This is a genomic window from Streptomyces sp. NPDC101166 (assembly GCF_044768125.1).
Taxonomy (GTDB): Bacteria; Actinomycetota; Actinomycetes; order Streptomycetales; family Streptomycetaceae; genus Streptomyces.
Map to the genome: position 1 here is coordinate 453,586 of NZ_JBIWPF010000001.1, position 230,686 is coordinate 684,271.

Annotated in this window: 166 protein-coding genes and 4 pseudogenes (2 of these 170 running past the window's edge); 95 read left to right on the forward strand and 75 right to left on the reverse strand. The window is 72.9% G+C overall.

The genetic code is table 11. The features are described 5' to 3' along the window. On the reverse strand, positions 1-1,940 hold the 5' portion of the coding sequence (locus tag ACIRS4_RS02025) for a beta-galactosidase (protein WP_404189750.1). Its footprint begins 82 nt before the window's first position; 1,940 of the gene's 2,022 nt are visible here — the first part of the coding sequence; the start codon lies at positions 1,938-1,940; its stop codon lies off the left edge, out of view. Positions 1,941-2,160: 220 nt separating this feature from the next. Here ACIRS4_RS02025 and ACIRS4_RS02030 point away from each other — a divergent pair, with 220 nt between their 5' ends. From ACIRS4_RS02030 to ACIRS4_RS02050, 5 genes are all read left to right on the forward strand, one after another. Next, entirely contained in the window at positions 2,161-3,486 is a 1,326-nt protein-coding gene (locus ACIRS4_RS02030) for an extracellular solute-binding protein (protein ID WP_404188573.1), read from the forward strand. After that, on the forward strand, positions 3,483-4,457 hold the full coding sequence (locus ACIRS4_RS02035; protein ID WP_404188576.1) for a carbohydrate ABC transporter permease: 975 nt from the start codon (positions 3,483-3,485) through the stop codon (positions 4,455-4,457). The genes ACIRS4_RS02030 and ACIRS4_RS02035 overlap by 4 nt, the downstream gene beginning before the upstream one ends. Continuing rightward, a complete protein-coding gene (locus ACIRS4_RS02040; RefSeq protein ID WP_404188579.1) occupies positions 4,454-5,359 on the forward strand; it encodes a carbohydrate ABC transporter permease in 906 nt (301 codons plus the stop codon). Before ACIRS4_RS02035 ends, ACIRS4_RS02040 begins: the two co-directional genes overlap by 4 nt. Next, the gene (locus tag ACIRS4_RS02045; protein WP_404188581.1) at positions 5,356-6,390 is read left to right on the forward strand and encodes a LacI family DNA-binding transcriptional regulator; all 1,035 of its coding nucleotides are present in this window, start codon (positions 5,356-5,358) and stop codon (positions 6,388-6,390) included. Before ACIRS4_RS02040 ends, ACIRS4_RS02045 begins: the two co-directional genes overlap by 4 nt. Before the next feature lie 84 nt (positions 6,391-6,474). Continuing rightward, complete coding sequence (locus tag ACIRS4_RS02050; protein ID WP_404188584.1) at positions 6,475-6,864, forward strand: MarR family winged helix-turn-helix transcriptional regulator; 390 nt, start codon at positions 6,475-6,477, stop codon at positions 6,862-6,864. Between the two features lie 73 nt (positions 6,865-6,937). Here ACIRS4_RS02050 and ACIRS4_RS02055 read toward each other — a convergent pair whose 3' ends face one another. After that, positions 6,938-7,336 carry an SseB family protein gene (locus tag ACIRS4_RS02055; RefSeq protein ID WP_404188587.1) on the reverse strand — a complete coding sequence of 133 codons (399 nt, stop codon included), beginning with the start codon at positions 7,334-7,336 and terminating at the stop codon, positions 6,938-6,940. A gap of 126 nt (positions 7,337-7,462) precedes the next feature. Here ACIRS4_RS02055 and ACIRS4_RS02060 point away from each other — a divergent pair, with 126 nt between their 5' ends. Together ACIRS4_RS02060 and ACIRS4_RS02065 are read left to right on the forward strand one after the other, a co-directional pair. Next, on the forward strand, positions 7,463-7,714 hold the full coding sequence (locus tag ACIRS4_RS02060) for a hypothetical protein (protein WP_404188590.1): 252 nt from the start codon (positions 7,463-7,465) through the stop codon (positions 7,712-7,714). An 83-nt stretch (positions 7,715-7,797) separates the two neighbouring features. After that, on the forward strand, positions 7,798-9,252 hold the full coding sequence (locus ACIRS4_RS02065) for a glyceraldehyde-3-phosphate dehydrogenase (RefSeq protein ID WP_404188592.1): 1,455 nt from the start codon (positions 7,798-7,800) through the stop codon (positions 9,250-9,252). 81 nt (positions 9,253-9,333) lie between these two features. Here the strand turns inward: ACIRS4_RS02065 and gndA are convergent, their stop codons facing one another. Further along, positions 9,334-10,776 carry an NADP-dependent phosphogluconate dehydrogenase gene (gndA, locus tag ACIRS4_RS02070; protein WP_404188594.1) on the reverse strand — a complete coding sequence of 481 codons (1,443 nt, stop codon included), beginning with the start codon at positions 10,774-10,776 and terminating at the stop codon, positions 9,334-9,336. 300 nt (positions 10,777-11,076) lie between these two features. Between gndA and ACIRS4_RS02075 the strand changes: the two genes are divergently transcribed. Next, a complete protein-coding gene (locus tag ACIRS4_RS02075) occupies positions 11,077-11,586 on the forward strand; it encodes a hypothetical protein (RefSeq protein ID WP_404188597.1) in 510 nt (169 codons plus the stop codon). A gap of 29 nt (positions 11,587-11,615) precedes the next feature. Here the strand turns inward: ACIRS4_RS02075 and ACIRS4_RS02080 are convergent, their stop codons facing one another. Continuing rightward, positions 11,616-12,899: an MFS transporter gene (locus ACIRS4_RS02080; RefSeq protein WP_404188599.1), complete on the reverse strand. Its 1,284-nt coding sequence runs from the start codon at positions 12,897-12,899 to the stop codon at positions 11,616-11,618. Positions 12,900-13,353: 454 nt separating this feature from the next. After that, positions 13,354-13,917, reverse strand: a complete 564-nt coding sequence (locus ACIRS4_RS02085; protein WP_404188601.1) for a hemerythrin domain-containing protein — start codon at positions 13,915-13,917, stop codon at positions 13,354-13,356. Here ACIRS4_RS02085 and ACIRS4_RS02090 point away from each other — a divergent pair. The 11 genes from ACIRS4_RS02090 to ACIRS4_RS02140 all read left to right on the forward strand — a co-directional run bounded on the left by ACIRS4_RS02090 (position 13,916) and on the right by ACIRS4_RS02140 (position 25,080). Further along, positions 13,916-14,050 carry a hypothetical protein gene (locus ACIRS4_RS02090; RefSeq protein ID WP_404188604.1) on the forward strand — a complete coding sequence of 45 codons (135 nt, stop codon included), beginning with the start codon at positions 13,916-13,918 and terminating at the stop codon, positions 14,048-14,050. The genes ACIRS4_RS02085 and ACIRS4_RS02090 overlap by 2 nt on opposite strands. A gap of 289 nt (positions 14,051-14,339) precedes the next feature. Beyond that, positions 14,340-15,356 (forward strand): NAD-dependent epimerase/dehydratase family protein, encoded by a 1,017-nt coding sequence (locus tag ACIRS4_RS02095; protein WP_404188608.1) that lies wholly within the window; start codon positions 14,340-14,342, stop codon positions 15,354-15,356. 33 nt (positions 15,357-15,389) lie between these two features. Beyond that, positions 15,390-17,024, forward strand: a complete 1,635-nt coding sequence (locus ACIRS4_RS02100; protein ID WP_404188611.1) for a carbamoyltransferase — start codon at positions 15,390-15,392, stop codon at positions 17,022-17,024. Then, on the forward strand, positions 17,021-18,058 hold the full coding sequence (locus ACIRS4_RS02105; protein WP_404188613.1) for a glycosyltransferase family 2 protein: 1,038 nt from the start codon (positions 17,021-17,023) through the stop codon (positions 18,056-18,058). The genes ACIRS4_RS02100 and ACIRS4_RS02105 overlap by 4 nt, the downstream gene beginning before the upstream one ends. Further along, complete coding sequence (locus ACIRS4_RS02110) at positions 18,055-18,636, forward strand: D-glycero-alpha-D-manno-heptose-1,7-bisphosphate 7-phosphatase (protein WP_404188616.1); 582 nt, start codon at positions 18,055-18,057, stop codon at positions 18,634-18,636. The genes ACIRS4_RS02105 and ACIRS4_RS02110 overlap by 4 nt, the downstream gene beginning before the upstream one ends. Next, the gene (locus tag ACIRS4_RS02115) at positions 18,633-19,640 is read left to right on the forward strand and encodes a glycosyltransferase family 9 protein (protein WP_404188619.1); all 1,008 of its coding nucleotides are present in this window, start codon (positions 18,633-18,635) and stop codon (positions 19,638-19,640) included. Before ACIRS4_RS02110 ends, ACIRS4_RS02115 begins: the two co-directional genes overlap by 4 nt. A gap of 2 nt (positions 19,641-19,642) precedes the next feature. Continuing rightward, positions 19,643-20,605 (forward strand): glycosyltransferase, encoded by a 963-nt coding sequence (locus ACIRS4_RS02120; RefSeq protein WP_404189752.1) that lies wholly within the window; start codon positions 19,643-19,645, stop codon positions 20,603-20,605. Continuing rightward, the gene (locus tag ACIRS4_RS02125) at positions 20,602-21,870 is read left to right on the forward strand and encodes a glycosyltransferase (RefSeq protein WP_404188621.1); all 1,269 of its coding nucleotides are present in this window, start codon (positions 20,602-20,604) and stop codon (positions 21,868-21,870) included. The genes ACIRS4_RS02120 and ACIRS4_RS02125 overlap by 4 nt, the downstream gene beginning before the upstream one ends. Further along, a complete protein-coding gene (locus ACIRS4_RS02130; RefSeq protein ID WP_404188624.1) occupies positions 21,867-22,520 on the forward strand; it encodes an SIS domain-containing protein in 654 nt (217 codons plus the stop codon). The genes ACIRS4_RS02125 and ACIRS4_RS02130 overlap by 4 nt, the downstream gene beginning before the upstream one ends. Next, positions 22,517-24,013 carry a D-glycero-beta-D-manno-heptose 1-phosphate adenylyltransferase gene (gene rfaE2 / locus ACIRS4_RS02135; protein WP_404188627.1) on the forward strand — a complete coding sequence of 499 codons (1,497 nt, stop codon included), beginning with the start codon at positions 22,517-22,519 and terminating at the stop codon, positions 24,011-24,013. The genes ACIRS4_RS02130 and rfaE2 overlap by 4 nt, the downstream gene beginning before the upstream one ends. Positions 24,014-24,048: 35 nt before the next feature. Continuing rightward, positions 24,049-25,080, forward strand: coding sequence for a glycosyltransferase family 9 protein (locus ACIRS4_RS02140; protein WP_404189755.1), 1,032 nt, complete (start codon positions 24,049-24,051; stop codon positions 25,078-25,080). Here the strand turns inward: ACIRS4_RS02140 and ACIRS4_RS02145 are convergent. Together ACIRS4_RS02145 and ACIRS4_RS02150 are read right to left on the reverse strand one after the other, a co-directional pair. Beyond that, the gene (locus tag ACIRS4_RS02145; RefSeq protein ID WP_404188629.1) at positions 25,011-25,178 is read right to left on the reverse strand and encodes a hypothetical protein; all 168 of its coding nucleotides are present in this window, start codon (positions 25,176-25,178) and stop codon (positions 25,011-25,013) included. The two genes, ACIRS4_RS02140 and ACIRS4_RS02145, sit on opposite strands and share 70 nt — an antisense overlap. Positions 25,179-25,195: 17 nt before the next feature. Next, entirely contained in the window at positions 25,196-25,717 is a 522-nt protein-coding gene (locus tag ACIRS4_RS02150) for a DUF1360 domain-containing protein (protein ID WP_404188631.1), read from the reverse strand. 412 nt (positions 25,718-26,129) lie between these two features. On the opposite strand from ACIRS4_RS02150, the gene ACIRS4_RS02155 reads away from it, so the two are divergent. From ACIRS4_RS02155 to ACIRS4_RS02180, 6 genes are all read left to right on the forward strand, one after another. Next, on the forward strand, positions 26,130-28,484 hold the full coding sequence (locus ACIRS4_RS02155; protein WP_404188634.1) for a VWA domain-containing protein: 2,355 nt from the start codon (positions 26,130-26,132) through the stop codon (positions 28,482-28,484). An 84-nt stretch (positions 28,485-28,568) separates the two neighbouring features. Continuing rightward, a complete protein-coding gene (locus ACIRS4_RS02160) occupies positions 28,569-31,703 on the forward strand; it encodes a tubulin-like doman-containing protein (protein WP_404188636.1) in 3,135 nt (1,044 codons plus the stop codon). After that, positions 31,700-34,345, forward strand: a complete 2,646-nt coding sequence (locus ACIRS4_RS02165) for a hypothetical protein (protein WP_404188639.1) — start codon at positions 31,700-31,702, stop codon at positions 34,343-34,345. The genes ACIRS4_RS02160 and ACIRS4_RS02165 overlap by 4 nt, the downstream gene beginning before the upstream one ends. A 262-nt stretch (positions 34,346-34,607) precedes the next feature. Beyond that, positions 34,608-35,639 carry a hypothetical protein gene (locus ACIRS4_RS02170; RefSeq protein WP_404188641.1) on the forward strand — a complete coding sequence of 344 codons (1,032 nt, stop codon included), beginning with the start codon at positions 34,608-34,610 and terminating at the stop codon, positions 35,637-35,639. Next, positions 35,639-36,772 (forward strand): hypothetical protein, encoded by a 1,134-nt coding sequence (locus ACIRS4_RS02175; RefSeq protein WP_404188643.1) that lies wholly within the window; start codon positions 35,639-35,641, stop codon positions 36,770-36,772. The genes ACIRS4_RS02170 and ACIRS4_RS02175 overlap by 1 nt, the downstream gene beginning before the upstream one ends. 3 nt (positions 36,773-36,775) lie before the next feature. Further along, the gene (locus ACIRS4_RS02180; protein ID WP_404188646.1) at positions 36,776-39,004 is read left to right on the forward strand and encodes a hypothetical protein; all 2,229 of its coding nucleotides are present in this window, start codon (positions 36,776-36,778) and stop codon (positions 39,002-39,004) included. 15 nt (positions 39,005-39,019) lie between these two features. Here the strand turns inward: ACIRS4_RS02180 and ACIRS4_RS02185 are convergent, their stop codons facing one another. From ACIRS4_RS02185 to ACIRS4_RS02200, 4 genes are all read right to left on the reverse strand, one after another. After that, on the reverse strand, positions 39,020-43,726 hold the full coding sequence (locus ACIRS4_RS02185; RefSeq protein ID WP_404188649.1) for a hypothetical protein: 4,707 nt from the start codon (positions 43,724-43,726) through the stop codon (positions 39,020-39,022). Beyond that, positions 43,723-45,636, reverse strand: a complete 1,914-nt coding sequence (locus tag ACIRS4_RS02190) for a hypothetical protein (protein WP_404188651.1) — start codon at positions 45,634-45,636, stop codon at positions 43,723-43,725. Before ACIRS4_RS02190 ends, ACIRS4_RS02185 begins: the two co-directional genes overlap by 4 nt. Positions 45,637-45,683: 47 nt before the next feature. Next, on the reverse strand, positions 45,684-49,763 hold the full coding sequence (locus ACIRS4_RS02195) for a hypothetical protein (RefSeq protein WP_404188654.1): 4,080 nt from the start codon (positions 49,761-49,763) through the stop codon (positions 45,684-45,686). A gap of 123 nt (positions 49,764-49,886) precedes the next feature. Continuing rightward, the gene (locus ACIRS4_RS02200; protein ID WP_404188657.1) at positions 49,887-51,893 is read right to left on the reverse strand and encodes a CHAT domain-containing protein; all 2,007 of its coding nucleotides are present in this window, start codon (positions 51,891-51,893) and stop codon (positions 49,887-49,889) included. Positions 51,894-51,996: 103 nt separating this feature from the next. Between ACIRS4_RS02200 and ACIRS4_RS02205 the strand changes: the two genes are divergently transcribed. Continuing rightward, on the forward strand, positions 51,997-52,803 hold the full coding sequence (locus ACIRS4_RS02205; RefSeq protein WP_404188660.1) for a hypothetical protein: 807 nt from the start codon (positions 51,997-51,999) through the stop codon (positions 52,801-52,803). A 23-nt stretch (positions 52,804-52,826) separates the two neighbouring features. Here ACIRS4_RS02205 and ACIRS4_RS02210 read toward each other — a convergent pair whose 3' ends face one another. Continuing rightward, on the reverse strand, positions 52,827-54,653 hold the full coding sequence (locus tag ACIRS4_RS02210) for a glycoside hydrolase family 15 protein (RefSeq protein ID WP_404188663.1): 1,827 nt from the start codon (positions 54,651-54,653) through the stop codon (positions 52,827-52,829). A 225-nt stretch (positions 54,654-54,878) separates the two neighbouring features. Here ACIRS4_RS02210 and ACIRS4_RS02215 point away from each other — a divergent pair, with 225 nt between their 5' ends. Continuing rightward, a complete protein-coding gene (locus tag ACIRS4_RS02215; RefSeq protein WP_404188666.1) occupies positions 54,879-56,927 on the forward strand; it encodes an NAD(+) synthase in 2,049 nt (682 codons plus the stop codon). 62 nt (positions 56,928-56,989) lie between these two features. On the opposite strand, the gene ACIRS4_RS02220 is transcribed toward ACIRS4_RS02215, so the two are convergent. Further along, positions 56,990-57,313, reverse strand: coding sequence for a trypco2 family protein (locus ACIRS4_RS02220; protein WP_404188669.1), 324 nt, complete (start codon positions 57,311-57,313; stop codon positions 56,990-56,992). Between the two features lie 109 nt (positions 57,314-57,422). On the opposite strand from ACIRS4_RS02220, the gene ACIRS4_RS02225 reads away from it, so the two are divergent. The 7 genes from ACIRS4_RS02225 to ACIRS4_RS02255 all read left to right on the forward strand — a co-directional run bounded on the left by ACIRS4_RS02225 (position 57,423) and on the right by ACIRS4_RS02255 (position 68,346). After that, on the forward strand, positions 57,423-59,099 hold the full coding sequence (locus ACIRS4_RS02225) for a trypsin-like serine peptidase (protein WP_404188672.1): 1,677 nt from the start codon (positions 57,423-57,425) through the stop codon (positions 59,097-59,099). Continuing rightward, positions 59,096-61,411: a tetratricopeptide repeat protein gene (locus tag ACIRS4_RS02230; RefSeq protein ID WP_404188675.1), complete on the forward strand. Its 2,316-nt coding sequence runs from the start codon at positions 59,096-59,098 to the stop codon at positions 61,409-61,411. Before ACIRS4_RS02225 ends, ACIRS4_RS02230 begins: the two co-directional genes overlap by 4 nt. A 100-nt stretch (positions 61,412-61,511) precedes the next feature. After that, the gene (locus ACIRS4_RS02235) at positions 61,512-63,071 is read left to right on the forward strand and encodes a VWA domain-containing protein (protein WP_404188677.1); all 1,560 of its coding nucleotides are present in this window, start codon (positions 61,512-61,514) and stop codon (positions 63,069-63,071) included. Then, positions 63,068-63,973: a hypothetical protein gene (locus ACIRS4_RS02240; RefSeq protein WP_404188679.1), complete on the forward strand. Its 906-nt coding sequence runs from the start codon at positions 63,068-63,070 to the stop codon at positions 63,971-63,973. The genes ACIRS4_RS02235 and ACIRS4_RS02240 overlap by 4 nt, the downstream gene beginning before the upstream one ends. Next, entirely contained in the window at positions 63,970-65,190 is a 1,221-nt protein-coding gene (locus tag ACIRS4_RS02245) for an extracellular solute-binding protein (RefSeq protein WP_404188681.1), read from the forward strand. The genes ACIRS4_RS02240 and ACIRS4_RS02245 overlap by 4 nt, the downstream gene beginning before the upstream one ends. Positions 65,191-65,520: 330 nt before the next feature. Further along, positions 65,521-67,182: a glycoside hydrolase 43 family protein gene (locus ACIRS4_RS02250; RefSeq protein WP_404188684.1), complete on the forward strand. Its 1,662-nt coding sequence runs from the start codon at positions 65,521-65,523 to the stop codon at positions 67,180-67,182. Positions 67,183-67,251: 69 nt separating this feature from the next. Further along, positions 67,252-68,346, forward strand: a complete 1,095-nt coding sequence (locus ACIRS4_RS02255) for an endo-1,4-beta-xylanase (RefSeq protein ID WP_404188687.1) — start codon at positions 67,252-67,254, stop codon at positions 68,344-68,346. A 64-nt stretch (positions 68,347-68,410) separates the two neighbouring features. Here the strand turns inward: ACIRS4_RS02255 and ACIRS4_RS02260 are convergent, their stop codons facing one another. Beyond that, entirely contained in the window at positions 68,411-68,914 is a 504-nt protein-coding gene (locus tag ACIRS4_RS02260; protein WP_404188689.1) for a MarR family winged helix-turn-helix transcriptional regulator, read from the reverse strand. A 64-nt stretch (positions 68,915-68,978) separates the two neighbouring features. Here ACIRS4_RS02260 and ACIRS4_RS02265 point away from each other — a divergent pair, with 64 nt between their 5' ends. Together ACIRS4_RS02265 and ACIRS4_RS02270 are read left to right on the forward strand one after the other, a co-directional pair. After that, complete coding sequence (locus ACIRS4_RS02265) at positions 68,979-70,286, forward strand: multidrug effflux MFS transporter (protein WP_404188692.1); 1,308 nt, start codon at positions 68,979-68,981, stop codon at positions 70,284-70,286. 183 nt (positions 70,287-70,469) lie between these two features. Beyond that, on the forward strand, positions 70,470-72,935 hold the full coding sequence (locus tag ACIRS4_RS02270) for a SpoIIE family protein phosphatase (RefSeq protein WP_404188695.1): 2,466 nt from the start codon (positions 70,470-70,472) through the stop codon (positions 72,933-72,935). Positions 72,936-73,028: 93 nt separating this feature from the next. Here the strand turns inward: ACIRS4_RS02270 and ACIRS4_RS02275 are convergent, their stop codons facing one another. Beyond that, entirely contained in the window at positions 73,029-74,369 is a 1,341-nt protein-coding gene (locus ACIRS4_RS02275) for an alpha/beta hydrolase (protein ID WP_404188698.1), read from the reverse strand. Between the two features lie 65 nt (positions 74,370-74,434). On the opposite strand from ACIRS4_RS02275, the gene ACIRS4_RS02280 reads away from it, so the two are divergent. From ACIRS4_RS02280 to ACIRS4_RS02290, 3 genes are all read left to right on the forward strand, one after another. Further along, entirely contained in the window at positions 74,435-75,052 is a 618-nt protein-coding gene (locus ACIRS4_RS02280; protein ID WP_404188701.1) for a TetR-like C-terminal domain-containing protein, read from the forward strand. Positions 75,053-75,350: 298 nt separating this feature from the next. Next, positions 75,351-76,829: a glycoside hydrolase family 43 protein gene (locus ACIRS4_RS02285; protein WP_404189757.1), complete on the forward strand. Its 1,479-nt coding sequence runs from the start codon at positions 75,351-75,353 to the stop codon at positions 76,827-76,829. Positions 76,830-76,919: 90 nt separating this feature from the next. Beyond that, entirely contained in the window at positions 76,920-78,677 is a 1,758-nt protein-coding gene (locus ACIRS4_RS02290) for a cellulase family glycosylhydrolase (RefSeq protein WP_404188704.1), read from the forward strand. Positions 78,678-78,725: 48 nt separating this feature from the next. Here the strand turns inward: ACIRS4_RS02290 and ACIRS4_RS02295 are convergent, their stop codons facing one another. The 4 genes from ACIRS4_RS02295 to ACIRS4_RS02310 all read right to left on the reverse strand — a co-directional run bounded on the left by ACIRS4_RS02295 (position 78,726) and on the right by ACIRS4_RS02310 (position 81,435). Then, positions 78,726-79,421: an alpha/beta hydrolase gene (locus ACIRS4_RS02295; protein ID WP_404188707.1), complete on the reverse strand. Its 696-nt coding sequence runs from the start codon at positions 79,419-79,421 to the stop codon at positions 78,726-78,728. Positions 79,422-79,453: 32 nt separating this feature from the next. Beyond that, the gene (locus ACIRS4_RS02300) at positions 79,454-79,876 is read right to left on the reverse strand and encodes a nuclear transport factor 2 family protein (RefSeq protein WP_404188710.1); all 423 of its coding nucleotides are present in this window, start codon (positions 79,874-79,876) and stop codon (positions 79,454-79,456) included. Positions 79,877-79,881: 5 nt separating this feature from the next. Next, positions 79,882-80,688 carry an MBL fold metallo-hydrolase gene (locus ACIRS4_RS02305; protein WP_404188713.1) on the reverse strand — a complete coding sequence of 269 codons (807 nt, stop codon included), beginning with the start codon at positions 80,686-80,688 and terminating at the stop codon, positions 79,882-79,884. 114 nt (positions 80,689-80,802) lie between these two features. Beyond that, on the reverse strand, positions 80,803-81,435 hold the full coding sequence (locus tag ACIRS4_RS02310; protein ID WP_404188716.1) for a DsbA family protein: 633 nt from the start codon (positions 81,433-81,435) through the stop codon (positions 80,803-80,805). A gap of 283 nt (positions 81,436-81,718) precedes the next feature. Between ACIRS4_RS02310 and ACIRS4_RS02315 the strand changes: the two genes are divergently transcribed. Beyond that, on the forward strand, positions 81,719-83,065 hold the full coding sequence (locus tag ACIRS4_RS02315; protein ID WP_404188719.1) for a jacalin-like lectin: 1,347 nt from the start codon (positions 81,719-81,721) through the stop codon (positions 83,063-83,065). 61 nt (positions 83,066-83,126) lie between these two features. Here ACIRS4_RS02315 and ACIRS4_RS02320 read toward each other — a convergent pair whose 3' ends face one another. The 5 genes from ACIRS4_RS02320 to ACIRS4_RS02340 form a co-directional block, all read right to left on the reverse strand. After that, positions 83,127-83,621 (reverse strand): MarR family winged helix-turn-helix transcriptional regulator, encoded by a 495-nt coding sequence (locus ACIRS4_RS02320; protein WP_404188722.1) that lies wholly within the window; start codon positions 83,619-83,621, stop codon positions 83,127-83,129. An 88-nt stretch (positions 83,622-83,709) separates the two neighbouring features. Beyond that, complete coding sequence (locus ACIRS4_RS02325; RefSeq protein WP_404188724.1) at positions 83,710-84,225, reverse strand: winged helix-turn-helix transcriptional regulator; 516 nt, start codon at positions 84,223-84,225, stop codon at positions 83,710-83,712. Next, positions 84,222-85,280 carry an LLM class flavin-dependent oxidoreductase gene (locus ACIRS4_RS02330; RefSeq protein WP_404188727.1) on the reverse strand — a complete coding sequence of 353 codons (1,059 nt, stop codon included), beginning with the start codon at positions 85,278-85,280 and terminating at the stop codon, positions 84,222-84,224. The genes ACIRS4_RS02325 and ACIRS4_RS02330 overlap by 4 nt, the downstream gene beginning before the upstream one ends. Then, positions 85,277-85,786, reverse strand: a complete 510-nt coding sequence (locus tag ACIRS4_RS02335) for an SRPBCC family protein (RefSeq protein ID WP_404189760.1) — start codon at positions 85,784-85,786, stop codon at positions 85,277-85,279. The genes ACIRS4_RS02330 and ACIRS4_RS02335 overlap by 4 nt, the downstream gene beginning before the upstream one ends. A 119-nt stretch (positions 85,787-85,905) precedes the next feature. Then, positions 85,906-86,499 carry a hypothetical protein gene (locus ACIRS4_RS02340; RefSeq protein ID WP_404188729.1) on the reverse strand — a complete coding sequence of 198 codons (594 nt, stop codon included), beginning with the start codon at positions 86,497-86,499 and terminating at the stop codon, positions 85,906-85,908. A 227-nt stretch (positions 86,500-86,726) separates the two neighbouring features. On the opposite strand from ACIRS4_RS02340, the gene ACIRS4_RS02345 reads away from it, so the two are divergent. Then, entirely contained in the window at positions 86,727-87,149 is a 423-nt protein-coding gene (locus ACIRS4_RS02345) for a cytidine deaminase (protein WP_404188732.1), read from the forward strand. 18 nt (positions 87,150-87,167) lie between these two features. Here ACIRS4_RS02345 and ACIRS4_RS02350 read toward each other — a convergent pair whose 3' ends face one another. Further along, positions 87,168-88,070, reverse strand: coding sequence for an amidohydrolase family protein (locus tag ACIRS4_RS02350; RefSeq protein ID WP_404188734.1), 903 nt, complete (start codon positions 88,068-88,070; stop codon positions 87,168-87,170). A gap of 131 nt (positions 88,071-88,201) precedes the next feature. On the opposite strand from ACIRS4_RS02350, the gene ACIRS4_RS02355 reads away from it, so the two are divergent. Beyond that, on the forward strand, positions 88,202-89,914 hold the full coding sequence (locus ACIRS4_RS02355; protein ID WP_404188736.1) for a SulP family inorganic anion transporter: 1,713 nt from the start codon (positions 88,202-88,204) through the stop codon (positions 89,912-89,914). Between the two features lie 134 nt (positions 89,915-90,048). Here the strand turns inward: ACIRS4_RS02355 and ACIRS4_RS02360 are convergent, their stop codons facing one another. Then, a complete protein-coding gene (locus tag ACIRS4_RS02360) occupies positions 90,049-90,939 on the reverse strand; it encodes a helix-turn-helix domain-containing protein (RefSeq protein WP_404188739.1) in 891 nt (296 codons plus the stop codon). A gap of 141 nt (positions 90,940-91,080) precedes the next feature. Between ACIRS4_RS02360 and ACIRS4_RS02365 the strand changes: the two genes are divergently transcribed. Next, positions 91,081-92,334: an MFS transporter gene (locus ACIRS4_RS02365; protein WP_404188741.1), complete on the forward strand. Its 1,254-nt coding sequence runs from the start codon at positions 91,081-91,083 to the stop codon at positions 92,332-92,334. A 103-nt stretch (positions 92,335-92,437) separates the two neighbouring features. Beyond that, positions 92,438-93,460 carry a zinc-dependent alcohol dehydrogenase family protein gene (locus ACIRS4_RS02370; RefSeq protein WP_404188744.1) on the forward strand — a complete coding sequence of 341 codons (1,023 nt, stop codon included), beginning with the start codon at positions 92,438-92,440 and terminating at the stop codon, positions 93,458-93,460. A gap of 130 nt (positions 93,461-93,590) precedes the next feature. Here ACIRS4_RS02370 and ACIRS4_RS02375 read toward each other — a convergent pair whose 3' ends face one another. After that, on the reverse strand, positions 93,591-94,901 hold the full coding sequence (locus tag ACIRS4_RS02375) for a M20 family metallopeptidase (RefSeq protein ID WP_404188746.1): 1,311 nt from the start codon (positions 94,899-94,901) through the stop codon (positions 93,591-93,593). 189 nt (positions 94,902-95,090) lie between these two features. Continuing rightward, positions 95,091-95,453, reverse strand: a complete 363-nt coding sequence (locus ACIRS4_RS02380) for a winged helix-turn-helix transcriptional regulator (RefSeq protein ID WP_404188749.1) — start codon at positions 95,451-95,453, stop codon at positions 95,091-95,093. A 99-nt stretch (positions 95,454-95,552) separates the two neighbouring features. Between ACIRS4_RS02380 and ACIRS4_RS02385 the strand changes: the two genes are divergently transcribed. Beyond that, a complete protein-coding gene (locus ACIRS4_RS02385; protein ID WP_404188752.1) occupies positions 95,553-96,434 on the forward strand; it encodes an NAD(P)-dependent oxidoreductase in 882 nt (293 codons plus the stop codon). 48 nt (positions 96,435-96,482) lie between these two features. Here ACIRS4_RS02385 and ACIRS4_RS02390 read toward each other — a convergent pair whose 3' ends face one another. From ACIRS4_RS02390 to ACIRS4_RS02400, 3 genes are all read right to left on the reverse strand, one after another. Continuing rightward, positions 96,483-97,280: an SDR family oxidoreductase gene (locus ACIRS4_RS02390; protein WP_404188754.1), complete on the reverse strand. Its 798-nt coding sequence runs from the start codon at positions 97,278-97,280 to the stop codon at positions 96,483-96,485. Between the two features lie 64 nt (positions 97,281-97,344). Further along, the gene (locus ACIRS4_RS02395) at positions 97,345-97,887 is read right to left on the reverse strand and encodes a GNAT family N-acetyltransferase (protein WP_404188757.1); all 543 of its coding nucleotides are present in this window, start codon (positions 97,885-97,887) and stop codon (positions 97,345-97,347) included. Positions 97,888-97,970: 83 nt separating this feature from the next. Further along, entirely contained in the window at positions 97,971-98,345 is a 375-nt protein-coding gene (locus ACIRS4_RS02400; RefSeq protein WP_404188760.1) for a VOC family protein, read from the reverse strand. A gap of 977 nt (positions 98,346-99,322) precedes the next feature. On the opposite strand from ACIRS4_RS02400, the gene ACIRS4_RS02405 reads away from it, so the two are divergent. The 21 genes from ACIRS4_RS02405 to ACIRS4_RS02505 all read left to right on the forward strand — a co-directional run bounded on the left by ACIRS4_RS02405 (position 99,323) and on the right by ACIRS4_RS02505 (position 126,912). Then, on the forward strand, positions 99,323-100,801 hold the full coding sequence (locus ACIRS4_RS02405; protein ID WP_404188763.1) for a sugar transferase: 1,479 nt from the start codon (positions 99,323-99,325) through the stop codon (positions 100,799-100,801). Positions 100,802-100,883: 82 nt separating this feature from the next. Beyond that, complete coding sequence (locus tag ACIRS4_RS02410) at positions 100,884-102,209, forward strand: nucleotide sugar dehydrogenase (RefSeq protein WP_404188766.1); 1,326 nt, start codon at positions 100,884-100,886, stop codon at positions 102,207-102,209. Continuing rightward, positions 102,199-103,524, forward strand: a complete 1,326-nt coding sequence (locus tag ACIRS4_RS02415; protein WP_404188768.1) for a glycosyltransferase family 4 protein — start codon at positions 102,199-102,201, stop codon at positions 103,522-103,524. The genes ACIRS4_RS02410 and ACIRS4_RS02415 overlap by 11 nt, the downstream gene beginning before the upstream one ends. Continuing rightward, positions 103,521-104,894, forward strand: coding sequence for a polysaccharide biosynthesis protein (locus ACIRS4_RS02420; protein ID WP_404188770.1), 1,374 nt, complete (start codon positions 103,521-103,523; stop codon positions 104,892-104,894). Before ACIRS4_RS02415 ends, ACIRS4_RS02420 begins: the two co-directional genes overlap by 4 nt. Next, entirely contained in the window at positions 104,891-106,444 is a 1,554-nt protein-coding gene (locus ACIRS4_RS02425) for a Wzz/FepE/Etk N-terminal domain-containing protein (protein ID WP_404188773.1), read from the forward strand. Before ACIRS4_RS02420 ends, ACIRS4_RS02425 begins: the two co-directional genes overlap by 4 nt. A gap of 3 nt (positions 106,445-106,447) precedes the next feature. After that, positions 106,448-108,373 (forward strand): asparagine synthase (glutamine-hydrolyzing), encoded by a 1,926-nt coding sequence (asnB, locus tag ACIRS4_RS02430; RefSeq protein WP_404188776.1) that lies wholly within the window; start codon positions 106,448-106,450, stop codon positions 108,371-108,373. A gap of 26 nt (positions 108,374-108,399) precedes the next feature. After that, positions 108,400-110,577, forward strand: coding sequence for a bi-domain-containing oxidoreductase (locus tag ACIRS4_RS02435; protein ID WP_404188779.1), 2,178 nt, complete (start codon positions 108,400-108,402; stop codon positions 110,575-110,577). After that, a complete protein-coding gene (locus ACIRS4_RS02440) occupies positions 110,574-112,547 on the forward strand; it encodes an alginate lyase family protein (RefSeq protein WP_404188782.1) in 1,974 nt (657 codons plus the stop codon). Before ACIRS4_RS02435 ends, ACIRS4_RS02440 begins: the two co-directional genes overlap by 4 nt. A gap of 11 nt (positions 112,548-112,558) precedes the next feature. Further along, complete coding sequence (locus ACIRS4_RS02445; protein WP_404188785.1) at positions 112,559-114,097, forward strand: right-handed parallel beta-helix repeat-containing protein; 1,539 nt, start codon at positions 112,559-112,561, stop codon at positions 114,095-114,097. Position 114,098: 1 nt separating this feature from the next. Next, on the forward strand, positions 114,099-115,352 hold the full coding sequence (locus tag ACIRS4_RS02450) for an O-antigen ligase domain-containing protein (protein WP_404189762.1): 1,254 nt from the start codon (positions 114,099-114,101) through the stop codon (positions 115,350-115,352). A gap of 11 nt (positions 115,353-115,363) precedes the next feature. Continuing rightward, positions 115,364-116,575, forward strand: a complete 1,212-nt coding sequence (locus ACIRS4_RS02455) for a glycosyltransferase (RefSeq protein ID WP_404189765.1) — start codon at positions 115,364-115,366, stop codon at positions 116,573-116,575. Continuing rightward, positions 116,572-117,807, forward strand: coding sequence for a class I SAM-dependent methyltransferase (locus ACIRS4_RS02460; protein ID WP_404188787.1), 1,236 nt, complete (start codon positions 116,572-116,574; stop codon positions 117,805-117,807). Before ACIRS4_RS02455 ends, ACIRS4_RS02460 begins: the two co-directional genes overlap by 4 nt. Further along, positions 117,804-118,598: a glucose-1-phosphate cytidylyltransferase gene (locus ACIRS4_RS02465; protein WP_404188790.1), complete on the forward strand. Its 795-nt coding sequence runs from the start codon at positions 117,804-117,806 to the stop codon at positions 118,596-118,598. The genes ACIRS4_RS02460 and ACIRS4_RS02465 overlap by 4 nt, the downstream gene beginning before the upstream one ends. Then, on the forward strand, positions 118,595-119,242 hold the full coding sequence (locus tag ACIRS4_RS02470) for a PIG-L deacetylase family protein (protein WP_404188793.1): 648 nt from the start codon (positions 118,595-118,597) through the stop codon (positions 119,240-119,242). The genes ACIRS4_RS02465 and ACIRS4_RS02470 overlap by 4 nt, the downstream gene beginning before the upstream one ends. A gap of 3 nt (positions 119,243-119,245) precedes the next feature. Then, positions 119,246-120,271, forward strand: a complete 1,026-nt coding sequence (locus ACIRS4_RS02475; protein ID WP_404188796.1) for an NAD-dependent epimerase/dehydratase family protein — start codon at positions 119,246-119,248, stop codon at positions 120,269-120,271. Positions 120,272-120,312: 41 nt separating this feature from the next. Next, entirely contained in the window at positions 120,313-121,566 is a 1,254-nt protein-coding gene (locus tag ACIRS4_RS02480) for a DUF4910 domain-containing protein (protein ID WP_404189767.1), read from the forward strand. A 5-nt stretch (positions 121,567-121,571) separates the two neighbouring features. Next, positions 121,572-122,870, forward strand: coding sequence for a hypothetical protein (locus tag ACIRS4_RS02485; RefSeq protein ID WP_404188799.1), 1,299 nt, complete (start codon positions 121,572-121,574; stop codon positions 122,868-122,870). Then, complete coding sequence (locus ACIRS4_RS02490; RefSeq protein WP_404188803.1) at positions 122,867-123,814, forward strand: glycosyltransferase family 2 protein; 948 nt, start codon at positions 122,867-122,869, stop codon at positions 123,812-123,814. The genes ACIRS4_RS02485 and ACIRS4_RS02490 overlap by 4 nt, the downstream gene beginning before the upstream one ends. Then, entirely contained in the window at positions 123,811-125,031 is a 1,221-nt protein-coding gene (locus ACIRS4_RS02495; protein ID WP_404188806.1) for a polysaccharide pyruvyl transferase family protein, read from the forward strand. Before ACIRS4_RS02490 ends, ACIRS4_RS02495 begins: the two co-directional genes overlap by 4 nt. Continuing rightward, complete coding sequence (gene rfbC / locus ACIRS4_RS02500) at positions 125,028-125,579, forward strand: dTDP-4-dehydrorhamnose 3,5-epimerase (RefSeq protein WP_404188808.1); 552 nt, start codon at positions 125,028-125,030, stop codon at positions 125,577-125,579. The genes ACIRS4_RS02495 and rfbC overlap by 4 nt, the downstream gene beginning before the upstream one ends. Before the next feature lie 7 nt (positions 125,580-125,586). Next, positions 125,587-126,912: a glutamate-1-semialdehyde 2,1-aminomutase gene (locus ACIRS4_RS02505; protein WP_404188811.1), complete on the forward strand. Its 1,326-nt coding sequence runs from the start codon at positions 125,587-125,589 to the stop codon at positions 126,910-126,912. Between the two features lie 17 nt (positions 126,913-126,929). Here the strand turns inward: ACIRS4_RS02505 and ACIRS4_RS02510 are convergent, their stop codons facing one another. Then, a complete protein-coding gene (locus tag ACIRS4_RS02510) occupies positions 126,930-127,601 on the reverse strand; it encodes a phosphatase PAP2 family protein (RefSeq protein ID WP_404189768.1) in 672 nt (223 codons plus the stop codon). 145 nt (positions 127,602-127,746) lie between these two features. Further along, positions 127,747-129,171 carry an amino acid permease gene (locus ACIRS4_RS02515; RefSeq protein ID WP_404188813.1) on the reverse strand — a complete coding sequence of 475 codons (1,425 nt, stop codon included), beginning with the start codon at positions 129,169-129,171 and terminating at the stop codon, positions 127,747-127,749. A gap of 241 nt (positions 129,172-129,412) precedes the next feature. On the opposite strand from ACIRS4_RS02515, the gene bla reads away from it, so the two are divergent. Further along, positions 129,413-130,312, forward strand: a complete 900-nt coding sequence (bla, locus tag ACIRS4_RS02520; RefSeq protein WP_404188816.1) for a class A beta-lactamase — start codon at positions 129,413-129,415, stop codon at positions 130,310-130,312. Positions 130,313-130,483: 171 nt separating this feature from the next. Here the strand turns inward: bla and ACIRS4_RS02525 are convergent, their stop codons facing one another. The 11 genes from ACIRS4_RS02525 to ACIRS4_RS02575 all read right to left on the reverse strand — a co-directional run bounded on the left by ACIRS4_RS02525 (position 130,484) and on the right by ACIRS4_RS02575 (position 146,971). Next, a complete protein-coding gene (locus tag ACIRS4_RS02525) occupies positions 130,484-132,391 on the reverse strand; it encodes an ABC transporter ATP-binding protein (RefSeq protein WP_404188818.1) in 1,908 nt (635 codons plus the stop codon). Between the two features lie 185 nt (positions 132,392-132,576). Continuing rightward, positions 132,577-133,302: an L-ribulose-5-phosphate 4-epimerase AraD gene (araD, locus tag ACIRS4_RS02530; protein WP_404188821.1), complete on the reverse strand. Its 726-nt coding sequence runs from the start codon at positions 133,300-133,302 to the stop codon at positions 132,577-132,579. 31 nt (positions 133,303-133,333) lie between these two features. Further along, positions 133,334-134,845 carry an L-arabinose isomerase gene (gene araA, locus ACIRS4_RS02535; protein ID WP_404188823.1) on the reverse strand — a complete coding sequence of 504 codons (1,512 nt, stop codon included), beginning with the start codon at positions 134,843-134,845 and terminating at the stop codon, positions 133,334-133,336. A 15-nt stretch (positions 134,846-134,860) separates the two neighbouring features. Then, the gene (gene araB, locus ACIRS4_RS02540; protein ID WP_404188826.1) at positions 134,861-136,549 is read right to left on the reverse strand and encodes a ribulokinase; all 1,689 of its coding nucleotides are present in this window, start codon (positions 136,547-136,549) and stop codon (positions 134,861-134,863) included. A 150-nt stretch (positions 136,550-136,699) separates the two neighbouring features. After that, positions 136,700-138,505 carry an RICIN domain-containing protein gene (locus ACIRS4_RS02545; RefSeq protein WP_404188829.1) on the reverse strand — a complete coding sequence of 602 codons (1,806 nt, stop codon included), beginning with the start codon at positions 138,503-138,505 and terminating at the stop codon, positions 136,700-136,702. A 103-nt stretch (positions 138,506-138,608) separates the two neighbouring features. After that, on the reverse strand, positions 138,609-140,759 hold the full coding sequence (locus ACIRS4_RS02550; RefSeq protein ID WP_404188832.1) for a beta-galactosidase: 2,151 nt from the start codon (positions 140,757-140,759) through the stop codon (positions 138,609-138,611). A 65-nt stretch (positions 140,760-140,824) separates the two neighbouring features. Continuing rightward, a complete protein-coding gene (locus tag ACIRS4_RS02555) occupies positions 140,825-141,769 on the reverse strand; it encodes a carbohydrate ABC transporter permease (RefSeq protein ID WP_404188834.1) in 945 nt (314 codons plus the stop codon). After that, positions 141,766-142,704 carry a carbohydrate ABC transporter permease gene (locus ACIRS4_RS02560; protein WP_404189771.1) on the reverse strand — a complete coding sequence of 313 codons (939 nt, stop codon included), beginning with the start codon at positions 142,702-142,704 and terminating at the stop codon, positions 141,766-141,768. The genes ACIRS4_RS02555 and ACIRS4_RS02560 overlap by 4 nt, the downstream gene beginning before the upstream one ends. 84 nt (positions 142,705-142,788) lie before the next feature. Then, positions 142,789-144,174, reverse strand: coding sequence for an ABC transporter substrate-binding protein (locus tag ACIRS4_RS02565; protein WP_404188837.1), 1,386 nt, complete (start codon positions 144,172-144,174; stop codon positions 142,789-142,791). Between the two features lie 356 nt (positions 144,175-144,530). Further along, positions 144,531-145,664, reverse strand: a complete 1,134-nt coding sequence (locus ACIRS4_RS02570; protein WP_404188839.1) for a LacI family DNA-binding transcriptional regulator — start codon at positions 145,662-145,664, stop codon at positions 144,531-144,533. A 200-nt stretch (positions 145,665-145,864) separates the two neighbouring features. Further along, on the reverse strand, positions 145,865-146,971 hold the full coding sequence (locus ACIRS4_RS02575; RefSeq protein ID WP_404188841.1) for a HoxN/HupN/NixA family nickel/cobalt transporter: 1,107 nt from the start codon (positions 146,969-146,971) through the stop codon (positions 145,865-145,867). 191 nt (positions 146,972-147,162) lie between these two features. Between ACIRS4_RS02575 and ACIRS4_RS02580 the strand changes: the two genes are divergently transcribed. Both ACIRS4_RS02580 and ACIRS4_RS02585 read left to right on the forward strand, forming a co-directional pair. Beyond that, positions 147,163-147,726, forward strand: a complete 564-nt coding sequence (locus ACIRS4_RS02580; protein ID WP_404188844.1) for a GNAT family N-acetyltransferase — start codon at positions 147,163-147,165, stop codon at positions 147,724-147,726. Positions 147,727-147,875: 149 nt separating this feature from the next. Beyond that, entirely contained in the window at positions 147,876-148,568 is a 693-nt protein-coding gene (locus ACIRS4_RS02585) for an ABC transporter ATP-binding protein (protein WP_404188847.1), read from the forward strand. Between the two features lie 15 nt (positions 148,569-148,583). Here the strand turns inward: ACIRS4_RS02585 and ACIRS4_RS02590 are convergent, their stop codons facing one another. The 4 genes from ACIRS4_RS02590 to ACIRS4_RS02605 form a co-directional block, all read right to left on the reverse strand. Next, positions 148,584-149,552, reverse strand: a complete 969-nt coding sequence (locus ACIRS4_RS02590) for an ATP-binding cassette domain-containing protein (RefSeq protein ID WP_404188850.1) — start codon at positions 149,550-149,552, stop codon at positions 148,584-148,586. 74 nt (positions 149,553-149,626) lie between these two features. Continuing rightward, on the reverse strand, positions 149,627-152,401 hold the full coding sequence (locus tag ACIRS4_RS02595) for an ABC transporter permease (protein ID WP_404188853.1): 2,775 nt from the start codon (positions 152,399-152,401) through the stop codon (positions 149,627-149,629). After that, on the reverse strand, positions 152,398-155,580 hold the full coding sequence (locus ACIRS4_RS02600; protein ID WP_404188857.1) for an FtsX-like permease family protein: 3,183 nt from the start codon (positions 155,578-155,580) through the stop codon (positions 152,398-152,400). The genes ACIRS4_RS02595 and ACIRS4_RS02600 overlap by 4 nt, the downstream gene beginning before the upstream one ends. A 272-nt stretch (positions 155,581-155,852) precedes the next feature. After that, a complete protein-coding gene (locus tag ACIRS4_RS02605; RefSeq protein WP_404188860.1) occupies positions 155,853-156,320 on the reverse strand; it encodes a winged helix-turn-helix transcriptional regulator in 468 nt (155 codons plus the stop codon). A 90-nt stretch (positions 156,321-156,410) separates the two neighbouring features. Between ACIRS4_RS02605 and ACIRS4_RS02610 the strand changes: the two genes are divergently transcribed. Continuing rightward, positions 156,411-156,905 (forward strand): PaaI family thioesterase, encoded by a 495-nt coding sequence (locus tag ACIRS4_RS02610; RefSeq protein ID WP_404188863.1) that lies wholly within the window; start codon positions 156,411-156,413, stop codon positions 156,903-156,905. Between the two features lie 187 nt (positions 156,906-157,092). Here the strand turns inward: ACIRS4_RS02610 and ACIRS4_RS02615 are convergent, their stop codons facing one another. The 3 genes from ACIRS4_RS02615 to ACIRS4_RS02625 form a co-directional block, all read right to left on the reverse strand. Further along, positions 157,093-157,830, reverse strand: a complete 738-nt coding sequence (locus tag ACIRS4_RS02615) for an ATP-grasp domain-containing protein (protein WP_404189773.1) — start codon at positions 157,828-157,830, stop codon at positions 157,093-157,095. Between the two features lie 310 nt (positions 157,831-158,140). Continuing rightward, positions 158,141-158,500, reverse strand: coding sequence for a hypothetical protein (locus tag ACIRS4_RS02620; protein WP_404188866.1), 360 nt, complete (start codon positions 158,498-158,500; stop codon positions 158,141-158,143). 278 nt (positions 158,501-158,778) lie between these two features. Continuing rightward, positions 158,779-159,240: a hypothetical protein gene (locus tag ACIRS4_RS02625; protein ID WP_404188869.1), complete on the reverse strand. Its 462-nt coding sequence runs from the start codon at positions 159,238-159,240 to the stop codon at positions 158,779-158,781. A gap of 29 nt (positions 159,241-159,269) precedes the next feature. Between ACIRS4_RS02625 and ACIRS4_RS02630 the strand changes: the two are divergent. Beyond that, positions 159,270-159,410: pseudogene (locus ACIRS4_RS02630) on the forward strand (IS5/IS1182 family transposase); the annotation flags it as partial. A 76-nt stretch (positions 159,411-159,486) separates the two neighbouring features. Here ACIRS4_RS02630 and ACIRS4_RS02635 read toward each other — a convergent pair. Both ACIRS4_RS02635 and ACIRS4_RS02640 read right to left on the reverse strand, forming a co-directional pair. After that, positions 159,487-159,897: a MerR family transcriptional regulator gene (locus ACIRS4_RS02635; protein ID WP_404188872.1), complete on the reverse strand. Its 411-nt coding sequence runs from the start codon at positions 159,895-159,897 to the stop codon at positions 159,487-159,489. Positions 159,898-159,946: 49 nt separating this feature from the next. Further along, positions 159,947-160,996, reverse strand: a complete 1,050-nt coding sequence (locus ACIRS4_RS02640) for an NADP-dependent oxidoreductase (protein WP_404188874.1) — start codon at positions 160,994-160,996, stop codon at positions 159,947-159,949. Between the two features lie 831 nt (positions 160,997-161,827). On the opposite strand from ACIRS4_RS02640, the gene ACIRS4_RS02645 reads away from it, so the two are divergent. Both ACIRS4_RS02645 and ACIRS4_RS02650 read left to right on the forward strand, forming a co-directional pair. Then, on the forward strand, positions 161,828-162,292 hold the full coding sequence (locus tag ACIRS4_RS02645) for a hypothetical protein (protein WP_404188877.1): 465 nt from the start codon (positions 161,828-161,830) through the stop codon (positions 162,290-162,292). An 8-nt stretch (positions 162,293-162,300) separates the two neighbouring features. After that, positions 162,301-162,681 (forward strand): AQJ64_40280 family protein, encoded by a 381-nt coding sequence (locus ACIRS4_RS02650; protein ID WP_404188879.1) that lies wholly within the window; start codon positions 162,301-162,303, stop codon positions 162,679-162,681. Positions 162,682-162,739: 58 nt separating this feature from the next. On the opposite strand, the pseudogene ACIRS4_RS02655 reads toward ACIRS4_RS02650, so the two are convergent. The 3 genes and pseudogenes from ACIRS4_RS02655 to ACIRS4_RS02665 form a co-directional block, all read right to left on the reverse strand. After that, positions 162,740-163,447, reverse strand: a pseudogene (locus ACIRS4_RS02655) (IS5 family transposase); the annotation flags it as partial. Then, a complete protein-coding gene (locus ACIRS4_RS02660) occupies positions 163,444-163,674 on the reverse strand; it encodes a hypothetical protein (RefSeq protein WP_404188882.1) in 231 nt (76 codons plus the stop codon). The gene ACIRS4_RS02660 and the pseudogene ACIRS4_RS02655, both read right to left, overlap by 4 nt. Before the next feature lie 53 nt (positions 163,675-163,727). Beyond that, positions 163,728-164,816: an alcohol dehydrogenase catalytic domain-containing protein gene (locus ACIRS4_RS02665; protein WP_404188885.1), complete on the reverse strand. Its 1,089-nt coding sequence runs from the start codon at positions 164,814-164,816 to the stop codon at positions 163,728-163,730. A 102-nt stretch (positions 164,817-164,918) separates the two neighbouring features. On the opposite strand from ACIRS4_RS02665, the gene ACIRS4_RS02670 reads away from it, so the two are divergent. Next, a complete protein-coding gene (locus ACIRS4_RS02670) occupies positions 164,919-165,812 on the forward strand; it encodes a LysR family transcriptional regulator (protein ID WP_404188888.1) in 894 nt (297 codons plus the stop codon). 95 nt (positions 165,813-165,907) lie between these two features. On the opposite strand, the gene ACIRS4_RS02675 is transcribed toward ACIRS4_RS02670, so the two are convergent. Further along, positions 165,908-166,945: an amidohydrolase family protein gene (locus ACIRS4_RS02675; RefSeq protein ID WP_404188890.1), complete on the reverse strand. Its 1,038-nt coding sequence runs from the start codon at positions 166,943-166,945 to the stop codon at positions 165,908-165,910. A 121-nt stretch (positions 166,946-167,066) separates the two neighbouring features. Here ACIRS4_RS02675 and ACIRS4_RS02680 point away from each other — a divergent pair, with 121 nt between their 5' ends. From ACIRS4_RS02680 to ACIRS4_RS02705, 6 genes and pseudogenes are all read left to right on the forward strand, one after another. Then, complete coding sequence (locus ACIRS4_RS02680) at positions 167,067-167,825, forward strand: TetR/AcrR family transcriptional regulator (protein ID WP_404188892.1); 759 nt, start codon at positions 167,067-167,069, stop codon at positions 167,823-167,825. 337 nt (positions 167,826-168,162) lie between these two features. Next, complete coding sequence (locus tag ACIRS4_RS02685; protein WP_404188894.1) at positions 168,163-169,170, forward strand: hypothetical protein; 1,008 nt, start codon at positions 168,163-168,165, stop codon at positions 169,168-169,170. After that, entirely contained in the window at positions 169,167-169,832 is a 666-nt protein-coding gene (locus ACIRS4_RS02690) for a hypothetical protein (protein ID WP_404188897.1), read from the forward strand. Before ACIRS4_RS02685 ends, ACIRS4_RS02690 begins: the two co-directional genes overlap by 4 nt. Positions 169,833-170,150: 318 nt before the next feature. Beyond that, positions 170,151-170,792, forward strand: coding sequence for a hypothetical protein (locus ACIRS4_RS02695; RefSeq protein WP_404188899.1), 642 nt, complete (start codon positions 170,151-170,153; stop codon positions 170,790-170,792). Continuing rightward, on the forward strand, positions 170,792-171,118 hold the full coding sequence (locus tag ACIRS4_RS02700; protein WP_404188901.1) for a hypothetical protein: 327 nt from the start codon (positions 170,792-170,794) through the stop codon (positions 171,116-171,118). Before ACIRS4_RS02695 ends, ACIRS4_RS02700 begins: the two co-directional genes overlap by 1 nt. A 346-nt stretch (positions 171,119-171,464) precedes the next feature. Then, positions 171,465-172,134, forward strand: a pseudogene (locus ACIRS4_RS02705) (IS5 family transposase). Here ACIRS4_RS02705 and ACIRS4_RS02710 read toward each other — a convergent pair. After that, a complete protein-coding gene (locus ACIRS4_RS02710; protein WP_404188904.1) occupies positions 172,126-172,500 on the reverse strand; it encodes a winged helix-turn-helix transcriptional regulator in 375 nt (124 codons plus the stop codon). The pseudogene ACIRS4_RS02705 and the gene ACIRS4_RS02710 overlap by 9 nt on opposite strands. A gap of 74 nt (positions 172,501-172,574) precedes the next feature. Between ACIRS4_RS02710 and ACIRS4_RS02715 the strand changes: the two genes are divergently transcribed. Beyond that, positions 172,575-173,258 (forward strand): NADPH-dependent F420 reductase, encoded by a 684-nt coding sequence (locus ACIRS4_RS02715; protein WP_404188907.1) that lies wholly within the window; start codon positions 172,575-172,577, stop codon positions 173,256-173,258. A gap of 48 nt (positions 173,259-173,306) precedes the next feature. Here ACIRS4_RS02715 and ACIRS4_RS02720 read toward each other — a convergent pair. The 5 genes and pseudogenes from ACIRS4_RS02720 to ACIRS4_RS02740 form a co-directional block, all read right to left on the reverse strand. Next, positions 173,307-173,576, reverse strand: a pseudogene (locus ACIRS4_RS02720) (transposase family protein); the annotation flags it as partial. Positions 173,577-173,647: 71 nt separating this feature from the next. After that, positions 173,648-173,791 carry a hypothetical protein gene (locus ACIRS4_RS02725; protein ID WP_404188910.1) on the reverse strand — a complete coding sequence of 48 codons (144 nt, stop codon included), beginning with the start codon at positions 173,789-173,791 and terminating at the stop codon, positions 173,648-173,650. 639 nt (positions 173,792-174,430) lie between these two features. Beyond that, complete coding sequence (locus tag ACIRS4_RS02730; RefSeq protein WP_404188913.1) at positions 174,431-175,102, reverse strand: response regulator; 672 nt, start codon at positions 175,100-175,102, stop codon at positions 174,431-174,433. Beyond that, positions 175,099-176,466 (reverse strand): sensor histidine kinase, encoded by a 1,368-nt coding sequence (locus ACIRS4_RS02735; RefSeq protein WP_404188916.1) that lies wholly within the window; start codon positions 176,464-176,466, stop codon positions 175,099-175,101. The genes ACIRS4_RS02730 and ACIRS4_RS02735 overlap by 4 nt, the downstream gene beginning before the upstream one ends. Positions 176,467-176,594: 128 nt before the next feature. Next, complete coding sequence (locus ACIRS4_RS02740; RefSeq protein WP_404188918.1) at positions 176,595-178,742, reverse strand: MMPL family transporter; 2,148 nt, start codon at positions 178,740-178,742, stop codon at positions 176,595-176,597. A gap of 452 nt (positions 178,743-179,194) precedes the next feature. Between ACIRS4_RS02740 and ACIRS4_RS02745 the strand changes: the two genes are divergently transcribed. Further along, positions 179,195-179,536 (forward strand): sensor histidine kinase, encoded by a 342-nt coding sequence (locus ACIRS4_RS02745; protein ID WP_404188921.1) that lies wholly within the window; start codon positions 179,195-179,197, stop codon positions 179,534-179,536. Between the two features lie 169 nt (positions 179,537-179,705). On the opposite strand, the gene ACIRS4_RS02750 is transcribed toward ACIRS4_RS02745, so the two are convergent. Further along, a complete protein-coding gene (locus tag ACIRS4_RS02750; protein ID WP_404189776.1) occupies positions 179,706-180,917 on the reverse strand; it encodes an MFS transporter in 1,212 nt (403 codons plus the stop codon). A gap of 371 nt (positions 180,918-181,288) precedes the next feature. Between ACIRS4_RS02750 and ACIRS4_RS02755 the strand changes: the two genes are divergently transcribed. The 5 genes from ACIRS4_RS02755 to narI all read left to right on the forward strand — a co-directional run bounded on the left by ACIRS4_RS02755 (position 181,289) and on the right by narI (position 188,831). Then, positions 181,289-181,711 (forward strand): pyridoxamine 5'-phosphate oxidase family protein, encoded by a 423-nt coding sequence (locus ACIRS4_RS02755; protein WP_404188924.1) that lies wholly within the window; start codon positions 181,289-181,291, stop codon positions 181,709-181,711. Between the two features lie 266 nt (positions 181,712-181,977). Continuing rightward, the gene (locus ACIRS4_RS02760) at positions 181,978-185,676 is read left to right on the forward strand and encodes a nitrate reductase subunit alpha (RefSeq protein WP_404188926.1); all 3,699 of its coding nucleotides are present in this window, start codon (positions 181,978-181,980) and stop codon (positions 185,674-185,676) included. 1 nt (position 185,677) lies between these two features. Further along, on the forward strand, positions 185,678-187,228 hold the full coding sequence (gene narH / locus ACIRS4_RS02765; protein WP_404188929.1) for a nitrate reductase subunit beta: 1,551 nt from the start codon (positions 185,678-185,680) through the stop codon (positions 187,226-187,228). Positions 187,229-187,275: 47 nt separating this feature from the next. After that, positions 187,276-188,052, forward strand: a complete 777-nt coding sequence (narJ, locus tag ACIRS4_RS02770; RefSeq protein ID WP_404189779.1) for a nitrate reductase molybdenum cofactor assembly chaperone — start codon at positions 187,276-187,278, stop codon at positions 188,050-188,052. Then, on the forward strand, positions 188,049-188,831 hold the full coding sequence (gene narI / locus ACIRS4_RS02775; protein ID WP_404188932.1) for a respiratory nitrate reductase subunit gamma: 783 nt from the start codon (positions 188,049-188,051) through the stop codon (positions 188,829-188,831). Before narJ ends, narI begins: the two co-directional genes overlap by 4 nt. Positions 188,832-188,852: 21 nt before the next feature. Here the strand turns inward: narI and ACIRS4_RS02780 are convergent, their stop codons facing one another. Continuing rightward, positions 188,853-189,545 carry a response regulator gene (locus ACIRS4_RS02780; RefSeq protein WP_404188935.1) on the reverse strand — a complete coding sequence of 231 codons (693 nt, stop codon included), beginning with the start codon at positions 189,543-189,545 and terminating at the stop codon, positions 188,853-188,855. Between the two features lie 418 nt (positions 189,546-189,963). On the opposite strand from ACIRS4_RS02780, the gene ACIRS4_RS02785 reads away from it, so the two are divergent. The 7 genes from ACIRS4_RS02785 (at position 189,964) to ACIRS4_RS02815 (ending at position 213,675) form a co-directional block, all read left to right on the forward strand. Beyond that, positions 189,964-191,178, forward strand: a complete 1,215-nt coding sequence (locus ACIRS4_RS02785; RefSeq protein WP_404188938.1) for a globin domain-containing protein — start codon at positions 189,964-189,966, stop codon at positions 191,176-191,178. A 167-nt stretch (positions 191,179-191,345) separates the two neighbouring features. Next, positions 191,346-192,602: an MFS transporter gene (locus ACIRS4_RS02790; protein ID WP_404188939.1), complete on the forward strand. Its 1,257-nt coding sequence runs from the start codon at positions 191,346-191,348 to the stop codon at positions 192,600-192,602. 404 nt (positions 192,603-193,006) lie between these two features. Further along, positions 193,007-201,043 (forward strand): amino acid adenylation domain-containing protein, encoded by an 8,037-nt coding sequence (locus tag ACIRS4_RS02795; protein ID WP_404188941.1) that lies wholly within the window; start codon positions 193,007-193,009, stop codon positions 201,041-201,043. After that, positions 201,040-211,656 carry an amino acid adenylation domain-containing protein gene (locus ACIRS4_RS02800; RefSeq protein ID WP_404188944.1) on the forward strand — a complete coding sequence of 3,539 codons (10,617 nt, stop codon included), beginning with the start codon at positions 201,040-201,042 and terminating at the stop codon, positions 211,654-211,656. The genes ACIRS4_RS02795 and ACIRS4_RS02800 overlap by 4 nt, the downstream gene beginning before the upstream one ends. A gap of 55 nt (positions 211,657-211,711) precedes the next feature. Continuing rightward, the gene (locus ACIRS4_RS02805; protein ID WP_404188946.1) at positions 211,712-211,912 is read left to right on the forward strand and encodes an MbtH family protein; all 201 of its coding nucleotides are present in this window, start codon (positions 211,712-211,714) and stop codon (positions 211,910-211,912) included. An 86-nt stretch (positions 211,913-211,998) separates the two neighbouring features. Beyond that, the gene (locus ACIRS4_RS02810; protein WP_404188948.1) at positions 211,999-213,327 is read left to right on the forward strand and encodes an MFS transporter; all 1,329 of its coding nucleotides are present in this window, start codon (positions 211,999-212,001) and stop codon (positions 213,325-213,327) included. A gap of 138 nt (positions 213,328-213,465) precedes the next feature. After that, on the forward strand, positions 213,466-213,675 hold the full coding sequence (locus ACIRS4_RS02815; RefSeq protein ID WP_404188950.1) for a hypothetical protein: 210 nt from the start codon (positions 213,466-213,468) through the stop codon (positions 213,673-213,675). A 156-nt stretch (positions 213,676-213,831) separates the two neighbouring features. On the opposite strand, the gene ACIRS4_RS02820 is transcribed toward ACIRS4_RS02815, so the two are convergent. Next, positions 213,832-214,335, reverse strand: a complete 504-nt coding sequence (locus ACIRS4_RS02820) for a hypothetical protein (protein ID WP_404188952.1) — start codon at positions 214,333-214,335, stop codon at positions 213,832-213,834. 167 nt (positions 214,336-214,502) lie between these two features. Beyond that, positions 214,503-215,519: a LuxR C-terminal-related transcriptional regulator gene (locus ACIRS4_RS02825; protein ID WP_404188955.1), complete on the reverse strand. Its 1,017-nt coding sequence runs from the start codon at positions 215,517-215,519 to the stop codon at positions 214,503-214,505. Positions 215,520-215,791: 272 nt separating this feature from the next. Here ACIRS4_RS02825 and ACIRS4_RS02830 point away from each other — a divergent pair, with 272 nt between their 5' ends. Beyond that, positions 215,792-216,025: a response regulator transcription factor gene (locus ACIRS4_RS02830; RefSeq protein ID WP_404188958.1), complete on the forward strand. Its 234-nt coding sequence runs from the start codon at positions 215,792-215,794 to the stop codon at positions 216,023-216,025. On the opposite strand, the gene ACIRS4_RS02835 is transcribed toward ACIRS4_RS02830, so the two are convergent. From ACIRS4_RS02835 to ACIRS4_RS02870, 8 genes are all read right to left on the reverse strand, one after another. Beyond that, on the reverse strand, positions 216,019-217,326 hold the full coding sequence (locus tag ACIRS4_RS02835) for an MFS transporter (protein WP_404188961.1): 1,308 nt from the start codon (positions 217,324-217,326) through the stop codon (positions 216,019-216,021). The two genes, ACIRS4_RS02830 and ACIRS4_RS02835, sit on opposite strands and share 7 nt — an antisense overlap. 65 nt (positions 217,327-217,391) lie before the next feature. Next, on the reverse strand, positions 217,392-218,990 hold the full coding sequence (locus ACIRS4_RS02840; RefSeq protein WP_404188964.1) for an amino acid adenylation domain-containing protein: 1,599 nt from the start codon (positions 218,988-218,990) through the stop codon (positions 217,392-217,394). Between the two features lie 45 nt (positions 218,991-219,035). Further along, entirely contained in the window at positions 219,036-222,293 is a 3,258-nt protein-coding gene (locus ACIRS4_RS02845) for an amino acid adenylation domain-containing protein (protein WP_404188966.1), read from the reverse strand. A 62-nt stretch (positions 222,294-222,355) separates the two neighbouring features. Beyond that, positions 222,356-225,574: an amino acid adenylation domain-containing protein gene (locus tag ACIRS4_RS02850; RefSeq protein ID WP_404188969.1), complete on the reverse strand. Its 3,219-nt coding sequence runs from the start codon at positions 225,572-225,574 to the stop codon at positions 222,356-222,358. After that, positions 225,571-227,487: a condensation domain-containing protein gene (locus ACIRS4_RS02855; RefSeq protein ID WP_404188972.1), complete on the reverse strand. Its 1,917-nt coding sequence runs from the start codon at positions 227,485-227,487 to the stop codon at positions 225,571-225,573. Before ACIRS4_RS02855 ends, ACIRS4_RS02850 begins: the two co-directional genes overlap by 4 nt. Continuing rightward, a complete protein-coding gene (locus ACIRS4_RS02860) occupies positions 227,480-227,704 on the reverse strand; it encodes an MbtH family protein (RefSeq protein WP_358799631.1) in 225 nt (74 codons plus the stop codon). The genes ACIRS4_RS02855 and ACIRS4_RS02860 overlap by 8 nt, the downstream gene beginning before the upstream one ends. A gap of 82 nt (positions 227,705-227,786) precedes the next feature. Then, positions 227,787-230,060, reverse strand: a complete 2,274-nt coding sequence (locus ACIRS4_RS02865) for a pyridoxal-phosphate dependent enzyme (protein ID WP_404188976.1) — start codon at positions 230,058-230,060, stop codon at positions 227,787-227,789. 2 nt (positions 230,061-230,062) lie between these two features. After that, on the reverse strand, positions 230,063-230,686 hold the 3' portion of the coding sequence (locus ACIRS4_RS02870) for a kinase (RefSeq protein WP_404188979.1). 585 nt of this gene lie beyond the right edge of the window; only the last 624 of its 1,209 coding nucleotides appear in the window; the start codon falls outside the window, past its right edge; its stop codon occupies positions 230,063-230,065.

Genomic DNA, 230,686 nt, shown 5'->3' on the forward strand with positions numbered 1-230,686 from the left:
GCACCGGGGGTGTCCAGCGGCACCTTGGCCTCGGCGCCGGTGTGGTTGATCGCGAACAGATAGGCGCCGCTCTCGCCGGAGCGCCGGACGACCTCCAGATCGCGCGGCAGACCGGTGCGCGGGGCGAGCCGTGCGTCGTCGGCGGCCCGCTCCAGCAGGGCGGTCAGGCCGTCCTGGCCGAGGCGGGTGGAGACGTACCAGGCGGCGCCCTCGCCGAGGCGGTGGCGGGTGACGGCCGGGTGGCCGGCGGTGAGGCCGTCGGCGTACGTCCAGATCGTCTCCGCGCCGCGCGGCACGACGAACTCGCTCCACACATCGCCGCTCAGCTCGACGCCGTCGGGGCCGGTGACCCGGACGCTCTCACCCTGGAGCAGCGGGGAGAACTCCTCGACGGTCAGGCCGAGGACGTCGCGCAGCGCGCCCGGGTGGGGGCCCTCGTGGACGGCGTCGTGTTCGTCGACGATCCCCGAGAAGCAGGAGACGACGAGGGTTCCGCCGTTCTCGACGTAACGCGTGAGGTTGCGGCCGGCCGCCTCGGTCGTCAGGTAGAGGGCGGGCACGACGACGAGGGGGTAGGCGGACAGATCGGCTTCCGGGTGGGCGAAGTCGACGGTGAGGTGGAGGTCGTAGAGGGCCGCGTAGAAGGCGTCGGCGCGTTCGCGGGCGTCGTGGTCCTCGCTGGGGCGCCAGGCGAGATTCTGCGCCCACCAGGACTGCCAGTCCCACAGGACGGCCACGTCGGCCTCGGTGCGGGTGCCGCGGACGGCGCTCAGGGAGTCGAGGGCGGCGCCGAGTTCGACGACCTCGCGCCACACGCGGGTGTCGGTGCCGCCGTGCGGGACCATCGAGGAGTGGAACTTCTCGGCGCCGCGCCGGGACTGCCGCCACTGGAAGAACATGGCGCCGTCGGAGCCGCGGGCGACGTGCCCGAGGGAGTTGCGGGCCATCTGGCCGGGGGCCTTGGCGGGGTTGCGGGGTTGCCAGTTGACGCCCGAGGTGGAGTGCTCCAGGAGTATCCAGGGGGCGCCGCCGGCGACGGAGCGGGTGAGGTCGGCGGCCATGGCGAGGTTGACGTGGGTGCGGCGGCCGTCGGTGATCAGGTAGTGGTCGTTGGTGACGATGTCGACCTCGCGGCCCCAGGCCCAGTAGTCGACGGAGTCGCACTGGCTGAGGGCGGTCATGAAGTTCGTCGTGACCGGGACGCCCGGTGAGAGGCGGTGCAGGATGTCCCGCTCCGCGCGGAAGTTCTCGCGCATGGTGGCGTCGGCGAAGCGCTTGTAGTCGAGGGCCTGGCCGGGGTTGCCGACGGTGGGGGTGGTGCGCGGCGGGTCGATGTCGTCGAAGCTCGTGTAGCGCTGGCCCCAGAAGGCGGTGCCCCAGGCCTCGTTGACGGCGGCGACGGTGCCGTACGTCGCTTGTAGCCAGCGGCGGAAGTGGGCGGCGCAGGAGTCGCAGTAGCAGGCGGAGACGGGGACGCCGTACTCGTTGTGGACGTGCCACATCGCCAGAGCCGGGTGGTTTGCGTAGCGTTCGGCGAGCCGGGTGGTGATGTTCGCGGCGGCCGTGCGGTAGTCGGCGTCGCTGTGGCAGATCGCGCCGCGGGAGCCGAACGCGAGGCGCACGCCGTCCGGGGTGACGGGCAGCGCCTCGGGGTGCGCGCGGTAGAACCAGACGGGCGGGCAGACGGTGGGAGTGCCGAGGTCGACGCGGATGCCGTTGTCGTGGAGCAGGCCGAGGATCCGGTCCAGCCAGCCGAAGTCGTACACCCCCGGCTCCGGCTCCAGCAGGGCCCAGGAGAAGATGCCGACGCTGACCATGGTGACGCCGGCCTCCCGCATCAGCCGGACGTCCTCCTGCCAGACGCTTTCCGGCCACTGCTCGGGGTTGTAGTCCCCGCCGAAGGCGAGCCTGGTGAGGCCCCTGGGGGTGGTCTCCGGCATGGGCTCCGGCATGGGTTCTCTCCCGTTGGGTCGATCTTCTGAAACCGTGCGCACCACGGATCATGGGAACGTGCACACACCAGATCAGCGGTTCGAAGCCAACATAACCGCACAGCAACAACCATTGACAAGTGTCCAGGATGTTTCTCTACTGTGAACGCTCACAGAAGCATGGCAGGTTCTCGCAGCAGGTGAGAGCCCAGGTCAGGGGAGAAGATCCATGCCCAACGCGAAGCGCCGCCGGCTGTTCAGAGTCACGGCCGCCGCCGTCGCCGCCGCTCTCGGCGGCACCGCCCTCGCCGCGTGCGGCTCGTCCGACGAGAGCGACGCACAGTCCGGACCGGTCTCGCTGACGTACTGGAGCTGGACCCCCGGCATGGACAAGGTCGCGGACCTGTGGAACAAGGGGCCCGGCAAGAGCGCGCAGATCACGGTCACGGTGAAGAAGCAGGCGTCCGGCGACGACCTGGTCACCAAGATCCTCACCGCGCACAAGGCCGGCAAGGCGCCCGACCTGGTCCAGGCCGAGTACCAGGCGCTGCCCACGCTGGTCAGCAACGACGCGCTGGCGGACATAGCCGGCGACGTCGGCGACGCCAAGGGCAAGTTCGCCGAGGGTGTCTGGCAGCAGACGACGCTGGGCACGGACGCGCTGTACGCGGTGCCGCAGGACATCGGGCCGATGATGTTCTACTACCGCGAGGACCTGTTCAAGGAGTACGGCCTCACGGTCCCCACCACCTGGGAGCAGTTCGCCGAGACCGCCCGCGCGCTGAAGAAGAAGGCGCCGGACAAGGACCTGACCACGTTCTCCGCCAACGACTCCGGACTGTTCGCGGGCCTCGCGCAGCAGGCCGGCGCCAAGTGGTGGACAACCTCCGGCGACAAGTGGAAGGTCGGCATCCATGACGCGGCCACCAAGAAGGTCGCCGACTTCTGGGGCGGTCTGGTCAAGGAAGGCGCCGTCGACGACCAGCCGATGTACACCCCGGCCTGGAACAAGGCGCTCGACACGGGCAAGCAGATCGCCTGGGTGAGCGCCGTGTGGGCGCCCGGCACCCTGACCACCGCCGCGCCCGACACCAAGGGCAAGTGGGCCATGGCCCCGCTCCCCCAGTGGTCGCAGTCCGAGAACGTCACCGGCAGCTGGGGCGGCTCCTCCACCGCCGTCACCACCGACTCCGAGCACAAGGCGGCAGCGGCGAAGTTCGCCGCCTGGCTGAACACCGACGGCGCGGCGCTCACCGCGCTGGCCAAGGAGGGCGGCATCTACCCGGCCTCCACCTCCGCCCAGCTCAGCGGCGCCTTCACCACGCCGCCGGCCTACTTCTCCAACCAGCCGGACTTCTACACCAAGGCCGCCGCCATCGCGAAGACGACGGCGCCCTCAGCCTGGGGCCCGAACGTGAACGTCGCGTACACCAGCTTCAAGGACGCCTTCGGCGCCGCGGCGAAGAACAAGTCGGACTTCTCCGCCGCCCTGGACACGATGCACGCGGCCACCGTCGCCGACCTCAAGAAGAACGGCTTCGGGGTCTCCGAGTGACCAGCGCACACGGCACGCCGTACGGAGCCGGGAAGGCCCCGTACGTCCTTGCCTCCCGCACCGCGCGCCGCGGACGAGCGCGCAGCGCCCCGTACCTCTTCCTCCTTCCCGCCACGGTGCTCTTCGTGCTGTTCTTCGCGCTGCCCATCGGCTACGCGGTCTGGCTCAGCCTCCGCAAGGTGAAGGTGTCCGGGCTGGGCCTGGGCGCCGGAGCCCGCAGGGAGGTCTGGGCCGGCCTGGAGAACTACACGGCCGCCTTCACCGACGACGAGTTGCTGAACGGCGCGCTGCGCGTGCTGGGTTACGGCTGCATCGTGGTCCCGGTGATGCTGGGCCTGGCGCTGCTGTTCGCGCTGATGCTGGACTCCGAGAAGGTGCGGCTGACCCCGTTCACCCGGCTCGCGATCTTCCTGCCGTACGCCATTCCCGGCGTGGTCGCGGCGCTGCTGTGGGGTTTCCTGTATCTGCCGGACGTCAGCCCGTTCTACTTCGTGCTCGACGCGCTGGGCCTGCCGCAGCCGGACCTGCTGGACGGCGGGCCGTTGTACCTGGCCCTGTCGAACATCGCGGTCTGGGGTGGCACCGGCTTCAACATGATCGTCATCTACACCGCGCTGCGGGCCGTCCCGGGCGAGGTGTACGAGGCGGCGAAGCTGGACGGGGCCACCCCGCTGCAGATCGCCCTGCGGATCAAGATCCCGATGGTGGCGCCCTCCCTGGTGCTGACGTTCTTCTTCTCGATCATCGCGACGCTCCAGGTGTTCAGTGAGCCGACCACGCTGAAGCCGCTCACCAACTCCGTTTCCACGACGTGGAGTCCACTGATGAAGGTGTACCGGGACGCGTTCCGCACGGGCGACGTCCACGGGGCGTCCGCGCAGGCCGTGATCATCGCGCTGGCCACGCTGCTGCTGTCCTTCGGGTTCCTGCGGTTCGCGAACCGCCGTACCGAACGGGAGGCGGCCCGATGAGTTCGCTCGCCGTCCACGAGGCGCCCGCCGCGGCCGGCGCCAGGGGCACGGACCGCAGCCGCCCGCCGCTGCGCGCTCGCGTCGCTCTCGTCCCGACGCTGACGCTGCTGTTCGGTGCGGTGTACTGCCTGCTGCCGGTGGCGTGGGTGGTGATCGCCTCCACCAAGTCGGGGCGCGAGCTGTTCTCCACGTTCACGTTCTGGCCGGGGACCGGCTTCGCCGACAACATCGCCGACCTCAACTCCTACCGTGACGGCCTGTACTGGAGGTGGATGGGCAACTCCGCCCTGTACGCCGGCGCCGGCGCCCTGCTGTCGACGTGCGTGTCGGCGGTCAGCGGCTACGCGCTGGCGACGTACCGCTTCCGGGGCCGTGAGACGTTGTTCAACGTGCTGCTGGCGGGCGTGCTGATGCCGCCGGTCATCCTGGCCGTCCCGCAGTACCTGCTGCTGGCGCAGGCGAACGTCACGGACTCGTACTGGTCGGTGCTGCTGCCGCAGATCCTCTCCCCCTACGGCGTCTACCTCGCGCGCGTCTACGCGGCGGCGGCCGTGCCGGCCGACGTGGTGGAGGCCGGGCGGATGGACGGGGCGGGCGAGTGGCGGATCTTCACCAGGATCGCGCTGCCGATGATGGCGCCGGGACTGGTGACGGTGTTCCTGTTCCAGTTCGTGGCCGTGTGGAACAACTTCCTGCTGCCGTACATCATGCTCAGCGACGACGAGCGGTTCCCGATCACGCTCGGCCTCCACACGCTGCTGGAGCAGGGGTCCAACACACCCGCGCTGTACACGCTGGTGATCACCGGCGCGTTCCTGGCGGTGATCCCGCTGGTGGCGCTGTTCCTGGTCGTCCAGCGGTTCTGGAACCTGGACCTGCTGTCCGGGGCAGTAAAGTCATGACGATGAGCAATGGCGCGGGGGGCAGGCGCAGACCGCCGACGATCCACGACGTGGCCCGCGAGGCGGGAGTCTCACGGGGCACCGTCTCCCGGGTGCTCAACGGCGGTCACTACGTCAGCAAGTCCGCCCGGGAGGCGGTCGAGGCGGCCATCCGCAGGACGGGCTACGTCGTCAACCGGCATGCCCGCTCGCTGATCACCGGGCGTTCCGACTCCGTGGGTTTCCTGCTCACGGAGCCCCAGGAGCGGTTCTTCGAGGACCCCAACTTCAACGTCCTGCTGCGGCACTGCACCCAGGCGCTGGCCGCGCACGACATCCCGCTGCTGCTGATGCTGGCCGGGACCGAGGACGAGCGGCGGCGCATCACCCGGTACATCACCGCCGGGCACGTGGACGGGGTGCTGCTGGTCTCCAGCCACTCCGGGGACCCGATCGCCTCCGAGCTGCGCGAGGCGGGAGTGCCGCTGGTCGCGTGCGGCAAGCCGATCGGGCTCGGGTCGAAGGTGAGCTACGTGGCCGCCGACGACCGGGACGGCGCGCGGGACATGGTGCGCCATCTGCTGGGGCTCGGCCGGCGCCGGATCGCCGTGGTCACCGGCCCGCTGGACACCCCGGGCGGGGTGGAGCGGCTCGCCGGCTACAAGGAGGTGCTGGCGGAGGCGGGGGTCGCCTACGACGAGCGTCTGGTCGTCTCCGGCGACTACAGCCGGGCCAGCGGCGAGGCGGGCGCGGAACGGCTGCTGGAGCGGGCGGCGGATTTGGACGCGGTGTTCGTGGCGTCCGATCTGATGGCGCAGGGCGTGCTGACGGTGCTGCACCGGGCGGGCCGGCGCGTCCCCGAGGACGTGGCGGTCGGCGGTTTCGACGACTCCCCCGCGGCGACGGCCGCCTCGCCGGCGCTCACCACGATCCGTCAGCCCTGGGACCGGATCAGCGGCGAGATGGTGCGGGTGCTGCTCGCCCAGATCGGCGGCGAGGACCCGGCGGCCGTGATCCTGCCGACGGAGCTTGTCCGACGGGAGTCGACGTGAGCGGCGGGTCGACGGGGGCGGGGTTCTTGCGTCCACACTAGTTGCACGGTAAACAATGGGCGTCGACAGTGTTACCGTGCGGGTATGGCAGCGAAGATGGCCGAGGCGGGCCTCGAAGAGCGGTGGCGCGACATCCTCTCGGTGCACGCGCGCACGATGTGCGAGATCGACCGCGCGCTGCACCCCCACGGCCTCGGCGCGAGCGACTTCGAGGTGCTCGACATCCTCGCCGCCGAGGCGCCCCGGCACGGCGACCAGTGCCGGGTGCAGAACCTCGTCGGCCGGGTGCACCTCAGCCAGAGCGCCCTGTCCCGTCTGATCGGCCGTCTGGAGAAGGACGGCCTGGTGGAGCGCTCCGTCTGCGTGGAGGACCGGCGCGGCGTCTGGGTCGCCCTCACCCCCAAGGGCCGCGACCTGCACACGCAGGTCCTGCCGCTGCAGCGGGCGGTGCTGGAGCGGATGCTGGGCGGCTGAGCACACCGACAGGCGCCCACGCCGAGAGGCGCGGGCGCCTGCGGGAACGACCGGGGCCCTTGGGGTGGTCAGGTCACCTGGCCAACAGTGTGCGGACCCCCTCCGAGGTGAGGGTCAGGGGGTGGTCGCCGGCGGCGTCGATGGAGAGGGAGAGCTCCCCTTCCGGCCACTGGTGGGCGAGGGCGCCCAGAGGCACCAGGCGGTAGCGGGCCACCTCCGGGAGAAGGTCGACCATCTCCGGCTCGGAGGTGAAGACGGGCACCACGGACGCGCCGCCGGGCTGCTCCAGCACGGGGAGCGCCAGCGTGGCGGGGTTGGTGACGTCCTCGTCGGTGGCGTCGTCGGGGACGGGCACCAGTACGTCGCAGTGGGCGAGGGTGTCCAGGGCCTCGGTGTCCCCCGTGTCCTTGGCCAGCGCGTCCAGCGCTCGGGCGGCGGGGGTCGTGTCGGGCTCGTGGGCGGGTGTTTCCATGGCTCTTCCCCAGATGGGCGGCGGATGGGCGGTCCGGCCACGCGTACCCGCTCGCACCGCGCTCAATCGGGGTGCGGCCGTCGTTTCCTGGATACCCGGGACCTTTCCACGACGCTGGAGGGACACGTGAAGCACCCGGAGCTGCCCCCGTACACCGAGCGGCACGAGGAGGTCCTGCGCGCGCTGGCCGCGGCCGAGGAGCGCGGCGGCGGCGAGCCGGTCCATCTGGAGGAGATCTCGCGCGGGGCCGGGCTCGGCACGGACGAGACGCAGATCCTGCTGGACGACCTCAGGCGCGTGCACCACCGCGTCACCGAGCTCGCGGGCAGCGACCGCCCCGACCTCGGCCCGCGCTTCGGCACCGCGCCGCGGTTGTGATACCCGCAGGTAGCGGCCCCCCTGAAGGACCGCGGGACGAGCGGGTTATCGTATGAGCGCTGCCTAGCTCGAAAGAGAAACCTGTGACTGTCAACGACGACTCGTTCACCAACTGGAAGAACCGCGAGGAGATCGCGGAGTCGATGATCCCGATGATCGGGAAGCTCCACCGGGAGCGGGACGTCACCGTCCTGCTGCACAGCCGCTCCCTGGTGAACAAGTCGGTGGTCAGCATTCTCAAGACCCACCGCTTCGCCCGGCAGATCGCCGGCGAGGAACTCTCGGTGACCGAGACGCTGCCCTTCCTCCAGGCCCTCACCACGCTGGACCTCGGCCCGTCCCAGATCGACATCGGCATGCTCGCCGCGACCTACCGGGCCGACGACCGCGGTCTGTCGGTGCTGGACTTCACCGCTGACGCCGTATCCGGCGCCACGGGCGAGAACAAGATCGAGCGTCGTGAGCCGCGCGACGTCGTGCTCTACGGCTTCGGCCGCATCGGCCGGCTCGTCGCCCGGCTGCTGATCGAGAAGTCCGGCTCCGGCAACGGTCTGCGGCTGCGCGCCATCGTCGTGCGGGGCGGCGGGGAGCGGGCCGGCGAGGACATGGTCAAGCGCGCCTCACTGCTGCGCCGCGACTCCGTCCACGGCCAGTTCCAGGGCACCATCACCGTCGACGAGGCGAACAGCACGATCGTCGCCAACGGCAACGAGATCAAGGTGATCTACGCGAACGACCCCTCCGAGGTCGACTACACCGCGTACGGCATCAACCACGCCATCCTGATCGACAACACCGGCAAGTGGCGCGACCGCGAGGGCCTGTCGAAGCACCTGCGGCCGGGCGTCGGCAAGGTCGTGCTGACCGCGCCCGGCAAGGGCGACGTGCCGAACATCGTGCACGGCGTCAACCACGACACGATCAAGCCGGACGAGGACATCCTGTCCTGCGCCTCCTGCACCACCAACGCGATCGTGCCGCCGCTGAAGGCGATGGCGGACGAGTACGGCGTGCTGCGCGGCCACGTGGAGACCGTCCACTCGTTCACCAACGACCAGAACCTGCTGGACAATTACCACAAGTCCGACCGCCGGGGCCGTTCCGCGCCGCTCAACATGGTCATCACGGAGACCGGGGCCGCCTCCGCCGTCGCCAAGGCGCTGCCCGACCTCAAGGCGCGGATCACGGGCAGCTCGATCCGCGTCCCGGTGCCCGACGTGTCGATCGCGATCCTCAACCTCCAGCTCGCCCGGGAGGCCGAGCGCGAGGAGGTCGTCGACTACCTGCGCCATGTGTCGCTGACCTCGCCGCTCAAGCGCCAGATCGACTTCATCAGCGCGCCCGACGCGGTCTCCAGCGACTTCATCGGCTCGCGGCACGCCTCGATCGTGGACGCCGGCGCGCTGAAGGTGGAGGGCGACAACGCGATCCTCTACCTCTGGTACGACAACGAGTTCGGCTACTCCTGCCAGGTCGTCCGCGTCGTCCAGCACGTGTCCGGGGTGGAGTACCCGACGTACCCGGCGCCGAGCGCCTGACGGCCGGGCGCCCCGTGCCGCGTACGGCCCCGTTCCCGCGTGCCGCGGGAGCGGGGCCGTACGGGTCTCGCGTGAGCGGGCTCAGTCGGAGACGGTCTCCGGGCGGCCCGGCTCCGACCAGTGGGTGTGGAAGGAACCGGGGCGGTCGGTGCGACGGTAGGTGTGGGCGCCGAAGTAGTCGCGCTGCCCCTGGAGCAGGGCGGCGGGCAGCCGGCCGGCGCGCAGGGTGTCGTAGTGGGCGAGGGCGGCGGAGAACGCGGGCACGGGGATGCCGCGCCGGGCGGCCGACGCGACGGTCTCGCGCCACGGGACCTGCGCGGCGGCGATCTCCCGGGAGAACTCCTCCTCGGCGAGCAGGCTGACCAGCTCGGGGTCGGCGGCGTACGCGGTGCGGATGCGGTCGAGGAACGAGGCGCGGATGATGCAGCCGCCGCGCCAGATCTTCGCGACCTCCCCCAGGTCGATCTTCCAGCCGAACTCGCCGGCCGCGTCCTGGATCATCTTCCAGCCCTGGTCGTAGGCGATGACCTTCGACGCGTACAGGGCGTGCTCCACCTGGGAGGTGAAGCGTGCGGCCTCGGTGCGGCTGAGCTCGGGCGCGGTGCCGCCGGGCAATCCGGCGTAGGCGGCGCGCAGGTCGCTCTGGCCGGAGGCGGCGCGGGCGAAGGTGGCCTGGGCGATGGCGGTGACCGGGGAGCCCAGGTCCAGGGCGGTCTGCACGGTCCAGCGGCCGGTGCCCTTCTGGCCGGCGGCGTCCGCGACGACGTCCACGAACGGCCGTCCGGTGGCGGCGTCGGTGTGGGCGAGGACCTCGGCGGTGATCTCGATCAGGTAGGAGCCGAGCCGGCCGTCGTTCCAGGTGCGGAAGATGGACGCGATCTCCGTCGGGGTGTAGCCGGCGACCTGGCGCAGCAGGTCGTACGCCTCGGCGATGAGCTGCATGTCGGCGTACTCGATGCCGTTGTGGACCATCTTGACGAAGTGCCCGGCGCCGTCGGTGCCGACGTGGGCGGCGCACGGCTCGCCCTCGATCTGAGCGCCGATCTTCTCGAACATCGGCCCGAGCACGGCGTACGACTCGGTGGAGCCGCCGACCATGATCGACGGCCCGTTGAGGGCGCCCTCCTCGCCGCCGGAGACGCCGGTGCCGACGAAGTGGATGCCGCTGGCGCGCAGGGCCTCCTCACGGCGGCGGGTGTCGGCGAAGTGGGCGTTGCCACCGTCGATGATCATGTCGCCGGGCTCCAGGAGCGGGGCGAACTCGTCGATCACGGCGTCGGTCACCGCACCCGCCTGCACCATGATCATCAGTCTGCGGGGGCGCTCCAACGCGGCCACGAACTCCGCGGCCGTCTCGGCGGGCACGAACGCGCCCTCGTGCCCGTACTCGTCCACGAGCGCCCGGGTGCGGCTCGCACTGCGGTTGTGGACGGCGACGGTGTAGCCGTTGCGGGCGAAGTTGCGCGCGAGGTTGCGGCCCATCACGCCGAGGCCGGTGACGCCGATGGCAGCGGTTGCGTTCATGAGGTACGTCCCTTGGATCGATGCGCGAGAGGGGCGCGCGGCCCCTCGTTGCCGACAGGTACGGCTCGGAAGACCGATCTTCTCGACGACAAGGGAAGAAAGGTGCGGCGGCGCGCCCGGCGGGTGCCCCGGGCGGCCGGGGCGCCGAGCGCTGGAGCGCCGCGACGGAGGTGAGCTCGTCGCCCTCGCTGTGGCGGAGGCCACGTCCGCGGTGAGGGTGCGGGCATGTCGCCGGGTGGGGGCCGCGGGCTACCGTTTCAGCGGCTCCCTGTCCCCTTTTCGCAGTCCGGACGGCTATCAGTGCGCGCAGACCTCTCCCCCCTCATCGCGGCGACCGCCCAGTGGCTGACCCGGTCGTACCCGGCGTCCGGCGGCGCGATGGCCTCGGCCCTGTGCGAGGCGCAGGCCCGGCAGGCGGTGACCGTCGCGGCGTGGCTGCGGTACCCGACGGTGATGGACGCGGCGCTGGTGGACGTGGCCGGTCCCGGGGGGTCGGCGCGGCTGGACCGGGTCAGCGGGGCGAAGGCCGACGACGCGGCCTGGCGCAGCTGGGTGGACGAGGTGGTCGCGAGCTGGGCGGCCTGTCTGCTGACCGACCCCGAGCTGGCCGCTCTGGCGGTGGCCGGCCTGGAAGGGAGCGACCACACCACCGGCCTGCCGATGACCTTCCGCCGCCTGCTCGCCCCGGACGCCCACGACCGCAGGGCGGCGGCCCTCCTGCGCCACCCCGACCTCCTCGCCCCGGTGTCCGACCTCCATCGCCGGCAACTCGTGGACCACCTCGGCCAGGGCCGGGCGCTCATCGCCTGAGGGCGACGACCCCCGGGAACGCAGTTCGCTCAGGCCGCCGTCTGCAGGGCCTCTCGGGCCGGGTGGTCGTCGTCCGGGTGGCTCGGGAGGGGGTGGGGCGGGGGTGTGCGGGGGCGGCGCCGGTGGAGGACGAGGCCGGCGGTGATCGTGGTGGCGATCAGAAGGCCGCTGGTGACCAGGGCGCCGCGGGCTCCCGCGAGTTCCATGAGCAGGCCGAGGGCGGGCGGGCCGCCCAGGCCCCATACCGTGCCGACGCTGTTCCACACGCCGAGGACGCGTCCGCGCATATGGGCGGGCGGATCGGTCTGGAGGACGGCCGTTCCGGCGGTGTCGGAGACGGACTCCACCACCGCCATGGGCAGGACCAGGACGAGGAGCACGGCCAGCGACGGCGACAGTCCCGCCACGACCTGGAGCAGCCCGCCCGCCGCCGCCAGCGCGCCGACCGCCCGCACCGAGGGCTTGCGCAGGCGGGCGCCGAGGACCGCGCCGAGGATTCCGCCGACGGCGAGGACCGTGGAGACCGTGCCGAACGCGCCGGGACCGCCGGCGAGGGGGCCGGTGACGAGCACGGCGAGGGTGAGGCCGTAGTTGCGGCCGAAGACGCCGCTGACGCCGGTGATGCCGGCGAGCGCGACGAGACGGGGGCGGCGGGCGAAGAACAGCAGGCCCTCGCGCGCGCTCGCCTCGGCCCGACGGTCGCGCTGCCGGGGGACGAGGGGCTTGCCGGCCGCCCCCCGGCGGGCTGAGGCGGCGACGCTCGCGCCTCGCGCGGGCTTCAGGAACGGGATGACGGCGGTCACGAAGAGGAACGACAGGCCGTTGGCGACGTAGGCGGCGGCCGTGCCGAGGAAGCCCACGGTCACTCCGGCCAGCGCCGCGCCGGCGAGCCGGCCCGCGTTGTGGACGAGCGCGCCGACGCCGATCGCGGAGGGCACGTCCGCCACGGGCACGAGGTCGTTGCCGAGCAGGGCGCAGGCCGGGCCGTCGACGGTGGCGATCGTGCCGGTGACGGCGGCCAGCACCATCAGGGACGTCATGTCGAGGCGGTCCAGCGCCACCAGCACCGCGGTCGTGAAGGCGACCGCGCCGAGGAGGGCCTGGCTGACGGCGGCGGTCAGCTTGCGGGGCCAGCGGTCGACGGCCGCGCCGCCCAGGACGCTCATGAAGAGCGCCGGGGCGGCCTGGACCGACATGGACAGGCCGGTCGCGGCGGCGGACCCGGTGATCTGCAGGACCAGCAGGTTCTGGACCGTGAGCTGCATCCAGGTGCCGGTGTTCGACAGGAGGTTCGCGACGGACCACCAGCGCATGCCGCGGTGTCTCAGCGACCGCCACGGCGAGCGGGACTCCGCCCCGGGGAGGGCGGGGGCGGCGGTGTCGGGGGCAGGGGGAGGCGCGGGAGCGGGGATCGTAGGCACAGTGCGGAACCCGAGGGGCGAGCGGCGGTCACAGGGGCAGCGGAAACCGGGGAACGCCGGCTTCGCTGCACGGCCACTCCTCCTGGGCCCCGGTGCGGGGCCCGTCGGTCACGGCGCGGACCATCGTGGCAGACGGGGTGGGGGGAAGCGGGGGAAGCGACTTCGGCGCACCGTCGCGCAATGCCTCAAGTCCCGCCGGGCCAGAGCCCTTTGCCCCGGCAAGTGTGCTTCCTCACAAGCCCTTCGCCCGGTCCGGGCGGGCCGAGATCCTTCGAGGTCCGGGCGCGCCGACGGGCCCGTCACCGTGTGACGGACCCGTCGGCAGCGTCCCTCGGGGCGGGCAGGATCAGCTCTTCTTGCCCCGCCCCGTCAGCGCGTCGCGCATGCGGTCGACCATGCCCATGCCCGGCGCCAGCATCTTGTTGGCCGGAGGCTTGTCCGGGGCGGTCGGGTGAGGCCGCGTCGGTGCCGTCTTCTTCGCCGTGCGGACCTTGTCGCCCAGCTCGTCCAGGGCGCTCTCGGGGCAGGCCGCGCGCAGTGCCGGGAAGAGGTTCGCCTCCTCGTCGGCCACATGCTCGCGGATCTCGCTCATCAGCGAGCCGACCAGCCGGTCGAAGTCGGCGTCTTCCGCGGCGCAGCCCTCCAGGTCCTTCATGAGCTGCTCGGCCTTGGCGTGGTCCTCCAGCTCCTTGTCCGCGAGGGCGTCCCCGCCGGCGACGTGCTCACGCACCGCCGGGTAGAGGTAGGCCTCCTCGGCCACCGAGTGCCGGACCAGCTCCATCGTGACCTGGTCCGCGTACAGCTTGCGGTCCTTGTGTCCGGACGGCAGCGCCTCGATCTTGCCGAACAGTTCCTCGACCTCGTGGTGATCGGTCACCAGTTCGTCGATGACGTTCCCACCATGACCCATGTCCTTCACCTCCAGCCTGGGACGGCTCCCGGGCGGATCCGCCAGAGGGCCGAGTGCCCCGCTGCGCAAGGTCGACACCGCCCCCGTGCGCGGCGGGCGGGATCCGGCGCCGGACGCGGACGGCATCGGGTGAAGTCGCGCACGAATGGGCGATTGAGCACAATGAGGAGCGAACAGGGATCAACGTGTGAAACCAACTGGCACGGGAACACCGTCCAGAACCGTCACCCCTCAGCCGTCGGGAACACGGCGGCCCGCCCGGGACGGCGCTGCGGATCAGCGCCCCTCTTCGTCCCGGCCCCGAGCCCTCTCACGTCCCTGCCCCAGCCCCGTCCCCGACCCGCTCCGGCATGTCTCCCCGCTGCACCGGACCCCGTGCGCCGGGCTTCCCGGCGCTTTCGACCGCGGCCGAAGGACGTTCCATGACCGATGCGACTCCCCGCCTGCCCTGGCATCGTGCCCTGGTGACGGGCGGCGCCGGCTTCCTCGGCAGTCATCTGTGCGAGCGCCTGCTGGATTCAGGCGCCGAAGTCGACTGCGCGGACAACCTGGTGTCGGGTTCACACGAGAACGTCGCCCACCTCCTGGGGCGGCCCGGCTTCCGGCTCGTCGAGTGCGACGTCTGCGCCCCCGACGCGCCGGGGCGCCTCGCGGGTCCGTACGACGTGGTGCTGCACTTCGCGTGTCCCGCCTCCCCCGCCGACTACCTGCGGCTGCCGCTGGAGACCCTCGACGTCGGCAGTCTCGGCACTCGCGCCATGCTCGCCGTCGCCGAGCGCGACGGCGCCCGCTTCCTGCTGGCCTCGACGTCCGAGGTGTACGGCGATCCCCTGGTGCATCCGCAGCGCGAGGACTACTGGGGCAACGTCAACCCCGTCGGCCCGCGCAGCGTGTACGACGAGGCCAAGCGGTTCGCCGAGGCCCTGGTCACCGCGCATGTGCGCGCCCGGGACGCCGACGCCGGGATCGTACGGCTGTTCAACACCTACGGGCCGCGGATGCGCGCGCACGACGGCCGGGCCGTGCCCACCTTCGTCAGCCAGGCCCTGTCGGGCGAGCCGTTGACGGTGGCGGGCGACGGGAGCCAGACACGGTCGCTGTGCTACGTGGACGACACCGTCGAGGGCGTGCTGCTGGTGGCCGCGAGCCACTCGGTGCGGCCGGTGAACATCGGCGGCAGCGACGAGGTGACCGTCCGGGACATCGCCCGCCGGGTGGTGGAGCTGACCGGGTCCTCCTCCCGCATCGAGTTCGTCGACCGCCCGGTGGACGACCCTCAGCGCCGCCGCCCGGACACCGCCCTCGCCCGGGAGCTGCTGGGCTGGTCTCCCAGGGTGCCCTGGGAGGAGGGCGTCAAGCACACGATCGCCTACTTCGCCGCGAAGCAGCCGGCGCGGGCGGCGCACGAGCCCGGCCGCGAGCCCACCCCGCAGGCCTGAGACGTCTCCCCCACGCCGCCACGGAGGCCCCGTATGCGTGTCCTCGGAATCAACGCCCTCTTCCACGACCCCTCCGCCGCCCTCGTCCTGGACGGCCGGGTCGTGGCGGCCGCGGAGGAGGAACGCTTCAGCAGACGCAAACACGGCAAGCGCCCCGTCCCCTTCTCCGCCTGGGAGCTGCCCGAGCTGTCCGCCCGCTGGTGCCTGGAGCACACCGGCCTCGACCCGTCCGACCTGGACGCCGTCGCCTACTCCTACGACCCCGGACTCGCGCTTCCCGCCGACCGGGTGGGGCTGGACGACCCCTTCGACCACCTGCGCCAGGAGTACGCGCGCCGCTCCCCCGAGTTCCTCGCCGAGGCGCTGCCCGGACTCGACCCCGCCAAGGTGCGCTTCGTCCCCCACCACATCGCCCACGCCGCCTCGGCCGGCCAGGCGTCCCCGCACCCCGACTGCGCGGTGCTCGTGTTCGACGGGCGCGGCGAGTGCGGCTCCCACCTCGCGGGCCGCTACGCCAACCGTGAACTGACCGTGCTGGGCGCGCAGTCGCTGCCCCACTCGATGGGCCTGTTCTACGAGGAGCTGACCCAGCACCTCGGTTTCCTGCGCAGCAGCGACGAGTTCAAGGTGATGGCGCTCGCCTCCTACGGCAGGCCGCACTTCCTCGACCGGTTGCGGGAGTACGTGACGCTCGACGGCGAGGGCGGCTTCCGGACCCGTCCGGTGCCCTGGGCGTCCCTCGTCCCGCCCCGTCCCTCGGGGTCCGCCTGGACCCAGGCCCACGCGGACATCGCGGCCAGCGCGCAGGCCTGTCTGGAGGAGGTGCTGCTCGGGCTGGCCCGGTGGCTGCACGACCGTACCGGCGAGGCCGTGCTCACCCTCGCGGGCGGGGTGGCGCTGAACTGCGTGGCCAACACCCGGCTGCACCGGGACGGGCCGTTCGAGCGGATCTGGGTGCAGCCCGCGGCCGGGGACGCGGGCACCGCGCTCGGCGCGGCCCTGCACGTCGCCCAGCAGAAGGAGGCGGTGGAGGCGATGCCGACCGCCGCCCTGGGCCGCGGCTGGAGCGACGCGGAGCTGCGCGCCTGGCTGGAGCGGGCCGCCGTCCCGTACGAGGAGCCGGACGACATCGCCGAGACGGTCGCCGAGGAGCTGGCCCGGGACGGGATCGTGGCCTGGTTCCAGGGGCGCAGCGAGTACGGGCCCCGGGCGCTCGGGCACCGCTCGCTGCTGGCGCATCCCGGGCGGGCCGGGAACCTGGAGCGGCTCAACGCGGTGAAGGGGCGGGAGGAGTTCCGCCCGGTCGCCCCGATGGTGCTGGCCGAACGGGCGGCGGAGCTGTTCGACGGGCCGCTGCCCAGTCCGTACATGCTGTTCGTGCACGATGTCGCCGACGGCTGGCGGAAGCGGATCCCGGCCGTCGTCCACGTCGACGGCACGGCGCGCGTGCAGACCGTGGACAAGGTGGACGAGCCGCTCGTGGCGCGGATGCTCGAGGGCTTCGAACGCCGCACCGGGCTCCCGGTGGTGGTCAACACCAGCCTCAACACCGCGGGCCGGCCGATGGTCGACGATCCGCGCGACGCCCTGGAGTGCTTCGGCTCCGCGCCGGTGGACCTGCTCGCGCTGGGCCCGTTCGCGATCCGCCGCCGGCGGGTGTTCGCATGACGCCGGCCTCGGGCAGGGGCCCGGAGCAGCCGCCGGTCCCGGCGGACGCCCCCGCCTACTCCGTCGTCGTGCCTACCGTCGGGCGGCCCTGCCTCGCCGGCTGCCTGCGGGCGCTCGCCGCCGCCACCGGGCATCCGCCCGAGGAGGTCGTCGTGGTGGACGACCGGGCCGACGGCGTCGGGGAACTGCCGCTCGCGGCGGCCGGCCCCCTGTACGGGCGGGTGCGGACCCTGCGTACCGGGGGGCGCGGGCCCGCCGCGGCACGCAACGCCGGCTGGCGCACCGTCGGCACGCCGTGGACCGTGTTCCTCGACGACGACGTCCAGGTCCTGCCCGGCTGGTCCCGCCTCCTCGCGCAGGATCTGAGCGCGGCCGACGCCTTCACCGGCGGTGTGCAGGGCCGGCTGTCCGTCCCGCTTCCCGAGGACCGCAGGCCCACCGACTGGGAGCGCGGCACGGCCGGCCTGGAGGAGGCCACCTGGGCCACCGCCGACATGGCCTACCGGACGGCCGCCCTGGTCGACGTGGGCGGCTTCGACGAGCGGTTCCGCCGGGCCTTCCGGGAGGACGCCGACCTGGCGCTGCGGGTCCGGTCGGCCGGCTGGGGCCTGTGCCGCGGACGGCGCGCCACCCTCCACCCGGTCCGGCCCTCGGACCCCTGGGCGTCGGTGCGGGCCCAGCGGGGCAACGCGGACGACGTCCTGATGACACGGCTGCACGGCCGCGACTGGTGGACCCGCGCCGAGGCCCCCCGCGGCCGGTTCCCCCGGCATGTGCTGGTGACCGCCGCCGCGCTCACCGCGTCGGTCTGCGCGCTGACCGGCAGGCGGCGCGCCGCGGCCGTCGCGGGCGCCCTGTGGACGCTGGGCACGGCGGAGTTCGCCCTGGCCCGTATCGCCCCCGGCCCGCGGACCCGGCGGGAGGTCGCCACCATGCTCTCCACGAGCGTGCTCATCCCGCCGTCGGCCGTCCGCCACTGGCTGCACGGTCAGCTGCGCCACCGCGCGGCCGTCCCCCACGAGGGCACGCCATGACCGGCCGTCCCGCCGGGAGCCGGGCCGTGGGGTGCGTGTCCCCGCGGCCTCCCGCCGCCGTGCTGTTCGACCGGGACGGGACCCTCGTCGAGGACGTTCCGTACAACGGTGATCCCGCGTCGGTGCGGCCCGTGGCGGGGGCCGGGCGGGCGCTCGCGCTGCTGCGGGCCGCGGGGGTGGCGACCGGCGTGGTCAGCAACCAGTCCGGCGTCGGGCGCGGTCTGCTCACGCACGACGACGTCCGACGGGTCAACGACCGGGCGGACGTCCTGCTCGGCGGCCTGGACGTCTGGGTGTACTGCCCCCATCTGCCCGACGCCGGCTGCCCCTGCCGCAAGCCGCGGCCGGGGCTGGTGATCGAGGCGGCCCGCCGGCTCGGCGTCGATCCACGGGACTGCGTGGTGATCGGCGACATCGGCGCCGATGTGGGGGCCGCGCTCGCGGCGGGCTCCCGGGGCGTGCTGGTGCCCACCCCGGCGACGCTGCCGGGGGAGGTGGCGTCGGCGCCCGCGACCGCTCCCGACCTGCTCACGGCGGTCGGCCGGCTGCTGGCCCACCCGGAGGGAGACCGATCGTGAGGTCCCTGGTCGTGCGCCTCGACAGCTTCGGCGACGTGCTGCTCGCCGGGCCCGCCGTGCGCGCCGTCGCCGCGCGCTCCCGTGGGGTGACGATGCTCTGCGGACCGCGCGGCGAGCCCGCCGCCCGGCTGCTGCCCGGCGTGGACGAGGTGATCGTGTGGGCGGCGCCGTGGGAGGGCGTGGACCCATCCCCGGTGGCGGAGGCGGACGTCGAGGGCCTCGTACGGCGGCTGCGCGCCCGGGCGCACGACGCCGCGCTGATCCTCACCTCGTTCCACCAGAGCCCGCTGCCGACCGCCCTGGTGCTGCGGCTGGCGGGGGTCGCGAGGATCGGCGCCGACAGCGCCGACGCCCCCGGCAGCCTCCTCGACGTGCGCCACCGGCGGCTGCCCGGGCGGCACGAGGCGCAGGCCGCGCTCGACACGGCCGCCGCGATGGGCTTCCACCCGCCTCCCGGGGACGACGGCCGGCTGCGCGTCCTCCCGCCGCCCGACACCGTCGCGCTCACGGGTGACGGCCCCTATGTCGTCGTCCACCCGGGGGCGAGCGCGCCCGCGCGGGCGTGGAGTCCGGGGCGCTGCGCCGAGGCCGTGTCCCTCCTGGCGGACGCGGGGCACCGGGTGGTCGTCACCGGCGGTCCCGGCGAGCGGGACCTGACCCGGCGGGTGAGCGGCGACGCGGGCGTCGACCTCGGCGGCAGGACGCCGCCGCGCACCCTCGCGGGCGTGTTGCGCGCCGCCGGCGTCGTGGTGTGCGGCAACACCGGGCCGGCCCATCTGGCGGCGGCGGTCGGCACCCCGGTGGTGTCGCTGTTCGCGCCGGTCGTGCCGGCGGAGCGGTGGGCGCCGTACGGGGTGCCCTGTGTGCTCCTCGGCGACCAGTCGGCGTCGTGCGCGGACAGCCGTGCCCGGCGCTGCCCGGTGCCGGGTCACCCGTGCCTGGAGGAGGTCACCGGCCACGACGTGGTGCAGGCGGTGCGGAAACTGATCGAGGAGACCGCATGAGCATGAACATCCTGGTCTGGCATGTGCACGGCTCATGGCTGACGTCGTTCGTCCAGGGCCCGTACACCTTCCTCGTCCCGGTGACCCCCGACCGCGGGCCGGACGGGCTGGGGCGGGCCCGGACCTGGCAGTGGCCGGGCGCCGTGCGGGAGACGACGCCCGGCGGGCTGCGCGACGCGCCGATCGACCTGATGGTGCTGCAACGGCCGCACGAGATCGAGCTCGCCCACCGGTGGACGGGCCGCCGCCCCGGCGTCGACGTGCCGGCGGTGTACGTCGAGCACAACTGCCCGCACGCCTCGGCCGTCGACACCCGTCACCCCCTCGCCGGCCGCGCCGACGTCACCCTCGTCCACGTCACCCACTTCAACCGGCTGATGTGGGACAACGGCCGCGCCCCGACCACGGTGATCGAGCACGGCGTCATCGACCCCGGCCCCCTGTGGACCGGCGAGGAGCCGCGCGCCGCCGTCGTCGTCAACGAGCCGGTGCGGCGGGGCCGGACCACCGGCACGGACCTGCTGCCCGCCTTCGCGCGCGCGGCGCCGCTGGACGTCTTCGGCATGCGCACGGAGGGCCTCGCGGACCGTCTCGGGCTGCCGCCCGACCGCTGCCGCACCCGGGACCTGCCCCAGGGCGAACTGCACCCGGCGATGGCCCGCTGCCGGCTGTACCTGCACCCGGTGCGCTGGACGTCGCTCGGGCTGTCCCTGCTGGAGGCCATGTTCCTCGGCATGCCGGTGGTGGCGCTGGACGCCACGGAGGTGCGGGAGGCCGTGCCGGACGGGGCGGGAGTGGTCTCCAACCGGATCGACGTGCTGGAGGACGCCGTCCGCCGCTTCACCGCGGACCCGGCGTACGCCCGCGCGACGGGGGAGGCCGCCCGGGCCGCGGTCCAGGCCCGCTACGGAGAACGGCGTTTCCGGGACGACTGGGAGCGCCTGATCAAGGAGGTCACCCGATGAGCCCCAGCCAGCCGACGGCCGGCCGCGTCGCCATGGTCTCCGAGCACGCCAGCCCGCTGGCCGAGCTCGGCGGACCGGACGCGGGCGGACAGAACGTGTACGTGGCCCGACTCGCCGCACAGCTGGCCCGCCGGGGCCACGAGGTCGTCGTGTACACGCGCCGCGACGACCCCGGACTGCCGGAACGGGTCACCACCGCGGACGGGGTGAAGGTGGTTCATGTGCCCGCCGGACCTCCGGCCCCCATACCCAAGGACGAACTCCTTCCGTACATGCCGGAGTTCGGCGCGTGGCTGGCGCGTGAGTGGGCGGCGGACACGCCGGACGTGGTGCACGCCCACTTCTGGATGTCCGGGATGGCGGCGATGGCCGGGGCACGCGAACTCGGAGTGCCCGTGGTGCAGACGTACCACGCGCTCGGCACGGTGAAGAAGCGGCACCAGGGGGCCGCCGACACGAGTCCGCCGCAGCGCGTGGCGATCGAGACGGCGGTCGGCCGGGAGTGCTCGGGCATCATCGCCACCTGCCAGGACGAGGTGGCCGAGCTGGTCGCCATGGGACTGCCCCGGGACCGGGTCTCGGTGGTGCCCTGCGGGGTGGACCCCGAGCTGTTCGCCCCGGTGGCCGGCGCGCGCCGGCGGTCCGCGTCGACCGCCCGGCGGCTGCTCTCGGTCGGCCGGCTGGTGCCCCGCAAGGGCTTCGACCGGGCGATCCGCGCCCTGGCCGGCGTCCCCGGGGCCGAACTGGTCGTCGCGGGCGGTCCCGAGGCCGCCCTGCTGGGCGCCGAGCCCGAGGCGGAGCGGCTGCGGGCCGTCGCCGAGCAGTGCGGGGTGGCCGACCGGGTGACCCTGCTGGGCGGGGTGGGTCCCACGCGCATGCCCCGGCTGATGTCCGAGGCGGACCTGGTGCTCTCCCTGCCCAGGTACGAGCCGTTCGGGATCGTCCCGGTCGAGGCGATGGCGTGCTGCGCTCCCGTCGTCGCCACGGCGGTCGGCGGGCAGCTCGACACCGTCGTGGACGATCTCACGGGCGTGCACGTCGCGCCGGAGGCGACGCCCGGCGCGGCGTCGGACGGCGGCCGCGACCAGGATCTCGTGGACACCGTGAACCGTCTGCTCGAGGACCCCGAGCGGCTCGCCCGGTACGGGGCGGCGGGCCGGCGCCGGGTCCTCGCCCGCTACACCTGGGACCGCGTCGCCGACGGCGTGTCGCGGGTGTACGGCGCCGTGTCCTGCGTCCCCTCACTGTCGGGAGTGGTCCGATGAGGCTCGGCACCGGAGTCACGCACTGCGACGACCTGATGAAGGCGCTGGAAGGCTTCCGCGAGTACGCCGCCCCCGTGGTGAGGCGCTGGGGAGGCGCGCTCGCCGACCGGCTGGGGGCGGGATCGCGGCTGCTCGTCGCGGGAAACGGCGGGAGCGCCGCGCAGGCCCAGCACCTGACCGCCGAGCTGGTCGGCCGTTACCGCGACGACCGGCCGCCGTACTCGGCGCTCTCCCTGCACGCGGACACCTCCTCCACCACGGCCATCGCCAACGACTACGGCGTCCAGGAGATCTTCGCCCGGCAGGTCGCCGCGCACGGCCGGGCCGGGGACGTGCTGATGCTGCTGTCCACCAGCGGCGCGAGCGCGAACCTGCTCGTGGCGTCGAAGGAGGCGGGCCGGCTCGGGATGACCGTGTGGGCGCTGACCGGGCCCGCGCCCAACCCGCTGGAAGGGGCCGCCGACGACGCGCTGTGCGTGGAGGCGGCGGCCGCCGCCACGGTCCAGGAACTGCACCTGGTGGCCGTGCACATGCTCTGCGAGTCCTTCGACCGGAGTGTGGAGCGCCGCGCGGCGGTCGAGGGGAGAGCGACGCCCCGCGGCCGCTGGAACGCCGGGCCGGGGCCCGTGACGGGCGGGGGCGGCGGATGAGCGCCCGGGCGCCGCTGCTCGTCGTCGGGGACGCGTTGCTCGATCACGACCTGTGCGGGCGGGCGGAGCGGCTGGCCCCCGACGCGCCGGTCCCGGTCGTCAGCGGCGCACGGCGTGTCTCCCGGCCGGGCGGCGCGGCGCTCGCCGCGCTCCTCGCCGCCGCCGACGGCCGGCCGGTCACCCTGGTCACCGCGCTGGGTGGCGACGAGGCCAGCGCGACGCTGGAACGGCTGCTGGACGGACGGGTGCGGCTGGTGCGGCTGCCGCTGGCCGGGGCGCTGCCCAGCAAGACCCGTGTCTTCGCCGGGGGCACGCCGCTGCTGCGCCTGGACGACGGCGAGGGCCGGGCCGGTGAGGCGACGGACGAGGCCCGCCACGCCGTCGCCGAGGCCGGCGCGATCCTGGTCGCCGACTACGGCCGGGGCGCCGCGAGCGCGCTCCGCGAGCCCCTGCGGTCGGCCGCCGCACGGGTCCCCGTCGTCTGGGACCCGCACCCCCGGGGCGAACCCCCCGTGCCGGGCGTACGCCTCGTGACGCCGGCGGCGAGCGAGGCGCACGCGTTCGCCGCAGGGCTGGAGAGCGCGGACGAGCCCGCTGCCGGGAGCGGTCGGCCGCGGGCGGCGGCGACGCTTACGACGGCCGGGGACGGCCAGGGCCGCGGGCGGGAGCTGCGGGTTGCGGTTCGTGACGCCGACGTGCTGCTTCGCGCGTGGCGGGCCGTGTCCGTGGCCGTCACCCTCGGTGGACGCGGCGCACTGCTCTCGCACGGTGAGACGCCGCTGCTGGTGCCCGCGCCGGTGACGGCCGAGGGCGACGCCTGCGGCGCCGGGGACCGCTTCGCCGCCACCGCCGCCGGCCTCCTCGCCGACGGTGAGCTGACCGAGGCGGCGGTGCGCGAGGCCGTGCACGAGGCCACCCGGTACGTCGCCCAGGGCGGCGTCCGCTCGCTCGTCGAGACCGCCGCGACGACGGTTCCGACGGCCGAGAAGGCTCCCCGGGCCGCCGACGACGCCCTGCGGACGGCGGCGCGTGTGCGGGCGGCCGGCGGGACCGTCGTCGCGGCGGGCGGCTGTTTCGACCTGCTGCACGCCGGCCATGTCGCCCTGCTCCAGGCGGCCCGCCGCGCCGGTGACTGCCTGGTCGTGTGCGTCAACTCGGACGCGTCCGTGCGACGCCGCAAAGGCGGCGGACGGCCGTTGGTGCCGGTCGCGGACCGGGTGAGGGTGCTGCGCGCCCTGGAGTGCGTGGACGCGGTCGCCGTGTTCGAGGAGGACACTCCGGAGCGACTGCTCGGCGAGCTGCGGCCGGACGTCTGGGCGAAGGGCGGCGACTACGCGCTGGAGCGGCTGCCGGAGGCGTCCCTGGTGGAGAGCTGGGGAGGCCAGGTCGTCCTCCTCCCCTACCTGGACGGCCGTTCGACGACCGGCCTCGCGGAGCGGGCGGCGCTGTCCCCGCACCGGCCGAGAGGCTTCCGGGGGAGGCGGCGAGGGTGAGCGACCCGCGCGCCCGGGCACGGCCGGCGGGCTCGGTGGAAGAGGTGCCGGCCGCGACGCCCTGTGTGCTCGTGCTGCGGGCGCTCGGGCTGGGGGATCTGCTGGCCGGGGTGCCCGCCCTGCGGGGGATCCGCCGGGCTTTCCCCCGGGCCCGTGTCGTGCTGGCGCTGCCCGCGGCGCTGGAGGAGGCCGCCCTGGCGACCGGTGCGGTGGACGCCGTGTTCCCTGCCGAGGCGGCGAGGCGGGGCGTGCCGTCGCTGGCGCACTGGCCGGGGCCGCCGCCCGATCTCGCGATCGACCTGCACGGCAAGGGCCCCGAGAGCCGCGACGCCCTCGCCGAGCTGGCCCCGGGGCGGCTGCTGGCCTTCGCCCGGTCCGATCCCCGGCCCGCGCGGTGGCGGGCGGACGAGCACGAACGCGAGCGGTGGTGCCGATTCCTCGGCGCGTACGGCATCGCGGCCGACCCCGACGACGTAGGGCTGCCCCCGCCCACCGCGGCGTCGCCCGCGCCGGGCGCCGTCGTCGTGCACCCCGGGGCGGAGTCCGCGTCCCGGCGCTGGCCCGTGGAGCGCTACGCCGCGCTCGTACGGCGGCTGCGCGGCACCGGTCGGCGTGTCGTCGTCACGGGCGGGCCGGGCGAGGACGCGCTGGTGCGGGGCGTGGCGGGGCATGCCGGGTTGCCGGCGCGGGAGGCGCTGTGCGGCGGACTGCCGTTCGGGGAGCTGTCGGCGCTGGTCGGCGGGGCGGCGCTGCTCGTGAGCGGCGACACCGGGCTCGCCCACCTCGCCGTCGCCCACGGCACGCCCTCCGTCACCCTGTTCGGGCCGGTCGCCCCAGACCTGTGGGGGCCGCCGCCCGGCTCGGGGCGTCACCGCGCGCTGTGGAAGCCGGGACCGCCCGGGGACCCCCACGGGGACGTGCCCGACCCCTTGCTGATGCGCATCGGCGTCGACGAGGTCGCGGCGGCGGCGCTCGGCCTGCTGGAGGGGTCCCGGGATCAGGAACCGCTGCCGTCCTGGCCGCCCTCGTCGGCGTCGTCGGCGTCGTCGCGGTCGCCCTCGGCCTGAGAGGGCGTGGGGTGGTCCGGGGACGGCTGTCCGGTCGTGTCACGGGCGTCCGGCTCCTCCGGCTCGCCCTCGGCCTGGGACGGCGTGTGCTCGCTCATGGTGCTCACTCCCGGCGTCAGTTCTCGGTGGTCTGCTGCGTCCAGGTCCAGGCGTACTGGAGCCAGTCCGCGAGGGTCACCGCGCCCAGGCCGGCGCAGGCGAGGCGGGTGGCCCGGGGCGCGCAGGCGTAGGAGCCGACCACTGCGCCGGCCACCCAGACGGAGACGCAGAACGGGCAGGAGACCAGGTCCCCCACGGCGCGCCGCACGCCGGTGCCGCGGGGTTCGTCCAGGACCTCGCCGGCCAGGGCGTCGGAGCCGCGGCGGGTGAACGGTGCGCGGACGAAGCTGGTGATCTTGTCCCGGGACAGCAGCCGCGACGTCTTGTACACCGCCGTCCCCATGAGGGCGACGTCCCACGGGGGCACCTCGTCCGGCAGTCGCACGCCCTTGCGGCGCGCCACGCCGGCGAAGACGGCGACGCTCGCGGTGAAGGCGGCGCTGAGGGCCGCGTACCCGCGCAGCGGCACCTCCTCCTGGCCGTCGCTCCGGTCCTCGGACCGGTCCCGGCCCTCGTAGCGCGCGGCGTCCGCGGTCATGACACCTCCTGAAACGCGTTCGGCCTTCCGCATGGCGCGGGACGAGTTCCCCCGGCCCGCGGCACCACACGCGTCCCGAACCCTGACTGCGATCCGGTACGACTGCAATAAAAACTGATCATCATCGGTCAATAAACGCCGGGAAAGAATAAGAAGGCGGGCGCGGGCAAAAAACTTCGGCCACTCCCGACATCACCGTTCCCGGAAGTCGCCGACCCGCCCCCGACGCTTCGTCGAACCCCCTGAACAGGCATGACGCCCCAGCCTGCCACCTCGGGCAAACCATGCGGGGACCTTTCGGATAAGCCTTCCGAAGGCAAGCACGATAATGCGCCTGTCTCTTACGATACGTCTTCTCGCGGTGCTACAAATGCGAGGAAGTTCTTTTCCAGCGGGGGCCAGGGGGGATCCCATGCAGACGGACCGCCCTTGTGCCGGTTTCCCGGGTCACGCCGGACGCCTCGTTCTGTCGTTGGCACTGATGTGCGGTCTGCTGCTGTTGCCCGCGGCCTCACCGAGCCGCGCGGCCCCGGCGCCCGCGCCGGACCCCGCACCCGTCGACTTCGTCGTCCTCGTCGACGAGTCCGGAAGCCTCTCCCCCCAGGACGTCACCGCCGAGCGCGCGGCCGCCTCCATGCTCACCCTCGGCGAGTTCTCCCCGAGATCGCGCGCCGCCGTCGTGGGCTTCGGCAGCCAGAGCGAGCGGGGGCGGCGGCCCGTGGACGTGGTCTGCCCGCTCACCAGGGCGGACACGGCGGGCCGGGAGCGTCTGAGCACCTGCGTCTCCGGCATCCGGCCACGCACGGCGGCCGAGGGCAACGGCACCGACTTCCCCGCGGCGATCACCCAGGGCCTGTCGATGCTCCGCACGGCGGGGGACGCCGCCGCACCCGCCGCCCCGAAGATCCTCTTCCTGCTCACCGACGGCCGGCTCGACGTCCGCGACAGCCCGAACTACGGCCCCGACGCCGACCGGCGCAACGACAACGCCGCCAAGGCGCTCACCACCGCGGTGGCCCAGGCGCGGGCCGACAGGGTGCAGATCTGGCCGCTCGGCTTCGGCGACGGCATCGACCGGTCCCAGCTGGACGCACTGGCCTCCGGCGGCTACCAGACCCGGTGCGCGGCACTGCCCTCTGCCCGGCCGCGGGCCAGGGTCACACCGGACTCGGACGCGGTGTCGAAGGCCCTCCTCCAGGCCTTCGCGGGAGCCCGCTGCGCCCGCACCAGTCCGGACCAGGCGCAGGACACGGTCACCACGACCGCCGATCTCAGCGTCACCATCCCGCCGGTGGCCAGCGACGGTTCCATCGTGGTGGTGAAGGAACGCCCCGAGGCGGTGGCCGTCACCTACTACGACCCCGAGGGCCGCAAGGTCCCTCTGCGCGGCTCGGCGCACGGCTCCGCGTTCGAACTCGTCGGTCAGGACGGCCCGGTGGAGTCCCTGCGAATCCGCGATCCGCACCCGGGGACCTGGCGGGTCCATGTGGAGGTGCTGGGCGGCTCGGCCGGCCAGCAGGTCAGCGCCACCGCCCTGTGGCAGGGCGTACTGCGTTCGTTCATCGTCCTCGACCCGCCGTCTCCCGCTCCGGGGCAGAAGGCCGCCGTGCACGTGCTGTTGCAGACCGCGCGGGACGCACGCCTCACCGACCCCGGGCAACTCGCGGGCATCGGCGTCTCGGTGAGCCTCACCGGCAAGGGCTTCACCCCGGTCGAGACCCGGCTCACGGACGACGGTCGCCCACCGGACCACGCCGCGGGCGACGGGGAGTTCTCGGGCACGGTGACGGTGCCGGCGGCCGCGGACGGCGAGTTGGAGTTCGTCGGGCACATGGTGGGCGAGGGGATCACGGGCGACGAACGCCCCTACCGGACCACCCCGCCCGACCCGCTCTCCCCGCTCGCCGGGTCCGTGCAGTTCGAGGACCGCCGGGTGGAGCCAGGAGGGACGGCGCGCGGGCTGGTCAAGGTGCACAACTCCGGTAGCGCCGCCCGCACCGTGCGCGTGGTGCTCGCCGACGCCGGGGACCGGGTGTCCTTCACGATCAGCCCTCAGCAGGTGAGGGTCGGCGCAGGCCAGCAGCTCTCCGTACCGCTGACGTTGCGCTTCGCCGAGGACGCGCCGACCGGTCCGGTGCCGGGCACGGTCTCGCTGCGGGACGAGCGGGGCCGTCCCGTGGCGCAGTCCTTCCTGATCCTCCAGGTGGTGCCCCGGCCCGGGTTCCTGGAGCGCAACGCGCCCGCGGTGGGCGTCGGTTCGGCGGTGCTCGCCCTGCTGGCCCTCGTCCTCGCGCTGCGCTGGCAGGGGCGGCGCAGGAGCCGGGACGTCTCCACCCTTCAGCTGATCCTCCATCAGCATGGCGCGGAACGCAGCCGATTGCGGGCACCGGCCGGCGGCGGAGCCGAGTTCGGGTTCCAGGTGCGCTCGGCGGGCGGAGCGCCCCGGCTGTTCCTCGACGACTCCCCCGGTCGTTACCGGGCGCGGCGCTTCCGCGACGGCCTGGCCGTCAGGACGCCGGACGGGGAGCGGCTCACCGTCCCGCGCGGGCGGACCGCCGCGCTGCGGGACGGGCTCGCGCTGGGGTTCGCCGACACCCGCTCCACGGCCCCCGCGCCCCGGCGGGGCCCCGGCCGCAGGTCCTCCGCCGCGACGGCGGAGGCCGCTGCGGCGTCGGCCGCCCGGGGCCGGCGTCGGCGGTCCGGCGCGACGGGCGCGCCGCCGCCCGAGCCGATGTCCGCGAAACAGCCCTATGACGACGCTTTCTGACCCGGTGCCCGACCGCCGGGACGGCCATGAACGGCCGCGCGACCAAGACGGGCGCCCACACGGCCGCGCACGAGGGGGAGTTGGATGAAGATCTACCAGCCTATGTTGTTCGTGGGGCTGGGCGGCACCGGGTGCCTCATCGGCGCCGAGCTGGAGAACCGGCTGCGGGAAGCGCTGTGCGGCCCCGACGGAACGGCCCTCTTCCCCGCGCTGCGCGGCCGCCCGCTGCTCCCCTACCAGCTGCCCGACTGCCTTCAGTTCGTCTACGCGGACCTGAACGAGGCCGAGTTGAGCCGGCTGCCGCACATGCGGGCCGACGGCCTGCTCAAGGCCGCCTACGGCAGGACGGCCCGGGCCACGTTCGGACTGCTGCCGCGCTTCGACTCCTACCCCGAGGTGGCCCGCAGTCTGCGCACCAACCTGCCCGGTCCGCTGTGCCGTTGGGTGCCCCCACGCCAGGGCGAGCCACGCGTCGCCCCGCTGATCCGGGGCGCGGGCCAGCTGCCCGCCGTGGGCCGGGCGGCCCTGTTCGAGACCTTCCGTGGGGGTCTGGGGCCCGCGCTGAACCCGCTGCGCGAGGCGATCTCCCTGATCAGCAAGTCCGGTGGCGACCTCACCTCGCTCGGCGGCTCGCTCGCCGACAGCTGCGACGTGTTCGTCGCCTTCTCCGTCGCGGGCGGCACCGGCGCGGGCATCTTCTACGACTACCTCCATCTGCTCGGGCACGCCTTCGAGGAGGCCCGCTACCGGGTACGGATCTATCCGCTGGTGGTCATGCCGTCCGCCTTCGACGACGGCCGGGGCGGGGGCCGCGCGGCCCGGCTCAACGCGGGCCGCGCCCTGGTGGACCTGTTCCGTCTCGTCGACGACCAGAACGCGCCCGACGCCGACGACAACCTGGACGACGTCGGCAGCACCGGCCAGCTCTGCGTCGAGTACCCGGGCGGCGTCTCGGTGCGGATGCGGCCCTCCACGACGCAGACGGCGTTCCTGTTCTCCCGCACCTCCGGCATCGAACGCGAGGACCTGCACCGCTCCATCGTGTCCCTGGTGATGTCCCTGCTGGGCACGGAGCTCGGCGAGGACGACAGCCGGATCCGCGACGGCGACAACCTCTACCAGTCGTTCGCCGACAGTTTCATCAACGCCAACGTGGAACGGGCCGCCGTCGCCCCGACCGGCATCGGCAACCGCGGCGTCTCCACGAGCCTGGTCGCCTCCATGGCCGTCCCCGTCGACGAACTGGCCGAACTGGTGGCGTCCCGGCTGCTGGCCACCGCGCTCAAGCGCCGCGCCTACCATCCGGCGACGCACGACGCCGCCCAGCGCGAGCTGATCCGCGAATTCTTCGCCGCGTCCCACCTGGACCAGCTGTGGACGCGCCCGAGCCCGCCGTTCAGCGAGCCGCGCCCGGCCACCGGGGCGCGGGCCGTGCTGGAGGCGCTGGCGGCGCGGCAGAGCGCGATGGACGACGCGCTCGGCGACCTCGACCGCCAGTTGCGCCAGCAGGTCTCCGAACTCGCCACCGCCTTCGACCCGTTCCGGGGAGTGCGCGAACTCCTCGGCCGTGTCGACGTGCCGAGGCTGCGCCAGGTGGTGCTGGGCGAGCCCGCCGCCAAGGACCGGCTGGCCCGTGCCGGTTTCGCCGGGCTGCTGCACAACCGCGGCCGGGAACCGGAGCGCCCGCCCGGCCTGAGCGTGGGTCCGCCGCAGCCGAGGAACATCAAGGACCGCATGGCCGGGCTGGTGAAGCTGAGATGGGGCGACGCCGAGGTCGTGCAGGCCCTCCAGGAGCAGGACGCCTGGTACCAGTGGGAGTGCCGGCGGGTCTGGCACCGGCACTGGGCCGACCACGCCCCGCGCTGGGACCGCACGCTGTCCGCGCTGCGCGCCGAACTGGACGCGCTGAGCGGCGCGTTCCAGGAGCAGGCCGACGACGAGCAGACCTCGTTCACCCAGCGGACCCGGCAGCTGTACCGGCCGCGCACCGGAGTGTCGTACCTGCTGCCGCCGCAGAACGACCTGGTCTCCTTCTACGAGGCCGTCGTGCACCGTCTGCTGCTCGCCGAGGGGCTGCGGGAGACGGACGGCGAGGAGGCGCTGCTGGGGCATCTGATCGGCGCCGAGCGGTGGCGGGCCGCGTTCACGGAGGCGCGGGTGGATCCGCGTAGGTCGGTGTCGATCGTCAAGGACCATCTGCAGAACCGGGTGAAGCGTCTGTTCGGGGAGTCCGGCGGGGTGGGGCAGCGTCCGCTGCTGCCCTCGCTGGGCACGCTGCTCGCGGCGTCCGCCGCCGGGGACGGGCTGCAGATCGGCGAGGACGCCGTGGAGCAGTGCCGGCACAAGCTGGCCTCGCTGCTGCCGGTGGGCTTCTCCCCCGAGGGCCGGGGGAAGCTGAAGGTGCTGATCGTCTACCCGGCCACGTCCACCGACTCCGCGGTGCGCCGTTTCCTGGAGCGGGAGATGCGGCTGCCCAGGGACAACGAGCGGGAGATCGAGTTCCGTCCGGTGTCCACCGAGTCGGTCACCGTCATCCTGTTCCGCAGCTCGATGAGCCTGACCGAAGTGCCGGAGGTGCGCGGCACGCTGACCCTGTGGGCGGAGGCGCTGGGCGCGGAGCAGCCGGGCGACCTGCTGCGCTGGCGGCACCGGCTGGGCCACGAGTCCGACTTCCTGATGGGGACGGCGCAGGACCGCCGGCACATCCTGCACCGTCTGCTGTGCGCGCTGTGGAACGACCAGGTGACCGTGTTCGGGGACGTGACCAGCCCGAAGCGTGTGCGCGTCGGTCTGCGGGACCGGGAGTCGGCGGCCATGGTGTGCGCGCTCGAGTCGCCCGGCCCCGGACTGTCGAGCTGGGGCGGGCTGCTGCGCGCGTACGAGTCCTGGACCCTGGGGGAGGACAGCGGAGGCATCCGCGACGCGTTCTGCGAGCAGTTGATGGCCACCACGCCGCTGGGCCTGGAGGGCACGCCGGTGGCGCCGTCCGGGCTCTTCCGCACCCTCGTCGACAAGGTGGCTGCGCAGCAGGCCGAGTTGCTGGTCGGGCGGTCGCCCTGGCCGGTGGACCAGGATCCGGCGCACCGCGCGGAACTGCGCGCGTTCTGGACGGAGACCTTCCAGGAGGCCCTGGACCTGCCGTTCCCCCGGGCGCACCGGCTCCAGGGCTGGACGCTGCGCAAGCTGCACCACGCGCTCGGTGAGGAGGCCGGCCAGTGAGCACACCGCACCGGGACCGTCTGGTCGTCTGCATCGACCTGCGCCGGGGCCTGGACCACGTCGGGACCGCGGCGGCGCTCGACGAGCGCTTCCGGGAGACGATGCGCGAGGCGCGGGTGCGAGCGGCCGACGTCTCCCGGGTCCTGGTCATCGACACGGCCGCCGACCTCGTCGCCCACGAGGAGGCCTACGAGCGCATCTGCTCCCACCCGGGGGTGTCGGCGGTGCTCTGTCTCGCGGTGGGCCCGCCGCCCGGCCGTCCGCCGCGTACGGCGGCCGACGCGGCCGACGTGGTCGACGATGCGGACACGGCGGACGAGCCGTACCAGGAGTCGCATGTGCTGGCGCTTCCGGTGCAGTTGCGCCCGCCGCTGGCCGCGACGGTGTGGGTGGGGGACGTACGGGGCATCGGCTGGCGCCCCGGGCAGAGCGGGGCGCCCGCGCTGACCGACACGGGAGCCGCGGAGAACGACCTCGGCGGACTGGACCCGCTCGTCGAACTGCTCCAGGTGGCCGAGGTGTTCGACGAGACGGTGGGCACCCTGCACGAACTGCCGTCCGCGGTGGCGAGCCCGGCGCTGCGGCTGCTGATCCACGAGGTGCCGGAGGAGGAGCTGCTGCGGACGCAGGTGCAGGCCCTGGAGTACTGCACCGGCGCACCCACCGCCGTGACGAGCCCCGCCCCGCCGGAGGGGCCGCTGGCCGTCCTCGCGGGGACCGCGGACCCCGAGGACCTCTCTTCGGAGGACTGTCTGCCGGAGGACAGCCCGCTGCGGCAGTCGCACCGGCAGACCGTCGAGGGCATGCGCCGGGCGGGTCTGCGTCTGGCGGAGCTGAGCGGCCGGCGGGGCTGGCTGGGGCGTGACACGGGGGTCCGGGAGGCTCTCGACGCGGTACGGGAGGCCGGCCACCGGCTCGCCGAGCACCGGCGCACCATCGAGCAGACCTTCGAGTGGGTCGACGGGCGCGCGGGCATCGACGCGGAGGCGCGGGACCATCTGCTGCGGCTCGGCGTGCGGCTTCCGCTGGTCCCGGGCACTCGGCCCGAGGAGGTCGGGGCTGCTCTGCGGCAGCAGGTGCTGACCCGGCTGGAGAGACGGCGTCCGCTGCCGGAGATCGTCTCCTGGCTGCGCGAGTTCACCAACTCGACCGTGCCGTCCGGGAGCGCGGCCCAGATCGAGCGGATCCACCAGGTCTGCCCCGACGGCGTGCTGGCCCCGTTGATCCGGCCGCCCGCGTTCGCCGTGGGCGCCGGGGCCGGCCGGGCCGCCGGCTGGGCGGCCCTCGCCGCGTCGACGGCCGCCGTCGCGCCGTGGTGGCCGCTGGTTTCGGGGCTGCTGCTGCTTCTCCTCGCCGGCACCGTGGGGTGGACCCTCCTCGCGGGACCGGCGGACGAGGCGTCCGACGGTCCGCCGTGGGCCGGGCTCCCCCGGCGGACGCTGGGCGTGCTCGCCGGGGGGTGGGCCGCCGGATGCGTCGTGGGCCTGTCCGCCCGGGCCGCGGTGACGATGCCCCTCTGGTGCGCGCCGCTGCTCGCGGTGGCGGCCGGCGCGGCGGCCGTGCAGGCCGGTCACAGCCTGTGGGCGGCCGCGGTGGCGGACTGGCGGCGACGGGTACGGCTCGACGCCGCCGCCCTGGCGGCGGAGCGGCTCGGCGAGGCGCTCGACGACGGCGTGTTCGAGTATTGGCTGCTCGCGGACGCCCGGGCGGCCGCCTCCGACCAGGCGCGGGCTGTCGCCGCGCTCCTCGAGGCGGGCTGTGCGACCCTCGCCGAGTTCGGGGAGCAGCTGGAAGGCCGGGCCGGGCCCGACTGGGGCCCGGCGCCACGAGGGATCGCGCCGGGCGGCGGAACCGTGGACGGGCGGGGCGGCTCACCCTTCGCCGTCGAGCACGTGGGCCAGGCCGGGCGGGCGCTGCTCGACACGGTCATCGGCGACCTGTCGGACCTCATGGCCGAAGTCCTCACCCCCTATTGGCCGTTGGTTCTGCGCGATCCCGCCACCGTCACCGCCCTGCCGGTGGCCGCCCGCACCGGCGAGCTGATCTTCGAGTACCAGCACCAGCTGGCCCGGGTCGGCACCGCCCCCGCGCCCCGCTTCGCCCTGGCCTCGGTGAGCCGGCCCGACCCGGCGAGTCTCGTCGGCGTGGACATGCAGCGCGTGGTCGGCGTGCTCCTGCCGGGCCATCACGACGACGCCCTGCATCTGTGCTCCCCGGGGCAGCTGCGGATGCTCGACCGGGCGCCGGACGCGACACGGCACTTCGGGTTCGTGCCACAGGCGATGCAGAGCTCGTTCTGGAAGGCCGTGGAGAACGCGCCGAGCGGTGCGCGCGGGACGACAGACGGGCGGGCCGAGCCGCGCACCCGGTGGACGAGCGTGCCGGAGGCCGGACTGCCGGACATCGTGTGGACGGCCACGGGCCGCTTCGCCGGCCTGCTGCGCCTCGTCCCGCTCGCGGAGCGCTCGGTCCGCCTGTCCTGGTCCGACGGCCACGAGTCGGCCGGCGGCGTGGGGGCCGCGCCCCGGCAGGGCGACCGGCTCCCCGGCGCCCGCGACGGCGGACAGCGCCCGGGCGGCCGCCCCCAGCCCGGCAAACCCTCCGCACGCGGCGGGGGCGACACGACGGGGGGCGCCGGGTGAGCCCCGCGACCCACGGCGGCCGCGGAGGGGGCGGCGCGGGGGCGTGTTCCGGAACCGGCGCCGTCCGCCCGGAGGGCGGGCCCGGGGCGGTGGGCGAGGTGCGTTCGGCGACCGCCGGGGCCCGGCGGCGGATGGCCGGGAGGAGCCCGGAGGCCGACGTGCCGGGACGGCAGAGCGCCGGCCGCGCGCCGGTGGCCGGCGGGGCTCAGGGGCGGTGCGGCGGGGTGTGCCGGGGTGTGGCCGGGGGCGGAAAGGTGCCTGAATGACCGACGTACTGCTGTTCGTGGACTCCACGGGCATGCCCGAGCGGGTGCGCGTGCTGCGGGCCGAACCGGACGAGCCGCACGCTCCCGGCTCCCCGTTCCGAACCCGGATGATCACGCTGGAGGACGGCCGGCACCTCTCGCAGCGGCGGATACATCCGGCGCACGCCGCCCGGCCGGAGGCCCTGGACGCCCTGGAGACGGAGATCCGGGCCGGGCTGCGGCTCGTGCGGTCCTTCGGGCGTGAGGGCTACCCGCCCGAGTTCACCCGGCTCGCGGGGTACGCCATCGAGGCGCCCGAGCCGTTCCTGCTGCTCGATCCGCTGCGCAAGGGCCAGCCGATGGCGGAGTTCGCGGGCCGCCTCATGGTGCGCGAGCAGCAGAAGTTCGAGTACAGCCTGTTCCGCACGCTGCGGCTGCTGGAGTGGGCTTCGCTGGTGCACCGGTCGATCGGCCCCGGCACGGTGCGCTGGGACGGCTCGCGCATCCAGCTCACCCAGTTCGGCGGCGCCGAACAGGCCGGGCGGCCGCGCAGGCGGCTGGGGGTGCGGCCGTGGGCCTCGCCGGAGCAGCGGGAGGGCGTCGGCGCCGTACATCCGCTGGACGACGTGTGGAGCGCCGGGCAGTTGGTCCACTTCGTGGCGACGGGCCGGGAGAGCGCGGGCGACCGCCCGCCGCCGGGCTCCGGGCAGGCCCTGACGGATCTGTTGCGCGGCGTGTTCGAGGAGGACCCCGCCCGTCGCTGCGACGCCCGGACGCTGCTCAAGCGGATCTCGGGACGCGACCCGGTCGTCGACCTGGGCGAGGCGCCCGACCCGCTGCGTGCGGGCCGGCGGCGGTTCGACGAGCTGCTGGCCGCCAAGGGGCCGCACGCCTGGCCCCCGCGGCCACGGCCCGAGCCGGCCCCGGCGCCGCCGAAGCAGGCGGAGCCGCCGCGCCCGGACGCCGGGGGCAGGGGCGCGGGATCGGTGTGGAACCTGCGCATCCCGCGCCGCGGTACGCACCACGACAGGACGGGAGAGAGCGGATAGTGGACGACGTACTCGCGGGCGAGCAGCCGCGGCCGATCCGTTGCCCGAGTTGTCTGGAGGACCTGTGCTTCGACCCCCGGCGGCTGTTCCTGCCGGAGCCGCCCACCCATGAGCTCAAGCCGTGGGAGCCGGGTGAGGAGACGAACGCGATCCGGCGCCGGGACCTGCTCAACCAGGCGTTCCTGAAGTGCCCCAACGAGCGGCCGGGCGAGCATTTCCTGCCGGTTCCCTACCTCAGTCACGGCACTCCGCTGTCGATCGCGTTCGTCGGCCAGTCGGGCACCGGCAAGACGCATCTGCTCGCGGCGATGATGGCGGAGATCGGCCGCGGCGGGCTCGACCCGTACGGCATCCACTGCCGTTCGGTGAACACGGTCCGGCACCAGACGTTCCTGTCCCAGGCGGTCAGCCAGCTGGAGGCCGGCCTGGTGCTGCCGTCCACCGACCCGGTGTCGTTCGTCGAGTTCACCGACGCCCTGCTGGTGACCGTCGGGGGCAGGACCCGTCCGGTGGCGTTCTTCGACATCGCCGGCGAGTCCCTCACGCTCAGCGGTCAGAGCACCCAGTTCCTGCTGGGCGTGGACGCGCTGATCTTCGTGGTGGACACGATGCGGGCGCTGCGCATGCCCCAGCTGGTGCCGGCCCGGGAGAGCGCGGGCATCGGCCACGGGCTGGCCGGGGTGCCCGACCCGACGTTCTCCACGGTGCTGGACCGGCTGCCGCGCGACGGCGACTTCAGCGACGTGCCCTGTGCCGTGGTGCTCAACAAGTGCGACGTGCTGCGCTTCGAGGACCCCATCGACCAGTGGCTGCGCAGCGGACCGCCGGCCGGCGGGAAGAGCGTCGATCCGCAGGAGGCGTACGAGGAGAGCCGGGACGTCTACGCCTTCCTCGCCCAGCACGGCGCGAGCGCGTGGCTGCGCCCGGTGCACGACTGCCGCCGGTGCACCCTGCACTTCGTCTCCGCCACCGGCATGTCGCCGACGACCGTGCCGGGCCGGACCGATCCGCACGGTCCGCGCAAGGCGTTCGTCGGGGGCGTGCGGCCGCGCCGCGTCCTCGGCCCGCTGCTGTCGCTGTTCACCATGTGCGGCCTGCTCGATCCGCCGGTCCCGCAGCTGATGGGGGTCTGAACCATGCACACCGGTCCCACCGCCGATCAGATCACTTTCGTCCACGATCCGTTCAACATCTCCGAGAACCGGGGCTTCGGGCCGGCGGCCCATTCCTGCGCCGGTTCACAGGCCGTGAGCTTCTGGCAGCTGGCGGAGCGGATCGTCCGCCCGCCGGGGGCGTCCGCGGCGGGCCGTGACTCCCTCGCCTTCGCGACGGTGGCCGGCCAGGAGGTGATCGTGTGGCGGGGCACCGCGCGGGACGGCATGGACCGGGGCAGTCTGCGCTGTCACGCCCTGTTCGCGCCGTCGGGCCGGCTGACGGCCCGTATCGCCCTGGGGCTGACGGGACGGGAGTGGTCGCGGCGCTCGGACGCGCTCGACGCGGGTCTAGGCCGCACGCTCGACGTGCTGGACCTGGGCGAGTTGCGCCGGGAGGCGGAGCAGGGGGCTGACGTGCTCCGGGCGGAGGCCGCCGAGCACGCGGGCGTGTTGCGCCATCTGGTGTCCTGGGTGCTGTTCGAGCCCGGACGGCAGCTGTCGATAGCCGAGGAGGAGTGCCTCGGCGACAGTCCGCCCACGCTGGTCCTTCTGGGCCTGGTCGAGATGCTGGAGCGGCTGGTGCCCGGCCCGTGGAGCTTCTCCACGCTGGAGTACGAGGAGTCCGGGCCCTACCGTCTGATGATCATGCCGAAGTGGCCCACGCCGGGGCACTCCACCCACCGCAGGCTGCGGCTGCACGGTCAGGAACCGCCCGCGGACTGGGCGCTCGAGGCGGCGCGGCTGCTGGTCGCCCGCTATGCCGAGTCCGGGACGCAGGCACTGGAGCTGGTGGGCCACCCGGCCCTGCGCCGGACGGAGATGACCCCCGAGGAGCGGTGTCGTGAGCTGCTGTCGCTGCTTCGGCCGCGTATCGGCCCCGCGCCGGCCTCGCCCCCCGCCCAGGACGAGCACCTGCCCGACGACGACGCCGGGCCGGACGAGCAGCCGCCCGCCGGCCCGCCCGACGACGGCGGGGGCACGGAGACGGCGTCCGGCGCCCCGTCTCCCGACGACGTGCCGGCCCTCCCCCGGGGCTGGCACGTCCGTGAGGCGTCGGACACCGGCCAGGGGCCCACCCGCCCGGCGGGCCCGCCCGATGACGGGGAGACGACCACGCACGAGCACGAAGCCGTGGCCTTCCAGCCGCTCCTTCCGTACGACCCGTACGACGACGACGCGCCCACCGACCCGCCGGCTCACCCCGAGTCCCACTCCCACGACTCAGGTCACGACACCCGGCACGACGCGCTGCACGAGGCCCACCACGAGTCGTCCTTCGTGACGGCGACGCGCCGGTCCGTCCTCGGACACGAGTCGTTCACCGCCCCCGCCGAACCGGCCGCGCCCCCGACGGACACGATGGCCGATCAACTGCCGTTCAGTGCAGCGGGGTTGCCGCCGTCGGTCGCACACGACTCCGCGGCGCCGCCTCGGGCCAGGAAAGCGGCGTGGCCACCGCGCTGGCTCAGGGGCGAGGGGGCCCACGCCGCTCCGCAGCGGACCGGCGAGCCGCGGGGCTCGGACGACGCACGACGGGGCGACACCGCACGGCCGCACGACGGCCCGTGGCAGGAAGGCGACGCACGAGGGGCGGGCGATGCGCGGCGGGACGGCGCCGAGTGGGCGAGCGGACTGGGCGACATGGAGCTGGTGGAGAGAGCGACGCGGTGCCGGACCCAGGACGAGGCGGTCGCCCTCCGCCGTGAACTGGAGAAACGTACCGCGCACTGGGACGAGGCGACCGCCGACGCGGCATGCGAGCTGGCCATCGCCCAGGGGCTGGGCATGACCCGGACGAACTCCGGCCGCGTCAGGCGGGAGTCCGCCATCTCCCCCGCCCGCCTCCACCGGCTCCTCGTGCGCGAGCCCGTACGCAGGCCCGGCCCGGCCCGGGTCTGGGCGACGTTTCTCGGCATGCACGGATGGGCGCTCCCCGCGGAGCTGTCCGAACTCCTGCTGACCACTCTCCAGGACCACATGGTGCGGCCGGACATGGTTCACCCGGCCTTCTTCACCACCCACGGCCCTTCGGCCATCATGCGGGCCCACGGACTGGCGGGCCCGGCCGAACATCCGGCCCGCCGTCGACGCGGCGAACCGGCGCGGGCGCACGCCGCCGGGGACAGCGACGACAGGCGCCTGGCGGCGGTCATGCTGTTCGTGCTCATCGCGACCCTGGTGGTCCTCTTCGTGGTGCTGTTCAACACGTGAGGCGGCAGCCGCCCGTCACACCTGCCCGAGGCCGAACATCTCCTCCCCGGGCAGGTGCGAGAACAGCCGGACGGGCGGCGCGGCCAGGTCACCGGCCGCCAAATCCCGTACGGCTGAACCGAGTTCCTCCTTCGCCTCGGCCGCCGTGCGGCCGAACCGCAGCACGGCCCGGCGCCATGTCTCCTCCCACGTGCCGTCATACACGTACTCGGCCGCCACGAGACCGGCCGCCAGCACGACGGCCGCTCCGCCCACCGGATCGGTGTCGTCGCCCCGCCCCAGCAGGAACACCTCGTGGGCGAACAGGTCCCGCAGCTCGGTCTGCCGCCGCCGGGTCAGACCCTGACGGACCGCGTCCAGAAGGACCAGCGGGGGCGGCTGGTCGTTGCGCAGGCAGAGCCGGCGGATCTCCTGGTGCACGTCGTCGGGCCGGACCGGGCGGGCGGTGCCGAGGAGGCGCAGGGCGGCGCCCCGGCCGAACGGGCGCATGACGCCCCGCAGGACGAGGACGTCGACGGGTGAGTCCCCGTCCTGGACGGCGGGGACGCCGCCGGGCTCGAGGAGTTCGCAGCGCAGGGGGCGCTCGGGGACCCGGGCGGTGAGGGCCCCCCGCAGCCCGGCGGCGGAGTCGGCCCGGCTCTGGGCGGGGGCTCCGCCGTGCCGTTGCAGGGCGCGTCGGGCCAGGTCGAGGTTGCGGGTGCGCGGGAGGCCGTCGCCCGGGCGCTGCAGCCGCTGTCGCAGCCGGGCGGTGGCGGGGTCGGACGGGGCCGTCAGCTCGGCCGCCGTGAGGTGCCACAGGGTGGGCGCCGACCGGTCGTCGCCCAGCAGGTCGGCCGCGTCCACGGCCATCTGCCGTCGGGGGCGGCGGCGCCGGCTCTCACGGGCCAGGAGGTCCGCCCCGCGCAGGGCGGGCAGTTGCTCCTCGTGCGCCTCGCGTTCCGGCAGCGGCGCGGGGTCGGCGCTCGAGGGCAGGACGCGGTGCAGCAGCAGCCAGGTGCGGTGCACGCCGTGGTTGGGGGCTCCGTAGCGGTGCCGGGCGGCCTTGAGATCGGCGGCGGCGCGCCGCCCGTCCCCGAGGAGGTGCCCGTGGAACACGGCCGCGGCCAGGCACAGGGGTGCGGTCGTCCGTTCGTCGGGAAGGCGGCCGATGAGGCGGGCCACCGGTTCGCGGAGCGGTTCGGGCAGCAGCGGCGCCCCGGCGACGGGACCGTACAGGGCGGCCTCCTCGGCGACGAGCACGAGCCGGCGTCCGGGGTCGGGGATCCGGGTGAGCGCCGCGCTCAGGGCGTCCAGGTGGGTTCGCGCCTCGCCCGGTTCGCAGTGGATCAGCGAGTGCAGCGCCTGGGCGAACCACTCGTCGGGCGCGGCCGGCGGGGGGCCGCCGCACGGCCGCTCGCCGGTGCGCGCCCGCAGCGCGCCCTTCCAGTCGGCCAGCGCCCGCCGTGCGGCCTCGGTCCTGCCGAGCCGGTGCAGCAGGGCGCATTCGGCGCGGGCGATCTCGCTGCCGGCACGGCCGCGCCGGGCCGACCTGAGGGGGGCGGCCAGGCCGATCCAGCGGTCGGCCCGCGCGAGGTCGCCCGCGGCGGACAGGGCGAGTTCGGCGCGCAGCGCCAGCCCGCGCAGCCGCTCCTCGTCGTCCCGGGCGAGGAGCATGGCCTGCCGGGCGTGGTCCTCGGCACGGGCCGGCTCCAGGACTCCCGCCCAGGCCCGCGCGCGGATCAGGTGCGCGTCGTGGCCGAGGGCGCGGCGGCGTTCGTCGTCGGGGTCGACGAAGCGCTGCACGGTGGCGTCCAGGAGGTGGACGGCGCGCAGCGGTTCGCCGCGCAGCATCCGGACGCGGGCTTCCAGCACGTCGAAGCCCATCGCGTCGGCGCCGGGGTCGGAGCGCAGGACGCCTTCGACGGGCACACCCGACTGCACGGCGGCCTCGGCGTCGGCCAGCGCCGCCCTGGTCCGCTCGGCGGCCGCCTCCTCGGGCCGGCGCAGGGCGGCCCGGTCGAACCGGGTCTTCCAGGCGCGCACCAGGTCGGGGCGTGCGGCCAGGCGCCATTCGCGCATCGCGTAGCGGGCGATGAGCAGGGCCCTCGCGTCGGCTCCGCCCGTCATCCAGTCGAAGGTGGTGGTGAACACGCCCTCCGCGGCGCGCTCCCCGTCCGCCGAGCCGTCGGGGGCGGGTCCGGTGCGCGCCAGGCACGTCGCGTACAGCAGGCCCGCGTCGGCGAGCCAGAGGTCGTCGAGGCGCTGCCTGGACCAGGGGCGCTCCCGGCCCGGGGGTCCGCTCTCACGTTCGCGGAAGATCGCTGCGAGGCTCTCCCGCACCTCGTCGAGGGTTCCGGCGCCGGCGCGGGCGGGATCGCCGAGCAGCAGGGCGCAGCGCAGGAGTTCCATGCGGCGTTCGTCGGGGCGGGGCGGCGGCTCGCCGTCCTGACTCATCGTGGCTCGCAGGCACGCCAGTTCGTAGTAGCGGGCGACGTCCGGCCAGCCGGGGCGGCCGTCGTAGAGGACGGCGTGCAGTTCGCCGTAGGCGCGTTCGAGGGCGATGTCGTACCAGAGCTGGACGGTCATGGTCCGCGGGTCGGGCAGCTGCGCCTCGCCCAGTTGGGTCTCCTGCCTGCCGAAGTCGGCGCTGAGCAGGCGCTCGGCGAGGTTGAGGACCGTGCGCACGGCGCCGCGCCGCCAGGCGTCCTCGACCGCCTCGCGCCAGACGCGGGCGGCATCGGCGACGGATCCGGCGCGGCCGCGGTCGGGGTCGGCGGCGCTGTGCAGCTCGTGGTAGACCTGCTCGATCGTCCACTCGGCGGCCCTTTCGGAGCGGTCCTTGCGCGCTTGTTCGGCGAGTCCCGCGCAGCGGACCCTGCCGTCGTGGTGCAGCCGCCACCAGGCTTCGGTGTCCTGCCGGCGCATGCTGTGGCGCGCGGCGCGCCGGACGTTGACGTGGACGACGAGCTGGTCCTTCTCCTCGATCCTCATCCAGGCGGAGCCGTGGGCCACGTCGAGCAGTTCCTTCCAGAGGCCGTCCGCCGCCTCGCGGGTCCCCAGGTCCGGCCCTGCGGGCAGCGTCTGGCTCAGCAGCGGGACGAGGACCTGCCGGAAGTAGTCGTACGTGGGGTGCCGGGCGACGGCGCAGTAGCGCAGGGCGAGTTCGACGCGTGGGTTCCTGCGCCTGAGTTCCCGGTCGAGCACGAACAGTTCCAGGGACTCCATACGGGCCCGGGGCAGTTCGTCCGGCTTGTCCAGGGCGAGGTCGGCCAGGAGGGCGAGCACGAACGGGGTGAAGCCGGGGGCGCCCTCGAAGTCCTCGCGGCTGGCGGTCACGATCTGGTTCGCGAGGGGCTCGTCTATGCCTCGGGTCCGCAGGTATTCACCCGCGTTCTCCAAGGTGAAGGGGGGCACTTCGAGTGACCGCCAGCGCCCCGACACATGCCCGAAGGCCTGGGAGAACTGCGGGTGTTCGACGATGTCGGCGCGCCCCGAGAGCACCAGCCGGACCCCTTCGACGCGGGTGAGGGCGCCGAGCACGTCGAAGAGCGGGCCCATGTCGAATCCGGCGGTGCCGAGCAGTTCGTCCAGGGTGTCGAGGCAGAGCACGACCATGCGCGCTCCCTCGCCCGTGACCACGTCCTCCAGCGCCGCGAGGAATTCGTCCATGAGGCGTTCCGGCGGCTCGACGGCCTCCGGGTGCAGCGCGGTGCCGTCCACGTGCTCACGGGCGAGCGCGTCCAGCAGTAGCTCGTGCCGGCCGACCAGGGCCTGGAGGCGAGCCGTCGTGGACTGCTTCGTCACGGGCTTCAGCTGACTGAACAGCTGGCGGGCGAAGTCGACCAGCAGCAGGAGGGGATGGCGCAGCAGGCGGGCCGAGTCGAGGGTGTCGACGTCGCGCATGGCGCAGGGCACGGGCGGGTCCTGCTCGGCGCAGTGCCGGGCGATCAGCCAGGAGAGCTGGGTGCTCTTGCCGTTACCGCCCGGACCGTGCAGGTGGACGACCTTGGGGGCGTTCGGCTCGCCGGCGTGGAGCGCCGTCTCCAGCGCACCCTCCACCTGGGGGCGGGCGACGTAGTGCCGGGTCCGGTCGAAGCAGGTGCGCCAGACGCCCAGCATGGCCAGCTGCGCCTCGGCTCGCTTCTGACGCTTGATCAATTCCTTGTCGATGAGGTCCTCTTGGACGAAGTCCCGGAGTTCGGCGGGCACGATCGCCTCCTTGAAGCGCCGGCCCGCGACCCCGTGACCGAGGCGCAACGCGTCGGAGTACCAGTGGTCGAAGAGCTGGATCGCCTCGTCGGTCCGCCCGGCCATCACGAGAAGCCTGATCCTCTCGACCGCGGCGGCGCCACCGCCCTCGTCCTTGAGGTGTCGCGCCAACTCCAGTGCGTGTTCGATGAGTTCGGTGGGACGTCCGGCCTTCTTCAGTCGCCCGGGGCGCTCGGCGTGGTCCCCGGTGTCATGCCACCAGGCGGTCCAGGCGCCGAGCCTGATGTCCTGCGGCACGTGGTAGCGGCGTTTGTCGTCTTCGCAGAGCTTGACGTATTCGCGGTCCAGCAGTTCGTCCAGGGAGTGGCCGAGGCCTCCCGCCAGCGCGTCGAAGGCGCCCCGGGAGAAGCGGGTGCAGACGCTGCACCGTTTCAGCACCTCGTAGAGCGTGCTGTCGGTGCCGAAGGTGCACCGGAAATGGCGGAAGTGCGTCCGGTACGGTTCCGCGACCTCCGTCGCCGAGCGTTCGATCACGACCTGCCTCCGCTCTGCGTCCTCCGGGCGACGCGTCCGGCCGTCGCCAGCAGGTCCACTCCGACCTCACGGCCGTCCCCGTCGGCCAACTCCTTGACCGTGCTGCGCCATTCGGGCGTCCTGTGCCAGTCGATCCCGTTCCTGGCCCCGATCTCCCGGAACAGGGGGCCCGCGAAGTCCGCGGGCCAGTTCTCGCAGTGGATGTCGAACGGCGTGGTGCAGAACAGTCTGAGCCAGCGCACGTCGGCGCCGTTCCTGGTCGCCGCGACGATGCTCAGTGACGCGCTCGCCAGGATCTTGTCGAAGAGGTTCCTCACCAGTTGACCTGCGACGGCGTCGTCCGCCTCCTCGAAGTGGTCGATCGCCAGAACGACGTGTGATCCGGGCGGCGCGATCTTGACCATGAGCTCACGGCCGGCGGAGAAGACGTCCTCCGCGTGGACCTTCAGCACGGTGCGGCCGTCGCCGCGCTCGTGCCGCCGGCGCCATTCGTCGATCCGTTCGCGCAGACCGACGAGTTGGCGCTCGATCTCCTCGTCGTGGGCCAAGTGGTCGCGGGCCACGCTCTCGGCCAGCTGTGCGACCGTCTCGACGTAGGGGTCGGGTGGTGGGCGCAGTTCTCCGTCGGACAGGCCGTCCTCGTGCCGGTGGAGGTCGACGTAGAGCGCGATGCCGCCGCCCGCCTCCCAGGCGCGCAGCACCGACTTCAGCACATGGGTGGTGCCCGACGGCGCACCCCTCAGGGGTTCGCCGTGCGCCCTGGGGCCGTGCACGGCCACCAGCCGCTTGACGGAGGCCCCGTCCTGGAGGACGTCGAGGGCCTGCCTGCGCTGTGCGACGCGGTCGGCCCCGTGGTGCAGGTCGTCGTACAGGGACCGGCCGATCCGAGCCTCGGCTCCCGGTTCGGGCGTCCGCCGGGGCAGGACGAGGCCGGGGTGGCAGTTCACGGTGGTGACGGCGCGCAGTTCGGGCGCGTTCCGCACGGCGCTCCTGGCGGCCTCGTCGAGGGCGCCGTCCTCGGCGAGGGTTCGGTAGAACGCGCTGACGGGCGCGCACAGCCGGCAGTCCTCGGGGGCCTTCGGGTTCCGCAGGGCGAGGCTGACGACGCCGAGGACGGGGTCCTGCGCGTCGCTCCGCAGGAAGGCGTCGAGCCTGCCGCGGGCCTCGGGTGTCCGGACGGGTCCTGTGGAGACGACGAGGCGGGTGTGCGACAGGTTCAGTTCGCCCAGGTCCAGCGTGTCGTCGGTGAGAAGTTCCTCCGCGGCGGACCCGGCGAGATGGAGGATGTGCGGTTGAACGTGACGCAGGCGGGGAAGGAGCGTTTCACGGTTCAGGCGACCCGGCAGTACGTCCACCTCCCACCAGGGCACCTTGTCGCGCAGCGCGTAGTGCGCGGCGATGTCCTCGTGCCCGGACACCCCTCCGCCGGGACGCACGGAGGGATCCACCCCCAGCACCATTACCCGGACGGGGAGATCGGGGAACACCGCCGGCGCGTCCGGCTGGAAGCTACCTGGTCCCAGGCGGCTGCGCACCAGCCGCCAGAGGCGTCCATGGACACGGCCGGCCTGCTGGAACAGTTCCTCCCAGTCGATCTCCTCGAGTTCGGGCGACTTGATCTGCAGCACCACGAGGCCGGACGGCGTGCAGCCCGGCGGCGTCGAGAGCTCGGTCCCGTCCTCGTGCGCGGCGGGAGGGCCGTCCTGCTCCAGGGCGAGGGCCTTCTCGCCCTGTGCGACGGCCGCGAGCAGGTCCGCGCACATCCCCTCCCCTCCCCCGTCCTCCCGGATCTCCGCCTCACGGAACCCGGTCCGCTCTCCGCGCGGCCAGGTCAGCATCGCGTGGTGGGTTCCCGGCGTCGCGGAGACCTTCAGTCGTACGTGCACTACCGGTGGACCGACGGATGACATCTCCACCACCCCCCTGTGACTCACTTGCGCCTCAAATCCCTTTCTCCTCAAGGGCCTTCCAGGTCGGACCGGAACGCTTCGAGGACGCGCTCCCAGGTGGACCGCAGTCGTTCCCCGCCGGGTCCCCCGGGCCCGGCCAGCCCGGACAGCAGGGTCGCGGGGTCGATGAGTGAACGCGCTCCGCCCTCCTTGCCGCCGGTCGGGTCGCCCCGCAGGGCCGCGCAGAGCCCTTCGGGCGTGTCGGGACAGGCAGAGCTGAACTCCCTCATCCCGGACCGCTGTTCGTCGCTCAACGCCGCGCCTTCTCGCAGCGCGTGGGCGTGGGTGAGTTCGCCGATCAGCAGCACGAACAAGTGGTGGAACAGAGCGAGTTCGCGGATCTCCGGACGGGGGCAGCCCGACTCGTCGTCCCGGATGCGCAGATGGCAGGCGCCCACGTCCATGGGGGTGCCCGACTTGTAGAGCATGCGCAGGGCTTCATGCTCGAGGCTGAGGGCGTGTTTGCGGATCGCGCACCATCTGTCGCCGGCTTCGGGGAGGGCTCGGGCGCGCAGGCGAAGCACCCGCGCCCTGGCGCTCTTCGTCATGGCCCGCAGCGCCTCGTCGCCGTGCCTCTCGGCAGCCCGCAGCCCGGTGTCCAGCTGCGGTTCCAGCCGGCGCAGCCCGGTACGGTCGGCGTCGTCGTCGAGGCCCAGCAGAATGCCTTCCACCCGGTGGCGGTGTGCGGCCAGGCCCGCCGGATCCTCGCGCCGGGCGTAGCGTTCGAGGGTGAGGTGATCGGCGCGGGCCCGCTCCCGGCGGGGGCCGGGCCGGTCGTCCTCCAGTTTGTCCTCGACGGCGTGCTCGGTGTGCTCGGCGAGGAGGAACTCGCAGTCGCGGCGCAGGGCGAAGAGGTCCTTGCGCAGGGTCTCACCGTCGCCGTGGCGGCTGTACTGGTCGACGCCGGCGGTCCAGCGGGCCGAGACGAGCGCGTCGAAGACCGGCTCGACACGTTCGAGGACCTCGCGCCACGCCCCGAGGTCGCGCAGCACGCGCAGCAACTCGACTTTGAGCAGGGCGACCTGCTCGCTGTCCTCGGCGTCGACGCCCAGACCTCGCAGGAACTCCTCGCCCGCCTTCCGGGCCTCGCTCAGGTGTCCGCACTCACGCAGTCCTCGCACGTACAGCCCTTGGGTGACCGCCGCGAGCCTCAGGTCGGCCCCTGGCGCTCCGGGCGCGTCGGCGGCGAGGGCGGCGGCCGGGGTGGGAGGGCCGGCGCCGTCGGCGGTCTTCTCCGCGGTCTTCAACAGCCTTGTGACCAGGGCGAGTTTCGCGGGTCTCAGTCCCACCCGGCCGTTGAGCCTTCGCAGCAGGCGCTTGACCTCGTCCTGTACGTGGCCCGTCGGCGCGCGGCTGAGCAGTCCGCCGATGAACTCCAGGCACAGATCCCAGCGTTCGACGCTCTCCAGGTAGGGCAGGGCTTCGGGGATCAGGAACTGGAGGTCCGCCGAGCGGCCGTAGGAGCGGTTGCGGAACGCCTCCCGAACGAGTCCCTCGGTGTGGTCCGCGGCGACCCTGGCGACGTCGCGCAGGCGGGCCGCGCCGTCGGGGTCGGCCATGCCGGTGTGCTCTGCGGTCTCGGCGGCCCGCACCACCGCCGGATGGATGTGCACCACCACTCTGTGCCCTTCGGGCGACTCGGCGAGGTGGATGAGGTTCTCCTCCCGGAGGCCGGCCAGCAGCCGGCGGATGTCGGCGACGACGTCGTCGCGCTCCAGTGGACGGCTTCGCACGTGGGCCCAGACGACGGCCAGCAGGGACGTGGCGCGCGGATCGACCGCGCGGTGGACGAGCACGCGGTGCACGGCGCTGAGCCGGCACAGCACGAAGAGGAGATCGCGGCAGCCGTCGTCCGGGGCGAGCCGGTCGATGGCGTCGCGCGCCCAGGCGCCGAGCCTGTCCTGGATGCGCTGGTCGTCGGCGGTCGCCGTGCAGCCGTCCTCGACGAGTCGGCGCAGCGCTTCGGCTCCTCGGCCGGCGGCGGAGTCGGCGAGGCCGAGCAGGGCGGGGTGGCCTTCGGTCGCGTGCAGTATCCGCTCGACGAGCCCGCGCTCGTCCGGGTCCCGCGCGGCGCGGTCGATGAAGTCGCCCAGGTGCGGCAGGCTTCTGGCGTACCGGAAGGCCTCGCGCCGGGACAGCAGCCGCACGGGTATGGACTCCATGTTGTTCAGGGGGATGGGGCGCGGACTCGTCACGATCAGCCGGAAGCCGACCGCCTCGCGGTCGGTCAGGGCGCCGATCACCTTGTGCCAGCCGGGATGCCGCCAGGGATCGGGCGCGGGCCGTCCGGGTTCCGTGGGGGTGCCGTCGACGAGGTCGTTGAGCAGGGGGCCGACGCCCTGCAGGTACACGAGGTGGTTGTGACGTCGGTTCTTCGTCAGATACGCGGTGAGCAGGTCGCAGAATCGGGTGAGCTCGCGTGGGTCGGTGACCAGGTCGGCCGCGGAGGGGACGCGCCCCCGGTCGCTCCGGTAGTGGTCCTCGATCTCGCTGAAGCGTCCGATCAGCGCGTCGAGGAAGCCCTCCAACGCCTCGCCCGGGTCCTCGGGCCAGGGCTGTGCGGGGTGGTGAAGGATCCGGCGGTAGAGGTCGGCGTGCTGGTTGATCAGTTCAGCGGCGCAGGCGCTCTTCCCGGCGCCCTCCATGCCGTGGAGGACGATGCCGTTCCTCTTGCGCCGGGGTCCGGGGCCGATGATGGCGTCGCCCATTTCCATGGCGTCGTGGTGTCCGAACAGCCGGTCGGGCGGGGAGGGGAGCAGTTTGGGCGACGGCGTGCGGTACGCCGTCAGGGGGCGCTTGTGCACGGTCAGGTCCGTGGCGGCCGTGCCGTAGAGGACCGGCGAGATCGTGTCGAGGCCGGTGATCGCTTCGCGGTGGTCCGCGATCGCCAGGGCGAGGGCCCGGGGCAGCGGGAGTTCCCGGTCCAGGAGCTTGCGGTAGAGGGACGTGAGGATCCGCACGGCCGCTGAGTCGTCGATGGGGTGCCGGAAGGCGAGGACGGCACAGCCGTGCAGACGGGCGAGGTCGGCGGCCAGCCGATCGGCCGGCGGTCCGTCGTCGGACGCGGCGGGGGCGGCCTGCGCGGCGTGGGCGGGGGAAGCGGCGGCGGTTTCGGGCGGCGCCGCTTCGGCGCCGGCGCCCGCGGTGTCGATGCCGCGGCCCGCTTCCTCGACGCCGAAGGCCGCCATGAGGTCGGTCTGGGAGGGGTCGGCCGGGCGGCCGCTGATCACGGCCAGCCTCAGTATTCGGTCGGGGGCCCACCGCAGCATGTCGATGAGGGCTTCGGCGGTGAGCGCCTGCTGCCGGCCTTTCCCGTCGTCCGCCACCCACCCTCCGAGTGGTCCCGGCGCGGCGAGGTGCAGGATGAGCTGCCACGGGGCGGGCGGGAGGTTGTGCGGACGGCCGGTGTGTTCCAACTGGCCGCGCAGTTCCGTATGGGTCAGCCGGTGGGAGAGGGTCTGAGTGGTGATGTCGGCCTGTTCGTCGCGGCCGATGTCGCGGACGGTGGTGAGGACACCGCGCTGTTCGGCACGCAGATCGACGGTGTCCTCGCCGCCGGGGTGGTGGAACGCTCCGATCAGGTGGACCGGCAGGGCCGCCTGGTTGCGGATCTCGGCCGGGGAGAGCCGCGCGGCCGCGTTCACGCCGGCCGTCGTCGGCTCGATGACGAAGGTCAGCCCCCGGTCGACGAGGGAGCCCTCGCGGTCCGCTGCCAGTCCCAGCGGGTAGCGGGCGATCTCCCACTCGGGCCGGTCCGTACGCAGGACAAGCCGGACCACTCCTGTGCCGTGCGAAGCCGAGTTCGCGAGGACGGCCCACAGCCTTTCGCCGAGGACCTTGTCGCGCAGCCACTCCCCCTGCCTGCTGACGATCTTGCCGGCGGTCGGAGGGTCGGCGTGCTCGTCGCGGACGAAGCCGTGCGGGTCGTACAGGAAGCGGTGGTCCTTCACGCTCCCCCCGAGGGAGACCGTGTGCGTGAACGCCGACTCGTGGCCGGGCGGGCTGCACCGCCAGGTCCAGCGAGGCACTCCGCATTCGTCCATGACGAAGTCGCTCACGGACATCAGGACGCAATCGTCCCCCGTCACGGCTCGGTTCCCCCCTGCCGCCTGCCATCGAGAATCGGGCGTGAGCCCGTGGCAGCAGAGTAGGGCCGCCGGAAGAACCCACCCCCGTTTTGAACAGAACGCGCGGGACCGTCCACCAAACGGTCAATCATCGCGGTGAATTCGCACCCAAAGCCTCAAGTCCTGTCGACTGATTGCCGCTCGGTCCGCCTCGACGAGCAGTCCCGGATTGCCCGCCGCGATGTCGTAGGCACACCAGGCGAGTTCGTCGTTCGCGTCGAGGAGTGCTCGCAGGCGAGGGGCGGCGGCGGTCAGCAGCGGCAGCAGTCGCGCCGGCGGCAGCGGACCGAGCGGCACGCGGAGCAACGACCTTGCGATGCCGGGCAGTTCGGTGCGGGCGGTGAGGAGGAGTCGTGGCACGTCCGCCGCCTCGGCGAGGGCGTCGAGGAGCTCGCTCCAGCCGGGGTCCTGGCACAGCAGACGGTCGGCCCCGTCCAGCACGAGGAGCATGTCCGGCCGTCCGGCGAGACAGCCGACGGCCGCCTCGACCGGTGCGGGCCACTCATCCTCCCGCGCGGCGTCCAGAGTGTCCTCGCAGCCCGGCAGCCGATGGGCCAGGTGTGCGAGAAAGCCGTCGACGGAGTGGGGGCGGGCGGGAGGACGGCCCGAAGCCGCGGGGCCGTCGTGGACCGGCGGCGCCCAGTCGGGACGCGGGTGCCACAGGACCGGTGAGATCTCCTGCTGGTGCCGGTGCGCCAGGACGGCGGCGCAGGACGTCGAACCGAGTCCCTCGGCCCCGTGCAGTACGGCGCCGCGGCTCGCCCCGGACGGGGAGGTCGCCGCGCGTGCGATGCTCATCTCCTGCTCGCGGGCGACGAACGGCTCGGGCGGATCCGGCAGCGGGCCGGCCGTGCTCAGGCCGGGAGCATCGAACGGTCCGACGGTCGGGTTGCCCTGAGTGAGCGTCAGGTGGGGCGCGTCGGCCCCGAACAGCACCGGGGTGCACGCCGACAGCAGCGGCAGGCCACGTTCGGGCAGGTCGGGATCGCCGGCCGCCGTGCGCAGCGCATACCGCAGCGCTGCGGGCAGCGGCCATCCCTTCCCCAACAGTCCCTGATACAGAGCCGCGTCGAAACAGACGGCGAAGTCGTTGCCCACCGGGAAGCGCATCGCCACCACCGCGCAGCCGAGTTCGTCGGCCAGCGTCGCGGCGAGCGACGTCAGCGGGTGGCCGGTGCCCGGCGCGGGGTCCTCACCGCCCGACCAACAGGCCGTCAGACAGAGCAGCTTGAGCCTCCCACGGGCGGCGGCCAGCAGTCGTCCGATCTCCCCCGCGCCGACGAACGATGTGCTGTTCCCGCCCAGCCGCGTGCCCTCGCCCTCCCCTGCCGCCACTTGGTCTCGTTCGAGCAGAAGCCCGCCCGGCAGGCCGTGGCACACGATGTGGATCACGTCCCAGTCCCCGTCCTCCCCCACCGTCTCGCCGAGCGCCGTCGCCCCGGCGCCGAACTGGAGGGTCCTGACATGGGCCGCGACCTCCCGGTCGGCCGTGCCGGCCAGGACGGCCGCCCGCAGGGCTTCGCGGTGGGCGGTCAGGTCCAGGGGAAGCGTCCCCTCGGCGAGACTGAACAACGCCAGGACGCGCAACTGACGGCCGACGGCCTCCCGGGCCCGGCCGCGCGGAGACGTCCGGACACCCCTCACCAGCGTCGTGCGGTGCAGGGCGAGCGGAACACCGGATCGCCGGGTCTCCGACTCGTCACGCACCAGGGCGAGTTCCCAGGGCAGTGCCTCGAACTCGGCCAGCTCGGGCGGCAGTCGCATGGCGACCTCTCCCGCGTCCGCCAGCCCTTTCGTGAGCGCGCCCAGGCCCTCGTCGGCCAGCCACTGCCCCGCCCGTCGCAACTCCTCCTCGATGCCGTCCAGATCATCGGGGTTCCGCGCCCGCAGTTCACGGATCCGCTGCGGCAGCCGGCGCAGCTCCGCGAGGGCCTGCCGGCCGCCCGGGATCCGGTCCAGCCGTACGGTGTGCGTCAGCACCGGCGCGCCGCCGGCCCGCTCCAGCGTCCAGGTCCACGCCACCGGCAGGCCACGCTTCCCGTCGTACACGAACTGGCCCTGGCGTACCGACAAAACCGTCAATCGATCCATGAATGGCGCTCCTTGCTATAGCGTCGGCGCGCTGATCCGTTCCACTCCATTCGACTCCAAACTCACCGGGATTCAAAAGGGTTCCGTGCGATCGGGGGCTGCGATGCACAAACACAAGGAATATGTGCGCGAATTGCGCAAGGCTTTCGGCTTTCAGGCCACCTGGTTCCCCGACAGCGAGGTGCGGCTCGGTGACATCGGCGTGTTCCGCGACGGGCAGTTCGAGCGGAAGGCGTCCTTGGAGGAGTGGGGCATCGGTTACCAGCCGCGCGTGCGTCCCGGCGCCAGCCCTCTCTACGAGCACCGGTCCGAGGGAGCCGTCGACGTCTCGTCGGCCGTCACGGCGGCGGGCGGGGCGCCGGCCGTCACCGCGGGCGGCGGCATCGACGTGCGGTTCACCAGGGCCGACGCGGTGCTCTTCCGGGCCGTCGACTGCTGGTCCGAGGAGATCGAGAACATCGCCGAGATCGAGGCGGAGATGAAGGAGCGCCACCGGAAGAAGAAGTGGCCGGGGCGCCACGCCGTGGTCACCGAGGTGGTGCACGCCGGGTGGACGACGGTGCTGATCTCCGACTCCCGCACCGACAGCGCCCGGCTGCGGACCACGGCGGACGCGACGGCGCTCGGCTGGGACGCCCTGACGGCCAGGGCCCGCCTCGAGTGGACCGGCGGGTCCGGGGTCAGCACCCGCATCCTCTCGCAGGGCGAACTGACGCCCCTGTACCGGGCGCGGGGTGTGCTGCGGCGCCCGTTCGGCGGGCCCTCCGTGAGGTTCATGGACGAGCCGGGTCCGGGTCCGGCGGAGGCCGCGCAGCCGGGCGACCCGTACGTGAGCGACGTGGACAGCGAGACGTTCGCTCTCGACGACGAACACGACGAGGCGGGCGAAGTCGGTGCGGACCGCGCCTGAACCGCGTCTCGGTCCGGGCGGGCTCAGCGTTCCGCCCGGTCCAGCTCCTCGTCGAGGGCGAGTGCGGCCCCGATCAGCGCCAGGTGCGTGAACGCCTGCGGGAAGTTGCCGAGTTGCTCGCCGGTCAAGCCGATCTCCTCGGCGAACAGGCCGACGTGGTTGGCGTAGGTGAGCATCTTGTCGAAGGCGTAGCGGGCCGTGTCCACGCGTCCGGAGCGGGCGAGGGCGTCCACGTAGAGGAAGCTGCACAGCGAGAAGGTGCCTTCGCCGCCGCGCAGGCCGTCGGGGGAGGCGGCCGGGTCGTAGCGGTAGACGAGGCTGTCGGAGACCAGGTCCGCCTCCATGGCGTCCAGGGTGGACAGCCAGCGCGGGTCGCGCGGGGCGACGAAGCCGACCGCCGGCATCAGCAGCAGTGAGGCGTCCAGTACCTCGCTGCCGTAGTGCTGGACGAACGCCCCGCGGCCTTCGCTCCACCCGCGGTCCATGACTTGGTGGAGCACGGCGTCGCGGGCGGCGGTCCAGCCGGCGAGGTCGGCGGGGCGGGCGAAGTCCCGGGCGAGGCGGATGCCGCGGTCGAACGCCGTCCAGCACATCAGACGGCTGTAGGTGAAGTCCTGCCGCCCGCCCCGGGTCTCCCAGATGCCCTCGTCGGGACGGTCCCAGTTCCGGGTCAGCCAGTCCAGCAGGCCGGACAGGGCCAGCCAGCCGTCGTAGCCGGCGATGTGCGCGATGTCGTCGGTGCCGGTCAGGGCGTGGACGGCCTCGCCGTAGATGTCCAGTTGGAGCTGTCCGGCGGCGTTGTTGCCGATACGGACGGGGGACGAGCCGCGGTAGCCCTCCAGATGGTCGAGGGTCTCCTCGGCGAGGTGGGGGTCGCCGTCGATCCGGTACATGATCTGGAGGGGTTCGCCGGTGACCGTGCCGCCCTCCTGGAGGCGTGCGCCGAGCCAGCGGCGGAAGGCGTGCGCCTCGTCGGTGAAGCCCAGGCCGAGCAGCGCCTGCATCGACAGGGAGGCGTCCCGCACCCAGGTGTAGCGGTAGTCCCAGTTGCGTTCGCCGCCGGGCTGTTCGGGCAGGCCCGCGGTCGCCGCCGCGACGGGGGCGCCGGTGGGGGCGTAGGTGAGGAGCTTGAGGGTGATGGCGGAGCGGTGGACCATGTCCTGCCAGCGGCCCCGGTAGCGGCTGCGGCGGATCCAGCGGTACCAGTGTCCGCGGGTCGCGTCGAACTCCTCCCGCAGACTGTCGGCGGTGGGCGCGGCGGGCGGCGGCGCTCCGGCCGCGTCGACGGTGAGGACGGCGGCGGCCCTCTCACCGTGTCCGAGCTCCACGACGGCCCGTACGTCGTCGCCGTCCGCTTCGAGGGTGATCGGCCCGGCGGTCTGGAGATACGCGTCGGCGCCGGGGCCGGCGAAGAGCGCGGTGTCCGGGCGCAGGTCGAGGCGGTGGTCCGCGCGGGCGTAGTCGAAGCGGGGACGGCAGCTCAGCCTGAAGCGGATCCGGCCGCGGGTGACCCGCATGATCCGGACGAGCCTGCGCCGGTCGGTGGCGGTCTCCGGCCGGTCCACCGGCATGAAGTCGATGACCTCGCCGACCCCGCCGGGAGTGAGGAAGCGGGTGACGAGGACGGCGGTGTCGGCCAGGTAGAGCTGGCGGGTGGTGACGTCGTCGCCGTCGACGGTGAGGGCGAAGTGGCCGCCGCGGTCGTGGTCCAGCAGTGCGGCGAAGAGGCTCGGCGAGTCGAAACGCGGGGCGCAGAACCAGTCGACCACGCCCTCGGAGGAGACCAGGGCCGCGGTCTGGAGATCGCCGACCAGCCCGTGGTCCCCGATGGGGGGATAGCGTCGTCGCATCGTGCTCCCTCCGGCCTTCGCCGCACCGGCCTGCTCCCGACCCTCCGGCCGCGACGGACCGGCCACCACAGGGGTTACGCCGACCGCGTGACGACGCCACCGGCGCCGCCGTCTAGGCTCGGCGCGTGAAGATCGACGTGGACCCCTCGGGCCGCCGCATCACACGCTGATCACAATGGGACCGGGACCTTCTTGAGAGAGCTGTGCCGGGAAAGGGAACTTCGCATGAGCAACTTCGGGTCGATCTACGAACACGGCTTCGCGCGTGTCGCCGCGTGCACCGGCCACGCGGCCATCGCCGAGCCGAACGCCAACGCCGAGGCGGTCCTGCGGCAGGCGCGCCGGTGCGCGGAGGAGGGGGTCGCGGTCGCGCTCTTCCCCGAGCTGGGCCTGTGCGGCTACTCGATCGAGGACCTGCTCCTCCAGGACGCGCTGCTCGACGAGGTCGAGGAAGCGCTCAGGACGGTGGTGGCCGGCTCGGCGGACCTGCTGCCGGTGCTCGTGGTCGGCGCGCCGCTGCGCCACCGCCACCGGATCTACAACTGCGCGGTGGTCGTGCACCGGGGCCGGATCCTCGGCGTCGCGCCCAAGTCGTATCTGCCGAACTACCGCGAGTTCTACGAGAAGCGCCAGATCGCCGCCGGCGACGACGAGCGGGGCGGGACGATCCGCCTCGGCGGCGTGAGCGTGCCGTTCGGCCCGGACCTGCTGTTCCCGGCCGAGGACGTCCCCGGTCTGGTGCTGCACGCGGAGATCTGCGAGGACATGTGGGTGCCGGTGCCGCCGAGCGCGGAGGCGGCGCTGGCGGGGGCGACCGTCCTGCTCAACCTGTCCGGCAGCCCGATCACCGTCGGGCGGGCCGAGGACCGCAAGCTGCTGTGCCGCTCGGCGTCCTCCCGCTGCCTCGCCGCGTACGTCTACGCGGCGGCCGGTCTGGGCGAGTCGACCACGGACCTGTCCTGGGACGGCCAGACCATGATCTACGAGAACGGCGTGCTGCTCGCCGAGACGGGCCGCTTCCCTCAGGACGACCAGTACGCGGTGGCCGACGTGGACCTCGACCTGCTGCGGCAGGAGCGCCACCGGATGGGCACGTTCGACGACAACCGCCGGGTGCACGCCGCGCGCACCGGCGGCTTCCGGCAGGTGCCGTTCCGCCTCGACCCGCCCAGGGCCGACCTCGGGCTGCGCCGCCGGGTGGAGCGGTTCCCGTTCGTGCCGGCCGACCCCGAGCGGCTCGCGCAGGACTGCTACGAGGCGTACAACATCCAGGTCGCGGGATTGCAGCAGCGGTTGGCCGCGATCGGCGGGCCGAAGGTCGTCATCGGCGTGTCGGGCGGTCTCGACTCCACGCACGCGCTGATCGTCGCCGCCCGGGCCATGGACCGCGCCGGACGCCCCCGCAGCGACATCCTGGCCTTCACGCTGCCCGGTTTCGCCACCGGCGAGCACACCAAGGGCAACGCCCACAAGCTGATGCGCGCGCTCGGCGTCACCGCGGCGGAGCTGGACATCACGCCGACGGCCCGGCTCATGCTCCAGGAGATGGGCCACCCCTTCTCCTCGGGCGAGCCGGTGTACGACGTGACGTTCGAGAACGTGCAGGCCGGTCTGCGCACCGACTACCTCTTCCGGCTGGCCAACCAGCGCGGCGGGATCGTGCTCGGCACCGGCGACCTGTCCGAGCTGGCGCTCGGCTGGTGCACGTACGGCGTCGGCGACCAGATGAGCCACTACAACGTCAACTCCGGTGTGCCGAAGACGCTGATCCAGCATCTGATCCGCTGGGTCGTGAGCAGCGGGCAGTTCGACGAGGACACCAACGACACGCTGACCGCGATCCTCGACACCGAGATCAGCCCGGAGCTGGTGCCGGGCGAGGAGCTGCAGTCCACCGAGTCGAAGATCGGTCCGTACGCGCTGCACGACTTCACCCTCTTCCACGTGCTGCGCTACGGCTTCCGCCCGTCGAAGATCGGTTTCCTGGCCTGGCACGCGTGGCGTGAGAAGGACGCGGGTGCGTGGCCGCCCGGGTTCCCGGAGAACGAGCGGACGGCGTACGAGCTGCCGGAGATCTGGCGCTGGCTGGAGTACTTCTGCCGCCGCTTCTTCGGCTTCGCCCAGTTCAAGCGCTCCGCCATGCCGAACGGCCCGAAGGTGGCGGCCGGCGGTTCCCTCTCCCCCCGGGGCGACTGGCGGGCCCCGTCCGACACAACGGCCCGGACGTGGCTGAGGGATCTGGCGCGCTGGGATGTGCCGAAGGCGGGCGACTGACCGGCCGGGATCGGGAGGGGGCCTGGGGCACGGCCTCCGGGCTCCCCTCCCCCGGCTCGCCGTCATTCGCGCTGCGCGCTCGGCTCCCCCTGCCGGCTCACCGAGACCCGGCCGCCGGCCCGGGTCTCGGGTTTCAGGTCCACCTGGACCTGATGGGTCGTCTGACGGTCGACCGTCCCGCCGAGTTCGGCCGTCACGACACCGATGCGCACGCCGCCGCGGCCGGTGCCGGAGTGGTGGACCTGGACGGTGAACGTCAGGCTCACGTTCTCCACGGTGAAGCCGAGGGCGCGGCCCTGCGCCTCGTCGCGGGCCCGCTCCAGTTCGCCCCTGATCTGGCTGATCACCTCGGTCAGCCCCACGAAGCCCGGCCCGTCCGTCAACATGCCTCCCCAGTCAGCCTGTTGATCTCGTGTCGCCCCAGTATGCGCCAGGACCAGCCGCTCGTATAGTCGTGATATGACGGTCGGCGGGGGAGTCGATGATGGTTCGTCCATGTGTACGCCACGCTGGGCCGTTCGCATTCGGCGCGCGGACGGGGAGATCACCGGCACCGGGATCCTGCTGAGCCCCGACCGGGTGCTCACCTGCGCCCATGTGGTGAAGGACAGGCACGCCCATTTCACCGCGGAGTTCGTGGGCGCGGCGTCGGGTCGCGAGGTGCCCTCGGTGCCCGCCTGGGTCGACGAGGACGCCTATGTGCCCGACCAGTGGGACGCCGACGGCGATCCCAGCGGCGATGTGGCGCTGCTGAGGCTCGAACAGCCCCGGCCGGACCGCGAGACGACGCGGCTCCACCGGCTCTCCGCGTCCCACCGCGAGGTGCAGACGTACGGCTTCCCGTTCGGGCACAACGGCGGCATCTGGTTCCGGGCGACCATCGTCGGCGGCTGCGGGCGGGACGGACAGGTCCAGTTGAGCCCGGTGAGGAAGGGCGAGGTGGCCAGTCCGGGATGCAGCGGCTCCGGCGTGATGGACGTCCGGACCGGCAAGGTCATCGGGATGCTCCTCAGCAGTGTGCGGGACGAGCACGGAAACGGGTTCTCCTTCATGAGCCCGGCCGAGACCATCGTCCGCCACCTTCCTCAGCTCGCCCAGAGGGTCGAGGGGCAGGAAGCGGTCGACGACCGCCTCAGGCCCAGGCGCGGGGACACGGCGCAGGCCTTCGACTGGAAGTTCGCCCAGCGCCTCGCCCGCTGGCTGCGCAACGACGGCAGCCGCGTGAAGATCAGCGTCGTCCACTCGGACGACACGGCGCGCGACGCCACCCTGCGCCGCGCCATCACCCTGGCCGACCGGGAGCTGCGTACCGCGGCGTCCGTCGAGCGGGCCTCCGACGATCCGCCCGACACTATCCCCTCGGCCGGCGGCCACGATCTGGCCGTGGACGCGACGGGGATCGGCTCCGCCGAGGTCGGGGAGCGGATCCTCAAGCGCATGGGCCGGTGGCAGCACCCGGCCGACCCGGTGACCGAGCGGATCAGGGCCGCGGACGTCACCCTCACCCTGGTCGTCGTCGGCGTGGACGAAGCCGAAGACCCGCCCGCTCTGCTGGATCTGCTGACGACGCTGTACGCCGCCGGCAACCGGCTGCTGCTGGTCTTCCGCCACAACGGCGCCCTCTGCCGGCGGGCCCGGCGGGAACTGGTCGAAGAGCCGGAACAGCAGCCGGACGGCGAGGCCGTGGCGCTGCTGAGGCACGTGACCGAAGAGCTGGCCCAGGCACTGAGCCGGCGCAGGGCGAGAGTGCTGGCGAACGAGTCCGACGCCGTCAGCGGGTACCTGGTGCGGGCCTACCTGACGCTGGCCGCTCTCAGGGCGCGGAACGCGGCCGCCCCGTGGGACCGCCCTCGGCTGGAGCGCGCCCGGTACGAACACCGGGCGACGGAGCTGGCCGGGCGGCTGAACGGCATCCTCGGCACGCTCGACGATCTCAGCGACCTGCTGGACGAGCTGAACGGACGGATGCGCGCCTACCAGGTCCTGCACGCGACCGCCGTACGCGGCACCGAGGAGGACGCGGACCTGGACGCCTTCCGGCTCCACGCGCAGAGCCTGCTCCGAGCCCGGCCCTGCGACGTCCGGGCCGCCGAGGCCGCCGTGGCGGAGTACATCGGCGCTGTCGAGCGCGCGATCGCGCGCGGACGGCAGGGGGGTTCGCCGGCGTCATGACGGTCCCGACGTCCTCCCGCACGCCGTGCCCGAGACCCGGGTGCGCGGGCGGCCGCATCATGGCGACCGGCTTCTGCGACAGCTGCCACCGCCGGCCCCCCGCCCCGGACCTGCCCGCGCGGCCCGTCGTCGAGCCCGCCGAGCCCGCCGAGCCGGCCCACCGGGCCGCGGGAGCGTCCGCCGGCGAACTCGACAACGACGGTCTCCTCATCCTCCCGGACATCCCCATACCCGCCGCGACGGAGGCCGCCACCACCACCGCCACCCCGCCCTCCGACGGCCGGCGCTGCGGCGTCGACAACTGTTCCGGCACGATCGGGATCGCGTATCCGGGAGGTCCCGCCCTCGCCCACGGCTACTGCCCCCGGTGCGGCCGGGGGTACTCCTTCGAGCCGAGGCTGAGGCCCGGCGACCACGTCGGGGGCCACTACCGGGTGCTCGGCTATCTCGCGGCGGGCGGCCTCGGCTGGGTCTACCTGGCGGAGGACACCCGGGTGCCCGGCCTCCACGTCGTCCTCAAGGGACTGATCAACACCGGTGACGCGATCGCCCGCCGGTCGGCCGTCGAGGAGCGCCGCTCGCTGACCACGCTCCACCACCGGGACATCGTGCGCATCGTCACGCATGTGCAGCACCGGTCGCCCGGCGAGCCGGAGCCCACGGGATACATCGTGATGGAGTACGTCGGCGGGCGGTCGCTCGACTGGATCCGGCGCGCCGGCGAGGAGGAGCTGACGCGGCTGTTCGGCGGCGCCTTCGGCATCGGCCATGTGATCACCTACGGCTGCAAGATCCTCGGCGCACTGCAGTACCTGCACCAACAGGGGCTGCTGTACTGCGACATGAAGCCCGACAACGTCATCCATTACGGGCGCGACATCAAGGTCATCGATCTCGGAGCCATCCGCCGCACCGACGACCGCTCCTCCGCCCTGGTCTGCACGACCAGGTACGCGCCGCAGAAGCGGGAGCGCGACAAGCGCGGCTTCCACGTGGACAGCGATCTGTTCACCGTCGGCCGCACCCTGGCGTCCCTCGCCGCCCGCGCCGAGCCGGCCACCGGGCTGGCCGCCCGTTCCTTCGAGGCGCTGATCACACGCGCCACCCACCCGGAGCCGGCGGCCCGGTTCACCTCCGCGGCGGAGATGTCCCGCCAGCTGTGGGAGGTGCTGCGCGAGCACCTGGCGCTCAGCGGACACGAGCCGTACCCGGAGCGCTCCACCCGGTTCGAGCCGACGGCGGCGGTGTTCGGCGCGGCGCTCGGCACGGTGGCCTCGCTGGAGCACTGGACCCGGCGCCCCGACGGCGCAACGCCGCAGCTGCCCGTCGACGCGCCCGCTCCGGCGGACACCGCGAAGGCTCTGCCCCGACCGGTCCCCGACCCTTACGACGCCGCCGCCCTGCTGCTCGGCCTCGTGTCCGGCGATCCGCAGCGGATCGCGGAACGCGCCGCCCGGGACCCGTCGCTGGGCACGGTGGAGACCTCGTTGTGGCTGTGCCGCGCCTATCTCGACGCCGGGGACGCCGAACAAGCCGGACTGTGGCTCGGCCGGGCCCGTGAGCGCAGCGGCGCGTACGACTGGCGGATCTACTGGCACCAGGGTCTGACCTGGCTGACGACCGGTCAGGTCAAGGGAGCGGAGGGGGAGTTCGCCGCCGCTTACGCTGCGCTTCCCGGGGAGTCGGCGCCGAAGCTGGCCCTCGGCTACTGCGCCGAGTACCTGCGTGCCGCGGAACATCAGACCCAGGCCTACTACGAGGCCGTATGGCGCCGGGACCGGACGCAGGGCAGCGCGGCGTTCGGGCTCGCCCGGCTTCATCTGCGCCGGGGCGACCGGGCGCGTGCCGTCGCGGTGCTCGACGAGGTACCGACGACGTCACGGCACTACGACACCGCGCGCATCGCGGCGATCAGGGTGCTCACCGGCCGGCTGGGCGGCGCAGGCCCCACGGTGGAGCAACTGGCGGACGCCGACCGCAGATTGGCGCTGCTCGGCAGATCCGGGCATCACCTCGTCGGCAGCGGGGCGTGGGACCGGCTGGTCACCGAGGTGCGCGAGCACGCGTGGGCCGGCCGCCCGCCCGAGGGCTGGGGACCCGGCTTCCCGGCCGGCGAACGGTTCGGGACGACGGACACGCGGAGCGCGCTGAGCACCCTGCTGTCCCGCTCGCTGAAACGGCTCGCGGACCAGGCGGGCAGCGCCTCCGAGCGCGGCGACCTGCTCGACCGGGCGTACGCGGTCCTCCCCCGGGCGGCCGGTTGGCGGGAACTGCTGCGGGGGTGGCGACACGCACTGCGCGAACGCACCTGACGTGGCCGGGGCGCGGCCGGGCGGAGGGAACGCTCATGGGCGCGCACGAGAACGAGCACCGAGGACACAGGGACACGCACGGGACACGGGGGTCGCATCCGTGAACGAAGACGCACAGGTGAACCGGGACGCCCACGCGGGCACGTCGCCGGGCAGGCACGAGGACGCCGACGGCGTGCGCGCGAAGGGCGGCGGGCCGGGCGGGACCGCGACGGTCGGCCTCGACGTCAGTCAGTGGAAATACCTGTCCGCCGAGTCGCCCGACCCGCAGATGCACGCCATCCTGAGCGTCGAGGCGAACGGCACCCGAAGCGCCGGCGGTGCGAGCCCCGCGCTCGCTCAGGTCCTGGTTCTGGACTGCTCCGGTTCGATGGGCTATCCGCAGGAAAAGCTGCGGGCGGCCCACCAGGCGGCCGTGGCGGCGCTGCGGATGCTGCCGGACGGCACGCCTTTCGCGGTGGTCCAGGGCACCCGGTCGGCGGAGATGATCTATCCGACGGCCACGGCGATGGTCCGGGCGGACCCACGGCAGCGCGCGGCGGCGGAGGCGGCCGTGCACCGGCTCGTCGCGGGAGGCGGCACCTGCTTCGGCAGCTGGCTCGACCTGGCCCGGCGGCTGCTGGCGCGGGCCGACGCCCCCATCGGGCATGTCCTGCTGCTCACGGACGGCAAGAACCAGCACGACGGGGCGATGCCCCTGACGGACGTCCTGGAGGCCTGCGCCGGACGGTTCGTGTGCGATGCCTGGGGTGTCGGCGACGGCTGGGACGCCCGTGAACTCCTGCGGATCACCGGCCGGTTGCACGGGCAGGCCTCGGCGGTGCGGGAGGCGGCGGAACTGCCGCGGGAGTACGAGCGGCTGATGCGCCGTCTGCTCGCCCGGAGCATCCCCGAGGTGGTCGTGTCGGTGAGGCCCGTCCCGGGGGCGGAGGTGCGTTATCTCAAGCAGGTCTTCCCGACCAGGACGGACCTTTCCCCCGTCGGCGCCGGCCCGGACGGGACGCTGCGGTTCGTCACCCGGGCGTGGGGCGACGAGGCCCGCCGCTACCACCTGTGTCTCGCCGCCGACCCGGTGGGGCGGCCGCGCGGGGAGGACCTGCAGCTCGCGGTCGTGTCCGTCGGCGTGCCCGGGGGCGACGGCGTGGACGTGCCGCCGCCGCTGCCGTGCGTGGTGCACTGGACCGACGACGCGGCGCTGTCCGGGCACAGCGACGTCCACGTCGAGCACTTCGAACTGCATCGCCAGGTCGCCGATGCCGTACGGGCCGCCACCGACGCCCATCGCGGCGGCCGGCGCGACGTGGCCGAGCGGCACCTGGGCACGGCGGTGCGGCTCGCCCGCGACATCGGTCCCGGCGAGCCGCTGGACTGGCTGGAACCTCTCGTGGACCTCGACGGCGTCGAGGAGGGGCGGGTCAGGCTCCGTCCCGGAGTGGCGGCCGTCGACTTCGAGATCGCGCTCCTCGAGAGCGCCCGCAGTGTCCTCACCCCGGTGCCGGCCGACGGATCGACGCCCGCCGACAGCGCGATCTCCGCCGACGAGGTGCGGGACGCCGTTCCCGCCACGGTCCCGGCGAGCTGCCCCAGCTGCGGCAACCACACGGACGCCACGGGGCACTTCTGCACCTCGTGCAGCGCCGCTCTGCGGGGGCGGCCGTGAGCACCACACGGCGGGACCTGGTGCGGCGGCTGTGGCTGCTGCTGTCCCTCGGGGCCGTGACCACCCTCGTCCTGTTCGGGTCCTACCGGGGCGTCCACGACGACACGGTGCCGCTGGCGTCGTCCAGCACGCCGGGGATCCTGGCCGTGGACACCGCGAAGAACGCGCTGCGCCGAGCGCACGCGGCCGTCGACGGGAGCGGGCCGGCGGGTGACACGACGGGTGAGTTCCACACCCAGATCTCGGTCGCCCACCAGAGCATCGCCCTCGCGGCCTCGGAGGACGTCACCGGGCTGGCGGACCGTCACACCCTGCAGACCGTCACCGGGCTGATCACCGTCTACTCGTCCTGGGTGGAGCGGGCCGGCCGGGAGGCGGACCCGTCGCTGCGCGGAGCCTATCTGGACTACGCGCGGCAGGGCAGGGACGACATCGTCGAGCGCCTCGACGAGTTGCGGGGCCAGCAGTTGGCGATCGCCCGGAGGCAGGCTTCGTTTCCCTGGCCGCTGTGGCTGGGCTGGAGCGCCGTCGCGGTGCTGAGCCTCGCGTGGTGCGCGGCGCTGGTGGAGGCGCAGTGGTACGTGCGGCGGCGGTTCCGCGACGCCGTGCACCCTCCGCTGCTCGCGGCGACCGTGCTGTGCGCGGGCGGGGTGGCGATGCTCGGCTGGTTCACCGCGCGGGCGCACTCGGCGATGGCCGACTCCCTGGCCGAGCTGCGCACGCCCCGGCCGGCGCAGGAGATCCCGCAGACCGGCGCGGACGTGCGGCGCCATCTCGCCGACGCGGGCCTGTGGGCGTCGCTGTCCGAATGGGTGCTGGTCGCAGGGGTGTCGCTGATGGCGTTGACGGTGGCCGGGCTGTGGCCGCGCATCGCCGAATACCGGTTCAGGGCGCCGCGATGAGCCGCCCGCGACGTCGGCCGCTCTTGGTCCTCGCCCTCTGCCTGGCGCTGCTCGCGGCGGGGGTGGTGGCGGGGGTGCGCTGGGCCCGGGAGTGGACGGGGTCGGTCACCGTGCTCGCCAACTGGAGCGGCGACGAGCGGGCGCAGTTCGAGTCGGCCGTGCGGCGGTTCGAGGATCGGTATCACATCGACGTCGTCTACCAGGGCAGCTCCGCTCTGAGCCAGGTGCTGGCCGCCGATCTCGCGGCGGGCACGCAGCCCGACGTGGCGGTGCTGCCCGGGCCGGGCGAGCTGGTGGCGTACGCGGCCGAGGGCCGGCTCGTCCCGCTGGACGGCTTGTTCGAGCCCGGGGCCTACGACCGGGTCTGGATGCCGAAGGTGGCCGGCGCGGACGGCCGGGAGCGCACGTACTGGCTGCCCGTCAAGACGGGGCTGAAGAGCATGGTGTGGCACGCGGGGGACGTGCAGCGGGGCGGACTCACCGCTCTGGCCGGCGATCGCGACGGCTGGTGTCTGGCCATGGCGTCCGGCGCGACCTCCGGCTGGCCGGGCACCGACTGGGTGGAGGACATCCTGCTCCAGCAGGCCGGCCCGCAGGTATACGCGCAGTGGGCGAGCGGCGGCCTGGCGTGGACGGACGCCCGGGTGCGCAGGGCGTGGCGGACCTGGGGCGACATGGTGGGCGCGGGCTCAAGGAGCCGCGTCGAACGAGTGCTTGAGGGCGAGTACGGCGGGGACTGCCCCCGGCAGAGCCTGGAGCACCAGGGCTCGTTCCGCGAGGCCCACTGGAAGCGCGTCGCCGGCGACTTCGTCCACTCCGCCGAGGTGATCCCCGGCGCCCGCCCGGACTCCGGCCACTGGGAGGTCTCGGGCGACCTCGCGACGATGCTGAACGCGACGGACGAGGCGCGGAAGCTGATCCGGTTCCTGGCCGACCCCGAGACCGAACTGCCCGACTACACGGCCAACCGGAAGGCCGCCGCGTCGGACGGCCACGGGGACCCGGTGCAGCGCAAGATCGGCGCGATCCTGCGCGGCTCGCAGCAGCGGCTGTGCTGGGACGCCTCGGACACCATGCCCCCGGTGCTGCGCAACGCCTTCCATCAGGCGGTGCTGCGCTTCCTCGTCGCCCCCGGGGGGCTGGAGGCCCAACTGCGGTCCCTTCAGGCGTTGAACGACGGCCGCCGCCCGACGCTTCCGGTGTGCGGGGCCGGCTGAGCGCGGTTCACCCGGCCGCACCGCGCTCCCCCACCACGACGTCCGAGGCGTGACGCCGCATCCGGGTTCCTCACGCGGGCCGGCGTTCGAAAGGTTGCGGCGTTCGTAGCGAATGCTGCGAGAGATATTGACGCCGCGTCAGGGACTTCTATCATCCAAGACGTTCAGAGGAACAATCGGCGTTCGAGATACTGAACGCCTGCACTGTGCACGAGGCTCCGACCAGGCCCCGCAGCATCCACAGTCCCTTCCCTGAGACACGTCGCCCTCGCCTGGCCGCCGCCCGCCCGCCCCCTCGGCAGCCCTGTTTCCGGAAGGTCGGCGATCGTTATGACATGGACAGATCATATTCTCGGTCGCCGTGCGGCCCTCGCCGGCACCACCGGCCTGGCCGTCGGCGCCCTGTTGCCTCCCGGCATCGCGAGCGGCGCCACCGGCGGCGCCGTGCCCGCGGCCCCGCCGGGACCGGCGGCCTGCGCCGCGGCAGCGGCGTCCTTCGCCAACCCGGTGATCTGGCAGGACTTCGCGGACATCGACGTCATCCGCGTCGGCGGCACCTACTACCTCTCCGCCTCCACGATGCACTACTCCCCCGGCGCGCCGGTCCTGCGCTCGTACGACCTGGTGAACTGGGAGATCGCCGGCCACTCGGTTCCCGTCCTCGACTTCGGGTCCAAGTACGACCTGAACGGCGGGCGCGGCTACGTCCGGGGCATCTGGGCGTCGTCGCTGGCGTACCGCCCGAGCAACAGGACGTTCTACTGGCTGGGCCAGATCGACTTCGCCCGGACCTACATCTACACCGCCACCGCCGCCGAGGGCCCCTGGACCCGGCACGCGACGCTCGGCACCGCCTACTACGACGCGGGCCTGCTGGTGGACGACGACGACACGATGTACGTCTCGTACGGCAACAGCACCATCAGCGTGGCCCAGCTCTCCGCCGACGGCCGCAGCCAGGTGCGATCGCAGCAGGTGTTCACCACGCCGTCCAGTGTCGGCACCCTGGAGGGCTCCCGCTTCTACAAGATCAACGGGAGTTACTACATCTTCCTGACCCGCCCCGCCAACGGCCAGTACATCCTGAGGTCGACCAGCGGGCCCTTCGGCCCGTACACGATGCGGCAGGTCCTGCTGAACCTGCCCGGGCCGATCTCCGGGGGTGGCGTCCCGCACCAGGGCGGGTTGGTGCGGACGCAGGCCGGGGCCTGGTACTACATGGCCTTCATCGACGCCTACCCGGGCGGCCGGATGCCCGCGCTGGCCCCGGTCACCTGGACCTCGGACGGCTGGCCCGCCCTCCAGCTCGTGAACGGCGCCTGGGGTGCGTCCTATCCCGCCCCGGCCGTGCCGGCGCCGCCCCGCCAGGTCACCCCCCTGACCGGCGTCGACACCTTCGACGGGACCGCCCTCAAGCCGAGGTGGGAGTGGAACCACAACCCGGACAACGGCAAGTGGTCCGTCGACAACGGCCTGACCCTGCGCACCGCGACCGTCACCGACGACCTGTACTGGGCCCGCAACACCCTCACCCACCGCATCCAGGGACCCACGTCCACCGCGACGGTCCAGCTCGACCACTCCGCGATGCGGGACGGCGACCGGGCCGGGCTCGCCCTGCTGCGGGACTCCTCGGCGTGGATCGGGCTCAAGCGCGCCGGCGGCACGACCCGGCTGGTCATGGTCGACGGGCTGACCATGGACGGCAGTTGGAACACCACCGGCAAGGGAACCGAACGCGCGAGCGTGACCGCGCCGGGCGGGGGCCGCATCTGGCTGCGGGCGACCGCCGACATCCGCCCCGGCTCCCCCCGCCCCGGCGCCTTCTCCTACAGCACCGACGGCGTCAACTTCACCCGCCTGGGCCCCACTTTCACGATGGGCAACGACTGGCGCTTCTTCATGGGTTACCGGTTCGCCCTGTTCAACCACGCGACGCAGGCGCTCGGCGGCTCGGTCCGTGTGACGCGGTTCGAGTTGTCCACGCCCTGAGCGCCGCGCTCGTCATCGCCTTCCACCCGCAGTCGACCTCCACCCGCACTCGACCGTACGAGGAGAGACATGAATCCCTTCCACCCCGCACGGCGACCGGCCCGGCGCCGCACACCGGCGTCAGCCGTACTGGTCGCCTCGGCCCTGCTGGCCACCGGGACGGCGGCCGTCGCGCCGGCAGCCGCACAGGCGGCCCCGGCGCGGTCCGCCGCACAGGACGCCGCCGCGCCCGCCGTGAAAGCGAGCACTTTGGGGGCCCAGGCGGCCCAGAGGGGGCGCTACTTCGGGACGGCGGTGGCCGCCGGGAAGCTCGGCAACGGGCAGTACACCGCCATCCTCGACCGGGAGTTCAACTCCGTCACGCCGGAGAACGAGCTGAAGTGGGACGCCACGGAACGCTCCCGCGGCTCGTTCAGCTTCGGCCCCGCCGACCAGATCGTCAACCGCTCCCTCGGACGCGGCCAGCGCGTACGCGGCCACACGCTCGTCTGGCACTCCCAACTGCCCGGCTGGGTCGGCGGCATCACCGACGCGGGCACGCTGCGCAGCGTGATGAAGAACCACATCAACACGCTGATGTCCCGCTACCGGGGCAAGCTGTACGCCTGGGACGTGGTCAACGAGGCGTTCGCCGACGGCGGCAGCGGCCAGCTGCGCAGCTCGGTCTTCCGCAACGTGCTGGGCACCGGATTCGTCGAGGAGGCGTTCCGCGCCGCCCGCTCGGCCGACCCGTCGGTCAAGCTCTGCTACAACGACTACAGCATCGAGAACTGGAGCGACGCCAAGACCCAGGGCGTCTACCGCATGGTGCGCGACTTCAAGGCGCGCGGCGTCCCCATCGACTGCGTCGGCTTCCAGGCCCACTTCGGCACGGGCGGGCCGCCGGCGAGCTTCCAGACGACGCTGTCCAACTTCGCCGCGCTCGGCGTCGACGTACAGATCACCGAACTCGACATCGCCCAGGCTCCGTCGGGCGCCTACGCCAACAGCGTGCGGGCGTGCCTGAACGTGGCCCGCTGCACCGGCGTCACCGTGTGGGGCATCCGGGACAGCGACTCCTGGCGGACGGGCCAGAACCCGCTGCTGTTCGACAACAACGGCAACAAGAAGGCCGCCTACCAGGCCGTCCTGACGGCGATGGGCGGCTCGGCCGTCCGCGGATAGACGTCCGCCTTCGCGGGTCCCGCCGACGGGTGGGACCCGCGTGCGTTCTCCCGCCGCCGCGGGCTCAGTCCCGTACCGCCCGGTTCTCCATGGACTCCACCAGCCGCCCGAGCGCCTCGACGACCCACTCCCGGTCGTCGCCGAGGCTCGCCAGCAGTTCGGCCTCGGCGGCGAGCTGGCGGGGGAAGAGGTCGTCGACCGCCGCGGCGCCCGCCTCGGTGACGGTGACCAGAGCCGCGCGCCGGTCGGCGGGGTTGGGGACGCGGGCGATGAAGCCGCGGCGCTCCAGCTTGCCGAGCGTCTTGCTCACGCCCGCGCGGGACAGGCCGAAGCGCTGGGCGAGGCTGCTGGCGATCACCGGATCGGTGGCGTGCCGCAGGGGGACGAGCATGTCGACCTCCGGAGCGGTGAGCGGGGCGCCCGCGTAGAGCGGCTCGACGGCACGGTCCAGCAGCCGGGTGGCGCGCTTGAGCAGGCCGATCACCTCCATGGGGGAGACGTCCAGGCCGGGGTTGCGCTCGGCCCAGCGGGTTCGGACCTCGCCGGGCGGGGCGGGGAGGGAGGACATGCGGCTCGCCTTCTCACGAACGGACTATTTGTTAACCAGTGAACCATCGGTTACCGTTGCGCCCATGGTATCCCCGTCCCCTTCCCCGACCGCCCTCGCGCACCACACCGACGGGCATGACGCGTCCACGGACGCCCCCCGCGCCGGCGCCCCCGCTCCGGCCGCCGAGCGCTCCTCCAAGTCCCTGATCGTCGTCCTCGGCGCCCTCACCGCCGTGACCCCGCTGGCCATCGACATGTACGTGCCGGGCTTCCCCTCCATGGGGAAGTCGCTGGGCACGAGCAGTTCGGCCGTGCAGCTGACGATGACCGCGTTCCTCGCCGGCCTCGTCGCCGGCCAGCTGCTGATCGGGCCCCTCAGCGACCGGCTCGGCCGCCGCCGGCTGCTGATCGGCGGAGCGGCCGGCTTCATCCTTCTCTCCGTCGCCTGTGCGCTCGCCCCGAACGTCGGCCTGCTGACCGCGGCCCGCTTCCTGCAAGGGGTGAGCGGAGCGGCCGGCACCGTCCTGGCCCGCGCCGTCCTCACCGACCGGTTCCAGGGCGCCGAACTGCCCCGGCACTTCGCCGTGCTGTCGCAGATCCTCGGCGTGGCCCCGATCGCCGCGCCGGTGCTGGGCGGGGCCGTGCTGTCCGTCGCCGGTTGGCGGACGGTGTTCGCCCTACTGGCCGTGCTGGGCGTCCTGCTCCTGCTGGCCGTGGTGCGGGCGGTGCCGGAGACGCTGCCGCCCGAGCGCCGGCAGAGCGGCGGGCTCACAAGCACCTTCCGGGCCATGGGCACGCTGCTCACCCGCCGGACCTTCATGGGCTACGTCCTCGTCCTCGCGTTCGTCTCCGCCACGCTGTTCACCTACATCAGCGGCTCCAGCTTCGTCTTCGAGCACCTGCACGGAGTCTCCTCGACGACGTACTCGCTCATCTTCGCCACCAACGCGGTCGGCATGCTGGTCAGCGGTTCCGTCTTCGCCCGGCTGGTGCGCCGGGGCGTACGGCTGAACACCCTGCTCACGGCGGGCGTCAGCCTCGCGGCCCTCGGCACGCTCGCCCAGGTCCTCCTCGTGCTCACGGCCGGCGAGACGCTCGCGGGCACCTGGGCCTCCCTGTTCGTCACCGTCGCCGCGATCGGCCTGATCCTCCCGGCGGTCATGAGCATCGCCCAGACCCTCGGCCGCCGCTCCCCCGGCGCCGCCTCCGCCGTCCTGGGCGGTCTGCAGTTCCTCTGCGGCGCGCTCGCCTCACCGCTGGTCGGCCTGTTCGGGGAAGGCAGCTCCCTGCCGATGGCCGTCATCATGCTTCTCGCCATGGCGGCGGCCGCCGTCGCCCTGACCGCGCTGGCGCGCCCCTGGCGGCGCGAGGGCGAGCCCTCGGACGGCTGAACCGCGCCCCCGCCGCGCCCCCTGAGGGGCGGGCCGGTTGAGCGGTGTGCGGTGCGGCGGGATGCTGGAACCAGTGGCCCGTGAAGCGCCGTGCGACGGGATGCCGAGGGCAGTACCCGTGATCCGCGGTGCGGCGCGGGGTCACTGCGGCGACGGGTGGATCGTATGGACCCTGTGGATCCCATGAACCCTGCGGACGACCCGGGGGAAGCCCCGGGCCCGGTGGACGGCGAGTCCGGTGTGACCGCGACCGCCGGGGACCCGGTCGTGCCCGAGGACTTCGCGGTCGTCGTCGACGCCACGGCGCGGGTCATGGTGTGGAGTGCCGGGGCCGAGACCCTGCTGGGATTCACCGCCCGCGACACCGTGGGCCGGCCGGTCGCCGAACTGCTCGCCGCCGGCCTGCCCCTCTCCGCCCGCAGCCACATCGCGGACGGGGAGCCGTGGACGAGCGAGGTCTCGCTGCGACGCCGGGACGGCGACCGCGTCACCGTGGAGCTGAGCGGCACACCGCTGACGGACGCCGGACCGAGGCCTCTGTGGCTCGTCACCGGTGCGCCCGTGACCTACCCGGCCGGGCCGGCCGACGAGGGCGCGGCCCGGCTGTGGGAGCGGGCGCTCGCGCAGCTGCCGCTGCCCGTGGCGGTCTACGACCACGAGGCGCGGTTCGTCGCCTGCAACCGGACGATGAGCCGGGCCATGGGCCTGACGCAGGAGGAGATGCGGGGCCGTACCCTGCGGGAGATCCAGCCGTCCCACGCCGAGACCGACCGCCTCCAGCGTCATGCCCTGCGCACCGGTGAGGCCATCCACAAGGAGGAGCAGCCCGGCCGGGCCCTCGGCGAGGTCCACGACCACGCCTGGTCGCTGTTCCTCACCCCCGTGAAGGACGAGAACGGCACGGTACGGGGTCTGTCGGCGCTGGTCGTCGACACCACCGAGCAGTACTGGTCCCGGCGGCGCCTGGAGGTGCTGAACGACGCCAGTGTGAGCATCGGCAGGACCCTCGACGTGACCCGGACCGCCGAGGAACTGGCCGAGGTGGCGGTGGCCGGGTTCGCCGACTTCGTCACCGTCGACCTGCTGGAGTCCGTCGTCCGCGGGGACGAGCCGGAGCCGCTGTCGCCCGGCGCGCCCGTCGCCTTCCGTCGCTGCGCGCAGAACTCGGTGCTGCCCGGCTGCCCGGAGGCCGTGCTCCCGGTGGAGGGAACCGGCGTCTATCCGCCGGACTCCCCGCCGGCCGTGGCGCTGCTCAGCGGACGGGGCACCCGGCACCGCGTCGGCGACCCGGCCCTGCGCGCGTGGCTGTCGAGCTCCCCGGACCGAGCCGCCAGCGCGCGACGGCACGCGATGCACTCGATCCTGCTGGTGCCGCTGCGCGCCCGCGGGGTCACCCTGGGCCTGATCCACCTGGTGCGGCACCGCACACCGGAGGCCTTCGGCGACGACGATCTGCTGCTCGCCGAGGAGATCGCGGCGAGGGCGGCCGTGAGCGTCGACAACGCCCGCCGCTACACCCACCAGCGCCGGACCGCGCTGGCGCTCCAGCGCAGCCTGCTGCCCGAGCGGCTGCCGTCCCTGGCGGCGGTGGACGTCGCCTACCGCTATCTGCCGGCCGGTTCCGCGAGCGGCGTCGGCGGCGACTGGTTCGACGCGATCTCCCTGTCCGGGGGGCGGGTCGCGCTGGTGGTGGGCGACGTGGTGGGCCACGGCATCCACGCCTCGGCCACGATGGGCCGGCTGCGCACCGTCGTCCACACGCTCGCCGACGTGGACCTCGCCCCGGACGAGCTGCTCACCCAGCTCGACGACCTCGTCATCCGTCTGGACAGGGAGGAGGGGCCGGACGCGCGGGAGCGGACGGAGGAGGGTTCGGGCGAGGTGGGCGCAACCTGTCTGTACGCCGTCTACGACCCGGTCTTCCGCCGGTGCCAGCTGGCCCGGGCCGGACACCCGCCGCCCGCGCTGGTGACCCCCGAGGGAGCCGTACGGTTCCTGGACGTGCCGGCCGGGCCGCCGCTGGGCCTCGGCGGCCTGCCGTTCGAGGCCGTCGAGGTCGATCTGGAGGAGGGCAGCCTGCTCGCCCTGTACACCGACGGTCTGATCGAGGCCGCCGAGCGGGACGTCGACGTCGGACTCGGGCTGCTGCGGGACGCGTTGAGCTGCACGGGGCACGACCTTGAGGAGACCTGCGACCGGGTGGTGCGCAAGGTGATGCCCGCCGCTCCCGCCGACGACGTCGTGCTGATCCTGGCCCGCACCCGGGCGCTCGGCGCCGACCAGGTGCACACCTGGCGGTTGCCCTCGGAGCCGACGGCCGTCGCCGGGGCCCGCCGGATGGCGAACGACCAGCTGGCCGCCTGGGGGCTGGAGGAGCCGGCCTTCGCCACCGAACTGATCGTCAGCGAGCTGGTCACCAACGCCATCCGCTACGGCCACGACCCGATCCAGCTGCGGCTCATCCGGGGCGACGCGCTGATCTGCGAGGTCTCCGACGGCAGCAGCACCGCGCCGCACCTGCGCCGGGCCCGCACCTTCGACGAGGGCGGACGCGGACTGCTGCTCGTCGCCCAACTGGCCGAGCGGTGGGGCAGCCGCCAGACCCCGACCGGCAAGACGATCTGGGCGGAGCTCTCGTTGCCGGGATGAGACGTGCCGGGGGCGGGGCCGCCTGTGAGCACCTCTCCCCCTTCGAGGGGGCGGGGCTTCGGCGGCTCATGCTGGCGCCGGGCCGCGCGGGCGTCACCGGCGATCACGCAGGAAGGCGTCGATCCCCTCGCGCGTGGGGTAGTCCGGCAGGGGCGCCGGCTCGTCCCGGAGGAACGCGGTGACGACGGCGGCGGCACGGTCGTCGTTGCCGGCCAGGCCGTTCCACATGTGGTGCCCGACCGCGGGCATGTACTGGGTGCGCCGGACGGCGGGGTCGGCGGCGAGGACGGCGGTCGCCCACTGGCGGACCTGAGAGGAACACTCGGCGATCATCAGCATGGCGGGCGTCTTCGAGCGCCTCAACTGCGGTGCGAGGGAAGGGGAGTCCTTCACCGTCTGCTGGACGCGAAGGCTGGCGGCGGCGCTGAAGGTGAAGTTGCGCGCCGAGTCCTCGGAGGGGATGCGGTGCGCGTCGCGCGCGCAGTAGGCGGACGCGGTGTCGCTGCCGAGGTCGGCGGCCTCGAACGCGTTGACGCCCTCGGCCTGTCCGATCAGCCCGGTGTCCGGGGTGAGGAGGCCGAGCCGCATGAGCCCGAACGCGACCGCGTAGCGCGGGGTGTGCGTCGACCGCGGTCCGGCCAGGTCCGGTGCGAGGCCGCGTGCCGACGGACGCCCCCGGTGTCCGGTGATCCCCGCCGTCGGGCCGTCCATCGGGCCGGGCTCGGCGATGATCGCCCGGTGCAGTCGTGGGGCGACGGCGGGGTCGGCCAGGGCCCGGGTGAGCACGACCCCGCCGGCCGAGAAGCCGAGCACGTCGGCCTGGCCCTCACCCCGGCCCAGCCGCTGGAGGAAAGCGCCGAGATCGCGGACCGACCTGGAGATCGTGTACTGCTCCATGGGGAGCAGGTCGCTGCGCCCGCCGCCGGCCTGTTCGTACGCGTAGACGTCGTGGCCCCGGCGCGCCAGCAGTTGCAGGAAGCGGTGGTCGAGCACTGATATGCCGCGGACCGGCCCCCCGTGGAGGTACACGAGCGGGATCGGCTGCCGGACGCCGGATCGTGCGGGCGGGTAGTGGTACACCGCGACCCTGCTGCCGGTGCTCAGGCTCCAGTGCTGGGTGGCCACGAAGGGCAGGGCGGGCGGCTGCTGACGGGTCGTGGGAACGGTCGGGACGCAGACCGTGGCCGTCAGCGCCGCCGCGAGGGCCACCGGCACGAACGGCACGAGTCGGGCCGCCCGGATGCGGCGTCTGCTCCGCCAGAGGGCGGCGGCCGAGCCGGCCGCGAGGGTCGTCAGCCAGGCGGCCAGCCCCGAGCCGGCCCCGTCCGTGAGGACGAGCACCAGGAGAAAGACGACGGTCAGCGCCACTGTGGCGGTGAGCGCCAGCAGTAAGCGGCCGGTGAAGCGGACAAGGCGGACGGCGGACGCGGCCATGAAGGACCCCTCGTTTCGGAACGATGTTCTGAAACGACGTTATCAGAAGGGGTAGGCTGCGCGTCATGGGCAGACCGAGGACGAACGACGAGGCGGTCGGAGAGCGGCTCGTGGCGTGCGCGACCCGGCTGCTGGCCACCGGTCCGCGCGAATCGGTCACGGTCCGCGCCGTGGCGGCGGCCGCCGAGGCGTCGACGACGGCGGTGTACTCCTTGTTCGGCGGCAAGGACGGACTGTTCCGGGCGGTACGCGACAGAGCTGTCGACGGCCTGTACAACGAGGTCTCGGCCGTGCCGTCCTCCGACGACCCCCTCGCCGACCTCTACGCCCTGGCCGTCGCGTACCGGCGATGGGGCCGTGGGCACCGACACCTGTACACGGTGCTGTTCGGCGGCGCGCAGACCTTCGACCCTTCGGGCGCGATCGGCACCCGGGACCCCGTCGGGCCGCTCATCGCGACGATCGAGCGGGCCCTGGCGAGTGACGTCCTCGCGGGGGAAGCGACGTCGATCGCGCTTTCCCTGTGGGTCACCCTGCACGGCGCGGTGACGCTGGAACTGGCCGGCGCATTCGACGGCCCCACGGCGGAGGCCGCCTTCCGGGGGGCCGTTCAGGCGTCCCTGCGCGGGTGGGCGGCCCCCGACGCCTTCCCCCGCCTCCGCCGGGTCGAACTCGCTCCCTGAAACCGGCGGAGAAGGTTCGTCGAAGCGCTTCGACGTCGTCATTCACTCCATGAGCCTTCGACGACGCGACGTCGGAAAGTTTCTTTGCCGCCCTTGTCCCGCTGCCCTCTTGTTCTGCGCGATACATGTCATTAGCGTTCGCGGCCGAGTGATGTGAAGCGCTTCGACTCGGTGCTTCGGCCCGGTTCGACGCTGCCCACGGCTCCGTCCGTCGCGCTGCCGCGCCTCGCACCTCGAAGACGCGTGACGGAAAGGAACTGACCGAGTGTCAAGCGACCAGCGGGCGGACGCCGTCGTGATGAACCCCGTGATCCCCGGCTTCCATCCGGATCCCAGCGTCTGCCGTGTGGGCGACGACTACTACGTCGTCTGCTCCAGCTTCGAGTACTTCCCCGGCGTCCCCGTCCTCCACAGCCGGGACCTGGTGCACTGGACGCAGATCGGCAACGCCCTCGACCGGCCGAGCCAGCTCCGGCTGACCGCCGGCACACCGTCCTCCGGCGGCGTCTACGCGCCGACCCTGCGCCATCACGACGGCCGCTTCTGGCTGATCGTCACCAATGTCGCCGAGGGCGGCGGCAACATGCTGTTCACCGCCACCGACCCCGCCGGGCCGTGGTCCGATCCCGTCCGGCTGCCGGGCGTGCCCGGCATCGACCCGGACCTCGCCTGGGACGAGGACGGCACCTGCTGGTGCACGGTCGCCGGGGTCTCGCAGGTCCGCATCGACCCGTACACCGGAGAGACGTTCGGCCCGCCGCGCGCACTGTGGTCCGCGAACCCCGGCGCCAAGGCCCCGGAGGCGCCGCATCTGTACCGGATCGGCGACCACTGGTATCTGCTCATCGCCGAGGGCGGCACCGAGCGCTGCCACGGCGTCTCCGTCGCCCGCGGGCGCACCCCGAACGGGCCGTTCGAGCCGTGCCCCGACAACCCGGTCCTCACCCACCGCGGCACCGATCACCCCGTTCAGAACACCGGCCACGCCGACCTGGTGCAGGGTCCCGACGGCTCATGGTGGATGCTGCTGCTCGGCGTACGGGCGGGCGGCGGCACCCCGGGCTGGCATGTGCTGGGCCGTGAGACGTTCCTCGCGCCGGTGCGCTGGGTGGCGGACTGGCCCGTCGTCGACGAGGTGCCGCTCGGCCTGCCCGCTCCCGCCTGGCCCCTCGTCCCCGGCCCCGTCGAGGCGGTGCGGGACGACTTCGACCTCGGCGAACTGCGGCCGCAGTGGATCTCCTTGCGCGACCGCCCGCCGGCGCACTGCACGCTCAAGGAGCGCGCCGGGTGGCTGACGCTGAGCGCCCGCGGTGACTGCCTGGACGAGCCGGACGTCGTGTTCGCCGGCCGCCGCCAGCAGCACCCCGCGTGCGCCGCGCGCACCCTGATCGACCCGGTGGAGGGGCGCGGCGGTCTCGCCGTACGGCTGGACGAGGAGCACCACTACGAGATCGAGGCGGGCGAAGGGGAGGTGCGGGTGCTCAGCCGCATCGGCCCGCTGCGCGTCGTCGTCGCGTCCCGGGCCGTCCCCCCGGGCCCGGTGGTCCTCGGCGTCCGCGTCGAGGAGAGCGCCCCGTGCGGCCCGCGCACCGGACCGGACACCGTCACGTTCGGCGTCGAGGAGCCGGACGGCTCGTTCACCGCGCTCGGCGCCCTCGACGGCCGCTATCTGTCGACCGAGGTGGCCGGCGGGTTCACCGGCCGGGTCATCGGCCTGTACGCGGCGGCCGGCACGGTCCACTTCGACTGGTTCGACTACGAGCCGCTCGGCCCCTGAACCGACACCGCGCGCCCCTCCTCAAGACGGCTGGAAGAACCCTCCCCCCACGGGCGGACCCCCGCTCGGACTTTCACGGAAAGGTCCACGATGAAGGGAACGCACCACGTACGAGGCCGCCGCGGCCCCGCTCCCGGCCGGCTGCTCGGCCTGCTCATGGCGCTGACCGCGCTGATCGGCCCGGCCGGGGCCACTGCTGTCGCCGCCCCCGGCCACCAGGAATCGCCCCCGGCCCCGCTCCCCCGGCTCGCCGCCACTCCGGCGCGGACGGTGGCCGCGATGCAGCCCAGCTGGAACCTGGGCAACACGCTGGACGCCGTCCCCGACGAGACCTCCTGGGGCAACCCGGCCGCCACGAAGGCCCTGTTCGACACCATCAAGGCCCAGGGGTTTCGCAGCGTCCGCGTCCCCGTCACCTGGACCGACCACCAGTCCCCCGACGCCCCGTACACGATCGACGCGGCGTGGATGGACCGCGTCGAGCAGGTGGTCGACTGGGCGCTCGCCGACGGCCTCCACGTCGTGATCAACGTCCACCACGACTCCTGGCAGTGGATGTCCCGCATGGCCACCGACCACGACCGGGTCCTGGCCCGCTTCAAGGCCACCTGGACCCAGGTCGCCGCCAGATTCCGGGACTCCTCGCCGGCACTGCTCTTCGAGAGCGTCAACGAGCCGCAGTTCGACAACACCAGCGACGCCCAGGGCATCCAGTACCTGCGAGAACTGGACACCGCCTTCCACGGCATCGTGCGCGGGTCGGGCGGCGGCAACGCGAGCCGGCTGCTGGTGCTGCCCACCCTGCACACCGACTCCGGCCAGAACTTCCTGGACGCCCTGGTCAGCGAGATGAGGTCGCTCGACGACCCCAACCTGGTGGCCACCGTGCACTACTACGGCTGGTACCCGTTCAGCGTGAACGTCGCCGGCGGCCACCGTTTCGACGCCGCCGCGCAGAAGGACATGACCGACCACTTCGCCCGGGTCCGCGCCACCCTCACGTCGAAGGGCATCCCGGTCTACCTCGGCGAATACGGCCTGCTGCAGTACCCGGACGACAACCATCCCGCCCGTGTCGAACAGGGCGAGGCACTCAAGTACTTCGAGCAGTTCGGCTACGAGGCCCGCGCCGCCGGGGTGACCACGGCCCTGTGGGACCCCGGCTTCTCCTACCTGAACCGCACCACGATGCAGTGGCGCGTCCCCGAACTGGTCGCCCAGATCAAGTCGAGCTGGACCACCCGCTCGGGCACCGCCTCCTCGGACCGGGTCTTCCTGCCCAAGTCGGCCGCGATCACGGCCAAGACGCTCACACTGAACCCCAACGGCCTCGCGTTCCGAGGACTTTGGCAGGGCAGCACCATGCTGCTGCCGGGCCGGGACTACACCGTCTCCGGCAGCCGACTCACCCTCACGGCCTCCGCCCTGACCCGGCTCGCCGGGAACCGCGCCTACGGGATCAACGCGACCGTCGAGGCCAGGTTCTCCCGGGGACTCCCCTGGAAGATCCATGTGACCTCGTACGACAGGCCGGTGCTGTCCGGCGCGACCGGCGGCTCCGGCGGTCTCACCGTCCCCGCGCAGTACCGCGGTGACCTGCTGGCGACCATGGAGGCCAGGTACGCCGACGGCGGCAACGCGGGACCGACGGACTGGACGCCGTTCCAGGAGTTCAACGAGGCCTTCTCCCCCGACTACACGGGCAACTCTCTCGTCCTCACCTCGAAGTTCGTCACCTCACTGCTGGACGGCGCGCAGGCGACGCTCACCTTCCACTTCTGGAGCGGAGCGAGTGTGACGTACCGCGTGACGAGGTCCGGCTCCACCGTGACCGGCGTCGCCGGCTGACGCACACGCCCCGGGCGCCGCCCGGTGCCCGGGGCCGGGGCGTGTGCATCACCGCGCGGCAGCCCGTGCGACCGCTTCCGCGAGGAAGCCGGCGACCTCGTCGGCGTGGGAGAGGTGCGGGGAGTGTCCGGAGGGAACGCGCAGGCTGTGGGCGGCGCGGGAGGCCCACTGTTCCTGGACGGCGGGCGGCAGCGCGGGGTCCTTCGTGGCCACCACGTACGACACGGGGACACCGGCCGGCGCGGCGCCCAGCTTCTCGGTGAAGGCCCGCAGACCCTGCCAGTTGAGGCGCTTGACGGCCTCGGCGGTCAGGTCCGGGTCGACGCCGCTGAAGACGGACTCCTCGGCGTCCCCCGCCTTGACGGCGAGCCCGTCGGGCGAGTGGATCCAGGTGGGCGGGAAGTCGCCGCCCATCCACTGCATCATCGAGGCGCCCGCCTCCAGCGCGAAGGCGGCCACGTAGACCAGTTCGGCCACCTCGTCGGCCTCGGCCGCGGCCCAGGTGGCGGGGACGCCGCCGTAGGAGTGGGCGGCGAGCACGACGGGCCCGCCGACGGCCGCGATCTCCGCACGGACCACGGCGACGTCCTCGGTGAGGCCTTGTGCGGCGGCACTGTCGCGATCGCTGCTGGGCAGTCGGACGGCGCGGGAGACGATGCCGCGGGCGGTGAGCCGCTCGCGCAGCGGGTCGAAGATCCACGGGGTGTGCATCGCCCCGTGCACCAGCACGACGGTGGGGTTCATCAGGAACGTCCTCAAGGGGTGGTTCGGCCGGCTCAGTCCGTCGCCGCGTCGCGGACGAGCGCGGTGTCGACGAACTGCTCGAAGCGGACGATGAGTCCGCCGCGGACGACGAAGTGATGGGCGACACGGACGTCGATCGGTTTGCCCGTGGCCTTGTTGACGGCGGTGTAGCGGGCGAGGACGACGACGTTCTCGCCGTCGACGACGTAGGTGTCGTCGTGGGCGGTCCAGCCCGTCCAGTCCCGGCCGAGCTTCTCCATCACGTTGGACGTGACGCCTTCGGGCGTGCGGTAGGTGCCGGCGAGCGGGAAGCCGGCCATCTCCGTCCACTCGACGTCGGGGGCGAGGGTGGCCCGCAGGGCCGCCAGGTCACCGGCCGCCGAGGCCAGGTACTGGCGGCGGACGACGTCGGCGGGGGCGGTGGAGGCGGCGAAGTCGGTGCTGTCGTGCGTCATGCCGGTCAGCCCCACTTCATCTCGCCCTTGGCCACCTTCGCGCCCAGCTGGGCGGCGATCAGCATGCCGTTGTCCGGGTAGCGCGCGACGAGTGCCTCGGTGAGCGCGGCGCCGTCGGCGGCCTTGTCCAGCTCCTCCTCGAAGGCGACCAGGTAGTCGCGGGTCGCGGTGATGGCGGAGGCGTCGGCGGGGGCGCCGGGGAGGCGGTGCCCGGGGACGACCAGTTCCGGCCGGAGCGCGGCCATCTCGTCGAGCAGGCCGATCCAGACGGCCCGGTCGTCGGAGGTGGGGGTGTCGGCGACCCACACGTGCTCCTTCTGGAACAGCAGGACGCCGCCGAGGAGGGCACGGTGCTCGGCCTGCCACAGGTAGTGGCGGTCGGACAGTCCGGCGGGGCCGCCCTTGAGTTCGAAGCGGTGGCCTTCGAGGGTGAGGTCGCCGGTGAGGGGCTCCAGGTCGACCAGGCGGGTGGGCAGGTTGGGGCCGAGGGCCTCCCAGGCCTTGAGCTTCCCCTCGTAGGAGTGCTTGATGTGCTCGATGACGATCGGGGTGGCGACGAACCGCGCCTCGGGGAAGGCGTCGGCGATGACCTCGGCGCCGAAGTAGAAGTCGGGGTCGCCGTGGCTGACGAACACCGTGGTGAGCTTCTTGCCGGAGTCGAGGACCTCGGCGGCCAGGCGGTGACCGTCGGCGCGGGTGAAGGCGGCGTCGACCAGCAGCGCCTCGTGCTCGCCGGTGACGAGGGTGGCGGTCTTGTTCCTGCTGCCGGCGGGGAAGTCGAGGTCGAGGACCTTGAAGGAGAGAGTGCTCATGACGTTCCTTTCGAGGCGGCCCGGCGAGGACCGGACCGGGGGGACGGGCAGGGCTGGGCGGGGGGCGGGGGTGGCGGTCACGGGACGGGGGCGGTCACGGAGCGGGAGCGACGGTCAGGAGGTGCGGGACGCGGTGAAGGCCGCCAGCCGCCGCTCCACCTCGTCGACGGTGGCGCTGCCGCGGGCCAGGGCGGACACACGGTCGCCGTCGACGGCGAGGAGTGTGGGGTATCCCTCGACGCCCAGCCCGGCGGCGCGCGCGAAGTCGGCCTCGGCCGCGAGGCGGGCCTCGGGGGACTCGAACGCCGTGGCGACGGCGACGGCGTCCGCGTCCAGCCCGGCGCTCTCGGCGACCTTCCGGTAGGTGGCGGTGTCGGACAGGCTGAGTCCCTCGACGTAGAAAGCCCGCTGCACGGCGACGGCCAGTTCCGCCGCCCGCTCGGGGGCGGCCCCGCGCAGGGCGGCGACGCCGCGGGCGGCGGCCTCGGAGTCCATGACGAAGGAGCCGTCGGCGATCAGCCGCTCGTACGCCTCGCCGAACTCGGCGCCGGTCAGCTCGGCGATCTTGGCGTTCGCGCCCTGGACATAGCCGAACCGGCGGATGGGCACCCGGCGTTCGCCGGTGAACAGGCCGCCGGAGACGACGTCCACGGTGAGTTCGGGGTGGTGGGACGCCAGGTCGCTCAGCGTCGCGGAGAACCCGTGCGACCAGCCGCAGTAGGCGTCGAAGACGTAGACGAGCTTCATGGGGAAACCTCGGCAGGTTCGGTGTCGTGCCCGCGCTGTCGCGAGCGATTCACCTGACACAACAGTACCTGACTCGTCAGATATTTCCATGATCGAGTGACGGTCGCCACACCGGTACCCGCCGCCGGCGCCCCCACGCAGCACCGCCGGCGGCGATCCCGGCGCGAGCCTGGTACGGACCGGCCGGTCAAGATTCGGTCTCGCTCGGCCGAAGCGGAGGCACCATGGCGTTACCCGCGGTAAGTTCCGCCCGCCCACTCCCCGTTCTCAGGAGTTCCGCTTCATGCGCCGACTTCTCACCTGCGTCGTGGCGGCGTCAGCCGTACTCGGCGGGTTCATCGCCGACGCCTCCCCCGCTGCCGCCGCGGACCCGGCCTCCGGTTCCTTCAGCGTCCTCGTCTACAACGTGGCGGGGCTGCCGGAGGCCATCTCCAGCGCGCCCACGCCCCGCGAGCCCGCCACCACGGCCATCGGCCAGCGGATCGCCCCGTACGACATCGTCCATGTCCAGGAGGACTTCAACTACCACGCGCGGCTGTACGCCGGTGACACCGCGCACGCCTACCGCACCCCCACCAGCGGCGGCGCGGGCATCGGCAGCGGGCTCAACACCCTGTCGAAACTGCCCTACGACGCCGACGACTTCGAGCGTGCGCGCTGGAACTCCTGCCAGTTCGACTCCGGCGACTGCCTCACGCCCAAGGGGTTCACGTTCATCCGTCACCGCCTCGCCGAGGGCGTGTACGTGGACTTCTACAACCTGCACACCAACGCCGGCACCAACCCCGGCGACCTGGCCTCCCGCGCCGACAACCTCAACCAGCTCACCGCCTTCATCAAGTCCCACTCGGCGGGCAACGCCGTCGTCGTCATGGGCGACACCAACACCCGCTACACCCGCTCCGGCGACACCATCGCCGAGTTCGCGGCGGCGAACGGCCTGACCGATCCCTGGGTGCAGCTCGTCCGGGGCGGCACACCGCCCGCCAAGGGCAGCGACGCCCTGGTCTGCGACCAGAGCGGCCCCACCGTGCCCAACACCTGCGAGATCGTGGACAAGGTGCTGTACCGGGGCAGCAAGCTCGTCTCGCTCAACGCCACCTCCTACGCCAACGAGCACGCCAAGTTCCTCAACGAGGCGGGCCTGATGCTGTCCGACCACGACCCGGTCAAGGTGGACCTCGCCTGGTCCCGCAACGCGGCCTTCCAGTTCAGCGACCAGTTCGGCGGCCCCCACGGCGACCACTACAACGACGTCGACGCCGTCCCGGCGGGCGCACGCCCGGTCGGGGTCACACTGCGCAGCGGCGCGCGCGTCGACGGTGTCGCACTGACCCTCGGCGACGGGAAGGTCCTCAGCCACGGCGGGACCGGCGGTACGGCGACGTCCCTCACCCTGGGCAGCGGGGAGTACCTCACCTCCGCCCAGCTGTGCCAGGGACAGAAGGACGGCCGTACGCGGATCTTCTCCGCCAGGTTCACCACGAACCTCGGCAGGAACCTGTCCGGCGGGACCACCACCTCCGACTGCGTGACGCGCACCGCGCCGTCGGGCTGGCAGATCGCCGGCTTCCACGGGCGCGGCGGCGACGAGGTCGACAAGCTGGGCTTCATCTTCACCAAGCGCTGAGGCGCGGAAGCCGTCGCCGCCACGCGGCTCCGCGTGGCGGCGACGGCACGCCGAGGGGCTCTCAGGGCAGCCGGGGCAGCATGTCCCGGGCCGCGTGGCTGAGCGTGCGCAGGTTGTCGGCGAACCGGTCCCGGTCCTCGGCGGGCAGCGGCGCGAGGAAGTAGCGCCGGATGTTCTCCCTGTGCACCCGGGAGGCGGCGACCGTGGTCTCCTGTCCCAGCGGCGTCAGGCACACCAGCCGCCCGCGCCGGTCGCCGGGATCATCGACGCGTTCGACCAGCCCCGCCGTCTCCATCCGGTCCACCAGACGGGTCGCCCCTCCCGTGGTGAGCACCTGCTCCTGGGCGATCGCCCGCATCGACAGCCCGGGGCTGCCCGCCCGGCCGAGGATGAGCAGCACCTCGAACATCAGATGGCTGATCCCGCACTCCGTCTCCAGAGCCCGGCCGAGGATGTACTCCAGCCGGTTGGCGGCCCCCTGCAACCGGCCGAAGGCCAGGATCAGCGCGTTGTCGGCCGCTTCCTTCGGCGTCGCGATCTCCGCGTGCTCGTCCACGACGGCGACACTTCCTTCCTCTTGACTCCCACCCCGTCCACCGATCATCCCGTACGACGGACGTCCGCTTCGAGCGACTGCGCCGACCTCAAGGGCGGTCGGCAGCGGCGAAGCGGCGGATGACGTCGGGGCGGGTTCTGAGCCGTTCCGGGTAACCCGGGCCCATGCGCACCGACGTGTCGTCGGCCCGCATCGGCTCGCGGCAGGCGGAGCAGACGACCTCGGCGTGGGCGTCGTGGTCGCAGGTGTCGTGGTGGAGGGCGACCGGGGGGCCTTCCCGCCCGGCGAGCCAGCGGTCGCCCCAGTGGGACATCGCGGCCAGCACCGGGAAGAAGTCGCGTCCCATCTCCGTGAGCGGGTACTCGTGCCGGAGCGGCTCGCTCTCGTAGGGGCGCCGCTCCATCAGCCCCTCCTCGACCAGGCGGCGCAGCCGGTCGGCGAGGGTGTTGCGGGCGATGCCCAGCTCCTGCTGGAACTGTTCGAAGCGGCGACTGCCGTAGAACGCCTCCCGCAGGATCAGAGGCGTCCACGGGTCGCCCAGCAGGTCGACGGTCCGCGCGATCGAGCAGGGCCAGTCGGCGAAGGTGGGGCGTGCCGGGCTCATGACGCCTCCTCGACGTCACGGACCAGCTCGATGGCCCTGCCGAGGGTGTCGAGCTTGTCCCCCAGCGTCTCACCGGCCGGGTAGAGGCGGACGGTGTCCACTCCCGCGTCGCGCCAGACCCGCAGCCGGCGGCGGACCATGTCCTCGGTCCCGATCAGCGTGGTGGCGAGCACCATCTCGTCGGTGACGAGGCCCGCCGCTCCGTCGCGGTCGCCGGCCTGCCAGCGCTCACGAACCTGCCCGGCCACGTCGGCCCAGCCCTGCCGGCTGTAGGCCCGGTTGTAGAAGTTGGTGGAGGCCGAACCCATGCCGCCCAGGCTGAAGGCGAGTTCCTTCTTGCGGGAGGCGACCATGGCGGCGAGGGCCTCCTCGTCGGGGGCGAAGGAGACCTCGGCGCCCTGGCAGACGTCGAAGCCGGCGCGTCGGCGACCGCCGCGGGCCATGCCTTCGGCGAGCGGGGCGAAGTAGGCCTGTGCCGAGCCCTCCGGCACGAAACTGGTGCCGAGCCAGCCGTCCGCGACCTCTCCGGTCAGCCGCAGCATGGCCGGGGAGAGAGCGGCGAGATAGAGCGGGATCGGGTGCTCGGCGCGCATCGACAGCCGCATGGGCACGGCCTCGCCGTCCGGCAGCGGGATCCGGAACTCCGACCCCGTGTGGGCGATCTTGCCGCCGGCCACCGCCTGCCGCACGATCTCCACCGTCTCCCGGACCCGGGCGAGGGGCCGGGCGAACGGCACCCCGTGCAGGCCCTCGATGACCTGCGGGCCTGAGGGGCCCAGTCCGAGCAGGAAGCGGCCGCCGGAGAGGTTCGACAGGGTGATCGCCGTCTGGGCGAGGGCGACCGGGGTGCGGGTGCCCACCTGCATCACGGCGGAGCCCAGCAGCATCCGCTCGGTGCGGGCCGCGTAGAAGCCGAGGGCGGAGGGGGCGTCCGATCCCCAGGCCTCGGCCACCCAGCAGATGTCCAGGCCCAGTTTCTCCGCCTCCACGACGAAGTCGGCCTGCCGGCTCCAGGTGCCGAAGCCCGACGCCTCGACGGTCGTCGCGGTCCTCATCGTGCCTCCGCCAGCCTCTTGACGTGTTCCAAGGTGGCGGTCATGTTCCGCTCGAACTCCCGCATGCGGACGAACACGATCTTCTCCTCCTTCTCCGGCATACGGTCGATCGCGAAGGACAGGCCGGAGCGGCCCGGTCCCAGCCGCATCCACTGCGACAGGGCGGTGCCGCCGTCCTCGGCCTCCAGCCGGAACCTCCACAGGGCACTGGGGCACGCCGGGTCCTCCACCGCCCAGGCGAACACCCTGCCGGGTTCGCATTCGACGACGGTGGACGTCGTGGCCCACTCCCCGAACGCCTCGTGTTCGCTCCGGCCGACGAAACGAGCGCCCGTCGTCGGCCCGGCGGCCGCGTCGAGCCATTCGACCGACCGGAGCTCCCGGCTCATCTCCGGCATCAGCGTCACGTCCGAGACGATCCGCCACACCCGCTCCGGGCCGGCGTCGATCCAGGTCCGCACCTGAACCGTCGGCTGGTCCGCGTACCGCGCGCCCGTCCACTCCACGGCGCCCTCCCACTTCATCGTCCGGTGACGTCCTGACCATAGTTGCGTAAGGAGACTCAGCAGTTTAAGTCTCCGTACGGGAGGTTCGGTGTCGCGGACGGGACGTGACCCGCAGCCGGTCAGCGGGACAGCTGGAACACCGTCGCGGCCACGGTGGCGCCCAGGATCGTCCCGGCGACGACCTGGTTGCGCGTGTGGTCCCCGAGCTCGACCCGGGACCAGCCGACGAGGACGACCAGCAGGAAGCCGACGGTCGTCCACACGCCGTAGGTCTGCACGAGGATCGCGCAGGCGCCCGCGGAGACGGCCTGGTGGACGGAGATCTTCCAGGCGAAGGTGATCGCGACGAGGACGGTCAACGACACCAGCATGGTCACGATGAGGGCGGTCATCGTCCGGGGCGCTCCGGCGACGGCCATCAGGAGGATGCCGGCGGCGACGGAGAGCACGGCGAGGGACATGACGACGAGCCGTGCGGGCCGGGCGCCGACGTGCCGGTCCCCCACGAACCCCTTCCGCATGCCGTACTTGATGAACGCGAGCGGCACGACGGCGGCGAAGAACGCCCCGACGGCTCCCCAGGCCACGCCGGTCCACCGCGCGGTGTGCCAGCCGACCAGCAGCGTGACGGCGATGATCCAGTTCTTCGGCTCGAGCCAGTCGGTGACGCGGCGCGCCAGTGCGGACTCCGAGGGGAGGACGTCGGTTGTCATGGAAGCAGGGGTCCGTTTCATCCGGGGTGGACTTGAGCCGGGGGTGCGCCGGACGCATGGTCCTCTTCTCGGCCCCGCCCCCGGAGGGCCGTGCTCGGCGGCTGCTTTGCTGACACAGTGCTGATCGAGCACGACCCCGCAGGGATCGTGCCACAGCCGACCGACGACGAACTCGGCGCGCCCGACACGGCTTTGGCCGTCGGCCGCGCCCGACGAAGGCAGAGCAGATGACCACGCACACCCCCCGCATCGACCAGGAACTCATCGAGGCAGCGACCCATGTCGCCCGTACTCGCTGCCGGGGCGACAACCACACCATGGCGGCCGCGGCCCGTGCCCGGGACGGCCGGATCGTCACGGCGGTGAACGCCTACCACTTCACCGGCGGCCCCTGCGCCGAACTGGTCCTCATCGGCGCGGCGGCCGCCCAGGGTATCCACGAGCTGGACACGATCGTCGCGGTGGGCGACCGCGAGCGCGGGGTGGTGCCTCCGTGCGGGCGGTGCCGCCAGGTGCTCTTCGACTACTTCCCCGGGCTCGAGGTCGTCGTCGGCCGAGGCGAGGGCGTGCGCGCCGTCCCCGTCGGCGACCTGCTGCCCGAGACCTACGTCTGGGCGGACCACCAGCTCGACGCCGACGCCGACGGGTGAGCGGCGGCGCCCCCGCTCTCACAGCCCGAACAGCCGCGCCCCGTTGTCGTGGCACACCGCGCGCAACCAGTCCTCGGAGAGGCCGAGCCGTTCGAGCGCCCGGAGTTGATGCACGTACGGGTAGGGGATGTTGGGGAAGTCGGAGCCGAGCAGGACGCGGTCGCCGAGCGCGGCCAGCCGGGGCAGGGCCCGGCGGGGGAACGGCATGAGCGCTTCGCCGAAGTCGGTGAACGCCATCGTCGTGTCCAGCCGCACCTCCCGGTAGCGCTCGGCGAGGCCGAAGAAGTCCTCGTACTCGGGCATCCCCATGTGCGCGACGATCAGGGGCAGCCGGGGATGCCGCGCGAGCACCTGCCCGACGGGGCCGGGGCCGGTGTGCTTGCCGGGCGCGGGCCCGGAACCGCAGTGGATCACCACGGGGACCCGGGCCTCGGCCAGCAACCCCCAGGCGGGGTCGAGGAGTTCGTCGGCCGGGTCGTACGCGCCCACCTGCACGTGCGCCTTGAAGACGCGCGCGCCCGCCTCGACGGCTTCCCTGACGTACGCCTCGACCCCCGGCTCGGGGAAGAGGGTGGCGGTGTGCAGGCAGTCGGGGGTGCGGCGGGCGAAGTCGACCGCCCACGCGTTCAGCCACCGGGCCATGCCCGGTTTGTGCGGGTACAGCATCGCGGTGAAGGCCCGCACGCCGAACTCCCTGAGCAGTTCGGTCCGTTGCTCCTCTTCGTGCCGGTAGGTGATCGGCCAGTCCAGTCCCCCGGTCAGCGGTCCGAGCGCGTCGAAGTAGTCCCAGACCTTGCGCAGGACCCGCTCGGGCATGAAGTGCGTGTGGACGTCGACCAGCCCCGGCAGACCGAGCCCGCCCCAGAAGCGGCGGACTTCCCCCGCTTCCGCTCCCACCGGGCCCTCACTGTGATCTTTCATGCCGCCCACCCTGGCCCAGACGACGCGAGGGGTCCACCCCCTCGTGACTCGCCGACGCCGGACATGCCGACCGCCGCCTGGACGGGTGTGAACTGCCCGTCTCTCTGAGATCCTTCCGCCGGAGGAGGATCATGTCGCAGAGCTCGGTCGGTCGTACCCCGCGGTGGCGCCGTACGGTGCCCGGACTCGTCGTGCTGCTCGGCTACCGGCGCTCGTGGCTGAGGGGCGACGTCCTGGCCGGGGTGACGGTGGCCGCGTATCTCGTGCCGCAGGTGATGGCGTACGCGGGGGTGGCGGGGCTGCCGCCGGTCGCCGGGCTGTGGGCGATCCTGCCCGCGCTCGCCCTGTACGCGTTGCTCGGCTCGTCCCGGCTGCTCTCCGTGGGCCCGGAGTCGACGACCGCGCTGATGACCGCGACGGTGGTCGGCCCGCTGGCCGCCGGCGATCCGGCCCGGTACGCGTCGCTGGCGGCCGGCCTCGCGGTCGCGGTCGGCCTGCTGTGCCTCGTGGCGTGGGCGGCCCGGCTCGGTTTCGTCGCGGACCTGCTGTCCAGGCCGGTCCTCATCGGCTATCTGGCGGGCGTGGCCCTGATCATGGTCGTGGACCAGCTTCCCAAGCTCACCGGCGTCCCCGCGGCGGGCGGGTCGTTCTTCCCGCAACTGTGGTCGTTCGTCACGCACGTCTCGCGCCTGCACCCGGCCACGCTGGTGCTGGCCCTCGTGGCGCTGGGGCTCCTCCTCACAGTGGCCCGTTTCCTCCCCGCCGTCCCCGGCCCGCTGCTCGTCCTGGTGTGCGGCACGGCGGCCGTCGCCCTGGCCGGCCTCGACGAGCGCCACGGCATCAAGGTCATCGGCGAGGTCCCCTCGGGCTTCCCCTCCCCCGCCCTGCCGGACCCGACCGACCTGCCGCAGCTGCTGCTCCCCGCCGTGGGCGTCCTCCTCGTCGGCTACACGGACTTCATCCTCACCGCGCGGGCCTTCGCCCGGCGCGACGAGACGGGCCCCGGACTGGACGCCGACCAGGAGTTCCTGGCGCTGGGCGCGGCCAACCTGGGCGCGGGCGCGCTGCACGGCTTCCCCGTCAGCAGCAGCGCCAGCCGCACCGCTCTGGCCTCTACGGCGGGCGGGCGCAGTCAGGCGTACTCGCTGGTCGCCGGGGCGGTGGTGCTCGCGGTGCTGCTCTTGCTGAGCCCGCTGCTCGCGCGTACCCCCACGGCGGTCCTCGGGGCGCTCGTCGTCTACGCGGCCGTCCGCATGATCGACCTGTCCGGCTTCCGCCGGCTGGCGTCCTTCCGCCGTCGTGAGCTGCTGTTGGCGCTGGGCTGTCTGGCCGGGGTCCTCGCCCTGGACATCCTGTACGGCGTGCTGGTCGCCGTCGGACTGTCGGTGGCCGAGCTGCTCACCCGGGTGGCCCGCCCCCATGACGCCGTCCAAGGCCTGGTGCCGGGTCTGGCCGGCATGCACGACGTCGACGACTATCCGACCGCCCGCACCATCCCCGGCCTGCTCGTCTATCGCTACGACTCGCCGCTGTTCTTCGCCAACGCGGAGGACTTCCGCCGCCGGGCCCTGGCCGCGGTCGACGGACAGGCCGACCCGGTCCGCTGGTTCGTCCTCAACACCGAGGCCAATGTGGAGGTCGACATCACGGCCCTGGACGCGGTCGACGAGCTGCGCCGCCGCCTCGCCGACCGTGGCATCGTCTTCGCTCTCGCCCGTGTGAAGCAGGACCTGCGGAACGACCTCACGGCCTACGGGCTGACGGACTCGGTCGGCGACGAGCGGATCTTCCCGACCCTTGCCACGGCCGTGACCGCCTACAGGGAGCAGACGGAGCGAGGGTAAGCGTGACGGCGCCCCCTGGTGCCGGGGCTTCGGTCGAGCACGCATCGCCGGGGCGCTCGTCGACGTCGGCGCTCGTCCGCTTCCGCCCGGCCGCCCGGTGGTCGGCCGCGCGGTGACCCGCGCGCCGCCGCGGATCACTCCGTGCGGCGCGCCGTGGGTTCGGCCGCCCAGCTGGCGAGGAGCCGCAGGCGTTCCTCGTCGGGGCTGCCCGGTTCCGCGGTGTAGATGGTCAGGGCGTGTGCCTCGCGGGCGGAGAGGGGCAGGTCCAAGGGCTGGTAGGTGAGTTCCAGGGGGCCTGCGTGGGGGTGGTGGAAGCGTTTGACGCCGCCGTGGTGGATCCGTACGTCGTGAGCGGCCCACAGGGTGCGGAACTCGCCGCTCACCGTGGACAGTTCCCCGACGAGTTCGCGCAGCCCCTTGTCGTTCGGGTAGCGCCCGGCCTCGGCGCGCAGCAGCGCGGCGGTGATGGCGGTCGCGCGGTCCCAGTCCTCGATGAAGTCGCGCGAGCCGGGGTCGAGGAAGTGGTAGCGGGCGAAGTTGGGGCGCCCCCGGTCGTCCACGGTCACACTGTCGAACAGGGGCGCGAAGACAGCGCGGGCGAGCGCGTTGGTGGCCACGATGTCCAGGCGTCCGTTGGTGACGAAGGCGGCGGACAGGGTCACGGAGTCGAGCAGCCACTGCACCCGGGGCGGGATGTCGACGGCCTTGCGACGCCGGGGCGTGCGGCTGGGCGGCTGGGCGGCTCTGGCCAGGTCGAACAGATAGGTGCGCTCGTCGTCGTCCAGTTGCAGCGCGCGGGCGACCGCCTCCAGGACGTCCTCGGACACGCCGTTGATGTGGCCCTTCTCCAGCCGTGTGTACCAGTCGGTGCTGACGCCCGCGAGCACCGCGACCTCCTCGCGGCGCAGCCCCGGGACCCGTCGCCGTCCGCCGCTGGGCAGCCCCGCCTGCTCGGGGGTGATCCTGGCGCGCCGGCTCGCGAGGAAGTCCCGGATGTCGGCGCGGTTGTCGGAGCGGTTGTCCATGCCCTCAACCGTAGGCACGAGCCACGCGGAAGGGAGGTCGAGCTTGTACCCCCCATAAACTCACCCTTCCTCCCTCGCGGCACGCCCGGTTACCTGGGTCGCACAGCCGAAGTCACGACCAGAGGGAGATGAAGCACCACCATGCGAGGAGCGGTCCTCCGGACGCCCGACGACACCGGCGTCGGACGGCGCGAACCGTCCGACGGCAGCGGTTCCGCCCCGGCCCGGCTTCCCGCGGTCGTCCACGTGCTGGCTCTCGGCACGTTCCTGATGGGCACCACCGAGTTCGTGGTGGCGGGCCTGCTGCCGGAGATCGCGGGCGACCTCCAGGTGAGCGTGGCCCGGGCCGGCCTGATGATCACGGTCTTCGCGGTCGGGATGATCGTCGGCGCCCCGCTGACGGCGATGCTGACGCTCCGACTTCCCGCGCGCTGGACGCTGGTCCTCGCCCTGGGCGTCTTCGCCGCCGGACACGTCGTCGTGGCGCTCGGCACCGGCTTCATGACGCTGCTCGCGGCCCGGTTTCTGACGGCGCTGGCCACCGGGGCGTTCTGGGCGGTGGCCAACGTGGTGGCCACACGAGTCGCCGGTCCGGCCGCGAGCTCGCGCGCCGTGGGCGTGGTGGGTTCCGGAGCCATGCTGGCCAACGTCGTCGGGGTGCCGCTCGGCGCCTTCGCCGGGCAGCTCATGGGCTGGCGGGGACCGTTCTGGGCGCTGGCGGTCCTCGGAGCGGCCGCGACGGCGCTGATCGTGCGCCATGTCCCGCACGAGGGAGGCGGGCGGCGCGCGGTGTCGGTCCGGTCCGAGCTCACCGCGCTGCGTTCCGGCCGTCTGTGGCTGGCGCTGGCGGCCTGCGCGACCACGACCGGCGGTGTGCTGTCGACGTACACGTACATCGCGCCGCTGCTCACCGACCGGACCGGGCTCGCCGCCGGGCTGGTGCCGCTGGTGCTCGTCGGCTTCGGCGCGGGCGCGCTGGCCGGGTTCCTCCTCGGGGGCCGGCTCGGGGACGTCCGGCCCCACGCGACGACCGTCACGGCCGCCGCGGCCACGACGGTGACCCTTCTGGGGGTCTGCCTGCTGGGCGGCTCCGCCGCGCCCACCGTCGCGCTGATCGCGCTGCTCGGACTCTTCGGGCTCGGCGCCAACCCGGTGCTGATCTCCCTGGCCGTCCGGTACGCGGGGCGGGCGCCCACCCTGGGCTCCGCGCTCACGGTGTCGGCGTTCAACCTCGGCACCGCGGCCGGCTCCTGGGCCGCCGGCCTCACCCTCGACTCGGCCCTCGGGGTCACCGGCCCGGCCGCGGTCGGCACCGCCGTCGCCGCCCTGACGCTGGTCCCCACCACGGCCATCGCGCTCGCCGGCCGCCGCCGCTCGGCGACCGCCCGCCTGTAGGCGCCCGTTCGCGGTGCCGCGGGCACCCCGCACGAACGACGGACACCGCACAGGAAAGCAAACAGCACCAAGCAGGAGAGCAAGACAGCAAGGAGAGGCAGTCATGCGTGGAGTAGTCATGCACAAGGCCGGAGACGTCCGGGTGGAGGAGCGCGAGGATCCGAAGATCGTCGAGCCCACCGACGCGATCGTGAAGCTGACCGCGACCTGCATCTGCGGCTCGGACCTGTGGCCCTACCGCGGCGTCGAGCCCGCCGACCACACCCTCATGGGCCACGAGTACGTCGGCGTCGTGGAGGAGGTCGGCTCCGAGGTGCGGAACGTCAAGCCCGGGGACTTCGTGGTCGGGTCGTTCGTCATCTCCGACAACACCTGCGAGATCTGCCGGGCCGGGTTCCAGTCCAAGTGCGTGCACGCCGAGTTCGTCCACGCGGGGATCGGCACCCAGGCCGAGAAGGCCCGCATCCCGCACGCCGACGGCACGCTCGTCGCCACGCCGGGGCAGCCCGACCCCGAGCTGGTCCCGGCGCTGCTGGCCGCCTCCGACGTCCTGGGCACCGGCTGGTTCGCCGCCGTCGCCGCCGAGGCCGGGCCCGGCAGGACCGTCGCGGTCGTCGGCGACGGCGCGGTCGGCCTCATGGCGATCCTCGCCGCGAGGCAGTTGGGCGCGGAGCGGATCATCGCCATGTCCCGCCACCCCGAGCGGCAGAAGCTGGCCCGCTACTACGGAGCGACCGACATCGTCGAGGAGCGCGGGGACGAGGGCGTCGCGAAGGTCAAGGAGCTGACGGGCGGGCTCGGCGCGCACTCGGTGATCGAGGCGGTCGGCACCCAGGAGTCGTTCATGCAGGCCGTCGGCGCCACCCGCGGCGGCGGGCACCTCGGCTACGTGGGCGTGAACTACGACGTGAGCATCCCGGGGATCGAGCTGTTCTTCGCCGGCATCCACACCCTCGGCGGGCCCGCCCCGGTCCGCCGGTTCCTGCCCGAGCTGATACAGCTCATCTGGGACCGTGAGATCGACCCCGGGAGGGTCTTCGATCTCACCCTGCCGCTGGAGCAGGCGGCGGAGGGCTACAAGGCCATGGACGAACGCCGCGCCACCAAGGTCCTGCTCACTCTCTGAGCGGCAGTGCCGTCAAGGTCCCGCGGACCTGCTCGGGACGCGGCCCGACGGAGCGCGCGCCGCCGTCCGCGGGCGGCGGCGCGCGGCCCTGACCGAGGTCGAAGCGGCCGTGACGCCGAGTCCGCTCTCCTCACCGCCGCCAGGCCCCGCCGGGCCCGGTCGGCGTCTCGTGGGTGCGCGCTGCGAGCCAGCCTGCCATCGCCCGTACGCCGACGCCGATGGCTCGCTCGTCCGGGGCGAAGTCGGGGTAGTGCGGGTAGCCGGCGGTGATGGGGGTTCCGGGGGGCCGGACGCCGAGGAACGTGTACGTGCCGGGGACGCGGGCGAGGTAGAGCGCGAAGTCCTCGCCGCTGAAGGGCGGGAACGCGGCATGGAGTCGGGTGACCGCGTCCCTGCCGAGCGTGCGTCGCAGATGGCCGGCGAGCATGCGGCCGTCAGGTTCGGGGCAGATCATGGCCGGGAACGGCTCGGCGGGGAATCTCACCTCGGCGCCCGGGTACGACGCGGCCAGGCCACGGACGGCGTCACGCACTTCCCGGTACCGTTCCTCGGGCCAACAGCGGTAGGACACGCTCACCTTGGGCCCTTGGGCCACGGCCCGGGCGGCCACGAACCGGGTCAGCGGCCCTTCGGGCGTCCTGGCCTCGTCGATGATCCGTTCCAGGTCGGTGGGAGTCTGCGGCAGCGCCACCGTGGCGAGCCCGCCGATGGCCGCGGCCAGCCGTGCGGCGGCGTCGGCCGCGTCCGGTCCGGAAAGGATCACCTCCCCCTTGTCCTGGCCCGGCATCCCGAAGCCCCCGGTCACCGCGAACCCGCCGACCGGGAACGGCCCGCAGTGCAGCGCGTGGATCTCCTGCACGCCGGTGCGTTCCAGCACGCCCGCGTCGATGAGCGCACGCGCCCCGGACAGCGACTCCTCGGCGGGCTGGAAAAGGAAGACCACCGTGCCGTCCAGCCGTCCCCGCAGCCGTGCGAGGACCTCGGCGACGCCGACGGCCACCGTGGTGTGGATGTCGTGCCCGCACAGGTGGGCCGGCGCCGGGCCGCCCCCGACGATGTCCTTGGGCGGGACGGCGTCCATGTCGGCCCGGTAGGCCACCGTCCGTCCGGGACGCGAGCCCCGCAGGACGCCGACGACGCCGTGGCCGCCCACCCCGGTGGTCACGCTCAGCCCGGCCGCCCGCAGTCGCCGGGCCACGAGCGCGGCGGTGCGCTGCTCCTGTCCAGGGGCCTCGGGGTGCCGGTGGATGTCGCGCCGCAGCGCGATCAGCCCCCGCCGCAGTCGCGCCGCCAGGGCGTCCACCGACGTCTGGTCCACCGGCCGGGGCCACCCCTCGGCGGCCGCTCCGGGCGCGGCCCCCCACACGGCTCCCGCGCCCAGTGCCGCCGCACCGGCCAGCAGCGCACGGCGTGCGAGGACGTGTTGCGTCGGACGATCCATGATTCCCCCCAGGAGACGATTCGGGCGGACCCCATGCCGAACGGGAAGTCGGTCGGCGGGTCCGTCGCCGCAAGGCGATGCCACATGTTCGCCGCCCGAGATCACCGCCGCCCATCCGGCCGGCCACCATATGGGGGTGGGGGTAACACCCCGAGCCGAGTCGGTCGCGGCGCTACTGCCAGGATGTGACTACCTGTCACTTCCCAGCGGGGTTCCGGCGTTCGGCCGTTCGCGGCCCCAGGCGGCGAGTGGCTGGAGCGCCTCGTTGAGGCGTGTGCCGTCAGCCGTCAGCGAGTACTCCACTCGGGGCGGCACCTCGTCGTACGAGACCCGCCGCACGACCCCGTCCGCTTCCATCTCACGCAGATGCGAGGCCAGCACCTTCTCGGTGATCCCCGGCACCAGTCGACGCAACTCGCCGAAACGGCGGTGAGGACGCTCATGGAGCGCCCAGAGGATCAGCACCTTCCACTTGCCGCCGATCACCTCCATCGCCGTGTCGATCCCGCAGACGTGGCCGTCCGGTGCCCCCGGCCGGTTCAGCGTCGTCATGTGTCCCCACCTCTTCGACGTGCTCGCTCACCCCGGGGTAACCACCCACTCCCAAGTGCGTACTTGATCACCTCCGGGCTCGCGACGAGCCTAATCGTCATGACACACAACCCTGTTGAGAAGACCTCCCTCACACTGCTCGGCCTCGGCGCGATGGGCGCCGCGCTCGCCCGCACCTGGCTGGCCGCGGGCCACCCGCTCACCGTCTGGAACCGCACCCCCGCCCGGGCCGCGGCGCTCGCCGCCGAGGGGGCGCGGGCCGTGGACCGTGCGGCCGATGCGGTCGCGGCGAACACTCTGGTCGTGGTCTGCCTGTTGGACGACGCCTCGGTCGAGGAAGCACTGGCCGACGCCGACCTGACCGGCGCCGATCTGGTCAACCTGACCACCACCACCCCTGCCCAGGCCCGCGCCCGGGCCGAGTGGGCCCGTGCGCGCGGCGCCCGTTATCTGGACGGCGGGATCATGGCCGTGCCTCCGATGGTCGGCATCCCGGAGGCCGGCGGTTATGTCTTCTACAGCGGCTCCCGGGAACTCTTCGAGCGGCACGACGACACGCTGCGCGTCCCGGTCGGCACCGCCTACGTGGGCGAGGACGCGGGCTTCGCGGCCCTGCACGACGTGGCCCTGCTCAGCGCCATGTACGGGATGTTCGCCGGGGCCGCGCACGCCTTCGCCCTGATCCGCAAGGAGGACATCGATCCGGGCTCGCTCGCCCCGCTGCTCGCCGACTGGCTCGTCGCGATGGCCCCGGCGGTCCACCAGACCGCCGACCATCTGCGCAGCGGCGACTACACCAAGGGCGTCGTCTCCGGTCTCGCCATGCAGGTGGCCGGCACGCCGACGTTCCTGAACACCGCCGAAGAACAAGGCGTCAGTCCCGAACTTCTCGCGCCGTACTTCGAGTTGATGCGTCGCCGGCTGACCGAGGGCAGCGGCGAGGAGGGGCTGACGGGCGTGGTCGACCTGCTGGCGCGCTGACCGGCCCCCACGCCTCCTGTGGTCGACGGCCCTTTTCACCGCACGGGACTACCCGAGGCCGCCGTCGCTCCGCAGGAGGCGGCCGTTGATCCATCCCCCTTCCGCGGAGCAGAGGAAGGAGACCAGGTTCGCGCAGTCCCGGGGCACACCGATGCGCCCCAGGGGCGTGCGGCGGGCCATGTCCGTCTTCTGCTCCTCGGTCATCCAGCCGGTGTCGGTCGGCCCCGGGTCGACCGCGTTGCACGTCACTCCCAGGTGGGCGAGCTCGCGGGCGGCCGCCAGCGTGATCCGGTCCATCGCCCCCTTGCTCGCCCCGTAGGGCAGGTTGCCGGCGGTGTGATCGCTGGTCAGACTGATGATCCGCCCGCTGCCGCGCGGCCCGCGGAACCGCAGCCCGTACTCCCGGATCAGCAGCCATGTCGCCCGTGCGTTGACCGTGTAGTGACGGTCGAAGCTCTCCACCGTCGTGTCCAGCAGGCCCGAGTCGACCGACTCGCAGTGGCAGAGCACCAGCGCGGTGACGTTCCCCAGTTCGCGCTCGACGCCGTCGTAGAGCCGGGCCGGTACGGCGGGGTCGCTCAGGTCCGCCTCGACGGCGTGCGTTCTCGCCCCGAGGGACGCCGCCCGCTCCCGCAACTCCTCGGGCGCGCCCGGCTCCACGCCCCATCCCGTCCGCGCGTCGTACGGAGTCCAGTAGGTGAAGGCCACGTCCCAGCCAGCCCGGGCCAGGTCGACCACCACGGACGCCGCGATTCCCGCCGACCGCCCCGCACCCGTGACCAGGGCGAGCGGACGCCCCGATTCCCTTGCGCCCTGCCGCTCGTCCCGTCGCGGCTCATCACTCATGCGCTCATCGTCCCCTGCTCGGTCCCGCGCACCCCTGAGAGCGTCGGCGCTCGGCGACCTCGTACTAGCCGTCCGAACCGGGCTTCCAGTCCTGGGCGAGGAGCCCGAGCAGGACCTCGTCGAGGAACTCGCCCAGCACCCAGGCCGAGGAGCGCAGCACGCCCTCACGGACGAAGCCGTTGCGCTCGGCGGAGCGCAGCATCGCGGCGTTGTCCGACAGCGTCTCGATCTGCAGTCGCTGCAGGCCTCGCACGACGAACCCGTAGTGGCACAGCACGGCGACCACGTCGGTGCCGTAGCCCTTGCCCCGCGAGGCCGGCAGCAGCCCCAGCCCGATGTGCGCGGAGCGGTTGTGGGTGTCGATGCCCCACAGCGTCGCGGTGCCGACCAGGGTGCCGCCCTCCAGTTCCACCACCGAGAACGGCACGACTGCCTGGTTCGTGTCGTCCACGACGAACCGCGGGTCGTCGGGGCCGGGCGTGACCGGCCGCCACGGCGTGGCCGCCGCCCGTGAGGAGTTGACCACGTCGTCGTAGAGTTCGGCCCGCAGTACCGGGATGTCGTCCTCGTGCCGGGCCCTGAGCCCGACCTTGCCGCCCTTCAGCATGCGAGCTTCCTATCCGACCGGGCCGGACTGCGACAACCGGATATACGATCACCCCGGCCGACGCCGCGGCGGTCGAGGGCGGCTCAGTGCAGGCAGAGGCAGAAGGGGTGCCCGGCCGGATCCGCGTAGACCCGCCAGTTGGCTTCCGGGCGAAGCTGATCGGTCCGCTCCAGCACGGTCGCGCCGAGGGCGAGCGCCCGCTTCTCCTCGCCGTCGAGGTCGTCCACGTCGAAGTCGAGGTGGAGTTGCTGCGGGCGGTCCTGGCCGGGCCATTCGGGCGGTCGGTAGCCGTACGCCCGCTGGCAGGCGAGCGTCGTTCCCTCGAACCCGTGCACCTCGATCCAGTCGGCGTCCTCCGGGTCCGCGACCACCCGGCCGCCGAGCAGAGCCGCGTAGAACTCCGCGAGCTGGAGCGGGTCGGCGCAGTCCAGCGCGATCGCCTGTAGTTTCCGAATCACCTGCGTCACTCCTCGCTCTTGCGCCACTTCCGCGACGCCTCCCCTACGGGAGGGAGGTACCCGCCGCGCCGACGGGCATGCGCGCTGGGCTCCGCCGGCCGGGACGGGCTACGCCGGGTGGCGCCCGCCGCTCCGAGGGGCGTGCGCCGGCCGGGAAACGGGCTGCGCCGCCGCTTCCCGGCCAAGGCGGCGGCTGGAAGCCGCGCCGGGCGGGGCGTGCGCGACCGCCTTGTGCGGCGGCGTCCGCCCGGCGAGCCGGCGTCGCCACCGCTCACATCAAGCCGATCAGTGCGAGCGGTCCGCGGGTGCGCCGACGCGGACGTGCCGGCGCCGCAGGCCCGGGCCGCGCCGCCCTGCTGTCCGTACGACCTGACCATGGCCCGAACGCGCGGGCGCGCCACTACACAGCGGTCGGCACGGGGGCGGGCACCGGGCCCGGGACACGGCGGGCCGCTGTCGCGGGCGGTGGCCGCAGGGCGATCGCAAGCGCTCACTGATCGGTTCATCCTGTCTCAAACCATGAGCATCAATTGCACACGCCCTCTCTCCATACCGGGCTCGATGGTCTAGATTGACCGTGCTTCGGGGGTTCGAACACGAGGCGACCAGTAATGATCTATTGGTCCGGCACCACGGGAAGCAAGCAGTCGTGTCCCCGGCGCCGGACATGGGGATGATCGATCCGGAGCCCGGACGGGGCCTCGAGTGCGGGGAGCACTCGCGGTCGCCACGGGTTCCGCGCACGTCGAGAACCTGGCCGGACATACGAGTCCGCTGCCGCCAGGGGGCGTTGTCCAAGCACTGTGAAACAGCCGGCACGTCATGCGCGGCGAGGCGGGGGCCTCACGCGGAGAAGAACAGCGCGGCACGGGAGGCGGGGGCCTTCCGAGGGGAGGACAGCACGGGAGGCGGGGGCCTCCCGGCGAGGAACAGTGTGAGGCGAACACGTCGAACCACTGGGAACCTTGGGGGGTTCTGTGCGGCAAGGGGGATTGGTCAGCCCGTACCCGCAGGCGAGCGGGCATCTGGCGGACGAGGCGATCGGCCGGCCCACGATCGACTGGGAGCAGCGGTACCGCCGTACCGTGATGACCGCCGACACCGTGGCCACCGCCGTCGTGGTGGCGGCGATCGGCAACTTCTTCGGAGTGCGGGACGCGGCCAACTGGCATGAGAAATGGGGGATTCTCGCATTCGGCACCGAGCTGTTGGTGCTGGGCGCGCTGGCGGTGGGACGGGCATGGGCTCCGGCCGTGCTCGGTCAGGGCGCCGAGGAGTTCCGCCGGCTCGGACGCTCCCTGTTCGCGGCGACCGTCGTGCTGGCGCTCGGCGGGATCGCCCTGACCTCGCGCAACATCAAACTCTGGATCTTCGTGGCGATCCCCGCGATCGCGCTCGTCACCATGACCGCGCGGTACCTGCTGCGCCTGTGGCTGCACAGACAGCGCAAGGAGGGCCGGTGCCTGAGACCGGTGCTGGCCGCCGGGAGTGCGGCCAGCATGCGCGACCTGATCAACCGGACCCGAAAGTTCCCGCACCTGGGGTGGCGGGTGGACGCGGTGTGCACGCCGGACGGCCTCGGGCTCGAGGGCGGTCAGCTGGACGGGGTGCCGGTCGTCGGCCGGCTGGCCGACGTCGCGGGCCATGTCCGCCGCGACGGCTACCGGGTCGTCGCGGTCACACCGGACCCGCACTGGTCGCCGGACCGACTGCAGCGGCTGGCCTGGAACCTCGAAGGCAGCGACGCCGAGATGGTCGTGGCACCCGTCCTGATGGAGGTGGCCGGCCCGCGGCTGCACATCGACGCGGTGCTGGGGATCCCGCTGCTGCGGGTCAGCATGCCGACGTTCACCGGGGGCCGCCGGGCGGTCAAAGGGGTCGTGGACCGGGCGGGCGCTGCGGCCCTGCTGGTGCTGTTCGCGCCGCTGATGGCGCTCGTCGGGCTGCTCGTGCTGGTGGACAGCCGGGGCGGGGTGTTCTACCGCCAGCGCAGGGTCGGCAAGGACGGCCGCGAGTTCACGATCGTGAAGTTCCGCACCATGGTCGTCGGGGCCGACCGGGCGCGTGCCGGGCTGGCCGACCTCAACGAGGGCGCCGGCCCGCTGTTCAAGCTCCGCCGGGACCCGCGGGTGACCCGGGTGGGGGCGGTGCTGCGCCGCTACTCGCTCGACGAGCTGCCGCAGCTCTTCAACGTGCTCACCGGGTCGATGTCGCTCGTCGGTCCGCGGCCTCCGCTGCCGGAGGAGTCCGCCGCGTACGGCCCGGACATCCGGCGGCGGCTGCTGGTCAAGCCCGGGCTCACCGGACTGTGGCAGATCAGCGGACGCAGCGACCTGTCATGGGAGGAGGCGGTCCGGCTGGACCTGCGGTACGTGGAGGACTGGTCGCTCGCCCTGGACACGGTGATCTTGTGGAAGACGATGCGCGCGGTGCTCCACGGGCAGGGGGCCTACTGATGCGCGGGGGGCTGCGATCCGACGGCCCCGCCGGCGCCCGGACCGCAGGCCGCGAGGGCCTGCCTGGGGGGAGGAACGGGTCATGAGAGTCAGCGTTTTCGGCCTCGGTTATGTGGGCTGTGTGTCGGCCGCGTGCCTGGCCGACATGGGGCACGAGGTCATCGGTGTGGACGTCAGCCAGGTGAAGGTCGACCTGGTCAACGACGGCAAGGCTCCGGTGGTCGAAGAGCGCATCGGCGAGCTCGTCGCCGAGGTCGTGCGCAGCGGGGCGTTACGGGCCACCGGCGACGTGCGTGAGGCGATCGCGGGCAGCGAGATCTCGCTGGTCTGCGTGGGCACCCCGTCGGAGCTCAACGGCAGTCTGTGCACCGCCTACTTGGAGCGGGTCACCGAGCAGATCGGCGCGGCGCTGGCCGAGGGGGGCGGCACGAAGGGCCGGCACACCGTCGTGTTCCGCAGCACCATGCTCCCGGGCACCTGCCTGAACCTGCTGGTGCCGATCCTGGAGAAGTACGTCGGCGGTACAGCCGGGGTGGAGGTCGGAGTCGCGGTCAACCCGGAGTTCCTTCGGGAGGGCACGAGCGTCAAGGACTTCTTCGACCCGCCCAAGACCGTCATCGGAGAGCTCGACCCGGAGAGCGGCGACGCGGTGGCCGCGCTGTACGAGGGTCTGCCCGGCGAGGTGTTCCGGGTGCCGGTCCCCACGGCCGAGGCGATCAAGTACGCGGACAACGCCTTCCACGGCCTCAAGATCGGCTTCGCGAACGAGCTGGGCGCGGTGTGCCAGGCGCTCGGGGTGGACTCGCACCAGGTGATGGACGTGTTCCTCGCCGACCGCAAGCTGAACATCAGCCCCGCCTACCTGCGGCCCGGCTTCGCCTTCGGCGGCTCCTGCCTCCCCAAGGACCTGCGCAGCCTGGTCCACGCGGCGCGGCGGGCCGACGTCTCGGTGCCCATCCTGTCCCATGTGCTGCCCTCCAACTCCGACCATCTGCAACGTGCGGTGGAGCTGGTCGAGCGCACCGGCAAACGCCGGGCGGGGATCTTCGGGCTGTCCTTCAAGCCCGGCACCGACGACCTGCGCGAGAGTCCGCTCGTGGAGCTGGCGGAGCGGCTCTACGGCAAGGGGTACGACCTGAAGATCTACGACGCCAACGTGAGCCTGTCCCGGCTGCTCGGCGCGAATCGCGAGTACATCGAGAACCGGCTGCCGCACCTCGCGCAGCTGCTCGCGAACTCCGTCGACGAGGTGCTCGAACACGCCGAGGTGTGCCTGGTCGGGACCAGGGACCCGGCCGTGCTGTCCGCGCTGCCCCATGGGGACGGCCCGGTGATCGTCGACCTCATCCGCCTTCCCGACGCCGAGGCGCGTCAGTCCGAACCGGGGTACATGGGCCTTGCTTGGTGACAGAACGTCCGGTGGCGGATCCTCCGGTGACAGACCGCTCGGCAGCACATCGCCTGATGACATCTCGTCCGCCGGCACGGCCGGCCGGCGCGCGCTGGTCCTCGTGGAGAACCTGTCGGTGCCGTTCGACCGGCGGGTGTGGCAGGAGTGCACCACGCTGCGCGACGCGGGCTGGGAGGTGCACGTCGTCTGCCCGCGGGGGAGCAAGCGGGACACGGAGCCGGAGGCGGTGATCGACGGGGTGCGGATCCACCGCTACCCGTTGCGCGCGGCCACCGGAGGGCCGGCCGGCTATCTGCGGGAGTACGGGGCGGCGCTGTGGCACACGCTCCGGCTGGCCCGCGCGGTCGGCCCGGTCGACGTGGTCCACGCCTGCAACCCGCCCGACCTGCTGTTCCTGCCCGCACTGTGGCTGAAGCGGCGCGGGGCGCGGTTCGTCTTCGACCAGCACGACCTGGTGCCCGAGCTGTACCTGTCCCGGTTCGGCCGCGGCGAGGACCTGCTCCACCGCGCCGTGTGCGCTCTGGAACGGCTGACCTACCGGGCCGCGGACATCGTGCTCGCCACGAACGAGAGCTACCGGGACGTCGCGGTGCGCCGCGGTGGCCGGCGGCCGGCGGACGTCTTCGTGGTGCGCAGCGCCCCCGACATCGAGCGGTTCCACCCGGTGCCGCCGGAACCGGAGTTGAAGCGCGGCAAGCCCCATCTGCTGTGCTACCTCGGGGTGATGGGTCCGCAGGACGGCGTCGACTACGCGTTGCGGGCCCTGGCGAGGCTGCGCGACGAGCTCGGGCGGACCGACTGGCACGCGGTGTTCGTGGGCGCCGGCGACACCTTCGACGCGATGGTGGAACTGGCCGGCCGGCTCGGGCTCTCGGAACAGGTGGAGTTCACCGGGCGCGTGCCGGACGCGGACCTGGTGCGTTACCTGTCCACCGCGGACGTGTGCCTCTCCCCCGACCCGCGCAATCCGCTCAACGACGTGTCGACCATGAACAAGGTCCTCGAGTACATGGTGATGGGCCGGCCGGTCGTCTCGTTCGACCTCAAGGAGGCGCGGGTCTCCGCCGCGGACGCGGCCGTCTACGCGCCCGCGAACGACGAGAGCGCGTTCGCCGAGCACATCGCGCGGCTGCTGGACGATCCGGAGAAGCGGGCCCTGATGGGCAAGATCGGCCAGGAGCGGATCAGCGGGCCGCTCTCCTGGCGGAACTCGCAGGCGTCGCTGCTCGCCGCCTACGCCGCCGCCTGCCGTGGCCTCGCTCCGGCGCCGGCGGGCGGCCCGTACCGGCCGGGGAGAAGGCCCCGCCGTTGAGCGATGACACGATACGCCTGGTCACCATCGGGCGGATTATCCGTCGGCGTGGGCGGCTGCTCGTCGTCCTCGCGGTGGTGGGCGCGTTCGTCGGCTACGGCGCCTCGCTGCTGTTCCCGCCGCGCTACACGACGTCGGCGTCGGTGCTGCTGCCGGGGGCGTGGGAGGAGCGTGAGCTGCTGACGCAGCAGGAGATCGCCACCAGTTCGGTGGTGGTCGACCGTGCGGCGGCCGAGCTGGGCTGGGCCGGGGTCGGCGGCGGCGAGCTGCGGGACCGGGTGAGCGCCGGCGCGGCCGACGGGAACATCATCAAGATCTCGGGCACGGCCGAGACCCCGGAGCGGGCGCAGCAGCTCTCCGACCAGGTGGCCCGGCAGTTCGTCGCGTACGCCGCGCGTGTCCTGGGCGAGGGCGCGGGCTCCGCGGCCGCGGCACGGCCCGAGGCGCTGCGGCAGCTGGTGGTGAAGACCAGCCGTCGCATCAACGAGCTGGCCGACGGAGCCGGTTCGGGGCAGAACGTGGAGAGCGTGCAGACGCGCACCGAGCTCGCGAAGCTGCGCACCGCGCTGCAGGAGGCCGTCGACGAACTGGACCGGGCCGACCCGGCGACCCACAAGGCCGACATGGTCGTGATGGGGCCGGCGGCCCGGCCGACCGGTGAGGCGCCGCCGACGAGGACGCAACTCGTGGGCGCGGGGGCGCTGCTGTTCTTCCTGCTCGCGGTGATCGGCCATCTCGCCGCCGCGCGGATGAGCCGTCGGCTGCGCACCGGGCCGGAGATCGCCTCAGCGCTGGGCGCGGCTCTGCTGGGCGCGGTCGACGTGCCCGCCGAGCGGCGTGCGCGCCGGCCGCGGGGCCGGGGCCCGAGGGCCTGGGTCCGCCGGCTGCTGGGCGTCGACGTCCGGTGGGACACGCCCGCCCCGAGGGCGGCCGGCGACGAGGCCGACCGGCGGATCCGCTACCGGCGGGTGTGCGCCCGTCTGCGGGACCGACCGCTCTGCGTGCGGGAGCTGCTGGTCGTGGTCCCGGACGATGACGACGTCGCCCGCCGCGCCGCCGGGCAGCTCGTCGCCGAGGCCGAGGGCGATCCGCTGCTGCGGGTCGTCGAGGTGTCGGTGGCCCGGCCGATGGTGCCGGACCGCGACGGCGAGTCGGGCGTCCTGGTCGTGCTCGGCGCGGGCGACCGCACCGCGGGGGAACTCGCCGGCGTCGCCGAGGCGTGCGCGGACGCCGGGCACGACCTCGTGGGCGTGGTCGTCGCCGGCACGGTACGGGCCGTCCCGGCGCGGTCCGCGGGCCGGTCCCGGTCCCGGTCCGGCGCCGCTTCGGCGGTCCCGGTCGGCAACGAGGCGACGGGGGGTGCGCGGTGACGCCGGGAACGGCCGGAGGGCCGTCGGCCGCCGCTCCGCTGCTCGACCTGCAGACGCTGGTGGCGGCGGTGCGCAGGCGGCGGCGTCTGTGGTGCTCGGCGGCGCTGCTCGGACTGCTCGTCGGCGCGGCGGTGGCGGTCCTGCTGCCGCCGCCGCCGACCGCCGTCGTGAAGGTGCTGGTCGCCCATCAGCAGGACCAGCCGAACGACACCGGGACGCTGATCCGCACCGACGTCGCGCTGCTGCACACCACACGCATCGCCGGCAAGGCCCTCCAGGCGCTCAAGTCCGCCGAGAAGCCCGAGGACTTCATGCAGGACTACCAGGGCGCCGGTCTCACCAACAACCTGCTCCAGATCACCGTGACCGGGGACAGCGCCGCACAGGCGGTGGCCCGTGCCGAGGCGCTGGCCGACGCGTTCGTCGCGGACCATGTCAGGCGGATACAGGAAGCCGCGAACGCCGAGGCCAAGACCCTTCTCGACCAGCGTGACCGCATACGGGAGGACCTCGCCGAGGTCGACGAGGCGATCGGCGAGGGATCGTCGCAGAGCGGGCCCAAGGCGTCGGCGAACATGGAGTCGCTCTTCGCCCGCCGGGCCGAACTCACCTCGCGGATAGCCGACTTCGGCCAGCGCGCCGCGGAGGCGCGCATCGGCACCCCGCAGCTCATCGCCGGCACGCAGATCGTCGACGCACCGCGCGCGGTGCGGCACTCCCTGCTCGGGGCCGCCGCCACCGACGCCGTGATCGGGTTCGCCCTCGGGCTCGCCCTCGGGCTCGCGGTGGCGTCGGTCGGGGCGGTGGTGGCCGACCGCCCCGTGCTGCGCCGCGACATCGCGGCGAACCTCGGCGTCTCGGTCATCACGGAGCTGCCGCGCCGGCCGGCCGGGCCGTGGCGGCGCCGGCGGGTGCGGGCGGCACGTGAGCGGCTCACCGCGTCCCTGGCCCGCACCGTGCGGGACTCGGCGGAAACGGTGTCGCTGCTGGAACTGGGGTGTGCGCACAGCGCGAGCGTGATCGCCCTGGACCTCGCCCGGGCGCTGGCGGCGGACGGCCCGGTGACCGTCGTCGACGGGCTGCCCGGCCCGCAGCTCGCCGGCCGCCGCCCGAAGCCGGGGGACCCGGCCGTGGTCAGCGGCGAGCGGGCCGCGACCGCCTCGCCGCAGGAGCGCAGGCTCGGCGTCGGCTCGGTGGCGCCCGGCACGGCGTGGACCGACCTGCGGTACCTCGGCACGCGGACCGTGCTCGTCGTCCGCGCCGGGCACGGCAGCGCCGCATGGCTGCACACGGTGGCGCGGCAGCTCGCGGACCAGCACATCGAGGTGATCGGCGTGGTGCTGATCGACCCCGATCCCCGGGACCGGACCGACGGCACCCTGTGGGACGGGCCGTACACCGCGTTGCGCGGCCACCACGAACGGCCGGCCCGGCACAACGGTGCGGGAACCTCCCCCGCCGTTCAGGCAGTGGGGGACGGCCGGCACCGGACGGAGCGGCTGCCGACATGGGCGGCACGGGTCCCGGACAGCGACCAGGAGGCGCGGTAGGACATGTGTGGCATCGCAGGCACATATCGGTGGCCGGAGGGAAAGGCCGTGACCGACCGGCTCACCGAGGTCCTCGCCCACCGGGGTCCGGACGGGGCGGGCCGCTACAGTCATCCCGCCGGTGACGGCGAAGTGCATCTGGGGCACCGCCGGTTGGCGATCATCGACCTGTCCGGGACCGGCGCCCAGCCGATGGTCTCGGACGGCCTGGTCCTGACGTATAACGGCGAGCTGTACAACGCGCCCGAGCTGCGCTCCGAACTGACGGCCGCCGGGGCGCGCTTCCGCGGCACCTCCGACACCGAGGTGCTGCTCGAGGCATGGCGGCGCTGGGGCACGGATTGTCTGCCCCGGCTGCGCGGCATGTTCGCGTTCGGGGTCTTCGACGAGCGCACCGGTGAACTGGTGCTCGCCCGGGACCAGTTGGGCATCAAGCCGCTGTTCCTGATCCGGCGCGGCGAGGGTCTGGTGTTCGCGTCGGAGCTCAAGGCGCTGGCCGCCGTGACGGGCGGGTCGCTGGAGGTGGACCACACGGCGCTGGTGGCCTCGCTGCTGTACTACTGGGTGCCGGACTCGCGGTGCGCGTTCCGCGAGGCGGAGAAGCTGCCGCCGGGGAGCTGGCTGAGGTGCCGGCCCGACGGCCGGGTGGAGCGGGGCCGGTACTGGAACCTCGAGGACGTCGCCGCCGAGGGCCGGGAGCGGGCCCGGGCCGGTGAGCTGCCCGACCTGGCCGCCGTGGTCGAGGAGTCGACCCGGCGCCATCTGCTCTCCGACGTGCCCGTGGCGACCTTCCTGTCCGGCGGCCTCGACTCCAGCTATCTGACCGCGCTGGCGGCCCGCCACCGGCCCGGGATCTCCGCCTACACGATCGGATTCCGCGCCGAGGACGCCAGGTTCGAGGCGATGCCGGACGATCTGCGCTACGCCCGGCGGGTCGCCGAGCGGTTCGGCGTCGACCTGCACGAGATCGAGATCGCCCCGGACGTGCTCGACCTGCTGCCGCGCATGACGTACACGCTGGACGAGCCGATCGGGGACCCCGCGGCGATCAACACGTTCCTGATCTGTTCGGCCGCCCGGGAGGCCGGGGTCAAGGTGATGCTCTCCGGGATGGGCGCCGACGAGCTGTTCGCCGGCTACCGCAAACACCTGGCCAACCTGATCGCGCTGCGCTACCACCGCGTCCCTCGGCCACTGCGGAGCGGTCTGGCCGCGGCCGTGGACCGGCTGCCGGTCGCCTCCGCCCGCCGCGGGTACCGGTCGGTGCGCTTCGCGAAGCGGTTCCTGTCCTTCGCCGGTCTGCCGGAGGAGACCGCGTTCCGGCGCAGCTACACCCTGTACGACCAGGATGAGCTGCTCGCCCTGCTGAATCCGGACCTGACGCAGGCGGTCGACGACGTGCTGACCGAGCACGCGGACGTCTACCAGGACAACGACCTCGACGACTTCGTCAACCGCATGTGTCTCGCCGACGCCCGGATGTTCCTGCCGGGCCTGAACCTCGCCTACACGGACCGGTCGAGCATGGCCGCGTCGACCGAGGTGCGGGTGCCGTACGTGGACGTCGAGGTGGCCGAGGCGGCGTTCGCCGTGCCGGGCGACCGCAAGATCGTCGGACGGCAGGGCAAGGCCGTCCTCAAGGAGGCGGCCACGTCGGTCCTTCCCCGGGAGATCGTCTACCGGCCCAAGGGCCTGTTCAGCGCTCCGCTGCGCGCCTGGATGAGCCGGGACCTGGCGCCGCTGGTGCGCGAGGTGGTCAACGACGGTGTGCTCGTGCGTTCCGGTTTCCTGCGCCGTGACGCGCTGGCGCGCATGGTCGCCGAGGACGCCGCCGGGCAGCGGGACTTCTCCAAGCATCTGTGGCACGTGCTGACCCTCGAGTACTGGTATCGCGACGCGACCTCTGGGTCCGGCCAGAGCACTCGGTAGACGGATCGGGAATCAGAGGAGTTCGGGTGAAACAGGTCGTGCAGAACTACAAGAGCGGTGAGCTGACGGTGCTCGACGTGCCGGCGCCGGGGTGCAAGCCGGGCGGGGTGCTGGTGCGTACCGCCTTCTCGCTGATCTCCACGGGGACCGAGCTGATGAAGGTGTCCGAGGCCGGCATGTCGATGCTGGGCAAGGCTCGCTCCCGTCCCGACCAGGTCGCCAAGGTCGTGCAGAGCGTGGCGACCAACGGGGTGCCCGCGACCTACCGCAAGGTGATGGGCAAGCTGGACTCCTACACGCCCCTGGGCTACTCGCTGTGCGGGGTGGTCGAGGAGGTCGGCGCGGGGATCGACGATGTGAAGGCCGGCGATCTCGTGGCCTGCGCCGGCAACGAGCACGCGTTGCACGCCGAGTTGAACTGGGTGCCGAAGAACCTCTACACGCCGGTGCCGGACGGGCTCGCGCCGCGGCAGGCTGCCTTCGGCACCGTCGGGTCGATCGCGTTGCAGGGCGTCCGCCAGGGGGAGCCGCGGCTCGGTGAAGTGGCGCTGGTCGTCGGCCTCGGTCTGATCGGGCAGTTGACGGTGCAGTTGCTGGTCGCCTCGGGAGTGCGCGTCGTCGGGGCGGACCCCGATCCGGTGCGCTGCGAGCTGGCCGAGCGGCTGGGCGCGGCGGCCTGCGGCGATCCCGGCTCGGCGGCCGTGGAGAGCGCCGTCGCCGAACTCACCGGCGGTCATGGGGTGGACCAGGTGTATCTGGCCGCCGGCGGCGGGAGCAACCAGCCCGTCGAGCTGGCCGCGCGCCTGAGCCGCGACCGCGGCCGGGTCGTCGACATCGGCAAGTGCAGCCTGGACCTGCCGTGGAACGCGTACTACGAGAAGGAGCTCGACGTCCGTTTCTCCCGCAGCTACGGCCCCGGACGCTACGACCCGGAGTACGAGCTGGAGGGCCGGGACTACCCGATCGGCTACGTCCGCTGGACCGAGCGGCGCAACCTGGCGTGCTTCCTCGACCTCGTCGCCCGCGGCCATGTCGACGTGGAGCCCCTGGTGTCGCACGTCGCCGACTTCGACGACGCCGTCGAGACGTACCAGGGCTTGAAGGACGGCGAGTTGAAGGCCGTGGCCGTGCTGTTCCGGTACCCGGGCCAGGGGGTGGAAGCGGCGGCCCCGGCGGTGGCGGTGCCCGCGGTGAGCGTGAAGCCGCGTCCGGTCCGGGCGGCCACGACGCCGGTGCGCCTCGCGTTCGTCGGCGCGGGGAACTACGCGACGTCGATGCTGCTGCCGCATCTGGCCGGGCGTGACGGCGTGGAGTTGTCGGCCGTCGTCACCACGACGGCGCTGTCCGCGGCCAACGCGCAGCGCAAGTTCGGTTTCGCCGCGGCGACCACCGACCTCGACGCCGTGCTCGGCGACGACTCCGTCGACGCGGTGTTCGTGGTCACCCGCCACAGCTCGCACGCCGAACTGACGCGCAGAGCGCTGCTCGCCGGCAAGGCGGTCTTCGTGGAGAAGCCGTTGGCGCTCACCGAGGGCGAACTGGGCGGTGTTCTCGCGGCTGTCGAGGAGTCGGGCAACGACCGGCTGCAGGTGGGCTTCAACCGCCGGTTCGCGCCGCTGCTGCGGGAGGCCAAGGAGCGGTTCGGCCTCCGGAGCGGTCCGGCGAATCTGCGCTACCTGGTCAACGCGGGCCGGCTCGCGCACGGCAGCTGGTACCTCCGACAGGGCGCCGAGGGTTCGCGGTTCGCCGGCGAGGGCGGGCACTTCATCGACACGGCGAGCTGGCTGCTGGAGGCCGACCCGGTCTCGGTGTACGCGGTCGCCCCGTCCGGCAACGAGGACCTGCACGTCGTACTGCGCTACCCGGACGGGTCCACCGCCACGATCAGCTATGTCACCACGGGCCCCTCCGGATTCCCCAAGGAGACGCTGGACCTGGTCGCGGACGGCAAGGCGCTGCGGCTGGACGACTTCGTCCGCGCCTCGGTGTACGACGGCCGCCGCAGGCAGTGGGTCGGTTCACGGCTGCCCAAGGCCCGGGACAAGGGCCAGAACGCCGAACTGGCCGCGTTCGTCAGGGCCGTGCGGACCGGCGGGCCGATGCCGGTGCCGCTTCAGTCGCTGGTCGCCACCACGGCGGCCACCCTCGCCGTGCACACCGGTCTGGCGAGCGGTGCGCCGGTGACGTTGGAGCGGGCGCGATGACGGTGAGCTCGGGGAGTCCGGGGTGGTACCTGCGGCGGCTGTCCCGGATGGGGCCGGCGGAGGTCGCGGGCCGGGCGAACGACGCGGTGCGCAGGCGGCGGTGGCGCTCCGCGCCGCCCGACTGCCCGGAGGTGACCGGCGCCCGGTTCACGGCCGTGCTGCCCGCGGGGACGGTCGCCGAGCTGCCGCCGGACGCGGTGAAGCGTCTCGTCGCCGAGGCGGACCGGCTGATGGACGGGCACGCCGAGTACTTCGGGGTCGTCCGCGACGACATGGCCGACCCGGACTGGTCGTACGACCCGAAGACCGGGCGGCGGGCGCCGCAGGGTCACGCCTTCGACGTGCCGTACCGGGACGAGGACGCGGTCGGGGACATCAAGCAGATCTGGGAGCCGTCCCGGCACCAGTACCTCACCGTGCTCGCCGCCGCCTACGCGGTCACCGGCGACGAGCGGTACGCCGAGCGGGTGGCCGCGCACCTGCGGTCGTGGTGGGCGGCCAACGCGCCGTTGCGCTCGGTGCACTGGACCAGCGGCATCGAGCTGGGGATCAGGCTGCTGTCCTGGGTGTGGGTCCGCCGGCTGCTCGACGGCTGGCCGGGCGCGGCCGGACTGTTCGAGGGCAACCCGGTGGCGGTGAACCAGATCTGGCACCACCAGCGCTGGCTGGCCGCCTTCCCCAGCCGGGGGTCCTCGGCGAACAACCATGTGATCGCCGAGGCCGCCGGGCAGTTCGCCGCGGCCTGCGCGTTCGGCTGGTTCCCCGCCTCGGCGCGGTGGCGGGCGGGCGCGCTGAAGTCTCTGGAACGGCATCTGCGCGGCAACACCTTCCCCTCCGGCCTCAACCGCGAGCTGGCGAGCGAGTACCACGGGCTGGTGCTGGAACTCGGCCTGGCCGCGCTGGCCGAGGCGGACGCGGCGGGCGTACCGGTTCCGGCGACCGTGCGGCTGGTGTTGCTGCGGATGACGGACGCGCTCGCCGCCGTCGTGGACAACCGGTTGCGGCCGCCGCGCCAGGGGGACGCCGACGACGGGCACGGTCTGGTCGTGGACGGCGCGGGCACCGACCGCTGGGGCTCACTGCTGGCCACCGGTGACGCCGTGTTCGGCCGGCTCGACTGGTGGCCGGCGGTGACCGGCGCCGATGTGCGCACCCCGCTGCTGGCCGCGTTGATCCGGCCGTACGCGACGAAGGCGACGGCGCGTCCGGCGAGCCGACCGGGCCACTTCGCCGACGCCGGCCTGACCGTCCTGCGCGGTCCTGGGGAGATCTGGTGCCGCTGTGACGGCGGCCCGCACGGGTTCCTGTCCATCGCCGCGCACGCTCACGCGGACGCGCTGTCCGTGGAGGTCCGGCACGACGGGGTCGACGTGCTCGCCGACCCGGGGACGTACTGCTACCACGGGCAGGCTCGGTGGCGGCGGTACTTCCGGTCGACCCTCGGCCACAACACCCTGCAACTGGACGGCGAGGACCAGTCCGTCTCCGGCGGCCCGTTCCTGTGGACCCGGCACGCCCGCAGCCGTGTCCTGGTCGCGGAGCCGTGCGACGCCTCTGGCGGGGGGACGGCCCGCTGGTGCGCCGAGCACGACGGCTACCGCCCCTCCACGCACCGCCGCCGGGTGGAGCTGGCGGCCGCGAGCCGGGAGCTGAGGGTGGTCGACGAGGTCCGCGGCGGGCCCGGCCGACGCCGGACGGTGCGGCTCGCGTTCCATCTCGGCCCGGCGATCGCCGCGGACCTGGTGGACGACCGGGCGGTACTCACCTGGACCCGGGACGGCGAGGACCGCTCCGCGACGCTCGACCTGCCCGGGGGGCTCCGCTGGCGGGCGCACCGCGGCGAGATCGACCCGCCGCTGGGCTGGTACTCCCCCGGCTTCGGGCGCAAGGAACCCGCCACGACGCTCGTCGGCACCGGTTTCGCCGACGGCGCGGCGGAGTTCACCACCGTACTCAGGTTCCACGGCTAGGGAGGGGGCACGTGCGGATCGAGCGGCGGCACCGGGCGTTCACCGTGGCAGCGTTGGCACTGGCCCTGCTGGCGGTGACCGGCTGTGAGAGCGCGCCGGAGGCGACGCCGAGGCCGAGCGCGCGGCACAGTCCGTCCGCCGCGCCGTCCGCGGCGGTGGCCAGGGTGTGCGCCGAGCCCGCGGCCGGGCCGGCCAAGGCGCCCGCGGGCGCGGTGACGGTCGACCCGACCGTCCTCGGCGACCTGGCCGCGAAGACCGAGAGCAGCCCGCCGCACACCACGTTCTGGCTTCGGCCGGGCCGGCATCTGCTGGAGCCGGACCGCTACGCCCAGGTGATGCCCAAGGAGGGGAACACCTACCTCGGCGCTCCGGGCGCGGTGCTCGACGGCCGCAGGACCAACCAGTACGCGTTCGGCGGCACCGCCCGGGGCGTGGCCGTCCGCCATCTGACGGTGCAGGGGTTCGTCGCGCCGCACGACGAGGGCGTCGTCAACCATGACATGGCCGACGAGTGGGTGATCGAGCACACGAAGATCCAGTACAACTCCGGCGCCGGGCTGATGGCCGGCGCCCGCCAGCGGGTCCGCGCCAACTGCCTGCGCGGCAACGGGCAGTACGGCATGAACGCGTACAAGACCGGTGACTCCATCCGCGGTCTGCTGGTCGAGGGCAACGAGATCGTGGGCAACAACACCGACGACTGGGAGCGCCGGCGGCCGGGCTGCGGCTGCACCGGAGGCGTCAAGTTCTGGGCGGTCGACGGCGCCGACGTACGCGGCAACTGGGTGCACGACAACCGCGGCGCCGGATTGTGGGCGGACAACAACAACAACGACTTCCTGGTCGAGAACAACGTGCTGGAGGCCAACGACGGCGCGGCGCTGATGTACGAGACCAGCTACAACGCGATCATCCGGAACAACATGATCCGGCGGAACAACTGGGTCGAGGGCCGCAGCGGCGCCGAGCGCGGGGACAGCTTCCCGTTCGCGGCCGTCTATGTGTCGGAGTCCGGCGGCGAGCCCCGGATACCGGCCCGCACGGACAAGATCGAGATCTACCGGAACGTGCTGAAGGACAACTGGTCCGGGATCACCCTGTGGGAGAACGCCGACCGGTACTGCAACAGCCCGGCCAACACCTCGACGGGCTACTGCACGTTGCTGGTGAAGGACACCGGCAGGTGCGCCCGGCCGGCGATCGCCGCCGCGCCGCTCTACGCGGACTGCCGGTGGAAGACCCAGCGGGTGGACATCCGCGGCAACCGCTTCGCCCTGGACACCTCCGTCGTCGAGTGCGCGGTGCAGTGCGGCCGCATGGCGGTGCTCTCCAACTACGGCACCTATCCGGACTGGTCACCGTACAAGGGCAAGCGGGTGGCCGAGGCAATCACCCTCAAGCAGGGCAACCGCTGGCACGACAACGTCTACCGCGGGCCGTGGAGCTTCGTCACCGACGACCAGAGCCGGAAGCTGGACTTCGCCCAGTGGCAGGGCACGCCGTACCGGCAGGACACGGGCAGCACCCTCGACCCGAGGAACGGTGGCTGACATGGACGGCGACCGCACACCCGTGGGAGAGGAACGCACACCGAAGGCCGTGGGGATCGTCTGGGCGCTGCTGGGCCTCAACACGCTCGGCTCCGCCGGGGCGAAGACCGTCGTCCCGCTGAGCCGCTCCCTCATCCAGATGGCCACCATGGGCGCGCTGGTCGCCGCGTTCACGCTGGCGCTCCTGCTCAATGTCCGGCTGCTCATCCGGCCCAGTGCCTTCGTGTTCCTGCTCACCCTGCTGCTGGTGCCGAGCGTGATCGCCAGCGCGGATCCGGAGTCCGGGCTCGGCGCGCTGTTCCGCTGCGCCCGGCTGGTCGTCTTCGTCGCCACGCTGTGGCTGCTCAGCCGCTGGTGGGACGGCGGCCTGACGTTCGTCCGCCATCACATCCGGATGTATTTCGCGGTGCTGGCGCTGGTGGCCGCCGGTCTGGCCGTCTCGCCGGGCACCGCCATGCCCGAGTACTACGGCGGGCGGCTGGTCGGCGCGCTGTGGCCGCTGACGCCGCCGCAGATCGGACAGTACTCGGCGGTGATCATCGGGCTCACCGTGCTGCTCCTCCTCGGCCGCCGGACCAGCGGGGCGGGCGCGGCGGCGGTGATCGTGCCGGCGCTCGTCCTGCTCGCGCTGACCCATACCCGCACGGCCACGCTCGGTCTGCTCATCGGGCTGGCGCTGGCGATCGGCTCGCTCGTCCTGACCAGCGCAGTCGCCCGCCGGTTCTTCACCTGGGCGGTGGTGTGCGCCCTGGTGGCCGCGGTGGCGTTCAGTTCCGCGCTGCGGGCGTGGTTCCTGCGCGGGCAGAGCAAGGAGAACTTCTCCAATCTCACCGGCCGGGCCAAGGTCTGGGACGCCCTGCTGGCGGCGCCCCGGACCACGGAGGAGAAGCTGTTCGGGATGGGGCTGGGCGACAAGTCGTTCGACGGGCTGCCGATCGACAACAGCTGGCTGGCCGTCTACCTCGAACAAGGGCTGGCCGGCGTCGCCATCGTGGCGGCTCTCCTCCTCGTGCTGGGCGGCGTGGCCCTGCTGCGGCCGCCGTCGCTGCCGAGAGCCTGCGCGATCTTCCTGATCAGCTACGTCGGGCTCTCGTCGTACACCGAGGCCGGGCTGGGCGACGCCTCGCCGTATCTGCTGCACCTGGCGCTGGCCGCCACCCTGCTGGTGGCGCCCGCCGCGACCGCGCCCCTTTCGACGCCCGAAGTCCCCCGCCGACGCATCCCGGGATGGGTCCGCAGAACGGAGGTGACCTGACCGTGCGAGGCCTGCGCGTGCTGGTACTGCACAACCACTACTCCTCGGCGCAGCCGAGCGGGGAGAACAGGGTCGTCGAGCAGGAGGTGGGGCTGCTGCGTGCGGCCGGGCACCGGGTGGAGGTGTTCGAGCGGCGCAGCGACGACATCGCCTCCCGGTCCCTGCTGGGCAAGGCGGCGGTGCCGCTGCTGGTGCCCTGGAACCCGGCGGTCCGCTCGGAGCTCACCGCCCGGCTCCGCGCCGAGCGGCCGGACGTGGTCCACGTCCACAACGTCTTCCCGCTGCTGTCGCCCGCGGTGCTGGCCGCCTGCGCCGAGGCGGGCGTGCCCGCCGTCGCGACGTTGCACAACTACACCCAGATCTGTCCGCCCGGCACGCTGCGGCGGGACGGCCGGCTGTGCACCGAGTGCGTCGGTCCCGCGGTGCCGCTGCCCGCGGTCCGGCACGGCTGCTACCGGAGTTCCCGGCTGGCGACGGTGCCGCTCGCGGTGAGTCTGACGGTCAACCGGCGGCGGTGGCGCTCGGGGGTGGAGCGGTTCTTCTGCATCTCCGAGGCGCAGCGCGACATCCTGGTGCGGGCCGGCATGCCGGCGGAGCGGCTGACGGTGAAGCACAACTTCGTTCCCGAGCCCGGCGTCCGCCGGGCGGGCGCCGGAGAGCAGCTGCTCTTCCTGGGCCGGCTGGCGGAGGCCAAGGGGGTGCGGCTGCTCATGGCCGCGTGGGACGAGATCGCCGCGGCCGGCGGGGTGGGCGTGCCGCTCGTGATCGCCGGGGCGGGGCCGCTGGAGCGGGAGGTGACCGCCTGGGCGGAGGGCCGGGACGATGTGCGCCACGTCGGTCTGCTCGACCCGGAACAGTGCCGGCGGGCGGTCGCGCGGTCGGTCGCCGTGGTGGCTCCCTCGATGGCTCTGGAGACGTTCGGCCTGGTGGTCGCCGAGGCGATGGCGGCGGGGGTGCCGGCCGTCGCCGCCGGTCACGGCGCCTTCGTCGAGCTCGTCGAGGACGGGGTGAGCGGGCTGCTGCACCGGCCGGGCGAGGCCGCCTCGCTCGCGGCATGTCTGCGCCGGATCACGACCGCCCCGGACCGCAACCGGGAGATGGGCCGGGCGGCCCGGCGGCGATACGAGCAGGACTTCAGCCCGGTGGTCGGGCTGGAGCGCCTGGTGGAGGGGTACCGCTCCGCGATCGCGGGCCGGACGGAATCAATGGGGGGCAGTAGATGACACGATGCCGACTGTGCGGCTCGGAAGCGATGGCGAGCGTCGTCGACCTGGGGGCGACGCCGCCGTGTGAGAGCTTCCTCGCCGCGGACCGGCTGGACCAGCCGGAACCGGCGTACCCGCTGCATCTGCGGGTCTGCACCGACTGCTGGCTGGCGCAGATCCCGCCGCTGATCACGCCGGAGGAGACGTTCGAGGAGTACGCGTACTTCTCCTCGTACTCGACGTCCTGGGTGGAGCACGCGCGCACGTTCGTCTCCGACGCCGTACAGCGGCTGGGGCTCGGGGCCGACGCGTTCGTGGTGGAGGTCGCGAGCAACGACGGGTATCTGCTGCGGCACGTGGTGGACCGCGGGATCCGCTGTCTGGGCATCGAGCCGTCGGTGAACGTCGGCGCGGCGGCGCGGGACGCGGGGGTGCCCACGCTCACGGAGTTCCTGAGCCGTCGGACCGGCTCGGCCGTGCGCGCCGAGCACGGCCCGGCGGACCTGGTCGTGGCGAACAACGTGTACGCGCACATCCCCGACGTCGTCGGGTTCACCCGGGGACTGCGCGCCCTGGTCGCCGACGACGGCTGGGTGTCGATCGAGGTGCAGCACCTGCTGACCCTGATCGAGGAGAACCAGTACGACACGATCTACCACGAGCACTTCCAGTACTACACGGTCGCGTCCGCGATCCGGGCCCTCGCGAGCGGCGGACTCACGCTCGTGGACGTCGAGTTGCTGCCCACGCACGGCGGCTCCATCCGGTTGTGGGCCCGCCCGGCCGAGGCGGCGGGCGAGCCGACGCAGCGGGTGACGGACGTGCTGGCCCGGGAGAAGGCCGCCGGGCTGCAGGAGCTGTCCGGGTACACCGAGTTCTCCGCCCGGGTGGCCAAGGTCCGCCGGAACCTGTTGAAGTTCCTCATCGAGGCGGCCGAGCGCGGCGAGACGGTCGTCGGCTACGGCGCTCCGGGCAAGGGCAACACCCTGCTCAACCACTGCGGCATCCGGCCCGACCTGCTCCCGTACACGGTCGACCGCAACCCCTACAAGCACGGCAGGTTCACGCCGGGCACCCGCATCCCCGTCCTGCCGCCCGAGCGGATCGCCGCGGACAAGCCGGACTACGTCCTGGTCCTGCCGTGGAACCTGCGGGCCGAGCTGACCGAGCAGTTGTCCTTCGTGCACGACTGGGGCGGCCGGCTCGTCTTTCCCATACCGGAACTGAGCATTGTCGAGGTCGAGCGGTGAAGGTCGTACTGTTCTGCGGCGGTTACGGAATGCGGATGCGCAACGGGTCCTCCGACGACGTGCCCAAACCGATGGCGATGGTCGGCCCCCGGCCGCTGATCTGGCACGTCATGCGCTACTACGCGCACTTCGGGCACACGGAGTTCATCCTGTGCCTGGGGTACGGGGCGCACCACATCAAGGACTTCTTCCTCAACTACGAGGAGACGACGTCCAACGACTTCGTGCTGCGGGGCGGGCGGACCGAGTTGCTGTCGACCGACATCGCGGACTGGACGATCACCTTCGCGCAGACCGGCATCGAGTCGCCGATCGGGGAGCGGCTGCGCCGGGTGCGGCGCCACCTGGACGGCGACGAGATGTTCCTCGCCAACTACGCCGACGTGCTCACCGACGCCCCGCTGCCGGAGATGATCGACCGGTTCTCCCGGCGTGACGCCGGCGCGTCGATGATGGTGGTGCCGCCGCAGTCGTCGTTCCACTGCGTGGACCTGGGCGAGGACGGTCTGGTGGGGGGCATCACCGCGGTGAGCGACATGCCGCTGTGGGAGAACGGCGGTTACTTCGTGCTCCGCCAGGAGGTCTTCGACCACATCCCGGAGGGCGGCGACCTGGTCGCGGACGGGTGCGCGCAACTCGCCAAACAGGGAAGGCTGTTGGCCCATCAGCACCGCGGCTTCTGGAAGCCCACCGACACCGTGAAGGAGCGGGCCGCGCTCGACGACGCCTACGCGCGGGGTGACCGCCCGTGGGCCGTGTGGGAGCGGGACGGCGCGGGGGTGAGCGCGTGATCCGTCTCGGGGCCGGGCGGCTGGAGCGGATCGTCGCGGTGGGCGCGCACTGCGACGACATCGCCATCGGCGCCGGCGGCACGCTGCTGACGCTGTGCCTGGCGCGGCCGGGCGTCCGCGTCGACGCGCTGGTGCTCTCCGGCGGCGGCGGCGAGCGGGAGCAGGAGGAGCAGGCCGCGCTCGCCGCCTTCTGCCCGGGCGCCGATCTGCGGCTGACCGTGCACAAGCTGCCGGACGGCCGGCTGCCCGCACACTGGGACGAGGCCAAGGCCGCGGTCGAGGAGCTGCGCCTGCGGGCCGACCCGGATCTGGTCCTGGCCCCGCGCGCCGACGACGCGCACCAGGATCACCGCGGCCTGGCGCGGCTCATGCCCACGGCGTTCCGCGACCAGCTGGTCCTCGGCTACGAGATCGTCAAGTGGGACGGCGATCTCGGCCGTCCGTCGGCGTACCAGCCGCTGTCGCCGGAGACCGCCGAGGAGAAGGTGCGGCTGTTGCAGGAGCACTACCCCTCGCAGCGGCACCGGCCCTGGTACGACCGCGAGGCCTTCCTCGGTCTCGCGCGGATCCGCGGCATCGAATGCCACGAGCGTTACGCCGAGGCGTTCGCCGTCACCAAACTCACGCTCAACCTGGGGGGTTGAACCTTGCGCGTACTGCTGACCGGACACCAGGGCTACTTGGGCACCGTGATGGCCCCGGTGCTCGCGGCCGCCGGGCACGAGGTCGTCGGCCTGGACGCGGGCCTGTTCGCCGACTGCGTCCTCGGTGAGACGCCCGCGGACCCGCCGGGACACCGGGTGGACCTGCGCGACGTCACGGCCGAACACGTGGCCGGGGTGGACGCCGTGGTCCATCTGGCCGCGCTGTCCAACGACCCGCTGGGATCGCTGGCGCCGGAACTCACCTACGACATCAACCACCACGCGTCCGTACGGCTGGCCCGGCTGGCCCGCGACGCCGGGGTGCGGCGCTTCCTGTACGCGTCGACCTGCTCGGTCTACGGCGCCGCCGGCGGTGACGACCTGGTGGCCGAGGACGCCCCGCTGCGCCCGGTGACGCCGTACGCGGAGTCCAAGGTGCGGGTGGAGGACGACCTGCACGCCCTCGCCGACGGCGACTTCAGCCCGGTGTACATGCGCAACGCCACCGCCTTCGGCTTCTCGCCCCGGCTGCGGGCCGACATCGTGCTGAACAACCTGGTGGGGCACGCCCTGTTGTCCGGCGAGGTGCTCGTGCTCTCCGACGGCACGCCCTGGCGCCCGCTGGTGCACGCGGCCGACATCGCCCGGGCCTTCGCGGCAGCGCTGGTCGCGCCGCGCGAGGCGGTGCACGACCGGGCGTTCAACATCGGCAGCGAGACCAACAACGTCACGGTCGCCGAGATCGCCGAGCAGGTCGCGGAGGCGGTGTCCGGGGCCAAGGTGGTGATCACCGGGGAGAACGGCGCCGATCCGCGGTCGTACCGGGTGGACTTCTCCCGGTTCCGCGCGGCGATCGCCGGCTTCGAGTGCGCGTGGACGGTGAAACAGGGGGCGCTCGAACTCGCCGACGCCTACCGGAAGTTCGAGCTCACCAAGGAGGACTTCGACCGGCGCTTCACCCGGCTGGCCGTGCTGCGCGCGGCGTCCGGCGCCGGCGCCGTGGACGACACGCTGCGGTGGCGCCGGTGACCGCGGCCGGCGAACGGCCGGCGGTGTCGGCCGGCGAGCAGATGCACGCGCTGGTGAAACGGCTGTACCCGCTGTGCCGGAGCATCACCGGCGACGGCGTGCGCGCCACCCTGGACATCGTCGGCGAGTACGTCCCGCTCCGGGTGCACGAGGTGCCGACCGGCACGCAGGTCCTCGACTGGACCGTGCCGCAGGAGTGGAACATCCGTGACGCGTACATCGCCGACACCGCCGGGAACCGGGTCGTCGACTTCGCCGCGTCCAGTCTGCACGTGCTCGGTTACAGCGTGCCGGTGTCGGCGACCATGCCGCTGACCGAGCTGCGCGGACACCTGCACACCCTGCCCGACCACCCGAACTGGGTTCCGTACCGCACCAGTTACTACAAGCGGGAGTGGGGGTTCTGCCTGTCCCAGGAGACCCTGGACGCGCTGCCCGACGGCGACTACGAGGTGCGCGTCGACTCCACGCTCGCCGACGGCCATCTCACCTACGCCGAGCACGTGGTCCCCGGGCAGGTCGCCGACGAGGTGATCGTCTCCTGCCATGTCTGCCACCCTGCGCTGGCCAACGACAACCTGGCCGGCGTCGCGGTGGCGACGTTCCTGGCGCGGGAGCTGGCGCAGCGGACGCCCCACTACACCTACCGGTTCATCTTCGCGCCCGGCACCATCGGGGCGATCACCTGGCTGGCCCGTAACGCGGACCGGGTGGACCGGGTCAAGCACGGACTGGTGCTGGCCTGCGCCGGCGACCGGGGCCGGCTGACGTACAAGCAGAGCAGGCGCGGCGACGCGGAGATCGACCGGGTACTGCGGCACGTGTTGTCCGTCTCCGAACGCCCGCACCGCGTCACCGAGTTCACCCCGTACGGCTACGACGAGCGGCAGTACTGCTCGCCCGGGTTCGACCTCGCGGTGGGCTCGCTGAGCCGGACCCCGTACGCCGGCTACCCCGAGTACCACACCTCGGCGGACGATCCGGACTTCGTCTCCCCGGAGGCGATGGCGGACACGCTCGCGGTGTGCCGCGAGGCGTTCGCAGTCCTGGACCGCAACCGGCGGTACGTCAACCTCAGCCCCTACGGCGAACCGCAGTTGGGCCGGCGCGGGCTGTACGACGCGCTCGGCGGCCGCAGCGACACCAGGCAGACCCAGATGGCCATGCTCTGGGTGCTCAGCCTCTCCGACGGCGAGCACAGTCTGCTGGACGTCGCCGAGCGGTCCGGGCTGCCGTTCGACACCGTCGCCGAGGCGGCCGACGCCCTGCGCGACGCCGAGCTGATCAAGGCGTGAGACCGATGAGCACCGAGGGGGACGACACGCGGAGGGCAGCGCGGCCGGCCGGGTCCGGCAGGCGGGGCCTCGTCGGCCGGCTGTCCTGGGGGCTGGCCGACCAGGCGGCCTCCAGCATCTCCAACTTCGCGGTGGGCATCTGTGTGGCCCGCTCGCTGGGGGTGAGCGCGTTCGGCGTGTTCAGCCTGGCCTGGGTGACCTACGGAGTGGTGCTCAACGTCTCCCGGGGCCTGGCCACCGACCCTCTCGTGGTGCGCTTCAGCGGCGTGCCCGAGGCGTCCTGGCGCGGGGCGGCGGCCCGGTCGTCGGGCACCGCGCTCTGCGTCGGCGTCGCCCTCGGCACGGCGTGTCTGCTGGCCGGCCTCACCCTCGGCGGCCCTGTGGGGCCCGCGTTCGCCTGCCTCGGCGTCATGCTGCCCGGACTGCTGCTGCAGGACGCCTGGCGGTTCTCGTTCTTCGCCGCCGGCGCCGGACGCAAGGCGTTCGTCAACGACGTCGTGTGGGGCGTGGCGCTCGTCCCGGCCATGGTCGTCGCGGCCCGCGTCGGCAGCGTCGCCGCCTTCGTGCTCGCCTGGGGCGCGTCCGCCGCGGTCGCCGCCGCCTACGGGTGCCTTCAGTCCGGCATCCGGCCCCGGCCGTCCGGGGCGCGCGGCTGGCTTCGTGAGCAGCGCGACCTCGGCTACCGGTACCTGGTGGAGAACGTCAGCCTCAGCGGCGCGAGCCAGCTGCGGGCGTACGGGCTCGGCGTGATCGCCGGAATCGGTGCGGTGGGCGCGGTGCGGGGCGCGGAGCTGCTGCTCGGACCGTTCCTCGCCGTGCTGATGGGCCTGTCGCTGGTCACCGTCCCCGAGGCGGCACGGGTGCTGCGGCAGGCCCCGGGGCGGCTGGGCGGATTCTGCCTGCTCCTCGGCGGCGGGCAGGCCGTCGCCGCCCTGCTCTGGGGTGGGGCGCTGCTCCTTGCGCCGGACCGGCTCGGCGCTCTCGCGCTCGGCGGCGTCTGGCCTTCCGCCTCCCAGCTCATCGTGCCGATCACCCTCGGCGTCGCGGGCGCGAGCCTCGGCACCGGCGCGGCGGCCGGGCTGCGCGCGCTCGCCGCGGCCCGGCGCAGCCTGCGCTGCCAGTTGTTCGCCTCCGTCGGTTATGTCGGCGGCGGGCTCGGCGGGGCGGCGGTCGCGGGCGCCGTCGGCTCTGCCTGGGGCGTCGCCGGCGCGACCGTCTGCGGCTCGGCCGTGTGGTGGCTCCATCTGCGCTCCGCCCTGCGCGAGCACCGTCAAGAACCCATCCGCGAAGTGAGGACGTCATGACCGCCCATCCCCGGCTGAGCGTCGGCCTGCCCGTCTACAACGGCGAGGAGTACCTGGCCGAGTCGTTCGACGCCCTGCTCGGCCAGACCTACGAGGATTTCGAACTGGTCGTCACCGACAACGCCTCGACCGACGGGACCCAGGAGATCTGCCGCGAGTACGCCGCGCGGGACTCCCGCGTCCGGTATCTGCGGCTGCGCCGGAACATCGGCGCCGCGCCGAACCACAACTACGTGTTCACCCAGTGCCGCGGCGAGCTGTTCAAGTGGGCCTCGCACGACGACCTGTACGCCCGGGACCTGCTGCGGCGGTGCGTGGAGGCGCTGGACGAGCGGCCCGAGGTGATCCTCGCCCACGCCGACCAGGCAGTCGTCGACGAGGACGGCAAGGTGAAGGTCCCCTACGCGTACACGCTCGACACCGCCTCGCCGAGCGCGCCCGCGCGTTTTCGCAGCATGCTGTTCGAGCCCGGCGGCGACGACTTCTACGGGGTGATCCGGGCCGATGTGCTGCGCCGGGTGAAGCCGCACGACAGCTACCACCACGCGGACCGCACGTTCGTCGCCGAGATCGGTCTGCACGGCCCGTTCCACCAGGTGCCGGAGCTGCTGTACTTCCGCCGCGACCACCCCACCCGCGCCGAGCGGGCGAACCCTTCCAAGCGTGCCCGGTGCGTCAACCTGGACCCGCGCCGGGCGGGTCCGCTGCACCCCACGCCCCGGCTGCTCGCCGAGTACGTCGGCGGCTTCGTCGGCGCGATCCGGCGGGCGCCGCTGTCCTCGTCCGACCGGCGCGCGTGCTACCGGCACCTGGCCGCGTGGATGGCGAGCCGGGCCCGCAGCGGCGCCGGCGAGCGCGTCGAGGACCGCGCCCCGGTCGACCCGGACCTGCTCACGGTCTCCGTGGACGACCTCGTCGCCGGCCGTGAGCGGAGGCGGACATGAGGACGGCGACACGGGTGGGGGTGTTCGGCCTGCTCGGCTCCGGCAACCTCGGCAACGACGGGTCGCTGGAGGCCGTGCTCGGCTATCTCCGCGCCGAGCACCCGGACGCGGTCGTGGACGCGCTGTGCGGCGGGCCCGAGGTCGTCACGGCCCGGTACGGCGTCCCCGCGACACGGCTGCACTGGTACCGCGGGGAGTACCGGACCGCGTCGCGTGCGGGCGCGGTCGCGGCGAAGGGGCTGGGCAAGCTCGTCGACGTCTTCCGTACGGCCGCCTGGGTGCGCCGGCACGACGTGGTGATCGTGCCCGGCATGGGCGTGCTGGAGGCCACGCTGCCGCTGCGGCCCTGGGGCTTCCCCTACTCGCTGTTCCTGCTCTGCGCGACCGGCCGCCTGTTCGGCGCCCGGGTCGCGCTGGTCGGCGTCGGCGCCGCCCCGATCGCCGACCGGCCGACCCGGGCCCTGGTGCGCTGGTCGGCGCGGCTGGCCGCCTACCGGTCGTACCGGGACGTCCAGTCCCGCGACGCGCTCCGGGCGATGGGCGTGGACACCGCACGCGACGAGGTGTATCCGGACCTCGCGTTCGCCCTGCCGACGCCGCCGGCGCAGCGGCCCTCGGGCCCGCCGGGGCCGGTCTGCGTGGGCGTCATGGACTTCCACGGCGGCAACGACGACCGCGCACGGGCCGAGGAGATCCACCGCCGCTACCTCGACGGGACGACCCGCTTCGTCCGCGCGCTGGTCGCGGAGGGCCGGCCGGTCCGGCTGCTCACCGGCGACGCGTGCGACGCGCCGGTGGTCGCCTCGATCCTCGAGGCGGTGGACTCGCCGCTGGTCACCGCCGCCGAGGCGGCCTCACTGGACGGCCTGACGAAGGAGACGGCGGCCGCCGACGCCGTCGTCGCGACCCGCTACCACAACCTGGTGTGCGCGCTGAAGGCCGGCACGCCGACCCTCGCGCTCAGCTACGCGGCCAAGAGCGACGCGCTCATGGACGGGATGGGGCTGGGCGCGTACTGCCATCCGGCCCGTGAGGTCGACGCCGACCGGCTGCTCGAACAGTTCCGGTCGTTGGAGAAGCGCTCGGCGGAGCTGCGGCGGACCCTCGCCGAGCGGAACCTCGCCGTCGCCCGGCGTGTCGAGCACCAGTTCACCGCCCTGACGGCGGCCCTGTTCCCGAGGTCCGCCCCTGCCCACGCCCTGAGGGAGGCTCCGTGAGAGCGACCGAAGTCCCGGCGATCGCCGGCGCGTATCTGTTCGAGCCGACGCCGCACGCCGACGAGCGCGGTTTCTTCTGCCGCACCTTCGACGCCGACGTGGTCCGCTCGGTGGGGCTCGACCCGGACGCCTTCGTCCAGGACAGCCTGTCCCGATCGGTCCGGGGCGTGCTGCGCGGCCTGCACCTGCGCTCCGGCGCCGGCGAGGCCAAGCTGGTGCGCTGCTCCTACGGGAAGGTCTTCGACGTCGTCGTGGACCTGCGCCCGGACTCGCCGACGTATCTGGGTCAGGCCTTCTTCGAGCTGTCCGGCGAGACACAGGTGAGCCTGTACATCCCGGCGGGGTGCGCGCACGGCTTCCAGGCGCTGACCGACATCGCCGACACCTCGTACCGGATCGACCGTGAGCACGATCCGGCCGAGGACGTGACGATCGCCTTCGACGACCCGGAGCTCGGCATTCCCTGGCCGCTGCCGGTCACGTCGATGTCCGGGCGGGACCGGCGGGCGCCGAGCCTCGCCGAGGTCCTGAAGCAGAAGGAGAGCTGAAGTCAGCGTGGACACTGAGGAGTTCCGCCTGCCCCGGTCGCGGCTGGCGAACGAGCGGCTGCACGCCCTGATCCCCGGGGGCGCGCACACCTACGCCAAGGGCGACGACCAGTACCCCGAGGGACTGGCCCCGGTCATCAGCCACGGCCGCGGCGCCCACGTGTGGGACGTCGACGGCAACCGCTACGTCGAGTACGGCTCCGGACTGCGGTCGGTCAGCCTGGGCCACGCCCACCCACGGGTGACCGAGGCGGTGCGACGGGAGGTCGACCGCGGCGGCAACTTCGTCCGCCCGTCCGTCGTCGAGGTGGAAGCCGCGGAACGCTTCCTGGCCACGGTGCCGACCGCCGAGATGGTGAAGTTCGCGAAGAACGGCTCCGACGCCACCACGGCCGCGGTGCGCCTGGCCCGCGCCGTCACCGGGCGGCCACGGGTGGCCCTCTGCGCCGATCACCCGTTCTTCTCCGTCGACGACTGGTTCATCGGCACCACGCCGATGTCCGCCGGCGTCCCGGCGGCGACGACCGAGCTCACCGTGTCCTTCCCGTACGGCGACCTGGCCGCCGCGCGGGACCTGCTCGCCCGGTACCCGGGCGAGGTGGCCTGCCTGATCCTGGAACCCGCCACCCACACCGAGCCGCCGCCCGGGTATCTGGAGGGCCTGCGCGAACTGGCCGACCGGCACGGCTGCGTGCTGGTCTTCGACGAGATGATCACCGGCTTCCGCTGGTCGGAGGCGGGCGCGCAGGGCCTGTACGGCGTCGTCCCCGACCTCTCCACGTTCGGCAAGGCGCTGGGCAACGGGTTCGCCGTCTCCGCGCTGGCCGGGCGACGCGAGCTGATGGAGCGCGGCGGACTGCGTCACTGCGGTGAACGGGTGTTCCTGCTGTCCACCACGCACGGCGCGGAGACCCACTCGCTGGCCGCCGCCATGGCCGTGCAGGCGACGTACGTCGAAGAGGGCGTCACCGCGCGGCTGCACGCCCTCGGCGAGCGGCTGGCCGCCGGCGTCCGCGAGGCCGCGGCCGCCATGGGCGTCGGCGACCACCTCGTCCTGCGGGGGCGGGCCAGCAACCTGGTCTTCGCCACCCTCGACGAGAATCTCCGGCCGTCGCAGCGCTACCGCACCCTGTTCCTGCGCCGGCTCCTCGCGGGCGGGGTGCTGGCCCCGTCGTTCGTGGTGAGCGCCGCGCTCGACGACGCCGACATCGCTCACACCGTCGAGGTGGTGGCCGAGGCGTGCGCGGTGTACCGCAAGGCGCTGGACGCCGACGACCCGACCCCCTGGCTGGGAGGACGACCGGTGAAGCCGGTGTTCCGGCGGTTGGCCTGAGGCGGGGTGACGTGACGTCAGGAGGGCGTGCGCCGAGGGGGTTCGGCCATCCGGTCGGCCGTGCGGTCGACCAGCCACCCGGCCGCCGGTGTCACCGCCAGCGCGGTGCACCAGCCGCCGAGGGCGTCGGTCGGGTAGTGCGCCCCCAGGGTGACCTGCGCCCAGCCCATGACACCCCCGGCGACCAGCGCCGAGGCGAGCAGAAGCGACATGCCTGCCGCCCCGCCGAGACCGAGCCGGCCGGTCACGAGCAGCGCCACCGCGAGGGCGAGGGCGGTGAGGAAGGCGGTGTGACCACTCGGGTAGGACAGGTTCGCCTCGCCGTGGATGGTGCGCCCCACCAGGTGCTTGAGAAGGGTCGCCGCGCCGACGGCCGCACCGACGCCGACGACGACGGACACCGCCGCGCGAGGACGCCGTAGCAGCAGGCAGCCGATGACGGCGGCCCCGACCAGCGTCGCCGCGCCCAGGGGCTCACCCAGGAAGTCCACGGCCAGGGCGATGTCCCGCCACGGCGGCCCCACCCCGTCCACCGTCGCCTGGAGTCGCGCGTCCACCGCGCCGGGTGTGCTGTCGCCGGCGTACAGGCCCCCCAGCCCGAGGACCACGAGTGCCGCGCAGACCGCGGTCAGCCCGAGCCACGCGCGCAGCGCGCCGACGCCCCGCTCCGGCCGACACCGACTCCTCAGCACTGAGCCTCACTCGTCCACCACACCGGCCAAGGGCACCGGAACCGGATGCCGTTCGCCACCCTAGCCGAGACGGCGAATCCGGTACCCCGGAGCGGGAGTTCGGGCGCGGAGTGGCCGAGACCGCCCGTTCAGGAGCGAGTGGTCACTCGGCGGACGGCCGTGCCGCCAGGATGGAACGCTTGTAGGAGTAGGAGAAGTAGATGACGCACCCGATGGCGAACCAGATCGCGAACCGCACCCACGTCTGCCACTGCAGGAACGTGATCAGCCAGATCGAGAAGAGGACCCCGAGCGCCGGCACCACCGGCATCCACGGGGTGCGGAAGCCGCGCGGCAGCTCCGGCTGCCGGTAGCGCAGCACGATCACCGCCGCGCACACCACCACGAACGCCAGCAGGATGCCGATGTTGGTCAGCTCGGCCGCCTCTCCGATCGGGACGAACCCCGCGATGAGGGCCGACACCGCACCGACGATCCAGGTGACCCGGGTCGGCACGTGCCGCGTCGGGTGCGTCTTGGCGAACCACTTGGGAAGCAGCCCGTCGCGGGACATCGAGAACCAGACGCGGGTCACGCCCAGCATGAACGTGAACATGACGGTGAGGATGCCGATGATCGCGCCGACGGCGATCACATCCGCGAGCGCGTCGAGTCCCACCGCTTTGAACGCCGTGGAGAAGCCGCTGCGCGGGTCGATGTCCGTGTACTTCTGCATGCCCGTGAGCACCAGACAGGCCGCCACGTACAGCACCATCGAGATCGCCAGCGAGTAGATGATCGCCTTGGGCATGTGCCGCGTCGCGTCCTTGGACTCCTCGGCCGCCGTCGACATGGCGTCGTAGCCGAACACCGCGAAGAACACCGTCGCCGCACCGGTGAAGGCACCGCCGATGCCGAACGGGAAGAAGGGGTGGTAGTTGGCGGTCGTGATGTGGAAGACGCCCACACCGATCACCAGCAGCACCACCAGCACCTTCAAGGCCACGACGAACGTCTCGAAGCGGGCCGCGCTCTTGATGCCCAGGTTGAGCAGCCAGGCGATCAGAAGACACAGCACGGCCGCGAACAGATCGACGCGGCGCCCGGTGCCGGTGCCCGGCGCGCCCAGCATCCAGGCGGGCAGGCTCGCGCCGAGCTCCTCCACCAGGAAGCCGAAGTAGCCGGAGATGCCGATCGCCACCACCGCCACGATCGCCGTGTACTCCAGCAGCAGGTCCCAGCCGATGAACCAGCCCGCGAACTCGCCCAGCACCGCGTACCCGTAGGTGTAGGCCGATCCGGCCTTCGGGATCATCCCGGCGAACTCCGCGTACGACAACGCGGCGCACGCGCTCGCCACACCGGCGATCAGGAAGGACACCAGCACCGCGGGGCCGGCCTTGCCGTTGGCCACGGTGCCGGCCAGCGTGAAGATGCCCGCGCCGATGATGCCGCCCACGCCGATGGCGGTGAGCTGCCACAGTCCGAGCGATCGGTCGAGCCGGGCGCCCTCGGTGACCTCCGTCTCCTCGATGTGCTCGATGGGTTTGCGACGGAGAATTCCCTCACCCGGACGGAGCCTGCCCATGGCTATCACCTCTTCGCCGACGGAAACGGCTGACGGCGGATCATGATGGCCCAGCACCGGTCTTCAGGAAAGCCGCCACGCGCGTACCGGACCACGCACAGAGCCAGGTTCTCCTCGTACTGGGTAGCGGCTGTCCTCCGGGCTGCTGGGCGATCGCCCTTCCCTTGGACGCAACCAAGGCGCGAGGTGCTGCGTCGATCATTGACGTAACTGCTGACGCACGTTGATGAAGGAGTGCACGATGTTACGCACGAGCGGCCCTCTTGCCTCTGCGATGAGCCGGCGCACGCTGCTCGTGGCGGGTACGGCCACCGCCACGGCCCTGCTCACCACCGCGCCCGCCCGCGCGTCGGACGATGTCACCGACGGCCTTCGCGCGCTGGAGGAGCAGTACGGGGCCCGGCTGGGGGTCTACGCCCACAACGTCCGTACCGGGGGAACGGTCCGGCACCGTGCCGACACGCTGTTCCCGATCTGTTCGCTGTTCAAGACGCTCGCCGCCGCGGCGGTGCTGCGCGATCTGGACCGCGACGGCGAGGTGCTGTCCCGCCGGATCCACTACACCGCGGCCGACTTGGTCGAGAACTCGGACGTGACGAAAGCTCACCTGGCCACGGGGATGACGATCGCCGAGCTGTGCGAGGCCGCGATCTGCCAGAGCGACAACACCGCGGGCAATCTGCTCCTGCGCGAGTTGGGCGGGCCCACGGCCATCACTCGTTTCGCCCGGTCGCTCGGCGACCCGGTGACCCGGCTGGACCGGTGGGAGACGGAGCTGAACTCGGGCGAGCCGTGGCGGGTGACGGACACCACCAGCCCGCGCGCGATCGGCCGCACCTACGCCCGGCTCGTCCTCGGCGACGCGCTCAGCCGGCCCGACCGCACGCTGCTCACGCACTGGCTGCTGCACAATCAGACCAGCAGCACCCGTCTGCGCGCGGGTCTGCCGTCCTCGTGGACGGTCGCGGACAAGACCGGCGGTGGTTCCTACGGCACCAACAACAACGTGGGCATCGTCTGGACGGATGACGGCACCCCGCTGGTCATCTCCATCATGTCCCGCAAGTTCGAGCCGGACGCCGCGTCGGAGAACAAGCTGATCGCGGACACCGCGCTCCTCCTGGCCACCGCGCTGCGCTAGGGCCTGTCTGACAAATCCCCGCCTGCTCTGCGGGCGGACGACGGGGATTTGTCAGACAGGCCTAGCACCCCATTGTCGGATCATGTGCGCGCACTGTACCTGCGGGCGACGGCGAACCTCCCCCACTCACGACGTCGCCTACGGGCAGGGGCTTTCGTGGCCGCGACCTGGTCAGGCGGGCCCGGTGCTCGTGGGGGCGGGCGACGTCGTCGTCCTGGGAGCCTCCTCCGGCGCGGGTTCGGACGGTCCGGGCAGCCCGCCCGGGCACGCTCCCGCGGCCGGCTCGGCGCTCTCGCCGAGGAAGCCTCCCGACTGGTGCCGCCACAGCTTGGCGTAGGCGCCGTCCGCCGCGAGGAGTTCCTCATGGCTGCCCTGCTCGACGACGCTTCCACGGTCGAGGACGACGAGACGGTCCATGCCCGCGACGGTGCTCAGCCGGTGGGCGACCACGAGGGCCGTGCGTCCGTCCATCAGCCGCCACAGGGCGTCCTGGACGAGGAGTTCGCTCTCCGAGTCCAGCGCGCTGGTCGCCTCGTCGAGCAGCAGGATCGGGGCGTCGCGCAGGATGGCCCTGGCGAGGGCGACGCGCTGGCGCTGGCCGCCCGAGAGTTTCACGCCCCGCTCCCCCACCAACGTGGCGAAGCCGTCGGGGAGTTGGCCGGCGAACTCCGTGACGTGCGCGGCCTCGGCCGCGACGAGGACCTCCTCGTCGGTGGCGCCGGGCCGGGCGAAGGCGATGTTGTCCCGCAGGCTGCGGTGGAACATGGCGGGTTCCTGCGGAACGTAGGCGATCAGTGAGCGCAGGTCGCTCTGGCGCATGCGGCTGATGTCCTGGCCTCCGATCAGGATGCGCCCCTCGTCGATGTCGGACATCCGCAGCAGGAGCCGGGTGAGGGTGGTCTTCCCGCCGCCCGACCTGCCGACCAGGCCGATGCGTGCGCCGGCGGGCACGTCCAGGTCGAGCGCCTGGAAGATCGGCTTCGCGCCCGCGTGGGCGAAGGTCACCGCCTCGAAGCGGACGCCCTCGTCGCGCGGTGCGAGCGGTTCGGGTTCCCTCGGGTCGAGCACGGTGGGCGGATCCAGCAGCAGCTCCGTGAACTGCGCGGCCTCGGTCATCGAGCTTTCCAGACGCCGGTAGATCTGGTTGAACTCGAACATGATCTGGGTCGCGTTGGAGTAGTAGGTGAAGGCGACGACGACCTCCTCCACCCCCTGGCCCGGGCCGCCGAAGGCGATGGCGACGAGCAGACCCAGCACGTTGGTGGCCACGGACATCGGGGCGATGAGAACGTCCACGCGCAGATTGCCGTAGTCCCAGGACCTCAGCGTCAGTCGCCGGGAGTCGGCGACGCGACTGCGGTGCTCCTCGGCCTCCCGCCGTTCGGCGGCGAACGCCCGGATGGTCTCCATGTTCATGAGGCTGTCGGCGACATGGCCGGAGACCCGGGCGAGCGCGGCCTCACGCTGGTTGACGAGCCGCTGCCGGCGACGGATCAGCGGCGTCGCGGCCACCACCGTGAGTCCGACCATCACGAACAGACCGACGACGAGCATCGGTTCGTAACTCCAGAGCACCACCGCGCCGAACACCAGGGGAACGAGGCTGCCCACGATCCGGTACGTCACCGTGTCGACGAAGTCCTCGAAGCGCTTGCCGAAGCTCAGCACCCGTTTGGTCAGCGAGCCGGCGAAGTTGTCGTGGAAGAACGCGGCGTCCTGGGCGAGGAGTTCGTCCATGCCGCTCACATACAGGTGTTCCATGCCGAGGGCGTCCACCCGGTTCAGGCAGTGCTGCCCCACCCGCCACACCGCCTCGGCGAGCAGCAGCGTCACACCGAAACCCAGCACGTACGGCAGCGCCGAGGCGAGGGTGAGACCGCCGCCGTCGGCCGCCTGCCCCGCCAGTTTCGCGATCAGCAGGGGCGCGACGTATCGGACGCCGATGTTGCCGACGGCGGGCAGCAGCAGCGCGGGCAGGGCCAGTCGTCGCAGCCGCAGCAGTTCCCGTCCGTAGCGACGCAGGGCCAGTACGACCGCGCTCCTGGCCGGTGTCGTCCCTCGCGTGTCCGTGGTCGCCATCACACTCCCGTCCGTTCGGAAGTCGGAAGTGTCCCGTCAGGGGAGGTCCCCGGTCCAGGCATTTAACGCGGATGGGCGACAACCGGACACGGAACCGAGCGCGTGCGCGGCGGATGCGCCGGGCCGTCACGGCGGAAGGCGCTCCGGGTGACCGGAGCGCCTTCCGTGCCGAGGGTCAGGACACGTCAACCCGTGGGCGAGGGCGCGGGGTTGCCGTAGTAGGCGTCCGGGCCGTGCTTGCGGGTGTAGTGGCGGTCGAGGAGATGCTGAGGCGGCGGGGCCGCCGGGGACAGGGACAGGGTGTGGAGGGCGATGTCGGCGACCGCCTCGCAGATGATGGCGTGTTCGAGCGACTTGCGGGCGGTGGCTCCCCAGGTGAAGGGGCCGTGGCCGGCGACCAGCGCCGCCGGGACCTCGACCGCCTTGCGGTCGTCCTCGCCCAGCGTGTCCACGATGACGCGGCCGGTGTTGTACTCGTAGTCCTTCGCGCACTCCTCGGCGGTGAGGTCACGGGTGACGGGGATGGGCCCGTTGAAGGTGTCCGCGTGCGTGGTGCCGAGGACCGGTATGTCGCGGTGCGCCTGGGCGAAGGCGACGGCGTGGGTGGAGTGGGTGTGGGTGACACCGCCGATGGAGGGGAAGGCGAGGTAGAGACAGCGGTGGGTCTCGGTGTCGGTGGAGGGGCGCAGGTCCCCGTCGACGACCTCGCCGTCGGACAGCCGGACGGTCACCAGGTGGTCGAGGGCGAGGTCCTCGTAGGGCACTCCGGAGGGCTTGATCACGAAGACCCCTGCCTCCCGGTCGACGCCGCTCACGTTGCCCCAGGTGAGGGTGGCGAGACCGACCTTGGGGATGGTCAGGTTGGCGTCCAGCACCTCCTGTCGCAGGCCGTCGCGGACTCGTACGGTCATCGGTTGTCTCCCGGGATCCGGTTCACGGCCGTCACAGGGCCTGGGCGAGGCGGTGGTAGGCGGCGTTCCAGCGGACTTCCTTGGCGAACTGGTCCGTGGTGGTGTTCTCGTCGATGGTGAGCAGTTCCACGCCGGTCATGGCGGCGTAGTCGGTCAGCGTCTCCAGGTCGACGGCCGAGCTGAGCACGGTGTGGTGGGGGGCGCCGGCCAGCAGCCAGGTCTCGGCGGACTCCGCCAGTGAGGGTCGCGGCGTCCACACGGCCCGGGCCACCGGCAGGCGGCGCAGCGGCTCACTCGGAGGGATGACGTCGACGGCGTTGGCGGTCAGCCGGAAGCGGTCGCCGAGGTCGGAGAGTCCGACGACCACCGCGGGGCCCTCGGCCGCGTTGAAGACGAGGCGGACGGGGTCCTCACGGCCGCCTATGGACAGCGGGTGGATCTCACAGCTCGGGCGGTCGGCGGCCACCGAGGGGCACACCTCGAGCATGTGGGCGCCCAGGACGCGCGGGGTGCCGGGGCCGAGGTGGTAGGTGTAGTCCTCCATGAAGCTGGTGCCGCCGGGCAGCCCCTGTCCCATGACCTTCATGGTGCGCAGCAGGGCGGAGGTCTTCCAGTCGCCCTCGCCGCCGAAGCCGTAGCCGTCCGCCATCAGCCGCTGCACGGCGATGCCGGGCAGCTGGCGCAGTCCGCCGAGGTCCTCGAAGTTGGTGGTGAAGGCGGTGAATCCGCCCTCGGTGAGGAAGGAGCGCAGGCCGAGTTCGATGCGGGCCGCGTACACCAGGGAGTCATGGCGCACGTTGCCCCGGCGCAGCGCCGGGACGACGTCGTACGACTCGCAGTACTCGTCGGCGAGTTCCGCCGCGGCCTTGTCCTCGACCGCGTCGACGACGGCCACCAGGTCGTTGACGCCGTAGGTGTTGACGGAGAAGCCGAACCGCAGCTGCGCCTCGACCTTGTCGCCCTCGGTGACGGCCACGTCGCGCATGTTGTCGCCGAAGCGCGCGAGGCGCAGACTGCGCGAGGTGTGGCGGCCGACGGCGGCGCGTGCCCAGGCCGACACGCGCCGGACGACGCGGGGGTCGGTGGCGTGACCGGCGACGATCTTGCGGTCGACGCCGACCCGGGACTCGATGTGGCCGAACTCGCGGTCGCCGTGGGCGGCCTGGTTGAGGTTCATGAAGTCCATGTCGATGCTCGGCCAGGGCAGCGACAGGTTGTACTGGGTGTGCAGGTGCAGCAGCGGCCGGTCCAGGGCGCTGAGGCCGGCGATCCACATCTTGGCGGGCGAGAAGGTGTGCATCCACGCGATCACGCCGACGCAGGTGTCGGAGGCCGAGGCCTCCTGGCAGATCCGCCGGATCGACTCGGCGTCGGTGAGGACCGGCTTCCACACGATCCGCACCGGGATCTTGCGGGCGAGGGTCTCACAGATGCTGCGGGACTGGTCGGCGACCTGACGCAGGACGTCGTCGCCGTAGAGGCCCTGGCTGCCGGTGAGGAACCAGATCTCGTGGTCGGGGTAAGGGCTGGCGTTGGTGTCCATGAAGGTCTTTTCCTTTCAGGAGGACGCGGAGACTTCGGCCCGCATCCGGCGCAGCCGGTGCATGACCTCGTTGGCACCGCGGCCGAAGTAGTCGTGGAGCAGCCGGTATTCGGCGTACAGGCGGTCGTAGGCCGCGGCCCGCTCGGGGTCGGGCTGGTAGACGGCGGGACGGGCCTTGCCCATGGCCTGCGCGGCGGCCCGGATGTCCGGGTACGCGCCCGCCGCGACCGCCGCGTGCATCGCCGAGCCCAGGGCGGGGCCCTGCGCGGAGTCGATGACCCCCAGGGGCAGCCGCGTGACGTCGGCGTAGATCTGCATGAGCAGCGCGTTCTTCGTCAGGCCGCCGGCGATGATCAGTTCCCGCACGGGGACGCCGGACGACTCGAACGCCTCGATGATGGTGCGGGTGCCGAAGGCCGTGGCTTCCAGCAGTGCCCGGTAGACGTCCTCGGGGCGGGTGGACAGGGTCAGGCCCACCAGGACGCCGCTGAGGTCGTGGTCGACGAGGACGCTGCGGTTGCCGCTCTGCCAGTCCAGCGCGATCAGCCCGTGCTCGCCCACCTCCTGCCCGGCCGCGAGCGCGGTGAGGTGCTCGTGCGCGTCGCGCCCCAGGGCGGCGGCCTCCTCGGCGTACGACGCGGGGAACCCGGTGCGCACGAACCAGCCGAAGATGTCGCCGACGCCGCTCTGCCCGGCCTCGTAACCCCACAGGCCCGGCAGGATGCCTCCGTCGACGACCCCGCACATGCCGGGTACCTCGGCCCACTGGTCGGAGCTCATCACATGGCAGGTGGAGGTGCCCATGATGGCCACCATCCGGCCCGGCTCCACCGCGGTCGCCGCGGGCGCCGTCACATGGGCGTCGACGTTGCCGACGCACACCGCGATGCCCTCCGGCAGCCCGGTCCACTGCGCCGCCTCGGCCGTCAGTCCGCCGGCGCGCGAACCGAGTTGGCCGATCGGGTGCTCCAGCTTGTCCGTCACGAAGTCGGCGAAGCCGGGGTTGAGGGCGGCGAGGTACTCGCGGGAGGGGTAGACGCCGTCCTGGAACTGGCCCTTGTAGCCGGCGGTGCAGGCGTTGCGGAGGTAGGCGCCGGACAGGCGCCACACGATCCAGTCGGCCGCCTCGACCCAGCGGTCGGTCTTCTCGTAGAGCTCCGGGTCCTCCTCCAGCAGTTGCAGCGCCTTGGCGAACTCCCACTCCGAGGAGATCTTCCCGCCGTAGCGCTTCAGCCACGGCTCCTTGCGCTGCTCGGCCAGTTCCGTGATGCGGTCGGCCTGGGCCTGGGCCGCGTGATGGCGCCAGAGCTTGACGTAGGCGTGCGGACGGCCGGCGAGGCCGGGGAGCTCGCACAGGGGGGTGCCGTCGGCGAGCACCGGCACCATGGTGCAGGCGGTGAAGTCCGTGCCGATGCCGACGACCTGTTCCGGCCGCACACCGGATCGGGCCAGGGCCTCGGGTACGGCGGTGCGCAGCACGTCGATGTAGTCCGAGGGCACCTGAAGGGCCCAGTCGGGCGGCAGAGGGGTCCCGTCGGGCAGCTGACGGTCGAGGACGGCGTGTGCGTACGGGTGCTCGGCGGCGGCCAGTTCGGCCCCGTCGGATACGCGGACGACCACGGCCCGCCCCGAGAGCGTTCCGTAGTCGACCCCGACGACGTACGTCTCGGGATGGGGCTGCCCGTTGTTCTCGGCGTTCACCATCTCGCCGCCCTTCTGTCCGATATTTCGAATGCTGTTCGATGTGCTGGCAGGGAGTATGACACGACCCTGAAACCGCAGGAAGACAGCCGGGGACCGGCAGGATCGCCGGACCCCGGCCGCTGTTCCCACGGCAGCCGGGAGGCAGCGGGTCTAGCCGACGAGCTTCCAGTCCTGCGAGCCGTCGTCGGCCGCGTTCTGCAGGGTCAGCGGCGCTCCCGCCGAGGCTCCGGTCAGGTAGACGCTCGTGTTCCTGACGGCCTGGAGCCTGTAGTAGCCGTCCGCCGTCCTGACGAGGTTCCAGCTGCCGGACGCGCTGTTGTCGACCCACTGGCCGATCCGCTGGCCGACGGTGGCGTTGCCCGTCCAGATCGCGGCCGCGCGTCCGCCCGACTTGTTCAGCAGGGTCGTACCGCCGTTCGGCTCGGTCACCACGTGCCAGTACTGGGTGTCCGGGTCGGCCGCCGCTCCGGCGTCCTCCAGGACCACGTCAGGCGTGTTCGCGTTGCCGAGGTTGGCGTCGTTGGTCCGGTTGCCGGTGCCGATCACCTGGCCGGTCCTGCGGTTGACGAGCCGGTGGTAGGCGCCCTTCGAGTCGCCCAGGTCGACCTCGGCGAAGGCGATCTGGGACGTGCCCTGGTTGTTGAGGATCGCGACACGGCCGGTGCCGTCGACGTACTGCAGGTTGCGGCTGTAGCCGGCCGGCGAGGTGGTCTGGTACTCCGTCCACACGCCGTCGCTGCGTCCGCTGTCGTTGACCCAGACGCTGCCGCTGTTCGCCGCGTTGTACACCAGGCGCCCGTCGGGCAGCCGGATCAGCACCGGGCTGCCGCCGCCCGCGAGCGGACGGGAACCGGCGACGACCGGCAGGGAGCCGACCGACATGCCCGTCTGACTGCCGCGGAAGAACTTCAGCGGGTCGTCGGCGATCACGTACCGGGTGTTGGCCCCGCCGCCCCAGTACTCGAAGGTGAGCATCCACTTGCCGTCGGTCGTGGGGACGACGTTGGTCATGCCCGGCCGGCCGCCGCCGATCTCGGTCTTGCCGCCGCCCATGTCCTGGACGGATCCGGAGACGTCGACGACGGGGTCGCTCCACTTCTTGTTGTTGCCGTTCCAGGTCTTGTGGACGAGGATCTGGCCGTGCGAGTCGGCGGCGGCGCCGTTGGCGGGGTCGAGGGCCGGGACGCCGGTGAGCGGGTTGAAGCCCGTGTAGTCGTCCTCGTCGGAGTAGTAGCAGACGAGTTTGTTCTTGTAGACCATCAGGTACGGCTCCCACAGCGGGTCGACCTGCTTGGTCCTGTTGGCTGCGGCGATGTTCCGGCCGACCGCGCCGGCGCTGCCGCCCTGCCAGCCGCCGGTGGCGATGAGGTTGACGATCTCCCAGGTCTTGCCCTCGTCCGTGCTGGAGTACAGGGCGATCGCCAGGTCGCTGCGGTCCCCGTCGTTGTCCGGCGTCCAGTTCGGGTCGGCCGCCTTGTGCTCCGTGTAGTAGTGGTCGTCGCCGGAGACGACGCCGGCGAGCAGCAGGGTGCCCTTCTTGAGCGAGCCGACCTTCTCCGGGAGAACGTAGAGGTAGGGGTTGGTCCAGGCGCTCGTGTACTTGGCGTATTTGGGGTCCTCGGACAGGTACGCCGGGGCCTTGACCTCGGACAGCGCCTGCCAGCTCGTCCCGTCGTCGTCGCTCTTGTAGACGGGCAGGGTCTGCCCGTCGGCGCTGCCCGACTTCGGCACGACGGTGGACTTCTCGAACGCCGCGACCAGGCGTCCGCTGGGCAGCTGGGCCGACTTGGGGTAGACCGCGCAGTTGCCGCGCCCTTTCAGGCACGGGTCGCTGCCGAGCTGGTAGAGGATGCCGCCGGTCGGGTTGTAGGCCAGCGCCCCGGACGCGGGGACGGCCAGCAGCGCGGCGGCCGCGCCGAACGTTGCCAGCGCCTTGCCCAGGTTTCTTCTCTGCACAATTCCTCCTTCAGGAATGACCACGGTGATGCGGGGGGCTTCGGCCGCCGGCGCGGTGCACTGCTCTGGGGGGCCGCGCGGCAACCCGGTCGGCAGGACATGCCTATCGGGCGGTCGGGGCCGTCCCGGGGTCGTCGGCGACGAGCACGCGGACGTCCCACGGCCCCAGTTCCAGCTCCGACGCGGCCGGTACGCCGTCGCCGCTGAGGACGTCGGACAGGTCGGCCGGGGACTGGACCCGGGTGGGCTCCCAGCTCCAGTTGTGGACGATGTGGACGCGGCGTCCGTCGGGTGAGGCGCCGGTCGTCGCGGTGACGGACGCCGGGAGGTCCTGCCAGCCGCCGCGGGTGTCCGGGGCCAGCCACGCGGCCAGGGTCCGGGCGAGGTCGCGGCCGGGAACGGTGCCGACGCAGGTGACACGGCCGGCGCCGTGCTGCCGGGTGGTGACGGCCGGCCAGCGCCGGAAGTGCGGGTGGTCGTAGGAGGCCAGCACGTCGGCGTCGACGGGGGTGAGGCATTCGGCCCAGTGGGTCGCCGTGGCGTCCCCGGCCGCCTCCAGCGGGCCGCCGGGCACGGCGCGGACCGGGACGGGACCCACCAGGTTGCTGAACTCGTCGTAGTGGACGCCCGCGGCCTCGGCGAGGCGTCCGGGAGCCGGCTCGTGCCGGGCGCGGGCCTCGTGGTCGGCGTACCCGGTGCGGGGGCCGAGGACGAGGTGGCCGCCCTCGTGGGCGTAGGCGGCGAGCCAGTCGAGGGTGGCGTCGGCGGCGAGGTACAGCGCCGGCACGACCAGCACGGGGTGGCGGCGCGCGGCCTCCTGCGGCGTCATGCCGTCGACCAGTTGGCGCACGTGCTTGATCCGGACCTGCCGGCCGGCGTCGAACGCGCCGCGGTAGAAGGGGTCGAAGACGCGGTGGTAGGCGGCCGGGTCCGGGGTGCCGTCCGGCTTGGCGATCGGCGGGTACTTCTGCATCAGCCACTTGCTCGGCGTCGAGTAGACCATCGTGATGTCGGCGTCGGGCTCGAGCCCGGCGACGAGCGGGCCGGCCTTGTCGAACTCGGCGCCCAGGCGCGCGATCTCGGCGTAGGCGCGGCCGGGCCGGCCGCTGTGCGGGAGGACGCCGCCCCAGTAGGTCTCCGCGCCGAAGCGCAGGGTCTGCCACTGCCAGTACTCGATCATCCGGGCGCCGCGCGCGACGTGCGCCCACGCCGTCTGCCGCCACTGGCCGTCGTAGCCGGGCCGGTTGTCCCAGGGGAAGCCGATGGAGCTCGCGTTGGTCTCGGTGACCAGGAAGGGTTCCTGGCGGGAGGAGAACATCCAGTCGGCGGTCTGGTACATCGACCAGACGCCGGTGGTCTTCCAGACCTGCTCGTGCTCGTCCGGGGTGGGGTCGGGCAGCAGCAGGCCGTCCTGCATGTCGTAGTACGGGTTGCCCGAGGCGATGTCGAGGCGGGCGGCGAGTTCGTCGTCCTCCACGCCCTGGCGGGTGTAGGAGATGCAGGTCGTGACGAAGTGGTCGGGGCTCGCGTACTCGCGGACGATGTCCGCCTGCCAGCCGATGAACTCGGTGACCTGCCGGGCCTGAAACTCCCGCCAGGCGACGTCGTACTGCGGCTGCTCGTTGCCGTCGGGGGTCCACAGGTCGGCCCACGTGGACAGCCGGTGCGACCAGTAGACCAGGCCCCACTCACGGTTCAGGGTCTCGACGTCGCCGTACTTCTCCCGCAGGTGGTCCACGAAACGCTGGAAGACACCGCGGTTGTGGAAGAGGTGCAGGCCGGGCTCGTTGTCGACCTGCCAGCCGATGACCGCCGGGTGGTCGGCGTACCGCTGGGCGATCTTCCGGATGATCCGTTCGGCGTGGTGACGGAAGGCGGGGTGGGTGAAGTCGATCTCCTGCCGGGCACCCCAGCCCATGCGCTCGCCGGTGCGGCGTTCGGCCGTGATCTCCGGATACTGGCGGGCCAGCCACTGCGGTGCGGCGTATGTGGGCGTGCCGAGGACGACCGAGATGCCGCGCTCGTGGGCGCCGTCGAGGACCGGTTGCAGCCAGTCGAGGTCGAACTTCCCGTTCTCCGGCTCCCAGGTGGACCAGACCGACTCGCCGACCCGGATCACGGTGAACTTCGCTTCGACCATGAGGTCGAGATCGGTCTTCAGCCGTTCGTCGGGCCGCAGTTCGGGGTCGTAGGCGGGCGTGTACTCGTGGTAGTACGCGGCGCCGAAGAGGACGCGGGCAGGCAGAGCCGCCATGGGGGAACCTCCGAGAAGTCGATGGGGGGTGGGTCTGGGCGTCGGCGCTGTCGTCGGCGTGGGCGCTACTGCTTGACGCCGCCGGCCGCCAGACCGCTCTGCCAGTACCGCTGCAGGAGCAGGAAGGCGACGACGAGCGGGATCACGGAGATGAGCGAGCCGGTCACCACGAGCGCGAGCATGTTGCTGTTCGCGCCGGCCCCGCCGCCGAAGGCCTGGGACGCCCAGGAGGAGAGTCCGACCGTGACGGGGTACAGCTTCGGGTCGTTGAGCATGATCAGCGGCAGGAAGTAGTTGTTCCAGGTCGCCACAAGCGTGAAGAGCACGACCGTCACCAGCCCCGGCGCCAGCAGCCGCAGCGCGATGGTGCAGAAGATGCGCAGCTCGCCGGCGCCGTCGATGCGCGCGGCCTCCAGGAGGCTGTCGGGGACGGCGTCCGCGGCGTAGATGCGCATCAGGTAGAGGCCGAACGGGCTGACCAGCGAGGGCAGGACGACGGCCCAGGGGGTGTTGACCAGGTCCACCTTCGCGAACAGCAGGTAGGTGGGGATGGCCAGGGCGGTGGTCGGGATCATGATGGCGCCGAGGACCAGTGCGAAGGCGGCGTTGTTGCCCCGAAAGCGGTACTTGGCGAAGCCGTAGCCGGCGGCGGCCGCCAGGAGCGCGGCTCCCAGGGCGCTGCCGACGGAGTACAGGACCGTGTTGAGCAGCCAGTGCAGGAAGACCCCGTCGTCGTGCGTGGCGGTCTCGCGGATGTTCTCCAGCAGTTGAGGCGCCTGCGAGAACCACAGGCCGAAGCTGGTGAACAGGTCCTGGGTGCTCTTCGTCGCGGAGACGGCGAGCCAGAACAGCGGCAGCAGGAAGTACGCGAGGACGGCCAGCATGACGATGGTCAGCGGGGTGCTGCGGCGCCCGGTGGCGCCCCGCCGCCGGCGGGGGGTCCGCGGTGCGCCGGCCGGGGCGGCGGGCGGGGCGGGGCGGGAGGTGGACGGGGGCGTCGTGGTCGTCACGAGGTCCTCCTGCGGTTCGCGATGAACAGGACGGCGTAGGAGAAGACCACGATGACCAGGCCGAGGAAGAAGGACACCGCGGCCGAGTAGTTGACCTGCTGACCGGTGAAGGCCAGGGAGTACGCGTACAGGTTCGCGGTGTAGGCGTTGTCGATGACGTCGGGCGCGAGGGGCTGGAGCAGCTTGGGCTCGTTGAACAGCTGGAAGCTGCCGATGACGGAGAACAGCAGGGTCAGCCCCAGGGCGGGGCGCAGCGCGGGGAGCTTGATGGACCAGGCGATCCGCCAGGCGCCGGCGCCGTCCATCGCGGCGGCCTCATAGAGCTCCTGGGGGACGGTGCGCAGGGCCGCGTACAGGATGATCATGTTGTAGCCGACGAACTCCCAGGTGACGACGTTCGCCAGGCTTCCGAGCATCCATCCCTCGCTGAGGAAGCGCGGGACGGGCAGTCCGAGCTTCTCGCTCAGCTGGGCGAACGGCCCGAAGTCCGGCCCGTACAGGTACCCCCACATGAGGGTGGCAACGACGCTCGGGACGGCGTAGGGGACGAAGATGCCGAGGCGGATGACGCGGGCGAGCCGCAGCAGTCCGCTGTCCAGGGCGAGCGCGAAGACCAGGGCCAGCACGAGCATGAGCGGGACCTGGATCAGGAAGAAGGCGCCGACCCGCAGGACCCCTTCCCGCAGCAGCGGGTCCTTCAGGGCGGTCAGGTAGTTGTCCAGGCCGACGAAGGCGGTTCCGCCGATGAGCCTCTCCTGGAAGAGGCTGAGGTAGGCGGCGTAGCCGAGCGGGGCGAGGAACATCAGCAGGAACAGCACCATGAACGGTGCGACGAACAGCGGGCCTGCCGCGCCTTGGCGCAGGCCACCGAGGCGGCGGCGCTTCGGCCCCGCTCGGCGCGGCTCCTCGGTGGAGGCCACGGTCGTGGCAGTCATCATCGGGCCTTTCTCGGTGGAAGGACTGGCCGGGGGCGGGTCCCGTGCCCGCGGGGGAGGCGTCGGCACGGGACCCGCCGGACCTCACTTGACGGTGAAGCCCTGGGCCTTGGCGTAGGTGGTCAGGCGCGTCTGCCAGGCGTCGAGCGCGGCGACCGCGTCCTTCTTCCTGGTGAGGGCCGTGCCCACGGTCTCGGTCCAGTCGGTGACGGCCTGGTCCAGGAACGGCGGCCACTGGAAGTCGGGGCTGACCGTCTTGCCGATCTCGGCGAACACCTGGTTGACCTTCTGTCCGCCGTAGAAGGAGGGCGCGTCGGCGGTGAACGCCGGGTCAGCGAGGAGCTGCTTGGTCGCCGGGAAGAAGGACTGCTTGGTGTTGAACAGCTTCGCGCTGGCCGGGTCGCTGTTGAGGAACTGCGCGAACATCGCGGCCGCGATCGGGTTCTTGGTCTGCTTGATGACGGCGCTGGTGGAGCCGCCCCAGTTGCCCGAGCTGGGCTTGGAGGCGTCCCACTGCGGCAGGGGGGCCGCGCGCCACTTGCCCGCGGTGGACTTGGCCGAGCCGGAGAGGAAGACCGGTCCCCAGGCGGCGGTGATCCAGGTGGCGTACTTGCCCTTGTTGAGGGCGGAGAACCAGGCGTCGGTGAAGTCGGGCTCGACGCCGATCACGCCTTCCTGGGCCAGTCCGCCCCAGTAGCCGGCGAGCTTCTTGGAGATCGCGTCGTCGACGTCGATGGAGACGTTGCCCTTGCCTGACGTCGTGTAGGGCTTGGCGCCCGCCTGCCAGAGCAGGCCGTGCCAGGCGGCCGCCTCGTTGCCGGCCAGGTTGGTCAGGTAGACCTCCGGGTCGGCCTTGTGCAGCTTGCGCGCCGCGGCGGCGAAGTCGTCCCAGGTCTTCGGGGGCTCGATGCCGTGCTTGTCGAAGATGTCCGCCCGGTACAGCATGCCCATGGGGCCGGTGTCCTGCGGGATCGCCCAGATCTCGCCCTTGGGGCCGCTGACCTGTCCCCACGTCCAGTCGACGAAGGTGTCCTTCAGCTTGTCCGCGCCGTAGGGGGCCAGGTCCAGCAGGCTGTCCGTGATCGTGAACGTGGGGATGGCCTGGTACTCCATCTGCGCCACGTCCGGGGCGCCGCTGCCGGCCTTGATCGCCGTGCGCACCTTCGTGTAGTGCTGCACGCCCTGGCCGGCGTTGACGACCTTGACCTTGACGGCCGGGTACTTCTTCTCGAAGAGCGCGATCTCCTGGTCGATGTCCGGGACCCAGGTCCAGAACGTCAGCTCGGTCGGCGTCTTCATCGCCTTGTCGATGTCGGCCTGGCTGACCGGCTTGGAGGACGAGGCGGTCGATTCGCCGCCACCGCCGCCGCAGGCGGTCAGTGCGGCGCCCAGCGAGACCGCTCCGGCGGCGGTGAGGAGGAGCCGGCGGCTCATCTGGGACTGGCTGGGGGTGGCGTCGGGTCGGTGCATGGGAACTCCCGCCGATGGCTGAGGAACGGCACGCCGGGCATGGGCGTGCGCGGAGAGGGTGATGACACGAGAAAGCTCGGACGTGACGGGCCGGCACGCGGAGGCCGGCGTGGCTCGGGTGCACGTCTTCGCGGACGCCGTCCGACGGGAGGTCCGACTGCTGCGGAGGGGAGGCCCGTGGACGGAGGGGCGCGGGTGGAGCGGAGAACCGCTGTGGTGCGGCGGTCGGCTCCCGGGGTCCGCACCGTGTGAGGACGCGGTCGGGACCGAGGGGCGGGTTCAGAGACCGGTGGGGCGGCTCGCCTCACGACTCCCGCCCGGGTGACGGGGCCGGCTCTCGGATCTGTCGGTGCTGATCAGCCGTACGTCGACGCACCTCCGTCCAGCGGCGGGCCGGACCGGCCCCCGGTCGGAGAAGGGGCGAGGGACCGGCCGCGGCCCGGGGTCTTCCGGGCCGGCGGGGGCGCGGTGGAGGCGCGTACCACCAGGTCGACCGGTGGTTCACCGGCCGGCAAGGGGGGCGCGTCCGGGTTCTCGATGGAGTGCACGAGGCGTTTGATCCCCTCTTGCGCCACGGTGTCGAAGGGCTGACGCATCGTGGTGAGCGGAGGGGTCACATAGGCGGCGACGGGGATGTCGTCGAAGCCCACGACGCTGACGTCCTCGGGCACGCGTCGGCCGGCTTCCGTCAGCGCGCGGATGAGCCCGATCGCCATGTCGTCGTTGGCGGCGAACACCGCGGTCATGTCGCCGTCGGCGGCCAGTTCACGGCCCGCCCTGTAGCCGGTCGAGGCGGACCAGTCGCCCTCGACGACGTCGGGTGTCCGACGGCCGTGCGCGGCCAGAGTCGCCCGCCAGCCCTCCAGCCGGTCCCGGGCGGCGTACCACCGCTGCGGACCGGCGAGGTGGTGGACGGTCTCATGCCCCAGTTCCAGCAGGTGCTCGGTCGCGGCGCGCGCCATCAGGTCGGCGCCGACGCCCGCGGCCAGCGTCCTGGACGTGGCCAGGGCCGGCGAACCGAGGACGAGCACGGGCACGTCGCCGCGGGCGGTGACGTTCTCGCCGTGTCCGTCGTCGATCGGCTCGGAGATGACGATGCCGTCCACGCCCTGCTCGAGAAGCGAGTCGACGGCGCCGGCGACGCCCGTCGGGTCGCCTTCCAGGGTGTTGACCACGCGGAGGGCGTACCCGGTGTCCCGCACCGCTCGTTCGACGCCCATGATCAGGGAGGCGGGCCCGTACAGGGCGGTTCCCAGCGTCACCACGCCGATGGAGCGGGTGCGTCCGGAGGCCAGGGCGCGGGCCGCGTTGTTCAGGCGGTAGCCGAGTTCCTCGCCGGCCTCCAGGACGCGCCGGCGGACCTCGGCGGACACGTACGGCTCGTCGTTGTAGACCCGGGACACCGTCTTCTGGGAGACGCCCGCCAACCGGGCCACGTCCACGCTCCGGGGTGCGCCGGAGCCGCTGCCCCGTCCTGCGCCTCGTGTCATGGTGACTCCAGTTGATCGTGACCCGCCGGTGGAGGTCTGGCTTCCGCCTGACTGCGGTGACATGTCTACGCAGTCAGAGGGCGGCCGTCAAGCGCCTGGAACACATTCGTGACCTGGCGCGAAAGCCTTGACGTGAAGCCTCTGACTGCGTAGACAGAATGCAGTCGGAGGCGACCTTCGGGTGGGGGCGGACCGCGCGCTCAGCCGCGTTCGGCGGGGGCGGGCCGCGTCACGTCCGCCGTCCACTTCTCCTCGATACGGCCGACCTTCCACACCAGCAGGGCCAGCGCCCAGGTGGCGAAGAACAGGCCGACGACGACGTACCCGACGACGTTGAGGTCCAGACCCGAGACCCGGTCCCAGAAGGGCCCGTGCAGGTCGGCCTTCTCGGCGACCAGGCCGAGCAGCTCGACCGTGCCGACGATGAGGGCCACGGCCACGGACAGGCCGGTGATGGTCAGGTTGTAGTAGACCTTGCGCACGGGCTTGGAGAACGCCCAGCCGTAGGCGAAGTTCATGAACGAGCCGTCGACGGTGTCCAGCAGGGACATGCCCGCGGCGAAGAGGACCGGCAGACAGAGGATCGCGTACCAGGGCAGACCGGAGGCGGCGCCCGAGCCCGCCAGGACGAGCAGCGCGACCTCCGTCGCCGTGTCGAAGCCGAGGCCGAAGAGGAGGCCCAGGGGGTACATCTGCCACGGCTGGGTGATCGACTTCATCAGATGTCCGAGGAGGCGGTTCATGAAGCCGCGCTTGTCGAGCTGCTCCTCCAGGGCGGCCTCGTCGAAGCGGCCGGAGCGCATCTCGCGGAAGACCTTCCAGATGCCCGCCATGATCACGAGGTTGATGACGGCGATGACGTAGAGGAAGACACCGGAGACCGTCGTTCCGATCCAGCCGGTCACGCTGTGCAGCGCGGAGCCGTCGTGCCCGACCGGTCCTGCCAGCGCCTTCACTCCGAGGGAGAGCAGGAAGGCCAGGGCGAAGACGATGCTGGAGTGCCCCAGGGAGAACCAGAAGCCGACGGACAGGGGACGTCGGCCGTCGTGCATGAGCTTGCGGGTGGTGTTGTCGATGGCGGCGATGTGGTCGGCGTCGAAGGCGTGCCGCATGCCGAGGGTGTAGGCGGTGACGCCGACGCCGACGCCGAAGGTCTTCGCGCCGAGGCTGTAGTGCTCGGGGGCGACGATCACGACCAGGACGAACCAGCCGATGACGTGCAGCGCGAGGATGAAGGCGGCCATTGCGCCCAGACTCAGCCACTCCTTGCGGGTCATCGAGGTGCGGGTCCTGGGAGCGGCGGTCATGGGGGCGGGCCTCACTGCTCGGCGAACGGCCGTCTTCAGCCGCGCGTCCAGCCTTCTGCGTGATGCTTGCAGGTACAAGCTGGGCGCGGTAAAGGCCGGTCCAGGTTTCGGTCAGCTCCGTGAGTTTCGGTCAGCTCTGTGAGTTCGGTCAGCTCTGTGAGCAGGGCCCTGAACTGGCTATGCTGCCGGGCATGACCAGCGGTGCGACGACTGAACCCGCCCTTGTCGACGCCATGGAGCCGGCAGGGGATCCGGAACTGCAGGCCCGGTTCGCGCAGTCGGCCCACCGGATCCTGGCGGATCTGGTCCAGGGAGGCGCCGCGCTGGGCTGGGTCGAACCGCCCTCGCGGGACGAGGTGGCGGAACTCCTCGGCCACGTCCTCTCGGCGGCGCGGGCCGGGGATGCGGCCCTGCGTGCCGCCTACCTCGACCGTCGGCTCGTCGGGCTGGGCTACTGGCTTCGCCACGCCCGGCCGACTCATCGGCCGCACGCCGATCTGGAGAAGATCGCGGTGGCCCCCGCCGCCCAGGGCCGTGGCGTCGGCCGGGCGCTGACCGCCGCCCTGGTCGCCGACGCCCGCGCGGCGGGCATCGAGGTCCTCACCCTCGACGCCCGCGGCGACAACGCCGGCGCCCTGCACCTCTACCGGTCCCTGGGCTTCGCCGAATACGGCCGCCTGCCCGACTTCGTCGCCGTCGGCGAACGCCGTTACGACAAGGTGTTCTGCATGCTGGACTTCCGCCGGCAGGACTGACGGTCGGCTCCGCGGGCAGGTCGTGCCCGCGCGACGCCGGGCCGACCGTGCCGTTCGGCGCCTTCACCGCAACGCCTTCTGCTTTACCGGCCGTTGCGGCGGGTGCGATACTTGCGCGCTGCTGGATCAGCGGAGCTTACGGGGGCGTGATGAGCCAGGCGGTGACCGCAGCCATGCTGCGGGTGGCGGATGTGCACAAGTCGTACGGGCGGGGCGCAGGCGCCGTTCATGCCCTGCGTGGCGTGTCCTTCGAGGTCCCTCGGGGTGAACTCGTCGCCCTCAAGGGCCGCTCGGGCTCGGGCAAGACCACTTTGCTCAACATCGTCGGCGGTCTGGACGAGCCGGACAGCGGACGCGTCACCATCGACGGGCTGCACCTTCGGGACCAGGGTGAGGACGCCCTTCTCGCGCTACGCCGGGAGCGCATCGGCTTCGTCTTCCAGTCGTTCGGGCTCCTCCCCATCCTCACGGCGGCCGAGAACGTGGGCGTGCCACTGCGGTTGCGCAGGGCGGACCCGCGCGAGCGGCGGGAGCGCGTCGAACTGCTGCTCTCCCTCGTGGGGCTCGCGGACCACGCGGCGCAGCGCCCGGGCGAGTTGTCGGGCGGGCAGCGCCAGCGCGTCGCCATCGCCCGCGCGCTGGCCAACAGTCCCTCGATCCTCATCGCCGATGAGCCGACCGGCCAGTTGGATGCGGAATCCGGCCACTCCGTGATGGAACTGCTCCGCGCGGTCGTCCACAGCGAACAGATCACGGCTCTCGTGGCCACCCACGACACGACACTCCTCGACCTCGCCGATCGTGTGCTGGAGCTGAAGGACGGCGAGATCACCGAGTCCTGAGGCCGGTCGTAGGGATCACTCCCCCGACGCGCTCTCGCGCGGTTCGTCCGGGCGGACGGCGATGTGGTCGGGTTCCAGCTCCAGGGCGACACGGTCGCGCATCCCCAGGGCGCGGGTGTACTCGGCGGGGAGCTGGAGGCGGCCCGCCCGGTCGAGCATGGCGTATTCGCGGGCGACCACGTTCTCCTGGCCGGTGGCGGAGTCGACTTCGCTGTGACGCAGGACTTCCGTCGCCGTGCGGCCGTCCCGGATGGCGACCGTACGGCGGACCTCTCCGGCGACGGACTGGTCATGGGTGACGATGACGACGGTGGTCCCCAACTCCTCGTTGACGGTGCGGAACGCGGCGAAGACCTGTTCGGCGGTGTGGGAGTCGAGTTCGCCGGTGGGCTCGTCGGCGAGCAGGACCGCGGGATCGTTGGCGAGGGCGACGGCGAGGGCGACACGCTGCTGCTGGCCGCCGGACATCTGGTGCGGCCGGCGGTCACGGCATTCTGCGACCTCCAGCAGGCCGAGGAGTTCCATGGCGCGGTCGGCCCGGGCGCGACGCCGGCCGCCGGCGCGAGCCAACTGCAGGGGCAGGGCGACGTTCTGCGCGGCGGTGAGATAGGGCAGCAGATTGCGGGAGGTCTGCTGCCGGACGAAGCCGACGGTCTTGCGACGGTAGGCGAGCCGTTCCTTGGAGGACATGGTGACCAGGTCGTGGTCGGCGACGCGGGCCGCGCCGGCCGTGGGCTTGTCCAGTCCGGCCATGATGTTCATGAGGGTGGACTTGCCGCTGCCGGACGCGCCGACCAGGGCCATGAGTTCTCCCTTGCGGACGAGGAGATCGAGGCCTTGCAGTGCCTGGACCTCCACGCCGTCGGCGGTGAAGATCCGCACCAGCCGGTCGCAGGTGATCAGGGCGTCATGACCGTACGCGGCGGCGTCCCGCGCGGCGAGAGCGCGGTCGGCGAGCTCGTGGAAGGTCGGGCTGCTGGTCATCGGCTGCTCCTGGGCGGTCGGAGGGGCACGGACCGGTGCCCTCGGGGGCTCGGTCTCAAGGTCGCGCTCACTGTCTACTCGTCACCCAGCCTCAGTTCGCGCACCGAGCCACGACGGCCGGACCACCAGGCCTGGCCGGCGGGCGCGCCGACGGCCAGCAGCAGCACGGCGAGCGCCGGAACCGCCAGCGAGAGCGGATCGGTGCGCAGCACGGCCCCTTCGAGCGCGGACGGGGACGCCAGGGCGATGGTCGCGAGGTCGACTCCGGGCGACAGCAGCTGAATGCCGGCCCAGCCGGTCAGCATGCCGCCGGTCGCGGCCAGGAACGCCTGTGGAAGGGACGTGAGGATCAGCAGCCGGCGGCCCTGGGACCGGGTCATGCCCATCGTGCGCAGCCGGGCGAGCAGGGCGCCTCGTTCGGGCGCGGTGCGCAGCACGGTCAGCACGAGCGCGAGGAGCGCGTATCCCGCGCCCGCGGCGACCGCGACGCCGTAAAGGCGTTCCGCGCCGGACTGCAGCGGTGAGTCGACGTGCCGCATGCGTTCCTCGGTGCGCAGGAAGACACCTGCCGTCGTGCCCTGCGCCGCCGAGCGCAGCGCCCGGCCGTCCAGGGCGTCACCGGTGAGCAGCAGGGTCGTCGTACGCGCCGCGTCGCGGGGAAGGCCGGCGCGGTCCACGACCAGGAAGTCGTCGCCGAACACGGCGGGCGTGCGGTCCCGGACCGCGACGATCCGGACGGTGACGGAGGCGCCGTCCGGGAGCTGGACGGAGTAGGGGCCGGTGCCGTACTGGTCGGCCACGCGAGGCGAGGCCAGCGCGGGCAGGGGCCGGTCGGCGCCGCCCGTCGTGCCGGCGTCCCGCTGCCGCAGGCTCGCCGCGTCGAACGGCCCCAGTCCCATGCGGCGCGCCAGCCGCGCGTAGGCGTCGGGGTCGACACCGGCCAGCGGTACCGACCGGCTGCTCTGCTGTGGCGTCGCGTCGTCGATGACGCCGGCTTCCGTCATGTCCCTTACGCCGGGCAGCCCGCGTACGCGGCCGGGGAGGGCTCCGGGGAGTCCACCGGTGACGCTCTCGATGCGGCCGTCGGCGCCGACGTAGCGGAGTGCGGCCTGGTCGCGGGCCTCCGTGACCCCGGCCAGGACCGAGCCGCCGAACGCGGCCGTGGTCAAGGCGCTGAGCAGAGCGAGCAGGGGCAGCACGGCGAAGCCGGGGGCGCGGGCCGCCTGGGCGAGTGCCAGCGGAACCACCAGGCCTCGCATGCGACCGGTCGCCCTGCTCAGCGCACGCAGCGGCAGGGGGTGGAGGCGTGCCAGCAGCAGAGCCGCGACCACGCCCGTCAGCAGCGGCGCGGCGGCCACCAGGGCGGTGCTCCCGGATCCCTGTCGGCGCAGTACGGCGATGGCCGCCGCCGCGATGACCACGGCGGTCAGTTCCGCCACCGTCCGGCGCCGCGGCGGCCGGGCGGCGGCGAGGTCCTCCCGCTCGTCCTGCAGCCGTACCGTGCGGTGGGCGACCACGGCGCGCAGGGGGAGCGCGCCGCAGGCGAGCAGGGTGACGGCGACGGCGGCAGCGAGGGCGGGGGCGGTGCGGGCGCCGGGCAGGAGGAGCACCGCGGCCGTCAGTCCGAGGGCGCCGGCCGGCACGGCCACCACCGCCGTCTCCGCCAGCAGCCGAACGGCCAGGCCGGGCAGTGAGGCGCCGCGGGCCCGCAGCAGGGCCAGTTCCGCCCGTCGGCGATCGGCCGCCACACCGCCGGCCATGACCAGGACGATCACCGCGAGGATGCCGGTCCCGACGGCGGCGAGGAGCAGCAGCGGGTCGATGCCCGAGCGCAGCCGGGCATGGTCCGCGAGGACCTCGTCGAGATTCGTCTGGGCTTCCAGGCTCTCGTCCAGGACGCCGCGCAGCCGCTGCACTCCCGGCCCCGACTCCAGAGCGGCCACGGCGGAGGCCAGGCGGTCGACGTCGTGGCCGCGCAGGGCGGTGACGTCGGGGGCCACGTTCCAGTACCGGTGCGGGCGGCCCGGGGTTCCCAGGAGGGCCGGGCCGGCGTCGGGGGCGAGGAGCAGGCCGCCGAGCCAGTAGACGTCCGTCGGCAGGAAGCCGGGCCGGCGGCTCAGCGCGGGGGTGCGCAGCACCGGCTGTGCCGACCAGTAGGCGTCCTCGGGGGCCTGCGGGACGACGATCCCGGTGACCCGGACGGTGAGCGGGCCGCGTTCCGTGCCCGCCATGTGGATCACCGAGCCCACCCGTATGCCGAGTCGGCGGGCGGTGTCCTCGGTGACGGCGGCCTCGAGCCGGTTGGTCAGCGCGGTCACCGGTGCGCCCGTGGTGCGCGGCAGCCGGCCCGCGCCGATGCGGACGTGGGAGGCCAGGTCCTGCTGGGCGGCGAGCACCAGTTCGGCGGGCAGCCCGGAGGGTCGGGGAAGCCAGGGGTCGGACGTCGTGAGGGCGACGGTGGTGCGCACGCCGTACGCCGACTGCGCGAGGTCGGGCACCAGCGGCTTCTGCGCGGCGGCGAGGACCTGGGCCCGCGCCGCGGTCAGCGGACCGACGCGCAGGGCGGCCTCCGTCTCCTCGAGCGTGTCCATCCAGCCGAGCGGGACCTGCACCTGCACGGTCGTCCGGTCGGGCAGGGCCTGCTCGACCGCCCGGCGCAGCCCCGCGTCCCCGTACCGGTCGACGGCACGCGGGTACGCGGCTGCCAGCGCCGCGGTCACGGCCACCAGGAGCGCGAGGGCCACGGACGTACCGGCGAAGGCTCTCAACCTGGTCCGCAGTCCGGCCCGTACGTGCTGCGACGCCGCCTTCTTCTCCCTGCCTCGAGAAGGCACTGGCTGTGCGGTCACTGCGTCACCTCGTCCCTGAGAGCCGTCGCGGGTTTCGCCCGTCGAAAGGCGAGGGCCGCCGTCACGAGGGCGGGGCCCGCCGCGAGGGCCGCGAGCAGCGCGGTCAGACGCGGGAGCGGGAGTTCGACCAGCACCGGTGGGAGCGGCCGGGTGGCCTGCCCCGTCAGGACGACGAGGGGGACCAGCGCGTGTGCCAGCACCGTGCCGAGGGCCGCGCCGACCAGCAGCGCCAGGACCACCAGCACGCCGTGTTCCACGGCGACCAGCCGGGCCAGCCGACGGCGTGATGTCCCCAGGGCGCGCAGCACGGCGAACTCGCCGTCCCGGGTGCGCATCGCCCCTGCCGCGCTCACCGCGAAGCCGAGCGCGGCGAAGAGCACCGTCACCGCCGCCGCGGCGATCAGCGCCGCTTCGGGGGCCGCGCCGAACGGGTCGTCGCGCAGCTCCGCCGCCATCTCGTCGCGCACCACCACCTGCTCCGGCTCGACGTCGGGCAGGGCGCGCGCGGCCGCCGCGGTGGCGGCGGGCGCGGACGTGCCCAGCCACCACTCGGTGGGCTCGAGGCCGGCGCCGTAGCGGGCCTGCAGGACGCGGTTGACGGCCCGGAGATCGACCAGCAGGGCTCCGCCGTCCTGCGCGGTGGCCTCGGTCGTGGGCAGGGCGCTCGCGGTGCGGACGATGCGCACGGGCACGGAACGGCCGTCGAACGTCACCTCCACGCGCTGTCCTTCGCGCGCGCCGGACGCGGTGAGGAACCGCTCGGTGGCGACGGCGACGAGCTCGGGCGCCGCGGGCTGGGCGACCTTGAGCCGGACCTCTGTCGGCAGGGCGAGCGCCGCGAGGTCGGGCAGCGAGTAGCCGGTGCTGTACGTGAAGGTGAGGGGCGCCGTCGACGCGAGGCGGGGGCGGGTGGGCATGGCGGCGTCTTCGGGTGCGGCGGCGGCCGGGTCGGCCTCGATCTCGGTCGTCCACCTCGCCGGCAAGCTCAACCGCCGTACGGCGCCGTCGGCCGCTGTCGCCGTGAGCGCGCCGAGGACCAGGCGGTGCCGGTGGGGACGGCTGGCCGGCTGCGCCATGCTCAGTTCGAGCCCGGTCAGCGCCAACGGGCCCCGGGCGCCGTTCAGATCGGGCGTCAGCGGATGTGGGCGGCCGTCGGCGGCGAGGCGGCCGGACGGCAACGCGTAGGACGCCCCGTGGCGGTCCCGCACGGTGAGCGTGACGTCCGCCTCCGCGCCCGCCCCGCTGCTGTGCAGGGCAGCGGTCAGGGTGAGCCGGGTGGTGCCCTCGGGTATCTCGACGCCTGCCGGTGCTCCGCGCGCGGCGAGGCCGGCGAGCAGCGGACCGTCCGTCAGGTCGCGCCGCGCCAGGCTCACCTGGGCGGCCTCCTTCGTGTTCAGGGCCACGACGGTCGCGGTGCGGCTGCCGGAGAGCGACACCGTGCCGCGGACCGCGGGAGCGACCGTGTCCACGTGCGGCAGGCCCGCGTAGACGTCCGTACGGCCCACACCGCCGCCCCCGGCGGTCAGGACGCGCACCTCGGAGCCCGCCCGGAAGTCGGCCTGGTCGGCCTGGGAACGGCGCCAGGACGCGTCCTGCCCGATCGCCACCACGCCGAGCGCCACGGAGATGACCAGGAGCAGCACCGGGCCCGCCCCCCGCATCGGCCTGCGGCTGAACTGCCAGCCGACCATGGCCGCGGTCAGTCCGGGGTCACGGGTCACCAGGCGCTCGCCGGCCCGCGCCAGCAAGGGCAGCAGCCGCAGCACGAGGACCGTCCCGGCGAGCAGCACCAGAGCGGGCGCCACCACCAGCAGCGGGTCGACGCCGAGGATCCCGTCGCGGTCGGCGGTGACCGCGCCGGAGTTCCGGCTGCCGAGCAGCCAGAGCGCGACACCGGCCACGGCGAGCAGCCCGACGTCCGCCCCGGCGCGCAGCGACGCGGGCAGCGCCCCCGCCCGCGCCGCGACGGTGTCCGCGAAGGACGTCCGCCACGCCGGGACGGCCACCGCCAGCGCGCACAGCGCGGCCACGCCCGCGGCGACCGCCCACACCTCGGGCCGGCCGCCGGCCGGCACGTCGACGCGCACCCCGGCCCGGCCCAGCGCACCCTGACCGGCCAGCAGCCGCGTCAACGGACCCGACAGCAGCGGCGCCACCAGCACCGCCGGCGCGGAGATCAGCAGGGCCTCCAGGGCGGCCAGGCCCGCCAGGCGTGCCCGAGTGGCGCCGCGCGCACGCAGCAGCCGGGTCTCGGTGGTGCGCTCGGAGTTGAGCAACCGTGCGACGAGCAGCAGGGCGCAGGCGGCGAGCAGTGCGAGCTGGGCGGCGACGATCAGCATGCTGGACCGCGTGACGAGCAGGGAGCGTTCGATGCGGTCCAGTACCGCGGGCAACGCGGTGTCCGCTTTGGTGGCGCTGCTGAGCGCGGGCCTCTTGCGCAGCTCGGCGCTCCCCGAGCGGGCGGCCTCGCGCAGCGCGCCGATCCGTTCCGCCGTCAGCGAGGAGTAGTCGGCCGATGCCAGCCAGCCGGACGCGCCGACGCTCACCCGGCCCGACGTCGGCACGCTCGCGGCGGTGAGCAGGGGGCCGTACGTCGTGAAGCTCGACGCCTGGACGCCGCGGCCGCCCAGGTCGTCCAACTGCCAGTAGGGCGCCCGGAGGTTCACCGGCCGGTACACGCCGGTGATCAGCACGCGCACCGCAGGGCCGCCCAGTTGGTCGGTGACGGTCAGCCGGGCGCCGGGCGTCACCCTGAGCCGCTGGGCGGCGCTCTGCGGCAGTGCGGCCTCGATGAGCCCGCCGGCCACCGCCTCAGCGGGGAGCCGCCCGGAGACGGTCCGCACCTGTGTGCGGTCCAGGGCAGCGAAGACGGTGAGGTCCGGGTTCTCGCTCCGCTCGGAGGCCGGCCGCAGCGCGAGCGGCAGGGCGTAGGGGCCGGACCGCAGCAGGGTGAGCACCCGCACGGGCAGTCCGGCGAAGATGGTGCGGGCCCCTGCCCGCACGGCGTCGTCCGCGGCCCGCCGCTCGCCGGCCGACACATTGGCCTTGACCACCAACGCGGCCTCGGCGGCGGTGCGTTGCTCGACGAGCGACCGCCGCAGCGCCGCGTCGCCTATCGCGCCCGAGTAGGCGGTGAGCGCGGCGAGCACGGACGTGGTCAGCAGCACGGTCAGCAACACTGCTCCGAGAAGAGCGCGATACACCCACGCTCGCAGCACGATGAACCGCAACACGCCCGCAGGCGCCACTCGTTCCCCCACCAGACCCCCCGTTTTCCAACCGCACGAACCGGAACGCGATGGGGCGTCGACGGCGTGCGACTGCAAGTGGGCATTGTAGGACCGACTTTGACGGTGTGAATGCCGTCTCCGCCCACTTGCGGACGCCGGACTGCGCCCACCGCGGGCCGAACCCCCGGGCGGCTTGGACGGGGAGAGCGGCCGTCGGTCTGTCAGTCGAGGAACCGCGCCGAAGGGCCGGGGCGGGTGCGGGCCTGCGGAGGGGTCAGCGGACCGTGGCCCTCCTCGCAGACGACCACCGCTCGCAGAGGTTCACCGCAGTCCGCGTGGTGAACCTCCAGGGGCGGGCCCTCGGAGTCGGCCGTGTACCGGTCGCCCCACTGCTTGAGGGCGATCATCGCGGGCCACAGGTCCCAGCCTTTGCGGGTGAGCCGGTACTCGTTGCGGGTACGGCTCCCCGGCTCGCGGTAGGCGACGGTCTCCAGGATCCCGGCGGCCACCAGCTTGCGCAGCCGGTCCGCCAGGACTGCCTCGGACAGCCCGACGTGCCGCCGGAAGTCGTCGAAACGCCGGACGCCGTTCATGGCGTCCCGAAGCAGCAGCAACGACCACTTCTCGCCGACCAGGTCCAGTGTCCGGTGCACCGTGCAGTTCTCAGTGCTCGTCTCCAGCCACGTCATGCGCCCATCCTAGGCTGACTTCACAATTGACAGCCAGATGACGGCCCGGCTAACTTCGCCGGAAGAAGCCAGCTGCGTCGGGGAGTGGGAATGGGCAGGTCACGTACGTTCGATTGGGAAGACCCAGCCATCTCCGCCGGCGCCGTGGGTGATCACAGCGGTCTCGAGTTCCTGCACGAGATCCTCGCCGGACGCCTGCCCGCCCCGCCCATCGCCGCCACCCTGGGTTTCACCCTGGAGGAGGCCGAGCACGGCCGGGCGGTCTTCGCACTGGAGCCGGGCGAGGAGCACTACAACCCGATCGGCAGCGTCCACGGCGGCGTCTACGCCACGCTCCTGGACTCGGCCGCGGGCTGCGCGGTGCAGTCCGTGCTGCCCCAGGGCATGGGCTACACCTCGATCGATCTCACCTTGAAGTTCCTGCGCCCGATCACAGTCGACACCGGCAAGGTCCGCGCCATCGGCACCGTCCTCAACAGCGGCCGCCGCACCGCCCTCGCCCAGGCGGAACTGCGCGACTGCGAGGACCGCCTGCTGGCCCACGCCACCAGCAGCTGCATGCTCTTCCCCGTACCGCCCCGCTGACCGACCCACGCGAGCCGCCGCGACAGCCGACTCATCGGGCCGGGTCGGTCGGGGGCCCCCAAGGTCCAGGGGCGTGTCCGCGAGGTCAGGGCAGCCGGAGTCGTGGGCAGGCGAGGGTGACCAGGGCCTATAAGTGACGCCGCCGGGCCGGGCCGGCCGCGGGGATGCCCGGTTCGCGCGGTGCGGATCAGTGCCGTTCGAACGCCAGGTCTCGCGCCCGTATGTGCTCGCGTGGGCCCGCCGCCCGCAGGACCACGTCCAGCACCCGTGCCGGGTCGGCCGCGTAGGCATGCGAGAACCACGCCATGTTGGCCTCCACCACGGCCCAGCGGTGGCCTGGGCGGTAGGGGTCCAGCAGTTGCCCGACGTCCACGACGACGGCGCTCGGCAGCGTGTGCCCGGCCGCGGCGGCCAGCCGGTCGGTGAACTCCGCGAGCTGCGCGGCGGTGGCCCGGTCCGCGCGGTCCCTACCGAGCGGGCGGGGGTCGAGCCGGCCGAACACCGCGTACCGGCTCGCTGTGGCGATTCGGCCGTCCAGCAGGAACAGCCGGTACTCGGCCGCGAAGGTCACCACGTCGGACAGCAGCACCGGCGTCGCCGGGTCCAGGGCGGAGGGCAGCCGGGAGCCGTCGGTGTGGACATCAGGCGGGAAGGACTTGTCGCGGGGCGGCTTGATGAACGTCGGCCGGTCGATCGCCCATGCGTCCGCGATGGTCCCCGCCCGCACCTGACGGCCGGTGAACTCTTCCGGCAACTCGGCGAGCCAGCCGTCCGCCGGCTCCAGCAACGCGAACCCGAGCGAGCCTGCCAGCCGCGCACCGGCGACCGGTCCGCCGTACCAGTACGCGGGGCCTGCCAGGCCGGGCTCCTCCGCCGCTCTGACCGACATTCCTCGGCCCGCTGCCTCGACGGCCAGCAGTTCCATCGTCGACGTCCGCCGCCCGGGCATGACCAGCACCGCGAGTCCCTCCTGCACTCCGCAAAACCGCTACGGTAGCCCCACCCACCGTGCCCACCACCGCAGCCGAGCGCTTCAGCGCCTTCTGCTGCCGGCCGCCCGTACTGCCAGTACCCGTACGGGCAGGCCGTTGCTGACGTTCGAGCAGATCGCCGTCGCGGCCTGGAGAACGGCCGGTCAGGCGGCAGGCCCCCGTTACCGGCCGTGGCGTCTGTTCCCTCACCCGACCCACCGCACCGCCTCTGCGAGATTCGCGACGGTGCCGGCGGCCGGCGACTCATTCCTCCAGCGACGACGGCCAGACATACCCGAAGGCTTCGGCGCACTCTCGATAGCCCGCGCAGACCACCGCGCCGTTCAGGGGGTGCGGGCGCCGGACGGCGGCGACGATCCGTTCGGCCTGGATCCTGGGGCTTTCCTCGGTCACCGCGAACCCGATCTTCAACTGGACGAACGGATCGGCGCTCTCACGCGGAACATGCAGGGAGACAAGGACCTGTCCAGGGTCCGAGTCCCACACGGAGACCCAGAACGCGTCACTGTTCCACGCGGCCAGGGGATTCGGCACGACCAGCAACTGCTGAGCCACCAGGTCGGCGACATCCCAGGCCGGCGAAGGCCGCGCTGCCAGAGCCACAGTGCTCCCCTGATTCGAACCTGTACCCCCGGCCTGGATCACACACGAGCCGTTGCCGCGAACGTGATCGCCCGCATCTTACCGACGCGGCGGCTGGTCACGCGGGCGAGTGCCCGAGCCGTCAAACCTCAACGTCAAGGACAACGACCTCGCACACAGGCAGAGATCGCCGACCTACTCGCGTCTCACTCAATCCAGGCCGCGCAGGCCGACACGAGCTGGTCGACCAACTCGGTCGCGACAGGTCACCCGCTGTGGCCTGGACGGGGTGGAGACGTCTACGCGTCAGCCCCGAGATCATCACGCATGGCCGCTCGTAACGCGCCCAGTGCAGTGTCATACCGGCTGCGGTGTTCCGCGTAGTCCCCGCTTTCGAGCATGAGTCCATCGGCGACAGCGTTCCGGAGCTCGCGGAGTGTGCGATAGACGTCTTCGGCCGGCTCTACGACTGTCTTGGGAGCGGAGATCGTCATCTGGTAGCGGAGGCCGGAGCATGGGTCGAAGGCATCCCAAGCTGCCTTCCTGCGTTCGACGTCGGACGCGTCCGCATCCCGGGCTAGGCGACTGAACACAAGTCTGGCCTGAGACAGATTGGCCAGGTAGGTGCCGTACAGGACTCGACGCGCCTCGGTCTGCTGATCGATTCGGTCGCGTCTCCAGCGCCGCCGGTCAAGGTATCCAGCGGAGACCGTGGCGATTGCACCGCCGACCAAGGTGCTGGCGAGGGTCATCCACTCCATCGTCAAACCTTATGGGGACTGTCGCCCAGCGGGTAGGTCGCCACTACGAACGCCGCATCGAGGTCCTCGACGCCTTCTTCGACCTTGCGGACCCGGTCATCACCGTTCGCAGCCTGGTGCCGCGGGCGTGGACGGCCTGTCGCCGGGACGAGCGCCCGCGCCGCCGTCCATGTGCGCGGAAGATGTGTGCGATCCCCTCGAATCACAGGTCTGCCGGGGCGGGCAGGGCGCACGCCCCGGCAGGAGCTACGCAACTCGCCTGGGTGAGGCGGCCCGCTGGTCCGCGGTATCACCGCGCGCCGCCAGCCAGGGCATCCGGTGGACGAGTGTGTCGCGCAGCCTGGTGAGGGCTGCGATCCGTTCCTCCAGTTCGGTCACCCGTTGCGCGCCGACGATGTAGCCGTCGGCGCATGACGGCGAGTACTCGAACACTTCAGGCAGATCGGTGTCGAGATAGCGCACGAAGGACTTCACATCCTCGACGGTGAACCCGGAGGCCAGTAGCTCGCGGACGTTGCGGACCCGGGTCACCGCGCCCGGCTTGTACACGCGATAGCCCGCGCCCGTCCGGTCGGACTCCAGCAGGCCCTGCTCCTCGTAGTAGCGCAGGGCCCGGGTCGTGGTCCCCGCCTGTGCGGCCAGTTCACCGATCAGCATTGTTCAGCCACCTCCGAGTCAGTTGTAAGGCCTCACCCATACGTCAAGGTCAACTCCCGAGCCGGACCACGGTCTTCCCGGTGTACACGCCGCGGACGAGATCGAGGAGCGCCTGGGGGGCGCTCGCCAGCCCCTCGATCACCGTCTCGTCGTAGACGATCGACCCTTCGCGCAGCCAGCTACGAAACTGCGCGCCGAATTCCGCAGCACGCTCCAGGTGGTCCCACAGGGTGAAGCCGCGGATGGTCAGGCGCTTGCCGAGGACGCTCAGCAGATCGCCGGGTCCCTCGTCGGGACGGGCTGTGCTCTGCCGGTTGAGGGCTCCGCAGACGGCGATGCGTCCATGCACCTTCATGACCTCGATCGCGGCCCGCAACTGCTCGCCCCCCACGTTGTCGAAATAGACGTCGATGCCGTCGGGAGCGGCTTCGCGCAGCCGGTCAAGGACGGGGCCGTCGTGGTAGTCGAACGCCGCGTCGAAACCGAGTTTCTCGGTCAGATGGACGACCTTGTCCCGCGAGCCGGCGCTGCCGATCACTCGGGCCGCTCCCTTGAGCCGGGCGATCTGACCGGCCATGCTCCCCGTCGCCCCCGCCGCGCTGGAGACGAAGACGGTGTCGCCGGGCCGCAGCTCCGCCGCGTTCATAAGCCCGACATAGGCGACCAGTCCGAAACCCAGGTGCATGGAAGGGGCTGGGTAGGCGTCTCGGTCGACGCGGCGGAACACCCCGGCCTGGGCCACGGCGTACTCCCGCCAGCCCAGCCGATGTACCACCAGGTCTCCTTCGTCCAGTGACGGATCCGCCGAGGCGATCACCTCACCGATGGCGTCCCCGTACATCACCGCACCGACCTCATAGCGAGGCATCGGCAGGCCGGACTCGCCCTCCATCAGCATGAGCATGCCCGGGTCGAGTGACATGAACGAGTTACGGACCAGCACCTGGCCCGGTGCCGGATCCGGGACGGCAACCTCGGCGATCTCGAAGCAGTCGAGAGTCGGGAGCCCCTCGGGCCGCGCGACGAGCCGGGCCTCCATGCCGGTACGAGGGATGCCGGGACGGACGGACGCCGGTGCGCTCTTCAAGGAGGAGTTCATGCCGACGACGCTAGGGATTGACCCATGCGTGAAGGTCAACCCGTCCTGCCCACGGCCGGTGTGAGCATCGACCCGAACCCGGACGAACCCTGGGTGCCTGCGCCAAGTCCTCCCGCTCGCCCGCGACTTCCGGCTCGACCTCGGCCGGCTCGCCGACACCGCCTGGACCTACGTCAGCGACTCCGCCTGGGAACCCATCGCCCCACCGGGCCGACCGGGCGGCACCAGCGGCATGGACACGGCGGCCGACGCGCCCGTCGAGCGCCTCGCCGCGCTCGCCCGCCACCGGCACGAGCACCGCTCGGCCACCGGCTCCCGCCTCACCGCCGTCGTACGCACGCAACTGCTGCCGACCGAGCCGCAGGCTCCTGGAGCGACCGGCCCCGCAGCGGAGGACCCCCCTGCGCACACAGCATTGGGCCGACCGGAGCCAGCTACAACGACCTCAGAAACGCCTCTAGCAAGCCAAGCGCAAACGCTCAGCCGCTGCCATCACCTCATCAGCCGTCGCCCCCGGGTGCTTGAGAGCCCAGTCGTAGGCGTACAGGTAGACAGTCTGCCAAGTTGCCTTCTGAGCTCGGAAGATGAGGCTTGTCGAAGGTCTCTGTCATCGCAGCAGGAAGGCACTTTCTGCGTGCACCCTACCCATTCGCGTCCCAAGCTCGTCGGGTCGACCGATGGCCACGGGGTGGTCAGCCACGCCGGATCCCGCTCGCTGGCCGTTCTCTCCAATGTCACCAGCCTGACCAGCGCCTTCACGGACGCACTGCGTCCACTGCGACCGCGTGGCACCGGGCACGACCCGGCCGGATCGCGGTAGATCTCGCGATCATGCTCGCCGACGGCGGCGAGGTGATAGCGGACCTGGCCCTGCTGCGCGACCAGGCCGAGGTTTTCGGCCCTGTCGCCTCCACTCCGACCGCCTGGCACCTGCTGGCCGGCATCGATTCGGCTGCACTCGCGCGCCTGCGCTCGGCCAGAGCCACCGCCCCGGATGTCGCCTGGCTGCAAGCCGCCGAGACCACGGCAGGGATACCCCCTGCCCGCGCGGGTGGACGCGACCTGCCCGGTCGTGTCCTTGACCTCGACGCCACCATGGTCACCTGCCACGCCGAGAAGGAGCAGGCAGGGCGACCTACAAGCGCGGCTTCGGCGGGAGTGTTCGGTCCGCGTTCGTCCCGGCTCACGCAACCTGAGCAAGCGCTGGGCAGTCCTACCGGATGCCGAGAGCGGTACAACGGTCTTGCCGATGTGCGGGCGTATGGGCAGAAAACAGGCATCCGAACGCTTGACTGAGGAGAGGGATGGCGAATCTGAACACCCAGTCGACCTGGATTGACGCACGTGAAAGACTGCCGCGGGACGGTGTACCGGTGGCAGCGGCGATCACGGGCCGGTACCCAGCTGACAGCGCTGAGTCCGAGAACGCGGTGGAGGAGGCGTTCTGGCTGGTAAGGCCGATGTACTTCACGACTCGGCACTTCAGTGAGGACGGAACGGAGCACAGGGACTGCTTCGTCGACTCTGACGGATATGTCCGTCTGCCCTACGGTCTTGCCGACGACGACACGGTGACTCACTGGGCTGAGCTGCCCACCCTGCCGGGCAGGACGACACACCTCGTTCTCGGGGAAGACGTGCAGCCGGCGCTCCAGGATGCGTGGCGTGCTCGCCCTGTCACCTGACACACATCCTGTTTCGGGCATTTACTGATCATTTCAGGATGAAGTTCGGATTCGTCGTGAACTGATGCAGCCAGGCGAAGGTGCGCTCTACCAACCAAGGCACCTTCCCCAGCCCGGAACCGTGTGCGACGCCGCGTCGGGCGATCAGCGGTTTGATGCCACGCTTCCACAGCAGGCGACGGCACTTGTCGAAGTCGTGGCCGCGGTCGGCGTACGGACGCCGGGGCTTGCGGCGCGGGCGCCCATGCAGACTCCGGATCGGCCGGACGACGTCCAGTAGGGGCAGCAGCTGGGTGACGTCGTGGCGGTTGCCGCCGGTGAGCGTAACGGCGAGCGGGGTCCCGTGGCGGTCGACGATGAGGTGGTGCTTGGAGCCGGGGCGGGCGCGGTCGACGGGCGAGGGACCGACGTGGTCCCCCTTTGAGAGCCCGGACGCGCGAGCCGTCGACGGCGCAGTCGTCCAGGTCCAGCGAGTCCGTGCGGCGCAGTTCGGTCAGCAGGGCGGAGTGCAGGCGTGGCCAGACGCCGGCCTCGGTCCAGTCCCGCAGCCGACGCCAGGCCGTGACTCCGGAGCAGCCTACGGTCTCGGCCGGCACGTCGTGCCAGGCAACGCCGGTCCGCAACACGTACATGATTCCGGCGAGGGCTGCTCTGTCCGGAACGCGCAGTCGTCCGGAGCGGGTGGCAGCAGCGGCGCCACCCGCTCCCACAGGTCGTCCGGAACAAGATCCGGCCAAGATCGCCGAGCGCAAGGCCAGCGACTCAACTCATTCTGAAACGATCAGTTGGGCCCGGCAACGCCGCTGCCAACACCGCCGCCGTTCGCGCGATGGTCGCCTCGCGTTCGAAGCGGGCGCGGGTGTGCGGGGCCGTGCGGTCGGGCCGGTTCACCTTCACGGCGACCGGTTCCCCCGCGACCGAGTAGGCGAGGTACACCTCCCCCATCCCGCCCGCGCCGAGCCGCCGCTCGTTCGCGAGAAACAGCAGCAGCATGGCGGCGTGAGGGCGGTGACGTGGCGCTGACATGTGGGGATCAGTCGGTCTTGTCAGCGAGCCGGTGGGGTGAGGGTTGTGCGGTCGAACGGGCCACCATGTGAGGCGGCGTACGTGACGGCCTCGTTGATGGCGTTGAGGCCGAACGACCGGACCCGTTCGGTGGCGAGGTCCAGAGTGCCCGAGGCGAGGAGCCGGATGATGCCGACGTTCGCTGTACGCGGGTACATCCACTGGCCGCGCACGGTGATCGAGTTGCGCATGATCCATGGGTACGGGAGGGCGAGGTCGTCGCCGCCGAGCATGCCGACGCCGCCCATGAGAACGACGCGGCCGTATTCGCGCACGGTCATGGCTGCCGTGCGCGCTGCCGAGCTGGGTGCGCTCGGGGGTAGCAGGTCGATCACCATGTCGATCGGGCCGTCGGCCGCCGCGGACATCGCCGCGCGGTCGCCGGCCTCGTCCCCGGTGAGCGGAACCGGGCGCACGAGCGGACCGAACCGGTCGGCGAGGAGGTCGAGCGCGGCCTGGTTGCGGCCTGGGGCGACCACGCGGCCCGCCCCCATGGCAAGCGCCACCGCGACCGCACTGCTGCCGAGGTTGCCGGTGGCCCCGCTGACGAGCAGCGTCTCACCGGCTGCGAGCCCTCCGGCCAGCAGCCCGCCGTAAGGGATGACGTGCACACCGAGCGCGGCCCAGCGGGCCGGGTCGTCCCCCGCCACCGCGGGGAGCGGGAAGACGTTTTCCGTCGGGACCCGCATGAGCTCGGCGAACGACCCGTCGTGCAGGTACCGGGCGAGGCGCGCGCCGCCCTCGCCGCGGGAACTCCAGCCCTGGAGCGTGATGTCGGGCGTCAGGGCGTCATCCCGCGAGCGCACCGTCGAGTCGCACCACACCAGGTCGCCGGGGCGCAGCCGGGTGGCGTCGGGGCCCACCTGGACGACCCGTCCCACGCCGCCGGTCCCGGGCACGACGGGAGGGACCAGGGGGTAGTTCCGCTCGCCGCTGAAGACCTCAGCCGCGTAGGGCGCCACGCCGGCGGCGAGGACCTCGACCACCACCTCGCCGCCGCTGGCCTCGGGGTCGGGAACCTCCCGCACCGTGAGCGGGGCACCGAACTGCGTCAGAACTGCTGCTCGCACCTGATGACCTCCGAGTTCGTCCGTGTTCATCGGGATCGACACTAGGAACCCGGCGGGCATGCGGGAAGCGACGATCAAGCATCTGTAGTATGCGTATCTCGCATGGACATCTCCAGCACAGGCCTACGGGTCCTGCGGCAGATCGCCGAATCCGGCAGCTTCACCGCGGCAGCCACCCGGCTCGGCTACACACAGTCGGCGGTCTCACGCCAGGCCGCCGCCCTCGAACGAAGCGCGGGCACCGCCCTGTTCGAACGCCGCCCTGACGGAGTGCGGCTCACCCCCGCGGGTCTGACTCTGCTGCGCCACGCTCGCACGATCCTGGACTGTCTGACGACGGCCGAGCGCGACCTCACCGGCACCGTCCCGCGTACCGAACTGGTGCGGCTAGGACTGTTCCTGAGCGCGGGCGCGGCCATCCTGCCTCTCTCACTCACCCGCCTCGCGGCGACCGACCCGCAGATCACGGTCACGACTACCGAAGGCACCACGCCCTCCCTGGTCCGGGCACTGCGCGCGGGCTCGATCGACCTTGCCGTGCTGACGTCCCGCCCGCCCCACCGGCCTTTGGACGGCGAGTCGCCGCGCCTGCACGTCGAGACCGTCATGGACACCGAACTTGTCGTGGCGGTGCCTTCGACCGGAGAGTTCGCCGGTCGCACCGCGGTGCACGTCGACGAATTGATCGACGTCCCGTGGATTGCCGCCCCGGCGTCGAACGCCGAGCCACTCCTCGGCGTCTGGCCCGGCCTGCCCGGACGGCCGGACATCGTCCACTGCGCGCGCGACTGGCTGACGAAGCTTCAGCTGGTCGCCGGTGGCTTCGGGGTGACAACGGTGCCCTCGCGGCTCTCGCCGGTGCTGCCGCCCAGGGTGAGCCTGCTGCACGTCGAAGGCGCACCTCCCGAGATCCGACGGGTTCTCGTGGCGCGGCTCCCCGGCCGCCCCACCCCGGCGATCACGGCCGTCACCCGAGCAATTGCCTCGACCACCTGATACGTGCCGTCGGCCGTGAGATTCGGTGCCGTAGCCCGCCGAGGGCGCGCACCATAACGTGTGCTGGATCCCGCCTGCGAGCGAGGGGTGGTCCGTCAGACCGTCAAGCGCTTGGCGCGGGCGGTGAGGCGTTCCCAGTTGCGGTGGCCGATGTCGGCCTTCTGCTCGTCGGTGAACGGCGAGTTCTCCAGGAAGGAGCGGGCTTCACCGTTGCTGGTGTCGACGTAGGGGAAGCCGCCGGGGCGGAAGCCGTAGGTGAAGGGGTAGTCGGTGGAGTACAGCATCCGGTCGGTACCCATCACTTCGGCGGTCCAGCGCAGGTAACGGGGGCTGTTGGTGCCGCTCCCGGCGACCCAGAAGTTGTTCTTGAAGTAGTCCGCCAGGGGCTGGTGCAGGCGGCCTGCCTCGCCGAAGAAGCCGGTGTGGTCGAGGTAGAACATCACGACCTCGCCCCAGTGCCCGGCGATCACCTGCAGCTCGGGGAACCGGTCGAAGACCCCTGAGAAGATCATGCGCAGGTATTGGACGCCGAGGTCGTAGTACCAGCCGAGCCCGGCGCCGGCCAGCACTGGGCCCATGGGCTCGGGGAGATCGGAGTAGTAGGCGTCGACGACGGGCTGGACCGGTGTCTGCGGGTGGAAGTGCAGCGGCACGGCGAGGCGCTCGGCCACCGCGTACAGCTCGTCGTTGTCCGGGTGGTCGGCCAGCTTGTCCCCGGTACGCCCGTACAACATGGCCCCGGGAAAGCCCAGCTCGCACACGGCGCGCTCAAGCTCGGCCGCGGCCGCGGCCGGCGACTGGGTGGGAATCGCGGCGAACGCCTGGAAGCGGTCGGGCCGGGAGGCGACGATCTCGGCGAGCTGGTCATTGGCCTCGCGCGCCACCGCCACGGCGTCGGTCCCCGGCAGGTCCTGCACACCCGGAGACGACAGGGACAACACGGCGACATCGATTCCCTGATCGTCCATGTGCGCCAGCCGCCGCTCACCGACGTCGTGCAGGTTCTTCGCGATCGGACTGTCCCCGAAGCCCCGCGAGAAAATCTGCGGCGATCCGGCCCGCTGGTACGCCTCGTAGACGGCCGGTACGACGATGGTCTCTTCCACCCCGATGATCCGCAGACGGTCGGACACGACAGCTCCCCTCACTGTTTCCATTGAAACTACACTCGCGATACCGATGATATCAACGATGGAAGCGTGAGGTTGATATCAGCGATATCGCCTCAGCTTCGAGGTCGCTATCGTTGCTTCCATGCCTGCTGAACCGACCCTCACCCAGCGCGCCGCGGAGCCCGGCGCCACCGCGCGAGAGCAGACGCGCCGCCGGATCATCGACGCTGCGACGGGCCTGCTGGAGAGCGGGGGTCGCGACGCGGTCACCACGCGGGCAGTCGCCGACGCCGCCGGACTGCAGCCGCCGGCTCTCTACCGGCTGTTCGGCGACAAGAAGGGGCTGCTGGACGCGGTGGCCGAGCACGGCTTCACCCGGTTCCTGGCAGCGAAGCAGCAGATCGAGCGCACACCGCAGGACCCGGTCAGGGAACTGCGCGACGGCTGGGACACCGTGGTCGAGTTCGGACTGACCAACCCCGCGCTGTACGCACTGATGTACGGCGAACCCGCCCGGTCCACGACCGGGTCCCGGATCGGCCTCGAACACCTCATGGACCGCATTCGCCGCATCGCCGGCGCGGGGCTCCTGCGCGTGGAAGAGGGACTCGCGGCCCAGATCGTCCACGCCACCGCCGTCGGCGCCGTCCTGACATGGCTGTCCATCCCCGAGCCTGAGCGAGACACCGCGCTCCTTGTCGCCCTGCGCGAATCGATGATCACCACCATCACCACCCAGGAACCGGCTGTGGAGGAACCAGGGCCGGGCGGTGCTGCCCGTGCCCTGCACGCAGCACTGCCCGGCCAGAAGGCCCTGAGCCAGGCCGAACAGCAACTTCTGACGGAATGGCTCCAGCGACTGTCCGCACACCCGGCCCCACGCCCGGCGTCAAGTCCATGATCATCGGCTTGGCGGCAACCGCTGTTCCCCAACGATGCCAAGCACAGCCTGATTGCACCTCGCCGCAGCCACCCGTGCGGAACCGATTGACCCGATTCTTTAACCCTATCGAAGGGTCGCATGGCGGGTTGTCCCTGCTCGGGGCTGCTTAGTGCGACCGAGGTTTTTACTTGGCGGATGAGTGCAGTACTTGGCGGATCTTGCTTCCGTAACGCTGTGTTGTTGAAACTTAGTGTTTGCGTCGGCCCTTGAACGTTGCAGCTAGCCCGTGCCTACCCAACTCGGCCCACACCGCCCCGGCTCTTGAGGTTCCTGAGCTGGGCGTTAGCCTCAGCGGATGATTCCTGAGCCGCCGCCGAAGGTCATCACGCGTCTCCGCGACGGGCGGATCCACGCCTACGTCGTGGGCGCCGGCGTCTACGGGACGCTGGAGTCAGCAGCGATTTTCCAGCCGAGGGATGGCGAGGAGGTCGTAGCGTCGGCGGTCCGGCAGGATTTGGAGCGGGTCGTGTACACCACGCTGAACGGCGTCGTCTGCCTCACGCGCGCCGGCGACCTCGTGTGGGCCTCGGACTTCGAACCGCACTCTGCCGTACGCAATGGCCACCGGCCCGGCTGTGCGCTGTCTCTGGACGGCCGGACGGTGTGGGTCTACCGACCGGACGCGATGGCGGGACGCGGGGGCGGGGACCAGTGGGTCGTGCACGACGCCGACAGCGGTGTGGTTGTCGCTCGCCGGGAACTGGAGACGGTCGGGCACGGCGCCTTCCACCACCTGCATCCCGTGGACGGCAGCATCTACATCGACATCGGTGAGGGCCAGGACGGCTCCGTCATTCTCAGGGGCACGGGCGGGGCGGACAGCGAGCCGGAGTTCGTGACCTACCCGTGGCAGGACCGCTGCCTGATCGACCTGGCTCCGTCCGGGCACCAGTTCATGACCGTGGACCACGGGCAGGCGGACGTCGCCTTCCACGACCACCCCAACGGGGACGTGCTCTTCACCCTCCCCGTCGAAGCCTTCGGGTACGACCCGGAGGATTCCTTCGTGGAATGGAGCGGCGGCTACCTGACCGAGGACACGGCCATCGTCACCCTGGGCGGTGAGAGTCAGGACGAGGAGGAGTGGTTCCGTCACCACCTGGTCGACGTACGCACGGGCACCCTCAGCGGCGAGTTCACTGTCGAGGCGAGCAACCCGTACGAGCTGGCGCCCCTGGGCGACGGTTCCTGGCTCACCGGCGGCCCCGGCGGCGACCCCGTCCGTTGGTCCAGCGCTCCGCAGCCGTCGGCACCGCCGCACCCGGCCGCACCAACCTCTCCATACGAGAGGCAGCAACCGTGACGGTAGACCCCCGAGTGCCGCTGATTCCTCAGGCGCCTGAAGGCTTGAGTCGGCGAGCTCGGTACTTCGTCGAGGGACACGGGCTGCGTGTTCCACACCGCGACCTCAAGCCCTTGCGGGAGGTATGGCTCAAGCAAGGGATTCCGGATGCCGAGATCGACCGGGCTGTCGCCTTCCAAGAGCGGTGGGGCGGTCTAGCCCTGCCCCCGGCCCCCGAATACGAGGGCGGCCCGCGCGTTCTGGAAGCCGATGCCCCCGAGGGATCGGCCGCGAACGGATGGCGGTTCCCGGCCGGCGGCTGTCGCGTCTCCATGGCCCACGGGTTCATGATCGGGCCAGGAGGTGAGTTCGGGATCGATGCTGACCACTGGACGCCGCTGCACGCCAGCACAGAGGGATGGGTGGAAGCCCTGGCACTGGCCAGCCACGCGGGCTACTGGGCCAAGACCATCACGAAGATCAAAGGCAGCGCTGTCGAGGACCTGAACCTCGACGGATTCGAGCCGGTACCCGAAGTCCAGGGACTCGCTGACACCTGGTGGCGGGGCAAGGACTCGCTCATCGCCATCTACCGCGGCGAAGCCTCAGGCTTCAGCGCCCCCCACTGCCTGAGGGCCCATATCTACGGCGGGCTCGATGCATGGGGTCTGGCCGGCAACTGACTCCCGAAGGCCGAGCCCTCGGTCCCGCCGCTGAGCGTTTGGGTTGCCACAGGGGCCAAATTACAGCGCTAAGTCACGGTTGTGATCATTTCCGAAGATCGGGCCTTGTCGCCATGCGGGTGGTGATGCTCTGGGTGAGTGAGCGAGGTAGCCAGGGCCAGGATCCGGTCGAACTCGAGTCGGCTCGACGAGCTCGTCGAGGGGTACAGCGGGGATGCTGCATTTCGGGATGAACTCGATCTCTCGGATGGCTGGATCTGTCGGTGGAGTTCGACGTGGCGGGTGGGTGCCGGGGAAGTCTGCTGGCCGGTCCGCGACATGGCTCATGTTCCGGTGCTGTCGTCGCGGCCGATGCGGGGGTTCACATGGCGGGCGAAGCAGCGGCACCGACCCGGCCTGGAGGTGATGGCGTCCACGAGCAGGGGGCACGGCTTCGAGTCGCTGGAGGAAGTGCGGCTGCTGGTCGCGCTGGACTTCGTGGGGGCGTCGGAAGTGCTGTCGCAGCCGTTCCGGTTGGACTTTGCGCACAAGGGCGGGTCGTCCTGGCACATCCCGGACTACTTGGCCGCGATCGGCGGCGGGATGTGGCTGCTGGACGTCCGCCCGGTGGGACTGATCAAGAACGAGGACGCGCTGAAGTTCGCGGCCGCCAGGGAGATGGCGGCTGCTTGCGGCTGGCAGTACTCGGTGGTCGCGGGCTGGCGCCCACACGTCTGGAGCGTCCTTGACCACTTGTCGTCGCGTCGTCGGCCGGTGAGGGATCTGTTGGGCATGCGGGACCAGCTGCTGACGATCATCGGCGGCCGGGAAGGCAGCGTGATGACGTTCTCCGCGCTGGCGAACGCGACCAGCGTGCCTGCCTTCGGCCGGGCCAACATCGTCCGGCTGCTCTGGCAGCGCGAGCTCGGAGTTGATCTGGGCAGTCCCTTGCGTGACAACTCGCTGATCTGGGGGGTGTGATGGCGGCGCGGGCGTTTCTGCAGATCGCGCCGGGCAGGCGGGTCGCGCTCAACGGCGTCGAGTGGACGGTCGAGGAGGTCCACGGCCAGCTCGGCCGGCTCGTGCTCCTCGATGGTGGCGGCAACGCTGAGACCCGCTCGTTCCGCTGGCTCATCAACCACGCCGACCTGCGGCTCCTGCCGGCGGCCGAAGTGCCGGGGCGGCCGGCGCCGGTCTCGCGGCAGCCGAGGACACTGGCCGACCTGACCGATGACCAGCTGGAGCGGGCCCGGCTGAGGGCCGCACACGCCAGACAGTTGGTCGCCACCATGAGTCACGCACCGTGACCAAGATGGATCCCGGTCCGCCAACTATCGCCCTCAAGATCCGCCAACCAGCCCCCTCCACCTGTCGGCGACCTGCGCCGAAGGGGGCATCAAACGCCAACTACGATCCTCGGTCACAGCTTAGACAGCGGATCAGGATACGCCGGGCGGGGACGTGGCTCCTGCGGACGACGAGGGCACGTTCGGGCCGGAGGGGCGGGTCGGTGCGGGCCAGGGGGCCAAGAAGGGGCAGTCCGGTCAGATGAACGCCCTGCCTGCTGCTCGGGTTGGGACGGTTGGCGCAGGCGCGGCAGTACGTCTCCGAGGTGGTTGGATCACTCCCGGACCGTTCATCTGGGGGCGCGGGGTGGCTCGGCCGAAGCCGTGGGAAGTCGACGACGAGCTGTGGGCGGTGATCGAGCCGCCACTTCCCAAGGTTGAGCGGCGGACACGGCATCCGGGACGCAAGCGGCATCCGGACCGTCTGGTGTTCCAGGGCATCCTGCTCGTACTGCACACCGGGATCTCCTGGGAGCACCTGCCGCAGGAACTGGGCTTCGGATCGGGCATGACGTGCTGGCGCCGCCTGGCTGTTGACCGGGCAGGGCGGGCAGGGCGGGCAGCAAGCATCACCTGATCACTGACGTCAGCGGCATACCGCTCGCCGCCACCTTGACCGGCGGCAACCGCAACGATGTCACCCAGTTGATCCCACTCCTCCAAGCCGTGCCGCCGGTACGGGGCAAGCGCGGCCGGCCCCGGCGCCGCCCGGACGTGGTCCTGGGCGACCGCGGCTACGACCACGACAAGTACCGCCGCCTGGTCTGGGACCTCGGCGTGAAGCCGCTGATCGCCCGCCGCGGCACCGAGCACGGTTCGGGCCTGGGCGCCCAACGCTGGGTCATGGAGCGCGCGTTCGCCCATCTGCACTGGTTCCGCCGCCTGCGGATCCGCTGGGAGATCCGCGACGACATCCACGACGCCTTCCTCACCCTGGATGCGCACTCATCTGCTGGCGGCGTCTGCGATCACTCTGAGGAGGACTGGATGGTGGCATTGCAGTCGGCTTCCTGGGCGGCCATGAGCTCATCGCCATGCTCGAAGGCCCATGCTCCGACAGCTTCGATGGGTGCCAGCAAGGTTCGCCCCAGGGAAGTGAGTTGATACTCAACGCGCGGTCGTGCCCCGGGGTATGCCTGCCGGTCCACCAATCCGTTGGACTGCAAGCGTCGCAGCGTCTGGGTGAGGACCTTGGAGCTGATTCCCCCGATCTGTGGGCGTAGTTCGACCGGGCGTCTGGGACCGTCGCGCAGTGCCCAGAGCACGACGGCGTTCCAGGTGTTGGACAGGAGGTCGAAAGCCAGGCGGGCACGGCAGTCGGCGAGGAAGGCGTCGGTCGTCACGTACCAAATGGTGCCCGACGGGCGCTCTAGCGTCGTTGCGATCGGTCCAAGCAGGTCCTGGGAGGGAATGCGTGATGAGAATCGGCGTACTGGGCACGGGCAACATGGCGGACGCGCTCGCCACCCACTGGGTGCGGGCCGGGCACGACGTGGTCGTCGGAGGGCGGGACGTGCACAAGGCGGAGCGGCTCGCGACACGCCTCGGGAGCAGGGCGAAGCCTGCCAGTCTGCGTGCGGCGGCCGAGTTTGGTCAGGTGGTGCTGGCCGCGCTGCCCTTCGGCGCGGGGACGAGCGTGGTGCGGGAACTGCGGGCGGTCCTGGACGGCAAGGTGCTGATCGACTGTTCCAATCCTGTCGGTCCGGGCTTCCAGCTACTGACACAGAGCGGCCTTTCGGCCGCACAGCAACTTGCCGCGGCGGCCCCGGGAACTCATGTGGTCAAGGCGTTCAATCTCTGCCATGAGGACGTGTGGCGCATGACGCCGCCCATCTTCGACGGCCGGCCACTGGCAGTTCCGGTCTGCGGAGACGACGAAACGGCCCTCACGCTCGTACACCAGTTGGTGCGGTATGTCGGCTGCGAACCCGTGGCGGGCGGCGGCCTCGAACGAGCCGGACTCCTGGAAGCGACCGCCGCGCTCTTCATCGGGCTCTGGGTCAGCGAGGGAGCCGATGCCCAAGCAATCGCACCCCCGCTGGCCTATGCCGCCGGACCGGGACAGGAGGAGTCAGAAGAGACCGCGAGGGCTTTGCGATAGGAGCTCTTAGGGCTTGCCGGGAATCAACACGTTGATTCCCGGCAAGCCCTTAGACTGCTCGGCCACCGTGTGATTGCGGGTGGGCACCAGGGTTCCGTCCACGATGAGCACGGAGTCCTTCGCGAACCGCTTGCGTGGCTGAAGGGCGAGCTTGGGCCCGAGGTGGTCGGTGATCCTTTCGGCCGCCGACTTGGAGATGCCGAAGAGCGGGGCGAGCTGTCGCAGCGTCAAGTTCGTTCGTCAGTATGTCGCGACGAGAAAACTTACCGAAGCAGCGCGCCCGCGCGCTGACGGGCTCAGCCCGGTGAACGGGACTATCCAGACACCTCAGGGGTCCAACTCGTCAAGTGGCAGCGGATTTCGGGTGGTTCAGTCGAACATGACGGTGGTCAGATGCTGAAGAATGCGGCCAGGAGGGTGTCGGTCCGGAGTTGGAGTTCGGGACTTTCAGCCCCCGCGACACGGATGGACATCACCTCGCTGCCGACGGAATGGGCCAGGCTGACCTCCAGCGTGGTGATCACACCACCCAAACCAAGATCATCCCATCGTAAGCAACGTGACCGCGCGCACATCGAGCCAGACTTGTTGGATGGAGACGAACGCCCCGTGGTCGCTGGCAAGTGCCTGGGACTGGATGGAGGAATGCGCGCGGTCCGATGACGCCGCGGTGCGAGGAACCGACTCGTGGGCTCCCCCTGTCGCAGAGGAGTTGGTGCTGGCCGCCAGGGCAAGCGCGTTGAGCCAGTGGTATCCGTTCACCAGCCACAACTATCTTCGGTTCGAGGACAGCCCGGCATTCTGGATGCCGGGCGCACAAGACGTGAACGAGCTGGCGGGGTCCATCTCCTTCGACACGAGTGGGTCGAGGGGCCGTCCCGCCCTTCCGAGTCTGGAGCGGCCTCCTGCTCCGGAAGCCCGACCCCGTACTCGTACTCGCCACTCCCAGCGCTGTCGATGCCGTAGACGCGCTGGTGGGGCTATTACCGGCTCACGGCGCGGAGAGCCGACCGTAGCGGCATCTTCTCGCACAGGGATTTGCGGGACAGCCCTAAGCCTCATCTTCCCAGTTCAGAAGGCACTTTCACCTTTCCGCTCAAGACTTCGGACACCGCCGTGAGCGAAACGCGCAGACTGGTGAGCCTGGACCGTCCCGAAGGCGCTGTCCGAACTCAGGCAGTTCCAGGTATCACAAGCCCCGACTCGTACGCCACGATCACCAGCTGTGCCCGGTCCCGCGCCCCCAACTTGCCCATGATCCGGCTGACATGGGTCTTCGCGGTCAGCGGGCTGAGTCCCAACGCGTCGGCGATCTCGGAGTTGTTGAGACCGCGCGCGACCAGCGCGAGCACCTGCCGTTCCCGTTCGGACAGCCCGCTCGGCCCGCCCAGCGCGAATGTCGTCGCGGTGTTCGGCGCGCGCAGAAAGCGGGCGATCAGCCGCGAGGTGGGACCGGGCGAGAGGAGGGACTCCCCCGCGGCCACCGTCCGGATGGCGTCGAGGAGTTCGGCCGGCCTGATGTCCTTCACGAGGAAGCCGGACGCCCCGGCCCGCAGTGCCTCGACGATGTGCTCGTCGGTCTCGTACGTCGTCAGGACGAGCACCTTCACCCCCGCGAGATCCTCGTCGGCGGCGATGAGCCGGGTCGCCTCGATCCCGTCGAGGTCGGGCATGCGGATGTCCATCACGATGAGATCGGCCCGCGCCGACCGGGCCAGTTCCACGGCCTCCCGCCCGGTGCCCGCCTCGGCGACGACCTCCATGTCGCCCGCCGAGGAGACGAGCATCGCGAAGGAGGCCCGTACGAGGTTCTGGTCGTCGGCCAGCAGCACGCGGATGGTCATCGAACTTCGTCCTCCCGGGACAGCGGCAGTGTGGCGGTCACCTCGAAGCCCTCGGCGGGCCCCGGACCGGCGTCCAGTGTGCCGCCCACGCTTCGGGCCCGCTCCCGCATTCCGACGAGCCCGAACCCCGGCGTGCCGTCGGACGGGCCCGCCCCGCCGCCCGGGCCGGCGTCCCCGCCCGTCCCGTCGTCCCTGACACGCACCCGCAGTGCGCCGTCGGCGGTCCACAGACCCACCCGCACGGTGAGGTCCTCGCGGCCGCCGTGACGTACGGCGTTGGTGAGCGCCTCCTGCACGATCCGGTACGCGGCGGCGCCCACGGAGGGCGGGACGCCGTCCGCGCGGACGGACAGTTCGACCTTGGCCCCGGCCACCCGGCCGGTCTCCGCGAGACCGGCCAGTCCGTCGATCCCGGGCAGCGGCCCCCGCATGCCCTCGGCCCCGGACACGGAACCGGCCCCCGCTCCCGGATCCGCGCCCGCGCCCGCTCCCACGGCCGTGTCCTGCGCCCGCAGCACCTCCAGCGTCGTACGCAGTTCCCCCCGGGCGGTCCGGCAGGTCCCCGCGATGTCGTCCAGTGCCTGGGCGACGGCCTTGCGGTCGAGGCGCTCGGGGTCGGCGGTGAGGACATGGGCCGCCACGGACGTCTGCACGCCGATGAGCGTGATGCTGTGGGCGAGCAGGTCGTGCAGGTCACGGGCCATCCGCAGCCGTTCCTCGGCGACGCGGCGCCTGGCCTCCTCCTCCCGGGTGCGTTCGGCCCGTTCGGCCCGCTCGACGATGGAGGCGACGTACAAGCGGTAGTAGCGGACGGCGATACCGACGACCAGGACCGCGATGATCCAGCCGGAGATCTCCAGGGAGTCCAGCGCCTCGTCCTGGTCGGTGATGCCGTTGCTGATCACTGTCGAGCCGAGGACGGCGACACCGGTGAGCAGCGTGCGGCGTACGGCACCGGTCGCCGCGACGCTGTAGAGCGCCAGGACGATCGCGGGGGCGGGCAGGGCGGGGTTGTAGTCGAAGGCGTAGTACGGAGCCATGCAGGCCACCACCCCGAGCAGGGCCGCCACCGGACGGCGGCGCCGCCATGCGAGAGGCACGTACCCGGCGAGCAGCAGCATCCAGCTGAGATGCCCGGGCCGGGTCCCTTCGCCGCCGCCCATCAGGGGGGTGATGGCTACGGCGAGCACGGCGAGGCCCAGCGCGAGGACCGCGTCGTTGCGGGTGCGGTGCGGTGCGGTCAGCGGTTCGCGGTTGATGGCGGACATGATGCGCTCGACGCGACGGGACCGCCCGCCGCCACCGGCCGCCGTCTCCGCCGTCGACCGTTCGCGTACCCCTGTGGTCGTTCCCCGTTCTTCCACGGCTCCATCTTCCGGTACTCGTGCGGGAATCCGGGCGCCTCTCCGAAAGAAGAGGCGCCCGGGCGGGCCCGCCGGATCAAGGTGCTCGATCAGCGTGCTGGGTCAGAGCGTTCGATCGAGGCCTTCGATCAGCGTGCTCCGGGTGCTCTGACGGTTTCCGGCTGCCGGGGCGGCTCGGTCGGTCCGCCCGGTCCGCTCGCCCAGGCCGGTTCGGCCGGCGCGGGCTCCCGTGAGAGCACTCCCGGCCACCACACCTTCCGGCCCAGGGCGACGCTGGCACTGGTCACCAGATACGTCCGTACGAGGAAGGTGTCGAGCAGGACGCCGACGGCGATCACGAAGCCGAGCTGGACCAGCTGCACCAGACCCATGTTCGTCAGCACGGCGAAGGTCGCGGCGAGGACGAGTCCGGCGGAGGCGATGACGCCGCCGGTGGTGCGCAGTGCGGTGAGTGCCGCCGTGGCCGGTTCCGCTCCCGCCAGGGACTCCTCTCTCATCCGGTGCATGAGGAAGATGCCGTAGTCGACGCCGAGGGCGACCAGGAACACGAAGGACAGCAGTCCGAGCCCCGGATCGGTGCCCTTGAGGCCGAGGAGCGGTTCGAAGACCAGTCCGCCGATCCCGAGGGAGGCGCCCCACACCGCGACGACCGCGACCACCAGGAGCAGCGGTGCGACCAGACTCCGCAGCAGCCCGATCAGGATGAGCATCACGCAGACGAGGACGAGCGGTACGACGATCTTCGTGTCCCGGGCGTTGGTGTCTTCCAGGTCGATCTGCTGGGCGCTGTCCCCGCCGACGTAGGAGCCCTTCAGTTTCTCCCGCAGGGACTTGATGGTGGCGGTCTCCCCCGCCGACTGGGGTGCGCTCTTCGCGAAGACGGAGATCTCGGTCCAGCCGTCTCCCGTACGCCCCTTCTCCGCGCTGCCGACGCCCGGTGTGTCGCGGACGGTCGCGAGGGTCTCGTCGGCGCGCCCCTGCGGGGTGATCACGTCGATGGGCTGGCTGCCGCTGTCGGGAAAGGACTCGGCGAGGGTCTCCATCGCGACGACGGACTCCGGCTTCTTGACGAAGGAGTCCTCTTGTTTGAGCGATCCCGGCAGGTTGAATGAGCCGAGGGCGAGGGCGCCGAGCAGTACGGCACCGCTCGCGAGTACGGTCAGCGGCCTGCGTCCGGCAGAGCTGCCCATCGCCGAGAACAGGCTCCGCCGCTGCTTGGGCGTGCTCCCGAAGGCGGGCACGAGCGGCCAGAACACACGCCGTCCGACCAGTACGAGGATGGCGGGGAGCAGGGTCAGCATCGCGATCAGCGCGCACAGCACCCCGACGGTGCCGAGCGGGCCCATGCCCCGGCTGCTGTTGAGGTCGGCGGCGAGCAGGCACAGCAGTCCGGCGGCGACGGTGCCGGAGGAGGCGAGCACGGCGGGCCCGCAGCCGCGCAGGGCGGCGACCATGGCCTCGTACGGTCGCTCGATGCGCCGCAGCTCCTCCCGGTAGCGCGCGACGAGCAGCAGCGCGTAGTCCGTGCCCGCCCCGAACACGAGGATCGTCATCACACCCGAACTCTGCCCCGTGACGGTCGTGCCGAAGGCCTGGTTGAGACCGTAGGAGACACCCATCGACATGTAGTCGGCGATCCCGGCGACGACAAGGGGCACGAGCCACAGCACGGGGCTGCGGTAGATCAGGATCAGCAATATGGCGACGACGGCGACGGTGGTGTAGAGCAGCGGTCCGCCGAGCGAGTCGTAGACCGCGCCGGAGTCGGTGCCCAGCGCGCCGGTGCCGCCCACGTCGACGCTCAACCCGCCTTCGTCCTGGGCGACTTCGCGGACGTCGGTAACGAGCTTGTCCTGCTTCTCCTCGTCCGCCCCGGGCTCGTTGCTGGCGATCGGGTACATCAGGGTCGTGCCGTCCTTGGACGGAATCCCCTGGGGAGCACCGCCGATCAGCTCGTGCTGCCGGGTGATCTCCGCGACCTGCCCGGCCGCGGTCTTCCGGTCGGCGGCGCTGAGCCCGCCGTCCCGGTGGTAGACGAGCACCATCTCGGTGGTCTCGCCACCGGGCATCTTCTCCTCGATCTTCGCCACTTGCGTCGAGTCCGCGCTCGCCGGCAGATAGTCGGTGACCTTGTCGTGCTGCACGCTGCCGAGCTTCGCGGCGAACGGCCCGACGAGCGCGATCACGGCGATCCACAGCCCGAGCACCGCCCATGGAACGGCTCGCCCGCGTCCCGGCCTCAGCCTCGTCGTAGCGGTTGTCTCTCCGGCCCTCATTGACCGATCTCCCTCCGGGTGGCGTCTGCTTCGGTCCCCAGACTTCCGTTGAGAACCACGGCTTTCGTCGGGCGGGAGGGCGAGGTGAGGCGTACTGCCTGGGGCGACGGCGGGTGTGGATTACTCCCTGGGGAGTAGTGGCGTGCCGCCCCGGATGGGGCGCGGGGCTGAGCGATACGGGCGTCCTGGAGGAGGATGGCCTCGCGGCCGGCGGGGGCCAGGTGGGGCGTCGGCGACTCTCGCGGGCCGGAGGGTGTAGGGCAACAGAACAGGGCTCGGCGGATCACCGCCCCCTGATCACCCGGACCGTCCTCCAAGGCGACCTGGGCACCGACCGGACGGCCGGGGCCCCGGTGAGCGACGGCGGAGTGGAGGGATGTGGGCGCCGCCGCCCGCGTACAGGGTCGAGACCGGTACCGAACCGCTGGACCGAGACCGACCGGGCCGCCGCCGTGCTCGGTTTCACCCCCGCCCTGCGCATGACGGGACTGCTGGACACCGTCGTGCCCGCCGGTCACTGCGAGCATGTGCCGGCCGTGGTGCGCGAGACGCTCTCCAACGCCGCACGGCACGCGCACGCCACCGCCGTCGAGGTCACCGTCGAGACCGACAGCCGCCGGCTTCGGCTGCGCGTCGCCGACGACGGGACCGGGATCGACTCCGCCGTCACTCGCCGCAGCGGCCTGGACAACCTCCGCCGACGCGCCGCCGACCTGGACGGCAGCCTCACCGTCACACCGAACGAACCCGCCGGCACCGTCGTCGGATGGACCGTGCCCCTTCCCGCACAGTGAACCGATCACCGGCGTTCGAGCGCGGCCGCCCGAGCCCCACTCGGCCATGCCCGTGATGTGCGGACGCCGCGTACCCCCGTTCGCGTGGAGCGGGGGTACGCGGCTGGCGGGAGCCTGAGGTGCGGGCGTTCGGCGGGCGGGCCTGGCAGGGCGGCCTGTCCGCTCGTCCTTACGCAGTGGTGCCCGCGGTGCGGTGCTCGCGCCGTCCGCCGGCGCCCGGCTCGGGCCCGCCGCCTCCGGCTGCGGCGCGGACCGAGGTGAGGGTGTAGGCCAGCGCTGTGGCGGCCACGATCGCGAGGAGGGCGAGACCGGCCGCGTACGTGCCGTACTCGCCGTAGAGGGAGCCCATGACCAGCGGGGGCAGGAAGCCGCCCAGTCCGCCGGCGGCGCCGACCACTCCGGTGACGGAGCCGACCCGGTCGGCCGGGGTCAGGAGCGCCACCAGGGCGAAGGTCGCTCCGCTGCCCGCGCCGAGCGCGGCGGCCATGGCGAGGAAGGCGACGGCGCCCACCGGAGCCAGCGGCGGGGTGAACGACTGCGCCGCCGCTCCGGCCACGACCACGGTCAGCGCGCCGGCCAGCACCCGGGCCGGGCCCAGCCGGTCCGACAGCCAGCCGCCGATCGGGCGCATCGCCACCGCGAGGAGCACGAACCCTGCCATCCGGTTCGCGGCGTCGGCCTGGGTCAGGCCGTAGCCGGTCTTGAGGTAGGTGGGCAGGTAGACGGAGAAGGCGACGTAGCCGCCGAACGCCACCGCGTAGAGCGCGGACGCCTGCCAGGTGACGCTCAGGCGGGCGGTGGCGGCCAGTCGGCGTCCCAGCGGTTCGGTCGGCACGGTGCGGCCGGGCGCGTCGCGCAGCAGCAGCGCCGCGGCCACGGCGTACACGGCCAGCACCGCGGCGGTGATCAGGAACGGAGTCGCCATGCCGTCGGCGTCGACCAGCTTGACGGTGGTCAGGGCGCTGACGGCGGTGCCGCCCATGCCGGCGCCGAAGACGCCGATGGCCAGGCCGCGCCGCTCCGGCGGGAACCAGGCGTTGACGAAGGGCACCCCGACGGCGAACGCGGTGCCGCCGATGCCGAGGAAGAACCCTCCGATCAGCAGCGCGGCGAGGGAGGAGTGCCCGGCCAGCCCGAGGTGGAGCACCGGAACGACGGTGAGCGCCGACACGATCGGGAACATGACCCGGCCGCCGAACCGGTCGGTCAGCGCGCCCACCGGGACACGTCCCAGGGAGCCGACCACGACGGGCACCGCCACCAGCAGGGACTGCTCGAACGACGACAGGTCGAGGCTGTCCTTGAACCGGGGCCCCAGGGGGCTCAGCAGCGCCCACGCCCAGAAGTTCACGGCGAAACCGATCGTGGCCAGGGCCAGCATCAGCCACGCCCGGCCGGACACCTCGGCGCCCGACGGTGATCTGCCACTCTTCGACCTCAACGGCTGGACCATGGTGTCCGTCCCTTTCCTCTGCGTGGTGGTACGACGCCACCGGGATCGCACGCCACCGACAGGCCTCTTGCCTGCCTGACGGCATCCCGTGACCACTGTCCGCATCCGGTCTCGCCGACGGCATGGGCCATCAGTCCCTGCCGGCGGTCGGACAGGCCCCCTTTCGTCCCGGGCCCCCGTGGTCGTGCCCCCGGATCGGCCCCGCGGCTCCTCCGCGACAACTGCGGTCCCTGTGCCGCCGCCTGGATGGGGGCCGGTCGGCCCTACCCCGGGCAGCGCCCGCAGGGGACACTGGACCGATGTTCGAGACAGACGGCTTTCGCGCGCTCGACCGGCAGGAATGCCTGCGCATGCTGGCTCAGGCGCCGGTCGGCCGCGTGGTGTACACCCGGCAGGCGCTGCCCGCGGTCCTGCCCGTCAACTTCTCCCTGGACCCTGACGGGTCCGTCGTGCTGTGCACGTCGCCGGCCTCGGACCTCGTGCGCGCCATAGACGGCGTCGTGGTCGCCTTCGAGGCGGACGAGTTCGATGCGGCGACCCGGGCCGGGTGGAGCGTGGTCGTCACCGGACGGGCCACCGTGGTGACCGATCCCGCCGAACACGAGCGGCTGTCGCAGACGGGCCCCGGCTCCTGGATGCCGTTGCGGGACGCGGTGTTCGTACGGATCGAGTCCGCGATGGTCACCGGACGCGAGCTCAACGGGGCGCTCGCCACGCCGTGAGGCGCACCCGGCGGGTGCGTACGGCTTCTGTCTCCCGCCACGCGGGCGAGAACGCGCGCCGGCGGCCCGGAGCCGCTCCTCGGGCCCGCCACCGACCGCGTGACCCCCGTCGATCAATGGCGGCCCGCACCGCAGGCCGCACCGGCTCCCCGGCCGACCGGCCCCGACCGGCCCCGACCGGCCCCGACCGCAGGGACCATCGGCCCTCCTTCAGGGACCGCCGGCCCCCGGTGGGGAACGTGGTGCGCCGCATAGCGTTCCGGGCCATGGAGAGCGATCAGAACGCACGGCAGCGGGAGTCGCGAGCCGGCGAAGGCTGGCCCCTGGCCGCCCGCCGGCTGCTGACCCGCAGTGAGGTGTCGGCCGACGGGCGTGCCGTGTTCGGTGAGGCCGGCGGCAAGTGGGAGGGCTTCTACCGGGACCGGTGGTCGCACGACAAAGTGGTGCGCTCCACGCACGGTGTGAACTGCACCGGTTCCTGCTCGTGGATGGTGTACGTCAAGGACGGCATCATCACCTGGGAGCACCAGGCCACCGACTACCCGTCGATCGGCGCGGACTGCCCCGAGTACGAGCCGCGCGGCTGCCCGCGCGGCGCGTCGTTCTCCTGGTACACCTACTCCCCCAGCCGGGTCCGCTACCCGTACGTGCGGGGCGAGTTGCTGAAGCTGTGGCGCGAGGCCCGTGAGCGGCTCGGTGATCCGGTGGCGGCCTGGGCCGAGATCACCTCCGATCCGGCGAAGGCCCGCGCCTACAAACGGGCCCGGGGCAAGGGCGGCCTGGTGCGCGCCGACTGGGACGAGGTGAGCGAGCTGGTCGCCGCCGCCCAGGTCCACACCGTCAGGACGTACGGTCCCGACCGCGTCGCCGGCTTCTCCCCGATCCCGGCGATGTCGATGGCGTCCTTCGCGGCCGGCGCCCGCTACCACTCGCTGATCGGCGGCACCCTGCTGTCGTTCTACGACTGGTACGCCGACCTGCCGATCGCCTCACCGCAGGTCTTCGGGGACCAGACCGACGTGCCGGAGGCGGCGGACTGGTGGAACGCGGGCTATCTGATCATGTGGGGCTCGAACATCCCGGTGACCCGCACCCCGGACGCGCACTTCCTCACCGAGACCCGCTACAACGGCACGAAGGTGGTCGCGGTCAGTCCCGACTACGCCGACAACGTCAAGCACGCCGACGAATGGCTGGCCCCGCACCCCGGCACGGACGGCGCGCTCGCGATGGCCATGGGGCACGTCGTCCTGCGCGAGTTCCTCGTCGATCGCGAAGTCCCTTACTTCCAGGACTACATGCGCAAGTTCACCGACGCGCCGTTCCTGGTGACGCTGCGCGAGCACGAGCGGGGTCTCGTCCCGGACGGTTTCCTGACCGCCGCGGATCTCGGGCACGACACGGAGAACGCCGAGTCCAAGACGGTTCTCCTGGACAGGGCCACGGGTGAACCCGTGGTCCCGGGCGGCTCGCTCGGCTTCCGGTGGGGGGAAGCCGAGCGAGGCCGCTGGAACCTCGAACTCGGCGACGTCGAACCCGAGCTGAGCCTGCTGGAGTCGGCCGAGGACACGGTGGAGATCGCTCTGCCCCGGTTCGACGAGGGCGCCACCGAAGGCGGCGCGACCATGCTGCGGGGCGTGCCGGTCCGCGCGATCGGCGGCCGCCTGGTCACCACCGTTTTCGACCTGATGCTCGCCCAGTACGGCGTCGCGCGCCCCGGCCTGCCGGGCAGCTGGCCCGCCTCGTACGAGGATGCCGCCGAGCCGTACACGCCCGCCTGGCAGGAGACGATCACCTCCGTCCCGGCCGGGCAGGCGGCGCGGATCGCCCGGGAGTTCGCCCGCAACGCCGAGCGGACCGAGGGCCGTTCGATGATCGCTCTCGGGGCCGGCACCAACCACTGGTTCCACTCGGACACCATCTACCGCGCCTTTCTGGCGCTGACGACGATGACCGGCTGTCAGGGCGTCAACGGCGGTGGCTGGGCGCACTACGTCGGGCAGGAGAAGGTCCGCCCGGTCACCGGGCAGCAGCACCTGTCGTTCGCCTTCGACTGGCAGCGGCCCACCCGTCACATGGCGGGCACGTCGTACTGGTATCTGAACTCCGACCAGTGGCGCTACGAGGCCTTCGGGCCCGAGGAGTTGGCTTCCCCGCTGGGGCAAGGGCGGTTCACGGGCAAGGGGTTCGCCGACTGTCTGGCGCAGGCCGTGCGGCTCGGCTGGACGCCCGGTCATCCCGGCTTCGACCGCAACCCGCTCGACCTGACGGACGAAGCGGCCCGGGCCGGCCGGCCCGTCGCGGAGCACATCGTCGAGGAACTGAAGTCGGGGCGGCTGCGGTTCGCCGTCGAGGACCCCGACGACCCGGCCAACTTCCCGCGCGTGCTGACCGTGTGGCGGGCGAACCTGCTGGGCTCCTCCGGCAAGGGCAGCGAGTACTTCCTGCGCCATCTGCTGGGCACGGACGCGGCCGTCCGCTCCGAGGAGACCCCGCCCGAGCGGCGCCCGAAGGAGGTGGTGTGGCGGGACGAGGCCCCCGAGGGCAAGCTCGACCTGCTCGTCACCATGGACTTCCGCATGACCTCCACCGGCCTGCTCTCCGACGTCGTCCTGCCCGCCGCGACCTGGTACGAGAAGGACGACCTGTCCAGCACGGACATGCACCCCTTCGTGCACGCGTTCACCCCGGCCATCGCCCCGCCCTGGCAGGCCCGCACCGACTACGACACCTTCCTCACCATCGCCGACCGGTTCAGCGAACTGGCCGCCGAGCACCTCGGCGCCCGCACCGACGTCCTGGCGGTGCCGCTGCTGCACGACACACCGGACGAACTCGCCCAGCCGGGAGGGGTGGTACGGGACTGGAGGGCCGGCGAGTGTGAACCGGTCCCCGGGCGGACCATGCCGAAGCTGGTGGTCGTCGAACGGGACTACGCGGCGATCGGCCAGAAGATGCGTGCCGTCGGTCCACTGCTGGACACTCTCGGGACCACCACCAAGGGCGTCACCGTCCATCCCGACCGGGAGATCGACGAGTTGCGGCACCGCAACGGCGTCGTCAGGGACGGAGTCGCCGCCGGGCGGCCCTCGCTCGCCACCGCCTCGGACATGTGCGAGGCCATCCTCGCTCTGTCCGGCACCACCAACGGCCGTCTGGCGACCGAGGGCTTCCGCGAACTCGAGCGGCTGACCGGCAGTGCGGGGCTGGTGGAGCTAGCCGCCGAACGCGAGGCCGAGCGGATCACCTTCGCCGACACCCGCGTTCAGCCCCGGTCGGTGATGACCTCCTACGAGTGGTCCGGAAGCGAGACCGGCGGACGCCGCTACTCCCCGTTCGTCATCAACACCGAGCACAAGAAGCCCTGGCACACCCTCACCGGACGCCAGCACTTCTTCGTCCAGCACGACTGGATCGCCGAACTGGGCGAACAACTCCCCGTCTACCGGCCTCCGTTGAACACGCCCCGACACTACGGTGACGAGCAGCTGCGTGACGACGGCCGGGCGGAGGTCACGGTCCGCTATCTGACCCCGCACTCGAAGTGGTCCATCCACTCCAACTACCAGGACAACAAATACATGCTCGACCTGTCCCGCGGCGGTCCCACGATCTGGATGTCGGTGGAGGACGCGGTCAGGATCGGCGTCAAGGACAACGAGTGGATCGAGGCGTACAACCGCAACGGCGTCGTCGCCGCCCGGGCCGTGGTCACCCACCGCATGCCCGAGGGCACGGTGTACATGTACCACGCCCAGGACCGCACCGTGAACGTACCGAGGACCGAGGTCAGCGGCAGGCGCGGCGGCATCCACAACTCGCTCACCAGGCTGCTGCTGAAGCCCACCCATCTCGCGGGCGGGTACGCCCAGTTCACCTACGCCTTCAACTACTACGGCCCGACCGGCAACCAGCGCGACGAGGTCACCGTCATCCGCCGTCGCTCGCAGGATGTGGAGTACTGACATGCCCCGTGGCGAAGCCCCTGTCGGACGCGTCATGGCTCAAGTCGCGATGGTGATGAACCTGGACAAGTGCATCGGCTGCCACACCTGCTCGGTCACCTGCAAGCAGACGTGGACCAACCGCACGGGTGTCGAGTACGCCTGGTTCAACAACGTCGAGACCAAGCCCGGGGTCGGCTACCCGCGCCGCTACGAGGACCAGGAGCACTGGAAGGGCGGCTGGAGGCTCGACAAGCGCGGGCGGCTCGTCCTGCGCTCCGGTGGCCGCGTCAAGCGTCTGCTGTCCCTCTTCTCCAACCCCGATCTGCCCTCCATCGAGGACTACTACGAGCCGGTCACCTACGACTACGACAACCTCGTCACCGCCCCCGCGCAGAAGGACATGCCGGTCGCCCGCCCCCGCTCGGTCCTCACCGGCGAGCCCACCGCGATCACCTGGGGCGCCAACTGGGAGGACGGCCTCGGCGGAGCACCCGAGAACGCCGGCGGCGACCCCAACCTCACCGGGGAATGGGCCGAGAAGGTCAAGTTCGAGTTCGAGCAGACCTTCCTCTTCCACCTGCCCCGCCTGTGCGAACACTGCCTCAACCCGGCCTGTGTCTCGGCCTGTCCGTCCGGCGCGATGTACAAGCGGGTCGAGGACGGCAACGTCCTGGTCGACCAGGACCGCTGCCGGGGCTGGCGCATGTGCGTGACGGCGTGCCCGTACAAGAAGGTGTACGTCAACCACGCCACCGGCAAGGCCGAGAAGTGCACCTTCTGCTTCCCTCGCGTCGAGGCCGGCCAGCCCACCGTCTGCTCCGAGACGTGCGTCGGCCGGCTGCGCTACCTCGGCCTGCTCCTCTACGACGCCGACCGCGTCGGCGAGGCCGCCGCCACCCCGGACGAGCAGGACCTGCTCGACGCCCAGCGCGGGGTCTTCCTCGACCCGCACGATCCCGAAGTCCGCGCGGCAGCAAGGAAGTCGGGGATCCCTGAGGACTGGCTGGAGGCGGCCCGCCGCTCCCCCGTGCACGACCTCGTCATGCGCTACAAGGTGGCGCTGCCGCTGCATCCGGAGTACCGGACGATGCCGATGGTCTGGTACGTGCCGCCGCTCTCCCCCGTCCTCGACGCCGTCGACGCGGTGGGCGGCGACCAGGACGACCCCGACCACGTCTTCGCCGCCGTCACCCGGCTGCGCATCCCGCTGGAATACCTGGCGGAACTGTTCACCGCCGGCGACGCCGACGTGGTCGCCGGAGTGCTGATGAAACTCACCGCCCTGCGCTCGTACATGCGCCGACGCACCCTCGGCGAGGACGGCGACGAGGCCGCGCTCGAAGCCGTGGGGCTCACCGCGCGCGAGGCGGAGGACCTGCACCGGCTGCTGGCCGTCGCCAAGTACGCCGACCGCTACGTCGTCCCCGCCGCGCACAAGGAGGACGCCGCCGCCTTGACCGCGATGGAGAACCGCTGCCCGGTCGAGACGTCCGGCGACCCGGAACCCCGCAAGATCATGCTCGGCATCCCCACCCTGCGCCGCGACACCCCTGCCGGAGGCCGTCCGTGAGCCCGCTGCCCTCCCCCAGTGCTGAACGCCCGGGGGGACCCTCATCCATTCCCGCCCTCATCCGCACCCGCGTCCGGGCAGCCGTGCGCCGCCCGGCCCGGCTCACCCCCGAGGAGACGGCGGGCCGAGCGCTGACACTGCGGCTCGTGTCGCTGCTCCTTCAGTACCCCGACTCCGAACTGACGTCGGCCGGGAGGGAGTTGACGGCGTTTGTGGAGGCCCTGCCGGCCACGCCCGCAGCGGAGCACCTGGCGCGGTTCACCGACTGGTTCGCCGCACAGGACCCCGAAGCGCTGGAACGCCACTACGTCGAGATGTTCGACCTGCGCCGCAAGAGCAGCCTCTACCTCACCTACTACCTGCACGGCGACACCCGCCGCCGGGGCATGGCCCTGCTCACTCTCAACCAGCGGTACAGGGCCGCCGGCTGGGACACCGACGGCGGAGAACTGCCCGACCACCTCCCCGTGGTCCTGGAGTTCGCCGCCCTCGCCGGCCCTGGTGGAGGCGAGGCGCCACTGCGCCAGCACCGGCGCGGCCTGGAGCTGATCCACCGGGCGCTGACCGACGCCGACTCGCCGTACCGGCATGCCCTGGCCGCACTGCTCAGCCTGCTGCCGCCGCCCACCGAGGCCGACCGCGCGGCGGTGGCCCGGCTCGCCGCCGAGGGCCCGCCGAACGAGGAGGTCGGTCTGGACCCCTACGGGACCTACGGCGAGGGGGAGTTCGCCCCTCCCGGCACCTTCGTGCCGCCGATGGCCGCTCCGCCGACCTGTGTGCCGCCCGCTGCCCCGACCATCACCCCTTCGGAAGGCCCCCGATGAACGCCCCGCTCTCCCCCGTGGCCGCCGCGTCGGCGAGTGGAACCGACCTTCTGCTGTGGGTCGCGTTCCCCTACATCTGCCTCGCCGTGTTCGTGGTCGGGCACGTCTGGCGCTACCGCCAGGACCAGTTCGGCTGGACCACCCACACCAGCCAGCTCCTCGAACATCGCTGGCTGCGCTTCGGCAGCCCCCTGTTCCACCTCGGCGCCTTCATGGTGATCGCCGGACACGTCGTGGGGCTCGCCGTTCCCGACTCGTGGACCGAGGCCGTCGGCGTCACCGAGCACGCCTACCACACCACGGCCGTCTGGGCGGGCTCGGTCGCCGGCGTCGCCATGGTCGCGGGGCTGGGCATGCTGTGCGCCCGACGGCTGCTGACCCGCCGGATCCGGCTGGGCACCGACCGCAGCGACAAGCTCCTCTTCCCGCTGCTGTCCGCCACCGTCCTGCTGGGCATCACCGCTACCGCCGCCCACAACGTCTTCGGCGCCGGCTACGACTACCGTTCCACCGTCTCGGTGTGGTTCCGCGGTCTGTTCGTCCTCCAGCCTCGCCCGGAGGCCGTCGCCGGCGCACCGCTGCTGTTCCAGCTCCACGCACTGAGCGCGTTCCTGCTCTTCGCCGCCTGGCCGTTCACCCGGCTGGTGCACGTGTGGAGCGCCCCGGTCGGATACCTGACCCGGCCGTACCTGGTCTACCGGCGACGAGCCGCACCGACGGCGGCCTGGACGGCAGGCGGCCGGACCCGGCGGCCCTCGGGCTCCCGGCGCGCGGCATGAGGCACGGTCCCCTGAACGGCGTCAGTGGCCTTGTCGCTTGAGCCGGTCCTTGGCCTCGGTGGCGATGACGGCGGCCTGGACACGCCGCTCGACGCCGAGCTTGGCCAGCAGCCGGGAGATGTGGTTCTTCACCGTCTTCTCCGCGAGGTAGAGCCGCTGACCGATCTGACGGTTGGTCAACCCCTCGCCGATCAGCGCGAGAATCTCACGCTCTCGGTCGGTCAGGCCCAAGAGGGCGCCGGTCTCGGGTTCCGGTTGCCGGTCCTGGCGCAGCCGGGCCATCAGCTTGGCGGTGGCGTTGGGATCGAGCAGGGACTGGCCTGCGGCCACCGTGCGCACGGCCGACACCAGGTCGGTCCCCTGGATCTGCTTCAGCACGTAGCCCGACGCACCCGCCATGATCGAGTCCAGCAGGGCCTCCTCGTCGTCGAACGAGGTCAGCATCAGGCAGGCCAGCTCCGGCAGCTGCGAGCGCAGTTCCCGGCACACGGTCACGCCGTCGCCGTCGGGCAGCCGCACGTCCAGCACCGCCACCTGCGGGCGCAGTGCGGGCACGCGCGCCAGGGCCTGTTCGACATCGGCGGCCTCGCCGACGACGGTGATGTCCGGTTCGTCGTTCAGCAGGTCGTGCACCCCGCGCCGTACCACCTCGTGGTCGTCCAGCAGGAAGACCCGGATCGGATTGTCGGGGCCGGGCCGCTCGCCGTCCGCCATCACATGCTCCTTGTTCTGTGGTCCCGCACTGTCTGAAGTTCTGTGTTCCCGCACCGTATGAAACCTTGCACCGGCCGGGGCTCACTGAGCGTGACCGGTTCCTGCTCATGGCAGATCTTCCGCGATCCCGGGCCGAAGGGCCAGGGCCGTTCGGCCCCACTGCCTCCGACGCCGCGGCGCAGGCGTCGAACCGGGCGCCCCGGACAGGGCCGACAGGCGGTCGTCCCCGTGCCGACGGGCCCTGCGGCGGAGCGCGGCGGGGGGGCCGATGCGCCTCGATCGACGGGGCCGTTCGGCCCTTCTTCGCCCAGCGCCGCGGAACAGCGCCGAAACACGGTCGGCCGCCTGCTACACAGGTGGTGCCGCCCGATGCGACGCGGCCCAGTTCCCGCCCCTCACCCCCTGCCCGGGAGGCTCCATGCTGTCCGCAGAATCCGCCGCAGTGGTCCACGCCACCCTGCCCGCCGTCGCCGGCGCGCTCGACGAGATCACAGCGCGTTTCTACGGCACGATGTTCCACGACCGGCCGGAGTTGCTCGACGGCATGTTCAACCGCGGCAACCAGGCCAGCGGCGCGCAGCGACGCGCGCTGGCAGGCTCGATCGCCGCGTTCGCCACCGCGCTGCTGAAGGACCCGGACACCCGTCCCGACGCGCTGCTGGACCGCATCGCACACAAGCACGCCGCCGTCGGCGTCACCGAAGACCAGTACACGATCGTGCACAAGTACCTGTTCGGGGCGATAGCGGAGGTCCTCGGCGAGGCGGTGACCCCGGAGGTGGCGGCCGCCTGGGACGAGGTGTACTGGCTGATGGCCGGTGCTCTGATCGGCCGGGAGGCCCGTCTCTACCAGGACGCGGGCGTCGCGCCGGGCCGGATCTGGCGGCAGTGGACGGTCGTCGAGCGCCGCCGCGAGACCCCGGACGTGGTGTCGTTCGTCGTGCGCCCGGCCGACGGACGGCCGGCCCCCAGGGCACGGGCGGGACAGTACGTGAGCGTACGGGTGCCGATGGCCGACGGCGTCCGCCAGCTGCGCCAGTACAGCCTGTCCTGCGACCCCGGCGAGGACCTGCGGCGCATCACCGTCAAGCGGGTGGTCGGCACGGACGGCGCACCGGACGGCGAGGTCTCCGGCCTGCTGCACGAGCAGATCCGCGAAGGAGACGAACTGACGCTCTCCGCGCCCTTCGGGGACGTCTTCCTCGACGACCCCGCCGACGCCGTCACCCCGGTCGTCCTGGTCTCCGCGGGCATCGGCGGCACACCCATGACCAGCATCCTGGCCCACCTCGCCGCACTCGGCTCGGCCCGCCCGGTGCTGGTCCTGCACGCCGACCGCTCCCCCGCCGACCACGCGCTGCGCGCCGAGACGGAGGAACTGGTGGACCGGCTTCCGGGCGCCCGCGCGGTCTTCTGGTACGAGCGGCCCGGCCCGGAGCGATCCGGTGCCCGCGAGGGCCTCATGAACCTCGACGGCGTCGAACTTCCCGACGGCGCCACGGTGTTCCTCTGCGGTCCGCTGCCGTTCATGCGCGACATCCGCGCCCGGCTGCTGCACCTCGGAGTGCCTTCGCGCCGCATCCGCTACGAGGTCTTCGGCCCCGACCTCTGGCTGCCGGACACCGCGGCCTGAACGACGTCCTGCCGGTGTCGCGCCGATCCGCGGGGGCACGCCTGCCGCGGCGACACCGGCCGAGGCGCCGGTCGAGGGCGCCGGCGCACGGTCAGCCGCGCGCCTGACCCGGCGCCGGTCGGATAATCCGTTGACGGGCGTACCGTCCGGTCCCGACGATCAGGCGCATGTCCGCCGCCCTGGCGCCTCTGCGTCACCGCCCGTTCCGTCATCTGTTCATCGGCACGACAGCCAACCTGCTCGGCAACGGGGTGGCGCCGATCGCTCTGGCCTTCGCCGTCCTCGATGCCACCGGCTCGGTCGGCTCGCTCGGGTTGGTGGTGGGCGCCCACTCCCTCACCGGCATCCTCTTCCTGCTGTACGGCGGGGTGTTGGCGGACCGTTTGCCGCGCGGCCCGCTGCTGGTCGGCAGCAGCGTGGTCTGCGCCGTGAGCCAGGCGGTGATCGCCGCCCTGGTCCTCACCCACAACGCCGTCATCCCCTTGCTCATGGTGCTCGCCGCGGTCAACGGGGCCTCAGGTTCCTGCTACCAGCCCGCCGCCCAGGCTCTGCTGCCCCAGACCGTGCCGGCCGAGTCCCGCCGCGCCGCCCTCGCGCTCTCCCGCATCGCGGGCAGCAGCGCGGTGGTCGCGGGCGCCTCGCTGGGCGGCGTACTGGTCGCCGCGGTCGGCCCGGGCTGGGGCCTGGCTGTCGACGCGCTCAGCTTCGTGCTCGCCGCCACGTCCTTCGCGCTGGTCCGCGTCCAGGTCGCGCCGCCCAGGCCCAGCCCCGGCCTGGTCCATGAACTGCGCGTGGGCTGGCGAGAGTTCACCTCCCGTACCTGGGTGTGGGTGATCGTGGTGGCCTTCTGCTTCCTCAACGCCGGCCTCACCGCCTCGTTCACCGTCCTCGGCCCGGCCGTCGCCGACAGCACCGGAATCGGCCGCAGCGGCTGGGGCCTGGCCCTCGCCGCGGGCTCGCTCGGCGCGGTCGCCGGCGGCGTACTGTCGCTGAGATGGCGGCCCCGGCGCGCGATCCTGGTCGGCTGCGCGCTGATGGGCCTGACGGCGACGATCCCGCTGCTGCTCGCGCTCGCCCCCAGCACCTGGCTGCTGGTGGTGGCCAACTTCGTGGCAAGCGTGGGCAGCGAACAGGCCGGCGTCGCCTGGTACTCGACCCTCAACGAACAGATCCCGGAAGACCGCCTCGCCCGCGTCTACGCCTACGACGACCTCGGCTCCTACCTCGCGATTCCACTCGCCCAGTTCGTCGCCGGACCCGCCGTACTCCTCCTCGGCCTTCATGCCACTCTCTACGCGGCCGCCGCGCTCATCCTCCTCGCCACCCTGGCCATGGTCGCCACCCCCTCCGTCCGCGCGCTGGCCCCGAGGGCGACAGAGCCACTGCCCGCCCCCGAGGACGCGGCCCCCTCTTCGAGCCTCTGAAGGCCCCCTGAAGACGGCGTTGCACGCGATCCTGAACCGAATGGACAGCCCGTCAGGCCGTCCCTCCTCGCGGGCGCCGCTCCGCCGTTGCCCTGACTGACTGCCCAGAGGGTGCGCCGAAGCCGGTCCGCACGGCCTGGCGCGCAGACACGATCCAGCCACCTGCACCCCTCCCGTGACCCCGAAGAGCCGGTTGGGCGTCGTGGCGATCTCCTGGCCGCCACGCCAGCGGCCGACGCGCCCTCGCGGACCGCGCTCCCCTGCTCGTCTGTCACGGGATTCCGTTACCGGGAACGTCCCGGAGCCGGGGCAGCAGTGTCAAGAGGCGAATTCCGGTGACTTTCACGGCCGTTGGTCATCGCGGAAGGTGTCGTCGTCGAACGAACCCGAGGAGATTCGCCCCCATGCCCACTGATGACCACGGTTCGCTGCCCCTGACCTCGGCACAGGCCGGTGTCTGGTTCGCGCAGCGACTGGACCCCCTGCGTCGTGACTACGCCATCGGCGAGTATCTCGAGATTCACGGAGCCCTGGACGCTGAGCTCTTCGAGGAGGCGCTGCGGCGGATGCTGGCGGAGACCGAGACGCTCGGGATGCGCTTCGGGGAGAGCGGCGGGGCGGTGCGGCAGGGGCCGGCCGGGCTGCCGCCGTTCCGGCTTCGGACCGCCGACGTGAGCGGCGACCCCGATCCCGTCGCCGCGGCCGAGGCTCTCATGCGGGCCGAGCTGGACAGGCCCATGGACCCGGCCACCGGTGATGTGCACCGGCAGTTGCTGGTGCGCACCGGTCCCGAGTCGTTCTGCTGGATGCAGGGATACCACCACATCGTCGCCGACGGCGTGAGCGGGCCTCTCATCGCCCGCCGGGTCGCCGAACACTACTCCGCGCTGGTCGCCGGCGGGACCGTGCCGCCGTCCGACGCGGCGCCGTGGCGGCAGATCGTGGCCGAGGAGGAGGCCTACCTCGCCTCCGACGCGCGGGAGGCCGACCGGGCGTTCTGGCAGGGCGTGCTGGCCGGCGCCCCGGAGCCCGTCGGGTTCGCGGGGCGGCCGGGTGGTGGCGGTCCCGCCGCGGCGACGCGTGACGTCGTACGGGTCAGGGGGGACGTGCCGGACCGTGACGCGCGGCTGTTGCGTGAGGCCGCCCGGGAGTACGGGACACGGTGGTCCGCCCTCGTCATCGCGGCGGCCGCCGCCTATCTGCACCGGGTGAACGGCGCCGAGGACGTGGTGCTGGGGCTGCCCGTGACCGGTCGCGCCACGGCCGCCGCCCGTCGTACGCCCGGCATGTTCTCGCGGGTTCTCCCGCTGCGCCTGGCCGTCACGGGCTCGACGACGCTCGGCGAGCTGGTGCGCCGCACCTCGGCCGGCATCAAGGACGTGCTGCGGCATCAGCGGTACCGCATCGAGGAGGTGCACGGGGGTGCGCGGCTCTGGGACGCCACCGTCAATCTGATGTCCTTCGACTACGGACTGACCTTCGGCGGGGCGCCGGCCACCGTCCACAACCTGTCCGTCGGCCCGGTCGACCATCTCACGCTGAACGTCTACGACCGGGGCGGCGACAGTCCGCTGACCGTGCAGGTCGAGGCGGACGCCGGTGAAGCGGACGCGGCGGAGGCACATTCCCACCGGGAGCGGTTCACTCGGTTCCTGGCCGGCCTGGCAGCCGCCGGGCCGGAGGCCGTCGTGGACTCCCTGGAGCTGCTCACACCGGACGACGAGCGCCGTCTCACCGTCTTCGCGGACGGCGGGAGGGGCGACGCGCCCGCGGGCCGCTGTCTGCACGAGCTCTTCGAGGAGCAGGCGGCGCGCACCCCGGACGCCGTCGCCGTCGTCTGTGACGGCGAGGAGGTGACGTACGGCGCTCTCGACGCCTGGGCGGAGGAACTGGCCGGACGGCTGCGTCCGTCGACGGAGCCGGGACGGCCGGTCGGGGTGCGTGTGCGGCGTTCGCCCGCGATGGTCGCCGCGTTGCTCGGTGTGCTCAAAGCGGGTGGCTGCTACGTGCCGCTGGATCCGGCGCTGCCCGCGGCCCGCGTCGCCCACGTGGTGGAGCGGGCCGGCATCGCCGCCGTCGTCGCCGATGCGGACACCGATGGGGTGGTGCCGGAGGGCACGGCCGTGGTGTCGGCACGGGAGGCGCGCGGCGCGGGCGTCCCGGGCGGCCCTGGCGTGGCGGGCGCGGCGGGGCGTGCGGTGGTGCCGGCGCTCTCGGCTGCGTATCTGCTCTACACCTCGGGCAGCACCGGCGAGCCGAAGGGCGTCGTCGTGCCGCATGCCGCCGCGGTCGACTTCGTGTACGCCCATCTCGCGGTGGCGGGCGTCGAGGCCGGTCGAGGCGAGGGCGAGCGGTTCCTCGGGTTCGCGGCGCTGTCCTTCGACGTGTCCGTGCTCGACGTGTTCGGCGCGCTGCTGAGCGGCGGCACGCTGGTCCTGGCCACCGACGAGGAGCGGACGGACCTGGACCGGCTCCAGTCGCTGATGGCCCGTCAGGCGGTCACGGTCGCCGACCTGCCGTCCGCGCTGCTGCCGCTGCTGGAGCCGGGCGCGCTCCCCGACCTGCGCTTCCTGTCCACCGGCGGCGAGGCGCCGTCGGCCGACGCCGTGGCCCGTTGGGCGGCCGGCGGCCGCGAGGTGTGGAACGGCTACGGTCCCACCGAGGCCACGGTCGAGGTGACCATGCACCGGTGCGCGCCCGGTGACGGCGGCAGGGTGCCGCCCATCGGGCGGCCGATGGTCAACCACCGCGCCTATGTGGTGGATTCACGGCTTCGGCTGCTGCCTCCCGGCGCGGCGGGCGAGCTGTGCGTGGCGGGCGCCGGTCTGGCGCAGGGGTACGCCGGGCGCCCGGGACTGACCGCCGGGCGTTTCGTGCCCGACCCCTTCTCGGACGTGCCCGGATCCCGGATGTACCGCACGGGCGATCTGGTGCGCTGGTCGGCGGACGGCGACCTGGAGTACCTGGGCCGTATCGACCAGCAGGTCAAGGTGAACGGCTACCGCGTCGAGCTGGGCGAGATCGAGACCGTTCTGGGCCGTCACCCCTCGGTGCGCCAGGCGGCGGTCGACGTGCGGCCCGCACCGGGCGGCGGGCGGCGTCTCGTCGCGTTCGTCGCGCCGGAACCCGGCGGGGCGGTCGCCGCTCCGGCCGAACTGGCTGCGCATCTGGCGGAGTTCCTGCCGCCCTACATGGTGCCCCACATCTTCGTCGCCCTGGACGCACTGCCTCTGACGGCCAGCAAGAAGGTCGATCGCAGGGCGCTGCCCACGCCCGGACCGGACCAGGAGCCGGAACCGGACGCACCCGCGCGCGAGCCCGCGGCGGGGGCCGAGAGCACCCTGTGCGCGCTCTTCGCGGACGTGCTGGGCCGCGCCGTCGCGCCCGACGACAACTTCTTCTCCCTCGGCGGCGACAGCATCGCCGCCCTCACCATGGTCAGCCGCGCCCGCGCACGGGGGCTCACGTTCACGCTGGGCGACGTCTTCACGCACAAGACGCCGGCCGCGCTCGCCACCGCCGTCGGTGCGCCGGCCGCCACGTCGGAAGGGGCCGAATCCGTCGCGGAGTCCGGGGAGTCGGCGGCCACACCCGTGATGCGGTGGCTGCTCGACGGGCCGGGGCCGATCGGCCGTTTCAGCCAGTCGATGACCCTCACCCTGCCCGTCGGCGCGGACGACGCCCGGCTGGCCCGCGCCCTGCAGACGGTCCTGGACCGTCACGCGGCGCTGCGGATGCGGGTGGCCGAAGGGCCGGACGGGCGGCCCGCGCTCGTGATCGGCGAGCCCGGGTCGGTGGCCGCCGCCGAGGTGCTGCGGCGGGCGGACGAGCCCTTCGACGCACGCACCGCCGGGGCTGCCGCGGCGGCGGAGCTGGACCCGGCCCGCGGGGTCCTGGTGCGGGCCGTGCGGTGGGACGGCCGTGACGGGCAGCCGGACCGGCTGCTGCTGTGCGTCCACCACCTGGCCGTGGACGGCGTGTCCTGGCGCATTCTGCTCGACGACCTCGCGGCCGCCTGGGACGCGGTGTCCGATGACGGGACCGCGGCGGCAGGCGGCGGGAGCACGGCGGCCGGTCACCAGGACGCGGTGTCGCCGCCGCAGGGGGCGGGCACGCCGTTCCGCGCATGGGCCGCCCACCTCCGGGAACTGGCCGCCTCCCCCGAGGTGCTGGCCGAACTTCCCTACTGGCGGAGGACCCTGGCGCCGGACGCGGATGCGGGCACGAAGACGGACGCGGGTACGGGCAGCGGCCGGGGCGCAGCCTCGCCCGAAGGGGACGCGACGCCCCCGCTGTGGGAGCGGGCGCCCGACCCGGCGCGAGACACCGTCGGCACCACCCGCACCCGTACGCTGACCCTGCCGGCGAAGACCGCCGGACCCCTGCTGACGTCCGTGCCGGCGGCACTTCGCACCGGCCCCGCCGAGGTGTTGCTGACGGCGCTGGCACTGGCCGCCCATCACCCCAGTGTCGGCGGGGGCCGCGGCCCCGGCTCGCTGCTGCTGGACCTGGAGGGGCACGGCCGGGCGGACCGCACGGGCCGGCACGATCTGTCGCGCACGGTGGGCTGGTTCACCACCCAGTACCCGGTCCGGCTCGATCTGCGCGGTCTCGATCTGGCCGCTGCCGGAAAGGGCGACGGCGACGCGCTCGCCGCAGTGGCCGGGCGGGTGCACGGCTGCCTGGCCGCGGTCCCCGACCACGGCACCGGTTACGGGTTGTTGAGCCGTCTGAACCCGGCGACCGCGGGTGAACTGGCCCGACTCCCCCAGCCTCGTGTGCTGTTCAACTACCTGGGCCGGTTCGACGGGGCGGACCACGGACCATGGAGCCCGGCCCCCGGCGCGGGTGCGCTGGCCGCCCACGCCGATCCCGCGATGCCGGTCGACCACTGTCTCCAGATCGACGCGCTGGCGGTGGAGGAGGCGGACGGTCCCTCCCTCACCGCCGTGCTGACCTGGCCGGAGGGCCTGCTGGCGCAGGAAGAGGCCGACGCCCTCGCCGACGCCTGGCTGGCGGCCCTGCGCCTGCTGGCCGTGTCGTCGGCCGAGGCGACCGACGCGGTCGACGCGGTCGACGCGGCGAACGCGGCCCCGGCCGGTCCCGTCCGCTCCGACCTCGCGCCGGCCGGCCTGTCCCGTGCGGACATGGACGGCCTCGCCGAACGCCACCCGGGACTGACCGACGTACTGCCCCTGTCGCCCTTGCAGGAGGGGCTGTTCTTCCACGCCGCGTACGACGCCACCGGCACGGACGCCTACACCGGCCAGATCGTCCTGACCCTGGACGGAGCGCTCGACGCGGGCGCCCTGCGGCGGGCCTGCGGCGCCCTGCTGGAGCGGCACGACGCGCTGCGTGCGGCGTTCACCGACCGTGGGCTCGACCGTCCCGTGCAGGTGGTCGCCGGCGACATCGACGTCCCGTGGGCCTCGGTCGACCTCGCCGCGCACCCGGCGCCGGAACGCGAAGCCGTCTGGGAGCGGCTGCTCGCCGACGACCGGGCACGGCGCTTCGACCTGGATCGGCCTCCGCTGGTGCGCTTCACCTTGGTCCGCACGGGCGAGGACCGGCACCGGCTGCTGATGACGAACCATCACATCCTGTGGGACGGCTGGTCCTCCGCCGTCCTGCTGCGCGAACTCCTCACCGGCTACGCGGACCTGACCGGCACCGCGCCCCGCTCCGGCACTCCCGCGGCGGTTCCCTACCGTGACCACCTCGCGTGGCTGGCCGACCAGGACCGGGAGACGGCGACGGCGGCCTGGCGGGACGCGCTGGCGGGCCTGGACGAGCCCACCCTGCTGGGTTCTGCGGACCCGAACAAGCTCGGCGCGCTGCCCGAGCGGACCACGGTGGAGCTGTCACCGGAGGCGACCGCCCGGCTCACCCGGAGGGCCCGGTCGGCGGGCATCACCCTCAACAGCGTCGTCCAGGGATGCTGGGCCATTCTGCTGGCCCGGCTGACGGCCCGTGACGACGTGGTCTTCGGCGGCACCGTCTCCGGGCGCACCGCGCCGGTCGCGGGGATCGAGCGCATGGTGGGGCTGCTGATCAACACCCTGCCGGTGCGCTTCCGGGTGCGGGACGAGGAGACCCTGCTCGCCGCCCTCACCCGCTTCCAGGACGAGCAGGCCCCGCTGATGGACCACCAGCACCTGGGGCTGGCGGACATTCAGCGGGCGGCCGGCCTCGGCACCCTGTTCGACACCGCGGTCGTCGTCGAGAACTATCCCCTGGACCTCGCGGAGATGCGGGACCTGGCCAGGGAGGTGCGGCTGGCCGCCGTCGACGGGTCGGACGCGACGCACTACACCGTCAACCTCATCGTCCTGCCGGGAGAGCGGCTGCGGCTCCACCTCGACCACCGGCCGGACGTCCTCGACGCGCGCGCCGCGCTGAGCGTCGCCGAGGGACTCCAGCAGCTGCTGACGGCGGTCGCCGAGGAGACGGAGACGACGACCGTGGGCGAGGTCGACGTCGTCCCGGCCGAGCAGCACCGGTTGATCGCGCAGTGGAACGACACGGCGGCGCCCGTGCCCGCGACCACGCTCGTGGAACTGTTCGAGCGGCAGACCGCGCGCACCCCGGACGCCCTCGCGACGGTGTTCGGCGACGAGCGTCTGACGTACGCCGCACTCGACGCCCGCGCCGAGGCGCTCGCCGCCGGGCTCCGTGCGCGGGGCGCGCGCCCGGAGGAGATCGTCGCGGTCGCCCTGCACCGGTCCACCGAACTCGTCGTGGCGCTGCTCGCCGTCCTCAAGTCGGGTGCGGCCTACCTCCCGGTGGACCCCTCCCTGCCGGCGGAGCGCATCGCGTTCATGCTGTCCGACGCGGCGCCGGTGCTGCTGCTGACCACCTCCGACGTGGCCGACGGGCTCCCGTCCGAGGCGTCGGCGCCCCGGCTGCTCCTGGACGCGAGACACGGCGGTACGACGGGGCCCGCATCCGCGGCGTCCACGGCGACCCCGGGGGCGGCCGACGGGCCGGACGGATCGGGCGGGCCGCTGCCGGCCCACCCCGCCTACGTCATCTACACCTCCGGCTCCACCGGCCGCCCCAAGGCCGTCGTCGTCGAGCACTCCGCGATCGTCAACCGGCTGCTGTGGATGCAGGACCGGTACCGACTCGGGCGCGACGACCGGGTGTTGCAGAAGACGCCGTTCGGCTTCGACGTGTCGGTGTGGGAGTTCTTCTGGCCGCTGCTGACCGGCGCCGCCCTGGTGGTCGCCGAGCCCGGCGGGCACAAGGACCCGGCGTACCTGGCACGGGTGATCCAGCAGGAGTCCGTGACCACCGCGCACTTCGTGCCCTCCATGCTGGCCGCGTTCGTGGCGGAGCCCGCCGCCGCCGGCTGCCGTTCGCTGCGCCGGGTGGTGTGCAGCGGCGAGGCGCTGCCCGAGGAGCTGAAGAACCGCTTCCTCGACGTGCTCGACGTACCGCTGCACAACCTGTACGGGCCCACCGAGGCGGCCGTCGACGTCACCCACTGGGACTGCCGCCGCACGGACGAGGGGCCGGTGCCCATCGGGCGGCCGATCTGGAACACCGCGCTGTACGTTCTCGATCCGGCGGGCCGGCCCGTGCCGGCCGGGTTCCCGGGCGAGTTGTTCCTCGCCGGTGCGGGCCTGGCCCGCGGCTATCTGCGGCGGCCCGCGCTGACCGCGGAGCGCTTCCCGCTCGACCCGTTCGGGCCGCCGGGATCGCGGATGTACCGCACCGGCGACATCGCCCGGCTGCGGGCGGACGGCGCGGTCGAGTACCTCGGCCGCACCGACGACCAGGTGAAGATCCACGGCTTCCGGATCGAGCTCGGCGAGATCGAGACCGCCCTCGCGCGGCAGGACGGGGTGGGACGGGCCGCGGTCGTGGTCCGTGAGGACACGCCGGGTGAACGCAGGCTCGTCGGCTATGTCGTACCGGCGTCGCAAGCGGCGCCGGACGCTGCGGCGCTGCGCGCCGAGCTGGCGCGGAGCCTGCCCGAGTACATGGTGCCGCTGGTGGTCGTCGTGGACGCGCTGCCCGTCACGGCCAACGGCAAGCTCGACCGCAGGGCCCTGCCGGCGCCTACCGCGGCGCCCACCGGGCACGAACCGCCGGACGGCGAGATCGAGGAGCTGGTCGCGGCCGTGTGGCGCACGGTCCTCGGCGTCGAGGCCATCGGACGCCACGACGACTTCTTCGCCCTCGGCGGCCACTCCTTGAGCGCCACCCGGGTCGCGGCGCGGCTGCGCCAGTCGCTGGCCCTGGAGCTGCCTCTGCACACCCTGTTCGAACAGCGGACCGTCGCCGCGCTCGCCGCGGCGGTCGAGACCGCCCTCCTCGACGACATCGCCGCCTCGACGGCGGACGATGCGCTGCCCCTCATGTCCCCGACATCCCCCACGTCAAGCACGTCCCTCACGTCTTCCGTGGCCCACGCTTCGCAGGGAGAGACCTCGTGACCATCCAGGAGAGCACGCCGGGCGCCGCCGACAGCCGGCTGACCGCCGCCCGAGAGCTGATGCGCCGCCGCGTGCGGTCGGCCCTGGCGGAGGCGTCGGCGGTCACGGGCGAGACGTCCGCACCCGACACGTTCGCGTCCCCCGGCTCCACGCCCGCCGCACCCACGTCCCCCACCTCCGCGTCCGCCGCCCCCGCGCCCCCCGTCGCCTCGTTCGCCCAGGAGCGCATGTGGCTGGTGGACCGGATGCGGGGCGGCGCGCCCGGCTACGCGATACCCGAGGTCGTACGGCTGCGCGGCCCGCTGCGCCGGGACCTGCTGCGGCGCAGTCTGACCGCCGTCGTGGGACGCCACGCGCCGCTGCGGACGGTGTTCGAGGAGCACGACGGGCAGCCGGTCCCGGTCGTGCTCCCCGCCCCGCACGAGGTGCCGTTGGCTCTGCTCGACCTCGGCCCGGCCGGTGACGACGTCCCGGCGGCGGACGTCGAGCGCCGCGCCCTGGACCTGGCCCGGGAGGAGGCCCGCCGGCCGTTCGACCTCGCCGCCGGACCGCTGCTGCGCGCCCTGCTCATCCGCCTCGGCACGGACGACCACGTACTGGTGCTGGTGGTCCATCACATAGCCACCGACGGCTGGTCGATGTCCCTGCTGTGGCAGGAGCTGTCCGAGGGCTACGCGGCCCTCCTGCGGGACGTGCCGCCGCGCGTGCCCGATCTGCCCGTCGCCTACCAGGACCACGCCCGCCGCCAGCGGGAGCGCCTGACCAGCGGCGCCCTGGACGCCGGGCTGCGGCACTGGGAGGAGCGGCTGGCCGGTCTGGAGCCGCTGGAGCTGCCGGCGGACCGGCCGCGGCCCACCCGCCGCAGCGGCGCGGGGCACAGCGTGGAGTTCACCCTCGACCAGGAGCTCACCGACCGGCTGCGCCGGCTGGCCGAGGCGCACGGCGTCACGCTGTTCATGACGCTGCTCGCCTCCTTCCAGGCGGTCCTGGCCCGGGTGTCGGGCCGTACGGACATCGCGGTCGGCACACCGGTCGCCGGCCGTGACCGGGTCGAACTGGAGCCGCTCATCGGCTTCTTCGTCAACACCCTGGTGCTGCGCACCGACCTGTCGGGCGACATCGGCTTCGGGGAGCTGCTGGGCCGGGTCCGGCGGGTGTCGCTGGACGCCTACGACCACCAGGAGGTGCCGTTCGACCGGTTGGTGGAGCATCTGAGCCCCGAGCGGTCCGGCGACATGAATCCGCTGGTGCAGGTGATGTTCGCCGCCGCGAGCGAGGAGACGGCGGCGCTGCGGCTGCCGGGGGTGGGCGTCGAGACCCTGAGGTGCGACTTCGGCGCGTCGCTGTTCGATCTCAGCGTGTTCGTCTCCGAAGGGGCCGACCGCTGCACCGGTTCGCTGGTGGCCGACACCGATCTGTTCGACCCGGCCACCGCCGAACTGCTGCTGGGGCACTATCTGGAGCTGCTGTCCGCGGTCGTGGAGGCCCCCGACCGGCCGCTCGCCGAGCTGCTGCCCGGCGACGACTCCGCCGCTCGCCTCGTCGCCCACGGCCACGGCACGGTGCGCGAGGACCTGGCCCCCGCCACACCGGGCGAGCTGTTCGCCGCACAGGTCCTCCGCTCCCCCGGCGCGACGGCCGTGGTCTGCGGCGACGACCGGCTCACCTACGCCGAACTCGACGCGCGCTCGGACGCGTTGGCGGCGCGGCTGCGGGCGGACGGGGTGGTGCGCGAGACGCCGGTGGCGCTGTTCATGGACCGCTCCGTGCACGTGCCGGTCGCGATGCTGGCGGTGCTGAAGACGGGCGGCGCGTACGTGCCGCTCAACCCGGCCTTCCCCGTACAGCGCCTGCACTGGATGCTGGAACGCACCGGTGCCCGGCTGCTGCTCACCGACGCGGCCCTGGCCGGGCACGAGGCGGTCGCGGGGTCGCCGGTGCCGGTGCTCGACGCCACCGAGGGCCCTGCGATCGACACGGCCGGCCCTGCCCGGCCCGACGCTGTGGTGTGCGCCCCCGGCCGCCCCGACGCTGTGGTGTGCACCTCTGACCAGCTCGCCTACGTCATGTACACCTCCGGTTCGACGGGCGAGCCGAAGGGGATCGGCGTGACCCAGGGGAACATCGCGGCCCTCGCTCGCGACTCCGCCTTCGGCGCGGCCCACCGCCGGGTCCTCGCCCACTCGCCGCTCGCCTTCGACGCCTCCACGTACGAGGTGTGGACGCCCTTGCTGACGGGCGGCACGGTGGTGATGGCGCCGCCCGGCCGGATCGGCGCCGACACGCTCGCCCGTCTGGTGCGCGAGCACCGGATCACCGCGCTGTTCCTCACCGCCGCCCTGTTCGACCTGGTCGTCGAGGAGCGCGTGGAACTGCTCACCGAGCTGCGGGAGGTGTGGACCGGCGGAGAGGCCGCGAGTCCCGTGTCCTTCCGGCGGGCCCTGGAGGCGGCTCCCGGCACCGTGCTGGTGAACGTCTACGGCCCCACCGAGACGACCACGTTCGCCACCGCGCACCGGCTGGAGGCCGGCGCCGAGGTGGAGGGCCGGGTGCCGATCGGCTCGGCGCTCGACGACACCCGCCTGTACGTGCTCGACGAGCGCGGGCGCCCGGTGCCGGAGGGCGCGGTCGGTGAACTGTGCGTCGGCGGCACCGGTGTCGCCCGCGGCTACCTCGGCCGGCCGGGGCTGACGGCGGACAGGTTCGCCGTCGACCCCTACGGGCCGCCCGGGGCGCGGATGTACCGCACCGGGGACCTGGCCCGGCGGCGCCCGGACGGTGCCGTCGACTACCTGGGCCGTGCCGACCAGCAGGTGAAGATCCGCGGTTTCCGCATCGAGCCGGGCGAGGTCGAGGCCGAGCTGACCCGGTGCCCGGGCGTGGGCCGCGCCGCGGTCGTCGTCCGCGAGGACACCCCGGGCGAACTCTGCCTGGTCGCCTACGTGGTGGCCGCACCCGGCGCGGACGTCGTACCCGAGGAGCTGCACCGCGCGCTCACGGACCGGCTGCCCGCGTACATGCTCCCCGCCGCGATCGTGCCGGTGCCCGGCCTGCCGACGACGCCCAACGGCAAGCTCGACCGGCGCGCCCTGCCCGCTCCTGGTGAACAGGCCCTGCGCAGAGCCGAGTTCGCGGAGCCGCGCACGGAGACCGAACGGCTCGCCGCCGAGGTGTGGGGCGAGGTGCTCGGCACCGGCCGCGTCGGCCGGCACGACGACTTCTTCGCCCTCGGCGGCCACTCCCTGCGCGCCACCCGGACGGTGTCCCGTCTCGGGGCGCGGCTGGGCGTCGAGGTGCCGCTGCGGCTGCTGTTCGAGCACCCGGTGCTGGAGCGGTTCGCCACCGCCGTGGACGCGCTGCGGCTCGACGCGCCGGACGCCGTCGCGGACCGGGTCGTGCCGCGTCCCGCCGGGAGCACCGCCCCGCTGTCCTTCGCCCAGCAGCGCCTGTGGTTCCTGGACCAGCTCCAGCCGGGCCGCCCGGACTACAACATCCCCGTCGCCGTCCGGCTGGAGGGCGCGCTCGACGCGGACGCCCTGCTGGACGCGCTGCGCGAGGTCGTCGCGCGGCACGAGGTGCTGCGTTCGCGGCTGACCGAGGATGCGGACGGGCCCGTCCAACTGGTGGAGCCCGCCGAGGTGTTCGAGCCGCTCCTGACCGATCTCGACGGGCTGCCGCCGGACGAGGCCCGGTCGCGGGCCCTCGGCCTGGCGCACTCGGACGCCGCCGCCCCGTTCGACCTGACCCGTGCGCCGCTGCTGCGGGCCCGTCTGGTGCGCGTCCACGCCGAGGAACATCTGCTCGTCCTCGTCCTGCACCACACCGTGGGCGACGGCTGGTCGATGCCCGTGCTGTGGCGGGAGCTGTCGGACGGTTACACGGCCCTGCGGCGCGGTGAGCGCCCCGCGCCGCCCGCCCTGCCCGTCCAGTACGGCGACTACGCGCACTGGCAGCAGCGCCGGCTGGCGGAGGGAGCCGCCGACCGCGGCATCGCGCACTGGCGGGAGCGGCTCGCCGGCCTGCCCGCGCTGGAGCTGCCCACGGACCGACCCCGGCCGCACACCCGCACCGGCGCGGGCGGGGTGCTCACCTTCGAGCTGCCGTCGGAACTCGCCGGGCGGCTGGGCGCGCTCGCCCGTGAGCAAGGGGCGACGCTGTTCATGGTGCTGCTGGCCGGTTTCCAGTCCCTGCTGGCCCGGTGGACAGGGCAGGACGACCTGGCGGTGGGCTCACCGGTCGCGGGCCGGGACCGGACCGAACTGGAGCCGCTCATCGGGTTCTTCGTGAACACGCTGGTGCTGCGCACCGATCTGTCCGGCGACCCGACGTTCGGCAAGGCCGTGCGCCGAGTGCGGGAGACGGCGCTGGCGGCCTTCGAGCATCAGGACGTGCCCTTCGACCGGCTGGTGGAGGAGCTGCGCCCGGAGCGTGACCTGAGCCGCAACCCGCTCTTCGACGTCCTCTTCCAGCTGCACCCCGAGCAGTTGGACACCCTGCCTCTGGAGGGCGTGCGCACCACCTCGCTGGACACCGTGAACGGCACGGCCAAGTTCGACCTGAGCCTCGCCGTCACCGAGCACCGGGGCGGACTCACCGGCACCCTGAGTTACGCGTCGGACCTGTTCGACCAGGCCACGATGGAGCGCTTCGCCGGCCACTACGCGCGGCTGCTGCGCTCGGCCGCGGCCGGCCCGGACACTCCGCTGTCCCGGCTGGAGGTGCTGTCGGAGGCGGAACGTGCCGCGCTGCTCGGCGCGGACGCGCCCGGCGAGCGGGAGCAGCCCGCCCGGGCCGGCACCCTGCACGCCCTGGTCGAGGAACAGGCCCGCCGCCGGCCCGACGCCCTCGCCGTGACCTGCGCGGGACGCTCCACCACGTACGGGGAGCTGGACGCCGACGCCAACCGGCTCGCCCGGCGGCTGCGTGAGCTGGGCGCCGGCGCGGGGTCGACGGTCGCCGTGATGACCGGACGCGGTACCCGGACGGTCGTCGCCGTCCTGGCCGTGCTCAAGTCGGGCGCGGCGTACGTGCCGGTGGACCCCGGTCAGCCCGCCGAGCGCGTCCGCACGGTCCTCGCCGACAGCGCGACGCGGGTGGCGGTGACGGACGGGTCGTCCGGCGAGGTCGCGGTGGCCGGGCTCCCGGACGGTGTGACGGTGCTGGACCTGGACCGGGAGCGGCCGCTGATCGACGCGCTGCCGGCGACGCCGCCGCCCGCCGAGGCCGGCCCCGGCGACCTCGCCTATCTGCTCTACACCTCCGGCTCCACCGGGCGTCCCAAGGGCGTCGCGGTGCCGCACGCGGCGATCACCGGCTATCTGGCCGCGCTGACCGGCACGTTCGCTCTCGGCGAGGAGGACACGGTCCTCGCGCGGACCGCGCTCACCTTCGACCCGTCGGTGCGCGACCTGTTCGCCCCGCTGGCGACGGGCGGCCGCGTGGTGCTGGCCACCGGCGAGGAGGCGGACGACCCGGACGCGCTGGCCCGTCTGCTGCACACCGAGCGGGTCACGGCGGTCCTGTCCGTCGTCCCGTCGATGCTCGCCCTCGTCGTGGCCGCGTCGCCGGGCCCGTCCGCGGACCTGCGGCTGGTGCTGACGACCGGCGAGGCGCTCACCGCGCCGCTCGCCGACGCGGCGCGGGCGCTGGGCGGCCGGGACCGGCTGCGGCTGGTCAACCAGTACGGGCCCACCGAGTGCACCAACACCACGACGTACCACGTCGTCACCGACGAGGACGTGGCCCGTGGGCGCGTCCCGATCGGCAGGCCCCTGCCCGGCGCGCGGGTGCGCGTCCTGGGCCCGCGTCTGGAGCTCCTGCCGGCGGGCGCGGTCGGCGAGCTGTTCATCGCCGGTCGCGGTGTGGCCCGCGGCTACCTCGGCGACCCCGGCCACACCGCCACGGCCTACGTGCCCGACCCCTACGGTCCGCCCGGGAGCCGTATGTACCGGACCGGCGACCTGGCCCGGCTGCGGTCGGACGGGGTGCTGGAGTTCCACGGCAGGCGCGACAACCAGGTGAAGGTGCGCGGGCACCGGGTGGAGCTGGGCGAGGTCGAGGCCGCGGTGCTGCGGCATCCCGCCGTGGCCCGCACGGCGGTGGCCGCGCACGGCACGGGCGCCGACCGCACCCTGGTCGCCTATGTGGAGTGGCACGCGGACGGGGCGCCGCACGGCGGTCCGGCAGAGGTGCTGGACACCGTGCGCGCGACCCTGCCGGCCGCGCTGGTGCCGTCGTCGGTCGTGGTGCTGGACGCGCTGCCGCTGACGCCCAACGGCAAGACGGACCGCAAGGCGCTGCCCGCCCCCGCGCCGGGCACGGGCGGCGCGGGCCGGACGCACGTCGCGCCCCGGACGGCGCTGGAGCGTACGGTCGTCCAGGTCTGGGAGGAGGTCCTCGGGGACGGCCCGGTCGGCGTCCGGGACCACTTCTTCGAGCGGGGCGGGCATTCGCTGAAGGCGACGCGGGTGGTGTCCCGGCTGCGCAGGCTGCTCGGCCTGGACGTGCCGATGCGTTCCCTGTTCCGGCACCCGGTCGCCGAGGACTTCGCCCGCGCCCTCGCGTCCCTCGGCGCGGACGAGGAACCGGGGATCCCGGTGCTGCCGGCGGGGCCGTCACCGCTCTCCTTCGGCCAGCAGCGGCTGTGGCTGCTCGACCGGCTCCAGCCGGGCCGCCCGGACTACAACATGCCCGGCACGACGCGTCTGACGGGGGCGCTCGACGCGCAGGCCGCCCTCGGCGCGCTGCGGGACGTCGTCAGCCGGCACGAGGTGCTGCGCTCCCGTGTCGAGGAGGGCGGCCCCGCCGGATCCGCCCGGCTGGTGACCGAACCGGCCGACGTGTTCGAACCGGTCTTCACGGACCTGTCCGGCGAGGACGCCGAACCGGCCGGCCGTCGGGCCATGGAGCTGGCCGCTGCGGACGCCGCCCTGCCCTTCGACCTGACCCGCGCGCCCCTGGTGCGCGCCCGGCTGATCAGGACCGCGCCGCGCGAGCACCTCCTCGTGGTCGTCGCCCACCACGCCGCCTTCGACGGATGGTCGGCCGGGGTGTTCTGGCGGGACTTCTTCGCCGCTTACCGCGCGCGGACCGGGGACGGCGCCGAACCGCTGCCTGAACTCTCCGTCTCCTACCGTGACTTCGCCGCCTGGCAGCGTGAGCGGCTCAGCGGTGAGCTGCTGGAGGGGCAGCTCGCGTACTGGCGGGAGCGGCTGGCGGGGCTCGCCCCGCTCGAACTGCCCACGGACCGCCCGCGTCCCGCCGCCCCTTCGGGACGCGGCGACCGGCACTCGTTCACGGTGCCCGCGCCGCTCGTGGAGCGACTGCGCGCGCTCGGCAGGGACCGCGAGGCGACCCTGTTCATGGTGCTGCTGGCCGGCGTCCAGGCGCTGCTGGGCCGCTGGGCGGGCACGCACGACGTGGCCGTCGGCTCGCCCGTCGCGGGCCGGGACCGGGGCGAACTGGAACCGCTGGTGGGCTTCTTCGTCAACAACCTCGTCCTGCGCGCGGACCTCTCCGACGACCCGGCCTTCGCCGATCTCGTCGCCCGGGCCCGGGACACGGCGCTGGAGGCGTACGCGCACCAGGAGGTGCCGTTCGAACGGCTGGTGGAGGAGCTGCGCCCGGAGCGCGACCTCAGCCGCAACCCGCTGTTCCAGGTGATGCTGGTCCTCAACGAGGAGCCGACGCCGCCGCGGCTGCCGGCGGGGCTCACGGTCGAGCCCCTCGAACTGGACAGCAGTGCCTCGAAGTTCGATCTGTCGCTCTACTTCACCGAGGAGGCCGGCGAGTTGCGCGGCGAGGCCGTGTTCGCCACCGACCTCTTCGGCCGGCCGAGCGTCGCCCGGATGACCACGGCCCTGCTGGAGCTGCTGTCCGCGGCTGTGGCGGCCCCGGACACCCGCGTCGCCTCCCTGCCGCTGCTCGCGGCGGGCCGGGAGCGGGAGTTCGCCGGCCGGTGGAACGACACCGCTGAGCCGGTCCCGGACGCGCCGCTGCACGAGCGCGTCCGGGAGCAGGCCGCCCGTACGCCGGACGCGGTGGCCGTCGACGACGGCCGTCGCCGGCTGGACTACGCCGGGCTGTGGGACCTGTCGGGCCGGGTGGCCGGCCGGCTGGCCGCGCTCGGCGCGGGCCCCGGCACGGCGGTCGCCGTGAGCGTCGACCGGTCCGTGCTGCTGCCGGTCGCCCTGCTGGGTGTCCTGCGCAGCGGCGCACGGTACGTTCCGGTCGACCCCGGGTATCCGGCCGAGCGGATCGGCCACATGCTGTCGGACAGCGGCGCGCGGCTGCTGATCGCCTCGGACGGCCCGGCCGGCACACCGCCGGCCTCCGGGTCGGTGCGGGTGCTGGACGTCGCCGACCTGGTGGAAGACCGTACGGCCGCCCCCGAGGCGGCGTCGGTCCCGGTGCACCCCGAGGACCTGGCGTACGTGCTGTACACGTCCGGTTCGACCGGCCTGCCCAAGGGCGTCATGGTGTCGCACCGGGCGCTGGCCAACTTCACGCACGACATGGTGAGCAGGCTCGGGACCGGCCCCGGCGACATCGTCGCCGCCGTCACCACCGCGTCGTTCGACATCGCCGTGCTGGAGCTGCTGGTGCCGCTGACCTGCGGGGCGCGGGTGCGGGTCGTCGACCGTGAGACCGCCCGCGACGGCAGGCTGCTGGCGAAGGAGCTGGACTCGGCCGGGGCCACGGTCGTCCAGGCCACGCCCGCCACCTGGCACCAGTTGATGGAGGCCGGCTGGGAGAGCCCGAGCGTCCGGGCCGTGTGCGGCGGCGAGGCGCTGCCGACGGCGCTCGCCGCTCGGATGCGGTCCGCGCTGGGCGCCGTGTGGAACGTGTACGGGCCGACGGAGACGACCGTCTGGTCGACGGCTCACCGGCTCTCCCCCGAGGACCCCGACGGGCCGGCGCCGATCGGCAAGGCGCTCGCCAACACCCGGCTGCATGTGCTCGACGAGCGGCTGCGACCGCTGCCGGTGGGCGTGTTCGGCGAGTTGTACATCGGCGGGGACGGGGTGGCCCGCGGCTATCACGGCCGGCCCGCCCTGACCGCGGAGCGGTTCGTCGCCGACCCGTTCGACGACGGCCACCGGCTCTACCGCACGGGTGACCTGGTGCGCAGGCTGCCCGACGGCGGCCTGGAGTACCGGGGCCGGGCGGACGGGCAGGTCAAGGTGCGCGGTCACCGTATCGAGCTGGGCGAGATCGAGGCGGCGCTCGCCCGCCGTCCCGAGGTCGCGGCGGCTGCCGCCGCCGTACACGGGAGCGGTGTGGACGCGGTCCTCGTCGGCTATGTGGTCTGGCGGGACGGGGACGGCGATCCGACGGCGCTGCGGAACTTCCTGAGGGAGGAGCTGCCGGCCCCGATGGTGCCCGGTGTGCTGACCGCGCTGGAGCGGCTGCCTCTCACCCCGAACGGCAAGCTCGACCGCCGGGCCCTGCCCGCCCCCGCGCCGGGCGCCGACCGCGCGGGTGACGCGCCGCGGGTGGCTCCGCGTGACGCGGCCGAGCTGCGGATGGCCCGGGTGTGGGAGGCGGTGCTCGGCACCGGACCGGTCGGGGTCAGGGACGACTTCTTCGCCCTGGGCGGCCACTCGCTGAAGGCGTTCGAGCTGATGACGGCCGTGCGCGCGGAGTTCGGGGTGGAGCTCCCCCTGAACCTGGTCTTCCGCAGGCCGACGGTCGAGTCGCTGTGCGAGGCGCTGCCCGAGGCGGCCGCCGCGTCCGGCCGGCTGCTGGTGCCGCTCTCCGACGGCGGCGACGACCGTCCCCCGCTGATCCTGTTCCACCCGCGCGGCGGCGACGTCGTCTGCTATCTGGACCTGGCCCGGGAGCTGGCGAAGACCGCCGACGGCTCGCGGCGGGTGCTCGGTGTGGAGGCGGTGGGCTGCAACACCGACGACGCTCCGCTCGACGACGTGTCCGCGATGGCGGAGCGGTACCTCGCGGCGATCCGCGCGGAAGTGCCGTCCGGCCCTTACCTGTTGGCCGGCTGGTCGTTCGGCGGCACCGTCGCCTACGAGATCGCGGCGCGGCTCGAAGCCGCCGGCGAGCGGGTCGCCTTCGTCGGCCTGATCGACTCCGCCGCCCCCGGCCCACGCGCCGGGGCCGAGCCCGACCCCGGGGACGACGACCTGCTGCGCCACGGACTCGCGGCCGGCCTGGACGCCGACGAGGCTCGCGCGCTCGACGAGGAGGCCCTGCTCGACGCCCTGGTCCGCAAGGGACGCGACAACGGCAGCCTCCCGAGGCACTGTGCGCCGCAGGCGCTACGCCGAATGCTGCGGGTCGCGTCGGCCAACGGCGCCGCGGCAGCCGGGTACCGCACCGACGCCGTCCTCGACACCCCTGTCCACCTGTTCACGGTGTCCGAGGTGCACGCCGAACTCGCCACCCCGCTGGTGGACCCGGAACCGTGGAGGGCGCGGGCGAGCGCCGTGCGTCACCTCGCGATCCCCGGCGACCACCACACGCTGGTGGACCCACCGCACAGCGCGGTGCTGGCGGACCGGCTCGCATGGGCGATCGCCGACGCGACGCACCTGCCCGGCTCCGGTGACCGATCCCCGGCACCGACCGACCGCACCGGCCGGCCGACCCCCTGAACCGAACCCCGATCCGAACCGATCCGAACCGACACGACTAACGAGGAGAAGCACCATGAGTGACGAGACGACGCGGCAGTACCTGGTCGTGGCCAACGACGAGGAGCAGTACTCCCTCTGGGAGGCGGACCGGGCCGTCCCGGCCGGCTGGCGCCCGCAGGGCGTGCGGGGCTCGCGCGAGGAGTGCCTGGCGCACATCGAGCGGGTGTGGACCGACATGCGTCCGCTCAGCCTGCGGCTGAGCATGGCCGGCTGACCCGACGACCGACGGGCACACCGCCGCCCGGCGCTCCGCTGCCGTGGAGCGCCGGGCGGCGCGGTTCCCGCGAGGAATGGACCGTGATGAATCAACGAACCTCCCCCTGGGCCCCCTTGGCCCCACGGGCCTGGCGGACCGCACCGCTGCTGGCCCTCGTGACCGTCGCAGGGGTGTCCGCGCTGGGACTCTCGGCGACCCTGGTCGCCGTGCCCTGGTTCGTGCTGCACAGCACGGGAAGCGGCACCTGGACGGGGCTGGTCGCGGCGGCCGAGACCGCGGGCCTGCTCTGCTCGGCGGTGCTCGTGGGACCGGTGGTCGACCGGCTGCCGGCGCGGGCCGTGAGCCTGGGCGCGGACCTGCTGACAGCGTCGGCGCTCACCCTGATCCCCGCGCTGCACGCGGTGGACGCGCTGGCCCTGCCGGTGCTCGTCGCCCTGGTCTTCGTGGTGGGGGCGGCCCGCGGCCCCGCGGAGACCGCGCGCCAGCTGCTGCTGCCCGACGCGATGCGGCGGGCGGGGGTCGCCCTGGAGGCGGGCACCGGCTCGGTGGAGGCCGCGCGCCGGATCGGTCTGATGGCCGGGGCGCCGCTGGCGGGCCTGCTCATCGCCGTCGTCGGCCCGGTGCGCACCCTGTCCGCGGATGTGGGCGCGGCCCTGCTGTGCTGTCTGCTGGTGGCGGTGCTGGTGCCGTCCGTGCCCCGGCTCCCGGGCCGTGGCGACCCGGGAGGGGCCGGGGCGTCGTACCTGTCGGATCTGCGGGCGGGCTGGGCGTACCTGAACGGGGACCGGCCGGTGCGGGCGGTGACGGCGGTGCTGCTGGTGACCAACGCGCTGGACGGCGCGCTCAACGGGGTCCTGTACCCGGCGTACGGCACGCGGGTGCTGGACAGCAGCGCGCTGTTCGGGGCCATGGTGACCGCGATCGGGGCGGGCGCCCTGCTGGGGGCGGCCCTGTACGGCCGCATCGGGCGCCGTCTGCCGCGCCGAGCCCTGTTCGTCGGCGCGTTCCTCCTGGTCGGCGCGGTGCGCTGCGCCACGCTCGCCGCCGGACCGCCGCCGTGGGCGCTGCTGTCGCTGCTCGCCCTGTCGGGTCTGGGGTCGGGGGCGCTCGCTCCGCTGATGATGTCCGTCGCCTACGAGCGGGTGCCCGAGGAGATACGTGGCCGGGTCTTCGGCATGCTCACCGCCTGCGCCCTGGCGGCCACGCCGCTGGGGATGCTGGGTGCTGGACCGGTGCTGGACGGCTGGGGGCTGACGCCCGCTCTGCTGGCGACCGGTGTGGTCTATCTCGGGGTCACTCTGACGCCTCTGGTGTTCCGTGTGTGGCGGGAGTTGGACGTTCCGCCCCTCATGAGCGGCCCGAACGCCGACCGTTCCGCGCCGAATGCGGAGGTTTGCCGCCCCTCACTTTAGAGTCAGGCAGCTTGATGAGCCGCCCGATGGATCGATGCGGGGCGTTCGCGGCGGCAGGGTTGTTCCTGCAAGGCAACGACCGAACGGCCCGGGACGACACTCCCCCGGGCCGGCCCATCCATCTACTGGGGGAACACCATGACGAAGCGTCTCGCACTCGCCGTCTGCACCGTGGCCGCGGCCTTCGCCGCCGTCCTGACGGGAGCCGCCACGACCGCGCCGTTCGACGGGGGCGCCACCCGGATCACGGCGGGCGACCGGCCCGTGATCGCCGTCACGGCGTCGACCGGCACCACGGGCGGCTCGAGCCGCCCGAAGCCCCCGACCGACACCTCCTGGGGCGGCTGAGCGACGCACGGCGTCAGGTGAACGCACGGAACGAGGCGCCCCGCGGGGCGCCTCGTTCCGTGCGTGCGGGTGCGCGGGCTCGCCGCGGGCCAGCCGGGGCCCTCGCCCTCAGCCACCGGGCGCTTCACCACCGGCCGTCATGGCCCCTGCGGCCCGTCAGGGGGTGAGGACGACGACCGTCCAACGGGCGCCGGCGGCGGGCTCGGCGGCACGCGCCCAGCCATCGGGGACGTAGAGCACCTCGCCCGCGCGCAGGCGGTAGCGGAGCGAGGCGTCCCGGCCGTCGTCGCCGGCGCCGACGATGTTCCAGGTGGCCGCGCCCGCGATCTGATGGACCAGCAGATGGCCGGGCGGGACGCCGACGGGGGCGGGGCGGGCCGCGAGACCGGTCACGGCGGTGATCTGTGCGGCCAGTGCGTCCAGATCGGGCGTCGCCGCCGGTTCCCCGCCGTCGTCCGCGCCGTCGCCGTCGCCGTCGCCGAGCAGCGGATGGTCGTGTTCCGGCCACAGGACGCCCGGGGCGCGGCCCAGGTGGAGCGCGACGAAGAGGGCGACCTCCCGCAGGTGCTCCCCTGCCGGGCCGGTGGGCCGATGGACGGGCCTGACCTGCGGACGGCTCTCAGGAGATCTCGCCGTCGGCCCGTCGAACGGCATGTTCATCGTGCGCCCCTCAGTCAGTGCATGGCTCGCCGGCGCACCGCGACCGCCGTGCGCGCCGGGTCGCGTGCCGCGACCCCGTCGGGGAAGCATCGTCCATCACGCAGGGGGCGTACCAGCCACGGAAACACGTTCCCCGAAAGCCGTGACACGAACGGGGGCTGCCGCTGTCAGTCCGCGGCAGCCCCCTGGTCCGCCTTCGCCGCTGCGGGGTCGTCCAGCAGGCCGCGGGCCGCGGCGGCCACTCCCGCCTGGAAGCGGCTCCCCGCGCCGAGTTCCTCCATGATGTCGGCGATGTGCCGGCGCGCGGTGCGCAACGACATGCCGAGCCGCCGGGCGATGGCCTCGTCCTTCAGTCCGGCCGCGAGCAGCCGGATGATCGTCTCGTGGATCTCGCGGGCGACCTCCTCCAGCCCCTGGCCGACGGCGTTGGAGAACGGGGTGGCGTGGTCCCAGGTCTGGTCGAAGATGTCGCAGAGGTAGGCGACGGTGGCGGGCTCCCGGATCACCACGGCGCCCCAACTGCCGTCCGGCACCGGGATGAACGCCAGCTCGCGGTCGAAGGCGATGAGCCTGCCGAAGAGTTCGTGCGCGGTGCGGTACTGCGCGCCGAGTGCCGAGGCGGCGGCCACGTAGGCCTGGCTGGGGCCGTTGAACCGGGCGGTGTGGTGGTAGAGGCTGCGCATGGAGATGCCTCTGCGCAACATGGCCTCGTCCCGTCTGAGCGCCTCCTGCATCGCCTCGGGCACGCGACTGCCGCCGCCGGGCTGGCTGGTGAGGACCTCGTGCCGGCACCGGTCGGAGGCGGCGTTCAGCGCGCCGCGCACGTCCTCTACATTGCCCAGAACCTCCAACGCCTCGCCCGCCGAACGGCGTTGGAGGTAGTGGGGCATGAAGCGCCCGAGGTCCTCACGGATCCCGCTGATCTCCCGCTGACGGGTGCGGATCTCCTCCTCCAGCGGGGCGGCGAGGCGGGATGCCGCGGTGTCCGGTGCCACCGCGAAAGCCACGGAGTCGTCCTCCGGGCTGCGGTGCAGCAACTGGGCGTCGAGCAGCCGCTCCACGCTGAGCCGGACCTCCTGCGGAGCGTGTCCGGTGCCGGCGGCGACGGTGTCGATCTCGATCGTGCGGTGCTGGAGCACCCAGCTGTAGACGTCGAGGTCCACGTCCTTGAGATCCGATAACACCCTTGCCCCACTTTGCATGCCTTCACCCCGGGTCGCTTTGCTGCCAGGCACCTTGGTGAGGCGCCCGCCCCCTGGCGTCAGCATAAGCAAGCGGAAAGGCTGTTGATGAGCAGCTTCGACGGCGAGTCGACTCACACGACACCGTCGTTGATACGTGAAGGAGCAGAGTGAACACCGGCCTTTCCGCGAAGAAAACCGCGTCGAGAGCGATTTCAGCCGCAATACCTCCCGCCCCTGCCCGGGAGCCCGCACCCACCGCATCGGAGTTCGCCATGTCCGAGACCGCCCAGCCGTCCCCGCGTCCCGCCACGCTCTCGCCCCGCGAGGAGGAGGTTCTGGCGTATCTCGCGCAGGGGTGCACCTACCGGATCATCGCCCGCCGGATGGGGCTCAGCCCGCATACGGTCGACACCTATGTGCGCCGGCTGCGCGGCAAGACCGGTTCGGTGAACCGCATCCAACTGGCTCATCTCGCCTTCCAGTTGGGGTACGGGCCCGGCTACTGAGCCGAGGCCTCGTCGAAGTCCCGCATGCGCCGCAGCGGCGAGCACAGCAGGATCAGCGGGGTGAGCGTCAGCCCCGCCGTCAGGATCCACAACGCGCCGCGCACACCGGCCAGTTCACCGAGGGCGCCGGCCAGCAGACCGCTCACCGGCAGGGTTCCCCACACCAGGAACCGCATGGTGGCCGTCATCCGGCCGAGGAGGTGCGGCGGGCAGACGGTCTGCCGGTAGGCGACCTGGCAGATGTTGTACGTGGTCACGCCCGCCGACTGCACCAGCGTGCCCAGGACGAACAGCCCCAGCCGCCAGTCCTCCTCGGCCGGCGGGAGCAGCAGGCCGAAGGGCATGGCGGCCAGCAGGGACAGCCAGGTCAGCCGGGCCGCGCCCACCCGCCGGGAGAGCCGCTGGGTGATGAGCGCGGCGAGGACCGAGCCGACCCCGGCCGTGGCGAGCACCCAGCCGACCGCCGCGGGCGGCAGGCCCACGGTGCGGGTCAGGAACAGGGTCTCCAGGGCGAAGACACCGCTGAGGCAGAGGTTCACCGATGCCGTGCTCAGCGCGATCAGCCTCAGCACGCGGTGACGCAGGACGTGGTGGAGTCCTTCCCTGATCTCCGGCAGGAGGCCGCCGCGCCCGGACGGCGGCGGTGCGGGCCGCTCCTCCCTCGCCTCGATGCGGCCCAGCAGGGTCGCGGACATGAGGGAGGTGACGGCCTGCCCGGCCAGGGTGCCGGCCGGGCCGAGGAGCTGGACGAGGAAGCCCGCCATGCCGGGGCCGGCCAGTTCGGCACCCGAACGCACGGTCTCCAGACGCGAGTTGCCCTCGATCAGCTTCGACCGTCCGACGAGGGTGGGCAGATAGCTCTGGTCGGCCACGTCGCCGAACAGCCGCGCGCAGCCCAGCAGCAGGGCGACGGTGTACAGCAGCGGCATGGAGTGGGCGTCCAGCAGCCAGGCCACCGGCACCGCGGTGAGCAGCACGGCCCGCGCCAGATCGGCGGCGATCATGACGTCGCGGCGTCGCATCCGGTCGACCCAGGCTCCGGCCGGCAGTCCGAGCAGCAGGAACGCGGCGCTCTCGGCGGCGGCGAGCAGACCGGCCTCCCACGCGGAGGCGTGCAGGGTGAGCACGGCGGTGAGCGGCAGGGCCACGTACGTGATGCTGTTGCCGAGTTCGTTGCACACGTGCGAGGCCATGAACCGGCGGAAGTCGCGCCGCTGCCGCGGGGAGGGCTCGGGGCCCGCCGGTCCTGAGGCGGTGTCCGCGTCGGCGGTGGGATCGGGGGCGGCGGTGGGCTGGGACACGAAAGGTCCTTCTCTGCTGGGCGCTTCGGGTCCGGCGGGGCGGACCCGTCCGGGCGGTCGGTGGTTCAGACGGGTTCGGGGAGCGGCGGTTCCACGACCGCCGCCCCCGGGGGGAACGGGTCCGGCAGGGCGCGTACGTCGAGCTTGCCGCCCGGGGTGCGCGGGAGCCGGGGCAGGACGCACACCCGGGCCGGGACGAGATGGCCCGGCGCCCTGGCGGCCACGTTCCGCCGCAACTCGCCGCCGTCCAGCGGCCGTCCGGGGGCGGCTTCGACGTAGGCAACCACCTGGGGCTCGCCCCTCTGCCGTACGGCGCGGGCGACGACGTCCACCACGTCCGGGTGGGCGGCGATCGCGGCCTCGACCTCCTTGAGCTCCACCCGGTGACCGCGGATCTTGACCTGGTCGTCGGTGCGGCCGAGGAAGCGCAGCGTGCCGTCCGGGGCGCGCCGGACCCGGTCCCCCGTCCGGTACATCCGCTCCCCCGGTCCGGTGGCGAAGGGGTCGGCGACGAACCGTTCGGCGGTCAGGGCGGTCCGGTCGTGGTAGCCGCGGGCCAGGCAGGACCCGGCGAGGTACAGCTCCCCTGCCTCGCCGTCGGCCGTGCGCCTCAGCGCCTCGTCCAGGACGTAGGCGCGCACTCCCGGCAGCGGGGTGCCGAGCGGGATGACCTCGTCGGCGGTGTCCGTGAGGGTTCCGGCGTGCGCCTCGTGGCAGGTGGCGGTGATCGTGGACTCGGTGAGGCCGTAGGCGCTGGTCACGGGCGGGCCACCGGCGGCGTGCCAGCGGACGAGGTCTGCGGTGCGGCCCGCGTCGCTGCCGATGACCACGTGGCGCAGGGCGGCCGGCAGCGGACGGGGCCGGCGTTCGACGTCCTTGGCCCACTGTGACCAGTACGGGGTGGGAAGGTTGACGAGGGTGACGGCCCGTTCGGTGAGGAAGGGCTCCAGTTCGGCGGGCGAGACCACGTTGTCGTCGACGAACACGGCCGTGCCGCCGGTGCACCAGGTGGGCAGGGCCTCCTCCAGGGCGACGTCGAAGGCGGGCGCGGCGAACTGGAGCACCCGGTCGGCGGCGGTCAGACCGTAGCGCTCGGCGAGCACGCCGGTCTGCCGGGCGAGGCCCGCGTGGGCGACGGCCACCGGCTTGGGCCTGCCGGTCGAGCCGGAGGTGAACAGGACGTAGGCGAGCGATCCCGGGGCGACGGCGGCCGGTTCGGGGTCGGCGCCCCGGCTCCCCGTGTCGGGGCCGGCGCCGGGAACGTCGTCACGGGTCGCCGCCCAGAACAGCTCCTGTTCGCAGCGGCGGTGCAGGCGGGCCGCGGCGGCGTGGCCGGTGACGACAGCGTACCGGGTGCCGGCGGCGGCCAGCAGGGCACGCAGCCGCTCGTCGGGGGCCCCGGGGTCGACGAGGAGCGGCGCGGCGCCGGCGTACCAGACGCCCAGGAGGGCGACGGCCCAGTCGGCGCCCCGGCCCACCCCGACGAGCACGGTGTCCTCGGGGCCCGCGCCGGCGGCGCGCAGCTCCCCGGCGACGGCTCTGGCCCGCCGGTCGAGCCGGCGGTAGGTCAGCTCGCCGTCGGGGGCGATCACGGCCGTCGCGTCGGGGGTCCGGTCCACCTGACGGGCGATGCGCAGGGGGACCGGAATGTCGTCGGGGCTCATGGGGTCTGTCTCCTGGTCGGTGCGGCCGGTGCGGCCGGGCGGGCGTCAGGCACGGTCTCGGGCGCGGGGACGCAGCGCCGGGCGGGCGGGGGCGGGGGCGGCGGCCGTCAGACGGGCGGCGATGCCGGCCGGGGTGGGGGTCTCGAAGAGGTCGCGGATGGTCAGGTGTGCGCCGAGTTCGGTGCGCAGACGCCCGGTCAGCCGGGTGGCCAGGAGGGAGTGGCCGCCGTGGGCGAAGAAGTCGTCGTCGGGTCCGGCGGCGGCGAGGCCGAGGACGGCGGCGAAGAGGGCGCAGACGGCCTCTTCGGCCGCGTTCGCCGGTGCGCGTCCGGCCGGCCGCGTGAGGTCCGACGGGTCGGGCAGGGCCTTGCGGTCGATCTTGCCGTTGGTCGTCAGGGGCAGAGCGGGCAGCGGGAACAGCAGTGAGGGGACCATGTAGTTGGGCAGGCTCTGGGAGAGCACGGCGCGGATGCCGTCGTCGTCGGCTTCTCCGGTGAACCAGCCGACGAGCCGCTGCTGTCCGGCGCCGTCGCGGTCCACGGTCACCACCGCGTCCCCGACGCCCGGCACGGCCCGCAGCGCGGTCTCGACCTCGCCGAGCTCGATGCGGTTGCCGCGGATCTTGACCTGGTGGTCCTGGCGTCCGAGGAAGTCCAGTTGGCCGTCGGCGCGCAGCCGGGCCAGGTCGCCGGTGCGGTACATGCGGGCGCCGGGCTCGGTCGCGAACGGGTCCGGGACGTAGCGTTCGCTGCTGCGGCGGGGCTCGCCCAGGTAGCCGGGCCCGACGCCCGTGCCCGCGATGAAGAGTTCGCCGGGGACGCCGGGCGGCACGGGCGCGAGCGACGGGTCGAGGACGTAGAGCCGGTTGTTGCGCAGCGGCCTGCCGACGGGCAGCCGGCCCTGTTCGAGCAGCCCGGTCACGTTCCCTCGGGCGATGAAGGCGTGCGTGTTGTCGTCCGAGCACTCGGTGAGCCCGTAGGCGTTGACGATCGCCGCTTCGGGGTGGTGGTCGTACCAGCGGGTGCACAGTTCCGGCGGGAGGACCTCGCCGTTGACGACGAACCAGCGCAGCGCCGGGAGCGCGGGGCGGGGCACGCCGGAGTCCCACAGGTCGAGGGCGGCGCGCACGAAGGAGGGGACGGTCTCCATGACGGTGACCCCGTGCCGGGCGACGGCGGCGAACAGGGCGTCCGGGTCGCGGGCGGTGTCACGGGAGACGAGATGGACCCGGCCGCCGGTGATCAGCGGGGCGAGCATCTGCCACACGGAGATGTCGAAGGTGAGCGGCGCGTTCATCACCACCCGGTCGTCGGGGGTGAGCCGCAGGTCGTCGAGCTTGGCGAGCAGGTGGTTGTTCATGCCGCGCCGGTGCACCATGGCGCCCTTGGGGCGGCCGGTGGATCCGGAGGTGAAGCACACGTAGGCCAGGGCGTCGCGCCCGCCGCCGTCCCGGGACGGCGCTCCGGCCGGGCGGGGGTCGGCGTCGTCGAGGACCAGCACCCGTACGGGATGTCCGGCCGCCGCCGCGATCTGCGCGGCTCGCGCACGCTGTTCGGGCGCGGTGAGCAGCCACGGCACTCCCCCGGCGGTCAGCAGGGCGGCGGTGCGGGCGACCGGGCCGACGGGGTCGAGCGGCACATAGGCGGCCCCGGCGCCGAGGATGCCGAGGAAGGCGACGGGCACCCGGGCGGTCGGCTCGCTGAGGACCGCGACGAGGTCGCCGTCGTCGACGCCTTCCGCGCGCAGCCGTTCGGCGGTCGCGTCCGCGCGAACGACGAGTTCGCCGTAGGTGAGGGCGCCGCCCGTGTCGTCGGTCACCGCGGCGGCGTGCGGCCGCAGTTCCGCCTGGCGCCGCACCCGGTCCGTCACCTCGGTGTAGTCCTCGTCGCGGGCGGTGTCGTTGAACTCTTCGAGCACGCGCCGCCGTTCGGCCGGCGACAGCAGGTCCACCGCCCCGGCCGGGCGGGACGGGTCGTCGGCCACGGCTTCGAGGAGGCGGACGAGACGGTCCAGCAGGGCCTGCGCTTCGGCGGTGTCGAAGGCGTCCGGCCGGTGGTCGATCTGGAGACGCAGTCCGTCGCCGGGGATCGCGGTCAGGGAGAGCGGATAGTGGGCCGCGTCGTGCGGGTCCACGGCGGTGACGCGGAGCTCGCCCGTGGACAGCGCGGCGAGACCTGCACCGTCCACCGGATAGTTCTGGTAGGCCACGCAGGAGTCGAACAGTTCACCGGCCCCGGCTGTGCGCTGGATCTCGGTGAGGCCGAGGTGGTGGTGCTCGATCAGTCGCGCCTGCTCGTCCTGGAGCCGGGTGAACAGAGCGACGAGCGGCTCGGCGCGGTCGACGCGGACGCGGACCGGCACGGTGTTGATGCACAGGCCCACGATGTCGGCGACGCCGGGCAGTTCGGCGGGACGTCCGCTGACGACGGCGCCGAAGACCACGTCGTCGGAGCGGAGCCGGTTCGCGAGCAGCAGGGCCCAGGAGCCCTGGAGGAGGGTGCCCGGGGTGATCCGGTGGGCGCGTGAGAGGGCGGTGAGCCGCTCCGTGAGGTCGGGGGTGAGGGAGGTCTCGACACGGTGGGGCAGCAGCGCGGAGGGGCCGGTGGAGACGGGTGCGGTGCGGCTGCCGCCGGCCAGCCCGGCCAGGGCCCGGCCCCAGGCGTCGTGGGCCGCGCCGGTGTCGCGGGAGCCGAGCCAGTCCAGGAAGGAGGCGTACGGCGTGACCGGGGGCAGTGCCGCGGTGTCCGGTCCGGCGTCGTGCAGGGCCAGCAGTTCGCGGACCAGGACGGGCCAGGACCAGCCGTCCAGGAGAATGTGATGGTACGTCAGGAGCAGCCGGTGACTGCGCGGTCCGGTGCGCAGGAGGGTGAGGCGGAGCAGCGGCGGCCTGGCCAGGTCGAAGCGGCGCGCCCGGTCCTGTGCCAGCAGCGTCCGGACGGCGTCGGCCTGTCCGTCCTCGTCCAGCGCGCAGAGGTCCCGCTCCTCCCACGGCACCCGCGCATCACGTCGTACGACCTGCGCGGGCTCGCCGGAGGCACGGCGCAGGAACCCGGCGCGGAGGTTCGCGTGCCGCACCAGCACGGCGTCGGCGGCGGCGCGCAGCCGTCCGGCGTCCAGCGGGCCCGACAGGTCGAGGAGCAGCTGCGCCACGTAGACGTCGCGTTCCCGCTCGTCGAACAGCGCGTGGAAGAGGATGCCCTCTTGGAGGGGCGAGAGCGGGAGGACGTCCTCGACCTTGGAGGCGGGCGGGGGTACGGGGGGTGCGGCCGCCGCGGAGGGGGCGGGGGCAGGGGTACGGCTCACGGTGGTTCCCTGTCGGTCGGTGGGCGACTGGCGGTCGGAGGGCGGGGCGGGCGCGGGCTCGGTCAGGCGGGGCTGGGGCGGCGGGCTCGGCGTACGACCGGGGGGTCGTCGGTGGGGGCGGTCGCGGCGGCCGACGTCGCGGCTTCGGCGAGTCGGGCCACCGTCGGGCCTGCGAAGAAGCGGCGGACCGTGACGGTCGCACCGAGCAGGGAGCGCATCTCCGCGAGGAGGCGGGTCGCGAGGAGGGAGTGACCGCCCAGGGCGAAGAAGTCGTCGTGGACGCCGACCCGTTCGGCGCCGAGCATCCGCTCCCACAGGGCGGCGAGGGCGCGCTCGGTGTCGTTCCTCGGGGCCTGGTAGGGCCGTTCCCCGGTGGCGGGGCCGGGAGCGGGGAGCGCGTCCAGGTCGATCTTGCCGTTGGGAGTCACCGGGAAGCGGTCGAGCACGGTGACCGTCAACGGGACCATCCAGTCCGGTAGTTCGGTCCGCAGGTGCTCGCGCAGCGCCGCCGGGTCGGGTCGCCTTCCCTCGGCGGGCACCGCGTAGCCGGCGAGGGCGGGCCCGGCGGGGGTCGGGACCACGGTGACCGCGGCGCGGCCCACGTCCGGGTGACCCGCGAGGACGCTCTCGATCTCGCCCGGCTCGATGCGCAGACCGCGGATCTTGATCTGCCGGTCGGTGCGGCCGAGGTACTCGATCCGGCCGTCCGCCGTCCAGCGGGCGAGGTCGCCGGTGCGGTACATCCGGGTGCCGGGCGGGCCGGACGGGCAGGCGGTGAAACGCTCGGCGGTGAGCCCCGGGCGTCCCAGGTAGCCGCGGGCCAGACCGGCTCCGGCGATGTACAGCTCGCCGGCGACGCCGGGCGGGACGGGGGCGAGACGGTCGTCGAGGACGTGGAGGCGGGTGCCGTCGAGGGGGCGTCCGATCGGCACCTGTCCTGCCGGGATCTCCTGCCCGGGGGCGAGCGGGAAGAGGACGGCGAAGGTGGTGGTCTCCGTGGGCCCGTACGCGTTGGTCACGGTGGTGTCCGGGCAGTGCTCGCGGACCCGGCGGACGGCGGCCGGGGACGCGGCCTCGCCGCCGGTCATCACCTCGCGCAGCGTGCCGAGCCGTTCCGGGCAGCGGTCGGCGAGTTCGTTGAAGAGGGTGGCCGTCAGGAAGGTGCCGGTGACGCTCTGTTCGGCGATGAGCCGGGCCAGGCCGGGCACGTCCAGGTCGCCGGGCGGGGCGACGACCACGAGCCCGCCGTTCAGCAGCGGCACCCACAGCTCGTAGGTGGAGGCGTCGAAGGCGTGCGGGGAGCGCAGCAGGACACGATCGTGCGCGCCGCCGCGCCAGCGCCGGTCCAGGGCCAGGGCGACGACCTCACGGTGGGCGACGGCGACCCCCTTGGGCGTGCCGGTGGAGCCGGAGGTGTACATCACGTAGGCGAGGTCGTCGGGGCGTCCGTGGGTGCGGTTCGTCCGCCCGGCGCCCCGCGGCTCGACATCATGGGGCCCTGCGCCGTCCACCGTGAGGTCGTCGTCGAGGCGGAGGGTGTGGCGGACGCCGAGGCCGGCGGTGTCCGCGCCCGGGTCGGTGACGAGGACCGACACGCCGGCGGCGGAAACGACCGACGCCGAGCGGGCGCGTGGCGCGCGGGCGTCCAGGGGCAGGTAGGCCGCCCCGGCCTTCAGCACGCCCAGGCAGACGGCGATCAGCTCGACGGAGCGGTCCATGAGGACGGCCACCGTCGCGCCGGGGCGCACCCCGAGGGCGCCGAGCCGGGCCGCCACCCGGTCGGAGAGGGCGTCGAGTGCGCCATAGCTCGCCTCCCGGTCGCCGCAGACGGCCGCGGTCCGTTCCGGGTGGGCGGCGACCCGCTCGGCGAACAGGGCGTGCACGGTGGTGTCGTGGGGCACGGCCGGCGCGCCCTGCCAACCGTCGGTGACGGCGGCGCGCTCCTCGGGCATCAGCAGGTCGTGGACGGCGATCGGGGCGGCGGGGTCGGTGACGACCGCGTCGAGGAGGAGGGTCAGCCGGTCCAGGAGCCGCTGGGCGGTGGCGGCGTCGAACAGGTCGGCGGCGTATTCGAGGGCGAGGCCGATCCCGGCCGGCCGGCCGTCGTCGGGGTCGTGGCGCTCGTCGACCTCGAGGGTGAGGTCGAACTTGGCCGTGGCGGTGCGCACGGGTTCCGTCCGGACCCGCAGCCCCGGCAGGACGGGCGCGCCGTCCGTGTCCCGGCGGCCGGCGACCGCGAGCTGGAACAGGGGGTGACGGCCGGGCGAGCGGAGCGGGTTGAGCCGTTCCACCAGGGCGTCGAAGGGCACGTCCCGGTGGGCGTGGGCGTCCAGGGCGGCGTCGCGGACCCGGTCGAGGACGTCGGTGAACGCGGGATCGCCCGAGGTGTCGGCCCGCACCACGACGGTGTCGACGAAGAGGCCCACGAGGTGTTCCAGCGCCTCGTCCTCGCGGCCGTCGACGGGGCAGCCGAGGGCGAGGTCGGTGCCCGCGCCGAGGCGGGTGAGCAGGGTGGCGAAGGCCGCCTGGACGGCCATGAACACGGTGGCGCGCCGGTCGCGGGCCAGGCCGGCGAGACGGGTGTGCGTGGCGGCGCCCGCCTCGGCGGCGACGACCGCGCCGCGGTGGGAGGCGACGGCGGGGCGGGGCCGGTCGGTGGGGAGGGTGTGCTCCTCGGGCAGGCCGGCGAGCGCGCGGGCCCGGTGGTCGAGCTGCCGGGAGTGCTCGGAGCGCGGGTCGTCCGGGTCGCCGAGGACGTCGTGCCGCCACAGGGCGTAGTCCGGGTACTGGACGGGGAGTTCGGGCCAGTCCGGGTCCGCGCCGAGGAGCCGGGCGGTGTAGGCGGCGGCCAGGTCGCGCAGGAGGACGTCGAGGGAGGCGCCGTCGCCCGCGATGTGGTGCAGGACGAGCAGCAGGTAGTGCTCCTGCGCCCCGTCGGTGAACAGGTGGGCGCGCAGCGGCGGTTCGTCGGCCAGGTCGAAGGACGGCGTCGCGGCCTCCAGTGCGCGGCGCGGGTGCTCGTCGGCCGGGACGACGGTGACGGCGCAGGGCGGTACGGTGCCCGGGTCGAGGACGTGCTGGTGGGGGACGCCGTCCTGGTGGGGGAAGACCGTGCGCAGTGCTTCGTGCCGGTCGGCGACGTCCGTGAGGGCGGCCGTGAGGGCGGCGCGGTCGAGGTCGCCGTGCAGGCGCAGCCCCACCGGGATGTTGTGCAGGCCGCCGGGGTCGCCGTCGCGGCACAGGAACCACAGACGGCGCTGGGCGTGGGACAGGGGGATCACAGCAGTTCTCCGAACTGGGCTTCGAAGGCGTCGAGGTCGGTCTGGCCGAGGCCGGGCAGGGACACGTCGGACGGGGTCAGTCCGGCGGCGCCGGGCAGTGCCGCGTGCCGGACGAGGGCGCGCAGCATGGCGAACCACTCGTGGGCCAGGGCGTGCGCTCGGTCGGCCGGACAGGCGTTGCCCGCCCAGGTCCAGGTGGCGCTCAGGGTGGGGCCGTCGGGACCTTCGTGGGCGGCGGCGTTGACCTCCACGGCATGGGCCATGGCCAGGCCGTCGTCGGCCTCGTCCAGGGCGAAGTCGTGCCCGGGGGCGGCGGCCCAGTCGGCCGTGTCGCCCATCGGGAAGCGGCCGAGGTAGTTGAAGCCGATCTCGGGGACGCCCAGGGCCGCGAGGGCGGGACCGGTGCGGCTGTTGCCGTGGCGCAGCAGGCCGTGGCCGATGCCGTGGTCGGGGACGGCCCGCAGGGTCTCCTTGACCGTGCGCAGGACCGCGCCGGCGGCGGGGCCGCCCGCGCGGGCGTCGTCGAGGTCGGGCCGGCCGAGGTCGAAGCGGACCGGGTACACGGTGGTGAACCAGCCGACGGTCCGGGACAGGTCGGGGGCGCCCGCGACGTCCTCGCGGCCGTGGCCCTCGACGTCGACGAGGACCGAGCCGCCGTCCTGCGGGCCGGTGTGCGGGCGGCGCCAGGCGAGGACGGCGAGGGCCAGCCCGGTGAGCAGGACGTCGTTGACGGTGCCGTTGACGACGCCGGGCACGACGGTGAGCAGCGGCCCGGCCACGTCCGGGGGCAGGGTGAGGGTGAGGCGGTGGTCCGCGGTCTCGGGGTCGAGCCGGGTCGACGGGCAGACGCCGCCGAGTGGTTCGGGTGCGGGGCGGAGGGTGTCGGTCCAGCGGGCCGCCTCGCGCATGCGCCGGCCGGAGGTGGCGTCGGCGCGCAGCAGGTCCGCCCAGTGCGCGAACGGTGTGGGCGCGGGTTCGAGGGCGGGGGCCTCGCCGGCGGCGAGCCTCGCCCAGCAGGTGCGCAGGTCGTCCTGAATGATGCGCCAGGACACGCCGTCCACGACCAGGTGGTGCACGACCAGGGCGAGCCGGCCCTGCCGGCCGGGGCCGCGGTCGACGAACACGGCGCGCAGCATGACGCCGTCCGCCGGGGACAGCAGCCGTCGGGCGGCCCGGATCCGGTCGGTGGTGAGGGCGGGGAGCTCGGCGTCGGTGGCGTCGGGCGCGCGGAGGTGTTCGACCAGGGTGTGCGCGTCGACGTCGCCCGGTGGCGGCACCGAGCATCCGGCGGCGGCGGTGCCGGCGCCGCCGGGCACCGTGAGACGGAGGACGTCGTGCGTGTCGAGCAGGGCCCGCACGACGTGTACGGCGTGTTCGGCGCGGAACCCTGCCGGGGTCCGGACGACGAGTGACTGGTGGTAGGTGTCGACGGGGCCGGCGAGTTCGCCGAGCCACGCCATGATCGGCGTCGCGGCCAACGGGCCGGTGCGGCGCGGAGGCCGGGCGGATTCCTCGCTCGCCGGGGGGCCGTCCGCGGCGCGGGCGGCGGTGGCGAGCGCGCCGACGCTCTCGCTGCGCAGGACGTCGCGGGTGGTGACCAGCAGCCCGGCCGCCCGGGCCCGGCTGACGACCTGGATGGCCTGGATGCTGTCACCGCCGAGCTCGGTGAAGCCGTGCTCGGGGCGGACGGCGTCGGGAGCCAGGCCCAGCACCTGGGCGACGAGGTGGCGCAGGGTGTCCAGGGTGCTGGTCGGGGCCGAGGCCCGGGAGCCCGACGGGTGCGGACGGCCGTCCGCTGCGGAGGCCGTGCCGGCCGGGGCCGTGTCGCTCGCTGAGGGGTCCTCCCGGGCCGCCCCGGCCGCCGGCGGGGGCGGCCAGCCGGGGGCGGGCGGGAGGCGTACGGGCTCAGGCACGGGCCGTGTCCCCGGCGAGGGCCGCGACCAGGGACGCGGGACGCATGTCCGTCCAGTGCCGCTCGACGTGGTCGAGGCAGGCCTGGCGGCCGTCCGGGCCGTGGACCGTGGTCCAGCCGGCCGGGACGGTGAGGTCGGCCGGCCACAGCGAGTGCTGGAGCTCGTCGTTGCGGACGACGAGGTAGACGGCGTCGTCGTTCTCGAAGGGGTTGCTCATGGCGGTTCTCCTGGATGGGTGGGTGGGGGCGCCGTACGGGTCCGTACGGCGCACGGCGGTAAGGGGCCCGGGGTCGGGCCGTTCAGCGGGCGCGGCGGGGGTCGTCGGCCGTGAGCCGGATGAGGGCCCGTGCCTCGTCCAGCGCCGCGGTGACCTCCTCGGGGCCCGGACGGCAGGCGATGACGTGCCCGATCCGGTCGCCCGCGCTGCGCGCGCGCCGGATCACGGTGCCGGGCGCGGCGGTGACCGTCACCGCCTCGACGCCGTCCACGGCCGCCGCACGCGGCACTCCGTCCACGGCGCCGAGGATCCCGTCGGCGTCGGCGAGCAGGAACTGGATGCCCGCGTGGGCCCCGTGGACGGGCTTGAGGTCGGGTTCCAGGCCGACCGCGGCCTTGAGCTGCTGTTCGAGCAGGTCGACGCCGCAGGCCAGCCGGACGAGTTCGGGGATCATGCCGCCCGCGGGGCGCGGGTTGATCTCGACGACGGCCGGTCCGCCGTCGGTCAGCTTCACCTCGGTGTGGGCGACGCCGAGCCGGATGCCGGCCGCGTCCAGGGCGGCCGTGACCGTCTCGGTGATGTGCTGGGCCGTGGCGGCCGGGAGCGGGGCGGGGAAGAGGTGGCGGTGCTCCACGAAGTGGGGTGTGCCGGTCACCGACTTCGCGGTGATGCCGACGCATTCGGCGCGGCCGTCCCGGCTGAACGTCTCCACGCTGTACTCGGGGCCGTCGAGGTACTCCTCCACGAGGACGGTCCGCGCGGTCGGCATGCCCCGCACGTTGGTGATGACGGCGAGGATCCGCTCGGCCTGGGCAACGGCCTCCACCTCGTCGGCGCAGAGCAGGACGTTGACCGAGCCCGAGTCGTCGGCGGGCTTGACCACGCACGGCAGACCGGTCCGGGCGACGGCAGCGGCGACCTCGCCGGGCTCGCGCACCACCGCGTACCGGGGCTGGCGCACCCCGGCGTCCTCCAGCAGCGCGCGCAGGGCCGACTTGTCGCGGCAGGCGGTCACGGCCTCGGGCGGGTTGCCGGGCAGGCCGAGCCAGCGGGCCAGACGGGCGGCGGCGGGGACGTAGAAGTCGCTGGTGGTGGTGATCCCGGCGATCTCCTCGCGACGGAAGCGGTCCTGAAGGGCGGCCCGCAGCGCGGCGTCGGAGTTGGTGTCGCAGCGGACGACCTCGGCTCCGGTGGCCTCCAGGCCACGGTAGCGGCCGGGGTCGCCGGTCAGCAGGACGGGCGCGGCGCCGAGCCGGTCCCGGGCCAGGTCGAGGGCGAGCATGCCGGTGCCGGTGGTGTTGGACTCGACGAAGACGAGGTGCCGGCGCAGGTCGGCGGGGGCGGCGTAGGACTGGCGGGACCAGCTCTCGACGGTGGTCCCGGCGGGTACGACGGCCGGCCGGCGGGACGTCGGCAGGGCGCGCAGGCCGTGGCCGTCCCAGTGCTCGTCGCTGTAGACGGTGTCGGCGTAGCGGTCGCCCCGGTCGGGCAGGATGCCGACTATGCGGGAGCCGGGCTCGGCGCGCCGGGCCAGGTCGCCGAGGACGCGGTAGACCGAGCCGGAGGTGTTGCCGCCGAAGATCTGTTGCTCACGGGCGAGTTCGCGGGTGGCGGCGAACGCCTCGTGGTCGTTGAGCCAGTGGACCTCGTCGACGAGGGAGCGGTCGAGGTTCTTCGGCAGCAGGCTGTTGCCCAGGCCGCTCTGGAGCCGCTGCGGCAGATCGGGCTGCCCGAACAGGGCGCTGCCGACGCAGTCGACGCCGACGACGCGCACGGCGGGCAGGGTCTCCCGCAGCGCCCGGCCGGTCCCGCACAGCGAGCCGCCGCTGCCGACGGCGCCGACGAGGGCGTCGATGTGGCCGAGGTCGTCGAGGAGTTCGCGGGCGAGGTCGCGGTAGGCGCCGGGGTTGTCGGGGTTGGTGTACTGCTGGGGCCAGAAGGCGCCGGGCAGTTCCGCCATCAGCTCCGCGAGCCGCTCCAACCGGGCGGACTGCCAGCCGTGGCTGGTCATCGCCTCGACGATGTGCACCTGGCAGCCCAGGGCGCGCAGTTTGGCCAGGGTGACGGGGTCGATGCGCGGGTCGGTGACGATGTGCACCTCGTGCCCGAGGGAGCGGCCGACGAGGGCGACGCCGAGCGCCATGGTGCCGGAGGAGCTCTCCACCACGGGGGCGTCGGGGCGCAGGGTGCCGAGCCGCCTGGCCTCCAGGACGATGTTGCGGGCGACGCGGTCCTTCATCGCGAACAGGTTCTGGAGCTCCAGTTTGGCGTAGACCTCCACCCCGCGCTCCGCGCCGAGGCGCAGCCGGACGAGCGGCGTACGGCCGATCGCGTCCGTCAGCGTGTCGAAGAGCATGCTCAGATCTCCAGTCGGTGTGTGGTGAGAGAGGCGGCCGGGCTCGCCGGGAGCCGGGCGGGAGGCCGGTCGCCACGGACGGCCGATGCCGCCGGATGCGAGGCGGAAGCCCAGTCGTCGCCGGCGGCCGACGCCGCCGGATGCCCGCCGGGAGCCCAGTTCCCGCCGGCGGCCGACGCCTCCGGATGCGAGGCAGGAGCCCAGTCCCCGCCGGCGGCCGACGCCTCCGGATGCGAGGCGGGAGCCCAGTCGTCGCCGGCGCCCAGGGCGCGGTGGACGGACACTTCGCCGCCGAGCGGGGCGCAGCCGGCGCGGATGTGGGCCGCCTTGCCGTCGAGTTCGGGGTCGTGGGCGTCGAGGAGGACGCCGAGCAGGGTGCCGCTGTGGGCGAGGACCAGGCCGTGGCCGTCGACCTCGTGGCACAGCGTGCGCAGTTCGGGGAACCCGGCCCGGGGACGTAGGCGGCCGTTGAGTTCGGCGCTGCGGGTGGCGACCTCGCCCACGGCGGGCAGGTCGCCCGCGGCGACCGCACCGGTCAGCCGGTCCAACAGCCGCGCGTACTCGTGCCGTTCCGAGGTCCCGATGGCCGTCGCGGTCCGGTTGTGGGTCACGGTGTCGACCTGTCC

Excerpts from the sequence above, each read along its gene's own strand:
- ACIRS4_RS02030 (WP_404188573.1), top strand. The coding sequence starts at position 2,161 with ATGCCCAACGCGAAGCGCCGCCGGCTGTTCAGAGTCACGGCCGCCGCC.
- ACIRS4_RS02040 (WP_404188579.1), top strand. The coding sequence starts at position 4,454 with ATGAGTTCGCTCGCCGTCCACGAGGCGCCCGCCGCGGCCGGCGCCAGG.
- ACIRS4_RS02045 (WP_404188581.1), top strand. The coding sequence starts at position 5,356 with ATGACGATGAGCAATGGCGCGGGGGGCAGGCGCAGACCGCCGACGATC.
- ACIRS4_RS02050 (WP_404188584.1), top strand. The coding sequence starts at position 6,475 with ATGGCAGCGAAGATGGCCGAGGCGGGCCTCGAAGAGCGGTGGCGCGAC.
- ACIRS4_RS02055 (WP_404188587.1), bottom strand. The coding sequence starts at position 7,336 with ATGGAAACACCCGCCCACGAGCCCGACACGACCCCCGCCGCCCGAGCG.
- gndA (WP_404188594.1), bottom strand. The coding sequence starts at position 10,776 with ATGAACGCAACCGCTGCCATCGGCGTCACCGGCCTCGGCGTGATGGGC.
- ACIRS4_RS02080 (WP_404188599.1), bottom strand. The coding sequence starts at position 12,899 with ATGCGCTGGTGGTCCGTCGCGAACCTCCTGTCGAACACCGGCACCTGG.
- ACIRS4_RS02090 (WP_404188604.1), top strand. The coding sequence starts at position 13,916 with ATGTCCTTCACCTCCAGCCTGGGACGGCTCCCGGGCGGATCCGCCAGA.
- ACIRS4_RS02085 (WP_404188601.1), bottom strand. The coding sequence starts at position 13,917 with ATGGGTCATGGTGGGAACGTCATCGACGAACTGGTGACCGATCACCAC.
- ACIRS4_RS02095 (WP_404188608.1), top strand. The coding sequence starts at position 14,340 with ATGACCGATGCGACTCCCCGCCTGCCCTGGCATCGTGCCCTGGTGACG.
- ACIRS4_RS02100 (WP_404188611.1), top strand. The coding sequence starts at position 15,390 with ATGCGTGTCCTCGGAATCAACGCCCTCTTCCACGACCCCTCCGCCGCC.
- ACIRS4_RS02105 (WP_404188613.1), top strand. The coding sequence starts at position 17,021 with ATGACGCCGGCCTCGGGCAGGGGCCCGGAGCAGCCGCCGGTCCCGGCG.
- ACIRS4_RS02110 (WP_404188616.1), top strand. The coding sequence starts at position 18,055 with ATGACCGGCCGTCCCGCCGGGAGCCGGGCCGTGGGGTGCGTGTCCCCG.
- ACIRS4_RS02120 (WP_404189752.1), top strand. The coding sequence starts at position 19,643 with ATGAACATCCTGGTCTGGCATGTGCACGGCTCATGGCTGACGTCGTTC.
- ACIRS4_RS02125 (WP_404188621.1), top strand. The coding sequence starts at position 20,602 with ATGAGCCCCAGCCAGCCGACGGCCGGCCGCGTCGCCATGGTCTCCGAG.
- ACIRS4_RS02130 (WP_404188624.1), top strand. The coding sequence starts at position 21,867 with ATGAGGCTCGGCACCGGAGTCACGCACTGCGACGACCTGATGAAGGCG.
- rfaE2 (WP_404188627.1), top strand. The coding sequence starts at position 22,517 with ATGAGCGCCCGGGCGCCGCTGCTCGTCGTCGGGGACGCGTTGCTCGAT.
- ACIRS4_RS02145 (WP_404188629.1), bottom strand. The coding sequence starts at position 25,178 with ATGAGCGAGCACACGCCGTCCCAGGCCGAGGGCGAGCCGGAGGAGCCG.
- ACIRS4_RS02150 (WP_404188631.1), bottom strand. The coding sequence starts at position 25,717 with ATGACCGCGGACGCCGCGCGCTACGAGGGCCGGGACCGGTCCGAGGAC.
- ACIRS4_RS02155 (WP_404188634.1), top strand. The coding sequence starts at position 26,130 with ATGCAGACGGACCGCCCTTGTGCCGGTTTCCCGGGTCACGCCGGACGC.
- ACIRS4_RS02160 (WP_404188636.1), top strand. The coding sequence starts at position 28,569 with ATGAAGATCTACCAGCCTATGTTGTTCGTGGGGCTGGGCGGCACCGGG.
- ACIRS4_RS02170 (WP_404188641.1), top strand. The coding sequence starts at position 34,608 with ATGACCGACGTACTGCTGTTCGTGGACTCCACGGGCATGCCCGAGCGG.
- ACIRS4_RS02180 (WP_404188646.1), top strand. The coding sequence starts at position 36,776 with ATGCACACCGGTCCCACCGCCGATCAGATCACTTTCGTCCACGATCCG.
- ACIRS4_RS02190 (WP_404188651.1), bottom strand. The coding sequence starts at position 45,636 with ATGTCATCCGTCGGTCCACCGGTAGTGCACGTACGACTGAAGGTCTCC.
- ACIRS4_RS02200 (WP_404188657.1), bottom strand. The coding sequence starts at position 51,893 with ATGGATCGATTGACGGTTTTGTCGGTACGCCAGGGCCAGTTCGTGTAC.
- ACIRS4_RS02205 (WP_404188660.1), top strand. The coding sequence starts at position 51,997 with ATGCACAAACACAAGGAATATGTGCGCGAATTGCGCAAGGCTTTCGGC.
- ACIRS4_RS02210 (WP_404188663.1), bottom strand. The coding sequence starts at position 54,653 with ATGCGACGACGCTATCCCCCCATCGGGGACCACGGGCTGGTCGGCGAT.
- ACIRS4_RS02215 (WP_404188666.1), top strand. The coding sequence starts at position 54,879 with ATGAGCAACTTCGGGTCGATCTACGAACACGGCTTCGCGCGTGTCGCC.
- ACIRS4_RS02220 (WP_404188669.1), bottom strand. The coding sequence starts at position 57,313 with ATGTTGACGGACGGGCCGGGCTTCGTGGGGCTGACCGAGGTGATCAGC.
- ACIRS4_RS02225 (WP_404188672.1), top strand. The coding sequence starts at position 57,423 with ATGTGTACGCCACGCTGGGCCGTTCGCATTCGGCGCGCGGACGGGGAG.
- ACIRS4_RS02230 (WP_404188675.1), top strand. The coding sequence starts at position 59,096 with ATGACGGTCCCGACGTCCTCCCGCACGCCGTGCCCGAGACCCGGGTGC.
- ACIRS4_RS02245 (WP_404188681.1), top strand. The coding sequence starts at position 63,970 with ATGAGCCGCCCGCGACGTCGGCCGCTCTTGGTCCTCGCCCTCTGCCTG.
- ACIRS4_RS02250 (WP_404188684.1), top strand. The coding sequence starts at position 65,521 with ATGACATGGACAGATCATATTCTCGGTCGCCGTGCGGCCCTCGCCGGC.
- ACIRS4_RS02255 (WP_404188687.1), top strand. The coding sequence starts at position 67,252 with ATGAATCCCTTCCACCCCGCACGGCGACCGGCCCGGCGCCGCACACCG.
- ACIRS4_RS02260 (WP_404188689.1), bottom strand. The coding sequence starts at position 68,914 with ATGTCCTCCCTCCCCGCCCCGCCCGGCGAGGTCCGAACCCGCTGGGCC.
- ACIRS4_RS02265 (WP_404188692.1), top strand. The coding sequence starts at position 68,979 with ATGGTATCCCCGTCCCCTTCCCCGACCGCCCTCGCGCACCACACCGAC.
- ACIRS4_RS02270 (WP_404188695.1), top strand. The coding sequence starts at position 70,470 with ATGAACCCTGCGGACGACCCGGGGGAAGCCCCGGGCCCGGTGGACGGC.
- ACIRS4_RS02275 (WP_404188698.1), bottom strand. The coding sequence starts at position 74,369 with ATGGCCGCGTCCGCCGTCCGCCTTGTCCGCTTCACCGGCCGCTTACTG.
- ACIRS4_RS02280 (WP_404188701.1), top strand. The coding sequence starts at position 74,435 with ATGGGCAGACCGAGGACGAACGACGAGGCGGTCGGAGAGCGGCTCGTG.
- ACIRS4_RS02285 (WP_404189757.1), top strand. The coding sequence starts at position 75,351 with ATGAACCCCGTGATCCCCGGCTTCCATCCGGATCCCAGCGTCTGCCGT.
- ACIRS4_RS02290 (WP_404188704.1), top strand. The coding sequence starts at position 76,920 with ATGAAGGGAACGCACCACGTACGAGGCCGCCGCGGCCCCGCTCCCGGC.
- ACIRS4_RS02295 (WP_404188707.1), bottom strand. The coding sequence starts at position 79,421 with ATGAACCCCACCGTCGTGCTGGTGCACGGGGCGATGCACACCCCGTGG.
- ACIRS4_RS02300 (WP_404188710.1), bottom strand. The coding sequence starts at position 79,876 with ATGACGCACGACAGCACCGACTTCGCCGCCTCCACCGCCCCCGCCGAC.
- ACIRS4_RS02305 (WP_404188713.1), bottom strand. The coding sequence starts at position 80,688 with ATGAGCACTCTCTCCTTCAAGGTCCTCGACCTCGACTTCCCCGCCGGC.
- ACIRS4_RS02310 (WP_404188716.1), bottom strand. The coding sequence starts at position 81,435 with ATGAAGCTCGTCTACGTCTTCGACGCCTACTGCGGCTGGTCGCACGGG.
- ACIRS4_RS02315 (WP_404188719.1), top strand. The coding sequence starts at position 81,719 with ATGCGCCGACTTCTCACCTGCGTCGTGGCGGCGTCAGCCGTACTCGGC.
- ACIRS4_RS02325 (WP_404188724.1), bottom strand. The coding sequence starts at position 84,225 with ATGAGCCCGGCACGCCCCACCTTCGCCGACTGGCCCTGCTCGATCGCG.
- ACIRS4_RS02330 (WP_404188727.1), bottom strand. The coding sequence starts at position 85,280 with ATGAGGACCGCGACGACCGTCGAGGCGTCGGGCTTCGGCACCTGGAGC.
- ACIRS4_RS02340 (WP_404188729.1), bottom strand. The coding sequence starts at position 86,499 with ATGACAACCGACGTCCTCCCCTCGGAGTCCGCACTGGCGCGCCGCGTC.
- ACIRS4_RS02345 (WP_404188732.1), top strand. The coding sequence starts at position 86,727 with ATGACCACGCACACCCCCCGCATCGACCAGGAACTCATCGAGGCAGCG.
- ACIRS4_RS02350 (WP_404188734.1), bottom strand. The coding sequence starts at position 88,070 with ATGAAAGATCACAGTGAGGGCCCGGTGGGAGCGGAAGCGGGGGAAGTC.
- ACIRS4_RS02355 (WP_404188736.1), top strand. The coding sequence starts at position 88,202 with ATGTCGCAGAGCTCGGTCGGTCGTACCCCGCGGTGGCGCCGTACGGTG.
- ACIRS4_RS02360 (WP_404188739.1), bottom strand. The coding sequence starts at position 90,939 with ATGGACAACCGCTCCGACAACCGCGCCGACATCCGGGACTTCCTCGCG.
- ACIRS4_RS02365 (WP_404188741.1), top strand. The coding sequence starts at position 91,081 with ATGCGAGGAGCGGTCCTCCGGACGCCCGACGACACCGGCGTCGGACGG.
- ACIRS4_RS02370 (WP_404188744.1), top strand. The coding sequence starts at position 92,438 with ATGCGTGGAGTAGTCATGCACAAGGCCGGAGACGTCCGGGTGGAGGAG.
- ACIRS4_RS02375 (WP_404188746.1), bottom strand. The coding sequence starts at position 94,901 with ATGGATCGTCCGACGCAACACGTCCTCGCACGCCGTGCGCTGCTGGCC.
- ACIRS4_RS02380 (WP_404188749.1), bottom strand. The coding sequence starts at position 95,453 with ATGACGACGCTGAACCGGCCGGGGGCACCGGACGGCCACGTCTGCGGG.
- ACIRS4_RS02385 (WP_404188752.1), top strand. The coding sequence starts at position 95,553 with ATGACACACAACCCTGTTGAGAAGACCTCCCTCACACTGCTCGGCCTC.
- ACIRS4_RS02390 (WP_404188754.1), bottom strand. The coding sequence starts at position 97,280 with ATGAGTGATGAGCCGCGACGGGACGAGCGGCAGGGCGCAAGGGAATCG.
- ACIRS4_RS02395 (WP_404188757.1), bottom strand. The coding sequence starts at position 97,887 with ATGCTGAAGGGCGGCAAGGTCGGGCTCAGGGCCCGGCACGAGGACGAC.
- ACIRS4_RS02410 (WP_404188766.1), top strand. The coding sequence starts at position 100,884 with ATGAGAGTCAGCGTTTTCGGCCTCGGTTATGTGGGCTGTGTGTCGGCC.
- asnB (WP_404188776.1), top strand. The coding sequence starts at position 106,448 with ATGTGTGGCATCGCAGGCACATATCGGTGGCCGGAGGGAAAGGCCGTG.
- ACIRS4_RS02440 (WP_404188782.1), top strand. The coding sequence starts at position 110,574 with ATGACGGTGAGCTCGGGGAGTCCGGGGTGGTACCTGCGGCGGCTGTCC.
- ACIRS4_RS02450 (WP_404189762.1), top strand. The coding sequence starts at position 114,099 with ATGGACGGCGACCGCACACCCGTGGGAGAGGAACGCACACCGAAGGCC.
- ACIRS4_RS02460 (WP_404188787.1), top strand. The coding sequence starts at position 116,572 with ATGACACGATGCCGACTGTGCGGCTCGGAAGCGATGGCGAGCGTCGTC.
- ACIRS4_RS02480 (WP_404189767.1), top strand. The coding sequence starts at position 120,313 with ATGCACGCGCTGGTGAAACGGCTGTACCCGCTGTGCCGGAGCATCACC.
- ACIRS4_RS02485 (WP_404188799.1), top strand. The coding sequence starts at position 121,572 with ATGAGCACCGAGGGGGACGACACGCGGAGGGCAGCGCGGCCGGCCGGG.
- ACIRS4_RS02490 (WP_404188803.1), top strand. The coding sequence starts at position 122,867 with ATGACCGCCCATCCCCGGCTGAGCGTCGGCCTGCCCGTCTACAACGGC.
- ACIRS4_RS02495 (WP_404188806.1), top strand. The coding sequence starts at position 123,811 with ATGAGGACGGCGACACGGGTGGGGGTGTTCGGCCTGCTCGGCTCCGGC.
- ACIRS4_RS02515 (WP_404188813.1), bottom strand. The coding sequence starts at position 129,171 with ATGGGCAGGCTCCGTCCGGGTGAGGGAATTCTCCGTCGCAAACCCATC.
- bla (WP_404188816.1), top strand. The coding sequence starts at position 129,413 with ATGTTACGCACGAGCGGCCCTCTTGCCTCTGCGATGAGCCGGCGCACG.
- ACIRS4_RS02525 (WP_404188818.1), bottom strand. The coding sequence starts at position 132,391 with ATGGCGACCACGGACACGCGAGGGACGACACCGGCCAGGAGCGCGGTC.
- araD (WP_404188821.1), bottom strand. The coding sequence starts at position 133,302 with ATGACCGTACGAGTCCGCGACGGCCTGCGACAGGAGGTGCTGGACGCC.
- araA (WP_404188823.1), bottom strand. The coding sequence starts at position 134,845 with ATGGACACCAACGCCAGCCCTTACCCCGACCACGAGATCTGGTTCCTC.
- araB (WP_404188826.1), bottom strand. The coding sequence starts at position 136,549 with ATGGTGAACGCCGAGAACAACGGGCAGCCCCATCCCGAGACGTACGTC.
- ACIRS4_RS02550 (WP_404188832.1), bottom strand. The coding sequence starts at position 140,759 with ATGGCGGCTCTGCCTGCCCGCGTCCTCTTCGGCGCCGCGTACTACCAC.
- ACIRS4_RS02560 (WP_404189771.1), bottom strand. The coding sequence starts at position 142,704 with ATGACTGCCACGACCGTGGCCTCCACCGAGGAGCCGCGCCGAGCGGGG.
- ACIRS4_RS02565 (WP_404188837.1), bottom strand. The coding sequence starts at position 144,174 with ATGCACCGACCCGACGCCACCCCCAGCCAGTCCCAGATGAGCCGCCGG.
- ACIRS4_RS02570 (WP_404188839.1), bottom strand. The coding sequence starts at position 145,664 with ATGACACGAGGCGCAGGACGGGGCAGCGGCTCCGGCGCACCCCGGAGC.
- ACIRS4_RS02575 (WP_404188841.1), bottom strand. The coding sequence starts at position 146,971 with ATGACCGCCGCTCCCAGGACCCGCACCTCGATGACCCGCAAGGAGTGG.
- ACIRS4_RS02580 (WP_404188844.1), top strand. The coding sequence starts at position 147,163 with ATGACCAGCGGTGCGACGACTGAACCCGCCCTTGTCGACGCCATGGAG.
- ACIRS4_RS02585 (WP_404188847.1), top strand. The coding sequence starts at position 147,876 with ATGAGCCAGGCGGTGACCGCAGCCATGCTGCGGGTGGCGGATGTGCAC.
- ACIRS4_RS02590 (WP_404188850.1), bottom strand. The coding sequence starts at position 149,552 with ATGACCAGCAGCCCGACCTTCCACGAGCTCGCCGACCGCGCTCTCGCC.
- ACIRS4_RS02605 (WP_404188860.1), bottom strand. The coding sequence starts at position 156,320 with ATGACGTGGCTGGAGACGAGCACTGAGAACTGCACGGTGCACCGGACA.
- ACIRS4_RS02610 (WP_404188863.1), top strand. The coding sequence starts at position 156,411 with ATGGGCAGGTCACGTACGTTCGATTGGGAAGACCCAGCCATCTCCGCC.
- ACIRS4_RS02615 (WP_404189773.1), bottom strand. The coding sequence starts at position 157,830 with ATGGAACTGCTGGCCGTCGAGGCAGCGGGCCGAGGAATGTCGGTCAGA.
- ACIRS4_RS02625 (WP_404188869.1), bottom strand. The coding sequence starts at position 159,240 with ATGGAGTGGATGACCCTCGCCAGCACCTTGGTCGGCGGTGCAATCGCC.
- ACIRS4_RS02635 (WP_404188872.1), bottom strand. The coding sequence starts at position 159,897 with ATGCTGATCGGTGAACTGGCCGCACAGGCGGGGACCACGACCCGGGCC.
- ACIRS4_RS02640 (WP_404188874.1), bottom strand. The coding sequence starts at position 160,996 with ATGAACTCCTCCTTGAAGAGCGCACCGGCGTCCGTCCGTCCCGGCATC.
- ACIRS4_RS02645 (WP_404188877.1), top strand. The coding sequence starts at position 161,828 with ATGCTCGCCGACGGCGGCGAGGTGATAGCGGACCTGGCCCTGCTGCGC.
- ACIRS4_RS02650 (WP_404188879.1), top strand. The coding sequence starts at position 162,301 with ATGGCGAATCTGAACACCCAGTCGACCTGGATTGACGCACGTGAAAGA.
- ACIRS4_RS02660 (WP_404188882.1), bottom strand. The coding sequence starts at position 163,674 with ATGCTGCTGCTGTTTCTCGCGAACGAGCGGCGGCTCGGCGCGGGCGGG.
- ACIRS4_RS02670 (WP_404188888.1), top strand. The coding sequence starts at position 164,919 with ATGGACATCTCCAGCACAGGCCTACGGGTCCTGCGGCAGATCGCCGAA.
- ACIRS4_RS02680 (WP_404188892.1), top strand. The coding sequence starts at position 167,067 with ATGCCTGCTGAACCGACCCTCACCCAGCGCGCCGCGGAGCCCGGCGCC.
- ACIRS4_RS02685 (WP_404188894.1), top strand. The coding sequence starts at position 168,163 with ATGATTCCTGAGCCGCCGCCGAAGGTCATCACGCGTCTCCGCGACGGG.
- ACIRS4_RS02695 (WP_404188899.1), top strand. The coding sequence starts at position 170,151 with ATGGCTCATGTTCCGGTGCTGTCGTCGCGGCCGATGCGGGGGTTCACA.
- ACIRS4_RS02700 (WP_404188901.1), top strand. The coding sequence starts at position 170,792 with ATGGCGGCGCGGGCGTTTCTGCAGATCGCGCCGGGCAGGCGGGTCGCG.
- ACIRS4_RS02715 (WP_404188907.1), top strand. The coding sequence starts at position 172,575 with ATGAGAATCGGCGTACTGGGCACGGGCAACATGGCGGACGCGCTCGCC.
- ACIRS4_RS02730 (WP_404188913.1), bottom strand. The coding sequence starts at position 175,102 with ATGACCATCCGCGTGCTGCTGGCCGACGACCAGAACCTCGTACGGGCC.
- ACIRS4_RS02740 (WP_404188918.1), bottom strand. The coding sequence starts at position 178,742 with ATGAGGGCCGGAGAGACAACCGCTACGACGAGGCTGAGGCCGGGACGC.
- ACIRS4_RS02750 (WP_404189776.1), bottom strand. The coding sequence starts at position 180,917 with ATGCTGGCCCTGGCCACGATCGGTTTCGCCGTGAACTTCTGGGCGTGG.
- ACIRS4_RS02755 (WP_404188924.1), top strand. The coding sequence starts at position 181,289 with ATGTTCGAGACAGACGGCTTTCGCGCGCTCGACCGGCAGGAATGCCTG.
- ACIRS4_RS02760 (WP_404188926.1), top strand. The coding sequence starts at position 181,978 with ATGGAGAGCGATCAGAACGCACGGCAGCGGGAGTCGCGAGCCGGCGAA.
- narH (WP_404188929.1), top strand. The coding sequence starts at position 185,678 with ATGCCCCGTGGCGAAGCCCCTGTCGGACGCGTCATGGCTCAAGTCGCG.
- narI (WP_404188932.1), top strand. The coding sequence starts at position 188,049 with ATGAACGCCCCGCTCTCCCCCGTGGCCGCCGCGTCGGCGAGTGGAACC.
- ACIRS4_RS02780 (WP_404188935.1), bottom strand. The coding sequence starts at position 189,545 with ATGGCGGACGGCGAGCGGCCCGGCCCCGACAATCCGATCCGGGTCTTC.
- ACIRS4_RS02785 (WP_404188938.1), top strand. The coding sequence starts at position 189,964 with ATGCTGTCCGCAGAATCCGCCGCAGTGGTCCACGCCACCCTGCCCGCC.
- ACIRS4_RS02790 (WP_404188939.1), top strand. The coding sequence starts at position 191,346 with ATGTCCGCCGCCCTGGCGCCTCTGCGTCACCGCCCGTTCCGTCATCTG.
- ACIRS4_RS02795 (WP_404188941.1), top strand. The coding sequence starts at position 193,007 with ATGCCCACTGATGACCACGGTTCGCTGCCCCTGACCTCGGCACAGGCC.
- ACIRS4_RS02805 (WP_404188946.1), top strand. The coding sequence starts at position 211,712 with ATGAGTGACGAGACGACGCGGCAGTACCTGGTCGTGGCCAACGACGAG.
- ACIRS4_RS02810 (WP_404188948.1), top strand. The coding sequence starts at position 211,999 with ATGAATCAACGAACCTCCCCCTGGGCCCCCTTGGCCCCACGGGCCTGG.
- ACIRS4_RS02815 (WP_404188950.1), top strand. The coding sequence starts at position 213,466 with ATGACGAAGCGTCTCGCACTCGCCGTCTGCACCGTGGCCGCGGCCTTC.
- ACIRS4_RS02820 (WP_404188952.1), bottom strand. The coding sequence starts at position 214,335 with ATGAACATGCCGTTCGACGGGCCGACGGCGAGATCTCCTGAGAGCCGT.
- ACIRS4_RS02830 (WP_404188958.1), top strand. The coding sequence starts at position 215,792 with ATGTCCGAGACCGCCCAGCCGTCCCCGCGTCCCGCCACGCTCTCGCCC.
- ACIRS4_RS02840 (WP_404188964.1), bottom strand. The coding sequence starts at position 218,990 with ATGAGCCCCGACGACATTCCGGTCCCCCTGCGCATCGCCCGTCAGGTG.
- ACIRS4_RS02860 (WP_358799631.1), bottom strand. The coding sequence starts at position 227,704 with ATGAGCAACCCCTTCGAGAACGACGACGCCGTCTACCTCGTCGTCCGC.
- ACIRS4_RS02865 (WP_404188976.1), bottom strand. The coding sequence starts at position 230,060 with ATGCTCTTCGACACGCTGACGGACGCGATCGGCCGTACGCCGCTCGTC.